The sequence below is a fragment of the Pseudomonas sp. CBS genome (assembly GCF_024734645.1).
Lineage (GTDB): Bacteria > Pseudomonadota > Gammaproteobacteria > Pseudomonadales > Pseudomonadaceae > Aquipseudomonas.
On the sequence record NZ_CP102929.1, the window covers coordinates 2640233 to 2865488 of the forward strand.

Sequence of the window (225256 nt, forward strand, 5' to 3'; positions counted from 1 at the left end):
TTTCTTCACCTCGGCCGAGAAGTAGATCAGCACGTTGCGGCAAAACACCATGTCGAACTTGCCCAGGCTGGCATAACTGTCCAGCAGGTTGAACGAGCGAAACTCCACCCGGCTCTTGATCGGCGCCTTGACCGCCCAGCGTCCCGCGCCTTTAGGATCGAAGAACCGCTGCAAGCGCTCCGGAGACAACCCGCGCCCCAGTGCCAGGCTGTCGTACTCACCGGTCTTGCAGTTGGTGAGCATGGTGCCGGACAAATCCGTGGCCACAATTTGCGCCCCGGCCTTCAACTGGCCCATGTTGGTCCGCTCGAACTCATCGATGGCCATCGAAATCGAATACGGTTCCTGCCCCGACGAACAGGCGGCCGACCAGATGCGCAGGCGCTGGCCCGGTGCGGCCTTGATCGCTTCAGGCAGCACCTTGTTCTTGAGCACTTCAAACGGATAGGTATCGCGAAACCACAAGGTTTCGTTGGTGGTCATGGCATCGACCACCATCTCCTTGAGCCCGCTGCGCGGCTGGCCCTGGATCCGTTGCACCAACTCCCCGAGGGACTTGATGCCCTGCTGCTCCATCAGTTTGTTGAGACGGCTGGATACCAGGTATTGCTTGTTTTCACCGAGCAATATGCCACAGGCTTTTTCCAGGAAGACCCGGAACTGTTCGAAATCCAAATTACCCGTAGACAATGATACCGCCTCTTAAATCGTGTGACCGCCAGGGAAAAGGCCCCTAGCCGTGATCTGCTGCCTTGATCCGGTCGACTACCCGGGATGCCAGGTCATCAGGGCGGAATTTGGCCAGGAAGTCATCGGCACCGACCTTCTTGACCATCGCCTGATTGAATACACCCGACAACGAAGTATGCAGGATGATGTGTAGTTTTTGCATGCGTGGGTCGTTGCGTATCTCGGCCGTGAGGGTGTAGCCGTCCATTTCCGGCATCTCGATATCCGAGATCATCATCAGGAATTCTTCTTCCGGCTTCTTGCCCTCGTCCACCAGCTTGCGCAGGTAATCCAGGGCCTGTCGACCGTCATTGAGCGCCACCACTTCAACGCCAACCGTCTGCAGGCAACGGGACACCTGTTTGCGCGCCACCGAGGAGTCGTCCACCGTCAGCACTCGCAGCGAGATCGCCTTGTGCGCGGTTTCGGCGTCTACCACACCCACCGATATCGCCTCCGAGGTCGGAGCCACTTCGGCGAGGATTTTCTCCACGTCGATGATTTCCACCAACTGGTTGTCGACCCGCGTCACTGCCGTTAGGTAGTGATCGCGGCCGGTGCCCTTGGGCGGCGGATGGATCTCTTCCCAGTTCATGTTGACGATGCGTTCCACCGAGCGCACCAGGAAACCCTGAGTCTTGGTGTTGTACTCGGTGATGATCACGAACGGACTCTCGCGATCCTGCAAACCCGACGAACCAGTGGCCATGGCCAGGTCAAGAATCGGGATGGTCGCGCCACGGATATTGGCCACACCGCAAACCACCGGGCTGGATTTGGGCATGATTGTCAGCTTGGGACACTGCAGTACTTCCCGAACCTTGAAGACGTTAATCCCGTAAAGCTGCTTGCCGTCCAGACGAAACAGCAGCAACTCCAGGCGATTCTGCCCCACCAGCTGTGTACGCTGGTTCACTGAATCCATTACACCGGCCATGCACAGACTCCTACGCTAAAACTTAGGGGTACGACGCGTCCCCAACACTAAACGGCACGAGCTTTGCTTTTTTATTGGCCATGGACATCAAAACGACAGTTTCCCGACGCCTCCGATCCCCACAGTACCGCAGATTGCTCTGCGTCTCGATGGCGTTGCTTGCCTTGGCTACGGGCCAGCCGGCCCGCGCCGATAACGTCACCTTGCCTGATCTACTTATCGGCGTCACTCAAGGCTTTCTTGAGTTCACTGTAGAAGATTATCTGGCGACGACGCAGACACCGGGCCGCTATGAAATCCAGGTCAACCAATTGGATCCGCGCTTGCGCATGCCCATGTGTGACAGAGAATTGACAGCTTCCCTGGAAAGCCCCGCCCAGCCCATCGGGCGCGTGACCGTGAAGGTGCGCTGCGAAGGCGCCTCGCCCTGGACGGTGTTTGTGCCGGCCCAGGTCAAATTGTTCCGCGACGTCGTGGTGGTGACACGCCCGCTGAAACGCACCGGAATCATTGGTGATGAGGACATTGCGATGCGTGAACGGGACATCAGCCTGATCAATCAGGGCTATCTCACTTCCCTGGATCAGGCGCTCGGGCAGAAACTTACCCGACCAATGGTCGCCGACCAGGTGATTACCCTGGTCCATCTTGAACAGGCCGAAGTGGTGCGCAAAGGTGACCAGGTGGTGATCTCCGCCAGCAGCGGCGGCCTGAATGTAAAAATGCCGGGGGAAGCCCTCTCCAATGGCGGCATGAGTGAACAGATTCGCGTGAAGAACCTCAACTCCAACCGCGTGATCAAGGCCCGGGTGACGGCACCGGGGCAAGTTGAGGTGGCTTTATAGATCACTGGCATCGGACGCCGGCTTTTCCTACACTGTGCGCAAAGCGGTATCGCGTATAGGTTTATTGTCAATCGAGCCTAAAGTTTGTCCGGGTATGGCCGAAAACATGGCAAGCGTCCAAATACCCAGAGGTTTTTTAACATGGTCATCGATTTCAGTCGTTTGAATAACGCCCTGCCAACGCCCGGTTCTTCACGCACCAACGGTGCCAAAGACAGCGTTGAAGCCAAGTCCCAGCCTCTGCCTGCCAAGACAGAACAGGCCGGTGCGAGCCAAAGCGGGGAATCGGTACACCTGAGCAATGAGGCTCAACAGTTGCAAAAGGTCACTGACTCGCTGAGCGATCAGCCGGTTGTCAATAAAGCTCGCGTGGCTGAATTGAAGCAGGCGATTGCGGATGGCAGCTATAAGGTCGACAGCAACCGTGTAGCCAGCAAGCTGCTTAACTTCGAAGCCGAGCGCTAGGCAAAGGCCTGCGCCAGGCTTTTGGACGCTTAAAACCCAAGGCCAGCCATGCACGACGAAAACTTGCTACAACTGATCATTGAAGACCTGCCTCCTGCACAGCAGTTGCTGGAGCTACTTCGGGAAGAGTCCCTGGCCCTGTTCGGCCGGGACATGCGCATGCTGGAAGAAATTCTGGCGCGCAAGCAGTCGTTGATCGTCCTGCTGGAACAGCACGGCAAGAAGCGCAGCCAGATTCTCCTCAGCCTGGGCCTCTCGGCCGACCACAAGGGCCTGGAGCAACTCGCCAGCCACTCTACGGTGGGCGACCAGTTGCTGGCCCAAAGCAAAGAACTCAACCAGTTACTGACCCTGTGCCAGGAAACCAACCTCCTCAACGGCCAGGCGATCCAGCTGCAACAAGCCACCACCGCCAATCAGTTGCGTATCCTCCACGGCGGCGAGCCTCCGGCCCTCTACAACGCTCAAGGCTCCACCTCACGCCTGGCCAAGCCAAGCACCCGCAGCCAAGCCTGAAACCAGCTGACACGCGCCCTATCCAAGGCGCGTCACATGCTGGCAAAATGAAAGCACTTGCGTGTAGTCGTATTTTGTCTGGAGATGGAAGAACCGTGTTCAACGCCCCTAACGCGGAAGATGCTCCGCAGCCACCCAAGGTACTCACCACGCCGCTGGAAATCGCTGGCACCTTGCGGATGCTACAAGAGAGCCATGATCCGCTGATCATCACCTTCCACGAACGCAACCAGCGCTTTCAAAGCTACCTGGTGGAAATCGACCGGGACAGCCAGACGCTGGCCCTGGACGAAATGATCCCGCGGGACGGCGAACGCTACCTTGAGAATGGCGAAGCTTTCCGTATCGAAGGTTTCCACGATGGCGTGCGAGTGGCCTGGGAAAGCAACGGCACCCTGACCATCGACGAAGCTGGCGGCCACCGCATCTACCGCGGCAGCATGCCCGACGAAGTGATCTACCATCAGCGTCGCAATGCCTTCCGCGCCGCCCTGAAGCTGGCACAACTGGTCAGCGTCGAACTGGGTGGCGAAAAACTCAAGGCCCCCATCAGCGGCAAGTTGCTGGACATTTCCGCCACCGGCTGCAAATTGCGTTTCGAAGGGGACATCTCCGAGCGCCTGCAACTGGGCCAGGTCTACGACCGCTTTATCGCCGCCCTGCCCTTTGGCAGCATGACCACCGCGGTGGAACTGCGGTACCTGCACTTCGAAGAAAGGATCAACACCACCTTCGCCGGCGTACGTTTTCATAACATGAGCGGGCTGGTGCAGCGTCAGGTCGAGCGGTTTGTGTATCAACTGCAGCGTGAAGCTCGCCGCTTCGACAAGGACGATGATTTTTAAACACTAAAGATCGCGATAAAAAAAACGGGCAGTTCCTCAAGGGGACTGCCCGTTTTTGCTTTCAGGGGCGCGCCCTGCTCAGGTCATGGGGGTGCTCATCCGGGTCCGGATGCTCCGGGGGCTCGGTGACCGGTGATGGCTCCTGCACCTCGGGATCGACTTCAGGCTCAGGGTCCGGAACGGCGGTCTGCATCTGCTCCTGCACCACCTGCTCGTCCACGCGCGGGTCGAGGCACGCCACCAGCGGCGAGCTGGACATGCTGTCAGGCATCGCCACGTGATGCAGCGGTGCATCGTCCACCTGATGCAGGTTGGTGACGGCCTTGGGCCGGATGCGCCACACCAGGATCAACGCACACAGGCTGAAAAACGCATACAGCATGTGGCTGCCGAACAGCTTCATCACCACACCGGCCAACAGCGGGCCGACACTGGCGCCGATACCGTAGGTCACCAGCAACATCGCGGTAAGCGACACCCGGCGATCACCCTCGACGTGGTCGTTGGAAAACGCCACGGCCAGCGGGTACAGGCAGAACTGCACCAGGGAACACAGAAAGCCTGCGACAAACAGCACTTCCAACGGCACCTGGGTCATGATCGCCAGCGGCAACGCAGCCACCGCCAGGCACAGGGCGAAGCAGCGAATCAACAGCGCGCGATCATACCTATCGGACAACCAGCCCAACGGCCACTGCACCAGCAGCCCGGCAAAAATACAACTACCCATGAACAGACCGACCTGCTCGGTAGTCAGCCCCTGCTGGGACGCGTACAGCGGCGCCAAACCGTAGAACGAGCCCACGATCAACCCGGCCCCCAACACCGTACTGAGGGACTGCGGTACCCGCTTGATAAAGAAGCGCGGTTCCATCGGCGCCGGATGCAGCGGTGCCGGGTGAATACGGCGAGTCATGGCCACCGGCACCAGACACAGCGCGAAACACAGCGCGACCAGCATCAGCAACTCAAGGCCCAACTCAGGGTGCATCACAAGGATCAGTTGGCCCAGCACCAGGCCGAGGTACGAAGCAATCATATAGCCGCTGAACACCGCACCGCGCTGCTTGGCTTCAGCCTGCTCGTTAAGCCAGCTCTCGATGACCATGTACTGGCACATCATGCCCAGGCCGACAATCATCCGCAGCACAATCCAGGCTGGCAGCCAATTGATCAGCCCGTGGCCCAACACCGCTGCGCCGACGATCCCGGCACAGGTGGCGTAGGCCCGGATATGCCCGACGCGGCCAATCAGGCGGTGACCGATCTTGCCCCCCAATACCAGGCCAAAATAGTTGGCGGCCATCAACGCACCCACCCACAGGCTGTCGACGTGATCCGCTGCCAGGCGCAAGGCCAGGTAAGTACTGAGCAGGCCAGAGCCGATCAGCATCATCAGGGAAGCAAAATAAAGGGCTCGAAAAGGTTTCCAGATCTGGCGCATCGGCGTTCCGAGCGGCTCCTTGCTGTGGATATCAGGACTACCAGAATGATAGTCCCGGGTCGTCGGGTCCGGACAGCCAAAACACGCGGTTGCCGGGGAATATTTTGCTCATGCCAATTGGCTACGTGTCAGACGCTCGACAGTGACCTGCGAGGTACACGATGCAGACGAATACTTGCGCCGCCCCGCTCGTGCCTCCCGTGTGAACCTCAAACGCGGGCAAGGTTCGGTTGGTGTTTGAAAAGACTGCCGGGCTCAAGCGCCCGGGCACAAAAAAGCCCCGCCAGATAAATCTGATCGGGGCTTCCTGACGTTTCGACCGCGTGGGCAGGAACGATTATGTGGTGTCCCAGGGCCGGTTCGAACGGCCAACCTTCCCCTTAGGAGGGGGATGCTCTATCCAATTGAGCTACTGGGACTAATGACAGCCAACCGGCAAGGAGCACGGCGACGGACGGCGTGCATGTTAACGGCGCAGGTCAATTTTGTCATGTCGTCCGTAGGCTTTTTGAGTGTAGGCCTACGCCCGTGACTTTAACCCGTATTCCACTCAACGATTACGGGCAGTTCGCCGCCATCGTGCAAAATGCACTCCCCCAAAATGCCATCATTGCAAATTGCAACATCAAGACAACACAGGTCACATATAACTATTTGATTTTAAAGGATTTATTATCAAATAAAGACTGGCACGACGCCTGCAATCCTTTATCCTACAAATACAGTCCGGCCCTGCCACCTGCGGAGTACATGCCAATGAACAGCGCACTTCTACTAGCCCTCAATACCGTTGCACTGGCTGCGTTGGTGATGTTCCATTTTCAATCCACCACCGCTGATGATGCCGCGCAGGTCAGCCAGGCGATCCCCCATCACCTGCAACAACGCCCGCAGCTGGCCGTCATGAAGCCGAACATGCAATCACCGCTGCAACTGACCCAGGGCACCCAGGCTGCCCCCGCTACTGAACACTGGGTTTTCTGAACTGCTTACCGGAGTATTCCATGACCAAATCCGCCTGGCTGTTTCTGACCCTGGCCCTGGCCGCCGTCGGTCTCGGCCTGAACGTGCTGTCGCAAGACGTACAGACCATCGCTTTCGTCGCTGCCGCTGTGTTCGGTAGCCTCTGGTTATTGGCAATCATCATTGGCCGACGCATCAAATTCGATCCCGTACTGCGCTGAATCCCCCCGCTCGTCGCCCTCTCTGTACAGGGTAGTCAACCTCAGGCTCACCCGTCCGAACGACTGACCATATGTCGCTCCGCCCTCGTAAATTGGCAATTTGCCACTAATCTTAAAGTTAAGGGCAAAAGGCCATATTGCTATAGGATGTGCGCCCGAAAAGCCTTTTGCGCCCAGGCCCTGCGGCCTCGACACCGATTTGGGTGCAACCGTGGAAAAGTTTTCCAACCAGTCCGCAAATTTTGAAATGAGTACTGGCATAAAGCCGGTAGCCGGTTCAATATTTGTCACAGAATTGACGCCAAGGAACTGGCAAAACTGAGGCATGATGCGGCCTCTTTGCAATTCAGGTTGAACATTTGGCAGCAAGTCTTGTCCTAACATGCATCTTGCGGCCAATTCCAAAAACCGCTCCCCTGAACTAACCGGTTAAATATATGCGCCCATTGAAACAGGCAATTTATTCCAGCCGTACGGCTGACAAGTTCGTCGTACGTCTGCCAGACGGAATGCGGGAACGCATTGCCGAGGTGGCTCGCAATCATCACCGCAGCATGAACTCCGAAATCATCGCACGCCTGGAACAAAGCCTGATTCAGGAAGGTGCGCTGGGCGACGAGCTGAGCATGCGCCTGGACAGCCCCGAGCTGTCACTGCACGAACGCGAACTGCTGCAGCGTTTTCGTCAGCTCTCCCACCGCCAGCAAAATGCTCTCGTCTCGCTTATCGCTCACGACGTTGAGGCAGCTGCAGAAGCCAACTGATTGGCAACCGAAAGCTGAAAGCCAGCCATGGGCTGGCTTTTTTTTGCCTGGGATTTGGTAAAGACAGGATCAAGGGGCAAAAGCCCCCTGACCGATAGAAGGGATCAAAGCAGGAAGATGGTTGCCAGGCCCAGGAAGATGAAGAAGCCGCCACTGTCGGTCATGGCAGTGATCATCACACTGGCGCCCATGGCCGGGTCCCGCCCAAGGCGCACCAGGGTCATTGGAATCAGAACCCCCATCAAGGCCGCCAGCAGCAGGTTGAGCGTCATGGCCGCGGTCATGACCACACCAAGGGACCAACTGCCATACAGCAGGTACGCCACGACGCCAATGACACCCCCCCACACCAGGCCGTTGATCAGCGCGACCGCAAGCTCCTTGCGCATCAAACGCTTACCGTGCCCGGTACCCACCTGATCCAGCGCCATGGCACGCACGATCATGGTAATGGTCTGGTTACCCGAGTTACCGCCAATCCCGGCCACGATCGGCATCAGCGCGGCCAAGGCCACCAGCTTCTCGATGGAGCCTTCAAACAGGCCAATAACCCTTGATGCAATGAACGCGGTAATCAAGTTAACCGCCAGCCAGGCCCAGCGGTTACGCAGGGACTTCCACACCGACGCAAAAATATCTTCTTCTTCCCGCAGACCGGCCATGTTGAGGACTTCGCTTTCGCTCTCCTCACGAATCAGGTCGACCATTTCATCGATGGTCAGACGGCCGATCAGCTTGCCGTTCTTGTCGACCACCGGGGCCGAGATCAAGTCATAACGCTCGAACGCCTGTGCAGCGTCGTAAGCGTCTTCGTCCGGATGGAAACTTACCGGGTCGTTGGCCATGACGTCCGCAACTTTCTTGTCCGGGTCATTGACCAGCAGGCGCTTGATCGGCAGCACGCCCTTGAGAATGCCTTCGTAATCGACCACGAACAGTTTGTCGGTATGCCCTGGCAGCTCCTTGAGGCGGCGCAGGTAACGCAGAACCACTTCCAGGCTGACGTCTTCGCGGATGGTGACCATCTCGAAGTCCATCAACGCACCGACCTGCTCCTCGTCGTAGGACAACGCCGAGCGCACACGCTCGCGTTGTTGGGCGTCGAGGGTTTCCATCAGCTCATGGACGACGTCACGCGGCAGCTCGGAAGCCAGGTCAGCGAGTTCGTCGGCATCCATGTCCTTGGCGGCAGCCAGGAGCTCGTGATCGTCCATGTCGGCGATCAGGGTTTCACGGACCGAGTCGGATACTTCGAGGAGGATGTCGCCGTCCCGGTCAGCCTTGACCAATTGCCAAAGCGTCAGACGGTCATTAAGCGGCAAGGCTTCGAGGATGTAGGCGACGTCGGCAGAGTGCAGGTCGTCGAGCTTGCGTTGCAGCTCGACAAGGTTTTGCCGGTGGACCAGGTTCTCGACCCGATCATGATTCGCGCCTTCCTGGCGATGCGTCAGGTCTTCGACCACACGCTGGCGCTGCAGCAGCTCGACGACTTGAGCCAGGCGATCCTGCAGGCTTTCTTGTGTTTTCTTTACTTCAACTTCGGTCATAGGCGAACTCCACTCCCAGCAGCGGGGCACGCCGGAAGGATCAATCAGTCAATTCATGATTGGTAAAACGGGGTACTGAGTAACTACTGGGTAAGTCCATGGAGGTGTTCCACAAGCCCCGGCGGGGCTGACGGGCGCAATGATACACCGGGCGGGCGCTTTTAACGTCAAAAAACTGGAAAGAACAAGCGCTTGCGACACAAAGCTGAGCATTGGCCACACATATGAACTGCGACGACGTAGCTTGAAAGGAAAACACATGGGCGGGAGAAAAAGGCGCCCCGGGAAATAAAAACCCCAGACGGCAAAAAGCCCGCACTAGGCGGGCTTTTTGTTGTTTGGTGCACTCGACAGGATTCGAACCTGTGACCGCTCGGTTCGTAGCCGAGTACTCTATCCAGCTGAGCTACGAGTGCAGATTGTGTTTTTAGACCAGATCACAACTGGTTGAAGCCAAGTTACCTGCATTGCTGCAACTAACTCTTAAATGGTGCACTCGACAGGATTCGAACCTGTGACCGCTCGGTTCGTAGCCGAGTACTCTATCCAGCTGAGCTACGAGTGCATTTGTTGCCGCGCATTATAGGCCGTTCAATCTCTATGTAAAGCTATTTTTTCGTTTAGTTTCAACAACTTAGCGAAAAAACCAGATTGCAACGTACTAAGCAAATAATGGCGGAGAACGGGGGATTCGAACCCCCGACACCCTTTTGAGGTGTACTCCCTTAGCAGGGGAGCGCCTTCGGCCACTCGGCCAGCTCTCCGCAACACGGGGCGTATATTAACCAGCTTCATCCCCGTTTGCAAACATAAAAAACGATAAAAATTAATGGCTTGGTTCTTCGTCCTTCTCTTTCTTGATCCGCAGGTAGATTTCCTCGCGGTGGACAGCCACCTCTTTCGGAGCGTTAACCCCGATACGCACTTGATTGCCTTTGACGCCGAGCACGGTCACGGTGATTTCGCCATCACCAATAATCAGGCTTTCTGCGCATCGACGAGTCAGAATCAACATACCTTTCTCCTCACGCATTTCATTTCGGGAACAACAGTCTGCAAAAAAAAGGCATTCGCCCTACAACCAAATGGCCGTAGCCCTACCGCCTAAGTATTGTCGAGCGCAGGCAAAAGAACAGGTCTTCACCACGCGCCCGGCAAAAAAATGAAAGGCGCGGATAACCGCGCCTTCCTGGCAACGCATCACTCGCCCTGTCGGGCCGGAGCGTCGAGCTCGAAAGCCGTATGCAATGCGCGTACAGCCAGCTCCAGGTACTTCTCTTCGATCACTACCGACACCTTGATTTCCGAGGTGGAGATCATCTGGATGTTGATGCTTTCCTTGGCCAGGGCTTCGAACATGCGGCTGGCAACGCCCGCATGGGAACGCATGCCCACGCCCACGATCGACACCTTGGCAATCTTGGTATCGCCGACCACTTCACGGGCGCCGATTTCCTTCGCGGTGTTCTGCAGGATACGCTCCGCCGCATCGTACTCGTTGCGGTGCACGGTGAAGGTGAAATCGGTGGTGTTATCGTGCGAAACGTTCTGCACGATCATGTCGACTTCGATGTTCGCGCCACTGATAGGGCCCAGAATCTTGAAAGCCACGCCCGGGGTGTCTGGCACGCCACGGATAGTCAGCTTGGCTTCATCACGGTTGAAAGCGATACCGGAAATGATCGGCTGTTCCATGGATTCCTCTTCATCAATAGTAATGAGGGTGCCCGGACCCTCCTTGAAGCTGTGCAGTACGCGCAGCGGAACGTTGTACTTGCCGGCAAACTCAACGGCACGGATCTGCAAGACCTTGGAACCGAGGCTGGCCATTTCCAGCATCTCTTCGAAGGTGATCTTGTCCAGGCGCTGGGCCACGGACACAACCCGCGGGTCGGTGGTGTAGACGCCATCCACATCGGTGTAGATCTGGCACTCGTCAGCCTTCAGGGCTGCCGCCAGGGCCACGCCGGTAGTGTCGGAACCGCCACGACCGAGGGTGGTGATGTTGCCGTGCTCGTCGACGCCCTGGAAACCGGCGACAACCACCACACGACCGGCCTTCAGGTCAGCGCGAATCTTCTGGTCATCAATCTGCAGGATGCGGGCTTTAGTGTGCGCGCTATCCGTAAGAATGCGGACCTGGTTGCCAGTGTAGGACACCGCCGGCACACCACGCTTGTTCAGCGCCATGGCCAGCAACGCGATGGTCACCTGCTCACCGGTGGAGATGATCACGTCCAGCTCACGGGGAACCGGTTGCTGATCGCCACTGATTTGCTTGGCCAGATCGATCAGGCGATTGGTCTCGCCGCTCATGGCCGAGAGCACCACCACCAGGTCATCGCCGGCATCGCGGAATTTCTTAACCTTGTCGGCGACCTGCTCGATTCTTTCGACAGAGCCGACCGAGGTGCCTCCAAATTTCTGTACGATCAAAGCCATTTCTAAGCCGCCTCAGCCCGTAAAGGGGCGCCTGTTATTCAATCAACCAGCACTGACTGAGCCCGCGACTAGACCACGGGCTCATTAACAGCGTCTTAAATACCTGCCTCGACAAACGGCACGGTCAGAGCCAGGGCCGCGTCCAGGGCGCCGGCGTCAACACCACCGCCTTGCGCCATGTCCGGACGACCACCGCCCTTCCCGCCCACTGCCGCGGCGGCTTGCTTCATCAAATCACCGGCCTTGAGTTGGCCAGTCAGGTCTTTGGTTACACCGGCAACCAGCACGACCTTCTCCTCATGGACACTGCCGAGCAGGATCACTGCGCGACCGAGCTTGTTCTTCAACTGATCGACCAAGGCCAACAACGCCTTGCCGTCCTGACCGTCCAGGCGCACGGCCAGTACTTTCACACCCTTGACGTCCAGGGCGGAAGCCGACAGATCGTCGCCCGCCGCGCTGGCCGCCTTGGCCTGCAACTGCTCCAGCTGTTTCTCCAGCTGACGGTTGCGCTCCAGTACGCCGGAGAGCTTGTCGATCAGGTTGTCGCGGCTGCCCTTGACCAGGCCGGCCGCTTCCTTGAGTTGTTCTTCTGCCGCATTGAGGTAGGCCAGGGCCGCAGCACCGGTGATCGCTTCAATACGACGCACGCCGGAAGCCACACCGCCTTCGCTGATGATCTTCAGCAGGCCGATGTCGCCGGTACGGCTGGCGTGGATACCGCCACACAGCTCCACCGAGAAGCTGCCGCCCATGCTCAGTACGCGCACTTCGTCGCCGTACTTCTCGCCAAACAGCGCCATGGCGCCTTTTTGCTTGGCGGTCTCGATGTCGGTTTCTTCGGTTTCCACCGGGGTGTTCTTGCGAATCTCGGCGTTGACGATGTCTTCCAGGGCCTTCAACTGCTCAGGCTTGATCGCCTCGAAATGACTGAAGTCAAAACGCAGGCGCTGGCTATCCACCAACGAACCCTTCTGCTGCACATGCTCACCCAGCACCTGACGCAACGCGGCGTGCAGCAAGTGAGTGGCCGAGTGGTTCAAAGCAGTTGCATGCCGTACGTCGGCATCTACCTGAGTGTCCACCGGCGCGCCGACGGTCAGGTTACCCAGCACCAGCACGCCGTGATGCAGGAACGCACCGCCGGTCTTGGTGGTGTCGCGCACTTCAAAACGACCGGAGGTGGAGCTCAGGAAACCGCAATCACCGACCTGGCCGCCGGATTCAGCGTAGAACGGGGTCTGATCCAGGACTACAACGCCCTCGTCACCTTCGTTCAGCACGTCGACCGACTTGCCGTCCTTATAGATAGCCACGATCTTGGCCGAGCCAACGGTGGCTTCATAACCAATGAACGAAGTCGCTACATCAACCTTTACCAGGGTGTTGTAGTCCAGGCCAAAGGAGCTGGCGGAACGGGCACGCACACGCTGGGCTTCCATCTCACGCTCAAACCCGGCTTCGTCGATGGTCAGCTCGCGTTCGCGGGCGATGTCGGCGGTCAGGTCCATCGGGAAACCGTAGGTGTCGTACAGCTTGAACACCACGTCGCCCGGCACCACGGTGCCTTTGAGCTCAGCCAGATCCTGCTCGAGGATCTTCAGGCCGTGCTCCAGGGTCTTGGAGAACTGCTCTTCTTCAGCCTTGAGCACGCGCTCGATGTTGGCTTGCTGCTGCTTGAGTTCCGGGAAGGCATCGCCCATCTCGGCCACCAGCGCGGCAACGATCTTGTAGAAGAAGCTGCCGGTGGCGCCCAGCTTGTTACCGTGACGGCAGGCGCGACGGATGATGCGGCGCAGCACATAGCCACGGCCTTCGTTCGACGGCAGCACGCCGTCGGCGATCAGGAAGCCGCAGGAACGGATGTGGTCCGACACCACCTTGAGCGACGACTGATTGTCGTTGGCACAGCCAATGGCCGCGGCCGAAGCGCTCAGCAAGTTGGTGAAAAGGTCGATCTCGTAGTTGGAATGAACGTGCTGCATCACCGCACTGATCCGCTCCAGGCCCATGCCGGTGTCCACCGACGGCGCTGGCAACGGGTGCAACACGCCATCGGCGGTGCGGTTGAACTGCATGAACACGTTGTTCCAGATTTCGATGTAACGGTCGCCGTCTTCTTCCGGCGAGCCCGGTGGGCCGCCCCAGATGTCGGCGCCGTGATCGTAGAAAATCTCGGTGCAAGGGCCGCACGGGCCGGTGTCGCCCATGGTCCAGAAGTTGTCGGAGGCGTAAGGCGCGCCCTTGTTGTCGCCGATGCGAATCATGCGCTCGGCCGGCACCCCGATCTGCTGGGTCCAGATGTCGTACGCTTCGTCATCGGTGGCGTAGACGGTGACCCAGAGTTTTTCCTTCGGCAGCTTCAGCACGCCGGTCAGGAAGGTCCAGGCGAAGGTGATCGCATCTTTTTTGAAATAGTCGCCGAAGCTGAAGTTACCCAGCATCTCGAAGAATGTGTGGTGGCGGGCGGTGTAGCCCACGTTTTCCAGGTCGCTGTTCTTGCCGCCGGCGCGTACGCACTTCTGGCTGCTGGTGGCGCGGGTGTAGGCGCGCTTTTCCTGGCCCAGGAAGCAGTCCTTGAACTGGTTCATCCCCGCGTTAGTGAACAGCAGGGTTGGGTCATTGCCTGGGATCAAGGAGCTGGAGGCGACACGGGTGTGACCTTGCTCTTCGAAGAAGCGAAGGAAGGCTTCACGGATTTCTGCGCTTTTCATTAGGTTCTTCCACGGAGGCTGCGGCCAAAGGCCAGTGCTAAACGTCATCAGACGGAGCGACGGCAAAGGGCCGCATTATATCGGCCCTTTGCCCGTGGTACAGCGTGTTTATGTGATAGAAACAGTCAATTAGACGGTCTGCACTGTCATTTCCGGGAAAACTCGACAAATGTTGCGAGTACTTGCTCGATCTGTGCCCGGCTGACATCCAGGTGAGTGACCAGGCGCAGACGCGGCGCGGCGCTCAACTTGATCCCGCGCTCGGCAGCAAACGCCTTCAAGGCCTGGGCCCGATCACCGATATCCACGTAGACCATATTGGTCTGCACCGGCTCCACCGTATAACCCACCTTGCGCAGTTCATCCCCCAGCCATTGGGCGTTGGCGTGGTCGTCGGCCAGGCGCTGCACCTGGTGATCCAGGGCGTACAGCCCCGCCGCCGCCAGCGAACCGGCCTGGCGCATGCCGCCACCGACCATCTTGCGCAAACGACGGGCCTTGGCGATCAATGCCGTGGAGCCGCACAACACCGAGCCGATGGGCGCGCCCAGGCCCTTGGACAGGCACACCGACACCGAATCGAAGTGCCGGGCGATCTCCCGTGCATCCACACCCAGCTTGACCGCCGCGTTGTAGAGCCGCGCGCCGTCCAGGTGCAAGGCCAGGCCGTGCTCCCGGGTAAAGGCTCGCGCGGCTGCCAGGTATTCAAGTGGCAGGACTTTGCCCTGCATGGTGTTTTCCAGCGCCAGCAGGCGGGTGCGGGCGAAGTGGAAGTCGTCCGGCTTGATTGCTGCCAGCACGTGCTCAAGGTTCAGGGAACCGTCGGCCTGCACCTCCAGGGGTTGTGGCTGGATCGAGCCGAGAACCGCCGCGCCGCCGCCTTCGTATTTGTAGGTGTGGGCCTGCTGACCGACGATGTATTCCTCGCCACGCTCGCAGTGCGCCATCAACGCCAGCAGGTTGCTCATGGTGCCGGTGGGCACGAACAACGCGGCGGCAAAACCCAGACGCTTGGCCAGTTCGGCTTCCAGATGATTGACGCTTGGGTCTTCGCCGTAGACGTCGTCGCCACTGGCGGCCGTCGCCATCGCCTCGAGCATGCCTGGGGTCGGTTGGGTCACTGTGTCGCTGCGCAGGTCAATCACGGTCATCAAACTAGCCTCTAGCGGATTGGAGCGTTTCTTGTGTTAACGATTACTGCGGGCAAACCCGCGGAATATCAAGCCCCGAGCTTGCACAATCGAATACCAACCAAACAAACCGATATAGGTTATCGATAAACCAACCGTGCAGTTTCTGAAAAACCATGATAAAAACTCTCCGCCGCCAGGGTTCTGGCGGCAACGTTCTCAGGGCGGGGTGTAATTCCCCACCGGCGGTAATTGCACGCAATGTGCATAGCCCGCGAGCGCTTGGCGCCTCGAACTGCCTCGGCAGGACGGCGACAAGGTCAGCAGACCCGGTGTGATCCCGGGGCCGACGGTCATAGTCCGGATGAAGAGAGAACGGGATTGGCACCTAAGGGCCGCGCTGACGTCATGTTCACATGAGCCAGCTGTGCGTACCCTTAAATCCCATTCGATTCATAACGCCCTGTTTTTTTCTTAAACAGGAGTCAGAACATGCAACCCACCGCAATCGACAGCAAAAGCAAAAACCATCACGGCGAGCGTGTCGCGTTTATCCAGGCCTGCTGGCACAAGGATATTGTCGACCAATCCCGTAAAGGTTTCCTCGCCGAAATGATCGCCCAGGGCTACCAGGAATCGGACATCGATTTCTTCGAAGTCGGCGGCGCTTTTGAACTGCCCCTGCACGCCAAGCTGCTGGCCAAGTCCGGCCGTTATGCCGGTATCGTCGCGGCCGCCCTGGTGGTGGACGGCGGGATCTACCGTCATGAGTTCGTGGCCCAGTCCGTGGTCAGCGGCCTGATGCAGGTTCAGCTGGAAACCGAAGTGCCGGTGTTCTCGGTATCCCTCACCCCGCACCACTTCCACGCGGGCAGCGAGCACCACACGTTCTTTTATGAGCACTTCGTGCACAAAGGCCAGGAAGCGGCACGCACCTGCGCCGACACCCTGCACAAGGTTCGCGCACTGCGTCGCAATGAGCCACGGGCGGTAGCGGTTTAAGCAACACCACAAAGCAAATGTGGGAGCGGGCTTGCTCGCGAAGGCGGAGTGTCAGTCAATACATGTCTGACTGATACACCGCCTTCGCGAGCAAGCCCGCTCCCACATTTGACCGAGTCAGTCTCGGGAGTCAGGCCAGGCCAGCATCCGTGGTCGGCACAATCAGTATCCCGGCTCGCAAGCCATTCTTGACCTTCGGGTTCGGGAAGATGATGCGTGCGCCCTCCTCCTCGATCACCCAGCGGGTCTTGGCAATGTCCTCGGCCAGCAGATAGCCCATCTCCAACTCCGAAAAGTTTTCCACGTCCGCCGGCAAATGCAGGACGAAGGTATCGCTGTGCTTGATCACTTCCCGGGAGACGCTGAACAGCTTCAAGCCGTCCAGGCTCTCGGTGGTCGGCTCGTTGCCTTCGATGATCTGCTTGAGACGGGTTTCCAGGCGCGATACGTCCACGCCCTGGTTATGCCCGAACGGCCGGGCCTTGCCCAACTCCAGCGTGAAGGACTCAGCCTCAAGCTGCTCGTAGGTAAACGCGGTGAAGGTGATCGATGTCTTGTTCTGCAACAGCACCGCTTCCATGCCGGCAGCTCGCAAGCGCGCCAGCTCATGGCGCGAATGCTGGCGACCGTCTTTCCACGGGTACAGCGCGAACTGCTCGATCTTCGAGCCACGGATGGCGGTGTGCAGGTCGTAGTGCAAACGGCTACGCCCCGGCACGCTGAAGAAAGTGCGGGCCAACTGCTCAAGCTCGGCGGCGCGCATGGCTTCGGGGCCGATGTTTTGTTCATGACGGCCATTGAACAGCCGGTTGACGTCCAGTTCGAGGTAACGCTCGCCGCGGCGCATGGCCTCGGGGTTACCGAACAGGAACAGAATACGGGTGCGGGGCTTGATCTCCCCACGGGCAATGCCTTGCAGCAAGCGGTCGGCCAATTCGATCGGCGCGGTTTCGTTGCCATGGATGCCGGACGACAGCAGCACGTCGCTGCCGTTGTCCCGCGCCTCAGGAGGCCGCACTTCCAGCGCGCCCTCACTGAGCCAGCGCAGTTGCACGCCATCGACAGTCAGTTGAATTTTTTGCGCCGGTTCGCGACCGGCGAGGGTCAGTTCAAGCAGTTTGCCGAGGGCGAGCATAAGCAGCTTCCTTAGTGGTTGCAGCCAGGACCGTGGACGTGATCGTCGTCATCACCTTCAACGTCGGCCGGTTCCATTTCCAGTTGCAGGCTCATCAGGTTGGTGGCCAATGGGCGCATCAGCAGGTTGGCGTATTCCGCGTCGCCTTCTTCCACGTCAACGCCGATCAGCAGCTGGCCACGGCCGTCGTGCTGGATCCAGATCTCCTTGCCCTGCCACACCACGGCAACGCGGGTGCAGGAGGTTTCCAGCTGGGTGCCGTCGGTGTCTTCAAGGATCAGTTTCAGGGTGTCGGTGGTCATAAATAGTTCTCAGCCGTGCGGCGTTAATTGATCTGGAAAGGATAAACCGAGCCCAGTTTAAGGATTTGCGTCAGTTCATCCAGTGCCGTCCGGCACTCAAGCAGCAATTGCGGGTCAGCCAGGTCGGTTTCCCGCAGGCTGTCGCGGTAGTGCTTGTCGACCCATTGGGTCAGGGTGTCGTACAACGGCGCCGTCATGATAACCCCTGGGTTGACCGCCGCCAGTTCGGTTTCATTCAGCGCTACACGCAAGCGCAGGCACGCCGGGCCACCGCCGTTCTGCATGCTTTGCTTGAGGTCGAAAACTTTGACTTCGCGGATCAGCCCGCCGGAAGACGTCAGGCCTTGCAGGTACTGCCAGACGCGTTCGTTGGCGCGGCATTCTTCCGGCACGATCAGCAGCATCGAACCGTCGGCGCGGCTCAGCAACTGGCTGTTGAACAGGTAGGAACGCACCGCATCTTCAACGCCGACCTGGGCACGGGGCACGCAGATCGACTGGAAATTGCCACCGAGCTTGCCGAGTTTGCCCTGCAATTCGCCGAGCATTTGATCGGTATTGAGGAACGCGTCCTCGTGATAGAACAGTACCTCGCCATTGCCCACCGCGATCACGTCGTTGTGGAACACACCGGCATCGATCACCGCCGGGTTCTGCTGGGCGTAGACCACGCCGTCATCCCGCAGGCCGTGCAGGCGCGCGACCGCCTGGGAGGCTTCGAGGGTCTGGCGCGCCGGGTACTTTTGCGGCGCCGGGTAGCGGGTGTCGAACGCACTGCGACCGAACACGAAAAACTCTACGCCCGCCTCGCCATAGTCACGGCAGAAACGCGTGTGGTTGGCCGCGCCTTCGTCACCGAACTGCGCCACGGCCGGTAATGCGGCGTGGTGGGCGAAGTGTTTGCCATCGGCAAACATCGCCCCCAGCACGCGGCTGGTGGTCGGGTGTTCGATGCTGCGGTGGTATTTGCAGTTGAGGTTGGCGGCGGTGAAATGCACGCGGCCATCGGCTGTGTCGGCGCTCGGGCTGACGGTGGCGGCATTGGCCACCCACATGCTCGACGCCGAGCAGCTGGCAACCAGCAGCGGCATGGCTTGCTTGGCGGCCTGTTGGATGACTTGTGCGTCGGTGCCGGCAAAACCGAGGCTGCGCAAGGCGGCCACATCCGGACGTTCCTGGGGCGCCAGCACACCTTGCACAAAGCCCATTTCCATCAGGGCTTTCATCTTCGCCAGGCCTTGCAGCGCCGCTTCCTTCGGGTTGGAGGACTGCTGGCTGTTGCTCTGGGACGCGACGTTGCCGTAGGACAAACCGCCGTAGTTATGGGTCGGCCCCACGAGACCGTCAAAATTGACTTCACAGGATTTCATCGGCGAGGCTCCACGAACATCTGTATTTTTATAGGCATCAAATTACTTGAACACACCACAAATCAAGTGTGGGAGCGGGCTTGCTCGCGAAAGCGGTGGTTCAGTCGCCTGAAATGTTGAATGACACACCGCCTTCGCGAGCAAGCCCGCTCCCACATTTAGATCAGCGTCACACCCGGAGTTAACGTCGCCGGTAGCACCAGGCTCGGGGTCTCAAGGGAGGCCACCGGGTACGCGCAATAATCCGCCGCGTAATAAGCGCTGGCGCGATGGTTGCCCGAAGCCCCTACCCCGCCAAACGGTGCGCTGCTCGCAGCCCCCGTCAGCTGTTTGTTCCAGTTGACGATCCCGGCACGGCTTTCCAGCCAGAACTGCTGGTAACGCGCTTCGGAATCCGACAGCAACCCGGCCGCCAAGCCGTATTGGGTGTTGTTGGCCTCGGCAATCGCCGCCTCGAAATCGGTGTAGCGGATCACTTGCAGCAGCGGGCCGAACAGCTCTTCGTCAGCGCGATCCGTCACCTCGCTCACATCGATAATCCCCGGCGTCAGCAGCGCAGCCTGGGCCTGGGGTTGAGTCATTTCCAACAGCGCCACGGCGCCATTGGCCAGCAGCAATTCCTGGGCATCCATCAACGCCTTGGCAGCACCGAGGGAAATCACCGAGCCCATGAACGGCGCCGGCGCTTGGTCAAATGCGCCGACTTCGATGGTCGAGCTCACCGCCACCAGGCGTGCGAGCAACGCATCGCCCCACGCGCCTTGCGGCACCAGCAGGCGACGGGCACAGGTGCAGCGCTGGCCGGCCGAGATAAACGCCGACTGGATAATGGTGTACACCGCCGCGTCCACGTCGGCCACTTCATCCACCACCAGCGGGTTGTTGCCGCCCATTTCCAGCGCGAGGATCTTGTCCGGGCGCCCGGCGAATTGCTGGTGCAGATGGTTGCCGGTACGGCTGGAGCCGGTGAAGAACAGACCGTCGATGCCCGGGTTGGCCGCCAGGGCGATCCCGGTTTCCCGCGCGCCTTGCAGCAGGTTCAACACGCCCGCCGGCAGGCCGGCGTCGATCCAGCATTGCACGGTCAACTCGGCGACTTTCGGGGTCAGTTCGCTCGGTTTGAACAGTACGGTGTTACCCGCCAGCAAGGCCGGTACGATGTGGCCGTTAGGCAGATGACCCGGGAAGTTGTAAGGGCCAAACACCGCCACCACACCGTGGGGCTTGTGGCGCAATACGGCAGTGGCGTCGCCCAATGGGCCGCTCTTTTCGCCGGTACGTTCGCGGTAGCTTTGCACCGAAATCGCGACCTTGTTGACCATGCTGGTGACTTCAGTCGCCGATTCCCACAATGGCTTGCCGGTTTCCTCACCGATGCAGCGGGCGAGTTCGTCGGCACGGCTTTTCAGGTTGGCGGCGAAGGCTTCCAGCACGCTCAGGCGTTCTTCCAGGGAACGCTTGGCCCAGGCTGGAAAGGCCTGGCGCGCGGCCTGAACGGCGGACTCGACCTGCTCGGTGGTAGCGCCATTACCCGACCACACGACCTGCTGGGTCACCGGGTTCAGCGACTCAAACACTTCACCCTGGCCAGCCAGCCACTCACCTGCGATGTATAGCGAATTCATTATTTCGACTCCCGGGCAGCGGACAACGGTACGGCGCGCACTTGATCACCGGCGATCAGTTGCAGGCGCTTGGCGGTCTGTTGATCGACCACCAGAGTGCCCGCAGCCAACCGCGCCGGTGCGGCGGTGATGCGGCAATCTTCACGTTTGCGGTTATGGATCAGGAACGGCGTGGCGTCGTCGCCCGGCGTACCAATCGCCAGCACCAGCGCTTCGCTGTCGCGCACGGCGCGGATCTTGGTGGTTTCACACTCCACCGCCGGGCCGGCGTCGAAGATGTCGACGTAGCCCTGGTAGCTGAAACCTTCGCTCTTGAGCATGCTCAGGGCCGGCTCGGTGTCGGTGTGGACCTTGCCGATCACGTTGCGCGCGTCTTCAGACAGGAAGCAGGTGTACAGCGGAAACTTCGGCATCAGCTCGGCGATAAACGCCTTGTTGCCCACGCCGGTAAGGTAGTCGGCCTGGCTGAATTCCATCTTGAAGAAGTGCCGGCCCAGACTTTCCCAGAACGGCGAGCGCCCGGCTTCGTCGGACATGCCGCGCATCTCGGCGATGATCTTGTTGCCGAACAGCTGCGGGAATTCGGCGATAAACAGCATGCGCGCCTTGGCCAGCATGCGACCGTTAAGGCCGTTGCGATAATCGGCGTGCAGGAACAACGAGCACAACTCGGAGTTGCCGGTCAGGTCGTTGGCCAGAAACAGCGTCGGGATTTCACGGTAGATGTTCAGCTCCTGGGAGGCGCTGACCGTCAGGCCGACCCGGAAGTTGTACCAGGGCTCACGCAGGCCGACGGCACCGGCGATGGCGGAAATCCCCACCACGCGACCTTCGTCGTTTTCCAGCACGAACAGGTAGTCCGCATCACCACGCCCGGCTTCGCCGCGAAAGGTCTTTTCAGCCCAGCCGACCCGGTGGGTCAGGCGCTCTTCGTTGGCCGGCAAGGTGGTGAGGCCGGTGCCGGTGCTGCGCGCCAGATCAATCAGGGCCGGTAAATCGCTGCTGCGTACGGGACGAACGATCATGCTATCTCCTCAAACGGGCCGCCTTGCAAGCCACCCGCGAAACTCATTCTTAAACCGCTACCAGTCGAACGCTGGCACCCTCGCCGACGCCCAGGGCTTCGGCGGTTTCCAGGTCCAGGGTCACTGGCTTGCCCGGTGCGTAGTCCAGTTCCAGCATCACCGCGCGGTAATCCTGCAACTGGCCGTTGCTCACCAGGTACTGGCGGCCGACACCCTTGACCATCTCACCGATCTTCACCGGCACCACACGGCTCTGGGCGATCGAGCGAATGCCCGAGACCCGCGCATGCAGGGTTGGGCCGCCGTCGAAGATGTCGATGTAATGGTCAGTCTCGAAGCCTTCGCGCATCAGGATGTCGAAGGTGATCTGCGCCCGTGGGTGCACCTGGCCCATGGCTTCCTGGGCGGCGTCCGGCAACAGCGGCACGTAGATCGGGTAATGCGGCATCAGTTCGGCGAGGAAGGTCCGGCTCTTCAACCCGCACAGGCGCTCGGCGGCGGCGTAGTTGAGGTCGAAGAAGTTGCGGCCGATGGCGTCCCAGAACGGCGAATCACCGTTCTCGTCGCTGTAGCCGACAATCTCGGTGACCACCGAATCGGCGAAGCGCTCCGGGTGGCCGGCCACGAACAGCAGACGGCCACGGGAGTTGAGTTCCGACCACGGCGAACCCACCAGCTCCGGCACCACGTAGAAACTGGTCAGCAGGCTATTGCCGGTGAGGTCATGGCACTGCGAGAGCACGTGGATCTTGTTGTGGATCTTCAGCTCGCGGGAAGCATGCACGAAGGTTTCGTTGCGAAAGCTGTAGAACGGTTCCGAGTAGCCCGCCGAAGCGACGATGGCCGAGCAGCCCACCAGCTTGCCGGCATCGGTGTCTTCAAGCACGAAGAAATAGCTTTCTTCGCCGTTGAAGCTGACCTCTGCGGCGAAGGACGCTTCGCTCGCGGCGATCTTGTCGCTCAGGCGTTCGACATCATCCGGCAAGGAGGTGACACCAATCGGGCTGTCCGCAGCCAGACGCTGTACCTCGCCCAGATCAGCCATTTGCGCGGGGCGCATCACCAGCATGGTGTCACTCCTTAACTCGAAAACTCACAGGAAAAAATGCCGGACACGATCTTGAAATCAGTGAGGTCAAGTGTGGGAGCGGGCTTGCTCGCGAAAGCGGTGTGTCATTCAACATTTCAGGTGACTGAGCCACTGCATTCGCGAGCAAGCCCGCTCCCACATTTGATCTTCACAGCTTCAACTAAAGAGTCCGGCATACAAAATTTGTGTTGGGCGCCCGACTCGCCGGGCACCCAACGGTCTATCAGGCTTGCGTCAGCTTTTTAACAGCACGTTCGAAGCGGTCCAGGCCTTCCTGGATATCGGCATCTTCCACCACCAGGCTCGGGGCGAAACGCACGACATCCGGGCCGGCTTGCAGGATCATCAAGCCTTCGCGCTCAGCGGCGTTGAAGATGTCCTTGGCCTTGCCTTTCCAGGCATCGCTCAGCACGCAACCGAGCAGCAGGCCCAGGCCACGCACTTCGGTGAAGATGCCGTATTGCTGGCCAATCTTCTCCAGACGGGAAACGAACAAGTCGTGCTTGGCGTTAACGCCAGCCAGCACTTCTGGCGTGTTGATCACGTCGATCACCGCTTCCGCCACCGCGCACGCCAGCGGGTTGCCGCCGTAGGTGGTGCCGTGGGTGCCGACCACCAGGTGCTTGGCCAGGTCTTCGCGGGTCAGCATGGCGGCAATCGGGAAACCGCCGCCCAGGCTCTTGGCGCTGGTGAGGATGTCCGGCACGACGCCGTAATGCTGATAGGCGAACAACTCGCCGCTGCGGCCCATGCCGGTTTGCACTTCGTCGAACACCAGCAGCGCGTTGTTCGCGTCGCACAGGTCGCGGGCACCTTGCAGGTACGACAGTTCTGCCGGCAATACGCCGCCTTCGCCCTGGATCGGCTCCAGCACCACAGCGCAGGTCTTGTCCGAAATGGCCGCTTTCAGCGCATCCAGATCGTTGTAAGGCACGTGAGTGATGCCGACGATCTTCGGACCGAAGCCGTCGGAATACTTCGACTGGCCACCCACGTTCACGGTGAACAGGGTGCGGCCGTGGAAGCTGTTCAGGGCGGCGATGATTTCGTATTTCTCGGTGCCGAAGCGGTCGAACGCGACACGACGGGCCAGCTTGAAGGCGGCCTCGTTGGCTTCGGCGCCGGAGTTGCAGAAAAACACACGCTCGGCAAACGTGGCGTCGATCAGCTTATGGGCCAGGCGCAGCGCCGGCTCATTGGTGAAGACGTTGGACACGTGCCACAGCTTGTTGGCCTGTTCGGTCAGTGCACCGACCAGCGCCGGGTGGGCGTGGCCCAATACGTTGACCGCGATGCCGCCGGCAAAGTCGATCAGCTCTCGGCCCGCCTGGTCCCATACGCGGGAACCTGCGCCACGCACGGGGATGAAAGCGGCAGGTGCGTAGTTGGGAACCATGACCTGGTCGAAATCGGCACGTTGCACCGGGGCTTGCTCAACGGACATCGGAGTCTCCTGAAGAGGAACGCCTGCCTGAAACTGGCGGGCGATGCAGGGATTGTAAGGACAGTTTTCAGCGCGGCCTTGCCGCCAAGCGACAACTTCTTATAGCGCCAACCCGCGATTTTCGCGGGTTTACGCCAATGCGACAAATAGCATCGCAATGGCGCAGTTTAAACCGCCCGAGCCGGTTTTGGGCGGTCGGCGAGGCACAACTATCTAATGCCGTCGCCGATGGCCGTTTTGTTCTGCTGTTGATCTCATCCGCGCACAGGAACAGCGCCATCGCCTGGAGATGCCGGCCGAGCACTGATGCCTAGCCGCGCTCGGACGGCACCGACGACAATTCGAACGGGCTGCTGCTGCGGCGCTGGTTGCGGTCTTCACGAGGGGTGGCGCCGAAGAAGTTGCGGTAGGCGCTGGAGAAGTGCGGCCCCGAGGAGAAGCCGCAGGACAGGCCGATCTGGATGATCGACTTGCTGGTTTGCATGAGCATCTGGCGGGCCTTGTTCAGGCGCAGTTCCAGGTAGTACTGGCTGGGGACGCGATTGAGGTATTGCTTGAAGATGCGCTCGAGCTGTCGTCGGGATACGCACACGTGCTGGGCGATTTCGTCGGTGGTCAGCGGTTCTTCAATATTGGCTTCCATCAGCAACACGGCCTGGGTCAGCTTTGGATGGCTGGAACCCAGGCGGTTTTGCAGCGGGATGCGCTGGCGCTCGCCGCCTTCGCGGATGCGCTCTACCACCAGTTCTTCCGAGACGGCACCGGCCAGTTCGGCGCCGTGGTCACGGGCCAGCACCGCCAGCAGCAGGTCGAGTACCGACATGCCACCGCAGGCGGTCAGGCGGTCACGGTCCCAGTCGAACAGATGGCTGGTGGCGATGACCTTGGGGAAACGCTCGGCGAAATCGTCCTGCCAGCGCCAGTGCACGGCGGCGCGATAGCCGTCGAGCAGACCGAGTTGGGCCAACGGATACACACCGGCCGACAGACCGCCGATCACGCAGCCGGCGCGCACCAGTTGCTTGAGGGCGGTGCTGAGCTGGGAGGCGATGACGGTCGGTGGTTCATCCGCCAGCAGGAACAGCTTTTGAAAGCCTTCCAGCTTGCCGGCCCAGGGTTCACCCGGCAGTTGCCAGGCACCGTCGATTGGCGGTTCGGCCTGCAAAAACGAGAGTTCGTACACCACGTCCGGATGCACCCGCTGAGCAACGCGCAAGGCCTCCTCAGCCAGCGCAAGCGTCAGTGCTTTAGTGCTGGGCCAAATCAGGAAACCAATTCGATGGGCAGTCATGGAGTGCTATCCGAAGCGAGTAACAGTAATGAAGACAAAGGCCAATGCTAGCCCGTAAACCAACACAAATCTCTAAAGCGGGTGAAGATCCAAATGTGGGAGCGGGCTTGCTCGCGAATGCGGTGGATCAGTCACCGGATGTATCAACTGATACACCGCTTTCGCGAGCAAGCCCGCTCCCACAGGGAATTGGGGCAACCTCAGGATTGTGAAGCTTGCACTAATTCAGTGCATAAAAGCAGTTCTGTTTACTTCAAGCTGCCGGAAAGAAACTGCTGCAAACGCTCGGACTGTGGGTTTACCAGCACTTCGCGCGGGTTGCCTCGTTCTTCAACGATGCCTTTGTGCAGGAACACCAGTTGGTTGGAGACTTCACGGGCAAAGCCCATTTCGTGGGTCACCACCACCATGGTCCGGCCTTCCTGGGCCAGGTCCTGCATTACCTTGAGCACTTCGCCCACCAGCTCCGGGTCGAGGGCCGAGGTGGGTTCGTCGAACAGCATCACCTCAGGCTCCATCGCCAGAGCACGGGCAATCGCCACGCGTTGCTGTTCACCACCGGACATGTGGCCAGGGAACGCATCCTTACGATGGCCCACACCGACTTTAGCCAGGTAGTGCTCGGCCTTTTCCCGGGCGTCTTTTTTCGACATGCCCAAGACGTGCACCGGTGCTTCCATGACGTTTTCCAGCGCGGTCATGTGGGACCACAGGTTGAAGTGCTGGAACACCATCGACAGTCGCGAACGCATGCGTTGCAGCTGTTTCGGGTCTGCAGCCTTCATGGCGCCGTCTTTGTTGGCCACCAGTTTCAGCTCTTCGTTATTGAGCAGAATCTTGCCGGCGTGGGGTTGCTCCAGCAGGTTGATGCAGCGCAAAAAGGTACTTTTGCCCGAGCCACTGGACCCGATGATGCTGATCACATCACCGGCCGCGGCGGCCAGGGACACACCTTTGAGCACTTCATGACTGCCATAGCGTTTATGCAGGTCTTGGACTTCAAGTTTGTACATGCGGTCGGTTCTCACAAAAACAGTTGGTCAGTCGTTGAGCAAGCGCCCGTGCCGCAGCGCTTCGCGCCCCGCCACCTTGGCCAGCCAGAAACCCGCTTGGGCATAACGTAGCCGTTCAACGGCAAACAACACCCCAGACGTGCCCGCGCAAACAATGCTCACGCGGTCGGACAAGGGATCGATCACTTCAAATATCGGGTCGCCGGCTTCGACTACGTCACCGGCTTTACGCAGGTAGCTGATCACGCCGGCGTGGGGCGCGAACAACAACTCGGTGCCTTCAAAGGGCAGGCCTTCGCAGGCTTCGTATTGCGGCGCGGGCCACTCACCACGGATCAGGCCTTGCTCGGCAAGGAATGCCAGGATGCCTTCGGCGTGGAAAATCGCCTCGTCACGACCGGTATCGGCCTGGCCGCCCAACTCCAAGGTCGTCGCCAGGCACGCCAGGGGAATCTGCGCCTCGGGGAACGCCCGAGACAGCCGCAGCCACGGCAGCGAACAGGCCTCGTCAAACGAACTGCCGCCGGAATCTTCCGCCAGCAGGCCGACCTTCACATTCAGATGCGCCGACAGCGAACGCCACTGCGGCCAGTGCTGCGGCAGCGCGTACATGTGCAACGCGGCCTCGGCATCGCAATGCAGGTCGAGGACCACGTCGGCGGTGCAGGCATGGCTCAGCAACACCCGCTGCATGCCTTGCAGTTGACTGCTCGGCTCCGGCAAGGCGTTCAGCGTGTCGCTCATGGCCTGGCGGATCAAGCGCACATTGGCGTGAGGATCATCCCCCAGCTTACCGTTGAGCAACTCGGTAACCGGCTCGCTCAACTCAACGAAATCACGGTTGAAATTCTTGCCGCTGCCGACCTCGAAGCGGCCCTGGTGGCTGCCTTGCAGCAACTGTCCCAGGCCCATCGGGTTAGCGACGGGGACCAGCTCGATCACGCCGTTGAGGGCGCCTTGCTGCTCCAGTTCCGTCAGGCGCTTTTTCAGCTCCCAGGCGGCGCGCATGCCGGGCAATTCATCGGCGTGCAGGCTGGCCTGGATATAGGCCTTGCGCTCGCCGCTGCCGAAACGGAACACCGTCAGCTGGCGTTCGCAGCCCAGGTGCCCCCAGGGCAACAGGTGATCGATACGTTCCATATCAATGCTTCCGTGGAGCCAGGTAGCTCAGCCAGCGGCCTTCGGCCAACTTGAACAGGCGCACCAGGATGAAGGTCAGGCACAGGTAGAACGCACCCGCCGTGATATAGGCTTCGAACGGCAAGTAGTACTGGGCGTTCACCGTGCGCGCGGCACCGGTGATGTCGATCAAGGTGACGATTGAGGCCAGGCTCGTGGTCTGGAGCATCATGATCACTTCGTTGCTGTACTGCGGCAGCGCGCGGCGCAGGGCCGATGGCAGCAGGATCCGGCGATACAGCTTGTAGCGCGACATGCCCATGGCCTTGGCCGCTTCGATCTCACCATGGGGCGTGGCCTTGAGGCTGCCGGCGATGATTTCAGCGGTGTAGGCGCTGGTGTTCACGGCAAACGCCAGGCACGCACAGAAGGTCGCGCTGGACAGCAGTGGCCACAGGAAGCTTTCGCGCACCGCTTCGAACTGGGCCAGGCCGTAGTAGATCAAAAACAGCTGCACCAGCATCGGCGTGCCGCGAATCACATAGGTGTAGAGCCAGGCAACACCGTTGATGATCGGTTGCTTGGACACGCGCATCAGGCCCAGGGGCAAGGCCGCGAGCAAACCGAAGAACAGCGAAATGGCCAGCAGTTTCAGGGTGGTCAGCAAGCCGCCGAGGTACAGCGGCATGGCCTCCCAGATGACGTTGTAGTCGAAGATCATAGATCAGCCGCCTTTACGCCTACCGAGTAGCGCTTCTCAAGATGACGCAGGGCCAGCAACGACACGCTGGTGATCACCAGGTACATCGCCGCCACTGCGAGGAAGAAGGTAAAAGGTTCGCGGGTGGCGTCTGCCGCCTGCTTGGCCTTGAACATCATGTCTTGCAGGCCCACCACCGAAATCAATGCGGTGGCCTTGGTCAGTACCAGCCAGTTGTTGGTAAACCCGGGGATCGCCAGCCGAATCATCTGCGGCACCATCACCCGGAAAAACACCTGGAACGGGCTCATGCCATACGCCAGGCCGGCCTCGGCCTGGCCCTTGGGAATGGCCATGAAGGCGCCACGGAAGGTTTCCGAAAGGTAGGCGCCAAAGATGAAACCCAGGGTGCCGATACCGGCGGCCAAGGGGTTCAAGTCAATGTAGTCGTTGTAGCCGAGCAACGGCGCAACGCGGTTAAGCAGGTCCTGACCGCCGTAGAAAATCAGCAGGATCAGCACCAGGTCGGGGATCCCGCGGATCACCGTGGAGTACAGGTCGCCCAGCCAGGCCAACCAGCGCACCGGCGAGAGGCGCAACGCGACCCCGATCAGACCCAGAACAATGGCCAAGGCCATGGACGACAAGGCGAGCTGAAGCGTCAACCATGCGCCATCGAGGATGACAGCCCCGTAGCCTTTCAACATGATTCAGGTCCTCGAAAAGGGGGATGAAAAAATGGCGCAAACTTCAGAGATCCTGGTGCTTGCGCCATTCTGGACAGACAGCTGCGACGGTTTACTTGGCTTCTGGGCCGTAAATGTCGAAGTTGAAGTACTTGTCCTGGATTGCCTTGTACTTGCCGTTGGCACGGATCGCGGCGATTGCAGCGTTGATGCGGTCCAGGTTTTCCTTGTCGCCTTTACGTACCGCGATGCCGATGCCGTCGCCGAAGTACTTGGCGTCGGTGAAGGCCGGGCCGGTGAACGCGTAGCCTTTACCGGCTGGCGTGTCGAGGAAGCCTTCCTGCAACAGGGTGGCGTCGGCCACGGTGCCATCAAGGCGACCGGCTTCTACGTCCAGGTAGATTTCGTTCTGCGAGCTGTAAGGAACAATGGTGGCGCCTTTGGGAGCCAGCACTTCCTTGGCGAAACGGTCGTGGATCGAACCGCGCTGCACGCCGATTTTCTTGCCTTTCAGTTCGTCCAGGCTGTCGCTGACGGCAGTGCCTTCCTTCAATACCAGACGAGCCGGGGTCAGGTAGTAGCGGTTGGTGAAGTCCACGGACTTCTTGCGATCGTCAGTGATGGACATCGAGGACAGGATGGCGTCGATCTTGCGCACTTTCAGCGCCGGGATCAGGCCGTCGAATTCCTGCTCGACCCACGTGCACTTGACCTGCATCTGCTCACACAAGGCGTTGCCGATGTCGTAGTCAAAACCGACGATGCTGCCGTCCGGTGCCTTGGAGGCAAACGGAGGGTAAGCCGCTTCAATACCAATCTTCAGTGGCTTGCCTTCGGCGAAAGCCTGCATGGACAGCACGGACAGCGCCAGGGCGCCCAACAGCACGAGTTTCTTCATCTTGGGACTCCATCGGTATAGGGCAAAACAGCAGTATGAGCCAGGGCCCACGATGCGAATGAGTGAAACCGAATAGCGGTGCTGCGTCCTGCGCCAGTTCAGCATCGGCGACGACGAGCGAGTGATCGGCATTCTAACGACAGGCCGGAAGCCGATATTTCCTCAATGCGACAACAATTTACAGAAGCACCGAGAAAGCGGTTCCAGCACATTGACAGCCTCTTGATTTTATGCAGAGGCAAAAGATATTAAACCTGTTAACGCTGCAAGTTGCGGGCCTATTATTCGCAAACCCTTCTAGCACGGCAAGTGTAGCGTTTGATCTAATTTTTCAGGGCGTCTAAGACGCGGGTTTTCGGGGCAACGGCGTAGCACTTTGCCTCATGTTTGGGCATGAGGTTACACATTTGCTGGGTTCGGTAACATTCAGAAATATCCCACCACACAATCCGATATTTATTGGCCTTGTGTAAGTCGCCCCACCGGATGACCAGCCTTGGAATGCAATCTAAATGTGGGAGCGGGCTTGCTCGCGAAGGCGGCGTGTCAGCCAGCACATCACCCACTGATACACCGCCTTCGCGAGCAAGCCCGCTCCCACATGGGTTATAGGTCGCCTGTCCGATCGCACAAAAAAGCCCCACCAGGCCTACGCCGGATGGGGCTTTGTCCCACAAACCGCCTTACGCGACGTTCATGGTCTTGTGCGTCTCGATGAGATGCGCCACCACACTTGGATCCGCCAGGGTGGAGATATCCCCCAACCCGTCGTATTCGGCGGTGGCAATCTTGCGCAGGATCCGGCGCATGATTTTCCCCGAACGGGTCTTCGGCAAGCCCGGTGCCCACTGGATCACATCCGGTGAAGCAATCGGCCCGATCTCTTTACGCACCCAGTTTTTCAGCTCCAGGCGCAGCGCTTCATTCGGCTCTTCGCCGTTTTTCAGCGTGACATACACATAGATGCCCTGGCCCTTGATGTCGTGGGGCACCCCCACCACTGCCGCTTCGGCGACTTTCGGGTGAGCAACCATGGCGCTTTCAATCTCGGCGGTGCCCATGCGGTGGCCGGACACGTTCAACACGTCGTCCACCCGACCGGTGATCCAGTAGTAGCCATCCTCGTCACGACGCGCCCCGTCACCGGTGAAATACATGCCACGGAAGGTCTTGAAGTAGGTGTCCACAAACCGGTCATGGTCGCCGTACAGGGTACGTGCCTGGCCCGGCCACGAATCCAGGATCACCAGGTTACCCTCGGCCACACCTTCAATCAGGTTGCCGAGGTTATCCACCAGCGCCGGCACCACGCCAAAGAACGGACGTGCCGCCGAACCCGGCTTCAGTGCATGGGCGCCCGGCAGCGGGCTCATCATGTTGCCGCCGGTCTCGGTCTGCCACCAAGTGTCCACGATCGGGCAACGGGATTGGCCGACGTTCTTGTAGTACCAGTCCCACGCTTCCGGGTTAATCGGCTCACCCACCGAACCCAGCAGGCGCAAGCTGCTGCCATCGGCGCCTTCGCAGGCAGCGGTGCCGGAAGCCATCATGGCGCGGATCGCGGTCGGTGCGGTGTAGAGGATGTTCACTTTGTGCTTGTCGACGATCTTCGCCACCCGGGTGATGTCCGGATAGTTCGGCACGCCTTCGAACATCAGCGTGGTTGCGCCGTTGGCCAGTGGGCCATAGACGATATAGGTGTGACCGGTGACCCAGCCAACATCGGCGGTGCACCAGTAGATTTCGCCCGGGCGGTAGTCGAACACGCGCTCGTGGGTCAGGGCTGCGTACAACAGGTAGCCGCCGGTGGTGTGCTGCACGCCCTTCGGCTTGCCGGTGGAGCCGGAGGTGTAAAGGATGAACAGCGCTTCTTCGGCGCCCATCTCTTTCGGCGCACACACGGTGCCCGCCACTTTCATCAGGTCTTCGTACCAGATGTCGCGATGCTGGTTCCACTTGATGTTGCCGCCGGTGCGCTTGCACACGATGACTTTCTGGATGCTGCTGGTTTCCGGGTTGGTCAGGGCGTCGTCGACGTTGGCCTTCAGGGAAATCTTCTTGCCGGCACGAATGCCTTCGTCGGCGGTGATCACCACCTTGGATTTGCAGTCGATGATTCGACCCGCCAGGGCCTCTGGCGAGAACCCGCCAAACACCACCGAGTGAATCGCACCGATCCGGGCACAGGCCAGCATGGCGACCGCAGCTTCGGGAATCATCGGCATATAGATAGTCACCACGTCGCCGCGGTGCACATCCTGGCCGCGCAGGGCGTTGGCGAACTTGCAGACTTCTTCATGCAGCTCGCGGTAGGTGATGGTGCGACTTTCGGCAGGGTCGTCGCCCTCCCAGATGATTGCCGGCTGGTCGCCACGCTCGGCGAGGTGGCGGTCCAGGCAGTTGTAGGAAACGTTGAGGGTGCCGTCGGCAAACCACTTGATGTCGACATGGTGATCGTCGAAGGAGGTCTGCTTCACCGTGGTGAAAGGCTTGATCCAGTCCAGGCGCTTGGCTTGCTCGCGCCAGAAACCGTCGGGGTTGACCACCGACTGCTGGTACATGGCCTTGTAGGTCGCCTCATCGGTCAGCGTATTGGCTGCTACTTCGGGGCGAACGGGGTACAGAGAAGCCGCACTCATCTTTCTTACCTCGGTGACATAGTTGTTGTTGTATGACCCTGTTGTAGCCGGGCCGGACCTATAGAACCATTCGACGATGGTAGTAACAAGCCCCTACAAATTGCCCACCTATCCCCCTGCGGCGCTCTGGCCCGTGGCCTGTGGCGCTTTGCAGGTTTCTGAAAAAACCTTCATTTCGGGATTGTTACAAAAACCACCAATAGTGTTTATCAAAAGCACGGGTATATGAATATAACTCGGACGCCTAAAATCAACCTCGCCATCAAGGCACTGTGATTAACAACGTAACAGCCCCCACGAAGGCAACGTTAATCCGAACTTCCCAATCAAGTTACACACGTGGCCTCACAAGGGCCCCGTGACCCCTTTCGACCGCCAAAAGGTAAATAGTCAAATGAAAGCGTTATTAGTTATGGCCCTTAGCAGCTTGTGCGCCACCGCCGCCCTGGCCGACGAAGCCCCGACTGACGTAGCCAGCCAGAGCACCCCGATTGTTGAGGATTACACTTACAGCACCCATCTGGACGTCGCCAAAGTAGTGTCCATGAGTGAAGTCCCGGATGTATGCAAAGTTGTACCGGTAAAAATGGAATATGAAGACTCACAAGGTCAGCGTCATATTCTTCAATATCAGGTCATGGGTAACGGTTGCTCTAACGGATAATAACTTCGTTAGTTTGAACTGAACCTGATCTTATTCGCCGCAAGAAATCGTTCTTGCGGCAAAGAGCCGGCTTATCCCCTACCGCTTGAATCGAATGCTACGATTGTGGCGCCGCCACCTCACCTGCAAGGCAGGATGCATTCATGCGAGCCAGTTTCGAAAAAATCCCCACCGAGGCGAACACCTCCTGGACCCTGCTGAACAGGCGTCTACCGGAGGCGATTCCGTTTGAATGGCATCACCATCCCGAATACGAACTGACCCTGACCCTCAACAGCCGCGGGCACCGCTATATCAGCAACGATGTGGCGCTCTACGATGATGGCGACCTGGTGCTGGTGGGCCCGAACGTGCCCCATAGCTGGTCTTCCGCCGAGCTGATCGACCCCACCAAACCGCACATTGCCCTGGTCATCTGGTTTTCCGAGGCCTGGGCGGATTCGCTGGTGCAGCTGTTTCCGGAGATGGGGTCGACGCGCGCGCTCTTGGCTGCTGCGCGACAGGCGTTGAGTTTCAGTGATGCTACGTCCCGGGCGCTGCGCCCGGTGATCGAAGCCATGGTCGAGCAAGACGCTTCCCAGCGACTGATCTCGTTGCTCACCGTGCTCAACACATTGTCCCGGGATATCGCCGCGCAGCGCATCGCGACGGAAAACGCCGCTCCTCACATCGTTGAAGACGCGCGCATCCGCCGCGTTCTGGACTACCTGCACGGCCGCTATGCGCAACCTGTCGGCATTTCCGAGCTGGCGCAAATGGCCTGCGTCAGCGTTTCAGCCTTCCATCGCATGTTCCGCAAACACACACGCTGCACGGCGCTGGACTACATCGTCCGGCTACGCATCGGACATGCCTGCGCTTTATTGATGCAGGGCAACCTGGCGGTCAGCGCGATTTCCGAACAGGTCGGCTATGCCTCCCAGGCGCTGTTCAATCGGCAGTTCAAGGCGCACAAGGGCATGACGCCGTCACAGTTTCGGCTTCAACACGGGCATCACTTTCAATAAGCCGATTCTTCTATACGCCTTACAACAAACGCCACAATCGTACTGCTCAACGCGCCAAATCAGGCTGCCGCCGCGGCGGGCCGGGGTGATTCCATACCTGTATGCACAACAACAAGACAGGTCACCCCATGAGCAACTACCACACCTTCGAATGTGCCGAGCTGCCGGACGACTACAAGCGCAGCATCGTCGCGATGAAAAAGGCCCTGCGCGCGCAGATCGGCGATGTGCCTGGGCTGTTTGCCGAGGTCAGCGAGTTCATCAGGGCTGAAATCGCCTCGATCAAGGCCCAGCAGTCCGCCTGGCCCGAACTCGACTTTGAAACCATCGCCAACGGCCAGGTCACCGAAGCACAACGGGCAATCATCAAGCGCCGGGGCTGCCTGGTGATCCGCAACCACTTCCCTAGGGAACAGGTGCTGGGGTGGGACAAGAGCCTGCTGGACTACCTCGACCACAACCATTTCGACGAGGTGTATCGCGGCCCGGCTGACAACTTCTTCGGCAACCTCGAAGCCTCACGCCCGGAAATATTCCCGATCTATTGGTCCGACGCCCAGATGCAACTGCGCCAACACGAGCGCATGGGCGCCGCGCAGTCGTTCCTGAATCGCCTGTGGACCTACAATTCCCAAGGCCGGCAATGGTTCGACCCGGACATCAATGCGCTATACCCCGACCGCGTCCGCCGCCGCCCACCGGGCACCACTTCCAAAGGGCTTGGCCCGCACACCGACTCGGGGGCTCTGGAACGCTGGCTGCACCCGGCCTACCTCAAGGTGTTCGACAAGATCTACCGCAACGACTTCAAGTCCTACGACCCCTGGGACGCCGCCCATCGCACCGAAGTCGATGAATACGCCTACAAGGACACGGTGAAATGCTCGGCCTTCCGCACCTTCCAGGGCTGGACCGCACTGTGCGACATGCAGGCCGACCAGGGCGTGCTGCATACCTTGCCGATCCCCAAAGCCATGGCCTACATGCTGCTGCGCCCATTGCTGGACGACGTCCCCGAAGATGAATTGTGCGGCGTTGCGCCGGGCAAGGTGCTGCCGGTTTCAGAGAAATGGCACCCGCTGCTGGTCCAGGGCATGACCCCGATTCCGGACGTACAGGCCGGCGATTCGGTGTGGTGGCACTGCGACGTGATCCACAGCGTCGCCCCCGTCGAAAACCAACAGGGCTGGGGCAACGTGATGTACGTGCCCGCCGCGCCCATGTGCCCGAAAAACCTGCGGTACGCCAAGGATGTGCTCAGGGCGTTCGAGCAAGGGGTTTCGCCGGATGACTTCGCCCGTGAGGACTACGAGAAGGACTGGAAAGACCGCTTCATGACGCCGCAACTGAACACCCTCGGCCGCAAAGGGCTGGGGCTGGAATAAGCACCGCTCCCCAAAACAACAAAAAGGGTTATCCCACATGAAAATACCCCATCGCCTTGCCGTTGCCCTCTCCCTCGCCAGCCTTTGCACGTTCGCCGCTCACGCAGCCGACAGCAAAGGCACTGTTGAAGTCGTCCACTACTGGACCTCGGGCGGGGAAGCCAAGTCTGTACAGGTGCTGCAACAACTGATCGAGAAAGACGGCTTCATCTGGCAAAACAGTGCCGTGGCCGGCGGCGGTGGCGCTGCTGCCATGACCGTCCTCAAGAGCCGCGCCGTCTCCGGCAACCCGCCCTCTGCCGCGCAGATCAAAGCTCCGGACATTCAGGAGTGGGGCAAGCTGGGCCTGCTGACCAGCGTCGACAACGTCGCCAAGGCCAATCACTGGGACAGCCTGCTGCCCGAAAGCATTGCGCAACTGATGAAGTTCGACGACCACTACGTCGCCGTACCGCTCAACATCCACCGCATCAACTGGTTATGGATCAACCCCGAGGTGCTCAAGAAAGCCGGCGTGTCCAAAGCCCCGGCCACCCTGGAAGAACTCTACGCCGCCGGCGACAAACTCAAGGCCGCCGGCTTCATCGCCATCGCCCACGGCGGCCAACCCTGGCAGGACACCACCGTATTTGAAGGCCTGGTGCTCAGCATCCTAGGCGCCGATGGCTTCCAGAAAGCCTTTATCGACAACGACGAAGCCACCTTCACCGGCCCCAAAATGACCGAAGTCTTTGTCGCGCTGCGCAAGCTGAAGACCTACATGGACCCCAACGGCGCAGGCCAGGACTGGAACATGGAAACCGCCAAAGTCATCAATGGCCAGGCCGGCATGCAAATCATGGGGGACTGGGCCAAGAGTGAGTGGACCGCGGCGGGTAAAAAAGCCGGGGCCGATTATGAATGCGTGCCCTTCCCCGGCTCACAAGGCATTTATAGCTACACCATCGACTCACTGGCCATGTTCAAACCGTCCAGTAAAAATGATACGCCGGGCAACAACGCGGCTCGCGACGACCTGGCCAAGATCGCCCTGGAGCCGCAATTCCAGAGCGTGTTCAACCAGAACAAAGGCTCCATTCCGGTGATCAAGGGCCTGGACATGAGCCAGTTCGACAGCTGTGCCCAGGCTTCCGCCAAGGACTTCGCCGAAGCCGAGAACGCCGGCACGCTGGAGCCGAGCATGGCCTTCAACATGTCCACGTCCCAGGCGGTGCAAGGGGCGGTGTTTGATGTGGTCAGCAACTTCATGAGCAATAAAGACGCGGACCCCGCCAAGGCTGGCAAGCAGATGTTTGCCAGCATCAAAGCCGCAGCCCAGTAACCCCCCGCGACCCGTTCTTGCGCCAAACGGCGCAAGAACTTCCAGACCGAATCTGCCCCAGTTCGGCGCGCTGAAACAAACGCCTACCGCCCGTCAAAAAAATCCAAGCCAGGCAAAGCCTTGTAAACCCGGACCTTGGCTGCAAACACCACCATTTTGGCCGCTCACCGAGACCATCCGCCGCAACACAAAGTCGAATTTTTCCCTATAATGCGCGGGTAAATCGGGCCTGCAATATCCCTTTACACTGGGATGAAGAGCCAGACCTGAGGCCCCCGCTGGAGCCAGCAAGCATTGCTCCGCCCCTCAAGCCTCAAGCAGAACACCCGTAACCCTGATTCCGTTTAATGCGTGCGCTAGCTGCAACAAACGATTCCTTAAGATCCACCGCGGCCTATGGGCCGTGTGAACACCCCACCATCCGGTTTCACACGGGCACCTTAGAGCCCTCACGCAGGAGACGACACGTCATGCTGAGCTGGGACGAATTCGACAAAGAAGAAGACGGCGAAGTAGTTGCCAAAGGCGCCAACGCCGGCCACGCCACCGAAGCCAACATGGACCGCCTCGACGGTGCCGGCGCTGCTGCCGCCATCGAAGCCCGCGCCGTCACCGCCAATGACTCCGCCGCCATCGTGCGCGCCAAGGCCGCCCTCGACAAACTCGACGTCGCCGAAGGCCTCGCCGAGCTCGAAGGCTCCGCCGCCCGCGTCGCCGTTGACGAAAAGCGCATGATCAACTGCCGCGCCGACCTCAACCAACTCGTACCTTTCAAGTACGACTGGGCCTGGCAGAAATACCTCGACGGCTGCGCCAACCACTGGATGCCGCAAGAGGTCAACATGACCGCCGACATCGCCCTGTGGAAAACCCCAGAAGGCCTGACCGACGACGAGCGCCGCATCGTGATGCGCAACCTCGGCTTCTTCTCCACCGCCGACTCCCTGGTTGCCAACAACCTGGTATTGGCCGTGTACCGCCTGATCACCAACCCGGAGTGCCGCCAGTACATCCTGCGCCAGGCCTTCGAAGAAGCGATCCACACCCACGCCTACCAGTACTGCATCGAATCGCTGGCCATGGATGAAGGCGAGATCTTCAACATGTACCACGAGATTCCATCGGTCGCGAAGAAAGCGGCTTGGGGCTTGAAGTACACCCGTTCGATCTCCGATCCGAAGTTCGAAACCGGCACCGTTGAGACTGATAAAGAGCTGCTGCGTAACCTGGTCGCGTACTACTGCGTCCTGGAAGGCATCTTCTTCTACTGCGGCTTCACCCAGATCCTGTCCATGGGCCGTCGCAACAAAATGACCGGCGTGGCCGAGCAGTTCCAGTACATCCTGCGGGATGAGTCGATGCACCTGAACTTCGGCATCGATGTGATCAACCAGATCAAAATCGAAAACCCGCACTTGTGGGATGCTGAGATGAAGGAAGAAGCGACCCAGATGATCCTGCAAGGGACTCAGCTGGAGATCGAATACGCGCGTGACACCATGCCACGCGGCGTGTTGGGCATGAATGCGGCGATGATGGAGGACTACCTCAAGTTCATCGCGAACCGTCGTCTGTCGCAGATTGGTTTGAAAGAAGAATACCCAGGCACCACCAACCCGTTCCCGTGGATGAGCGAAATCATGGACTTGAAGAAAGAGAAGAATTTCTTTGAGACCCGTGTGATCGAGTATCAGACTGGTGGTGCGCTGAGCTGGGATTGATTCCTTCGCCAAGTGAAACTAGAAAGCCCTGACACGTTCAGGGCTTTTTTATGTGCTCAGCATTCGGAACAAGATTCTTCGTACGTAAAGATCATCCACCAACGGGTTGATGCGAGTTTCAATACTGAATAGCCTCGTCCGCCGGTGCCTAAGAAACGCCCAACGTAGAAGCCAGCCTCACTCACGCAGCCAAAAATCCGCCCGATCTAAATTCGTGCGCAATTCATGCTGTATTGAGGCTACGCGAGTTGGAGTTTCTTAAATCCGTCCTCTACGTTGGGCTTTGGCCCTCCCGAACACCACGTAGAGGTCATAGGAAATGCCTAGCCAATATCTGCTCGACTTGTCGGCTACTAATAAGATAGCCAAGCGCGAACCGTCTATCGCTATCGTTTTCACTCGTCATAATCTTCACCTACACGCCCTCCTTTTAGAAAACCAACCCTGGTTTTGCGCTCGTGATCTTGGGCGCTTGATGGGCTACTACCTGGATGAACGAACGACTCGCAAGCTCGATGGAGATCAACGAAGAACCATAACGCTGCTATTCCACGGTCAGCCGGAAGAAATGCTGATGATCAGCGAGTCCGGTGCTTACGCGTTGCTGGTTTATCACTACACACCGGGGAATCGACTCCTACGTGGCTGGCTCACTCATGAAGTGGTTCCAACCTTGCGAGACGAGCGTCAGTCCCAAACGGTGGAGCGGCCGCTGTTGAGCATGTTGGACTGGCCAGAGATGTCGTTGAACCTACTGCATTGGCAGGATGAGGGCTGGATACGGCTTCGGGACATGCCGTATCTGCTGGTAAATCGAACCTATCGGAAAGAGTCAGCAAAGACTCCTTGGTGGAGAAGGCTCACTCAACCATTCCGAATGAAGCAGCGATTTCTCTAACAAAGTTGCCTCCAAAATCCTACCTTCCAGTAGGAAATTTCGTAGACGCAATAATGGCTAGTCAGTATCGTCCGAGGGTTTTATACCCTCGGCGGCTGTATGGACACACAAAAAAGTAATACCGGATGGACCGATGAGGAGCTAGAAGCCTCTATCGATGCTTACTTGAAAATGTTGACGTTGGAGCTAAGTGATCAACCTTTCAAAAAATCAGCGGAGAATCGCCTATTACGTGAGGGCATCTTGAGACTGCGGAGTGCTTCGTCCATTGAGTACCGCATGCAGAATATTTCTGCGGTGCTTGAGCAGCTAGGATTACGACGCATCACCGGGTACATGCCCGCCAGGAATATCGGCGCTGGCGTCAGTGAACGTATTCGCTCGGTGCTGGCAACTAAAGCTTGTCTGCATGCAGATATTAAGGCCGCGACTGCTGATGACGCCGTACTGGAAACCCGCGCAAGCACGTTACAAAAGCTAGCGCTGACAAACCCGCCACAAGGGATTTTGAATCCACAACAAGTGAATACAACCAGCAATTCGTTTGTGCGTGATCCAGAGGTACGTGCTTGGGTTCGGCAGCACGCAGCAGGTATTTGCGAAGGTTGTGGGGAACCGGCGCCGTTCACACTGGACAGTGGCCTGCCGTTTCTCGAAGTACACCATGTTAAGCATTTGGCACAGGGTGGCTCGGACCGCACCAGCAATGCAGTGGCGCTTTGCCCGAATTGCCATCAACGTTGTCATCGGTCGAGTGAGCGAGATATTTTTACCAAGGGGCTCTACTCGAAAATCACTAGGTTAGTGAGCGAGTGATTCCTTGCATCGTGACGCCAACCCCTTGGATAGTTGCTGCTATGCCTTGTCGGCACTTGAGCAGCATTCTTATTAAGAACACTGCCTAATCTGCTTCATTGCCACCCACTCGTTCAAAACCAATAAAGGTCACTAATCAAAACCACCACCGAAGCTCTCTCTCGATGGGCCATGCAAAAACATGAATATAACCGCAGAAAAAAGCAATCCACTCGATGAACGGATATTCTAAAATTATGTCCGGCCTATATCCCAACACGGGAAAAACTTGAAGCTTCATAATAAAAAAATAGATCATCGCAAAAAAAAGATTAAACGCGACGCAAATGATGAACCTTATCCCGTACCATTCCCACAAATGCGCTCCGGAGAATCGTATTCTCAAAGTGAAAGCACAAAGCAATCCCCATAATGCAAACAATGGAAACGTCATAACAAACCAAACGGTCAATTCCAGTCTCCATTTTTACGCGAAAACCACCACTTGACCTTTCTCCCCACCGGAATAGCCATCGCATGGGCAAAAACACAGAAAAACGTAAACCAACCTACAAAAATACAATCATAGAAAATATCTGGACGATAACCCAACAACCAAAACTCGTCATACTTGATCATTTTTATATACATAGTAATGAATATTGAATTTACAAGAACCCCAACATAGATCTTTACCTCATTAATATTAACACCCGATAGTTTTGCCTTCAGATAAAAAGCAAAACAGACACCGAGAATTTCCAAAATCAAAATGAGCAAACACATTACTCTCTCGCATCATCGAGCAATTGATCCAGAGTCAGAGCACCGGCCCCTATCTCAGCAGCCCTTGAGCCAGGTCCCTTTTTTGATACCCCCTCATGTAGTCAGTACGGATATATCTAAATAAGCGCCAAGTGTCAGGTTTCAATCCCTGCACCTGTCGCAAATTGGAGAGCCCACGCGATAACCCCAACACCTTTCCTCCCCACCTCCAGAGACTGATTCATCAGGTTTTTTGTTCGTTCTTTATTTCCAGCAAACCTTGATCAACACTCTTCTTGCCTTCTTCAACATCCCTGACAATACTCCGCGCGCAATAAGCCACTTCCCGATTGAACTGCAACCTGACAATTCCATCTTTAATATGGCGAACACTTATCGTGCAGGCCTGATTAGTCAAGTACGCACCCGCCTGACTAACCATCCAGATATCGTGAAACGTCGGATTCTGTTTTTTTTCAATAGTCACCGATCCGCCTCCCAAGTGCTGAAACCACTTGTTCCCGCTTGGTGGTGGGTCCAGATAATTTCCCGGTATTGAAGCGCAACATGCTCTTGTGCCGCAGCATCAATATGCAAAACAGAATGCGGCACGTCGACGGTGAGGTCAGTAATGATGCAACCTCGAATATCGACGCTGAAGTACTTTTCGTGCCAGCCCGTCTGGGCAATACGGTAAAAATTGATGACACAGTTGAGCTCTTCCCTATTGGAAAGCGCTACCGCCAGTAAAGGAGACGACTTGTCGATGTTTTTGGTAATAGTAATCTGGCCGTGACTCGATGCCCTGACGTTTCCGCGGTTGGCCATATTGTGGTGGAAGGACAGCACCAATATCTCGTCGCGGTGCCCGTCCTGGCACTTGTTGCCTATAGAGTCCTGGGTCGAACAGCTTGCAGAGATGAGGCCCTGGGATTTGCCGCTGATGGTCATGTAGCCGTGGTTAGCCATAAGGTAAGCGACCTGTTGTTTTGAAGGGCACCTTACGAAAAATACAAAATAGGAAATATCGGACGCTTCGCTTTAAACAGTACGAGTTATGAGTAGGAAATTTCGCCTTCTGACGCATGCTGGATGCCGGACTTGGACCGAATCGAAGGCTATCAGCCTGCGGAGAACGGCCGAGCAGATGCTCGGACGGCCCCTCCAGTCAGTCGTCTTCTGTTTTATCGTTCAAAAACCATCGCTTCACCTTCCACTTCATTGGAAGTGCAAATGCGTGAGCCAATATCCCAATTAAAGCAATCCAATCAATAATGGGGTAATCCACCGTTATATCGGGTCTATGCCCCAAATATAAAAAATCATCATATTTTATAACATCAATGTAAGTAATCACGAAAAATCCATTAAATATCAAGCAAAAATACAGCTTTACATGATTCAGATTTTCCCCAGAAAACTTCACCTTCAACGCGTAAGCGGACCACACGCTACCCATCAAAAGAAATAAACCCAAAATTACAATCACTCATCAAGCCTTTTATATACTTGTCTACCTGTCTCATAATCGATATAAGCCTCAACTCCCAGAGCGGTACCCCCCATGGTTTTATAGGCCCTCTGTTTATCTGCTCTTATATATCTAAATAACCGCCAAGCATCAGGCTTGAGCACAAGCCTGGCAAGGCTGTAAATCGACATTCCTATATCAGCGCTACCATACGCCATGTCACCTTCACGCTCACCGTACCCAAGTGATTTCGCTGCAGCGTGATACCCACTCCTTACCGGCCCCGCTGTGTCTCCCTGCCCATCAATTAAACTGCGACCGTTCTCATACATATTATTAGCCCCATGCGCCATAATCGGGATGCCCGCCAGCACACACAGCGTTCCGACTGAGGCATAGCAAATCCCTGCGCCTGTCGCAAATTGAAGCGCCCCTGCGATAACCCCGACACCTTTCCTCGCCACCTCCATAGACTGATTCATCAGGTGTTTTTGTTCGTTCTTTATTTCCAGCAAACCTTGATCAACACTCTTCTTGCCTTCCTCGACATCCCTGACAATACTCCGAGCGTAATAAGCCACCTCCCGATTGAACTGCAACCGAACAATTCCACTTTTAATATGGCGAGCACTTATCGTACATGCCTGATTAGTCAAGTATGCACCCGCCTGACTAACCATCCAGATATCGTGAAACGTCGGATTCTGTTTTTTCTTTTCAATCGTCACCGACCCGTCTCCCAAGTGCTGAAACCACTTGTTCTAGCTTGATGGTGAGTCCAGATAATTTCCCGATATTGAAGCGCAACATGCTCTTGTGGCTCGGCGTCAATATGCAGAACAGAATGCGGCACGTCGACGGTGAGGTCGGTAATGATGCAGCCTCGAATATCGACGCTGTAGTACTTTTCGTGCCAACCCGTTTGGGCAATACGGTAAAAATTGATGACACAGTTAAGCTCTTCCCTATTGGAAAGCGCTACCGCCAGTAAAGGAGATGACTTGTCGATGTTTTTGGTAATGGCAATCGGGCCGTGACTCGATGCCCTGACGTTTCCGCGGTTGGCCATATTGTGGTGGAAGGACAGCACCATTATCTCGTCGCGATGCCCGTCCTGGCACTTGTTGCCTATGGAGTCCTGAGTCGAACAGCTTGCAGATATGAGGCCCTGGGATTTGCCGCTGATGGTCATGTAGCCGTGGTTAGCCATAAGGTAAGCGCCCTTTAGTTTTGAAGGGCACCTTACGAAAAATACAAAATAGGAAATATCGGACGCTTCGCTTTAAACGGTACGAGTCATGAGTAGGAAATTTCGCCTTATGCCGCATGCTGGATGCCGGACCGCGCGCTGGATTGGTTCGAGAAGGCCCAACCATGGACCTTGAGGTAGTAAACTGCGCCGATCAACCAGACGCGTGATTTTCGCGTCCGAGAAAACAGAGAGAGCGATCGCTCTGGCAGATCACCGTCTTCCGCCTGAACCGTGCAGACGAGTCCCTGTCAGAACACCAGATGACCCGCTCCAAATAATCGAGACCCGCCCGTGAACCCAGACATGCTCGAATCCGGCCCCTTGGATGCCAAAGTACTCTCCGTCTTTGACTTCGACGGCACCCTGACCCACCACGACAGCTTCGTGCCGTTCCTGAAGTTCGCCTTTGGTAAAGGTGAGTTCGTGCGCAGGATGGTGAAGCTGGCGGTGCCTGGCGCGCAGTTTCTGTTGCGCGTGATTAGCCGTGATGAGCTCAAGGCGCAGTTGATCCGCACCTTTATGACCGGCGTGGATAAGGCGTGGGTTCAGCAGAAAGCTGAAGCGTATTGCCAGGCCTATTGGAACAAGTTGATGCGGCCTACCGGTCTGCAATCGGTGGCCGATGAATTGAAGTCCGGGGCGGTGGTGACGTTGTGTTCGGCGTCGCCGGCGTTGGTGTTGCAGCCGTTTGCGGATCGGCTTGGGATCCGGTTGATTGGTACTGAGCTTGAAGTGGTGGACGGGGTGTTGACGGGCAAGCTCACGGGGAATAATTGCCGGTGTGAGAATAAGGTGCTTCGGCTTGAGGCGGTTTATGGGGATCTGGGGGAGTATCGGCTCAGGGCTTGGGGTGATACGCGCGGGGATCGGGAGTTGTTGGCCGCGGCGCAGGATGCGCATTTTCGGCATTTTCATGCGAAGAAGAAGCGGGCCAGGTTGCAGCGGTGATGTGGGTGGATGGGGTTGGAAGGTAGACCGAGTCGATGCCATCGCAGCCTCGCTAAAGCTCGACAGCTCCTACAGGTGATCTCTGTATATCCTTAGGGTTAGATTGGCGCTTTGAGATCCACGCCTAGTGCCGTTGCGAAGGCTTTGACCAGTGGGCTTCGTGGGGCGTTGTGGCGCAGGATGAGGTTGAACGCTGTGCTCAGGTGGATCTGCTCCGGGCATAACACGCGCAGGCGCCCTTCCCTCACCAGCGGCGCGGCGTAGTGCTCCGGGAGGAAGCCCAGGAAGCGGCCCGTGAGGACGAGGATGGCGACGGCTTCTACCTGGGAGGCCGAGGCGGACTGGCTGTCGTAGCTGACGAAGTTGGCCTTGTCGCTGTGGATCGCGTAACGATGGTTGACCACTTCGTGCTGGCGCAACACATCTGCGTTGATAGCACTCGCTTCAAACAGCGGATGCCCGACGGCGCAGTACGCGTGGGACTTTTCTTCGTACAGCGGGAAATAATCGAATTCTTCCCGCCGCTGGTACACCGGGACGATGCCGACAATCAGCCGCCCTTCCACCACGCCCCGCTCAACTTCGTCCAGTTGCGAGGCATGTAGGCGCAATCTTATTTTTGGCGATTCTGTATGTAGTTTTCCCAGCGCTTTAATCAGCGGCGAATTAACGTCAGAGACGGTGTTATCAATAACACCCACACTAAGGTCGCCAATCAGTTCGTTCTGTGCCGAACTAAGCTTGTCTCTGAAACTGTCTACCGAGGCAAATAATTCAATGGACGCTTGATAGACTAATTTGCCTTCTTCGGTCAGGCCAAACCCTTCTCGCCCTCGTGTACACAGGCGCATGCCGATGCGAATTTCCAGGTCGGAAATCTGCTTGCTGATTGCCGCCAGGCCCACGTTCAGCTCATTCTGCGCCGCGCTGAAGCCGCCCGCTTCGACCACAGCCTTGAACACCCGCAGCAATTTGAAGTCCAGGCCGCTGAGTTGCAGGGGCGGTCTTGTGCCGGGTTTTGGCGGTATGTTTCCAGAATTGGAAAGTGGGGTTTCCATAATACGTGTTGACCTCAAGTGCCATCTTCAACAGGCTTTGACCTACTCCATGAACATCGCCGGGCGGCAATAATGAACATACTTAACCGCCCTTGGCAACCTTGAATATATCGGGTTGAACAGCTTTTACCGGCTGCTTTAACGCCCATAAAAACCTGACACTTCGATCAGGACTTTTCGTTTTGCTACTGCCCTCCGAATCCATAAGGCCAAGCCACGTCCATCGGGCTTGTCACTTCTAAAAACAAGCGTGAGGAACACCATGTCTCAGCCCACCGATCGCCTCTGGGGTGCTCGCTTCAAATCCGGCCCGTCTGCTGCTTTGGCGGCGCTGTCCCGTTGCCCCGAGCGCTATTTTCGCCTGACGCCCTACGACCTGGCCGGCTCCCGGGCCCATGCCCGTGAGTTGCAGCGGGCCGGGTTGCTGGATGAGTCGGAAACCTTGCGCACCCTGGAAGCACTGGACCGGATTGGTGAGGACTTTGCCGCTGGCCGCCTGCACCCGACGCTGGATGACGAGGATGTGCACACCTTCATCGAGCGGGTGTTGACCGAGCGTTTGGGCGCCCTGGGCGGCAAGTTGCGCGCCGGGCGTTCGCGTAATGACCAGACGGCCAACGATTTGCGCCTGTTCCTGCGGGATCACGCGCGCACCATCACCACCGAGGTGCTGGGGTTGCAGCAGGCGCTGGTGGACCAGGCCGAGCAGCATATCGAGAGTATCTGCCCGGGCTTCACCCACTTGCAGCAGGCGCAGCCGATTGTGTTCGCCCATCACTTGCTGGCCCATGCGCAATCGATGCTGCGGGATGTGCAGCGCCTGGTGGATTGGGATGCGCGTACGGCGTTGTCGCCGTTGGGTGCTGCGGCGATGGCCGGCTCGGCGATTGCGCGCCAGCCGGAGCATTCGGCCAAGGAGATGGGTTACACCGGGCCGTGCGAAAACTCGATTGATGCTGTAGCCAGTCGTGACCACGTGGCGGAGTTTCTGTTTGTGGCGGGCATGCTCGGGGTGAATATTTCGCGGCTGTCGGAGGAGTTTTGCCTGTGGTCGTCGCGGCAGTTTCGCTGGGTGCAGTTGGACGATGCCTACGCCACCGGTAGCTCGATCATGCCGCAGAAGAAGAACCCGGACATTGCCGAATTGGCGCGGGGTAAAGCGGGGCGCTTGATTGGCAACCTGACCGGGTTGATGTCCACGCTGAAGTCGCTGCCGCTGTCGTACAACCGCGATTTGAGTGAAGACAAGCACAGTGTGTTGGACAGCGTGGATACGTTGCTGCTGGTGCTGCCGGCGATGGCCGGGATGGTCGCGACGATGAAGGTGCAGGTGGACGAGCTGCGGCGTCAGGCGCCGATGGGTTTCACCTTGGCGACTGAGGTGGCGGATTGGTTGGCCACTCGTGGTGTGCCGTTCAAGGAGGCCCACGAGATTACCGGCGCGTTGGTGCAAGCCTGTGAGAAGCATGAGATTGAATTGTGGGAAGCCTCGCCGGCGTTGTTGGCGGAGGTGGATACGCGGCTGACGCCGGAAGTGCGTGAGTGCCTGACCCTGGAAGCGGCGATTGCGGCGCGCAGTGGTTGGGGTGGGACGGCACCGGAGCGGGTAAGGGAGCAGATTGGGCGGTTGAAGACTGCGTTGGCTGTGCAGCAAGAGTGGGCACAGAGTTACACCGGTTTTCGGATTTGAGACAGCTTCACTTGTAGGAGCGAGCTTGCTCGCGAAAAACTCAAGAACGCCGCTGGGTGTCAGGTTTCCAGCGTTATCGTTCACGACCATCGCGAGCAAGCTCGCTCCTACAGGGTTAAAGATCGTTCCCACGCTCTGCGTGGGAATGCAGCCTTGGACGGTCCGCGTCCTGCCGCCAATGCAGGTGGTGACGCGGAGCGTCACGGGATGCATTCCCACGCAGAGCGTGGGAACGATCAGTGTATTCAGTTGTTTTGGAGAGTCACCATGAAACAAACCCCGGCAGAGCGCTTGCAAGCCGAGCGCCAGCAGACCGAAAACCAGTTCGATATCACGAAGTACGAGCATGTGCCGCGTCGCTATTACGGGCGGATGTTTTTTGCCACGTTGATCGTGATCGCCCTGGCCGCCTTGTTGCGGGCATTCGCCAACGGCCAGATCGAATGGTCCTACATCGGTCAGTTCCTCACGTCCGAGGCGATCATCTGGGGCCTGGTGAACACCATCATCATGTCGATCCTGGCCATGGCGCTGGGGGTGGTGATCGGGGTGATCACGGCAATCATGCGCATGTCGGCCAACCCGATCCTGCGCTACGTGGCCATCACCTACACTTGGCTGTTTCGCGGCACGCCGCTGATTCTGCAACTGCTGTTGTGGTTCAACCTGGCGCTGATTTTCCCGGTGATCGCGATTCCCGGACTGTTCAGCATCGACACCGTGGACCTGATGACGCCGTTCGTGGCCGCCCTCCTCGGCCTGAGCATCAACCAGGGTGCCTACACCGCTGAAGTGGTGCGCGCCGGCCTGTTGTCGGTGGACACCGGCCAGTACGAAGCCGCCAAGTCGATTGGCATGCCGAGCCTTCAGGCGCTGCGTAGGGTGATTCTGCCCCAGGCGATGCGGGTGATCATTCCGCCTGTAGGCAACGAGTTCATCAGCATGGTGAAAATGACCAGCCTGGCGAGTGTGATCCAGTACTCGGAGCTGCTGCACAACGCGCAAAACATCTACTACGCCAACGCCCGGGTCATGGAGCTGCTGATTGTTGCCGGCATCTGGTACCTGGCGGTGGTGACTGTTCTTTCATTCGGTCAGAGCCGCCTTGAGCGTCGTTTTGCCCGCGGCGCCGGCAAGCGTTCGTAAGCCCTGACTGAGGAGATTTGCCCATGAGAAGCATCGTCAAGGCCGTGAACCTGAACAAGTATTACGACCAGTATCACGCGTTGCAGGACATCAACCTGGAAGTCGAACAAGGCGAAGTGCTGTGCATTATCGGCCCGTCCGGCTCTGGCAAAAGTACCCTGCTGCGCTGCGTCAATCAGCTGGAAAAAATCGACAAGGGCGGCCTGTGGGTCGACGGCGAGCTGGTGGGTTACCGGGTCGTCGGCAACAAGCTGCATGAGTTGAATGAATCACAGATCGCCCGTCAGCGCTTGGCCACCGGCATGGTGTTTCAGCGCTTCAATTTGTTCCCGCACATGACCGTGTTGCAGAACATCATCGAAGGCCCGTACCAGGTGCTCAAGCGTTCGCCCAAGGAAGCCACCGAGGATGCGTTGGAGTTGTTGGCCCGCGTCGGCCTGGCGGACAAGCGCAATGCCTACCCGGTGGAATTATCCGGCGGCCAGCAACAGCGTGTGGCGATTGCCCGTGCGTTGGCGATGCGGCCCAAGCTGATGTTGTTTGACGAACCCACGTCAGCCCTCGACCCGGAGCTGGTAGGAGAAGTGCTGTCGGTGATGCGTGATTTGGCCACCACCGGCATGACCATGATTGTGGTCACCCATGAATTGGGCTTCGCCCGCGAAGTGTCCAACCGCATGGTGTTTATGGATGCCGGCCAGATTGTGGAAGCCGGCAGCCCTGAAGAAATTCTAATAAGCCCACAAAACCCGCGTACCCAAAGCTTTATTTCTGCCGTTCGCACTTAACTAAAAAACAAACGAGAACGCCCCCATGAAAAATCTGTTTCTTCCAAGTTTGCTCGTAGGCCTGATGGCCTCCACTTCGGTTTTGGCGGCATTGCCGGCAGCGATCAAGGACAAGGGTGAGATCAGCGCGGCCATCGTGCCGAACTACCCGCCGATGGATTTCAAGGACACCGCCACCAACAAACTCACCGGCCTGGACTTTGACCTGGGCAACGCCCTGGCCGAACGTTTGGGTGTGAAGATCAAGTGGCAGGAAACCGGCTTCGAACAGATGCTCAGCGGCCTGACCACCAAGCGCGTGGACATTGTGCTGTCGGGCATGACCGACACCGCCGAGCGCCAGAAGTCGGTGACCTTTATCGACTACTTCACCAGCGGCCCGCAGCTGTACACCCTGGCCAAGCGTGAAGACCTCAAGGAATTGACTGACCTGTGCGGTAAAAAAGTCGGCACCAGCCGACGTACCACCTGGCCGTCGGAAATTACCGCGTGGAGCAAGGAAAACTGCGAAAAGGCTGGTAAGCCAGCCATCGTGGTGATTGGTACCGAGGGCTCGGCGGATGCGCGGGCTCAGTTGCAGCAGAACCGTCTGGATGCGGCGATGCAGGGCAGTGAAACCATTCCTTACCTGATGTCGCTGGACAAGGGTAAGTACAAGCCGGTGGGCCTGGCGATTTCCAAGCAGTTCACGGGGTTGGGGATTGAGAAGAGCAATACCGAGTTGGTCACGGCCATCAGTGAAGCGCTGCAGGGCATGATTGATGATGGGACGTATGGCAAGATTCTGAAGAAGTGGGATCTGGAGCAGGGTGCGGTTGAGAAGATCAGCATCAACGCCGGCCAGTAACGCGATCTAAATGTGGGAGCGGGCTTGCTCGCGAATGCGGTGGATCAGCCGGTACAGTTGGCACTGACACACCGCATTCGCGAGCAAGCCCGCTCCCACACTTGATCTTTATCGCCTTGAAAAAAGAATAAGGACATCCGCCCCACCGTGGCCACGTACTCCCTGGTAATCCGCCGCCTGATGATCTGCTCGGTGACCATCGTCGTCAGCCGCGCCATGACCAGCCCGTTGCTCGCGCTGTTGCTTAGCACCCGACTGGGCCTCAACCAGCAAGACATCGGCTTGCTGATGGGCATCGCCGTGTTCATCGCCACGCTGCTGGGCCTCTACGGTGGCTACATCATCGACCGTCTGGAAAAACGCAAGCTGCTGATCCTGGCAATGCTCTCCAGCTCCATCGGTTTTCTGTTGCTGACCTTTGCCAGCAACCTGTACCTGACCACCCTGACCCTGGTGATCACCGAAGCCGCTTCGGCGCTGTTCCTGATCGGCTCCAAGGCGATCATCAGCGAGAACCTGCCGGTGGGCCAGCGGGCCAAGGTGTTTTCCCTGCGCTACACCCTGACCAATGTCGGCTACGCCACCGGCCCGATGCTCGGCGTGGTGATTGCCGGCCAGATGCCCCTGGCACCGTTCCTGATCGCCAGCGCGATTGCCTTTGGCAGCCTGTTCCTGATGATCGGCATCCCGCCGACCCAACGCGACGACAGCAACAAACCCTTAAGTTTTCTCAGCACCCTGAGGACCCTGCGCAGCGATCGCACCTTGATCCTGTTCACCAGCGGCAGCCTGTTGAGCACCATTGTCCACGGGCGCTACACCTTGTATCTGTCGCAGTTTCTGCTGGTGGCCTACAAGCCGGAGAGCGCGCTGAAAATTCTCTCTGCGGTTCTCGCGTGCAACGCCATCACGGTGATCCTGATGCAGTACCAGATCGGCCGCTTCCTCAAGCGTGAACAACTGCGCTACTGGATCGTGCTCGGCACCTCGTTGTTTATTGCTGGGTTGATCGGCTTCAGCATGGCGGACGGCATGGTGTCGTGGTGTGTCGCGATGTTTGTGTTCACCCTGGGGGAGATGATCATCTACCCGTCCGAGTTCCTGTTTATCGACACCATCGCCCCGGACGCCCTGCGCGGCAGTTATTACGGCGCACAAAACCTGGCGGCATTTGGCGGCGCCCTGAGCCCGGTGATCTGCGGTTACCTGCTGATCAACGCATCGCCCGCCTCGATGTTCTATGTACTGAGCGGGCTGACGGCGGTGGGTGGCACCTTGTGTTTCCTGAGTGGCCGGCGTGTGGTGGTCCGTGCGTAATTTCTACTGATATTTGCGCAATATCCCGCTATTAATAGCGAACTCTCTCACGGACCCGAGCCCCATGAAATTCGACACGGCCTACAGCCTGAGTCTCGACGACAAGCTGTCGATCTATGATGTGCGCGACCTGAATTTCGACGAAACCGCCGCCTTCGATTCCGACAAGGACAGTTTCCTGTGCCCCAATGACGAGTGCAGGGCAGCGTTCCAAGCGGGCAATGTGTTGGGCACCTTCAACGCAAAAAACGTCAATTACCTGCGCACGCCGCACTTCAAGAACATCCCCAGCACCCGGCATATCGAAGGTTGCCGGTACGCCAGCCGCCATGCCGGGAAAGGCGAAGCTGAGGATGGGCCGGAAGAAAATTTCCCGTCGGAATTTGTCCTGACGCGGCGCCAGTACGAACGCAAAACGCCGGTCATCGGTGCTGAGGCTGGCACCCCACAAGAACCACCGAAAACGCCGGCAACCCGCAACGCCTTGTCTCACAGCTCAAGCGACACCACCCCGGACAAGACCAGCGTCTTCGCCCACCCGGTGGAGTGCTACGTGTCCAATATCGACGACAAGGAAAAGCTGAAAAGCATGCCCTTGAAGATCGGCGATCACACCGCGACCTACTGGACTTTTTCCAAGAAGATCGAATACCTGCAAGACAACAAAGGCCTGATCTACTGGGGCAAGATCAAGGAGATCAAGGACTACACCAGCAGCTTTCGCATCGACTTCGAAAAGAAAGCCTGGCTCGACAAGAAGCCCTACTCCATCAATGTTTACCTGAGCAAAAAACTGATCGAGAACTACCGCAAGCGCAAGGCGTTCCTGGAGCAGATCAAGGCGGCGGTGGACAGTGATCGAACGTTGTATTGCTTCTTTTACGGGGTGACGCCGGAGCTGAAACAGGTGCCGAGCAAGAAAAACCCCGAGCAGACGTTCGGGGTGTTCAGTGCCAATATCGAGAACCTGGATCACCTGATTATTCGCGAGGCGCCGGGGTTGGAAACCTAGAGCAACATGCTCACCATCACCACGCCCAACAACCCGATATACACCCGCGCATGCAGTACATCCGGGATACGACCAATCCACGGCGTGGCCAGGCGAATGCCCAGCAGCGAACCCACGGTGAGGATGGCAAACGCCAGCAAGTCGACATAGCCGACAAACCACGCGCCCAATTCCACCTTGGCGAATCCCGCCATGAGCATGTAGGTAAACGTACCGGCCAGCGCCACCGGAACACTCAAGGGGTTGGCCATGGACGTGGACTGGGACATGCTCAAGCCACAACGGCGTAACAGCGGCACGGTCATCACGCTGCCGCCCACGCCCAGGAAGGTGGCGATCACGCCAATGGCGATGCCACCACCCGTCACTTCCGCGCCGCTCAGGCGTCGTGGCTGGAGCCTGTCGTCCTGGCTGAGAAAGCCCCTGCGCAACAAGCAATCGACGATGGTGACGGCCAGGTAGGCGATAAAGGCGTACCGCATGAAATCGCCGCTGGCGAACATTGCAGCCCCTGCGCCCAGCACGGCGCCGACCCCGATGTACCCGCCCAACGGCCACAGGTAATGGCGAATCAGATTACCTTTGCGACGGTGTTTTCCAGTGGCGAGCAGCGCGTTGACGATCATCACGCAGGTGGAGGTGGCGACTGCGATATGCATCGCCGATGCACTCACGCCCGCGTCGTGGCTGAGCTTGAGCATGCCGTATAGCAACGGCACCACCACGAACCCGCCGCCGAAGCCGAACATCACCGCCGTCACGCCGGTCATGCAGCCGAACAGTGCCAGTAATAGATAGAACATCGAGAATCGCCTTCAGTATCAGGGAGAGCTGTCGACGATAGAGATTCAAGGCTTGGCCCGCTTGCGCATGTCGGCCAATAATGTGCGAGATATTGCCACTTCCGGAATCAGCTCCATGCGCAACGTTTCCATCGCTCAACTGGACCTGACGCCCCGAACGGTCGTGGCAATCGGCACCGACTATCCCCACGGCTATCTGCTCAAGCGCCACAGCCACCGGCGCGGGCAGTTGTTGTATGGCGCCACCGGGGTGATGCAAGTCAGCACCCAGCAAGGCAACTGGGTTGTGCCGCCCCAGCGTGCAGTGTGGATTCCCGCCCAGGTGCCCCATGAGGTGCTGATGATCGGTGTATCCACGCGCAGCCTGTATATCGAACCGCACGCCGTCACCGACTTGGGCGCCAGTTGTCACGTCATCAATGTTTCACCCCTGATGCGACAGTTGCTGATGGAGGCGGTGGAGCTGCCGCTGGAATACGACGAGGCCGGGCGCGACGGTACGCTGGTCAGCCTGCTGTTGCATGAACTGGCCCGCGCCACGCACTTGCCCCTGCATATCCCGCTGCCGGAGGACCCACGCCTGCTTGCTCTGTGCCTGGCGTTTCTGCAGCGGCCGCACGTGCACCAGTCACCGATTCAATGGGCCGAACAATCGCACCTGAGCCTGCGCACCTTCAGCCGGCATTTCCGCCAACACACCGGCTTGAGCTTCGTGCAGTGGCGCCAACGAGCCTGCGTGGTGCAAGCCCTGGCACGCCTGGCCAGCGGCGAAACCGTCACCCGGATCGCCCTGGACCTGGGCTACGAAAACCCGGCGGCATTTTCCAGCATGTTCCGGCGAGTGCTTGGCCAGTCGCCGAGCACTTACCTGGAAGGGGCGAAATAGAGCAGCGGCAACCCTATCGAAAAAATCCAGTTGATGAGCGGTAGAAACAACTGTACAAAAACACAGTATAGTTTGCCCTCCCCCGTCGAACCTGGAGAAAGTCCATGTCCTCTCTGGCAATGAGCAACACCGTAGAACAGCAGATCGTCCTTCATCAATTCACCCCACGGCACAGTGTCCAGGCCCGCCTGATGCTGGGCTGGAGCCGGGAAGACCTGGCCCGGGAAGCGGATGTCGAAGTGGACGCCCTTCAACGTTTTGAAAGCCATGGCGATGTGGACGATGAAGTCCGCCTGAGTGTGGCGTTTCGTCTGGAGGCTGAAGGGTTGGTGTTTTTCCCGGGCTTTGCGCCGGGTTGGGGGATGAATGTGCGGGGCCGCGCCAGCGCTTCGACACAACCGGCCGCCAAAGGGATCATCTCCCGGTTTCTGGATTCAACAGCGGCATCCATTGACCCAACAACACCTCAGCCCAATGGTGCGTAGCGCGCAAGGCCATCAACTCACGCCTGCAACTGCAACGCCCGACGGATCATTTGTGGCGGTTGGCCAAACGCTCGCAGGAAGGCTCGACGCATGCGCTCCGGGTCACCGAAGCCCGTCTCTCGGGCGACGACGTCGATGGAGTGGCTGCCGGATTCGAGGATCAAGCGCGCGGCTTCAATGCGCAGATGCTCCACCGCCTTGGCCGGGGATTGGCCGGTTTCGGCGCGGAACAGTCGGCTGAATTGGCGCGGGCTGAGGTGTGCCGCTTCGGCTAGTTGCTCTACCGAGAGGTCCTCACGCAGATGCCCTTTGGCCCAGGCCAGGGCGGTTTGTACGCGGTCGGACTTTGGGTCCAGTTCCAGCAGCGCCGAGAACTGCGATTGGCCACCGGCACGGCGATGGTAGACCACCAGTTTTTTCGCCACGTCGCGGGCCACTTCCACGCCCAGGTCGTGCTCGACCAAGGCCAGGGCCAAGTCGATACAGGCGGTCATCCCGGCCGATGTCCAGAGCGGACCGTCGACGGTGAAGATCCGGTCTTCTTCCAGCTTCACGTTGGGGTAGCGCTGGCGAAACGTCATGGCGTGATACCAATGGGTGGTTGCCTTTCGCCCTTCCAATAACCCGGCCGCTGCCAGGTGGAACGAACCGGTGCAGGCCGACGTAACCCGGCGCGACGACTTCAATGACGCCTGTAGATACGCCACCATGCCAGGAGTGGGCTCGAGTAATTCGTTATCCCCCAGCACCACAATCGTGTCGTAGTCCTGCTGCCCGAACGCCAGGCTATCAATGGCAAAGCCCATGGAGCTTTTGACCGGCCCACCATGCTCCGACAGCAAATCCACGCGGTAGAACGGTCGTCCGACTACGAAGTTGGCAAATTCGAACACGCTGCTGGTGGACAGGCTGAGCACCTGGAAACCGGGAAACAGCACGATACCGACGGACACCATGGCCAAACCTCATGTCTCTAAAGGAGGGATATATGACATTGCGGCCACCACATTACACCCATAATCTTGGTTCCAACAAGGCCGATCCCCTCCCCGGCCCATTTGGAGCAACTGCCATGTCGCAACATAAAGGTTATGCCCTGATTACCGGTGCTTCGTCAGGAATTGGCGCGGTGTATGCCGACCGCCTGGCCCGTGCCGGCTACGATCTGATTCTGGTGGCCCGCAACCAGCAACGCCTGGAGCAGTTGGCAACACGCTTGAAGGCCAGCACCCAGCGTGACGTTGAAGTGATAGCGGCCGATCTCAATCTGCCGGCCGACTTGGCGCGTATTGCCCAACTCGCGCAGAAAGACAGCCGTATCAGCCTGCTGGTGAATAACGCCGGTGTGGGCGCCACAGCTTCGCTGCTGGAGTCGGATGCCGACAAGATGGACGCGATGATTCTGCTTAACGTGCTGGCGCTGACCCGTCTGGCCAAAGCGGCGGCAACCAACTTCGTCGCCCAGGGCCGCGGCACGATTATCAACATTGGCTCGATAGTCGCCCTCGCCCCCAAAGTGCTGAACGGGGTATATGGCGGCACCAAGGCCTTTGTGCAGGCCTTCAGCGAATCGTTGCAGCATGAGCTGAGCGACAAGGGCGTGGTGGTCCAGGTGGTACTGCCCGGCGCTACCGCCACGGCGTTCTGGGACATCGCCGGCCTGCCGGTAAACAACCTGCCGGAAACCATGGTAATGACCACGGAAAACCTGGTGGACGCAGCCCTCGCCGGCCTGGCTCAAGGCGAAGCCGTGACGATTCCGTCGCTGCCGGACAGCGCAGATTGGGACACCTACGAACGCGCGCGGCTGGCCCTGGGTCCGAACCTGTCGCACCGTGAACCCGCCGCTCGCTATGGGTTGAAGTAATCCGGACTAGCGCAGGCCGGGTTTAAACGCAGGCTTCCTGATTGCCTGGGAGGCCTGTTCATAACCGTAGGCGACCGAAAGCAACGTGGCTTCGCTCAAATTTTTCCCATAGAAGTGAACGGCTGTCGGCATTCCTTCTTCGTCCATGCCCGATGGCATGGAAATACCGGGATAACCGGCCACCGCCGAGTAGTAGTAACTGTATGAGTGAAAGTTGGACATCATTGCATCAAGCTTATGCTCGGTCAGCGGCTTATCGATGGTGCTTTTGAAAATCGGCCCTATGGCAGCCCATAACTCGTTGCGCGCCTCATCACTGATATCCATCTCGTTGATCATGGTGAGCATCTGTTGATCCGGCACACCCGGGCCGCTGTTGCGCTCGTTGAATTCAATCAGCTCAGACAGCGACTTCACCGGCAAGCCTGCCCGTCCTGCCAGATAGGCCTCAAGCTGGTGTTTAACGTCTGATAACAGTGCGTCGTTGTATTTTTCGTACGTTTCGTACGACACGCCTTCACCCAACTGATCCACGGGTACCAATGTCGCGCCCTTGGCCCGCAGCAGCGTAATGGCATCCTCGAAGTGCTGCCTGTCGGCTTTTTTGGCCGGGTCGTTGGCCTCTTCTGCCGATAACTCAGGCAATGGCGTATAGCCGATGCGCTTGCCCACCAAGGCGTCAGGCTTGATCCCCTGGGTGTAGAGGTTGGTATCTGTCATCGCATCCAGTGCCTGCGCCGCATCACGCACGTTGCGAGTGAAGGTGCCCACGGTATCCTGGCGGGAACTGGTCATCACCCCTTCGGTGCTCACTAATCCTTCGGTCGGTTTGAAACCAATAACACCGTTGTAAGCCGCCGGCGTAATGATTGAACCATTGGTTTCGACCCCCAATGCCAAGGGCACGATCCCTTGAGCAACGGCGACGGCAGAGCCTGTACTCGAACCGGCCGCCTGGCCATCCAACCGATGCGGGTTGAGGGTCAAACCGCCCCTGGAGCTCCAGCCGTTAACCGGCGCCTCAGAGCGAAAATTGGACAACTCACTCATGTTGGTTTTTCCAATAATCACCACGCCGGCCTTCAGCAGGTTGTCCACTACCTTGGCATTCTTTGCGGCGGGCCTGCCCACCAGTGCCATGGAGCCAGCGCTGGTCTGCATCTTGTCGCTGGTTTCGAACACATCTTTGAGCGCTATCGGAACGCCGTGCAAAGGCCCACGCACTTTGCCTTCGGCCCGTTCCTGATCCAGCGCACGGGCTTTCACACGAGCGTCAGGATTGATTTCAATGAACGCGTTGCCGCCCTGCAAGCCCTTGTCCATGTTGGCGATCAGCTTCAGTGAATCCCTCACCACCGAATCGGAACTGGCCCCATTGGGCCGGGTCATGTCCGCCGCCAAATCGTCGGCACTCCTGTAGGCTTGCGGCGGGTTCACCACCGCATCGAAAAGCCCCGCTGCCCATCCCGCGCCCAAACCTGGTCCGATCATAAATACTCCCCGCCTGCCTGAATGTTGGGAATACCGTTCGATATCCCTGCCTCAGTCTAAGAAGGGCGTTACTCGATGACTCGGGGGCAACGCTTACCGCGTCGTACGATCACTCTCCCCATTGCGTAGGCCTTTAAAGCCGTCCTAAAACCTGCTGGCAGCCTCGCACCAACGCCGCCAGACGATCTCCAGACCAATGCGCACCATAGAACCAGATAACCCTCCAAACCCCGTCGGCATCGGTGCCGACGGGTATGCGAAAGCTCGGGTTACCCGCAGTGGCAGCTTGATGAAAGGCGGCACTTTGGGCATCGGACACCAGCCCATCCAGCCGATTTTCCGTGACCCGATCGTTAATTTCGTTGCCAGGGTCCAGGGTGAAATGGCGCGCGTCATCCATCACCCGCGCAGACACAGGCACCAACTCCGCACCGGCTGTGCGCAGTGCGTTCAGTACTTGAGCAAAGTGCGCGCTGTGTTCGATCATTTCCCGCACATCACCTGCAACATATTCACTGGCAAAACCAATGCGGCTGCCAGCCAACGGCCGTGTGTTGATCAGATGGCCGGCATCGACGACCGGCGGAATCTCCACCATCACCGGCCCCTCAGGGTCGACGCCGCCGAGGGCGATCAGTGATAACGAAGGGTCGCGCACGGTGCGCATCAGGGGGCCGGGGATATCGAACCGGGGGCCGTAGCCACTCGGGGAGTCAAACTCCAGACCGCTGGGGTGATCGCCGGAGCTGACGATTGCACCGCAAGTGTCGGCACCAAACACGACGCCCTTGCTGACGGTCGGGGCGCAAGGCGGGGAAACAGAACTGTCCCCCGAGATTGTCTGTTTAAACAGACACAACGCCCCCGACGCTGTGACCTTCCTACTCTTGTCGTCCATATACACCCACGCCTCGAAACTGATTTTCGAGGGATGATTGCATCCTTTTATCGGGACGGCTGTAGGTCGGAAACAACCTGCAACTCAGCGGCGAGATTGCACCAAATAGCTATCACCCGCCGACATATTGCTCGTTACCCGCGTGCTCGACTTCCAGCCACCAGGCCTGCCCGCGCTCCGGCTGATTGAGCATGAACGCCTGCCCCATCGCCGGCGTGGTGATCGACACATTACGCTCCCACGCCAGCGCCATGATGCGGTCGAAGGGTTCGTGCCACGCATGAAACGCCAGGTCGAAAGTGCCGTTGTGGATCGGCAGCAACCAGCGGCCCTTCAAGTCGATATGCGCCTGAAGGGTTTCTTCCGGTTGCATGTGAACGTGGGGCCAGTCGACGTTGTAAGCACCGGTTTCCATCAGGGTCAGATCAAACGGACCGTACTGCTCGCCGATACGCTTGAAGCCCTCGAAATAGCCGGTATCACCGCTGAAGAAAATCCGCCGCGGGCCGTCAATCATCACCCACGAACACCACAGCGTCTGGTTGCCATCGAACAGGCCACGCCCGGAAAAGTGCTGGGCCGGCGTAGAAACAAAGCGAATCCCGTCCACTTCAGTGCCCTGCCACCAATCCAGTTGCCGCACCTTGCTGGCATCCACACCCCACTTGACCAACGTATCGCCCACGCCCAGGGGCGCGAGGAAATAGCGGGTCTTGTCCGCCAGTTGCACCACGGCTTTGTGGTCCAGGTGGTCGTAGTGATTGTGGGAAAGGATTACCGCCTCGATGGGCGGCAGGTCTTCAAGGCTGATCGGCGGTTGGTGGAAACGCTTGGGGCCGGCCCAACTGAACGGCGATGCGCGCTCGGCGAACACGGGGTCGGTCAGCCAGAACTTGCCGCGCATTTTCAGCAGGACAGTGGAGTGTCCAAGGCGGAACACGCTGTGGTCGGGGGCGGCGAACAGTTGCTCACGGGTCAGCGGCTGCACCGGGATCTCACCCACCGGGCGCGTGCTGCGGGGCTTCTGAAAGAGCATTTTCCACATGATGCCCAAGGTCTTGCCCAAGCCGCCATGCTGGATGGGCTTCTGATTGGTGAAGTGACCTTGTTGCTGTTCGGAAGACTTGGGCGCTGAAGAAGAACTGTCGAGACGGGTTGAGATCGTGGCCATTACCGAGGAACTCCTGCAGGCTGCTCTTGAAATTACACTGCACAGTGTAGTTTCTACATTGCAACAAAACTCGGAGCAAGTAAACTACCGAGTGTAATTTTCCCTTCAGAGCCGAAATCCCCCCATGACTGCACCTCGACGCCTCACCGACCGTAAACGCGAAGCCATCGTGGCAGCTGCCATCGCCGAGTTTCGCGACAACGGTTTCGAGGTCACGAGCATGGACAAGATCGCCGCCACTGCGGGGGTTTCCAAGCGCACGGTGTACAACCACTTCCCCAGCAAGGAAGAACTGTTCGCCGAGATCCTGCATCAACTGTGGGCCAGCAGCGTTGCGCAGCTGGACGTCAGCTACGCCAGCGACCGCCCGTTGCGCGAGCAATTGCGCGGGTTGCTGCAGGCCAAGATGACGATGATGTCGGACGCCAACTTCCTCGACCTGGCCCGTGTGGCAATTGCAGCCACCATCCACTCGCCGGAACGCGCCCAGGACATGGTCAACCGCCTGAGCAAGCGCGAAGAAGGCTTCACCCAATGGGTGCGCGCCGCCCAGGAAGACGGCCGGCTGAGTTGCACCGACCCGTGCTTCGCCGCCCACCAGGTGCAAAGCCTGCTCAAGGCTTTTGCCTTCTGGCCACAGATCACCCTCGGCCAGCCAACCCTGGACGCCGACGCCCAAGCGAACGTCATCGAGTCAGCCATCGACCTGTTCCTGGCGGGCTATGAGGTGGTGCCGCAGCACTGACCTGTTTCAGGAACGACATCCAAGGTCGTTTTTTGTCTGATTCGCCCTGTGTCCTTTGCAAATGGCTTGGAAGGACACTGATTATTCCCTCGCGAATAACTGACAATATTCACACGTATTATCCGACCAGTGGTTTTCCCGATCACGTGTGCCGTCGTACCTGCAAAAAAAGAATCGACCCAGGAATTTATGGAAAACCAACGAGGCAAAGGGCTGTCATTTGCCAGACGTATCTACAAGCCAAGGATCATCGGCCTGGGCATCGGCTGCATCAGCGTCATCGCTGCGCTTTACCCACTGCAAATGCCTGGCTGGGTCTGGGGGTTGCTGCTGTTCAATGGTTTTGGCTGGGCGCACCTGGCGTATCAACTCTCGACCCGTTCTGACTTCCCCTACAAGGCTGAACGACGAAACTTGCTCTACGACTCGCTGCTCGGCGGGTTTTGGGCGGCTACCACGCAGTTCACGCCCCTTACCGCCGTGACCATCCTGTCGATGATGACCATGAACAACGTCGCCGCCGGCGGCAAACGCCTGTTCCTCCACGGGATAGTCGCCCAACTGGTGGGCATCGGCGTGGCATGGCTGTTGTTCGGCATCAAGTTCAACCCCGATGTCAGCCTGGTTCAGGTCTACGCCTGCCTGCCCATGCTGACGCTGTATCCCATGGCGCTGGGCATGGTCTGCTACCGCCTGGCGATCAAACTGTCGGAACACAAACGTGCCCTGAGCGCCCTGAGCCGCACCGACAGCCTTACTGGCCTGCTCAATCACGGCTCTTGGAAAGACCTGCTGCACCTGACGTTTCACAAGTGCCAGCAACAACAGGTCCACGCCACCATCGCGCTGATCGACATCGATCATTTCAAGCAGATCAACGACAGCTACGGGCACATCATCGGCGACCAGGTCCTGCGCCAACTGAGCCTGGAGCTGCGACGCAACCTGCGGGAAAACGACTTGGCCGGGCGTTACGGCGGCGACGAATTCTGTGTGATTCTTCCGGACATGCCCCTGGAACAGGCCGCGCAGGTCATGGAGCGCATGCGCGAAGTGTTCAGCAACTACCGTCATCCGGAAATCCCAGAGCTGCGGGTGAGCCTGAGCATCGGCCTGGCGTCGTTCCAACCGGCCTTCACCGACGCGGCCATGTGGCTCAACGCAGCGGACCGCGCACTGTACGCGGCCAAGGACACTGGCCGTAACCGCGTCAATATCAGTGACTATGTGGTCGCTCATACCGCTTGAATCCCGCGAATTACACCTCGTCTGAATTAAACGCAGCCACCACCGACCGATAGCATAATGCCGCCATTGGTCGGTTGCCGTAGAACTTCTGGCCGACCCTACGACTCAGAACCCGCTGTTCCACCCTCTGTCAGCACAAGGAAGCTGGCAATGAGCACGTTCGCCGTATGCTTGAGCCATACGGTGGCAGGCGCCCCCATGGATACCCCTGACGCTTGCTTCCCCCGAGCACACGACCATGCTATTCAACGCCCATAAAAAAACCATCAGTACCTTGCAAGCCACCCTCGCCCAGCAAGCCAGCCTTCTCGACGCCATCGACCGCTCGATGGCGGTGATCGAATTCGACCTGCAAGGCACGGTCCTGCGGGCCAATGAGAACTTTCTCAAGGCCATGGGTTACACCGCCGATCAAGTGGTGGGCCAGTCTCACCGACTGTTCTGTACCCCGGCCTTTGCCCGCAGCGCCGAGTATGGCCAGCTGTGGACGCAACTGCGCAACGGCCAGTTCCAGTCCGGCACCTTTGAACGAATCACCCGCAGCGGCCAGCCGATCTGGCTGGAGGCCAGCTACAACCCAGTGCGCGACGAGTCCGGCAGCGTGGTGAAAGTGGTGAAGTACGCCATGGACGTCACCCCGAAAATGCAGGCCGAGAGCGAAGCCAACGCCAAGTTGCAGGCCATCGACCGCGCCATGGCGGTGATCGAGTTCAACCTCGACGGCACCATCATCAGTGCCAACCAGAATTTCCTGAATCGCATGGGCTACAGCCTGGCGCAGGTCCAGGGCAAGCATCACCGCATGTTCTGCACACCGGAGTTGGCCAACAGCAGCGCCTACGGCGAGTTCTGGCAACGACTGAACCAGGGCGAGCTGTTCAACGGGCAGTTCGAACGCATCGACAAAAACGGCCATGCGGTGTGGCTGGAAGCCAACTACAACCCGGTGTACGACGCCAGCGGGCGCCTGTGCAAGGTGGTGAAGTACGCCTCCGACGTCACGGCCATGGTGGAGAAACACGCCGCCGATGCGCAAAGCGCGACCCAGGCCTATCACATCTCGCTGCAAACCCGGGACTTCGCCGAAAAAGGCGCCGAGGTGATCCAGCAGACGGCTACGGGCATGCGCGAGATTGCCGCCAACATTGACGGTTCTTCCGCGCTGATCGCCAAGCTGGGCGAGCGTTCGCAGCAGATCACCGCCATCGTCAACACCATTCGCGGGATTGCCGACCAGACCAACCTGCTGGCCTTGAACGCCGCCATCGAAGCCGCGCGGGCGGGTGAGCAAGGCCGTGGGTTTGCGGTGGTGGCCGATGAGGTCCGGCAACTGGCGGCGCGCACCAGCGGTTCAACGGCGGAGATTTCCTCGATGATCGAGATGATCCAGACCGAAACCCGCCAGGCCATCGACAGCATGGACGGCACCCGCGACCGCGCCGCCCAGGGCGTGGACCTGGCGAACCAGGCCGGCACCGTGATCCTGCAGATTCGCGAAGGCGCCAGCGAGGCGGTGCAGGCGGTGAGTGCGTTTGCCAATGAACGGGGCAACAGGTAAGCGACAGGCTTCTTCATGTGCCCGGTCAAGGGCTCGGTCTATAGTGGTGGCTTGTCTTACGCCACGGATTCGAGCCCGCCATGACCCCGGATAAACCTGAAGCCCACGTTGACCATCTGCGCTTTCACCGTAAACACGCCCATCTCGCGCCGACCTTTGGCAACGACACGTTTGCGCTGAAAGCCGAAGCCTTCGCGCGCTTCTTTGGCACGCCGACATTCCTGGGGGCGCAAACGGCAATCGTGATTCTGTGGGTCGTGCTCAACATGACCGGCATCACGCACTTTGACGTGTATCCGTTCATTCTCTTGAACCTGGCGTTCAGCCTGCAATCGGCCTATGCCGCGCCACTGATCCTGCTGGCCCAGACCCGCCAGGCCGCACGGGACAAGGCCCAGTCCGACGCCGACGCCCAGCACCGAGAAGCCCTGGCCGTGGCCAACACCGAACGCCAGGCCCAGGCGGCGCAGACCACCAAGCAATTGCTGGAACTGCTGGAACAGAACACCAAGCTCACCGAGATGACCAAGCAACTGACCGAACGCATCGAAGGGCTGACCAGCGAAATGCACGACCAGTTCGTGCGCAAGACCTAGCCCTCCCATGCATCCAGCTCCCACAGTCAGTGCTCCGGCAAGCGCACATGCTGGCCCAACTGATCAAACAACGTGACCACCGAGCGCAGCGCCCGGCAATCGGGGCGTGTCAGCAGCCACAGGGCCGTGTCGTGCCCCGTCAGCGGCGGGCTCAACGGTTGCAGGCCTGCGCCCAGCAAGTAATCCGGTAACGCCGCTACACCGAGTCCCGCGCGCACCAGTTCGGTCACCGAGACCATGCTGTTGCAGCGATAGGCCGGCATCACTCCAGGCAAGTGCTGGCGCCGCCAGGTGACGGTGGGATGATCCGGCAGGAAGTCATCCGGCGCGATCCAGCTCAGGGCGGCCAGCGCCTTGCCTGCATGCTGGCGGGCATAGTCGGCGCTGGCACACACTCGATACGACACCGTGCCCAGGCAACGTCCTACCAGATGCTCGGGCGGGGCCTTGGTCAGGCGCAAGGCGATATCCGCATCGCGGCGGCTGAGATTGGCAAAGTCATTGGAAGTGCTCAGCTCCAAGGTCAGCGCCGGGTAGCCGGGCATAAAGTGCCCCAGGGCCGGCAGCAACAGTGACTGCAACACCGAATCCGTGCATGTCAGGCGCACCGTGCCGCTGATCACTTCACCGCCCTGCTCCACCCCCACACGTGCCGCTTCCAGCGCCTGTTCGGCACGTTCAGCCTGTTCGGCGAGGGTGGTGGCCAAGGTGGTGGGCAGGTAGCCGGCGCGGCTCTTTTCGAACAGTGTCTGGCCCAGCGCCGCCTCCAGCCGCCGCACCGCGCGAAACACCGTCGACACGTCCACACGCAGCAACGCCGCTGCACGGGCGAGCGTGCCACCCCGCACCAGAGCGAGGATCAGGGAAAGGTCGGAGTAATCGATTTGATAGTGCGTCGCTGCATTGAACATGTGGGCTAACGCCAATATTGATTGCGTGAGCGCCAATCTATAGTGAGCACCAGGACTCAACAAGCCACGGATACCCGCGATGAATAAAACCACCCTGCACCTGGCCCTGATCGGCGACTACGATGCCCAAGTCATCGCCCACCAGGCCATTCCCTCGGCGTTGCAACAGGCCGGCGCGGTCTTGGGCCTGACGGTGCGGTTCGACTGGCTGGCCACCGACACGATCAAATCCACCGAACAACTGCAGCACTACGATGGCTTCTGGTGCGTTCCCGCCAGCCCCTACCGTGACCTCGACGGCGCGCTGCTGGCCATCCGTTATGCCCGCGAACAGCGGCGCCCTTTCCTCGGCACCTGCGGCGGTTTTCAACACGCGGTGCTGGAATATGCCCGCAACGTGATGGGCTGGGCCGACGCAGAACATGGCGAACTGGCGCCCGACTCGCCGCGCGCAGTGCTCACACCTCTGACCTGTGCGCTGGTAGAAGCGACTGACACCATCCGTTTGATGGCCTATACCCGCATCGCCGAGGCCTACGCCACCCTGGATATCCAAGAAGGCTACCGTTGCCGCTATGGCATCAATCCAGACTTCGAAAGTGCATTGCTGGAAGCCGACCTGATTGCCACCGGCCATGACTCGGCGGGCGACCTGCGGGCAGTGGAGCTGCTGGACCATCCGTTTTTTGTCGCCACCCTGTTCCAGCCGGAACGTGCGGCCCTCAAAGGCATCACACCGCCGCTGGCAATTGCACTGCTGAAGGCCTGCGTATGATCGCCAACACGCCCAGGCCACCGTACTACGCGGTGGTGTTCAGTTCCCTGCGCACTGAAGGCGACAACGGCTACGGACAAGCCGCCGACCGCATGCTGGAACTGGCCCGGCAACAACCTGGTTTTCTCGGCGTGGAATCGGCGCGAGGGGAAGATGGCCTGGGCATCACCGTGTCCTACTGGAGCAGCGAAGCCGCGATCCTGGCGTGGAAGCAGCACGCCGAACACATTGAGGTACGCGAACAGGGGCGCTCCACCTGGTACTCGGCGTGCCATACGCGGGTGTGCAAGGTGGAGCGGTCTTACGCGTTCGAGCGCTGAAACATCAGCCTGTGTAAAACACTTAATGTGGACAAGGAAGGCTCTGTGGTGAGGGGGCTTCTGTGGCGAGGGAGCTTGCTGTGGCGAGGGAGCTTGCTCCCGCTGGAGTGCGCAGCGCTCCCAAGATTTTGGGGCCGCTACGCAGCCCAGCGGGAGCAAGCTCCCTCGCCACAGCAAGCTCCCTCTCCACAGCAAGCTCCCTCTCCACAAAAAGCGCTCTAGCCACAGGGACAATGTGGCATTCAACTGACCAGACTGCGCACCGCACTGATCTGCGGAATCTCCACCCGGCGCATATACACCCGCAGCGGTTCCGTGATGTTGATGCGATCGTCGATGTTCTGGTCCAGCAGCAATTGGATCCGCTCGCGGGACAGGGTCATGGCCTGCTCGTCAACCGGCTGCCAGACAAACTCGGCGGTCGGAATGATACCGTCGTCGGCCACGTCCATGCCGAAGGCGTCTTCGCTGAAACGGACGATGTACTGGCCAGTCTTGCGGTTCAGGCCGACAAAACCGTGGAGTTGGTCGGCGGCCTGGCAGATAAGCTCGGAGGTGATGCGCATGGTAAACCTCACTGAAAAGTCCTGTTTGGACTGGAAAGATGGTTTACACGCATGGCAGATAATCTGCCCTCTGATGGGGCAGCTGAGGGCAAGAGTACTGCATGGCACCGCACAAAAGTGCAGAAAAATGGCCCGTGAACACGTTAATGTCGGTTTGGTGATAGCGCCATTCGCAAGCAATTGTTAAAAAGGAGCCCTTCTCAAAGTTACCTCCACGAAAGGACTTCGCTTATGCCTGTCACGTTTACCAAGAGTGCCCTGCTGCTGGCCCTGATGCTGGGCCTTGGCCACGCACAGGCGGCAAGCCCGATCAGCCCTACCGAACTCGCGGCCAACGAAGGCATTCCAAACCCTGCCGTCATTGCCCACCGTGGCGCGTCCTTCGATGCACCGGAATCCACCGCAGCCGCCTACAAAGTCGCGCGCGACCTGGGGGCCGACTACCTGGAAATGGACCTGCAGCGCAGCAAGGACGGCGTGCTGTTTGCCCTGCATGACAACAACCTGCAACGCACCACCGACGTTGCCACCAAATTCCCCGAGCGCAAGGACAGCCCGGCCAACGAATTCACCTGGGCCGAGCTTAAAACCCTGGACGCCGGCAGCTGGTTCAACGCCGCCTACCCGGATCGCGCCCGCCCTGGCTTCGTCGGTTTGAAAATCCTCAGCCTGGACGAAATCATCAAGATCGCCGAAGGCAACCCGCAGCACAAACCCGGCCTGTACATCGAAACCAAAGAGCCGAAGCAATTCCCGGGTATCGAAGCCGACCTGAAGAACAAGCTGCTGGACAAAGGCTGGTTGAGTTCCACCGGTTCCAACCAGGCCCAGAAAAACATCGGCGTCGGCCAGGGCAAGGGCCGCGTAGTGCTGCAAACCTTTGAAAAGGACAGCCTGAAAGAACTGCAAAAAGAGATGCCCAACACCCCGAAAATCCTGCTGTTGTGGGTCGGTGAAGGCAGCATCGAGCCAAAATCCAAGGTGACCTTCGCCGAGTCCGGCGAGCCGAGCAAAGCCGCCTACTACGCCAAGCAAGAACCGAAGGACGCCGCCGAGTTCGAAAAATGGGTCGACGAGGCCAAGAGCCTGGGCGCCATCGGTACTGGCCCTTCGGCACAGCTGACCAACCTGGGCGACCAGAGCTATTCCGACCTGGTCAAACCCGAGATGAACCAGTTGACCCACGACAAAGGCATGCTGGTGCACGTGTACACCGTGGATGAGCCGGTGGACTTCGACAAGGTGATGAAAGCCGGCGTCGACGGCATCTTCACCAACCGCGCCGCCGAACTGCTGAAGTACTACAAACGCTGGCCGTCCTCGAGTGTGGCCGACCTGCTGCAGGACAACGGTTACTGAGTGAGTTCCGAATGGTCAGGTCGCCTGTGGCTGGAGCCTGACTACGGGCTGATCCTGGGTATACCGGGGTGCACCGCGCCCCATGCACACTATGCCCACCAGCTGATGTTCTCCCCGGGCGGGCCGATCACGGCCAGCCTCGATGGCCGTGTCATCACGGCCCATCGCCTGTTTATCCCTTCAAGAATGCCCCACGCTCTCCTCCACACCGACGGTGAGGTGTTGATGGTGTATGCCGAACCTGGCGCGTTTGACCTCGACTCTTTGCAGGCCGCCCTGGCCGAGAGTGAACTGTCCCTGGAAGCACTCGACCACACGTTGCGCCAACTGCCGAGACGTGCACTGGAAGATGCCCGGGTGGAGTGCGCACTGCTGGCGCTGGATCAGCAGTTGAGCGGCAAGGTCTCAGCCCACGCACTCGCCCAGGCGGCGCATGTTTCGTTAAGCCAGTTGGAACGCTTGTTCGCCAACCAACTGGGTTTGCCCGTGCGCCGCCTGGTGCTGTGGCGGCGCTTGCGGGTGGCACTGGGACTGGCGCTCGGTGGCAGCACCTTGACCGAGGCCGCCCATGGCGCCGGGTTCGCCGATTCGGCGCACTTTTCCCGGACCATGAAGCAACTATTTGGCGTCACGGCCGGGGCGTCGTTGCGCAACCTGCAACTGACACTGCTCCCACTGATGACGCGAGCATCCTGAATGAACGCGGTGCCCTCAGGTTTTTCGCGAGCAAGCTCGCTCCTACAGTAGGTCGGTGGGAACCGGCGGGTCTTTGCTCAATCGGACAGCCCTGAAGGGGTCGCGCAGCTGCGCCACATACTCCCGCGGGAAATCGGGGCGGCTTCCAATTCCCAGATCGCCCTGGCCTATTCGATAGTCATGGCTGTAGAACACCGTGCCCAACAGCCAATCCCACAGATTGAAAAACAAGCCGAAATTCACATCCCCTGCCCGGCCATATTTCATGTGATGAAAACGATGCACCGGCGCCCAGGCGAATACCCAACGCAGCGGTCCCAGGCGCATGTCGACATTGGAATGCTGCAACAGCAGTTGAACGGCAATCGCCAGGGCCAGCAGCAGCGCAACGTCCGTGGGAATGCCCAGCAGGATCAGCGGCAACAAACCCGCCGTGGCTTCGAGCATCTGGTGCAACGGATGCTTCATCAAGCCATTGAAACCGTACAGCCGCTGCACGCTGTGATGCACCGCATGCAGGCGCCACAAGGCCGCAACTCGGTGACTGGCGTAATGCATCAGGGTGATGCCCGCATCGGCGATGAAGATCGCCAGCAGCAATTGCGCCCAGAGCGGCCACGCCCGCGGCCATACGCCGTCAACGGCCAGCAGCGCGGTCAATACCGGCAAGATCAACAAGCCCGCGGCATTGAGAGCTTCGTTGACCACCGCATGAATCAAGTCACGACGACGGTCACCCTGGTTGCGATTCCACTGCGGCTCATAGGGCAACCACCACTCGGCGATAAACGACACCGCCACCGCCAGAACAAATACCAGCCCCAGCCACTGCAGCGCATCCCTCTGCACCAGCCACAGCGCCCACCCGATAAACCCCGCCCAAAACATAGGCGCATATACCCAGGCCATTAACTGTTTCATCTGTGCCTCCCGTAAGTGAGACGCCAGCATGAAACCCCGCACTCGCCGCCGATTGAACAAACGGCGCAATCTTAAGGGTGAGTTAAGTTGTGCTGGTTAACCTGATCCCACTTAAACAGCTCACCCCAAAGGATCACACCATGAAAAACCTGACCGCTTTGTTCGCCGCTGCCGCCTTGACCCTTACCGCTGGCTTGGCCCAGGCCGACGTTCGCCCGGACCATATTCCGGGCCTGCTCAAGTCCGGCGCCATTATGGGTTTCGAAAAACTCAACGCCAACGCAGTGGCCCAGCACAAAGGCGCCACCATCGTTGACACCGAACTGGAAGACAAAGCCGGCCGCCTGGTCTACGAGACCGAACTGCGTGACACCGCCAATGTGAAGTGGGACGTGAAGCTGGATGCCAAGACCGGTGAAGTCCTGGAAAACAAGCAAGACACCTGAGTTAAACCGTAAAACGCCGCGCCGCCTTTGGGCCGCGCGGCTTTTTTATGCGCGCTCGTCGCCGAGAAGAGCAAATAGTCTAATTCCTGTGAACGAATTTGTACCTTACGCCGCCAGCTCGCTAGAATCCCAATCATCAGCCAAGGCACAACGCCAGCAGCATCAGGACCGAGACCGCGCGCCATGGGGCAAAAAGCCGCCGACATTGCCACCATTGGCCGAATCAGCGCTGTACCGGCGATTCTGCAGGTGATCAGTGAAATGACCGGCTTGCGCTTCGCGGCCGTAGCGCGGGTCACCGACGATTCCTGGACCGCCTGCGCCGTGCGCGACCAACTGGACTTCGGCCTGCCCGTGGGTGGCGAGTTGGACCTGACCACCACCCTGTGCCACGAAATCCGCGGCTCCCATGTCTCGATCGTGATCGACAAAGCCAGCGAAGACCCGCTGTACCGCGACCACCACACGCCACGCCTCTACCACTTTGAAAGCTACATCTCGGTGCCGGTGTTTCGCACCGACGGGCGTTTCTTCGGCACCATCTGCGCCCTGGACCCGAATCCGGCGCAACTGCGCAGCAGCACCATCCAGTCGACCATGGAGTCGTTTGCCCGGGTGCTGTCGCTGCAGATCGAAGCCGAAGAAAGCCTCCAGCAGACCGAAGCCGACCTGCAGCAGGAGCGGGAAACCGCCGAACTGCGCGAACAATTCATCGCCGTGCTCGGCCACGACCTGCGCAACCCGCTGTTCGCCATCAACGTCGGCGCCGAACGGCTGCTGCGCAAACACCCGGACCCGGCCACCGACACCCTGGTGCGGCACATGCTGGCCAGCGGTCGCCGGGCCTCGCAGTTGGTGGAGGACGTACTGGACTTTGCCCGCGGGCGAATGGGCAGCGGTATCCCGGTGAATATCGGTGAGTGCACGGGGCTGGAAGACACCTTGCAGCATGTGGTGGACGAGGTGCAGCACGTGCACCCCAAGCGGCTGATCCACGCCCGCATCGGCAATCTCAACGGCGTGAAAGGCGACCGCGAGCGGCTGGCGCAACTACTCTCCAACCTGGTGGCCAACGCCATCAGCCACGGCAGTCCCGAAGGGCCGGTTGAAGTCTGTGCACAGGTCAACGCCGGCACGTTTGAGTTAACGGTGAAAAACCTTGGGCTGATCAGTGAGCAAGCCATGCCGCTGCTGTTCCAGCCCTACTCCCGACCGACGGGCGCCCTGCCCCAGGCCGGGTTGGGCCTGGGGTTGTACATCGTCAAACAGATTGCCGACGCCCATGGCGGGCAGCTGGAAGTGTCTTCCAGCGAGCAGGACGGCACGGTGTTTAGCTTCAGTTTGCCCGCAGGCGATTGACGGCCACCTCAAACCGTCACAAAAGCGTCAAATTCAGTTGCCATGATGCGCTCAAGTGAACCTGTGAAATCTCCTACAGGCACTTTCCCTGCGAGCCTCCATGAACCACAGCATCGACCACAGCCACCAGGACTCCGACCTGTTTGGCTTGCTTTACGGTTTTCGTTTTCGCCCCGGTGAAAAGGGCGAACAGATTGACTCAGCCACCGCCCTGGCGGCCTTGCAGCAACCCGGTGACCCCGAAGAATTTCTCTGGCTGCACCTGAACCTGGCCCACGCCGCCTGCGAACGCTGGATGCAGGCGCACCTGAACCTGCCGGAAGAATTCTTCGAGGCCTTGCACGAAGGCTCACGCTCCACCCGCATCGAACACGTGGACTCGGCCTTGTTGGCGGTGGTCAACGACGTGGTGTTCAACTTCAGCAGCATGGTGTCTTCAGACATTTCCACCTTATGGGTGTGCGCCCGCAGCCGGCTGCTGATCAGCGCGCGCCTGCAACCGCTGCACTCGGTGGACAAGCTGCGCTCGTCAGTGAAGGCCGGTGAACACTTTCGCTCGCCGCTGGAATTGCTGGTGCATTTGCTGCGGGACCAGGGCGAGGTGCTGACGCAGATCGTGCGCAAGACCAGCCTCAGCGTCGACCAGATCGAGGACCAGTTGCTGTCGTCGCGCCTGTCCACCAACCGCGCTGAACTGGGCGCCGCGCGCCGGGTGCTGGTGCGCCTGCAACGGCTGCTGGCCCTGGAGCCGGGCTCGTTGCTGCGGCTGCTCAACCGCCCGCCGCAATGGTTGCAGAAGGAAGACGTGAAGGAGCTGCGCAAATCCACCGAGGAGTTTGCGCTGATCATCAACGACCTGATGGCGTTGGGCGAGCGCATCAAGCTGTTGCAGGAAGAGATCGCCGCCAACCTCAACGAGCAGAGCAACCGCACGCTGTTCACCCTGACCGTGGTCACGGTGCTGGCGTTGCCGATCAACATCATTGCCGGTTTCTTTGGCATGAACGTCGGTGGGGTGCCGCTTTCTACAGACCCTGAAGGCTTCTGGATTCTGGTGGCGCTGGTGGCAACGTTCACGTTGATTGCCGGGCGCTGGGCGTTTCGCAAGCGCAAGGATTATTGAATTTGAAATGCGATCAATGTGGGAGCTGGCTTGCCTGCGATAGCGGTGGTGACTGATACACCGCCATCGCAGGCAAGCCAGCTCCTACATTTTATCGGCGGTGTTTTATAGACCAGCGGCAACTTCAATTCCCTAAACACTGATTTATCGCAGCATCTCTGTAACATTCTGCAACGATCATGACCGACATCCTCCCCACACTGGATGCTCCGGCATGGCCACCCCTTCCCTGACTGCCTCCACACACGCTTCCACCGCCGACCCCAAACCGCGCCTGGACAAGAAACCGGGCCTGGTGACGGTGATCATTTTCTTCGCCGTACTCGCCATGGGCCTGTTGTTCACCGCCTACAGCCTGATGCACGACATGCACGAGCTGGGCACGGTGGTCACCACCTGGACGCCGTTTCTGCTGCTGGGCGTGGCGCTGTTGATCGCCCTGGGCTTCGAGTTCGTCAACGGTTTCCACGACACCGCCAACGCGGTGGCCACGGTGATTTACACCAACTCGCTGCCGCCGCATTTCGCGGTGGTGTGGTCGGGCTTTTTCAACTTCCTTGGTGTGCTGCTGTCCAGCGGCGCGGTGGCGTTCGGCATCATCGCCCTGCTGCCGGTGGAGCTGATTCTGCAGGTGGGCTCCTCGGCCGGCTTTGCGATGATCTTCGCGCTGTTGATCGCCGCGATCCTTTGGAACCTCGGCACCTGGTGGCTGGGTTTGCCAGCGTCGTCGTCCCATACCTTGATCGGCTCGATCATCGGTGTGGGCGTGGCCAACGCACTGATGCATGGCCGTGACGGCACCAGCGGTGTGGACTGGGGCCAGGCGATCAAGATCGGTTACGCACTGTTGTTGTCGCCGCTGATCGGCTTTGCCTTCGCCGCCCTGCTGTTGCTGGCGCTGCGGGCCTTCGTGAAAAACCGTTCGCTGTACAAGGCGCCAAAAGGCGACACCCCGCCACCTTGGTGGATTCGCGGCATGCTGATCGTCACTTGCACCGGCGTGTCGTTCGCCCACGGTTCCAACGATGGCCAGAAGGGCATGGGCCTGATCATGTTGATCCTGGTGGGCACTCTGCCGATGGCCTACGCGCTGAACCGCACCATGCCGGCCGGTGAGTCGTTGCAGTTTGCCGCCGTGGCCGAAGTGACCCAGGCAGCCCTGGTAAAAGCGGCGCCGCAACTGGCCCCGGCCGACTCGCGCGCCACCTTGTCGACCTACGTACGCACCAAAGAAGCCACGCCGGAACTGGTGCCCGCCCTGGCGAACATCACCGGGCATATCGGTGAAGAAGTGAAGAGCTACGGCTCCCTCGCCGCCGTGCCGGCCGAGGCCGTGGGCAACGTGCGTAACGACATGTACCTGACCAGCGAAACCATCCGCCTGATGGACAAGGGCAAGGTCGGCAACTTCGACGCCGACACCCAGAACAAACTGCAACTGTTCAAGCAACAGATCGACAACGCCACACGGTTTATCCCGCTGTGGGTCAAGATCGCCGTGGCCATTGCCCTCGGCCTGGGAACCATGGTCGGCTGGAAACGCATCGTGGTGACCGTGGGCGAGAAGATCGGCAAGACCCACCTGACCTACGCCCAGGGCGCCTCGGCCGAGATGGTGGCGATGCTGACCATCAGCGCGGCGGACATGTATGGCTTGCCGGTGTCCACCACCCATGTGCTCTCGTCCGGTGTGGCCGGGACCATGGTGGCGAATGGTGGTGGGTTGCAGATGAAGACCATCCGCAACTTGCTGATGGCCTGGGTGCTGACGTTACCGGCGGCGATTCTGTTGTCGGGTAGCCTGTACTGGCTATTCACCCAATTGTTCTGACACAACGCGGATCAAAATGTGGGAGCGGGCTTGCTCGCGAAGGCGGTGTATCAGTCACCGGATGTATTGACTGACACTCCGCTTTCGCGAGCAAGCCCGCTCCCACATTGGGTTCAGTGGTGAGTTCAGGTGCTAAACAACCCACCCATCACCCTCAACCGCTTTTTGTACACCCGCCGCGCCTCAAGTGCCTCCTCCAGCGTCACCGCCACAAACCCCGCCCGCTGGTTCGGTTGCATCTGCCCGATCAGATCCAGGTCGGCACTGATCACCGTGCCAATCATCGCGTAGCCACCTCCCGACACCGCGTCCCGGTGCAACACGATCGGTTCCAGCCCGGCCGGCACCTGGATCGAGCCGATGGGGTAGCAACTGTCGACGATATTCGACGGATCAGACCCGGCGCCAAACGGCTGCTCTCGTGGCTGAAAGCTCAACGCGCTGCCGCCTTTGAAGCGATAGCCGATGCGATCAGCCTCCGAACCGACCGTCCAGGGCTCGGCAAAAAAGCTGGTTTTGGCACCGGGCGTCAGCCGCTCGTAATACAGCCCCGGCACCACCCGCAGCGTCACGTCCCCGCCCACCGATTGGCGCAACGCCATGGGCAAACTATTCCCCGCCCGGCCTTTGCCGCTGGCCTCGCCCACAGGCAATTCATCACCCTCCACCAGCCGCCGCCCGTGAAACCCACCCAACGCACCCAGGGTGTAAGTGGACCGGCTGCCCAATACCAGCGGCACGTCGATACCACCGGCCACCGCGAGGTAAGTCCGTGCGCCGGCCTTGGGAAATTCAAAGCGCAGCACTTGCCCGGCGCGTACTTCAAACGCGGTGTCCTGATGCACTACCACACCGTCCAGGCGCGGCGACATCAGCGCACCGCACAGCGCCACCAAAGCATCTTGCTGAAACTCCAGTTCCGGCCCGATCAGCGTGCATTCCAGCCCGGCAGCACCGATGGGGTTGCCCACCAGGTGGTTGGCGGCGCTCAACGCGTATTGGTCCAGCGCGCCGGACGGCGGGATGCCGAGGTGGTAATAACCTTCGCGGCCCAGGTCCTGCACGGAGGTGGCGAGGCCGGGTTTGAGTACCTTGATCATGCCAGCGCCTCCTGCAGGGTTTTCGGATAGCCAATGGGGTCGGCGAGAAAGGCGTCGAGGGAAAACTCCACCGGACGGATGCGCAGGTCGAACCGCCCGGCCTCCACTTCAGCCACCGCCAGGTCATAGGCATCGCGGTCCATGGGTTTGAACTGGACGATGTCGCCGGGACGGAAGAACACCATGTGTTCCTTGAGGTACGCCAACTGCTGTTGCGGGTCGTAGATCGGCGCCGGGGTGACGCCGAACATCTGGTAGCCGCCGGCGCCGCGCACCGAATAAATACAGCCGAAGCAGCCGCCGTGGCCGAGGGTCAATTTCGGCGTGTCGGTGCGTGGACGCAAATACTTGGGCACCTGCAACTGCCGCTCGCGTTCCACCATCTGGAACATGAACGGCAAACCCGCCACAAACCCCACCATCGAGACAAACCACGGCGCGCCACTGTGGGCCGCGATAAACGCTTCCACGTCTGCCAGGCCGTTGATCCGCGCGGCGTATTCCAGGTCGGTGCCGGTGGGGTCTTGATGGCGGTCGCGAAAACGCATCAGGGTTTCATGGGTCCAGGGGTCGTTGTACAGCACCGGGATTTCGATGATGCGGGTGTGCAAGGTGCGTTCGGCCACGGCTTGGGCTTCGGCGCTTTGCACCGCGTCGAGCAGCACGTGGGGCGCGATGCGGTCCGGGTCGAAGCGAATCTGGAACGAGGCATTTGCCAGGCAGACGTCCAGCACACCGTCCAGGGCCAGGCGTTCCACCGCGCGGGTGACGGCCATGCCCTTGAAGAAGGCCTCCAGGGACATGCTCTCGCTGACCTCGGCAAACAGGTGTTCGTCACCGCCAAAGCTGTAGCGGATCGGGGAAGATTCGGCCATGTCTGTTCCTCTTGGAATCATTGTAGAAAGGCAGGCAAAAAATCATGAGTGTTGGCAGAGGTAGTCATTGTGGCGAGGGGGCTTGTCCCCCGTTGGGCTGCGTAGCAGCCCCAAAACCTGACCTTGAATGCTGCCCGGGGAAACTCCGTGAGCTTATAGGGGCTGCTGCGCAGCCCAACGCGGGGCAAGCCCGCTCGCCACAACAATCCCCGCCTGGTCCAGCGCTTCACGGGTGGCCTCCACCAGCTCAAGGGCGCCGGGGGTGTCGCTGTGCAAGCAGATGGAATCGAATTCGATAAACAGGTCTTCGCCTTCAACCGTGCGTACCAACCCGGTCTGGCAAGCACGCAGGACACGCGCCGCAACCGTTGCCGGATCCAGCGCCCGCACATTGCGGGTAAACACGATGGAGCCGGTGAGATCGTACTCACGGTCGGCATAAAACTCCCGCACCACCGGCTGGCCCAGTTCCTTGGCAATCCGCCAGATCACCGAGTTGGGCATGCAGTACAGCAACAGTGTGGGTTCCAGGCGTTGCAGGTTTTCCACCAACAGCCGCGCCGCTTCTTCGTCCCGCGCCAGATGCATGTACAACGCGCCGTGGGGCTTGATGTGTTGCAGCGTCAGGCCCTGGGCCCGGGCGATCTCCCGCAGGGCGCCGAGCTGATAGAGCATGTCGTCCACCAGTTCCTGGGCCGGCGCGTTGATATGGCGCCGGCCGAACCCCACCAGGTCACGAAAGCCCGGGTGTGCGCCAATCGCCACACCCAGTTGCTTGGCGCGCTCGACGGTGCGGCGCATGGTGCCCGGGTCGCCGGCATGAAAGCCGGTGGCGATGTTGGCCGAGCTGATGTAGGCCATCAGTTCACTGTCGACGCCATCGCCGATGGTCCAGGGGCCGAAGCCTTCGCCCATGTCCGAATTGAAATCCACTGCCTGCATCGGGGTCGCTCCGTTGAAGTTCATGCCATGGAAATTAGGCTGCCCCTTGACCCCTTGGGAAGATCTATTATCAGATGGCCCATCTTCTGAAAATCAGATGCCCGATACTGATCGTTCCCACGCTCCGCGTGGGAATGCCGCCCTGGACGCTCTGCGTCCGCTTTTAAAATCGTGACGCGGAGCGTCTACAGGATGCATTCCCACGCAGAGCGTGGGAACGAGCGGAGAAACCAATGTCCCTGACCCTGCGCCAAATCCGCTACTTCGTCGCCACCGCCGAAATCGGCCAGATCTCCCAGGCGGCGATTCATACTGATCGTTCCCACGCTCCGCGTGGGAATGCCGCCCTGGACGCTCTGCGTCCGCTTTTAAAATCGTGACGCAGAGCGTCACAGGATGCATTCCCACGCAGAGCGTGGGAACGAGCGGAGAAACCAATGTCCCTGACCCTGCGCCAAACCCGCTACTTCGTCGCCACCGCCGAAATCGGCCAGATCTCCCAGGCGGCGATTCATACTGATCGTTCCCACGCTCCGCGTGGGAATGCGGCCCTGGACACTCTGCGTCCGCTTTTAAAATCGTGACGCGGAGCGTCACAGGATGCATTCCCACGCAGGGCGTGGGAACGAGCGGAGAAACCAATGTCCCTGACCCTGCGCCAAATCCGCTACTTCGTCGCCACCGCCGAAATCGGCCAGATCTCCCAGGCGGCGATTCATACTGATCGTTCCCACGCTCCGCGTGGGAATGCCGCCCTGGACGCTCTGCGTCCGCCCTCGAAATCGTGACGCAGAGCGTCACAGGATGCATTCCCACGCAGGGCGTGGGAACGAGCGGAGAAACCAATGTCCCTGACCCTGCGCCAAATCCGCTACTTCGTCGCCACCGCCGAAATCGGCCAGATCTCCCAGGCGGCGATTCATACTGATCGTTCCCACGCTCCGCGTGGGAATGCCGCCCTGGACGCTCTGCGTCCGCCCTTGAAATCGTGACGCAGAGCGTCACAGGATGCATTCCCACGCAGAGCGTGGGAACGAGCGGAGAAACCAATGTCCCTAACCCTGCGCCAAATCCGCTACTTCGTCGCCACCGCCGAAATCGGCCAGATCTCCCAGGCGGCGATTCACCTGAACATCTCCCAATCCGCAGTGACCACTGCGATCAAGGAGCTGGAAGCGATGCTCGGTGCGCAGCTATTCGTGCGCTCGGCCCAGGGCATGAGCCTGACCGACGCAGGGCGGCATTTTCTCAACCGGGCCTACGTGATTGTGCGCAGTGTCGACGACGCCCTGAACAGCCCGTTGCCGGACTACCGCGCCAGCGGCGTACTGCGGGTGGCCGCCAGCTACACCGTGCTCGGTTACTTCCTGCCGCACCATTTGCAACGCATGGAACACTGGCACCCGGACGTGACCATCGAGGTCTTCGAACAGGAACGCCGGGCCATCGAACACGGCCTGCTCAATGGCCAGTTCGACATGGCCGTGGTGCTTACCGCCAACCTCACCCACCCGGACATCGTCTCGGAAATCCTCTTCAACTCCGAACGCCGCCTGTGGCTGCCCAGCCATCACCCGTTGTGCGAACGCCCAGCCGTGAGCCTCGCGGACGTGGCCAGGGAGCCTTACATTTTCCTCACCGTCGACGAGGCCGAACAAAGCGCCATGCGCTACTGGGAACAGGCCGGGCAAACACCCAAAGTGCGGCTGCGCACCAGTTCGGTAGAAGCGGTGCGCAGCATGGTCGCCAACGGCAGCGGCGTGGCAATTCTGTCGGACCTGGTGCATCGCCCGTGGTCGCTGGAAGGCAAGCGCATCGAAACCGTGAGCGTCACCGACAAGGTCACGCCCATGAGTGTCGGCCTGGCCTGGCACCGCGAGCGCGACTTCACCCCGGCGATGCAGGCATTTCGGGATTACTTCCACGATGCATTCCTGGCGCCGCAGCAGTTGTCAGCCCGGCGTTAAAGCCGGGATTGCAGGATCGCCGCCAGCCAATCCATGAACACCCGCACCCGCAGCGGCAAATGCCGTTGGCCCGCGTACAGCAGGGACACGTCCAGCGCGGGTGGCGGATAGTCCGGCAGCACCGCCACCAACTCACCGCTGGCCAATAGATCGACAATGCCCAGCACCGGCACCTGAGTCAGGCCGAACCCGCCGATGCACGCTGCCCGATACGCATCCGTGCTGTTGACGGTCACCCGCCCGGCCATGGGAACCCGGTGCACTTTGTTGCCCTGTACGTATTCAAACCCCGGCGAACGCGAGCCCAGCGGACGTACGTAATGCACCAGTTGATGGTGGGCCAAATCGGCGAGCGTCTGGGGTACGCCGTAACGTTGCAGGTAAGTCGCGCTGGCGCAATTGATCATCGTCATGCTGCCTAACAGCCGCGCCACTACCGACTGGTCCGGCTGCGCGCCAATCCGCAACACGCAGTCGAAACCTTCGGCCAGCAGGTCGACCTGGCGGTCGGTGCTGCTGATCTCCAGCTCGATCAGCGGGTGCAGGTCCATGAATTCCGGCAGGCGCGGCAGGATCAGTTCCCGGGCCATGACGTTGGGCATGTCCACGCGAATTCGCCCCGCCAGCTGTGCTTCGTCCTGGCGAAACAAGCCTTCCAGTTCTTCCATATGCGACAGCAGATCCTTGCTGCGTTCGTACAGCACGCGGCCATCCTGGGTGGCCTGGACCTTGCGCGTGGTGCGCTGCAACAGGCGCGCACCGAGCAACTCTTCCAGGGCCTGCACATGCTCGGACACGGTCGAGCGCGGCAGGCCCAGGCTCTCGCCCGCCTGGGTGAAACTCGACAGTTCGGTGACGCGCACGAAGGTGCGCAGCAACTCCAGTTTGTTCATGGGATTGTTCGCCTTATCCGGCCAGTGATTCCGGTATAGCTCTGTTTATCACGTTATGGCCGGACAAATACACTCAGTCCCACGAACACTCACCTGCTCCGAGGATTCCACCATGACCCGTAAAATCGCACTCATCACCGGCGCCAGCCGCGGCCTGGGCAAAAGCGCTGCGCTGCACCTGGCGGCGCAAGGCGTCGACATCATCGGCACGTACCACAGCGCGGCCGACGAAGCCCAGGCCGTGGTCGCCCAAGTCGAAGCACTGGGCGGCAAGGCGGCGATGCTGCAACTGGACGTCAGCCAAAGCGCCACCTTCGATGCATTCACCGCCCAGGTCGGCTCGGTGTTGAAGGACGTGTTCGGCCAGGCGCACTTCAACTTCCTGATCAACAACGCCGGGATTGGCGCCCACGCCAGCTTCGCCGAAACCACCGAAGCGCAGTTTGACCAACTGGTGGCGATCCACTTCAAGGGCCCGTTTTTCCTGACCCAGAAACTGCTGCCGCTGATCAGCGATGGCGGCCGCATCATCAATATCTCCAGCGGCCTGGCGCGCTTCAGCCTGCCGGGTTACGCGGCCTACGCCTCGATGAAAGGCGCGGTGGAAGTGCTGACCCGCTATCAGGCCAAGGAGCTGGGTGCACGCGGGATTACCGTCAACACCCTGGCCCCCGGCGCGATTGCCACCGACTTCAGCGGCGGCGCGGTGCGCGACAATCCGAACGTGAACGCGATGGTCGCCAACAACACCGCACTCGGTCGCGCGGGCTTGCCGGATGACATCGGCGGGGCGATTTCCACCTTGCTGGCCGATGGCAGCAACTGGATCACCGGGCAGCGCGTCGAGGCCTCGGGCGGGATGTTTCTGTAACGCGCCCAGATTCTCCGCTAGCATCAATGCTTTCGGATAACTGACAGGCAATCACCCATGAGTTTTGATCCAGGACTGGCCGGCGGCATGGGCGTACTGGCCGCTGTGGTCGACAGCGGCAGTTTTGCCCGCGCCGCCGACAGCCTGGAGATGACGCCTTCGGGGGTCAGCCGGGCCATTTCGCGGCTGGAAAAACGCCTGGGGATTCGCCTGTTCGACCGCACCACTCGCTCGGTGCAATTGACCGACGAAGGCCGGCGTTTCTACCAGGAAATCGCCCCGCTGCTGGCCGGCCTGGAAGAAGCCGCCAGCTCGGCGGCAGACAGCGCCCTGACCGTACGCGGGCGGTTGCGGGTGAACATCGACCCGTACTTCTCGCGGCTGGTGCTGGGGCCGGTGCTCGGTGAATTCATGAGTCAGTACCCGCAGTTGCAGTTGGACCTGCACACACGGGACCAGCTCGGGGACTTGGTGGCGGATGGCTTTGACCTGGCCATCCGTTTTGGTATTCCGCAATCGTCCTCGTTGATCGCCCGCAAGTTAATGGAAGTGCGGGTGCTCACGTTGGCGTCGCCGACTTATCTTGAGCGTCATGGCCGCCCCAACCACCCACTGGACCTGGAAGACGGCCAGCACGTGTGCATCGACTTTCGCGACTCCCAGACCGGCCGGCCGTTTGGCTGGGAATTCCACCGGCCCGGCGAGCACGTCAACGTCGCCACCAGCGGGCGGCTGGTGGTCAACGATGCCGGAACCTTGTACAGCGTGTGCGAACACGGCCATGCCGTGGCGCAGATGCTCGACCTCGGGCTTGCGCCAGCGCTCGAATCCGGCGCGTTGGTCGAGTTGTTTCCCGACTGGCCCGATGAGCGCTTCCCGCTGTATGCCTTCTACCCATCGCGGCACTTGCCGGCGGCCAAGGTACGGGCGTTCCTGGATTTTGTCAGCGCCTTAAAACTCACCTGACTTCCCCCCGGTAGCAGCTGTCGAGCCTAAGCGAGGCTGCGTAGGCCGCACCGCCGATCCCGATGGCTGGCTCAGAACCGAGTCGCTCCCGACGCAGCCTCGCCTAGGCTCGACAGCTGCTACGCCAGTTGTTGGCCGGGATTTTCTAGGCGAGTTGTTTCGCCTCGCGTTTTTGCATGATCCGCTCGCGCACTGCGTCATAACCCCAGTGATACACATAGGTGTACGGCAGGAAAAACAGCAGCACGCCGATGTCGAGGATAAACGCCTGCATCAGGCTGATGTTCAGCCACCAGGCAATCAACGGTACGCAGATCGCCACCAGGCCGCCTTCAAACATCAACGCGTGCAGCACGCGGGTCCACACCCCGCCGGACAGTTGCAGGCGCGCCTTGAGCCGGTCGAACAGGCCGTTGAAAATCACGTTCCAGGCCAGCGCCATAAGGCTGATGGCCAAGGTCACCATACCCATCTCCAGGGCCGGTTTATCCATGATCCACGCCAGCAGCGGCGTACAGATCAACAAAGCCAGGCCTTCAAAACCAATGGCCTGCCAAACGCGTTCAGTAATCGACTTGGTGGGTGTCATGACCCGTTCTCCGTGAGTGACGATGGTTGCCATCATTACCCTTTGACTCGATACTTCATAACCAGTAACCATCGATCAAGGCGATAGTCATGGCTTCCCATGAAGTGCTTCAGGCGTTTGTGCAGGCGGCAACCCAGGGTTCGTTTTCAGCGGCGGCGCGCAAGCTGGGCAAGAGCCAGTCCACCGTCAGTGCGGCGGTGGCCAGCCTGGAGATTGACCTGGACGTGGTGCTGTTTGATCGCAGCAGCCGCAAGCCCACGCTGACCCCGGCCGGGCACGTGCTGTTGCAACGCGCCGAGCAGGTGCTGGAAGCCAGCAGCCGCCTGGAGTTGGCGGCCAGCCAGTTGTCCCAGGGGTTGGAGCCGAAGCTGAGTATCGCCATGTCCGATACCTACCAGTCGGACCGTTTCGAAACCGCCCTCAGCGCCTTCGAACAGCGCTACCCGGACCTGGAACTGGAATGCCTGATCGCCGAATGCGAGGACTTGGTCGCCCTGGTGCAAAGCGGCCGGGCGCAGATTGCGTTTATCGAGAAGCAGGAGGTTTATCCGCCGGACCTCACCAGCACCGCCGTGGAAGAACGCACGGAAATCGCGCTGTTTGTCGCCGCCAAACATCCGCTGGCAAACCTTAAGGACATCGATCAGCAAACCCTGGAGCAACACCGCGAACTGCGCCTGGCGAGCATCATCAACCCGAATGAAACCCGAGGCCTTGGGCGTGTGTGGTCGGCCCCCAGTTACCTGATGCTGATGGAAATGGCGCAACTGGGCTTTGGCTGGGCGCCGCTGCCGCGCTGGCTGGTGGAACGCTTTGGCGGCGACCACCTGTGTGAAATCAAGGCCCGGAGCTGGCCGCGCTCGGTGGCGGTGGATGCGTTGTGGTCACGCCAGCATCCGCCCGGCCCGGCAGGCAGTTGGTTGCTGGGCAAGATGCTGGAGTAAGGCCGGAACACACTATTCGCAACAATGAAGACCCAATGTGGGAGCTGGCTTGCCTGCGATAGCGGTGGTGACTGACACACCGCTATCGCAGGCAAGCCAGCTCCCACATTGAATTTGCGGTGCATTCGAAGGCGCAGTCAGGCCGCTTCAATCTGCGGCGGGCGGTTGTTCTGGAAATACTCATGCAGCGCCCGCAACGCCGGCAACTCCAGGGCCTGGGCGGCAAAGCACAACCCCACCCGGCGCGTCGGTGCCGGCAGGTGCCAGGGGCGAACCACCACCCCGGCCCGCTCCGCCGCCAGCGACTGCGGCAACATCGCCACGCCCACACCGGCCGCCACCATGTGCAAGGCCTGGGTCAACGAACCGGCATGCCCGGCCACCGCCTGGGGCGAGCGGCCGTACAAGGCCATCAGCCGTTGGTGGGAATCATGCTGCGGGCAGGTGATCCAGTCTTCAATCGGTGCCCAGGCCTGCTCCTTGCCGCCCGCCGCCATCGGGTGCCCAACCGGCAGTGCCATCACGTAGGGCTCTTCCCAAAGCGGCAGGAATAATTCGTCCTCGCAGCACATTTCCTCTACCGCCAGGCGCCCTTCTCCTTCGCAGCCTTCCTGCAAGGTCAGCAGCAAACCGGGCAGGCCCTGGTGCGCCATGCGCAGGAAGGTTTCGATCTGGCTGTCGGCAATATCGCCTTCCACACCCAGTTCCAGGGCGATGCGGTTTTCGCGCCCGCGAAACAGCCGGCTCAACGCGTCGGCCTCGGCCACCATGCGCCGGGCTTGCGGGTACAGCACCCGCGCTTCATCGCTGACTTCAACCCCGCGAGGCTGGCGCAGAAACAGCGCCACGCCCAACTCTTCTTCCAACTGCTTGATGGTCACCGACAACGTCGGCTGGCTGATGAACAGGCGCTGGGCGGCCGCGGTGATATTGCGCTCCTCGAACACCGCGAGAAACGCCTTGAGATGACGCACATCCATAGTTAATACCGATGACAGACAGAGGAATAAGGCATTTTTCAGCCGATGAGAGGCTAAATATACTGCGCCCCACGTTTAGTTATTTGTTTTTCTTATTTCAGGAGTTCAAGCATGAGCAAGCCATTGATCATCATCACCGGCGCCAGTTCGGGCATTGGCGAAGCGACTGCGCGCTTGCTGTCGGCCGCCGGCCACCCACTGTTGCTGTTGGCCCGCCGCATCGACCGGCTGAATGCCCTGGCGCTGCCGAACACCTTGAGTCGCGGTGTCGACATCACCGACCGCGCTGCGCTGGTGGCGGCGGTGAAAGAAGCCGAAGCGCAATTCGGCCCGGCCGATGCCCTGATCAACAATGCCGGCGTGATGCTGCTGGGCAGCGTCAGCGAACAGGACCCGGCACAGTGGGAGCAGATGCTCGACGTCAACGTGAAAGGCCTGCTGAACGGCATTCACGCGGTGGCCGCCAGCATGGTCGAGCGCAAGGGCGGCACGATCATCAATGTCAGCTCGGTGGCCGGGCGCAAGACCTTTCCCAACCATGTCGCCTATGTAGGCACCAAGTTTGCCGTGCACGGGATTTCGGAAAACCTGCGGGAAGAAATGTCGCCGCACAATGTGCGGGTGATCACCATTGCGCCGGGCGCGGTGGAAACCGAACTGCTGGGCCACACCACCGATGAAGCGATCAAGAGCGGCTACCAGGCGTGGAAACAGGACATGGGCGGCACGGTATTGAGCGCGGATGACGTGGCTTCGGCGATTGCCTATGCCTACCAGCAGCCGCAGCATGTGTGCATTCGCGAGATCGTGTTGGCGGCGACGCGTCAGCAGCCGTAACTCATTCATCAAGACAACATCGAACAAATGTGGGAGCGGGCTTGCTCGCGAAGGCGGTGTGTCAGCCAACATTTCAGTGACTGATCCACCGCATTCGCGAGCAAGCCCGCTCCCACATTTGGATCTCCAGCGTCTGTACTATTTGAGTTCGGCCAAACGCCGCTCGATAAAGCGCTTTTCCGGTTCTTGCTGGGTCAACGCCAGCGCCCGTTCAAACGCTCGCCGCGCGTCCTCCACTCGCCCCAATCGCCGACAAAACTCGCCCCGCGCCGAGTGCGCCAGGTGATAGTCGACCAACTCCCCCCGCGCCAGAATCCCGTCCACCAATTGCAACCCCGCCAACGCCCCATCGCGCATCGCAACGGCCACCGCGCGATTCAGTTCGATCACCGGCGACGGCACCAGCCCGAGCAACACCTCGTACAGCCCAACAATCTGCGGCCAGTCGGTCTCGTCAGCGCTCGCCGCCTCGGCATGCACCGCCGCAATCGCCGCCTGCAGGCTGTAGGGCCCGAAGCGCCGTGTGGTCAGGGATTTCTCCACCAAGGCGCATCCTTCAGCAATCAACGATGCATCCCACAGCGAACGGTCCTGCTCATCCAGCAGCACCAATTCACCGCCGGCTGAGGTGCGTGCCGGGCGCCGGGATTCGTGGAGCAGCATCAGCGCCAGCAAGCCCATCACTTCCGGTTCCGGCAACAATTCCATCAGCAATCGACCCAGGCGAATCGCTTCGCGGGTCAGGTCCTCTCGGGTCAGATCAGCGCCCATGGACGCCGAATAGCCTTCGTTGAACACCAGGTAAATCACCCGCAACACACTGTCCAGGCGCTCGGGCAACTCCGCCAGGGACGGCACTTGATAGGGGATTTTCGCTTCGCGGATCTTGCACTTGGCCCGCACGATGCGCTGGGCGATGGTGGCCGGTGTGGCGAGAAACGCTCGGGCAATTTCCTCGGTGGTGAGGTCGCAGATCTCACGCAAGGTCAGTGCCGCCTGGGCATCCGCCGCCAGCGCCGGGTGGCAACAGGTGAAGATCAGGCGCAGGCGGTCGTCTTCCACGTCTTCAGCGCTCCAGTCGGCTTCTTCCAATTCATCAGCCTGAGCCAACAACGCGTTCTGGTGCGCGGCAAATCGGGCCTGGCGGCGCAAACGGTCGATGGCCTTGAAGCGCCCGGTGGAGACCAGCCAGGCCCGGGGATTGTCGGGCACACCGTCTTGCTCCCAACGCTCCACCGCGACGAAGAACGCCTCGTGCAAGGCTTCTTCAGCGAGGTCAAAATCGCCGAGCAGGCGAATCAGGGTCGCCAGGATGCGCCGCGATTCGCTGCGATAAACCGCTTCGACCCGGGCCTGCACCGTCAATCGGGCAGGCCTTCGGTCACCAGCGTCACCAGCCGGTCAAGGCTCTGGCCCCAGCCCTCATGAAAGCCCATGGCTTCGTGGGCCTGCTTGGTTTCGGCGCTCCAGTGCATGGCGCGGGCGGTGTAGAGGGTTTTGCCGTCGACGTCTTCAAAGGTGACTTCGGCGGTCATGAACGGCTGGCCCGAGGGGATCCAGCCGGGGGTGAACGCATCGGTAAACACCAGCCGACTGGGCGCGGTGATTTCGAGGAATACGCCCTGGGTCGGGTATTCGCTGCCGTCGGGCGCGCGCATCAGGGTGCGAAATTGCCCACCGACCCACAGGTCCATTTCGCACTCCGGGGTGGTCATGCCGTGCGGGCCCCACCACTGCTGCAACAACGCCGGCTCGGTCCAGGCGCGAAACACGCGGCTGCGAGGGGCGTCGATCAAGCGACTGATGGACAGTTCAAATTCGGCGGGCTTGGGTTGATTGCTCATGGGAAACCTCCTGAGTTTTATTGTTGTGATCAGAGATTCAATTCACGCACGGGGCGCACTTCCACGCTGCCGACCCGGGCGGCCGGAATGCCACCGGCCACCTGGATCGCTTCATTCAGGTCCTTGGCCTCGATCAGGTAAAACCCGGCGAGCTGCTCCTTGGTTTCAGCAAACGGTCCGTCGGTGATCGACAGCTTGCCATTGCGCATGCGCACGGTGGTGGCGGTGGTCACCGACTCCAGCGGCTCGGCGGCGAGCATCCGCCCGCTGGCCTGCACAGACTCGGCATAGGCAAAACACTCCGGGTCCTTGGGGCTGTCGGGCGACTCGTGCAGCACCTGCTCGTTGCTATAGATCAGGCAGAGGTATTTCATGGGATTCTCCGTTTTCGGACAACTGACTATAGTTCGCGACGATCAAGGTTTCAGGTCGAACAGACCGGCGCCGGTTTCCATGTCGAAGGGTGCCGACCAATGCTCATGCACCACTCTCCACTCGCCGCCAACGCGCTGGTAGCCAGCGCTGACGCGCATCCAGCAGGTCTTGAGCACGCCGTCGGGCCCGGTGCCGCCACAGTGTGCGAGCCAGTGGGCAAAGGCGCTGTTATCGCCGGCGACGATACGCATCTCATGGAAGTCAAATACTCCGGGGCCCGGGCAGAACTCCATGCACGCCTTCCAGTGCGCCTGGTACGCGGCCTTGCCCTTGAACTGCAGGGCGCTAACGGCGTCGAACGCGACGATATCGTCGGCGTAAAAGCTGACAATCTTCTCGACATCCTTGGCGGTGACCGCCTGTTTCCATTGTTCGATCAAGCTGCTGATTGCGGTGCTCATGGCGATACTCCTTGCGGGAAAAATCACTGAAGACACCCTTAGTCGACTGAGCCCCGGGCCAATCGACACTCCTGCAAAAAATAATTGCGACTACCGCAAACCCGCTAGAATCCGCGCTTCTATGTAGGATTTCGGATGCTACGCCGATGGAAACCCGCCTCGTCGCCTATCAGACGTTGACTGCCCTGCAACAACAGCAACTCAACGCCCTGGAAGTGCATCCCGAACAACTGGGTTTTTCCGGCGATATCTACTGTGCGCTGAACACCCTGCTGGTCAATCCGAATCCCGGCGTGGCAGGCTTTGCGTTACTCGCCGACGAGATTCCCGTCGCCTTCCTACTGCTCAAACGCCCCCCCTGCCTGCCCCATTGGGCGGATGAACACAGCGCCACGCTGCATGCGTTGCAAGTCGATCGCCACCAGCAAGGCTTGGGGTTTGGCAAAGCCTGCCTGCAAGCCCTCCCCGCCGCCGCGCGCCTGGTTTGGCCGCAGATCAAGGCGCTGGAGCTGTCGGTGGACACGGACAATGTGGCGGCGATGGGGCTGTATTTGCAGCAGGGCTGGGTGGACAGCGGGGAGGCGTATAAGGGGCGGATTGGGTATGAGCGCCGGTTGGCGTGGGTGTTTGGTGCCGAGGCACCTTGACAATGCCAAAATGTAACGTATACATAACTTATCAACATAAATGTAATGGCTACGCGACATGGACTCTTCTGTCATCACCCAGAGAATCGGCAGCCAAGTGCGCACCATGCGGCTCAACCGAGGCTATAAACAAGCGGAATTGGCGCGCTTGGCGGGCGTAACTCGGCAAAAACTGATTGAAATCGAGCAAGGCAGCCCAACGGTCTCCATGAATGCCTACGCTCGAGTGATTGCCGCCTTGGGCAGCGAAATAAAATTGGTACCTGCCACCATGCCAACGCTGGAAGAAGTGGAGGACTTGTTCAATGAATAGCCCGAAGCTTCAAGTTCATACCCCTCAAGGCGCCAGCGGCAGCGTATTCACCAGTGCAGGCGACTATCTTTTCCGCTACGGCGATAACGCACTACCACCCAGCGCACTCAGCCTGGTAATGCCCGTTCGCGCCGATGAATACCGTCGACGAGAGCTACATCCGATATTCCAGATGAACCTGCCAGAAGGGTTTGTGCTGGAGCAGCTTCGCAATCGCCTTGCCAAGACAGTGAAGGTAGACCCGATGTTGCTGCTGGCATTGTCTGGTAGCAGTGCGCCTATCGGTCGCGTCTTCGTTTCCTCGGACCAAGTCAATGAGCTGATTCAGCGCAACGGCGCTCCGTCGACGGGAGAAAACCTGGACGAAATTCTCGCCTGGGACGGGGCGGAAGATCTTTTTGCTGACCTGGTAGATCGCTACATCCTGCGAGCAGGAATTTCCGGTGTTCAGCCCAAGGTGCTGGTGCCGGAAAAGCCACAAACCCCAGAACAGAAATTCACTTCAAAAACCAATGATCTGATCATCAAAAGTGGGCGCGACGAATTTCCGGGATTGGCCATCAACGAATACCTGTGCATGTCCATTGCCAGAGATGCAGGCATACCCGTGCCGCCGTTTTACCTGTCGCAGAATCATAAGCTTTTCATCATGCGGCGCTTTGATCGGGATGAGCAGGCCAACCCCTTGGGCTTCGAAGACATGACCACGCTGATGGGCCTGTCTGCAGAACAGAAATACAGCAAGAGCTACAACATGATCGCCAAAGCCGTACGCGTTTACTGTTCAATTGAGCATGAACGCAGCTCCCTCGACCAACTGTTCGACAGCGTGGCATTGAGTTGCATAGTGGGCAATGGCGATGCCCATCTGAAGAATTTCGGCCTGTTGTATAGCGACCCGATCAAGAGCGATGCCAGGCTTGCACCGGCTTATGACATCGCAAATACCACTGCCTACATCCCCGAGGACGCTCTGGCTCTCGACCTGGCCGGCAATAAATCTTTCTTTGCCTCACGTCTGGGTATCCTGGAGTTTGCTGGAATCTGTGAGGTGGAGAAACCCGAGGAGCGAATCCGGGCACTGCTCCAAACCCTTGACGTTGTTCTCAAGCGTGAAGACGATTACTGCCGACAAGCCCCTAATGTTGCACAAGCTATACGGCAATCGGCGCAAGGCTATCAGCGCAGCTTCGGTGGCTGACACATCACCTGACCGATCGATAAGGAGTCCCAATGCTCACCACGCTGGAACAACTCGAATCCCTCTACGGCCTGCCCCACGAACGGGCCGTGCGCAAGGAAATCCCGTTTCTCAACGAGGATTACCAGGCCATGGTCCGCGCCTCACCCTTGGTGGTGGTGAGTTCGTCAGGCCCGGACGGTATCGACGGTTCGCCCCGTGGCGATGTGCCGGGGTTTGTGCGAATCATCGACGAGCGCACGCTGGCGATTCCGGATCGGCCAGGGAATAACCGTCTCGACACCCTGCGCAATCTGGTGGTGGACCCGCGTATAGCGTTGCTGTTCATCATCCCGGGCATTGGCGAGACGTTGCGGGTCAATGGACGGGCGCAGATTTCCATCGAGCCCGAGCTGCTGGAGAGCTTTGCGGTGAATGGCAAAGCGGCCCGTTCGGTGATTCTGGTGCAGGTAGAGGCCGCGTATTTCCATTGCTCCAAAGCCTTTGTGCGCTCCGATTGCTGGAACCCGGAAAAGCATCTGGATCGCTCGGCACTACCCTCCGCCGGGGCCTTTCACAAGCGCTTGAATGATGGGGCGTTCGACGCCGAAGCCTATGACCGCGAGATGCCGGAGCGGGTCAAGGCCACGTTGTATTGAGAGGCGGTGGCAGGAGCGAATATCCGCGCTCCTGCCAATGGTGCGGTCAGGCGGCTTCGGCGTTGATCGGGATCCAGATTTCCACGGAGCCCGTGCCTTTACCCACATCGAAGTCGGCGCTGTAGCGCTCAAAGTCGGCCCCGACCACCTTGTACCCGGAGGCCGGCAGCCATTCGAACATGATGCGTTCATAGGTCTGCGCCAGCGCCTGCACCGGGCCAAAATGCGGAAACACGGCATAGCGATGGGCCGGGATTTCAATCGACTGGAAGTTGCTCGGTACATCGCCCTTGGCCGGCACTTCAACGCCGGCCAGGTAGTCGAATTCATCGTGTTTGGCGTTGTAGCACACGCCGTAGGTCACGCCGCCGACGCGCTTTTTGATATCTTTGAAGCAGCTGTCGAACAACTCCCACAACTTGGGAATATCGCCAATCGTGGCCTTCGAATAACGCCCCTGCACACCTGCGATCACCAGGGCCTTGCCCTCTTCCATGCGCGGCTGTAACGGCAGTTTTGTCTGTTGATCCATCTGAACAGTCTCCTTCTTATGAGGGAACAAACCCGCGTCGAGTATAGGGGCATATCCCCGTCGCACTCCAAGCAGAAATTTTTCCCACAGCATCTGGACAATTGGCCATCATCGACCGTATTGTCTGCCCCGCAGGCCACCGCAGTGGCCGACGTCGCTCGGACGGTTCCGGGCGCTTACGTATTTCGAGGCAACAATGGCCGAACCCCGTTCGCCGCGCCGCTTTGCGCGCATAGATCGACTCCCCCCTTACGTGTTCAATATCACTGCCGAGCTGAAGATGGCTGCGCGTCGGCGCGGCGAAGACATCATCGACTTGAGCATGGGTAACCCTGACGGCGCCACGCCTCCGCACATCGTGGAAAAAATGGTCACCGTCGCCCAGCGTGAAGACACCCACGGCTACTCCACTTCCAAAGGCATTCCGCGGCTGCGCCGGGCGATTTCGCGCTGGTACAAAGACCGCTATGAAGTGGACATCGACCCGGAAACCGAAGCCATCGTGACCATCGGTTCCAAGGAAGGCCTGGCGCATTTGATGCTGGCCACCCTGGACCAGGGCGACACGGTGCTGGTGCCGAACCCCAGCTACCCGATTCATATCTACGGTGCCGTGATTGCCGGCGCCCAGGTGCGTTCGGTGCCGCTGATTCCAGGCGTGGATTTCTTCGCAGAACTGGAACGCGCCATTCGCGGCTCGATTCCCAAGCCGAAGATGATGATCCTCGGCTTCCCGTCCAACCCCACCGCGCAGTGCGTGGAGCTGGACTTCTTCGAACGGGTGATCGCCCTGGCCAAACAGTACGACGTGCTGGTGGTGCATGACCTGGCCTACGCCGACATCGTCTACGACGGCTGGAAAGCTCCGTCGATCATGCAAGTGCCGGGCGCCAAGGACATCGCGGTGGAGTTTTTCACCCTGTCCAAGAGCTACAACATGGCCGGCTGGCGCATTGGTTTCATGGTGGGCAACCCGGAACTGGTCAACGCCCTGGCGCGGATCAAGAGTTACCACGACTACGGCACCTTCACCCCGCTGCAAGTGGCGGCGATTGCGGCGCTGGAAGGCGATCAACAGTGTGTGAAAGACATTGCCGAGCAGTACCGCCAGCGTCGTAACGTGCTGGTGAAAGGCCTGCATGAGCTGGGCTGGATGGTCGAGAACCCGAAGGCGTCGATGTACGTCTGGGCGAAGATTCCCGAGGCGTACGCCGCGATGGGGTCGCTGGAGTTTGCCAAGAAGCTGCTGCTTGAGGCGAAGGTGTGTGTGTCGCCGGGGATTGGTTTTGGTGAGTATGGCGACGATCACGTGCGCTTTGCGCTGATCGAAAACCAGGACCGGATTCGCCAGGCGGTGCGGGGCATCCGGGCGATGTTCCGGGCGGATGGGCTGGTCAAGAAAGCTGACGCCTGACCCGATCCAACGGCAGGAATGATCGTTCCCACGCTCTGCGTGGGAATGCCGCCTTGGACGCTCTGCGTCCGCTTGTGACGCGGAGCGTCACAGGATGCGTTCCCACGCGGAGCGTGGGAACGATCACTTACCGCCTAGACCACCAGCGACAGCAACATGATAAAGCCCAACGCCACCACCGACAGGATGGTCTCCATCGCCGTCCAGGTCTTGAACGTCTCGGCCACGGTCATATTGAAGTACTGCTTCACCAGCCAGAACCCCGCATCGTTGACGTGAGACAACACCAGCGAGCCCGCCCCTGTCGCCAACACCAGCAACTCGCGGTTCACCCCCGGAATCATCCCCACCACCGGCACCACAATGCCCGCACCGGTAATGGTCGCCACCGTCGCAGAACCGGTAGCCACACGAATCACCGCCGCCACCAGCCAGGCCAGCAGGATCGGGTTGATCTGCGCAGTCACCGCCATGTGGCCGATCACATCACCCACGCCGCTGGTCACCAGCATCTGCTTGAAGCCACCACCGGCGCCGATGATCAGGATGATCGCTGCAGTCGGCGCCAGGCTGGCGTCGAGCAGTTTGAGGATTTGCGGGGAACCGATGCCCTGGCGACGGCCAAAGGTGTACAGCGACAGCAGCAAAGCCAGCAGCAACGCGGTGATCGGGTGACCGATCATGTCCATCCAGTTGCGGATCACGTGGCCGTCCGGCAGGGCGACGTCGGCGAAGGTTTTCAGCAGCATCAGAAACACCGGCAGCAGCACGGTGATCAGGGTGATGCTGAAGCTCGGCAGGGTCTTGGATTCCGGTTGCTCACTGGCCAGTTGGTCCACCAGCTCCTGGGACGGATTGCCCGGGATGTACTTGGCGATAAACGAACCGTAGAGCGGGCCGGCGATGATGGCTGTAGGCAGCGCGACAATCAGGCCGTAGAGAATGGTCTTGCCGATGTCGGCACCAAACACGCCAATTGCCAGCAACGGGCCTGGGTGCGGTGGCACCAGGCCGTGCACCGCCGACAGGCCGGCCAGCAGCGGAATGCCGATCTTGATCAGCGACACGCCCGTACGACGCGCAACGATAAACACCAGCGGGATCAGCAATACAAAACCGATCTCGAAGAACAACGGAATGCCCACCAGGAACGCGGCGAACATCATTGCCCACTGCACCTTCTCCTTGCCGAAGGCCCGCACCAGCGTTTGCGCGATCTGATCGGCACCGCCGGAATCGGCCATCATCTTGCCGAGCATCGTACCCAGCGCGAGGATAATCCCGACAAAGCCGAGCACCCCGCCGAAGCCGTCCTGGAAGGCCTTGATGATCTTGTCCACGGGCATGCCCGAGGTCAGGCCGAGAAAGCCTGCGGCGATGATCAGCGCAATGAACGGGTGGACTTTGAACCGGGTGATCAATACGATCAGGCCGATGATGGTCACCACTGCATCGAGTAGCAGATAGGTATCGTGGGACAAGCCAAACATGGGGGTCTCTCCTGTTTGTTGTTGTTATTAAAGCCGGTAAAAAATTCAGTGCAGGCGGACAGCGCTATCTTGTCCGGCAAAAAATTATTTGTTTGGTTCAAAGCCGTGTTTCAGCCACCAGGCGTTGGTTTGCTCGGCCAGGTCTTCAACGCTGTCTTCACTGGCATTCAGCGCCAGGGTCAACGGCTCGCCCACCGGGGATTCCAGGGTGGCGAACTGGCTGTCTATGAGGCTGGCCGGCATGAAATGGCCGGGGCGATGGGACACACGGTCAGCGGCGACTTCGCGGGTCAGCTCCAGAAACACGAACCCCAGGCCCGGCGCGGCTTCGCGCAGGTGGTCGCGGTATTTCTTTTTCAGGGCCGAACAGGTGAGCACGGGATGCTCGCCAGCTTTGAGGGAGCGGCGCAGTTCATCGCACAGGATGTCGAGCCAGCCGGCGCGGTCTTCGTCGTTAAGGGGATGGCCGGCGCTCATCTTCTCGATGTTCGCGGCGGGGTGAAAGCTGTCGCCTTCAATGGCTGTGGCGCCGTTCAGCAGGCACAGGGCCTCGCTGACGCTGGACTTGCCACAGCCGGAAACACCCATGATCACGAGGGCAGTAACAGGTTGACTCATGAAACACCTCAAGACGCAGATAGCGCTACCTTTGCACGCTGTAAGGCTAGTGCAAAAACAGGCTTTTCCCGCGCCGTCTTGTCATTTTTATGGAGTGACGCGTGCATCTGCTCCAAAGGTTTGAACGGGAACAGGCATCCCGGCGTTCAAGGATTTGCAGGGTCTTGGAGACAGCGCTACCTTAGTGCCTCGATTTTTGTTTGGCAAGCCGCCTGATGACTCCCAAGAACGATAAAAATACCCGCACCACGGGCCGCCCTACCCTGAATGAAGTGGCCCGCCTGGCTGGCGTCAGCCCGATTACCGCCTCCCGGGCCTTGCGCGGCATCAGCACCGTGGCCACCGAACTGGTGGAAAAAGTGCAAAAAGCCGCTGCCGAACTGAGCTACGTGGTCAACCCGGCCGCCCGTGCACTGGCATCTGCCCAGAGCCAGTCGGTGGTGGTGTTGGTGCCGTCGCTGTCCAACCTGCTGTTTATCGAAACCCTCGAAGCCATCCACCAGGTGCTGCGGCCCAAGGGCTTTGAAGTGCTGATCGGCAACACCCACTATTCCCGCGACGAAGAAGAAGACCTGCTGCGCAACTACATGGCCTACCAGCCACGGGGTTTGCTGCTGACCGGGTTTGACCGTACGGAAAGCGCCCGGCGCATGGTGGAATCGAGCAATGTGCCGTGTGTGTACATGATGGACCTGGACCCGGGCGCAGGCCTTAACTGCGTAGGATTCTCGCAGTTGAACGCCGGGGAAACGGCAGCAGCGCATCTGATCTCACGGGGTCGCAAGCGCCTGGCCTACATCGGCGCGCAACTGGACCAGCGCACGTTATTGCGCGGTGAGGGTTTTCGGCGCGCTCTGCAACAGGCGGGCTTGTATGACCCGGCGCTGGAAGTGCTGACGCCACGCCCATCGTCGGTGGGCCTGGGTGGCGAGTTGTTCTTGCAGTTGCTGGCCAGCCATCCGGATGTGGACGCAATCTTCTTTGGCAACGACGACCTGGCTCAAGGTGCGCTGCTGGAAGCGTTGCGCCATGGCATCAAGGTACCGGAGCAGATCTCGGTGCTGGGCTTCAACGACCTGCCGTCTTCCTCGTTCATGGTGCCGCGTTTAAGCAGCATCAGCACGCCGCGCGAAGCCATTGGCCGGCGGGCGGCAGAGCATTTGTTGACGGTGATGGCCGGCAACAAGATCGCCCGACCGGTGGTGGACATGGGGTTTGAGTTGAAGGTGCGCGAGAGTACCTAGACCGGTCCTGTAAGGAGAGACTCACAGGGGGCCACCGGTAAAACGTTCTACGCTAGCCCCTGCGAGCATGAAAATCCACTGTAACTTCTGACAGTATACAAACCTGTGAGGGGCTCCTCTAATCAAGCAACTATCCAGCAAGAAGAGATAGCAAACTGCACGTCAGATGGAGCACCTCGACCATGAAACATGAAAGAAATAACGTAGCGCCCGCAAGGGGAATATTTAATGTTAGCCAATCCGTAGATGGACCTTTCGAGGCTACCAGCATCGAGTTTTCTTATGGCGAGGGCGATCTGTGGTTTTCGGGCCGGTATGTTGATGGATTAGGAAGAGTTCAGCTTATTACGCTTCTCCTGCCTGCCAAGGAAGGTTCATTTTCGGGCAAATTCAACGCTGACGGCGCCGCCTACTACATGCACGAACCCGATAATAAGCCGGTCTTCTGGGATTCAGAGTCAGGCGTATACCACGTCACAATTATTACAATACCTGGACATATAACCGGAACTTTCGAATTTACTGGCGTAGCTAGGAAGTTTGCCGGCGACTTCAATTTTTTTACCAAAGGCATTCATGAGTAACGTACAAACCAAACCGGTTTGAGTTGACACTGCGCGAACGCATACAGGCGGTAGCTGTAGGAAGTGGCTGGTGTTGATGGCAGCGCCTTGCTCCGTTACCTACAGGTACGTCAGAATCCGCCGGCTTGTGCGCCTGGGTAGGGCTCTCTAAGGTTGCCCGGTCGCTGAATTTCTCAGTGATCGGGTTTAGTAGCCCGAACTGGTTCACTCTTAGTGCATGAGCTTCATCTGTCAGACGATTTCGTCTGTGCTTGATGGCGGCTGTGCGTAGGGCACCCTCGGGTGCGCCGGCTATGAGTGTCCACCGGTCTACTAACCTGCGCGCAGCTGCCTCCTTTTTGTTTAGTAGCGATATGGGGGTGGCCTAATACAGGGCACTTACTATGTTCAAAGCAACTCCAAATCCTCCCGCCTTATTCACCGTCAGCCCCAACGCCAGCAGCGAAAGCCTGATCGCCAACAGCTACGAGACGTTTTCCTCGGTCAGCACATTATTGCTCGACCTGTCTGATGAACTCACCGGCAAAGACCGCGACACGGCATTGGCGATTCACCAGTTGAGTGAGTTGGGCGTACTGCTGATGGGCAAACTGATGGACCAGGAATCACCATTGATCTAACAGACCGCACGCGATCAAACTGTGGGAGCGGGCTTGCTCGCGAATGCGGTGTGTCAGCCGAGCTTTCCATCACTGATACACCGCATTCGCGAGCAAGCCCGCTCCCACATTTTTGATCCTGCCCACTTAACAACCTCGCCGTGCCTTCTGGCCCCTGCTAAATTGCCCCCTGCCTTCTCACCTCGTCAGGAAAGCACCATGGGCCATTCGCTGAAAATCCTCGGTCGCACTTCTTCCATCAACGTGCGAAAAGTCCTGTGGACCTGCCAGGAACTGGATATCCCCTACGACCGCGAAGACTGGGGCATCGGCTTCACCTCCACCCAGTCCGCCGACTTCCTGGCCCTGAACCCCAACGCTCAAGTCCCAGTGATCATCGACGACAACGGCGTGCTGTGGGAGTCCAACACCATCTGCCGCTACCTCGTGGGCCTGCACCAGCGCCACGACCTGCTGCCCGTCGAGCCGGCAGCCCGTGCCAGGGTCGAGCAATGGATGGACTGGCAAGCCACCGAACTCAACCCGTCGTGGGGCTATGCCTTCCACGCCCTGGTGCGCAAGAACCCGGACTACCAGGACCCGCAACGCATCAAAGCCGGGGTAAAAAACTGGAACGACAAGATGGGCCTACTGGAACAGCAACTGATCAAAACCGGTGCCTACGTCGCCGGTAACGACTTCACACTGGCCGACATCCTCATCGGCCTGTCGGTGCACCGCTGGTGGATGACGCCCATGGAGCGTCCGTCCTACCCAGCCGTCAGCGCTTACTACGAAACCCTCAGCCAACGCCCCGGCTTCAACACCTTCGCCCTCGACGGCCACAACTAAAAACAAGGACTACACAGTGAACGGACTCAACGTACTACTCACCGGCGCCTGCGGCCGCATCGGCAAGACGTTTTTCGAAGCCTCTAAAGACCGATACCGCTTCACCCTCACCGACCGCATCGAGCCGGATTTCGCCCTCGGCGAACACCGTTTCATCCACGCCGACCTGAGCGACAAAACCGCCCTCGCCGCCCTGCTCGACGGCACTGACGTGATCGTGCACCTGTCGGGCATCCCCCACGCCAGCGCGACCTTCGACGAGTTGTTGCCCAACAACATCCTGGCCACCACCTACCTGTTCGAAGCCGCCGTGGCCGCCGGTGTAAAACGCCTGGTATTCGCCAGCAGCGCCCAGACCATCGAAGGCTATCCGGTCGACCGGCAAATCACCCCCGGCATGCAGGTGATGCCCGCCAACCTGTACGGCGTGAGCAAATGCTATGGCGAGGCCCTGTGCGGTTTTTACGCCGCCAAAACCCCGCTCTCCACCATCGCTCTGCGTATTGGTGCGTTCGAATTCCCGGAAGCCCCCGACCTGAACAACGCCCGCGATCTCAGCGCCTGGCTCAGCCCGCGAGACGCCGTGCAATTGCTGCAACGCTCGGTGGAAACTGAAGGTGTGAAACACCTGATCGCCCACGGCATTTCCAACAACCGCTTCAAACGCCTGGATATCAGTGAAACCACGCGAGTGCTGGGTTATCAGCCCATGGACGATGCGTTTCGAGAGTTTGAAATACCCATGACGTTCTTTCGCTGACCTCACTGCGTCAGTCATTAACCAGAGGAGCGTCATGGAAAAGCCTTCAAAATAACCGTTGAGGGCTTAAGAAAACACTGTGACTTCTGACAGTAGATTCACTGTTTGAAATGGGCTGTAGTGATTACCTACCTTAACGGGAGGTAGAAAACGCTAACGCTTATTTGAACAGGGAATCCCTAGTCATGAACGCCGATCACGTTAAAGAAAAACATTCAACGGGCAACATCACTGCCACCGTATCGCCCCAAGGGCCGTTCATCGCCCATGAAGTCGTCATGGTGACCGATGAAAAAGAACTCTATATCTCCGGCACTCACCACATTTCAGAAGACGAGAAACTGGTGTTCCAATTCCGCTTCGCAGCGACGAATGGCGAGCAATCAGGTGAGTTTAATCCTTCGGGAGAGTATCCCGCCGCCAGTTATGCCCACGTAACCAGGGGGCACATCAGACTGTACAGTGCAGAACGCGGCACATTCTCCACGACGCTGATAAAACAAACCCAGCACTTCACGGGGAACTTCCATTTCTTTAGTGCCGCTCCAGATGAAGAGGCATTCGAAGGAACGTTCAACATACAGAAATTCGACCTCTAATGGCGTCACTCCCAGCCTTTATCCAGCGTTATTTACGAGATGGCCACGACCGCTACAGTGCTGCCGTGGCCTACTTGTTTCGAACACTTATAGGTGATTTCACAAGCACGGGCTTCTATTAGCACGCTAAGATTCCAGCCTAAATGACCCTGGAATCCGCTCATGCCTTCACCCGCAGCTACAGACGGTATCGACCCGATCCGCGCCGCGCACATCAGCGCGCGCATTGATCGCCTGCCCGCCGTCGCCACCGTCTGGCGCCTGGTGGCGCTGCTGTCGATTGGCGGTTTTTTCGAACTGTACGACCTGTTCCAGACCGCCTATATCAGCCCAGGGCTGATCAGCGACGGGATTTTCCACACCGGCAGCCAGGGCGTATTCGGCTTCTCCGACCAGGCGGCCTTTGCCTCGGCGACCTTCCTTGGCCTGTTCCTCGGCGCCAGCCTGCTGAGCCCGATTGCCGACCGTTACGGGCGCCGGGCGATCTTCACCTTTGCGTTGATCTGGTACACCGTCGCCACGGTGCTGATGGGCATCCAGACCTCCGCCCTGGGCATCATCTGCATGCGTTTCCTGGTGGGCATCGGCCTGGGCATCGAACTGGTGACCATCGACGCCTACCTCTCGGAACTGGTGCCCAAGCGCATGCGCAGTTCGGCGTTCGCCTTTGCGTTTTTCATCCAGTTCCTGTCGGTGCCGGCGGTGGCCTTGATGTCGTGGTGGCTGGTGCCCCAGGCGCCGTTCGGGATGTCCGGCTGGCGCTGGGTGGTGCTGAGCAGTGCAGTGTTTGCGCTGTTTATCTGGCAACTGCGCAAGCGCCTGCCGGAGTCACCACGCTGGCTCGCGCAAAAAGGCCGCTTCGACGAAGCCGGGCAAATCATGGACAGCCTCGAAGCGCGCTGCCAGAAAGACCACGGCAAGCCACTGGACGAACCGGAACCGGAAGCCGTCAGCGTGCAGGGCCAAGGGCGCTTTGCGGATATCTGGCAACCGCCGTACCGGCGCCGGGCGTTGATGCTGATTGTGTTTCATGTGTTCCAGGCCATCGGCTTTTTTGGCTTCGGCAACTGGCTGCCGGCGCTGCTCTCGGGCCAGGGCGTGAGCGTCACTCACAGCCTGGGTTATGCCTTCATCATCACCCTCGCCTACCCGCTGGGGCCGCTGCTGTTTGTGAAGGTCGCGAACCGGTTTGAGAACAAATGGCAGATTGTCGGCTCGGCCCTGGGGGCGGTGATCTTCGGCAGTTTGTTCGCGCTGCAAACCACCGCCGTGGGGCTGGTGATCTGCGGGGTGATGATCACCTTCTGCAACGCCTGGCTGAGCTTCAGTTATCACTCTTACCAGAGCGAACTGTTCCCCACCAATATCCGCGCCCGGGCGGTGGGGTTCTGCTATTCGTTCAGCCGGTTGTCGACGGTGTTCAGCAGCCTGTTGATCGGTGTGATCCTCGAACACCTCGGCACGCCCGGCGTGTTGGCGTTTATCGCCAGCAGCATGTTGATCGTGATGATCACCATCAGTTGGTTCGGCCCGCGCACCCGCAACCTGGCGCTGGAGAACATTGCCCACTAGCGGCAAACACTGGCCGTCGGCACGCCAAGGCTTGCCGACGGTGGCGGCCCAAAGCCCCGTAAACACGGGGTCACACCACTGGGCACGCTAATTGCTCCACCTGTGGCACCGCCCACATCCACAGGTGTCCTGATCATGCTGATCAACAACAATCCCCAGGCTCAGTCGACGATCCAACGCATCAAGCGCGCAGACATGGACCCGGCCAACGCTGCCGCCAGCGCGCTGTACAGCGGTGCTGCGCAAAACGCGCAGGGTGCCGGTGCCGCCGGCGTGTCCACCACCCAGGCCGCCGCCGACGCCAAGGCTGACAACATCGATGCGGCCTTTGCCAAGACCCGCGTGCAGTTGCAGGCCACCACCGCGACCACGTCGAGCACCGATGTGCCCAAGACCGACTCCACCACGTCGGCCCGCAGTGACTTCACCGACTACATGAAGAAAAGCCCGGCCGAGCGCATCCGCGAGCAACTGCTCAAGGAACAGGGTTTGACCGAAGAAGATGTGAAGAACCTGCCGCAGGAAAAGCAGGACGCCATTTCCAAGGAAGTCGCCGCACGCCTGAAGGACCAACAGGCGCAGCAGGTAGCGGCGAAAACCGCTGACCCGCAGGCGCAGACGGTGAAAGAAACCCTGGCTGCGATCTAAGCGCTGACAATACAAACCCTGTGGTCAGGGAGCTTGCTGTGGCAAGGGAGCTGTTGTGGCGAGGGAGCTTGCTCCCGCTGGGCTGCGAAGCGGCCCCAAAATCCTGGGAGCGCTGCGCACTCCAGCGGGAGCAAGCTCCCTCGCCACAGGTTATCCCTCAGCCATACGGTGTGTTACTGCAGTTGCAGTGTCGAATTGAACTGACTGATCGCATCCACCACATGCCGTGACCCTTCCTGAATCTCCAGGATCACGTGCCCCGCCTCGTTCGCCAACTCCACCCCAAGCCCCGTGCGGCTCAAGCTCGACTGCATGCTCGACACCGCGCTGATCGACAGGTCGTGGTTCTTGCGCACCACATCCACAATCTCGATTGTCGCCTGGCTGGTACGTGCTGCAAGGCTGCGCACTTCATCCGCCACCACCGCAAACCCCCGCCCATGTTCACCCGCTCGGGCTGCTTCAATCGCGGCATTGAGCGCCAGCAGGTTGGTCTGGTCGGCGATGCCGCGGATGGTCTGGACGATGCTGCCGATGATGTCCGACTGCTTGCTCACCGCATCGATACTCACGGCGGCTTCGTTTAGGTCGCGAGAGATTTCTTCGATGATCTGCACGGTCTGCTGCACCACTTCCGACCCCTTGCGGGCGCAGGCATCGTTCTGCACCGAGGTGGCGTGGGCCGAGTCGGCGGCGGTGCGCAACGTGGTGACCTGGTCGGTGATGTCACTGGCGAACTTCACCACTTTGTACAGGCGCCCGCTGGCATCGAAGATCGGGTTGTAGGAGGCTTCCAGGAACAGCGTCTGGCCGAATTTGTCTTTGCGTTCAAACCGGTGGGAGTGATATTCGCCGCGATTGAGCGAGGCCCAGAAGGCTTTATAGGCCGGCGAATCAGTCTCACCGCGATGGCAGAACATACTGTGGTGCTGGCCCACGATTTCACCGAGGGAATACTTCACCGTCTTCAGGAAGTTGTCGTTGGCATTCAGAATCTGGCCTTGTGGGGTGAATTCGATCACAGCCATGGAGCGGCCGATGGCGTCGATCAGGCTCTGGTTTTCATGCTCGTGGTGGATTCGCGCCGAGATATCCGAGGCGACCTTGATCACGCTCTGTACCTGGTTATCGGCACCGAGCACCGGCATGTAACTGGCCTCCAGCCACACTTCCTGGCCATGTTTATTCAACCGCATGAACGTGCCGCTGAGAGGTTCCCCCCGCGCCAGGTCGTACCAGAGCTTGGCGTAGGCATCGGTGTGGGTGTAGGCCTCTTCGCAGAAAATCCGGTGATGCTGGCCGCGAATTTCTTCGGCGCTGTAGCCCATGGTCTTGCAGAAGTTTTCATTGGCATCCAGCACGATGCCGTTGCGGTCAAACTCGATCATTGCCATGGAACGGCTGACGGCGGCCAATTTGGCTTTGGCTTCGGTAAGGGCACAGGCGAAACGTTCGATTTCCAGCAGGTCGGATTTGTGTTGGCGGTTGAACATGGTGGATCACCCTTTATTTTCCCGACGCCCACGGGGGCGCATTCCATTCACGGTTTGAATCTTGATCGCAGACCTTTATCGGGGAACCTATCCAAAACGCTTTATATGCCGAGCGTCATCAACGGTTCTGGGTGAGCATAGACAGGCGTTGGCGCTATGCAAGGCCGCTAGTCAGCCAGCATTTGCAACAAGGCATTAACGGCTGCGGAAGGCGGTTGGTGGCGTGAGGTCACCAAGGCAAACTCGCGATGCACCGGCTCCTCCAGTGGCATGATGCGCAAGCCTTGGCGCTGCGCGGGCAGGGTCATCTCGGGTACCAGGGTGACGCCGACACCTTCGCGCACCAGGCTGAAGGCGCTGTTCCATTCCCGCACTTCCACCCGTACCTCGCGCAATGTCAGACCGGCTTCCTGCGCCAGGCTGCGGGCATTGACGGTGCAGCCGCCGGTGGCAAGCACAAAGGGTTGCGCCACCAATTCTTCCAGCGTCACCGTTGCCTGCGCCGGACGCCGGGAAAACACGTGTGCCATCGGCAACACGGCCACCCAGTTGTCGCGCCCCAGCACCGCAGCATTGCGCTCGGATGGCGGGTTGAGCACCACGCCCAGGTCGATCAGATTCGCGTCAAGCAAGGTGTTCACTTCATCGTCGGTCACCTCCAGGGCCGTGACGTCGATGCCCGGGTAAAGCTGGTTGAACCGCCGCAACAGCGGCGGCAGGAACACCGCCAGCACCATGGGGAAACTCGCGATGCGAATCGTCCCACGCAGCATGGGCCGCGCTTCGTCCACCGTGGTACGAATCGCCTGCAAGGCCCCCAGCATCACCCGCGCCTGCTCGATCACTTGCACGCCCAAGGCGGTGGGCACAGTCTGGCGCGCCTCTCGCACAAACAGTTGCGCACCGAGGTTGGCCTCCATGGCTGCCATGGCCTGGCTGGCGGCGGATTGAGTCATGCCCACCCGCTCGGAGGCCGCGGTGATACTGCCGTTGTCCGCCACGGCCACCAGCAGGCGCCAGTGCATCAGGTTCATCATGGCAGTAGCTGTCCTTATGGCAGGGTTCTGAAAGATTAATTTTACGCAAGGTGCCATGCCCACGAGACTGAAGGCAACTGTCCTGCGGAGTTGCCCCGATGAAGCTGTATTTTTCCCCGAATGCCTGTTCCCTCGCGTCCCATATCGTGCTGCGGGAACTGGCCCTGCCGTTTGAATTGATTCGCGTCGATAACCAGAAAAAGCTCACCGCTGACGGTGATGATTTCCTGCAGATCAACCCCAAGGGCTACGTGGCGGCGCTGCAACTGGACAACGGCGAGGTGCTGACCGAAGGCGCCGCGATCCTGCAATACCTGGCCGACCGGGTACCTGCGGCAGGCCTGGCGCCGGCCAATGGCAGTTGGGAGCGGGTGCGTTTGCAGGAGTGGCTGAACTTTGTCTCCAGCGAGATTCATGGCGGGCTGGGGGTGTTGTTCAAGGATGCGATTCCGGATGAAGTGAAGGCGTTGTTCAAGGCCACGCTGTTCAAGCGGTTTGCGATTCTGGTGCAGACCCTGGAGCGTCAGGACTACCTGCTGGGCGCGCAATACTCGGTGGCGGATGCGTACCTGTTTGTGGTGCTGCGCTGGGCGGGGTTGTTTGATATCGACTTGCAACAGTGGCCGGCGTTGGCGAAGTTCCAGCAACGGGTGGGCGAGCGGCCGGCAGTGATTGCTGCGTTGGCCGCTGAAAATTCATGACCTGACATGCGATCAACATGTGGGAGCGGGCTTGCTGTGGCGAGGGAGCTTGCTCCCGCTGGAGTGCGCAGCGCTCCCGCTTTTTTGGGGCCGCTACGCAGCCCAGCGGGAGCAAGCTCCCTCGCCACAGCAAGCCCCCCACAGTAACTCCCTCACCACAGGGATGACGTTACGGGGTGTTGAACACCACTTGCTGCACATCGACCTTTTTCGGGATCAGGCCATTGGCAAAAAACGCGTCGGCCGTGCCTTGTTGGGTGGCGATGTCCGTCGCGTTCAGTGGCCGGCTTGGCGTCGGCGAGCGATGCTTGAAGTAGCTTTCTACTACCGCCGGCTGCAAGCCCAGTGTCTTGGCCATCAGCGCGACGCTTTCGTCATGCTGGTCCAAAGACAACCGCTGCGCCTGGGCAAACACCTTGAGAATCGCGGCAATCGCCTGGGGATACTGCTTGGCAAACGGGCCGCTGGCGATGAAGAAACTGCCCGCTGGGTTCAGCCCTTGGCCATCCCCCAGCACCTTCGCCGAACCGTCCACCACCGCCGCCGAGTAGTACGGGTCCCACACGACCCAGGCGTCGACCTTGCCTTGTTCAAACGCGGCACGGCCGTCGGAGGGCGACAGGTACACCACGTTCACGTCCTTCCACTGCAAGCCCGCACGCAGCAGGCTTTTGAGGAACAGGTTGTGGGCGCTGGAGCCCTTGAGCAGCGCCACGCGCTTGCCCTTGAGTTCGGCGACACTTTGCACGGTGCTGTCCTTGGGCAGCAGGATGGCTTCGGTGCGGCCGTCATTGGGTTCGACGCCGATATAGCGGATGTCGATCCCGGCGGCCTGGGCGAAGATCGGCGGGATGTCGCCGATATTGCCGATGTCGATACTGCCGCCGTTCAAGGCCTCGATCAGCGGCGGGCCGCCGAGGAATTCGATCCACTCGACCTTGGTGCCCGGCAACCCTTGCTCAAACAGATGATGCTCACGCGCGAGCACCATGCTCACCGAGCTTTTCTGGTAGCCGACGCGCAGGGTGGCCGGGCCTGCCGCCAGCAGAGGCCCGGCGCACAGCGCCAACAGGGTGGCTGCGATGAGTTTGCGCATCAGAGACTCTCCTTGACCTTGGCTGCGACGTCGGCCGGTACCCATTGCTGCCAGACCTGCGGTTGTTCTTTCAGGAACGCTTCGGCCACTTGGCGCGGCGCGGTGCGTTTCTCGGCCATTTGCGCGAGGATGCCGTTGAGCAGGTCAATCGGCAGGTCGACCTTTTCAAAGAACGTCACCAGTTGCGGGTACTGCGCCTTGAACGGCGCCGACACGCCAATCGCCAGGTGCGCCGGCATCGAGCGGGTGCCGATGGGGTGCGGGTTGTTGGCGTCGGCCAGGGTCTTCCAGGCTTCGGCGTTGAACGGTGGCTCTTCCAGTTTGATCAGCTTGAAGCGCCCCAACAGTGGCGTCGGTGACCAGTAGTAGAACAGCACCGGCTTGCCGCGTCGGATCGACGAAGCGACCTCGGCATCCAGCGCCGCGCCAGAGCCGGTGCGGAAGTTGACGAAGGTGTCGGTCAGGCCGTAAGCCTTGAGTTTCTGGCTGTTGACGATCTCCGAGGTCCAGCCGGTGGGGCTGTTGAGGAAGCGCCCGCGGGTGGGGTCTTCAGGGTCGCGGAACACGTCTTTGTAGCGGGCCAGGTCGGCCACGGATTTAAGCTCCGGGGCCAGGGGTTTGATGCCGCGTTCGGCGTCGCCCTTGATCACGTATTCCGGCACCCACCAGCCTTCGGTGGCGCCTTTGACGGTGTCGCCCAGGCCGAACACTTTACCTTCGCTTTCGGCCTTGACCCACGCCGGACTGCGCCCGGCCCACTCTTCGCCGATCACCTGGATATCGTCCTTGGCCAGGGCAGCTTCCAGGCTCACGGTGCTGCCGGGCAAGGTGTCGGTGGGCAGGCCGTAGCCTTTCTCGACGATCAGGCGCAGCACTTCGGTGATGAGACTGCCGCTTTCCCAGGTGATATCACCGAAGTGGATCGGTTTGGCAGGTTCGGCGGCTGTGGCGGACTGTGCCAGGACGGTCAGCGCCAGTAGCGAGCCACCGAGCAGGTTTTTGAGTGTTCTCATGAGTAGCCTCTTGGAGATGATCGTTCCCACGCTCCGCGTGGGAATGCCTCTTGTGACGCTCCGCGTCACGCTTTGGGGCGCAGAGCGCCCCAGGCTGCATTCCCACGCGGAGCGTGGGAACGATCGGTAGGGGGTTTAAAAGTCATCACTGAGCCGCGTGCAGTAAAGGCGCCGTCGGCGGCAGGTGCCTGTATTGCTGGCCCGGCGTCTGGCGCAAACGGCTCATGTAGTTGCTGACCGAACGCGGGGAAATGCCCAGTTCAGCTGCGATTTGCGGGTAGGTCAGGCCGTTGAGTTGCGACAGCAGAAAGGTCGCCTTGACCTTGGCCGGCAAGCCGTCGAGCACCTGGTCGATGGCCTGCAGGGCTTCGAGCATTTGCGCGAGGTCTTCCGGGGATGGCGCGGGTGACGCTTCGTCCTGATCGAGGGCGTCGAGGTAAACGCGCTCCAAGTCTCGACGGCGCCACAGCTGGTACATCAGACGTTGAGCGATGGTGGTGAGCAAGGCGCGAGGCTGGCGAATCGGCGCCACGCCAGGGGAGCTGAGAAGCTGGACGAAGGTGTCGGCGGCGATGTCTTCGGCGTGGGCACGAGAATCGAGGTGGCGGTGCAAACGGCTGCACAGCCAGTCGTAATGAGTGCGGAATAATCCGCCCACGTAGTCGCGGTGAGAAGTGTCGGCGCCGGACATAGTGGCTCCATCTAAGTAGGTTGCGCGTTATGTCCGGTGTTCCGGTGGAGCGATCCTAGCAAGGCTGGTTATTCTTTAATAATATTAAAAATGTATTTTTATATAACCTATCGCTCACACGCTCTGCGTGGGAATGCCGCCTTGGACGCTCTGCGTCTGCTTTGAAATCGTGACGCAGAGCGTCACAGGATGCGTTCCCACGCAGAGCGTGGGAACGATCATTGGAGCCGTGGATAACCCAGGGCTTCGGCCTGCTGCCGGTAATCCAGCAGCACCTGGTAATCGGCTTCGCTGGCGGGCAGCACTTCGTGTACGCCGAGGGTTTGCACCACGTCGGGCACGTCCTGCAAGGCCAGGTTCATGGCTTCCCGCAGGTGTTCACTTGAGCCCAACGCGGTGATGTACGGCAATGTCGGGCTGGGCGCACTGCGGGTGACGATCCGCAGGCCGGCCACTTCCTGCGGCGCAAAGTGCGCGAGGTAGTCGAAGGTCACGCTGTCGATGGCGGCCAGATCAGCACGGTCTTCCCGCAGCCAGCGCAGGCTTTCACGATGGGCGCCGCTGATGCCGACTTCGGCAAAGAACCGACCGCCCTGCTGCAACGGCGCCAGGCGTTCGCGCAGCAGGTTCATGCCGCTGTTGGAGTCATGGCCGTTGATCACGCCGCGGCGGTTGTGGAAGTCGGCCAAGGTGCTGCGTGGGTTGTCGTCGCGGGTCAGCAGCAGGCTGCAATGCTGGCCGCCGCTGCTGTGGGGCAGTTCGTAGCGCGGGCGGCCGATCACCTGGACTTGCCCGCGCAGCTCGGTCATCAGCGGGTAGCCGCAGGTTTGCGTCAGCAGCAGTTCGGGGGCACGCCACAGGCCGCGCAGGTCAAGATGCTCGGCCTTGAGGCGGGTCACGCCCAGGCGTTCCAGGATGCGCGAAAGCCAACGCTCATTGGCCTGTTGCACCTCTTGCGGCGCCACGTACATCAGCAGTTCGGCGTAGCGGTCACTCATGGTGGTCTCTCAAGCAAAGGGGTGCCGTGGGCTGTCGATAGCCTTGAGCCCGTGACGGCCGATCAACTGGCCGTAACCCTGCACCAGAAACCCGCCGCTGCGCGCCACCCATTGCTCGCGGCGCGCGCGGTAGACGGTGGGCAGCAAGTACCACGGCAGCTTCGGCAAGTCGTGATGTACCAGGTGCAGGTTGTTATTGAGGAACAGCCAGGTCCACGGCCAAGCGGCTTCATTGAGCACCGTGCGCTGTTCCGGTTGCGGGTGCGGACGGTGTTCATAGTAGGAACGGATCGCCGCCACCGACAAGGCCGGCACGCTGACCAGCGCCACGTAGTGCCACACCGGCAGCACGCTGTAGTGGGCGATGAAGGCCAGCATCAGCGCGGTCACGGCACCATGGCTCAGCCACATCAGCCAGGCCTGACGCTGGCCCTGGCGCAGGCGCCTGAATTCGTTGCGTGCCAGCTTCCACAGCGCCAGCGGCGAGCCCAGCAGGAAGCGCCCGAGGACAGTCTTGGTCAGCCAATGCAGGGTGCGCTCAAAGGGTGAACTCGCTGACCACTGCAATTGATTCAGGTAGCGGCTTTCCGGGTCGACACCGGGCACCGTCAGGTCTTCGTCGTTGTGGTGCACCAGGTGGCAGTTGCGGTACAGGGTGTAGGGGTACCAGACGGCAAACGGCGCGTAGCCGAGGACTTTGTTCAGGGCATTGAAACGGGTGGGATGGCCGTGCAGGAGTTCGTGTTGCAGGGACATCCACAGCGCCACGAGCGGAATCAACAGTGCAGTACTCAGCCACCGGCCAAGCCAGTGGCTGGCGAGGATCACGGCAAACCAGCCGCCGTACACGCCGATCAACAGCAGCCAGGTCGGCCACTCGGTACGGGCGGTAAACGTCTGGGCCAGGGCTTCGATTTCAAAGCTGTGGGTTTCATCAAGGTAGTTGGACATCGGCAGCTCAGGGCAGGCGTGGCCGACGAAAAAGTCGGCTTCATCCTGCTCTGTGCAATGAGGCGGGGAAATCTTGCAGATCGTTTGGTGCTTAGCTTAGAACGTTAGTGGCCGAACAGATTGCTGTCGGTTTTCTTGGCCTTTTTCTCGGCGCGTTTTTCATCGGCGGTCTTTGCCGGTTTCTTCTTGTCAGCTTTCTTGGAATTCAGACCTTTGGCCATGATGCGTGCTCCACTTACAGGGGATGTAACACTGGGTATAACACCGATTGCCCAACAGAAGGCGCTTTGCCCGACTTATAATCTTCGCCCCCTGAATTCGCGTGTTTGAAAACCATGCCCGAGTTGCACATCGACCGACTGGCAGAGCCGTTGTGGCCGCTGCTGAACAAGTTCTACCGCAGCCATAACTCACCGATGAAGGCCCTCAAGGGCGGCCAGTTATGGGTGGCCAAAGGCAGCGAGATTGTCGCAGGGCTGTGCCTGACGCCGGTGGTGGGCGGGCAATGGCTGACCGGGCTGTTTGTCGACCCGGCGATGCGTGGCCAAGGGCTGGCGGCGCAACTGATTCGCGCCTCGGTGGCCGGCGTTGAAGGCACGGTGTGGCTGCTGTGCCATCCGGACCTGGAAGGCTTTTACCAACGCCTGGGTTTTACCCAGGACACGCTGCTGCCGCAGTCTTTGTCGGAGCGCCTGGTGCGCTACAAACGCAACAAGCCCATGATCGCCATGGGCTTAGAACCGTTGATGAGGTCGACCTTCGATAAAGTGTGATCAGCCGTTGTGGGCCCCATGCTAGCCTCGGCGGCACCAGCGGCCCATTACAGGATGATCATGAAAGCGACCCTTGCAGCCTTATCCCTTGCAGCCCTCCTCGCCCCGGCTTTGAGCCAGGCAGCCGAAGCGCCGGTTTCCGCCGAGCAGTACGCAAGTGTGCTCGCCGGCAGCTGGCGCCTGCCGGCCAACAGCGCCCGCGATGTTTATCGTCACCCGCAACAGACCCTGGAATTCTTTGGTCTGCGGGCCAACCAGACCCTGATCGAAATCACCCCGGGTGGCGGCTGGTACAGCGAAGTGCTGGCGCCGCTGCTCAAGGACAACGGCCATTACATCGCCGCTGTGCAGGCGCCGAACAGCAGTGCCTACGCGCGTACGTCAGAGGAAAACCTGAAGAAGAAATTCGCCGCAGACCCGGTGCATTACGCCAAGGCCGGCTTCGTCGAGTTCGATCCCAAGGCGCCGGTGCTGGGCAAGCCAGGCTCGGCGGACACCGTGCTGACCTTTCGCAATGTGCATAACTGGGTGATGGCGGATACGGCGCCGGCGATGTTCGAAGCGTTCTTCAAGGTGTTGAAACCGGGCGGCGTGCTGGGGGTGGTGGATCACCGGGCCAAGGATGGGGCGTCGTTGGAAGACATCAAGCACAGCGGTTACCTGACCACGGCGTATGTGGTGAAACTGGCGACCGATGCGGGGTTCAAGCTTGAGGGACAGAGCGAGGTGAATGCCAACCCGAAAGACACCAAGGACTACCCGGATGGGGTCTGGACGTTGCCGCCGGCGTTGACGTTGGGGGAGAAGGACAAGGCCAAGTATGCGGCGATTGGTGAGTCGGACCGGATGACGTTGCGGTTTGTGAAGCCCGCAAAATAAGCTGAATGCACACAGAACAAATGTGGGAGCGGGCTTGCTCGCGAATGCGGTGGATCAGTCTATATCTTCGGTGACTGGCACTCCGCTTTCGCGAGCAAGCCCGCTCCCACAGTTTGAGGTGTGTTTTGCCTGAGGGTTATTCGTCTGCCGTCGGATCCATATCCGGGAACAGCACTTCGATAAACCCGAACTTGCTGAAATCGGTAATCCGCGACGGGTACAGCCGGCCGATCAGGTGATCGCACTCGTGCTGTACCACCCGTGCGTGAAAGCCTTCGGCAATCCGCACAATCGGCTCGCCTTTGGGGTCAAACCCTTCGTAGCGAATCTGCTGGTAACGGTCCACTGCCCCACGCAAACCAGGCACCGACAGGCACCCTTCATAACCTTCTTCCAGCACCGGGCTAAGGGGCGTGATCAGTGGGTTGATCAGGATGGTCTGGGGCACGGCGGGCGCGTCCGGGTAGCGTTCGCTGCTCTCGAAACCGAAGATCACCAGTTGCAGGTCTACACCGATCTGCGGCGCGGCCAGGCCGACGCCACCGACGTGTTCCATGGTCTGGAACATGTCATCAATCAACTGCCACAGCTCGGGGCTGTCGAACATCTCCGGCGGAACCGGCGGGGCAATACGCAGCAGGCGCTCATCGCCCATTTTCAGGATTTCACGGATCATCGATCAGACTTCGTCGGTAGTGGGCTTGAGTGAGGGGTCTCGGCCGAGGCCGGAAAAATGCTTTTTTTCGTCGTGCTCGCCAAAGTCCTTTTCACCAGGATCCTTGCCTTCAGCCGACATGTGTTCGATCACCGCATTCATCTCCGCCCCCAGCAACAGCACGGCGGCCGAAATGTAGAAGTACAGCAGCAACACAATAATCGCGCCGATACTGCCATACATGGCGTTGTAGTCGGCAAAGGTTTTGACGTAGTAGCCAAACCCCAGGGAAGCGACGATCCAGACCACCACCGCCAGGACCGATCCCGGGGTGATAAAGCGAAACTTCTGCTTCACGTCAGGCATCACGTAGTACATCAAGGCCACGGAAAACATCAACAGGATGACGATCAGCGGCCAACGCAGGATGGTCCACAGCGTGACCACGAATTCCTGCATGCCGATCTGCCCCGCCAGCCATTCCATCACCTGCGGCCCGAGCACCATCAAGGCGGCGGCGGCCAACAGCATGCCGGCGAAGCCTACGGTGTAGAAAATCGACAGCGGGAAGCGCTTCCAGATCGGTCGGCCTTCCACCACGTCATAGGCGGCATTCATCGCACTCATCATCAGGCGCACACCCGCCGAGGCGGTGTACAGCGCGATCACGATACCCACCGACAACAGGCCACCCTTGGATTGCTGCAACTGGTCGATCACCGGGTTGACCTGCTCCAGGGCCTGGGGCGGCAATACCAGTTCCGATTGCATGCGCAGCCAGGTGAAGAAGTCCGGCAGGTGCAGGAAACCGATCAGGGCAATCAGGAACAGCAGGAAGGGAAACAGCGAGAACAGCATCTGGTAGGCCAGCGCCGAGGCGTACGTAGGCATCTCGTCATCGAGGAACTCTGTGACAGTGCGCACCAGCACTTTGTGCAGGGGCAAGCCTTGTAATACCGGAAAAATCATAGCGTCTCCTTTCGCCGCAAAAAATTTGAGTTCGTGGGCGACTCAGGGGCCGTTTTCTACATCAAGGTAGCCCATTTGGCGACCCTGAAACAATTTCCAATGTTTAATCACTGCGGGTGACACAAAAACGGCCATCCGTGGATGGCCGTCGGGCTGCTGGAGTGCAGTCAGCCAGGTCGGGACTATTTGGTCGCTTTCTTGACCGCGTCCTTGGTGTCGCCAACTGCTTTTTGCACTTCGCCTTTCTTTTCCTGAACCACGCCTTCAGCCCGCAACTTGTCGTTGCCGGTGACTTTGCCAACACCTTGTTTGATGTTGCCAACGGCTTCGTTCGCTAAACCTTTTGCCTTATCCGATGTGCTGCTCATGGTATTTCTCCTGGGAACAATCAAGGATTTTGGTCACTACGTAATCGTTGACCCTTGGCCTTTCCAGAGAGTTTCAATTATTTTTTGAGCGGCATTTCATCGCGCCGTACAGGTTTGGCTTTATGTTTTGCGGCCAACCCACGAGAATGCCGGGCACATTCAGGCGCAAGCGCTGGATAACAGATCCCGTAGGAAGGTTATGAAACTCAATAAAGCACAGGCCATTGCCCGCAGAAACCAGGAACTGGGCGGTGCCGTACTCGGCGTCAACAACTGCCACTTCACCGACCTGGACCGCAAACGCAACATCTGGTGGTTCGACCTGCCGGTGGGCCGGATTGCCGTGGGCCAGTACGAGTGGATTCACTTGTTGATGCACAACGCCGAAAGCGACCAGTTGCTGCACCTGAAGGTGCCGACGGTGTTTTTGCGCGAGAAGCTCGAAGGGCTGGTGGTGCGCAATGCTGGCAAGCGTAAGCCGGAGATCACTTTGGAGCTGAGTGCAGACAAGGACTCGTTCCTCAAGGATGTACGCCCGGCTGGTGCCGGTGTGAGCTTCGCGCAGTTCGCACTGTAGGAATACGGTAAAACTGTGGGAGCGGGCTTGCTCGCGAATGCGGTGTGTCAGTAACCGGTATATCACTGGCACACCGCTTTCGCGAGCAAGCCCGCTCCCACATTTGGATTGCATTTCAATGCGGGAAAATCAGCGTTCAATAAAAAGCCCCGCATCTGCGGGGCTTTTTGTTGGGGGCCGAGTTACTTCTTCAAACCCAGCTTTTTCAGTTCTTCATCCCGCAACTCACGCCGCAGGATCTTGCCAACGTTGGTGGTCGGCAGCGCATCGCGGAATTCCACGGCCTTGGGCACCTTGTAGCCGGTGACGTTGGCACGCATGTGCTCCATCACCTGGTCTTTGGTCAGGGTGGCACCGGGCTTGACCACGATGAAGATCTTGATGTGTTCCCCGGACTTCTCGTCCGGCACACCAATGGCCGCACATTGCAGCACGCCCGGCAGGGTCGCCAGTACGTCTTCCAGCTCGTTGGGGTACACGTTGAAACCGGAGACCAGGATCATGTCCTTCTTGCGGTCGACAATGCGCATGTAGCCATCGGGCTGGATGATCGCGATGTCACCGGTCTTCAGCCAGCCTTCGCTGTCGAGGATCTCGGCGGTGGCGTCTTCGCGCTGCCAGTAGCCCTTCATCACTTGCGGGCCCTTGACGCACAGCTCGCCCACTTCACCCAGCGCCAGTTCGACGCCGTCATCGGTGATGACCTTGCATAGGGTCGACGGCACCGGGATGCCGATGGTGCCGATCTGGATGTTCTGGATCGGGTTCACGGTGGCCACCGGGCTGGTTTCGGTCATGCCGTAACCTTCGCAGATGGAGCAGCCGGTGACCGCTTTCCAACGCTCGGCCGCCGCCAGTTGCAGGGCCATGCCACCCGACAGGGTGACTTTCAGCGCCGAGAAATCCAGCTTGCGGAAGGCGTCGTTGTTGCACAGGGCAACGAACAGGGTGTTCAGGCCGACAAAGCCGCTGAACTTCCACTTCGACAGTTCCTTGACCATCGCCGACAGGTCGCGCGGGTTGCTGATCAGGATGTTGTGGTTGCCGATCAGCATCATCGCCATGCAATGAAAGGTGAAGGCATAGATGTGGTACAGCGGCAGCGGGGTGATCAGGATCTCGCAGCCTTCATTGAGGTTGGAGCCCATCAGCGCCTTGCACTGCAGCATGTTGGCGACGAGGTTGCGGTGGGTCAGCATCGCGCCTTTGGCCACGCCGGTGGTGCCGCCGGTGTATTGCAATACGGCGACTTCGTCGCTGGCGGGGCTGACTTCGTTCACCGGCTGGCCGTGGCCCTTGGCCAAGACGTCGTTGAACTTGATGGCCTTGGGCAAGTGGTACGCCGGGACCATCTTCTTCACGTATTTGATGACGCTGTTGATCAGCAGGCGCTTGAGCGGCGGCAACAGGTCGGCGACTTCGGTGACGATCACGTGCTTGACGGAAGTCTTGGGCACGACTTTTTCAGCCAGGTGCGCCATGTTGGCCAGACAAACCAGGGCCTTGGCACCGGAGTCGTTGAATTGGTGTTCCATTTCCCGCGCGGTGTACAGCGGGTTGGTGTTGACCACGATCAAGCCGGCACGGATGGCACCGAATACGGCGACCGGGTATTGCAGGACGTTGGGCAGTTGCACGGCGATTCGATCACCGGGCTGCAAGTCGGTATGCTGTTGCAGGTAGGCGGCAAAGGCGCCGGACAGTTCGTACAGTTCACCGTAGGTGATTGTCTTGCCCAGGTTGCTGAAAGCCGGTTTGTTGGCGAAGCGTTGGCAGGACTGTTTCAGTACCGCCTGAATATTCGGATACTCGTCTGGATTGATTTCTGCAGCAATCCCGGCGGGGTACTTATCCTTCCAAAAGTCTTCGATCATGGAAGCCCACTCCTCAGCGACGCGAATTCATTCATCGCATTTGATGCGATTATTATTTGTTTGTTTTTGGGTGAGTCTGGCGGTTGAAAGCAGGCCAAGAGGTCACAAAGCGCGCCGAGAGTAGCAGCTTTGCCAAAGGCCGCCTAGAGCCAAAAGAGGCCCCTACGGTCATAAACATGACTCAAGAATATCTAATGGTCATTTTTAGAGCAAAGATTCTATAAGCCAGGAAATGGCTCTGGAATGGGCTTCTACACATTTAAACTGAATGAATAAACACCACATGTGGGAGCGGGCCTGCTCGCGAAAGCGCAGTGTCAGTCACAGGATAGGTCGACTGGTACACCGCTTTCGCGAGCAAGCCCGCTCCCACATTTTTTGACCTTATTTCAAATCAGGCTATGTCGCGCAATTCACGCCGCAAGATCTTGCCCACCGGCGTCATCGGCAACGACTCACGCAACACAATGTGCTTGGGCACCTTGTAGCCGGTGAAGTTGGCCTTGCAGTAAGTCTTCAGTTCTTCAAGGCTCACGCCCTGGGCACGGGCCACCACAAACAGCTTCACCGCCTCGCCGGTGCGCTCGTCCGGCACGCCGATCACCGCGCAGCTGGCCACCGCCGGGTGCGCCATTACCACGTCTTCGATCTCGTTGGGGTACACGTTGAAGCCCGAGACGATGATCAAATCCTTCTTGCGATCAACGATGCGCACAAAGCCATCCGGGTCGATCACCGCGATATCGCCGGTCTTGAGCCAGCCTTCGGCGTCCAGGGTCTCGGCGGTCGCCACCGGTTGCTGCCAGTAGCCTTTCATCACTTGCGGGCCCTTGATGCACAACTCGCCCCGCTCGCCCAGCGGCAACTCCACGCCGTTGTCGTCGATGACTTTCATCGCCGTGCCCGGTACCGGAATGCCCACGGTACCCAGCTTCGATTTGCCGCCATAGGGGTTGGTGCTGGCCACTGGTGAGGTTTCGGTGAGGCCGTAGCCTTCACCAATCGCACAGCCGGTCAGTTGCTGCCAGCGCTCGGCCGTGGCCTTGACCAGGGCAGTACCGCCGGAATTGGTGAGCTTGAGGTGAGAGAAATCCAGGCTCTTGAAATCCGGGTGATCCATCAACGCCACAAACAGCGTGTTGAGCCCCAGCAGCCCGGTGAAGCGCCACTTCTTGAGCTCCTTGATAAAGCCGCCGATGTCCCGGGGATTGGTGATCAGCACGTTGTGGTTACCCGACACCATCATGCACATGCAATTCGCGGTGAAGGCATAGATGTGGTACAGCGGCAGCGGCGCGACCATCACCTCCTGCCCTTCCTTGATCAGCGGATGGCCGTCGTCCCCCAGTTGCGACATGCACGCCCGCACTTGCTGCATGTTGGCCACCAGGTTGCCGTGGGTGAGCATGGCGCCCTTGGCCAGGCCGGTGGTGCCGCCGGTGTATTGCAGCACGGCGATGTCGTCCAGGGTCACCGGGTGGCGGATGAGCGCCTGGCCAGCGCCCATGTGCAGGGCACGCTTGAAGGAGATGGCCTGGGGCAGGTTGTAGGCCGGGACCATCTTCTTGACCTTGTCGACCACGGTGTTGATCAGCCAGCCCTTGGCGGCGGGCATGAAGTCGCCCATTTTCGCTTCGATCAGGTACTCGATCTCGGTGTCTTTGCTGACTTCTTCAACCCGCGAGCCGAACAGATTGAGGTACACCAATGCACGAATGCCGGCGTCCTTGAACTGGTGACGCATCTCCCGCGGGGTGTACAGAGGGTTGGTGTTGACCACGATCAGCCCGGCGCGCAGGGCGCCGAACACGGCAATCGGATAATGCAGGACGTTGGGCATCTGCACCGCAATACGGTCTCCCGGCTTGAGGTCGGTGTGCCCTTGCAGGTAACCGGCGAACGCGGCACTGCGCCGGTCCAGCTCGGCATAAGTCAGGGTGATCCCCATGTTGCTGAACGCCGGACGGTCGGCAAAGGTCTTGCAGGAACGCTCGAAGACTTCGATCACCGACTTGTAGGCGCTCAAGTCGATCTCGTTGGGCACCCCGGCCGCGCGTTTGTCATTCCAGAAATCAGGTTGCATTATTCTTGTCCTCTTACCTGAGTGGTCCGGCCGCTTTTGATTGCGATGAAAGCGGAGCTTTGGGGACGTTAGCAGCTATGGTCAATCAGGCAAATACAACAAGATGCGTCATTGATTGTGTGAATCTCCCCGCTGAGGCCAGCGCTGATCCAGCGGCCCGAGGCCGATGAGCGATACACTGCAACGACCCTGAGCAAAGGAAGCGCCATGAACCACACCACTTTCTGGCTGACCGCGAATGACCGCAGTCGGGTGTACGTCAACCAATGGCTACCCGACGGGCCGCCCAAGGCGCTGATCATGCTGGCCCACGGCATGGCCGAGCACAGTGGCCGCTATGGGCGCCTGGCCCAGGCGTTGTGTGATGCCGGTTACGGCCTGTATGCCCCCGACCAGCGCGGCCACGGGCGTACCGCCGACGAGGGCACGCTGGGGCTGTTCGCCGAGAAAGACGGCTGGAACAAGGTGGTGGGCGACCTGGCGAGCCTCAACCAGCACATCGGCCAGCAGGCGCCGGGCGTGCCGATCATCCTGCTGGGGCATAGCATGGGCAGCTACATCGCCCAGGCGTACCTGCTGCACCACAGCGCCAGCCTCAACGGGGCGATTCTCAGCGGCTCGAACTTCCAGCCGGTGGCGCTGTACGGCGCGGCCAAGGTGATTGCTCATGTCGAACGCTTGCGCCAGGGTTTGCGGGGACGCAGCGCGCTGATCGAGTTCCTGTCATTTGGATCGTTCAACAAGGCGTTTAAACCCAATCGCACCGCTTTCGACTGGCTCAGCCGCGATCCGGCCGAGGTCGACAAGTACGTCAGCGACCCGCTCTGCGGCTTTCGTTGCACCAACCAGCTGTGGATCGACCTGCTGGGCGGCTTGCAGCAAATCAGCAAAGCGTCCAATCTCGCTCAGATCGATCCGGGCCTGCCGATCCTGATAATGGGTGGAGAATGTGATCCGGTCAGTGAAGGCAAGCGTCTCAAAAGTCTGGCCAACGCGTTGCGTGAAGCCGGCTGCCAGAACCTGGAGCTGAGCATTTACCCGCAGGCGCGCCACGAATTATTCAACGAAACCAACCGTGATGCGGTCACAGCCGATGTGCTGACGTGGCTGGCCCAGGCAGCAGTGCTGCGCCGCCCTACTCGCTGCGAATGATTTTTCGTTTAAAATCAACATATTAAGATTTCTGATTAGCCACAGGATGCACCAACTGATGACCCAGGTTACCAACACGCCTTACGAAGCCCTTGAAGTCGGCCAGACCGCCAGCTACAGCAAGACCGTCGAGGAGCGCGATATCCAGTTATTCGCGGCGATGTCCGGCGACCACAACCCGGTGCACCTGGACGCCGAATTCGCCAAGGCGACCATGTTCAAGGAGCGCATTGCCCACGGCATGTTCAGCGGCGCTCTGATCAGCGCGGCCGTCGCGTGCGAGTTGCCCGGGCCCGGCACTATCTATATCGGCCAGCAAATGACCTTCCAGAAGCCGGTCAAAATCGGCGACACCCTGACCGTGCGTCTGGAAATTTTGGAGAAGCTGCCGAAATTTCGCGTGCGCATCGCCACCCGCGTGTTCAACCAGCGCGACGAGTTGGTGGTGGACGGTGAGGCCGAGATCCTCGCGCCCCGCAAGCAGCAGACCGTGACCTTGACCGAACTGCCGGCCATCAGCATCGGCTGAATAATCGCCCATAAAAAAGCCCCGCATCTGCGGGGCTTTTTTATTCAGGCGGGGCTCAAGACTGAGCGCGTGCCTGGTTACGCAGGGCTTTCACCTGGTCGTGGTTGCGTTGCGCGCCGTGGAACTGACGCTCTACCAGGTCACGAATACCCAGCAGGTTGTGCTTGTTGATCTTCTCGATCGCTTCTTTGTAAGCCTTCAGTGCGTGGTCTTCACCGCGCTCGGCTTCATTCAGTACCGCTTCTTCGTCTTTACCGGTGACCAACGACTTCACGTCGACCCAGCCACGGTGCAAGGCACCGGCAACGCTACCGGATTCTTCCGGATCGCCACCCAGGGCTTTAACGGCGGTCTGCAGTTCGGCCGCGGCGGTGGCGCAATCAGCGGAACGCTTTTCAAACAGGGCTTTGAGCTCTGGATGCTTGATGTCTTCTGCGCAGGTCTTGAAGCCTTTCTGGCCGTCCTTGCTGGTCTCGATCAGGTCATTCAGTACGGAGATCGATTCTTTGTTGATATCAGTCATTTTTCAATTCCTTCGCGGGTTAAGAAACGTGTCTTAGTAATTGCAGCGCCCGTGCCAGCTTTTGAAAAACGATTTAATCCTTATATTTCAATGAGTTATAAATTAAGCAAAAATCTGTATCCGCTTTATTTGCATGATCTGTCATTTGGCCTCCATGCAGAATGCCTGTATTTTCCAAGGCATCGACTCAAATACCTGAAGCCCCAATGAATCCTGAAAAACTCGAATTGCTGATCACCCGCGAAATGCCTTTCGGCAAGTACAAGGGTCGGATCATTGCCGACCTGCCTGGCCCTTACCTGAACTGGTTTGCCCGTGAGGGCTTCCCCCACGGTGAGCTGGGCGGGCTGCTGGCCCTGATGCAGGAAATCGACCACAACGGCTTGTCCGAATTGCTGGAACCCCTACGCGCCAAACACGGCAAGCCTGCCCCTCGTCATTAATAGAGCACGCACATGGACAGTACCCGCGACGAACAACACTGGCACGCCATCGCCCAGCGCTACGACCTGGAGCCCGGCCCGATCAACCTCGAAAACGGTTACTTCGGGCGCATGAGCCGCGCGGTACTTGAGCAGTATCAGGACAACGTCGCCTTCATCAACCGCAGCAACTCGATCCATGTGCGCCAGCGTTTCGAGCAGGGCGAGAACGTCGAGATCCGTAACCAATTGGCGCAATTGATGGACGCCGATCCTGAAGCCATCGCCCTCACCCGCTGCGCCTCGGATGCGTTGCAGTCGCTGATTCGCAACTACAACCGCTTGCAGCCCGGCGACCAGGTGCTGATCAGCGACCTGGAGTACGACACCGTCAAGGGCGCCATGCGCTGGCTGGCGCAGAATCGCGGCGTAGAAGTGATCGAAATTGCCCACGAACACCCGGCCAGTTTCGACAGCCTGGTGCAGACGTATCGCGATGCCTTCGTGCGCTACCCGCGCCTGAAGTTGCTCGCGCTGACCTACGTGACCCACCGTACCGGGCTGGTAATGCCCGTGGAGGCGATTGCCAGCGCGGCCAGGGAACATGGAATTGATGTGATCCTCGATGGCGCCCATGCGCTGGGGCAGATCGAATTCAACCTGGCGCAGTTGGGTATCGCGTTTGCCGGTTTCAACCTGCACAAGTGGATCGGTGCGCCGTTGACCCTGGGCTTTATCTACATCGACCCGCAACGGTTGGCGGACATTGATCCGGACATGGGGGAGTTTCACTATCCGGTGACCGATGTACGTGCCCGTACGCCGTACAGCACACCGAATTTCCCGGCGCTGATGACCTTGCCGCTGGTGTTCGAGGAGCATCGCTTGTTGGGCGGTTCGAAGGCCAAGGGTGCCCGGCTCAACTACCTGCGGGATTTGTGGGTGAGTGAGGTGCGGCAGTTGCCGGGGATTGAAGTGCTGACGCCGGATGATCCACGGCTGTATTGCGCGATCACCTCGTTCAAGTTTACTCATCAGCCGGATCAACAGGTGATGGCGGACCGACTGCTCAAGGAATACAACCTCTTCACCACAACCCGCAGCGGGGCGTCGTTCGGCAGTTGTATTCGGGTGACACCAGGCTTCTTGACGTCAGCAGCAGACATTCATGTGCTGATCAAAGCCATCACCGAACTCTGCAAAAACTAATCCGTAGCAGCTGTCGAGCGCCAGCGAGGCTGCGTCGGGCGCGACTCGGTTTTGCGCCTGGCTCGATATCAGCGGTGCTGCCAACGCAGCCTCGCTGGCGCTCGACAGCTGCTACGGGGGGTGGTGTGTTTGGTTTTCCTCCGGGCAAAAAAAAGCGGCACACCGACCAAGTGCACCGCAAAAATGCCGTAGAACACAGCAACAACGATTCGGTAAATCCAATCAGTCCAGCAGGGCCAGCGCCTCGGCGGTGGTTTCCTGGATGCGTGCCCAGTCGCCGTTCTTGACCCATTCAGGATCAAGCATCCAGCTACCGCCCACGCACATCACATTCTTCAACGCCATGTAGCTCTTGATGTTGGCCGGACCGACGCCGCCAGTCGGGCAGAATTTCACTTCGCCAAACGGGCCGCCCAAGGCCTTGATCGCGGCAACACCACCGCTGACCTCAGCCGGGAACAGCTTGAAGCGGCGATAACCCAGGCCATAACCTTCCATGATCCCGGAGGCATTGCTGATGCCCGGCAGCAGCGGAATCGAGCTGTGTACCGAGGCTTCCAGCAGGTCGCGGGTAATCCCGGGGGTGACGATAAACTGCGAACCGGCCACTTCGGCCGCTTCCAGCATCTGGCGATCCAGCACGGTACCGGCAGTTGTATTCGGGTGACACCAGGCTTTTTGACGTCAGCGGCAGACATTCATGTGCTGATCAAAGCCCTCACCGAACTCTGTAAAAAAACTAATCCGTAGCAGCTGTCGAGCGCCAGCGAGGCTGCGTCGGGCGCGACTCGGTTTTGCGCCTGGCTCGATATCAGCGGTGCTGCCAACGCAGCCTCGCTGGCGCTCGACAGCTGCTACGGGGGGTGGTGTGTTTGGTTTTCCTCCGGGCAAAAAAAAGCGGCACACCGACCAAGTGCACCGCAAAATGTGCTGATCAAAGCCATCACCGAACTCTGCAAAAACTAATCCGTAGCAGCTGTCGAGCGCCAGCGAGGCTGCGTCGGGCGCGACTCGGTTTTGCGCCTGGCTCGATATCAGCGGTGCTGCCAACGCAGCCTCGCTGGCGCTCGACAGCTGCTACGGGAGGGTGGTGTCTTTGGTTTTCCTCCGGGCAAAAAAAAGCGGCACACCGACCAAGTGCACCGCAAAATGTGCTGATCAAAGCCATCACCGTACTCTGCAAAAACTAATCCGTAGCAGCTGTCGAGCGCCAGCGAGGCTGCGTCAGGCGCGACTCGGTTTTGCGCCTGGCTCGATATCAGCGGTGCTGCCAACGCAGCCTCGCTGGTGCTCGACAGCTGCTACGGGGGGGGGTGGTGTCTTTGGTTTTCCTCCGGGCAAAAAAAAAGCGGCACACCGACCAAGTGCACCGCAAAAATGCCGTAGAACACAGCAACAACGATTCGGTAAATCCAATCAGTCCAGCAGGGCCAGCGCCTCGGCGGTGGTTTCCTGGATGCGTGCCCAGTCGCCGTTCTTGACCCATTCAGGATCAAGCATCCAGCTACCGCCCACGCACATCACATTCTTCAACGCCATGTAGCTCTTGATGTTGGCCGGGCCTACACCGCCAGTCGGGCAGAATTTCACTTCGCCAAACGGGCCGCCCAAGGCCTTGATCGCGGCAACACCACCGCTGACCTCAGCCGGGAACAGTTTGAAGCGGCGATAACCCAGGCCATAACCTTCCATGATCCCGGAGGCATTGCTGATGCCCGGCAACAGCGGAATCGAGCTGTGTACCGAGGCCTCCAGCAGGTCGCGGGTAATCCCGGGGGTGACGATAAACTGCGAACCGGCCACTTCGGCCGCTTCCAGCATCTGGCGATCCAGCACGGTACCGGCACCGGTGCACAGCTCCGGACGCTGCTCACGCAGCACCTGAATGGCCTTGAGGCCGAACTGCGAACGCAGGGTCACTTCCAACGCTGTCAAACCACCGGCCGCCAGGGCATCGGCCAAAGGCAGAATGTCCTGCTCACGGGCGATGGTGATCACCGGCAGGATCCGCGCCTTGGCGCAGAGGCTGTCGATCAAGGCAACTTTGTCCGCCATGGAAACGGTAGGTTGAGGGCTGTTCATCGCGGCTGATCCTTGGCTCATGGGCACCAGTAAATCTCTAAAGTAGGTTGCAAAAACGCGCGTATCGGCATGGCAGCAACGTCGTCACTGGCCAGCGCGGCGCTCAAGGTGGTCAATTTCGAGCTTCCGGAAATCGACAGCACGGTGTAGTGGGCGGTAGCCAGCAACGCACGACTCATGGTCAGGCGTTGGTGCGGCACGGTCGGCGCAAGCATCGGCCAGCAACGACGACTGCCATCGGGCTTCAGTGCTTCAGCCAGGTTCGGGCTGTTGGGGAACAGCGACGCGGTGTGGCCGTCGTCGCCCATGCCCAGCACCAGCACATCAATTGCCGGCAACTCGGCCAGCAGGCGATCGGCTTGCTCGGCAGCGTCTTCAAGATTGGCGGCAGCGCTGTACAGGCTGAGGAACTTGGCCTTGGCCGCCGGGCCTTGCAACAAGTGCTGCTTCAACAGGCCGGCATTGCTGTCAGCGTGTTCCACCGGCACCCAGCGCTCGTCGGCCAGGGTGATGGTCACCTTGGACCAGTCCAGGCCCTGCTTGGCGAGGTTCTGGAAGAACGCCACGGGGCTGCGGCCACCGGACACCACCAGGGTCGCCTCGCCACGGGCACTGATGGCCGCGCGCAGTTGTTCGGCCACGTCATTGGCCAAGCCATCGGCCAGCAGCACCGGGTTGCGGTACTCATGGGCCGTCACGCCCTGAGGCAGTTTCAAATCAGATATCGCCATACCAAGACCTCCCATCCCGCGTGATCAGTGCAATCGAGCTCATCGGCCCCCAGGACCCCGCCGCATACGGCTTGGGCGCATCACCGGATTTTTTCCACCCGGCGATCAACTGGTCACACCACTTCCACGCGGCTTCGATTTCATCTTTGCGCACAAACAGGTTCTGGTTGCCACGCATGACTTCAAGTAACAACCGCTCGTAGGCATCGGGAATCCGTGCGCTGCGATAGGTGTCGGAAAAATTCAGTTGCAGTGGCCCGCTGCGCAGTTGCATGCCCTTATCCAGGCCCTGCTCCTTGGTCATCACCCGCAAGGAAATCCCTTCGTCCGGCTGCAGGCGGATGATCAGTTTGTTGCTGATCTGCAAGCGCTGCTCGGGGGCGAAGATGTAGTGGGACGGTTCCTTGAAGTGGATGACAATCTGCGACAGCTTTTGCGGCATGCGCTTGCCGGTACGCAGGTAGAACGGCACCCCGGCCCAACGCCAGTTACGAATATCGGCCCGCAGCGCGACGAAGGTTTCGGTGTCGCTCTGGGTGTTGGAGTTCTCTTCTTCCAGGTAACCCGGCACCGGCTTGCCGGCGCTGTAGCCGGCGATGTATTGGCCGCGTACCACTTGGGTGGTCAGGCCGTCCGGGCTGATGGGCGCCAGGGCCTTGAGCACCTTGACCTTCTCGTCACGAATACTGTCGGCAGACAGGTCGGCCGGCGGGTCCATGGCGATCAGGCACAGCAGCTGCAGCAGGTGATTCTGGATCATGTCCCGCAGTTGCCCGGCCTTGTCGAAATAGCCCCAGCGACCTTCGATGCCGACCTGCTCGGCCACGGTGATTTCCACGTGGGAGATATAGTTCTGGTTCCACTGGGTTTCAAACAGGCTGTTGGCAAATCGCAGGGCGATCAGGTTCTGGACGGTTTCTTTGCCCAGGTAGTGGTCGATGCGGTAGGTGCGGTTTTCCGGGAAAAACTGCGCCACGGCATCGTTGACCTTGCGTGAAGAATCCAGGTCCGAGCCGATGGGCTTTTCCAGGACGACCCGGGTGTTTTCCGCCAGGCCGACCTTGGACAGGTTCTCGCAGATCGCGCCATACACCGCCGCCGGGGTGGCGAAGTAGGCAATCAGGCGTTGTTCAGTGCCGGCGTTCTCTGCCAGGGCGACGTAGTCATCGGCCTTCAGGAAGTCGACGTGCAGGTACGTCAGGCGGGCCAGGAAACGCTGGGCGACGGTTTCGTCCAGTTCCTTGCCAACGTAACCACGCAATTCTTTTTCGATGTGGGCCAGGTGTTGTTGCTCGGAACCGGCCTCACGGGCCAGGGCCAGGATGCGCGTGTCTTCGTGCAGGAGACCCGCGCCATCAAGTTGATAGAGGGCAGGAAATAACTTGCGCAGCGCCAGATCACCCAAGGCGCCAAACAGGGCAAAGGTGCAGGGTTCTACGGTTATCGAAGGCATGATGTTTGTTCTTTTATCAAGTTAAGCTACAAATACCTTTTTTTAAGGCATCACTCAAGGAAAAATGTAGTAATAACCACAACATTTTCCCGAAAAACGTATTCCGAGTGGTGGTGTTCAACTACCCTCAGTAGGATAGGCCACCGCAAAGGGCCGCTCGTCGATTGGTTGACGACCCTTATTTGCATCGTCGCCCTAAGGAAACATGAATGGACCGCGTGCGAAATCTACTGGAACAGATCCAGAAACGCCTCGATGAACTGAACAAGGCTGAACGTAAAGTCGCTGAGGTCATCCTGCTCAACCCGCAGCAGGCGACCCGCTTCTCTATCGCCGCCCTCGCCCAGGCCGCTTCGGTCAGCGAACCTACAGTGAACCGCTTTTGCCGCTCGTTCGGCGTGAGTGGTTACCCTGAACTCAAATTGCAGCTGGCGCAAAGCCTGGCCAGTGGCGCGGCGTATGTCAGCCGCGCGGTGGAGGCCGATGATAACCCGGAGGCCTACACCCAGAAGATCTTCGGCAGTGCCATAGCGTCCCTCGACAGCGCCTGCCAGGCCCTGGACCCGAACCTGATCAGCAAGGCCGTCGACCTGCTGATCCAGGCCCGGCAGATCCACTTCTTTGGCCTGGGTGCTTCGGCGCCGGTGGCCATGGATGCCCTGCACAAGTTTTTCCGTTTCAACCTGTCGGTCACGGCCCATGCCGATGTGCTGATGCAGCGGATGATCGCCTCGGTGGCCCACACCGGGGAATTGTTCGTGATCATTTCCTACACCGGGCGCACCCGTGAATTGGTGGAAGTGGCGCGTATTGCGCGGGAGAACGGCGCCTCGGTGCTGGGGGTGACCGCCGAGAACTCGCCGCTGGCCAAGGTCAGCACGGTGAGCCTGAACATTCCGTTGCCGGAAGACACCGACATCTATATGCCAATGACCTCGCGGATCATTCAGTTGACAGTGCTGGACGTGTTGGCGACGGGCATGACCTTGCGTCGCGGGGTGGATTTCCAACCGCACTTGCGCAAGATCAAGGAGAGCTTGAACGACAGCCGGTATCCGGTGGGGGATGAGTTTAACTAGTGTGCCGGCTCTGACCTAAGTTTCTCACCAGGGCCAGACTCTGGATATCCTGCAGGAAGCCTCCCAGCTTCCTGTTGTTTCAAGAATTTCAATCACTCTTTATCCTGTTTGCCTGTTTACAAGGCTTGATACAAGACCCGTTCTATTTTGGCACTTAATAGATTGCCTGTGGATAGATATAGCGCTGTCGATCTTTTCTGACAGGCGCCTGCTTATTGCTCTCACGCAAAAGACCGAACATTATATTTTTCAATGTAGGAACTGGAACCAACCCACCTCTATCTCCACACAAGACCTGCATCAACCAATTGATGTATAAAACCAGATAGAGGAAAATCAAAATGGTCGCACCCGTTCTAATCGCTGCGGCAGCAGGGGTTGTTGCCGTAATTGCAAGTGTTGGAGTAAATGAGGCAGCCAAAGCCTCGGCCGACTCCGCTAATACAGCACTTAAAGAGAAAAAAAATACTCTGAACAGCCTGATAAAAGGCGTCAACGCCCTTATCCAAAAAGGCGAACTGGGTAGTGCTGTAGTGGCGTTCAGGGAGGCGATAACCTATGCGAATGACGCTGGACTGAAAGCCCATGTCCCGAGATTGGAATCGGATCTGAGAAAACTGAAAGCGAGCATAGAGCGTAAGGTCGACCAGCTAGAGCCTGAATTCAACAAGGAAAGAAAGCACCTTATGGCCCTTGGAGACTGGGGAGGTGTTCACCGCGTTTACCAAGAGTTTCTTGACGAGCTACGTGGTTTGCTTCCGCCTGACTCACCGGCCCTCAAGGCCTACGAGGGTCGTTATCAGCGACTGAGCGGTCCACGATTGACAGGCAATTAATGAGTCAGGCATAAAACATTTCATATTCTTATGCTTAAGCGGGGCCGCCACTTTACACTGACGCGGCCTTTTTTATTAGGCGATTACATTTAATTAGATGCAATAAACCCATGACAAGTACATTTATGCAGGGGACGGCAGCCGTCACCGTGGCGAACCAAGTGGTGACGCTGACCGCAGACAAGGATACCGAACAACGATTATCAACCAGAAAAGAACTGGGCAGTTTATTGATTATTGTATTTGAGTTGCTAGACAGCGGTGCAATTACGCTCGCAAAAAGAAAGTATCAGGAATTCATGCGCTATCTAAATAAACATTTCTCGCTGACACCAGAGCAGAATAAGGCCCTGAATAACGAGCTGTTTAATATGGGTGAGCGCCCTGCGCCCTTATTCGAACAGGGTGATATCTCCTATTCAGCGTCTTGGGCCGTCAAGTCGAAAGAGTAACTTCCCGTTGATTAAACTGAGGCTGAAATACGTCAATCCTCAGTTTCGATCAACCTGGCATTGAGCAGAGGGCGCACGCGCACGTCAGCGGCCTGCGCCCGCTAAACCCCAGCCCGCGCCTGCAAGCTCAAATGCGCCCTCTCCCCCGGCGCCAGGCTCGCAGCAGCCATCGCCGACTCCACACACACAAACCCCGAAGCCTCGTTGAAGCTCACCCCCAGCAACGGCCGGGTCCCCGGGTGCCACACCACCGTGTCGGCACTGTCACCGGTGTCGATGCACAGCTCGCGCTGCCAGGCGTGGTCCTTGAGGTGCAATTCGCCCTCGTGCTGGAACACTCGCTGACAGCCGCCTTCGACACGCAACTCGCCTTCCTGCTGGCACGCCTGGCGATTGAGCTGGTCGTAGCCTTGCGCGCCATCCAGCCCAGACAGCGCTACCTCACCCACGTTGCCAATCCGCCAATAGGCGTGCAAAGCATGGCTCAGTTGGCACGGCAACTCATCCTGGTGCTCGGTGGCCAGGCGCAGCTCCAGGGTTTCCCCCAGGTGCGCATGCAGGTCCACCTGCCAATCGCATAACTGCAATTGCCAGTGCAAACGCACGCCATCGTCGTCGGTGCTGCTGTCCAGCAGCTTCCAGTCGATCAGCCGCGCCCAACCATGGGATGGCCAGGCGTTTTCGCTGGGATGGCGGCCATACCACGGCCAACATACCGGCACGCCGCCACGAATGGCGCCGACCTGCGGCCACTTGGCCGCGCACCACAGCCAGGGCTTCTGGCCCGTGGGCTGAAAGTGCAGCAGTTGCGCGCCCTGACGACTGAACACCGCTTGGCAGAGCGGGTGATCAATCACCAGCACATCGCGCATCTGGAAGCGTTCCCAGGCGAATACCGGACGCTCGCGCAGGGATTTGAAAAAGCGTTGCAGCGGATGCTCATGCATGTGCCACGGTCCTGAATATCTTTGTAGGCGCTGGCTTGCCTGCGATGGCATCGCCTCGGTGTGGTAGATACACCGCGGGGCTCGCATCGCAGGCAAGCCAGCTCCCACACAAAAAAAGCGGATAGCCATGGCTACCCGCAAAATGCGCACAGAGAGAAGGAGCTTATCGCAACAACGTTAGAACGTAGACTGAATTTTCAGGCCCGCTACCACCGCGTTGTCGACTTGTTTCACACCACCTGGGTTGGCGATGTATTGCAGGTTAGGACGCACGGTCAGCCAGTTGGTGACGTGGAAGCCGTAGTTGAGTTCGACGTTGTACTCCGTGTTACGCAGCGGTGCGTAACCCGATTGGTCGTAATCCGTGAAACCGCCGGCCGCGTTGAGCAACTCAGCGTTTTTCTTCACGTCACTGTTGGCATGGATACGGGATACACCGATACCCACGTCATCTTTTGTACGTGCGTCGAATGGACCTTTATACACAAGCATCAGCGACTGGTAGTTGTCGACCAGGTTGGTGTCTTTGTCGTGGAAGGTGACGTTGGCCGCGATGTTCAAGCCGCGGGAAGCATCGCCATTGTGGGTGGTGAGTTGCTGTTGCAGAACGCCCCAGTAACCGCTTTTGCTGCTGCGAACGCGGAAGGCTGCGCCCGTGGTGCCAGCATCGTTACCGTTGACGTCTTCACGTACGTCGGTAGCGTCGGCGGTGCTCTTGTAGTAACCCACACGGTATTCGCCCGGCAGGCCATTGACCTTCGGCGACCAGACCAATTCAACCGGCAATACGGTGCCCTTGGTGCCGCTGCCGCTGAGTTTGAAGCCGTTGCCGTGCTCCAGTTGCGACGGGTTCTGGTTGTACGCACCGATTTGCGCATACAGCTCAGGCGTGATGTTGTACTTCACGCGGATGGCCGCCTGGCTGACGGGCCAGTTGTACCAGGTGTTTACATAGTTACCGACCTGCGAGCCACAGAACGACAGGTTCTGGAAGTCGCACGGGAAGGTGTTGAAGTCTTCGCCTTCACCGAAGTAACCGAGTTTCACGTCCAGCTTGTTGTCGAACATCTGGTGCTGAATCCAGAACTGGGTCAGACGCACCATGTGGCCTCGGCCGTCGACTTCTTGAGACGAACTCAAGGTGCCGGCACGCGGGTCGCCAATACGGTCGTTGGAGATGTTCGCGCCATTACGATTGGTCAGCTGGATCTTGGCCTGGGTGTTATCCCAGCCCCACAGCTTTTGCAGGTCCAGTGCCACGCCCAGACCGAACTGGTCAGCGTAACGGGCAGTCTTGTCATTGTTGTAGCCACCGCTGAGGTTGCCACCGACTTCACCGACGTAATCCGCCTTGATGTCGATACCTTGCTCGATCAGCTTGGTACGCTCGCCGCCCCAATCGCCGGTCATCCACTTGGAATCGGCGCTGAACGCGTCGTCCGCCATCGCATTGGCGGACAGTACCAGGGCGGCTGCTGCTGACAGTTGGCAGATCAGCCGGGTGTTGTTGTGGTGCTTTTTCATCCCTACATCCTCGTCTTTATTGTTATTAACTGTTTTTATCTAACGCGGTTTACTTCTTTGTGAGAGCAGGACTCTCACAAAAGCCCCTACACATCATTTGAAACTTCAGCGTCCCTTGAATTGAGCAACGTTGTCCGCACGGTCCTGTGCCGGCAACGAGGTGGCAGTGCCCAGGCGCTCGCCGGTCTTGGCGTCGAACAGCAACACCTTGGCCGGGTCGAACTGCAAGGTCAGGGTCTCGCCCACTTGCGGCGCCACATCGGGCGCCAGGCGGCAGCAGACCTTGGTGTCATTGATTTGCACGAACACCAGGGTGTCCGGACCGGTCGGCTCGGTGACTTGCACCTCGGCGCGAATGGTCGGCGCACCGGTGGCTTCGGCGGCGGCCAGCACGATCTGCTCCGGGCGCAGGCCCAGGATCACTTCGCGGTCTTCAAGGCCTGCATCGTTCATGTTCAACGGCAATTCACAGCGTGCCTGGCCGCTGTCCAGCAGGGCCACCAGGCGGCCGTCCTTGCGTTGCAGGCGCAGTGGAATGAAGTTCATCGGAGGTGAACCGATAAAGCTTGCCACAAACAGGTTGGCCGGGTCGTTATAGATCTCTTTCGGCGTGCCGAACTGTTGGATGATGCCGTCCTTCATCACCGCCACTTTGTCGCCCAAGGTCATCGCCTCGATCTGATCGTGGGTGACGTAGACGGTGGTGGTTTTCAGACGCTGGTGCATCAGCTTCATTTCAGTACGCATCTCGACCCGCAGCTTGGCGTCGAGGTTGGACAGTGGTTCGTCAAACAGGTAGATCTTCGGGCGACGCGCCAGTGCACGGCCCATGGCCACACGCTGTTGCTGACCGCCGGAGAGCTGGCCCGGCTTGCGATTGAGCAGGTGCTCGATCTGCAGCAGCTTGGCCACCCGTGCCACTTCTTCGTCGATCGCCGCCTGGGGCATCTTGCGGATTTTCAGGCCGAATTCGATGTTCTCGCGCACGCTCATGGTCGGGTACAGCGCGTAGGACTGGAACACCATGGCGATGTCACGATCCTTGGGGCTCATGCCGCTGACGTCCTGGTCGCCGATCATGATCGCGCCGCCGGAGATGTTTTCCAGGCCGGCAATGCAGTTCATCAAGGTCGATTTACCGCACCCCGAAGGCCCGACCAGGATCAGGAACTCACCCTCCTTGATCGACAGTTCGATGTTCTTCAGGGTGTCCGGCAGGCCGGTACCGTAGGTCTTGTTTACGTTACGAAGTTCAAGCGTTGCCATGATTACCCCTTGACCGCGCCGGCCGTCAGACCGCGCACGAAATACTTGCCTGCGACCACATAGACCAGCAGGGTCGGCAGCCCGGCGATCATCGCCGCCGCCATATCAACGTTATATTCCTTGACCCCGGTGCTGGTGTTGACCAGGTTGTTCAGCGCCACCGTGATGGGCTGCGAATCACCGCTGGAGAACACCACGCCGAACAGGAAGTCGTTCCAGATCTGCGTGAACTGCCAGATCAGGCACACCATGATGATCGGTGTCGACATCGGCAGGATGATCAGCCGGAAGATCGTGAAGAACCCCGCGCCATCCAAACGTGCCGCTTTCACCAGTGCATCGGGAATGCTGACGTAGTAGTTACGGAAGAACAGTGTCGTAAAGGCCAGTCCGTAGACGATGTGCACGAACACCAGACCCGTTGTGGTACTGGCCAGGCCCATCTTGCCGAGAGTGAACGAGGCTGGCAGCAGCACGGTCTGGAATGGCAGGAAGCAGCCGAACAGCAACAGGCCGAAGAACAACTGCGAACCGCGGAAACGCCACATCGACAACACGTAGCCGTTCAACGCGCCGATGCCGGTAGAGATCAGTACCGCCGGAACGGTGATCTTGATCGAGTTCCAGAAGTAACCGTCAACCGTGGCCCAGGCTTTCACCCAGCCGATGCCGGTGATCACGGTGGGCCAGCTCAGCAGGTTGCCGGTGCTGATGTCTTCCGGGGTCTTGAAGCTGGTCAGCAACATGACCACCAATGGCACCAGGTAAAGCAGGACAGCGAGGATCAGCACCGCGTAGATCGCGACGCGGCTCAGGCTGATGGCAGGTTTGCCGGCGAGACTAGTCATTACGCTTGGTCCTTAGCTCGGAGTACAGGTAAGGCACGATGATTGCGAGAATCGCACCGAGCATCAGAATCGCACTGGCCGAGCCCATGCCCATCTGGCCGCGGCTGAAGGTGAAGGAGTACATGAACATCGCCGGCAGGTCGGAGGAGTAACCCGGACCACCCGCAGTCATTGCCGCCACCAGGTCGAAACTCTTGATCGCGATGTGCGCCAGGATCATTACCGCACTGAAGAACACCGGGCGCAGGCTTGGCAGTACCACTTTCCAGTAGATGCGCGGCATGCTCGCGCCGTCGATCTGCGCGGCACGGATGATCGATTGATCAACACCCCGCAGGCCGGCGAGGAACATCGCCATGATGAAGCCCGAGGCTTGCCACACAGCGGCGATCACCAGGCAATACACCACACGGTCCGGGTCGATCAGCCAGTCCAGGCGAAAGCCTTCCCAGCCCCAGTCACGCAGCAATTTGTCCAGGCCCATGCCCGGGTTGAGCAGCCATTTCCAGGCCGTACCGGTAACGATCATCGAGAGCGCCATCGGGTACAGGTAAATGGTACGGATAAAACCTTCGCGGCGGATTTTCTGGTCGAGGAAAATCGCCAGGGTCACGCCGATCACCAGGGTGATGCCGATGAACATGCCACCGAACACCGCCAGGTTCTTGCTCGCGACCCACCAGCGGTCGTTGTCGAACAAGCGCACGTATTGCGCCAGGCCTACAAACTTGTAGGTCGGCAGGAAAGTCGAGTTAGTGAACGACAGCACAAACGTCCACAGGATGTAGCCATAGAAGCCCACCAGAACGATGAACATGCTCGGCGCCAGCACCAGTTTGGGTAGCCAGCGCTGCAGTGCATCGAACGGCGAGGCTTTGCTGAACACAGCAACAGAACTCATGGGAAAATCCAGTACAGGGAAAAAGGACTACAGGAACACGCCTTGTGGGGGTCAGGGGTCCCCCCACAAGGCCATTCAGTGCTAACCGTTACTTGGCCGACTTGATCGCTGCCGCGAGTTTCTTCGCGGTATCAGCAGGGTCAGCTTTCGGGTCGTTGATGTAGTTGGTCACGACATCAAAGAACGCGCCTTGTACCGCCAGCGTGGTCGCCATGTTGTGCGCCATGCTCGGCTGCAGGCCACCGGTCTGGGCGTCTGCAAGGAAGTCCTTGGCAGCGGTCTGGGCGCAGGAGTCGAAGCCGTATTTGCCCATGTCTTTCAACATGTCGATACGAACCGGGATCGAGCCCTTGTTGATGCTGAAGACTTTCTGGAAGTTTTCGCTCAGCACGACCTTGGCGATGTCCTGCTGACCGGCAGCAGTGCCTTTGTCTTTCTGCTTGAAGGCTGCGAGGGAGTCGATGTTGTAGGTGAAGGCCTTGTCGGTGCCCGGGAAGGCTACGCACTCGTAGTCTTTGCCGGCGACTTTCTTGGCGGCGGTCCATTCACTCTTGGCCCAGTCACCCATGATCTGCATGCCGGCCTTGCCGTTGATGACTTTGGCCGCTTCCAGGTTCCAGTCCTGGCCTTTGCCGTCGGCGTCCATGTAGGTCGCGACTTTCTTCAGCTCGGTCAGGGACTTGATCATTTCAGGGCCGGTGAGGGCTTTTTCATCCAGGTCGACCAGGGCCTTCTTGTAACCGTCAGCCCCCATGACCGAGAGCACGACCGCTTCAAAAACGGTGCTGTCCTGCCAAGGCTGGCCACCGTGGGCGAGCGCAATGAAGCCGGCTTTTTTCAGCTTGTCGCCAGCGGCGTAGAATTCTTCGAGGGTGGTAGGCGGTTTTTCGATACCGGCTTTCTTGAAGACTTCCGGGTTGATCCACAGCCAGTTGACGCGGTGGATGTTCACCGGCACGGCGACGTAATCACCTTCGTACTTCACGGTATCGGAGACTTTCTTGTCCAGCAGGCTGTCCCACTTCTCTTCTTTGGCGGGAACCTTCAGGACGTCGGTGTCGAGCAGCCCGGTGGACGCCCATTCCTGGATGTCGGGGCCTTTGATCTGGGCCATGCCTGGCGGGTTGCCAGCAACGGCGCGGCTTTTCAGTACGGTCATGGCAGTCGAACCGCCACCGCCGGCGACGGCACCGTCTTTCCAGGTGAAACCGTCTTTTTCAACTTGGGCCTTCAGGACATCTACTGCCGCTTTCTCGCCACCCGAGGTCCACCAATGCACAACTTCAACCGTCCCTTTCGAGTCGGCGGCAAAAGCACTGAGGGGAAACAACGAGGCAACGGAAATAGCAACGGCGAGGCGACTGATCGCTTTCATCTGAGTACCTTTTTTCTTGTTGTTATGCATGCAAGTCGGTGCTTGCGCTGCAAACGAGTTTAAACAGGGATTTTTAGGTGCAGGTAACAAAGGGACGCCAAAATGTCACCACTTGGTGACATAACGCCCGGCGGCCACGGCACTGGCCATGCTCGGTGCCAAGGGTAGACCCGGCAGCAAGACAGACTGCCAGGCGTGATACAGGTCCGGCTTGCCACCCCAGATCTTGCTGCTGGGCTGGTTTTTCGGGCTCAGTTCGTGGTGCCAGCTGCCATGGGTGCGGTCAATGAAATGGCTTTCACAGAACTCCCAGAAGCGCCGGTACCAGATTTCGTAATGCAGCTCACCCGTGCGTTTGAGCAGCGCCTGGGCAGCGGCGCTGGCTTCACAATGGGTCCAGTGCAGGCGCTCGTGCACCACGGGGCGCTGGCTCCAGTCGAGGGTGTAGACAATGCCGGGGGCGCCGTCGACGGCCCAGGCATATTCGCAGGCACTGGCGAACAGGCCTTTGACGTCGGTCAACAACCACTCAGGCGTAACGAGCCCGGCATCCAGGCGCGCCGCCTCCAGGTGCAGCACCAGCCGCGCCCATTCAAAGCCGTGACCGGGGGTGATGCCGTAAGGGCGAAAACCATCGGCCGGATTATCTTCGTTGTAACCGCGCAGGGGTTGCCAGTGGCTGTCGAAATGCTCGATCACCATGTACTGGTTTTCCGCCGCATGGGTATGGATCACCCGTTCGACGATGCGTAGCGCGCGATCCAGCCAACGGGTTTCACCGGTGACATCGGCCAGGGCCAGGAAGGCTTCGGTGGCGTGCATGTTGCTGTTGGCGCCGCGATAGGCTTCTACACCACTCCAGTCCTGGGCAAAGGACTCGAGCATCGCGCCCTCCTCTTCGCTCCAGAAGTACTGGTCGATGATGTGGGTCGCGTCGTTGAGCAAGGTGTGCGCGCCGGGCGCGCCGGCCACTACTGCCGAGCTGGCAGCCAGGGCCACAAAGGCATGCAGGTAGGCGGCCTTGCCGGTGTTGCCATCGCGGGCATTGGGCGTAGCGAACCAACCACCGTGCCGGTCATCACGCAGCGGGCCGCTGAGGGCCGCAACGCCATGTTCCACCAAGTCGGCATAACCTGGCAGCCCCAGGCTATGGGCCATGGCGAAGCTGTGGGTCATACGGGCGGTGTTCATGGTTTCAGCGACGGCATCGGGCGGCAAAACGCCGTGATCGTCGAGATTGCCGAAGCCTTCAGGCAGTTTGGAAGACTTGGCGAATGACAGCAGGCGCTGGCCTTCAGTGGCAAGCCAGGCGTGATGGGCAGGAGCGTTCAGCCAACTACTGGCAGGCAGTGGTTGCGTGGTCATGATTAGCCCTTTTTATTATGTGCGGGATGACGGGAGTCTAAACAAGGGCGGGGCGAGGGCAAGTAACGAAGGAGGCAGGAAATGTCACCGAATGGTGACATTGAGTGTGCCAGGGCCTGCAGGCGCCATGTGCAATGACGCCTGCAGGCACTCACATCACTGCTGCCCGAGCGGGGTGATCCGGGCCGGCTGGTTGATCTGCTGCTGCAGGTTCTGCACCTGGCTTTGCAAGGCAGTGACGTTGCGCGTGGTCTGGATGCGGAACACGTCGAACTCCTTGGTGGACGGACCGTCGGAGGCCGCCGCGCGGTTGTCCAGTTCACTCTTGAGGACCACGAGGTCCTGCTCCAGGCGGGCGATGGCGGCGGTGGGGTTGCCCTGCTTTTTCAGGGCCGCGACGTCGGCGGAGAGGTCCTTGAATTCGGCGTCCCGGGACTTGAGGGTAGCCACCGCCTCCGTCAGCGCCTGGACCTGGCCTTGCAGTTGCGCGTTGGCACTGGACAGTTGGGCGGTGCTGGCAGTCATTTGCTCCAGGCGTTTGTCCAGGTCAGTGGCCTGGCCGGCCACGCCCAACTGCTGCTTGCCCTGCTCGAGCAGTTGGGTTTCCAGTTGCTTGATCTGCAATTTCAGGGCTTCGCTGCCATTGTTCACGTTGGCTTCGCTGGCCACCACCTTGCCGGAAATGTCCTGCAGGCGCCCCGCCGCTTCCTCGCTGATACGCGCGAAGCTTTCCTGGGTAGCCACCAGTTGCTGGCCCATCAGGGAGATCTGCTGGAAGCTCCACCAGGCAAGGCCGGCAAAGGCAAACAGGAGTGCGCCGACCAGTGCCCACAACGGCCCGGTACTGGCGCTCTTGACCTTGACCACAGGTGTTGGCCGGGAACGCACGGACGTGGCCGGCGTAGGCTCGAAATCATCGTCGTCCGAGGTGTCAGCCCGCAGGCTGGGAACGTTGTCAAAGTCGTCGTTAGCATCGTTACGCATGAATCAACCTTCAAACCTTTGAGGTGGCATATGAATAGCCAAGCGCCGGAGTATAAACCCCCGACCTGCCGCACTGATCGACCCTGGGTCGCAAATTCGGTTCCCGGTGTGTTGCCGGTTATTTAAGTGCTGCGTCCTGGGCCTTCCACCAACTGCAGAACTCGTCGAGGGCCGCCCACAGGCTGACCTTGGGCTGGTAGTCGAGATAATGCCGTGCGCGGGTGATGTCGAGGGTGAAATCTTTGTTCATGACCTGCATGCCCAGCCGTGACAAAGACGGCTCCGGACGTCCTGGCCACATCGCACAGAAGGCCTCGTTCAGCGCCGCAACACTGTAGGACAAGCCGTAGGAGCGGTAACGGGTGACCTGGGGCATGTCCATTTGACGCATCACGTAGTTCACCACATCCCACACCGGCACCGGGGCGCCGTTGCTGATGTTGTAGGCCTTGCCCAACGCTGAACCCGTCGCCAGCAAACCGCTGAGCAGCGCTTCATTGAGGTTGTGCACGCTGGTGAAATCCACCTTGTTCAGGCCATCCCCGACAATCGCCAGGCGGTTCTTGCGCTGCATCTTCAACAAGCGCGGGAAGATACTCATGTCACCGGCACCGGTGACAAAACGCGGGCGCAGGGCCAGCACTTCGAGGCCGAATTCCTGGGCGCCAAACACCTTTTGTTCCGCCAGGTATTTGGTGGCCGCATACGGATGCTTGAAGCGCTTGGGCACTTGTTCTTCGGTCACCCCCAGGTGGTCGCGGCCGTCGAAATAGATCGACGGCGACGACAGGTGCACCAGGCGCCCGACCCGCTGCTTGAGGCAGGCCTCCACCACGTTTTCGGTGACCAGCACATTGCCCTGATGGAAGTCCTGATAGCGCCCCCACAGCCCCACGGCCCCGGCGCAATGCACCACGGCCTCGACGTCGCGGCACAGCTCGCGCACCAGGTCCGGATCATTCAAATCACCCTGGATAAACTCGGCGCCGCGCCGCACCAGATGCTCCACACCTTCGGCCCGCCGCCCGTTGACCCGCACGTCCAGGCCCTGCTCCAGAGCGAAACGCGCAAAACGCCCGCCAATGAAGCCGCTTGCGCCGGTGACCAGAATTTTCATGACTTACTCCGCATTCTTTCGTTTTTCATCGCTGTTGCCTTGACGCTGGCCATCACGCCAACGGCACCAACCATTGCCCCGTTGTGTGTGCCAGATGATCCGTCAGCAGCCCCAGCAATTGTCCACCACTGCGCCAATGATGCCAGTACAGCGGCACATCGATCGGCTTATCTGGCAATAACTCCACCAGTACGCCTCTTTCCAGTTGATCGCGCACCTGCAATTCGGGCACCAGGCCCCAGCCCAATCCGGCTTCCGTCAGGCGGATAAAACCTTCGGACGAGGGGCATAAATGGTGTTCGAAACCACCGTCGACCCCAAGGGAAGCCAGGTAGCGATGCTGCAGAAAATCATCCGGGCCGAACACCAGCGCCGGGGTGCGGGCCAGTTGATCGGCGCGTACGCCATCGGGAAAGTGCCGCGCGACAAATGCCGGGCTGGCCAGCGCCCGATAGCGCATGGCACCGAGCAACAGGCTGCGGGCACCGGCCACCGGGCGTTCGCTGGCGCAGATACACGCCGCCACTTCGCCGGCACGCATGCGTTTGAGACCGACGGTCTGGTCTTCCACGACCAAATCCAGCAGCAGGTGTTGCTCGGCGCAGAAGTCGCTGACGGCCTCGGCCCACCAGGTGGCGAGGCTGTCGGCATTCAAGGCGATGCGCAGGCGCTCGGGCATGCCCTCTTCATCCAGCGCGGGCACCTGGCTTTGCAGGTCGCGCTCCAACAATCGCACCTGTTGCACGTGGTTGAGCAAACGGCGGCCGATTTCGGTGGGCGTCGGCGGCGTGGCGCGTACCAGCACCGGCTGGCCGACCCGCGCTTCCAGCAGCTTGATGCGCTGGGAGATCGCCGACTGAGAAATTCCCAGCACCTGGGCGCCCCGCTCAAAGCCAGCCTGTTCCACCACCGCTGCGAGGGCGGAAAGCAATTTATAGTCGAACATCAGTTTTCCTAATGAGCGATCAGCAATATTGGTTTTTCTTATACAGCCTTGGACGGGAGAATAGCCAGCATCGCTTCTTCTTATTCAAGGACCTTCCACATGGCTGGCGAAACCGCCCTGGCAACCCTGCTGCGCAGCATGAGCCCACAGCTCAACGACGGCGACTACGTGTTCTGCACCCTGGCCGACGGCCGCATTCCCGAAGGTTGCGACGTGATCGGCAGCTTCCGCGAGCAGGAAGGCCTGACGCTGATCGTCGAGCGCCAGCAGGCCGAACGGGCCGGACTGGCTTTCGAATACGTAGCGGCGTGGATCACCCTCAACGTGCATTCGGCCCTGGAAGCCGTCGGCCTGACCGCAGCCTTCGCCACCGCCCTGGGCAAGGCCGGGATCAGTTGCAACGTGATTGCCGGCTACTACCACGATCACTTGTTCGTTGGCCGCGCCGATGCCGAGCGCGCGATGAAGGTGTTGCAGCAATTGGCAGCGGACGCGGAGTAAATCCTATGTGGCAGAGCTATACGAATGGCCTGTTGGTAGCCTTTGGTTTGATCATGGCGATCGGCACCCAGAACGCATTTGTGCTGGCGCAGAGCCTGCGGCGCGAACATCACCTGCCCGTGGCGGCATTGTGTGTGGTCTGTGACGCCATCCTGGTGGCCGCCGGCGTGTTCGGCCTGGCGACCGTGCTGGCGCATAACCCGATATTGCTGGCAGTTGCCCGTTGGGGCGGCGCGGCGTTCCTGTTGTGGTACGGCACCCTTGCCCTGCGCCGGGCCTGCTCGAAGCAGAGCCTGGGCCAGGGCGAGAACCTCAAGGTGCGCTCGCTGAAGGCGGTGATGCTCAGCGCCCTGGCGGTGACGTTGCTCAATCCCCACGTGTATCTGGACACCGTTCTGTTGATCGGCTCCCTCGGCGCTCAGCAGACCGAGCCGGGCGCCTACGTGGCCGGTGCCGCCAGCGCTTCATTCCTGTGGTTCATGACCCTGGCCCTGGGCGCCGCATGGCTGGCACCGTGGCTGGCGCGCCCTGCCACCTGGCGAATTCTGGACCTGCTGGTGGCGGCCATGATGTTCAGCGTGGCCTATCAATTAATCAGCGCCGCATAAACTTTTTTCAACAGAAGCCAAAACCCTCTGGAACCTCTATCCCACACAGTTGTTGCGTGGTTTTGCCGCACCCCCGGTGCTATGATCCAGCCCCTGCGCCGCAAAGAGTACAAACTCCCCGGCGCTTGTTTGGCCGCCCGTGATCGGCCTTGCGCTCACCGCAACTGACCTGATTAGGAGAATCATCATGGCTTTCGAATTGCCGCCGCTGCCCTACGCACACGATGCCCTGCAGCCGCACATTTCCAAGGAAACCTTGGAGTATCACCACGACAAGCACCACAACACCTATGTCGTGAACCTGAACAACCTGGTGCCTGGCACCGAGTTCGAAGGCAAGACCCTGGAAGAAATCGTCAAGTCTTCTTCGGGCGGCATCTTCAACAACGCCGCTCAGGTCTGGAACCACACGTTCTACTGGAACTGCCTGGCGCCAAACGCCGGCGGCCAACCTACCGGCGCGCTGGCTGAAGCCATCAACGCAGCCTTCGGTTCGTTCGACAAGTTCAAGGAAGAGTTCACCAAGACTTCCGTCGGCACCTTCGGTTCCGGTTGGGGCTGGCTGGTGAAAAAGGCTGACGGTTCCCTGGCCCTGGCCAGCACCATCGGCGCCGGCAACCCGCTGACCAGCGGCGACACCCCGCTGCTGACCTGCGACGTCTGGGAACACGCTTACTACATCGACTACCGCAACGTGCGTCCAAAGTATGTGGAAGCGTTCTGGAACCTGGTCAACTGGAAGTTCGTGGCTGAGCAGTTCGAAGGCAAAACCTTCACCGCTTAAGCAACGCTTGCAGTAGAAAAAGCCCGGCAATTGCCGGGCTTTTTTGTGGCTGATGCAAAAGCGTAATGCAGGACGCTTGGAACTCAAGGAGATGAACGGGCCACCCAACCAGTGAGAGAAATAACTCTCTCATTTCAGTCAGGAGAGTCCGCAATGGATCCAGTAACGATAGGAATGTCTGCCATTTCAGCAGCAGCGCCGCTGGCAGAAAAAGGCATGGACCTGATAGCCAAACTTATAGATTCAACAAATCAGGATGGGGATAAGGGCCAGGGCAAAGCCGGCGAAGATGTCCACCAGAAACCAGCCACGCAGATTCAGTTCGGCTGATAAAACCCTCGACAACCTCTCGCGAGCTATCAAAAAGGCATTTGCCTTCGCTCCCCCGCGCGGTACGCGAGGACGGCGGACAGGATCCGCCCTCCTCCTTCCCGACGTTCAGTTGTTAGTATTCAGGCTCTGCGAGCCCAATGTTCCTTTGACTGCCCTCACCGGATTGCCAATACTCATGGCATATTGAGGCTACCCGCATGGAACAAGGAATACCCCTTTGAAGCTGGAACTCAAAAACAGCTTGTCGGTGAAGTTGCTACGGGTGGTGCTGCTTTCGGCATTGGCAGTGGGCGTGGTGCTGAGCGCGGCGCAGATCGTCTTTGATGCCTACAAGACGCGCCAGGCCGTGGCCGGTGATGCCCAGCGCATCCTCGACATGTTTCGCGACCCGTCCACCCAGGCCGTCTATAGCCTGGACCGGGAGATGGGCATGCAGGTCATCGAAGGTCTGTTCCAGGACGATGCCGTGCGCATGGCCTCCATCGGCCATCCCAACGAAACCATGCTCGCGGAGAAAACTCGCGACCTGCAACAATCCCCGACCCGCTGGCTGACCGACCTGATTCTGGGCCAGGAGCGCACCTTCACCACGCCACTGGTGGGGCGCGGGCCTTATAGCGAGTATTACGGCGACCTGAGCATCACCCTCGACACCGCCACCTATGGCAAAGGGTTTCTCGTCAGTTCGGTGATCATTTTCATCTCCGGGGTGCTGCGGGCCCTGGCCATGGGCCTGGTGTTGTACCTGGTCTATCACTGGCTGCTGACCAAGCCGCTGTCGCGCATCATCGAGCACTTGAGTTCAATCAACCCGGACCGCCCCAGCGAGCACAAGATCCCGCAGCTCAAGGGCCACGAGAAAAACGAGCTGGGGATCTGGATCAACACCGCCAACCAGTTGCTCGAATCTATCGAGCGCAACACGCACTTGCGCCATGAGGCGGAAAACAGCCTGCTGCGCATGGCCCAGTACGACTTTCTTACCGGCCTGCCGAACCGCCAGAAGTTGCAGGAGCAACTGGACAAGATCCTGATCGACGCCGGCCGCCGCCAACGCAGCGTTGCAGTGCTGTGCGTGGGGCTGGATGACTTCAAAAGCGTCAACGAGCAGTTCACCTACCAGGCCGGCGACCAATTGCTGCTGGCCCTGGCCGACCGCCTGCGGGCCCACAGTGGTCGTCTCGGCGCCCTCGCCCGCCTGGGTGGCGACCAGTTCGCCCTGGTGCAGGCCGATATCGAGCAACCCTACGAAGCCGCCGAGCTGGCACAAAGCATTCTTGATGACCTGGAAGCGGAATTCGCCCTCGACGATGGGCACGAGCAGATCCGCCTGCGCGCCACCATCGGCATCACGCTGTTCCCGGAAGACGGTGACAGCACCGAGAAGCTGCTGCAAAAAGCCGAACAGACCATGACCCTGGCCAAGAGCCGTTCGCGCAACCGCTACCAGTTCTATATCGCCAGCGTCGACAGCGAAATGCGCCGCCGCCGCGAGCTGGAAAAGGATCTGCGCGACGCCTTGAGCCGCGAGCAGTTCCACCTGGTGTACCAGCCGCAGATCAGCTATCTCGACCATCGCGTGGTGGGTGTCGAAGCCTTGATCCGCTGGCAGCACCCGGAACACGGCCTGGTGCCGCCCGACCTGTTTATCCCCTTGGCGGAACAGAACGGCACCATCATTGCCATCGGCGAATGGGTGCTGGACCAGGCCTGCCGGCAACTGCGGGAATGGCATGACATGGGCTTCACCGAACTGCGCATGGCAGTCAACCTGTCCACCGTACAGTTGCACCATGCCGAGCTGCCACGGGTGGTCAACAACCTGCTGCAAATCTACCGCCTGCCGCCCCGCAGCCTGGAGCTGGAAGTCACCGAGACCGGCCTGATGGAAGACATCAGCACCGCCGCCCAGCACCTGCTGAGCCTGCGCCGCTCCGGGGCGCTGATTGCAATTGATGACTTCGGCACGGGTTATTCGTCCCTGAGCTATCTGAAAAGCCTGCCGCTGGACAAGATCAAGATCGACAAGAGCTTCGTCCAGGACCTGCTGGATGACGACGACGATGCAACCATCGTGCGGGCCATCATCCAGCTCGGCAAAAGCCTCGGTATGCAGGTGATCGCCGAAGGCGTGGAGACCGCCGAACAGGAGGCCTACATCATCTCCGAGGGTTGCCACGAAGGTCAGGGCTACCACTACAGCAAACCCCTGCCGGCACGGGAGTTGGCGGTCTACTTGAAACAGGCCCAACGCAATAACGCCGCCATTCTCTGAAGCAATGCTGGCCAGTGGTGCCCCGCGCACCGATGGCCAGCAAATCGAAACTAAATATTTCCTAGTTATAACCCTTTACACAAAATGCAAATCTTTCGCATTATGTCGCAGTTTTGCGCGTCCCCCCGCGTGACCCACTCTCAACCGAAGCAGGATGTTCGCCATGATTCGTATGCCCCTGGCCACCGCCAGCCTTCTCGCCATTGCCATTTCTCTTGCCGGTTGCGGTGAAGGCAAAGACAAGGCCGCCGCACCTCAAGCCCCGGCCGCCGCCAGCACTCCAGCCCCTGCGGCTGCTCCGGCAGGCCAGGTCGACGAGGCCGCTGCCAAGGCCGTGGTCGCGCATTACGCTGACATGGTCTTCGCCGTCTACAGCGATGCCGAGTCCACCGCGAAAACCCTGCAAACCGCGATCGACACCTTCCTCGCCAACCCGAACGACGACACCCTGAAAGCGGCCCGTACCGCCTGGATCGCCGCGCGCGTGCCGTACCTGCAGAGTGAAGTGTTCCGCTTCGGCAACACCATCATTGACGACTGGGAAGGCCAAGTGAACGCCTGGCCCCTGGACGAAGGCCTGATCGACTACGTCGACAAAACCTACGAACACGCCCTGGGCAACCCTGGCGCGACCGCCAACATCATCGCCAACAACGAAATCCAGGTCGGCGAAGACAAGGTCGATGTGAAAGACATCACCCCGGAAAAACTCGCCAGCCTGAACGAGCTGGGCGGTTCCGAGGCCAACGTGGCCACCGGTTACCACGCGATTGAGTTCCTGCTCTGGGGCCAGGACCTGAACGGCACCGGCCCGGGCGCCGGCAATCGTCCAGCGTCGGACTACATGACCGGTGATGGCGCTACTGGCGGCCACAACGAACGCCGCCGCACCTACCTGCGCGCCGTGACTCAACTGTTGGTCAGCGACCTGGAAGAAATGGTCGGCAACTGGAAACCCAACGTCGAAGACAACTACCGCGCCACCCTGGAAGCCGAAGCGCCGACCGATGGCCTGCGCAAAATGCTGTTCGGCATGGGTAGCCTGTCCCTGGGCGAACTGGCCGGTGAGCGCATGAAGGTTTCCCTGGAAGCCAACTCGCCGGAAGACGAACAGGATTGCTTCAGCGACAACACCCACAACTCGCACTTCTATGACGCCAAGGGTATTCGTAACGTTTACCTCGGTGAGTACACCCGCACCGACGGTACCAAAATGACCGGCCCAAGCCTGTCGTCCCTGGTGGCCAAGGCTGACCCAACCGCCGATGCAACGCTGAAGGCTGACCTGGCGTCGACCGAAGCGAAGATCCAGGTGATGGTGGATCACGCCAACAACGGTGAGCATTACGACCAGTTGATCGCGGCAGGTAACGATAAAGGCAACCAGATCGTGCGTGATGCCATCGCTGCGCTGGTCAAGCAGACCGGTTCGATCGAACAGGCCGCTGGCAAGCTGGGCATCAGTGACTTGAACCCGGATAACGCTGATCACGAATTCTGATCCGTGCCGCGTTGAATGAGGCGACCTTCGGGTCGCCTTTTTTGTGCCTGCCCTTCAAGGTCCATTAACCACCGCAACCCCCTGTGGGAGCGGGCTTGCTCGCGAAAGCGGTGGGTCAGCCAGTGCATCCGTTGACTGGCACACCGCTTTCGCGAGCAAGCCCGCTCCCACATTTGCCTGGCGTCGCCTTCCAGCCCCCGGTTTACTTGCCCTGCACCGCAGGTAGAATGGCGCCTTTCCTGTCACACCGAGCGGACCTCATGGCGTTGCCGACCTTACGGATAATCGGTTTCATTATCGGCATCTTCCTGATCACCCTGGCGATCGCCATGGTCATCCCCATGGCGACCCTGGTGTTCTTCGAACGCACCAGCGACCTGCCATCGTTCCTCTGGGCCAGCCTGATCACCTTCATCGCCGGCCTGGCGCTGGTGATCCCCGGCCGCCCGGAACACGTGCACCTGCGCCCCCGGGACATGTACCTGCTGACCGTCTCCAGCTGGCTGGTGGTGTGCATCTTCGCCGCACTGCCGTTCCTGCTGACCCAGCACATCAGTTACACCGACTCGTTCTTCGAAAGCATGTCCGGCATCACCGCCACCGGTTCCACGGTGCTCAGCGGCCTGGACACCATGTCCCCGGGCATCCTCATCTGGCGCTCGCTGCTGCACTGGCTCGGCGGCATCGGCTTTATCGGCATGGCGGTGGCGATCCTGCCGCTGCTGCGCATCGGTGGCATGCGCCTGTTCCAGACCGAGTCCTCCGACCGCTCGGAAAAGGTCATGCCCCGCTCGCACATGGTGGCGCGCCTGATCGTGGCGGCGTACGTGGGCATCACCATCCTCGGCAGCCTGGCGTTCTGGTGGGCAGGCATGGGCCTGTTTGACGCAATCAACCATGCGATGTCGGCGATTTCCACCGGCGGGTTCTCCACCTCCGATGAATCCCTGGCCCACTGGAAACAGCCGGCCGTGCACTGGGTGGCGGTGGTGGTGATGATTCTCGGCAGCCTGCCGTTCACCCTGTATGTGGCCACGATGCGCGGCAACCGCCGGGCGCTGATCAAGGACCAGCAGGTGCAGGGCATGCTCGGTTTGCTGGTGGTGACCTGGCTGGTGCTCGGCACCTGGTATTGGTGGACCACCAATCTGCATTGGCTGGAGGCGCTGCGCCACGTGGCGGTAAACGTCACTTCGGTAGTGACTACCACAGGTTTTGCGCTGGGGGACTACAGCATCTGGGGCAATTTCTCGCTGATGCTGTTCTTTTACCTGGGCTTTGTGGGCGGTTGCTCCGGTTCCACCGCTGGCGGGATCAAGATTTTCCGTTTCCAGGTCGCCTACATCCTGCTCAAGGCCAACTTGAACCAGCTGATTCACCCTCGGGCGGTGATCAAGCAGAAGTACAACGGTCATCGCCTCGATGAAGAAATCGTGCGTTCGATCCTGACCTTTTCGTTTTTCTTCGCCATCACCATCTGCGCCATCGCCCTGGCCCTGTCACTGCTGGGCCTGGACTGGATGACCGCGCTGACCGGCGCCGCCAGCACCGTGTCCGGTGTAGGCCCGGGCCTGGGGGAAACCATCGGCCCGGCCGGCAACTTCTCCACCCTGCCGGACGCCGCCAAGTGGATCCTGTCCCTCGGCATGCTGCTGGGCCGGCTGGAGATCATTACGGTGTTTGTGCTGTGCATTCCGGCGTTTTGGCGTCACTGACCGGAGCTTCCTGCAACCGCGCCCGGTACTCGCCGGGCGTGGCATCGAACCAGCGGCGGAACGCGCGAAAGAAGTTGCTCGGGTCGGCAAACCCCAACAGGTAGGCAATTTCCAGCAGGGTCATGCTCGGCTGTGCCAGGTATTGCTCGGCCAGTTCGCGGCGGGTGTCGTCGAGCAAGGTCTGGAAACTGGTGCCCTCCTCCTGCAAGCGCCGCTGCAAGGTGCGCTGGGACAGGTGCAAGGTCTGCGCAACCACCTCGCGCTTGGGCTCGCCTTGCGGCAGCAATCGGCACAATACCTGCCGCGCCTTGTGGGTCACCCGGCTCTCGGAAAACCGCGCCAGATACTCCCCGGCAAAACGATCATGCAACAACGCCATCGCCTCGTTCGCCGTGGGCAACGGCGCCTCCATATCCGCCCGCTCGAAGATCAGCGCGTCATAGGGCGCGTTGAACACCAGCGGTGCATGGAACGCTTGTTTGTAGGGTGCCAGGTCCGCTGGTTGATCGCCCTGCACCAGCACTTTGCGCGGTTGCAGAGTGCGCCCGGTCAGCCAGCCGCATAACGCCAGGGCACTGGCCAGAGACGCTTCGGCGCTTTGCCGGGTGGGCGGCAGGTGGTCGCCGTGCACGGTAAGAATCAGCGCATAGCCTTCGGGTAACAGTCGGAAACTCAGGTCGGCACTTTCAGCGATGATTCGCTGATAACGCACCAGCCGCATAAAGCCTTCGGCCAGGGTATTACTGGACATCAAGGCGTAGCCGGCCACATGAAACGACGCCGGGCGCACCACCTTGCCCATGTTCAAGCCGATCGCCGGGTTGCCCGACAGCTCGACCGCGCGCTGCCAGAGGCGCGTCATGGAATCCTGGGGGAAGCGTGCATCCGGGTCATTCAGCGCGGCGTAATCCAGGCCAAGCTGCTTGAACAAGGCGCGGCAATCCAGGCCGTCCATCTCCAGCGCCTTGACTATCCCCATCGCCCAGCTTGCAGAAGTCGTTCGTTCGCTCATGGCGTTTTCTTAACAAGGAAGGCTGAAACGACAGCCAGGAATCCGAAGGATACTAAAGTGGCATCTATTGTCACTGGCTGTTACCACTGATGACTCTAGACTCAAATAAGCTCCCCGCCGAACACCTGTCGGGCAGAACAATAACCAGAGGGCTGGATACTGTGGAAAATGTCAGACAATTCAACAGCTTCGCTGATTTCTACCCGTACTACCTGAGGGAACACGGCAACAGCACCTGCCGTCGCCTGCATTTTATCGGCACCAGCCTCGTGATCTTCTTTCTTGCGTTCGCGATCGGCAAAGGCGCCTGGTGGCTGCTGCTGGCGGTGCCGGTGGCGGGCTACAGCTTTGCCTGGGTCGGCCACTTCTTCTTTGAAAAGAACCGTCCTGCCACCTTCCAGCATCCGCTTTACAGCCTGTTGGGGGATTTTGTGATGTACCGCGACATGATTCTGGGCAAAGTGCCGTTCTAGCCCTGCCCTTCAAAAACAATAAGAGCGCCCTTGATGAACCAGCAGGCCCGCTTTACCCATATGCAGGACGGCACCCAGGAAGACTGGGCGATCATCGCCAAGGATTTCAGCGCCTATGCCCGGCAACTGCCGACCCGGATCGTGGCGCACCTGCGACTGCTGGAGGGCGACTTCGGCGGCTTCCCTGTGGACCGCCTGACCCACTCGCTGCAAACCGCCAGCCGCGCCTGGCACGACGGGCGCGATGAAGAGTACGTGGTGTGCGCCCTGCTCCACGACATCGGTGACACCCTGGGTTCCTACAACCACCCGGACATCGCCGCCGCGATCCTCAAGCCATTTGTGAGCCCCGAAAATCTGTGGATGGTGGAGAAGCACGGGATTTTCCAGGGCTACTACTTCTTCCATCACCTGGGGATGGACCGCCACCTGCGCGAGCAATTTGGCGACCACCCGCAGTACCGGCAAACCATCGAGTTCTGCGCCCAATACGACGCGGCGGCGTTCGATCCGGCCTACGACACCCTGCCGTTGAGCTTCTTCGAACCGATGCTGGCGCGGGTGTTTGCCCAGCCGAAGCACTCGCTCTACAAGGCGGCGATGGAGCGCCAGGATTAAACCGGCAACAACCTGCCGCCGTGCCCCGTCTGGACGGTCGGCTCCGGGCCTTTAACAATCTCCCGGGCCACAGTCAGGATGATGATGGCCGCGATGATGTCGAAAATCGCCAGCACCACAAACAGCGGGCTGTAGCCGACCTTGGTCACCAACACGCCGAACACGGCGGTAAATGCCGCTGCCCCGATAAACCCGCACATCTGCCCGCCACCGGTGGCGGTGGCCACGTCGTTCTTGCCGAATGAGTCCGAGGCAATGGAAAACAGCGCGCCGGACAAGGTCTGGTGCGCGAAACCACCGACACACAGCAGGGCAATCGCGGTGTAGGCGCTGTCCACCAGGCCGATGCACGCCGGGCCGATCATGCACAGGCAACCGAACAGCATCACCAGCTTGCGCGAGGTGAACAGCGAGACCTTGAAGTAGCGATGGAACAGCGGGCTCAGGTAGCCACCCAGCACGCAGCCGATGTCGGCGGCCAGGAATGGCAGCCAGGCGAACAGCGCCATTTCCTTGATGTTCATGTGCCGCTCGGTCATCAGGTACAGCGGAATCCAGGCGTTGAAGGTCTGCCAGGCCGGTTCCGAGAGCATCCGCGCCGAGGCGATGGCGAAAAAGTTGCGGCTCTTGAGGATGCGCTTCCAGCTGGCTTTCTTCTGCACGCCTTCCTTGAGGTGGGTTTCCTGGCCAGCTTCGATGTACTCACGCTCGGCTTGAGCCAGCAGGCGCTGGTCACGCGGGTGCTTGTACAGCAGCAGCCACAGCCCGCTCCATACCAGGCCGATACCGCCGACGATCAGGAACGCCAACTGCCAGCCACTGTGCAGAATCGCCCAGACCACCAGCGGCGGCGCCAGCAGCGCACCAAACGACGAACCAAAGTTGAACCAGCCGATGGCGACGGAGCGCTCCTTGGCCGGGAACCACTCGGTAATCGCCTTGACGCCGCCGGGGAAGCCCGCTGATTCCGTCAGCCCCAGGGCGCCACGGGCCACGGCCAGGCTCTGCCAGCCCGTGGCGAACGCCGCCAGCGCGCACACTACGGACCAGGAAATGGCGAAGATCGCAAAGCCCATCTTGGTGCCAATCGCATCGATCACATAACCGGCGATCGGCTGCATCAATGCGTAGCACACCTGCCAGGCAACAACGATATGGGAGTACTGCTCAGTGGAGATGCTCAGGTCGGTCATCAGCGTGGGGGCTGCGACGGACAGCGTATTGCGGGCCAGGTAGTTAATAATCAGGCCGACCGTCATCAGCCCGACCATCCACCAACGGATGCCTTTGATTTTCATCGCTTCACCTTAATTATTTTTAGATTTGAGGCTTACGTTCTGCGACCGAGCGCGCCCGTATTACGGGCGCTATAAAACTGTAACGTCATATGTCGTCATACAACTGTTAGCGTTATATTCAGTCCGTAACACGATGTCAATCCGTTAAGGGTGATGTTGTACGATGACAATCGATCCGCCTGTGGCGCCACGTCACTTGCGCGGCGGGATGAAGAGGTGTTCATTTTTCGAGATAAAATCTTTCTGTCATTTATAGTGCTGTATCCTGCCCAAGCTTTTTGAAAGCGCGGAATCACCTGCGATTGATAAAACAGATCTTGCGAGGAGCGACGACGATGCACGAAATCCCTAATCTCCCCTTCCCAAGCCTGCGCGAAACTGAGCAGCCAACCCCGCAACAGGCCGGTGCCAGCAAGCCCGAGCCAAAAGAGGCAAAACCGGTCGACCGCAAGCGCGAAGACTGAGAGCCGTACCCAGACCGTGTGGAAAGCGTGACATTGCGCGCTTTCCACACCGCCTGAACACCGTGAGCCCCGCCATGACCGACACCACCCCCGATACCGCCCTGCTCGACACTGCCCTGCAGATGGTCGATGTATGGAACCGCCTCACCCCGGAAAAACAGGCCCTCCTGCTCAAGCGCTTCGGCACCCAGGAAAACGCCCTCGCCGCCTTGGTAACCACGCAACTGCTCAACCCCGCCGATCGCTAAAAATTTGGTTTGCTGCCCCCGCACGCGCCCAGCATCGGTATCATAAGCAGCCTATCTTTTCCTGCTGCGACAGTGGACCTCTCCCCATGCCAGATACCCAGCGCCCCATGGCGGTCACGCTGCAAGTCGTTTCCATCGTTCTGTTCACCTTCATCGGCTACCTGAATATCGGCATTCCCCTGGCCGTGTTGCCCGGCTATGTGCACAGCGAGCTGGGCTTTGGCGCCGTGATCGCCGGCCTCGTAATCAGCGTGCAATACCTGGCCACCCTGCTGAGCCGGCCCTATGCCGGGCGCATCATCGATAATCGCGGCAGCAAGCGCGCCGTCATGTACGGCCTGGCGGGTTGCGGGTTGAGCGGCGTGTTCATGTTGCTCTCGGCGTGGCTGTCACACCTGCCGGCGTTGAGCCTCACCAGCCTGCTGATCGGCCGCCTGGTGCTGGGCAGCGCTGAAAGCCTGGTGGGCTCGGGCTCCATTGGCTGGGGCATCGGCCGAGTGGGCGCGGCGAATACCGCCAAGGTCATCTCCTGGAACGGCATCGCCAGCTACGGCGCCCTGGCCATCGGCGCGCCGCTGGGGGTGCTGCTGGTCAGTCATTTCGGGCTGTGGAGCATGGGCGTCAGCATCATCCTGCTGGCGGTGCTGGGCGTGCTGCTGGCCTGGCCGAAAGTCGCGGCGCCAATCGTGGTGGGCGAGCGTCTGCCGTTCATGCACGTGCTCGGGCGCGTACTGCCCCACGGCTGCGGCCTGGCGCTGGGCTCCATCGGGTTTGGCACCATCGCGACCTTCATCACCTTGTATTACGCGACCCAGCACTGGGATAACGCGGTGCTGTGCCTGAGCCTGTTCGGTGCCAGCTTTATCGGGGCGCGGTTGTTGTTCGGGAATTTGATCAACCGCATAGGTGGGTTTCGCGTGGCGATTGCCTGCCTGTCGGTGGAGACCCTGGGCCTGCTGCTGTTGTGGCTGGCGCCGGATCCTCATTTGGCATTGGCGGGCGCGGCGTTGAGCGGGTTTGGGTTTTCCCTGGTGTTTCCGGCGTTGGGTGTGGAGGCGGTCAACCTGGTGCCCGCCTCGAGCCGGGGCGCGGCGGTGGGGGCGTATTCGCTGTTTATCGATTTGTCGCTGGGGATCACCGGGCCGTTGGCCGGGGCGATTGCGGCGGGGTTCGGGTTTGCCTCGATCTTCCTGTTTGCGGCGATCGCGGCGTTTGGCGGGTTGCTGTTGAGCCTGTATTTGTATCGGCAGGCGCCTAAGTACCGCGAGGAGCGGGACGCGGCTTAGAAATCGACCTTGCCGCGGCCGGCCTTGATGCTGCCGCGTTTGGTCTTGGATTCGAGGCGGCGCTTTTTTGAGCCCAGGGTGGGCTTGGTGGGGCGGCGTTTCTTTTCGACCTTGGTGGCGCTGAGGATCAGCTCGACCAGGCGCTCGAGGGCGTCGGCGCGGTTTTGTTCCTGGGTGCGGTATTGCTGGGCCTTGAGGATCAGCACGCCATCGCTGGTGATGCGGGTGTCGCGCAGGGCCAGCAGGCGTTCCTTGTAGAAGTCGGGCAAGGACGAGGCAGGGATGTCGAAACGCAGGTGCACGGCACTGGAGACTTTGTTGACGTTTTGACCGCCGGCGCCTTGGGCGCGGATGGCTGTCAGCTCGATCTCGGCGTCGGGGAGGTGCACGTTGTTGGAAATCACCAGCATTTTTTGATCGGGCCTTGGGGTGGAGGGGTAAGGATACGCCAATGTGGTGGGCTGCTGGGGGCTGGGGGTATATCCGTTATTTGGGTAACGGCCGCCTAGGGTTCCGCTCTTACAGCGGCTCACTTTTGAAAAGCGCAAAAGTAAGCAAAACGCTCTTGCCCCACCACTCGGCTCCTCGCCTAGGCTCGGAGTGCCCTCACTCCGGCTTTGGACCGTGGGCCGCCGTCATGGGCCATCCCTGGCCCAGGACGGCTAACCTGGCGTCCTGCCAGGTTACCCACGCTCCAAAGCCTGCGTTCGGCCAGCGTGGTTTAACGGGGCGCCTAAGATCAAAATCAAAAGCAGATCAAGAGCACAGCGGCCTACCGGCCGGCTTGAGTGTTGAAGAGCACAAGCCAAATCAAAATCTAAAGCGGGCACGGTCAAAAATGTGGGAGCGGGCTTGCTCGCGAAGGTCGTTAACGATGACGTGGGCATCCTGAATGAACGCGGCGCTCTCAGGTTTTTCGCGAGCAAGCCCGCTCCCACAGAAAAGCAGATTTGTTTTCGCTCTGGTTTTTGCTTTTGCTGTTAACACTCAAGCCGGCCGGGAGGCCGCTGTGCTTTTGCTTTTGATTTTGATCTGCGGGCCCCGTCAACCACGATGGCCGCAAGTAGGCACGGTGGAGCGGGTAAATCGGCAGGGATGCCGATTTAGCCGCGCCGGGCCATGGATGGCCCGTCGCGGCGGCCCGCGGAACCGGGCCGGAGTGCGGGCATGCCGAGCCTAGGCGAGGCACCGAGTGGTGGGGCAAAGACCTTTTGGTTACTTTTGGGGCGTTTGCCAAAAGTGACCCGCTGTAAGAGCGGAACCATAAGTCGCCGTTACCGAAGAAACGGATATGTACACCATCAACTCAACACCACCCCCTCCCGAGCCTTACGCCTGTTCTTGATCCCATAGCAAACCCACATAAACACCACCCAAACCGGAATCGCATACACCGACACCTGAATCCCCGGAATCAGCAGCATCACCCCAAGAATAAACACCACAAACGCCAGGCAAACATAATTCCCATACGGATACCAAAGCGCCTTGAACAACGGCACCTGCCCCGTCCGATCCATATGCTGGCGAAACTTGAAATGCGAAAAGCTGATCATCGCCCAGTTAATCACCAGGGTCGCCACCACCAGCGACATCAGCAACTCCAGCGCATGCTGCGGAATCAGATAATTCATCAACACCGCCACCAGCGTAATCGCCGCCGACGCCAGGATCGACCGCACCGGCACCCCACGCTTGTCGATCTTCGCCAATGCGCGAGGCGCGTCACCCTGCTCGGCCATCCCCAACAACATCCGGCTATTGCAGTAAGTGCCGCTGTTGTAGACCGACAACGCCGCCGTCAACACCACAAAGTTGAGAATGTGCGCCGCCGTATTACTGCCCAACATCGAAAACACCTGCACAAACGGACTGCCGCTATAAGCATCACCCGAAGCGTTCAGCGTCTCCAGCAAACTGTCCCAAGGCGTCAACGACAACAGCACCACCAACGCGCCGATGTAGAAAATCAGAATCCGGTAGATCACCTGATTGATCGCCTTCGGAATCACCGTACGCGGCTGGTCCGCCTCGGCTGCGGTAAACCCGAGCATCTCCAGACCACCAAACGAAAACATGATGATCGCCATGGCCATCACCAAACCACCTACACCATGGGGAAAGAACCCACCGTGCTCCCACAGGTTGGTCACCGAAGCCTGCGGCCCGCCGGTGCCGCTCACCAGCAGATAACTGCCCAGGGCGATCATGCCGACAATGGCAACCACCTTGATGATCGCAAACCAGAACTCGGCCTCGCCGAAGACTTTGACGTTGGACAGGTTGATCACATTGATCAGCACAAAAAACGCCGCCGCCGACACCCAGGTCGGGATCTCGGGCCACCAGTAGTGCACGTACTTGCCAACGGCCGTCAGCTCCGACATGCCCACCAGGATATACAGGATCCAGCAGTTCCAGCCCGACAGGAAGCCGGCGAAACCGCCCCAGTACTTGTGGGCAAAGTGGCTGAAGGAACCGGCTACCGGCTCTTCGACGATCATCTCGCCCAGCTGGCGCATGATCATGAAGGCGATAAAGCCGCAGATGGCATAACCGAGGATCATCGATGGCCCGGCGGATTTCAGCACGCCAGCCGACCCCAGGAACAACCCGGTGCCAATCGCGCCACCGAGGGCGATCAGTTGAATATGGCGATTTTTCAGGCCGCGCTTCAGCTCGCCTGAATGCGAGTTGGCTTCACTCATGGAAAGGGTCTCACGCAAGGTTTGATGGTGCTCATGGAGGGGTGCTGCTTTGGTAACGGGCTACAGCAGCGCCGATCAAACCCCGGTCCAGCGTTTTTTCTTACGGTCATACGTCACCTGTTGTTTTTATCTGTGACGAAATCGAACCCGACGGGCTTGTGGCCAGGCGGAATGAACAAGGCGGATAGCCCTGAAATAGTGGGATCACAGTAAAACGCGGCGCATTGTACACCGCCAAACCTGTCTGGGCCGACAGGATGCGATGCGGCGGAGAGCAGGGACACTGGGAAAATTCTTTCAGATATCGAGAAATTGACGCAGAGACGTTTCCCACAGAAACACGCAACCAACTGACTGTTTCGTCGACATAAACCAAATCGCCATCAAAACAGAATAAAAAATCCAAATGAAACCGTGTCAATAAAAATTTTGCATTCCCCAACACTCTCTTCTAGGTTCAACCACTTGCCCAGCGCAGCCCGCTGGCAAATTCGTCTCAAACACCGTCATCTAGGAGATTCACCATGCAAGCACTGGAAAATGACCTGGAAACCGAACTGCAACTCGACGATTGGTTTGAAGCGCCGACCCACGAGGCCGCCGTTGAAATGATGCAAGCCGATGCCGTTGTGCCGTTCGGCACCGCGATGTGGCCTTTCTAATCTGATCAGGCACCCCGGCAGGTGCGGGACGCCGCACCTGCCACTGCTTCTACCGAAGGCTTTGAAGGAAGGACGTCATGGACAAGGCCCGCGCCGTCGAACATTTTCTCTATTACCTCGCCCATCACCCGGCCCTCACCGGCCTGCACCGCCCCACCATTCTGCTCGGCCATACCGAACGCTACGACGCCATCGCTCACTCGATCACCCAAGGCAGCGCCGCCCGTTTCGACTTCCAGGTACAACGCCTGGACCAAGCCCCCAGCGAAGCGCTGGCCAAGGCCATCGAAGCCTGCGACCTGTACATGTTTCTCTACGATTCCTCGACCTTGCCCAACCCACGTGCCGAGGGCCCGGACTTTATCCGTGCGCTGCAAGGCGTGATGGCCGAGCACTGGAAAAAATCCCTGCTGCTCAAGGACTACGGCGACTATTTCTACGACACCTTCAGCGTCGCCCCACAGCGGATTGCCGACCTCAACGCCACGTTGATCCGGCGCATGTCCCAGGCCAGCGTGCTGAGTTTCACCGACCAGCATGGCTCACGCCTTGAAGCGCCCATGAGCAGCATCAAGAAGTGGACCAATATCAACGGCGTCGGCAACCACGACCTGGCGCCCGGCGAGATCGCGACCCACAGCGAAGCCATCAATGGCCAGGTGCGGTTTGTGGGCACCTTCCTCAGCACCATTCCCTTTGCGCGCAAATACGGCGTGCTGCAATCACCGCTGGAACTGTGGATCGAGAACTCGACCATCTGCACCGTGGCCAGTGAAGTGCCGGGGCTGGCGGATGACTTCAACAAATACCTGAATGCCAACCCGTCCAACCGCCGGGTGGAGGAACTGGGCATTGGCACCAATGAAGGCGTGAAGGATTTGTATGCGCGCAATGCCGGCTTTGAAGAGCGCCATTGCGGGCTGCACCTGGGCTTGGGTGGCGGGCAGAAAGGCAGCCATCACCTGGACCTGATCTTCGCCAGTGGCGTGCTGGCTCTCGACGATAAACCCGTGTTCGATGGGGCTTTCATGTTCTGACACGCCCACCAAAACAATGGAGATCAACTGTGGGAGCGGGCTTGCTCGCGAATGCGGTGGGTCAGTCACCGGATGTATCAACTGATACACCGCATTCGCGAGCAAGCCCGCTCCCACAATGGACCTGCTTTGCTCATAGAGCAGGTTCCGAATCCAGGCCAAAAAAAACGCCAACCCGAGGGTTGGCGTTTTTTATGCAGTGCTTAACGAATCACTGCGGCTTCTTGCGACCAAAACCTGGACGCTGGCCGGAACCGGCCGGTGCACCACGACGCTTGCCCGATGGCGCGTCATCGACCAGTTTCAAGCCCGGGCGCTTTTTCGGCGATGGCTTGGCTGGGCGTTTGGTGCTGGCGCTGTCGTCGGGACGGCCCGCAGCCGGAGCACCACGGCCAGACTCGCCACGGTTACCGCGACCGCCCGTTGGGGCATCACCACCACGACCCGCTGGACGCGGTGCGCGCGGCGCACGTTCGCCATCCTGACGAGCCGGTGCCGAAGGACGACGTTCGCCTTCGATGTGCGGCTCGCGGGAGATACGACCGCCAGTGGCCGGTGCATCCAGCGCAGGGCGCAGGGTGCGGGCAACACGGTCGGTACGTGCCACGGGACGCGACGATTTACGCTGCATACGCTCAAGTTTGTCTTTGCTCTTGGCGTTCATCTGCGGCATGGCCACCGGCGTCAGGCCGACTTCAGCACTCAGGATGTCGACTTCGTACTGGCTCATTTCGCGCCAGCGGCCCATCGGCAGGTCGGAGTTGAGGAACACCGGGCCGAAACGCACGCGCTTCAGGCGGCTGACCACCAGGCCCTGGGATTCCCACAGGCGGCGTACTTCACGGTTACGGCCTTCCATCACCACGCAGTGGTACCAATGGTTGAAGCCTTCGCCGCCTGGAGCCTGCTTGATGTCGGTGAACTTGGCCGGGCCGTCTTCCAGCACGACGCCGGCTTTCAGACGCTCGATCATTTCGTCATCGACTTCGCCACGTACACGCACCGCGTATTCACGGTCCATCTCGTAGGAAGGGTGCATCAGGCGGTTGGCCAGTTCACCGTCGGTGGTGAACATCAGCAAGCCGGTGGTGTTGATGTCGAGACGGCCGATGTTGATCCAGCGGCCTTCTTTAGGGCGCGGCATCTTGTCGAATACGGTTGGACGGCCTTCCGGGTCGTCACGGGTGCAGATTTCGCCATCGGGCTTGTTGTACATGATGACGCGGCGCACCGATTCGGCGGCCTCTTCACGCTTGATGACCTTGCCATCAATGGTGATGGCATCGTGCAGGTCGACGCGCTGGCCAAGGGTGGCTTCAACGCCGTTGACCTTGATGCGCTTCTGGGTGATCCAGGCTTCTACGTCACGACGCGAGCCTACGCCGATACGGGCGAGGACTTTCTGCAGTTTTTCACCTGCGGGGCCGATTTCCTGGCTGTCTTTCTGGTCTTGGTCACTCATCTTAAGCACCTCCCGGTGTGTCGATTCAGGCTTGGCCTGAAGATAGTAAAAGCTGGGCTTTTGGCGAACGCATCGCCAAAGGGTCGCGAATCATACGCGTAAGCCGCGCGTTGCGCATCAGAGACTAGTCGATAAGTGGTGGCTCATTTGCCTTTCCGCCGACCGGTGGCACCCAGCGCCAGCAGGCGCAGCTCGGCTTCGGCGAGTACCGTGCGCTTGTCGACTTTGTCGAGTTTCTTCCAGGTACGAATCTCGCGCTTGCTGCGGCCACAGCCCACGCAGATGTCGTCGGTGAACTTGCAGATGCTGATGCAGGGGTCTTTGGTGGAGCTCATTTGAGTTCTCCTTGCTGGCGACAATCCAAATGTGGGAGCGGGCTTGCTCGCGAAGGCGGTGTGTCATTCGCCGGATGCTTGGCTGACCCACCGCCTTCGCGAGCAAGCCCGCTCCCACATTGTGTTCTGCGTCAGTCTTCGAATTGGCGGCGTTCGTTTTCGATGGCTTCGGCCAGTGCCTGGGCTTCGGCCTCTTCGTCACTGAGCGGCGGTTGTTCGAGCGCAGCTACGGCGGCCAGGAGTTTGGCACGGGCTTCGGCGACGCCGAGGATGTCTTCTTCCGGCTCGGGTTCCGGCTCAGGTTCAACTTCGACTGGCAGCTCAACCTCAACGTTCAGTTGCGGTGCTGGCTCTTGCTCGGGCTCACCCTCACCGACCGCGCCATCACGCAGCAAGTCGTCGAAGTCGGTCTTGATGCCCTGCTCCATGTCATCCAGTTCCAGCAACAGCGTATGGAAACTGGTTTCGTCCTTCGGCTCTTCCGGCTCCGCGCTGGCGTCGGCCAGTTCCTGCAAACTGGCCGGCACCGGGGCGTCGTCGAAGTCCAGGACCGGGTCCGGCTCCATCTCCCGCAGTTCGGCCAACGGCGGCAAGTCGTCGAGGTTTTTCAGGTTGAAGTGGTCAAGGAACACCTTGGTAGTAGCAAACATCGCGGGCTTGCCGGGCACGTCGCGGTAACCAACGATCCTGATCCACTCCCGCTCCAGTAGCGTCTTGACGATATGGCTGTTGACCGCCACGCCCCGCACGTCTTCGATCTCGCCCCGGGTGATCGGCTGGCGATAGGCGATCAGCGCCATGGTTTCCAGCATCGCCCGGGAATAACGTTGCGGGCGCTCTTCCCAGAGGCGGCCCACCCACGGCGAAAACTTCTCGCGGATCTGCAGGCGATACCCGGAAGCCACTTCCCGCAGCTCAAAGGCACGGCCGTCGCAGGACTTGCGCAGAATCTCCAACGCCTTCTTGAACACCGGCGGCTCAGGGCGCTCGGCTTCTTCAAACAGTTCGAACAGGCGTTCCAGGGATTGCGGCTTGCCCGAGGCCAGGAGAAAGGCCTCCAGCAGCGGGGCCAGTTCGCGGGGTTCAGTCAGATTCATCGATTCAGCTCTTTATTCGGCTCGCGCCCGCACGTGGATAGCCGCAAAAGGCTCATTCTGGACCAGCTCGACCAAGGATTCCTTGACCAGTTCGAGGATCGCCATAAAGGTCACCACCACCCCCAGGCGCCCTTCTTCCTTGGTAAACAGCTCGACAAACGGCACAAACCCGCCGCCCTTGAGACGGTCCAGCACATCACTCATGCGCTCGCGGGTGGACAGCGCCTCGCGGCTGACCTGGTGGCTTTCAAACATATCGCCACGGCGCAGTACTTCGGCCATGGACATCAGCAATTCTTCCAGGCTTACGTCCGGCAGCAGTTTGCGCGCCCGGGCTTCCGGGGCGTCAAGCTTGGGCACCACCACATCGCGACCGACCCGGCTCAGGCCGTCGATGCCTTCGGCAGCAGCCTTGAAGCGTTCGTATTCCTGCAGGCGGCGGATCAGTTCGGCCCGCGGGTCATCCTCTTCCGCCTCGATACTTTCCGAGCGCGGCAGCAGCATCCGCGACTTGATCTCCGCGAGCATCGCGGCCATCACCAGGTACTCGGCGGCCAGTTCCAGGCGCACGGTCTGCATCAACTCGACATAGCCCATGTATTGGCGGGTGATTTCCGCCACCGGGATGTCGAGGATGTTGATGTTCTGTTTGCGGATCAGGTACAGCAGCAAGTCCAGCGGGCCTTCGAAGGCTTCGAGGAAGACCTCCAGGGCGTCCGGCGGGATGTACAGGTCCAGCGGCATTTCCATGACGGCCTGGCCGTAGACCATGGCAAATGGCAGTTCCTGCTGGGCGCCTGCCTGGCTGTCGACGGATTCCACGGCCGACATTCAGGCCTCGACCATGAACGGTGCCGGGTCGCCACAACCCACGCGCACCACTTCCGGCTCGCCGTCGGCCAGGTTGATCACGGTGGAGGCCTTGTTACCGCCGTAACCGCCGTCGATGATCAGGTCGACGTGTTTTTCCAGCAACCGGCGCATTTCATAAGGGTCGTACAACGGCTCTTCTTCACCCGGCAGGATCAGCGACACGCTCATCAGCGGCTCACCGAGTTCGGCCAGCAGCGCCAGGGCAATCGGGTGTTCCGGCACCCGCAGGCCGATGGTGCGCTTCTTCGGGTGCAGCAGCAGGCGCGGCACTTCGCGGGTGGCGTTGAGGATGAAGGTGTAAGGCCCCGGCGTGTGGGCCTTGAGCAGGCGGAAGGTGCCGGTGTCGACCTTGGCGAACAGCCCCAGCTGGGACAGGTCGCTGCAAATCAGTGCGAAGTTGTGGTTCTTGTCCAGGTCACGCAGGCGTCTTACGCGCTCGACCGCATTCTTGTCGCCGATCTGGCAACCGATAGCGTAGGAGGAGTCCGTGGGGTAGATCACCACGCCGCCGGCACGGATGATCTCCACGGCCTGTTTGATCAGGCGCGCCTGGGGGTTTTCCGGATGAATCTGGAAGAATTGACTCACGTGTTCTACCTGTTCAGACGGTGGCAATAATGGGGTCATGTTTGAAGCGACACCAAAGGGGCGGCAAATCTTCCGGGACGGCGCGGTACTCGCCAATCTCGGACCAGCCGCCAGGGCCATGAAAATCACTGCCGGCGCTGACCAGCAGACCAAATTCGCGGGCAAGAATCGCCAAACTACCCACCTGTTCGGCAGGTTGATGCCCGTTGACCACTTCAATTGCGTGGCCGCCCGCTCCAATATAGTCGCCAATCAGCTTGCGGCGCTTGCTGCGAGTGAAATCGTAATGCCACGGGTGCGCCAGGCTGACCCAGGCACCTGCTGCCCGCAATGTGCCGACGGTGTCTTCCAGAGTGGGCCAGTGTTGCTTGACGTCCCCCAGCTTGCCGGCACCCAGCCATTTGCGGAACGCTTCGGCGCGATCCTTTACAAAACCTTCACGCACCATCCAGTCGGCAAAGTGCGGACGGGCCGGGGCGTTGCCGCTGTCGCCCAGTTCCTGCTGGATGGCGCGGGCGCCTTCCAGGCCGTTGGGCATGCCCTTGAGGGCCAGCTTGCGGCTTATTTCTTCGGACCGCAGCCAGCGGCCATCGTGCAATTTGGCGATGGCCTCCACCAGCGGCGGCGCGTTGACGTCGAAACCGTAGCCCAATACGTGGATGGTTGCGCCGCCCCAGGTGCAGGACAATTCAACTCCGTTGACCAGTTGCATGCCCAACGCATTCGCCGCTTCGCGGGCCTCTGCCAGGCCTTCGAGGGTGTCGTGGTCGGTCAACGACAGGACTCGCACGCCTTTTTCAAACGCACGCGCAACCAGGACCGCGGGCGCCAGGGCGCCGTCGGAGGCTGTGCTATGGCAGTGCAAATCAACATTCACGGGAGTGTGTAACCTCAAGTCAGCTGGCGCTTTCGCTACCAAGGATGTTTGTTATTATGCCGCCACATCCAGCTTCTGGCTCTTACTGTGAAACAATTCATCGACTTCATCCCGCTGTTGCTGTTTTTCATCGTTTACAAAATCGACCCTCGCGTTATCGATATTGCCGGCCACGAGCTGACAGTCGGTGGCATCTACAGTGCCACGGCGGTACTGATCATCAGCTCCGTGGTGGTCTACGGCGCTCTCTTCATCTCCCAGCGCAAGCTGGAAAAAGCCAATGGCTGACCCTGATCGCCTGCCTCGTCTTCGGCAGCCTGACCCTGGCCTTCCACAGCGAAACCTTCCTTAAATGGAAAGCCCCGGTGGTCAACTGGCTGTTTGCCCTGGCCTTTATCGGCAGCCACTTCATCGGTGACCGCCTGCTGATCAAGCGGATCATGGGCCACGCGCTGAGCTTGCCGGACCCGATCTGGGTGCGCCTGAACATCGCCTGGATCGTGTTTTTCCTGTTCTGCGGCGCCGCCAACCTGTTCGTCGCCTTCACCTTCCAGAGCTACTGGGTGGACTTCAAGGTGTTCGGCAGCCTGGGCATGACCGTGCTGTTCCTGGTCGGCCAGGGTATCTACCTGTCGCGCCACCTGCATGACACCGACCCTACCACGCCGAAAACCGAGGACTGACATGCTCTACGCCATCATTGCCACCGACGTTGCCGACTCGCTGGAAAAACGCCTGGGCGTGCGCCCGGCCCACGTCGAGCGCCTGAAACAGCTGCAAGCCGAAGGCCGCATCGTGCTCGCCGGCCCGCACCCGGCAGTCGACAGCAATGACCCGGGAGACGCCGGCTTCACCGGTAGCCTGATCGTCGCCGAGTTCGCCTCCCTGGCGGCGGCGCAGGCCTGGGCCGACGCTGATCCGTATGTCGCGGCCGGCGTATATGCGCATGTGCTGGTCAAGCCGTTCAAGCAAGTCCTGCCTTGATTCGTTGCGCGCTGAACCAAATGGCTTCAGCGCACTCCTAAACGCTCATTATTCCCGGTAACCTGCCGACAACGTTCTGAATATTCGTGTGGAATCAGGAGTTCCGATGCGCTTACGTCAGTTGTGTCTGTTGGCAGTGTTAATGATCGGGGCTACGGCCCACGCTGAAGAAACCTCGAACACCGGCAGTTCCACGCCCCTGTCCTTGAGTGCCGGCAGCCAGATCACCGATTTGCAGCAACGTTTGAAAGAAAGCGAACGGCAGCGGGATGAACTGAGCAAGCAATTGCAAAGTGCTGACGCCACCCGGGAAAGTACCCAACTGAGTAAACTGCGCCAGGAGAACCAACGCCTGGTCCAGCAACTCAAAGAAGCACAGGGCAGTGCCTTGCCACGCTGGCTTACCGAACAACAGCAATGGTTCGTGACCGGTGGAGCAGTCGCGCTGATCGCCCTGCTGTGCGGGATCTTCGCCAGTGGCGGGCACCGGCGCCGTCGACAATGGCTAAATTGAGTGAGTCATGAGCGAGCTGTTACTGATAGATGATGACCAGGAGCTCTGTGAGCTGCTGACCAGTTGGTTGAGCCAGGAAGGTTTCCAGGTGCGCGCCTGCCATGACGGCTTGAGCGCCCGCAAGGCATTGGCCGAAGCCGCCCCGGCGGCCGTGGTGCTCGACGTGATGCTGCCCGACGGCAGCGGCCTGGAGCTGCTCAAGCAATTGCGCAGCGACCACCCGGAGCTGCCGGTGCTGATGCTCTCGGCTCGCGGCGAACCGCTGGACCGGATCCTCGGCCTGGAACTGGGCGCCGACGACTACCTGGCCAAACCCTGCGATCCTCGTGAACTGACCGCCCGCCTGCGCGCCGTGCTGCGCCGCAGTCACCCGGCTGCCGTGTCCACCCAGCTGGAGCTGGGTGACCTGTGCTTCAGCCCGGTGCGTGGCGTGGTCACTATCGATGAACAGGAATTTGCCCTGACCGTTTCCGAAAGCCGTCTGCTGGAAGCCTTGTTGCGCCAGCCGGGCGAGCCGCTGGACAAGCAGGAACTGGCGCAAATCGCCCTGGGCCGCAAGCTGACCCTGTATGACCGCAGCCTGGACATGCACGTCAGCAACCTGCGCAAGAAGATCGGCCCGCACCCGGATGGCCGGCCACGGATCGTGGCGCTGCGTAGCCGCGGCTACTACTACAGCCTCTAAGCACAACACCTGTCCCCTGTGGGAGCTGTCGAGTCTTGGCGAGGCTGCGATGGCATCACCCCGGTGCAACGGATAGACCGCGGTGCCTGCATCGCAGCCTCGCCAAGGCTCGACAGCTCCCACACATGATCTCCCCTTCCGGGATAGTTTTGTCAGCCCCGCCCAAATTCCTCTTTACCCAAGCTTTACCGTCCCCTGACTGCCGCTGACCTTGTTCTCCGTAATCTACTCACATCCGGACTCACCGGAATAGAGACAGGAGAATCACCATGCGCAAGACCCTTATCGCTCTGATGTTCGCCGCTGCCCTGCCCACCGTTGCCATGGCGGCCATGCCAGAAGGCCCGGGCCCGATGGGCGGCCCTGAAGGCCACATGATGGGTGGCCCAGGCCACGGCGGTGAACACGGCATGCGCGGCAAAGGTGGGCCTTTCGGCCAGTTGGACCTGAGCCCTGAACAGCGCCAGCAGATCGGCAAATTGATGGGCGAGCAGTGGCACGCTCGCAAAGAGCTGGTCAAAAAGTACCTGGATAAACTCCCGGCCGCTGACCAGAAAGCCATGCAAGACGAAATGGCTGCCGGCAAACAGAAAACCCAGGCCGACATCCGTGCCGTACTGAAACCCGATCAACAGAAGAAATTCGACGAGATCGTGAAGAAACAAGCCGAGCGCCGCGCCGAGTGGAAGGAATTCCAGGCCTGGAAAGCCCAACAGCCGCAAAAAGCGCAATAATGATCTAGCTTCACTCCCAGCCCAGTGGCCACCGCCGCTGGGCTTTTCCTGTTTGAGGGTTTCTTGTGCGTTCATTGTTTTGGCGCGTCCTGGCCAGCTTCTGGCTGGCCATCGCCCTGGTTGCCGGGTTGTCGATCCTGCTTGGGCATATGCTCAACCAGGACGCCTGGATTCTCAGCCGCCACCCCGGGCTCAACAACCTCGCGCAGGAATGGACGCAGCTCTATGAGGCACAAGGCGAGGACGCCGCCCAGGAATTGCTGCAACAGCGCAAGCGCCAGTACCACATCGACGTGCAAGTGCTTAACGAAAGCGGCGAGCCCGTGGTACGCGGCACCTTCCCGCGCCGTGCCGCCGCCCTCGAAGCCCGGCAAAACGACAGCCAGGACCGCCACCTGCCCTGGCGACGCCTGACCGCCGAGTACACCAGCGAAAAAACCGGCGATACCTACCTGCTGATCTACCGCATTCCCCACCCGGAGCTGGACGCCTGGCACCGCAGCAGCCTGCTGTGGCCGTTGAGTGCCCTAGCAATCGCGTTGGTGGTGCTGACCCTGTTCAGTTTGCTGGTGACGCTGTCCATCACACGCCCCCTCAGCCGCCTGCGCGGCGCAGTGCACGACCTGGGCCAGACCACCTACCAGCAAAACAGCCTGGCGCGGCTGGCCAACCGCCGCGACGAATTCGGCGTGCTCGCTACCGACTTCAACCGCATGGGCGCCCGCCTGCAAAGCCTGATCGGCAGCCAGCGCCAATTGCTGCGGGACGTGTCCCACGAACTGCGCTCGCCCCTGGCCCGCCTGCGGATCGCCCTGGCCCTGGCAGAACGCGCCACACCCGAGGCACGGGAGAAACTCTGGCCGCGCCTGACCCGCGAATGCGACCGCCTGGAAGCGCTGATCAGCGAAATCCTGGTACTCGCCCGGGTAGATGCCGACAACGCCAGCGCCGAAGACATCGACCTCAACCCACTGCTCAAAACCCTGCAAAAAGACGCCTTGCTCGGCGCGCCGGACCAACCCGTACAGCTCGATGCCGAGGCCGGGCTGCACCTCAAGGGCTGGCCGACCATGATCGAACGCGCGGTGGACAACCTGCTGCGCAACGCCCAACGCTTCAACCCGCCGGGCCAACCGATTGAACTGGACGCCAGACGCCAGGGCGACCGTATTGTGATCAGCGTGCGCGACCATGGCCCCGGCGTGGACGCCGAACACCTGAAGCAACTGGGCGAGCCGTTTTACCGCGCCCCGGGGCAAACCGCCCAAGGGCACGGCCTGGGACTGGCCATCGCGCGGCGCGCCGCAGAGCGCCATGGCGGCAGCCTGATCCTGGCCAATCATCCTGACGGCGGTTTTATCGCCAGTGTGGATTTGCCGCTGGAGCCCGGGGTTGTCATTCAACCCTGATGATCTTCTATGATGGTCCTTCTCATTAGGAGGGCCTTTGATGACTGATCTGCTCACCCCCATCCAGGAAGCACTCGATTTACCCGTCACCCCGCTGGCCTTCACCGAGGTCGGCGCCCTGCCCTCGACCTTTGCCGTCACCGAACTGGCCAGCGCCAGCATCGGTGCGGCGGGCCAGGCAGTTGCCCAGTTGCTGCAGCAGCAAACCGGGCGCCTGCCTTCGGTGACCGTGGACCGGCGCCTCGCTTCATTCTGGTTCTCCTCGTCCCTGCGTCCCGATGGCTGGACCACACCGCCGCTGTGGGACCCGATTGCCGGCGACTACGCCTGCGCCGACGGCTGGATTCGCCTGCACACCAACGCACCGCATCACCGGGCCGCCGCCGAGCGCGTACTCGGGCAGGTTGCTGACCGTGAAGCGATGGCCGCGAAGGTTGCGCCATGGAACGCTACCGAGCTGGAACAGGCGATCGTCGAAGCCAACGGCTGTGCGGCGCAGATGCGCTCGTGGCAAGACTGGCAGGTGCATCCACAAGGTTTGGCGGTCAATCAGGAACCGCTGGTCCATCGCCAGACATTTGCAGCCCTCAGCGACAAACCCTGGCTGGGCTCGGTGGCAAGGCCGTTGGCGGGGATCAAGGTGCTGGACCTGACGCGCGTCTTGGCCGGCCCCACCGCCAGTCGCTTCCTGGCAGGCCTTGGCGCCGATGTACTGCGCATCGACTCACCGGACTGGAACGAACCCGGCGTGGTACCGGAAATGACCCTGGGCAAACGCTGCGCCCGCCTCGACCTGAAAAACGCCGACGACCGGCAAATCTTCGAAAACCTGCTCAAGGACACCGACATTCTGCTGCACGGCTACCGCGCCGATGCATTGGAGCAGTTGGGCTACGGTGAGGCCGCGTTACAAGCCCTCGCCCCCGGCCTGATCGACGCCAGCCTGAACGCTTACGGCTGGAGCGGCCCATGGCGCAATCGCCGAGGCTTCGACAGCCTGGTGCAGATGAGTACCGGGATTGCCGAGGCCGGCAGGCAGTGGAAAAACTCGGACACGCCGGTGCCGCTGCCGTTACAGGCGTTGGATCACGCCACCGGGTATTTGATGGCGGCCAGTGCAATCCAGGCCTTGAGCGAACGATTGAAATCCGGACGCGGCGGTTCGGCGCTGCTGTCCCTCGCGCGCACGGCAAAACTCTTGGTGGACGCAGGACAAGTCCCGGAACAACTACCGCTGCGGGCCGAAGAACCGGTCGATCAAGGCTTGGTGGTGGAGCAAACAGCCTGGGGCCCGGCCCACCGGTTGCTGCCCCCGGTGACCATCAGCGGGACACCGTTGCAGTGGGATTTGCCCGCTGGGGAATTGGGCTCACACCGCCCGCAGTGGTGACCCAGATCCTGTGGCGAGGGAGCTTGCTCCCGCTGGACTGCGCAGCAGGCCCCTGCTTTGGGGTCGATGGGGCCGCTTCGCGCCCCAGCGGGAGCAAGCTCCCTCGCCACAGGTGTGCAGTATCAATCCACCCGGCTCAGTGATGTCCACAAATGCTGCGCCGCATAGGCTCTCAGCGGCCGCCAGGCCTCAGCCCGCGCCAGCAACTGGCGTGGGCTTACCGGCCCGCCTTCCAGCGCCACCAGCGCATTGATCAAACCGATATCCCCCGAGGCAAATGCATCCTGCTCGCGCATCTGGCGCATGGCGATGTACTGCGCCGTCCAATCACCAATTCCCGGCAAGGCAACCAACCGCGCCACGCCTTCCTTCAGGCTCGCCTTCGGCTGGAAAATCTGTGGGTCATCCAATAAGGCCTGGGCCACACCCGACAAGGTGCGCCCGCGACTTTTGGGCATGCCGAGGGTCGCCAAATCTGCGGCTGCCAGCACCTCGGCTGACGGAAACACGTGGGTCACACCGGCATGGGGCGTCACCAGCGGCGTGCCGTACTGCGCCACCAGCTTGCCCGCCAGCTTGATCGCCGCCACCACGGTAATCTGCTGGCCCAACACCGCGCGGATCGCCAACTCCAGCCCATCCCAGGTTCCCGGCACCCGCAAGCCAGGACGCGCCGCCACCAAGCTCGCCATCAAGGGATCATTCGCCAATTGCCGGTTGATCCGCTTCGGGTCAGCCGACAGGTCAAACATGTCCCGTAACCGTCGCTCAATTTCCGGCAACGCTGCCGGGTCGGGGAAGTCCAACGTTACTTCAAGCCAATCCCCGGCCCCCGGCGACACACTGAGCCAACCCTGCTGACCGTCGACGCTGATGCTGCGCGAGTACACGCCGCCGTCCACCGTCTCCAGCCCGCTGATCGCCCGCGCCGACAAGAAGCCCAACATTGCCGCCCAGTCATACGGCGCCTGATACGCCAGTTGCATCCTCACAACGACAACACCCCGCTGTACAACCCATACGCTGCCAGGCTCGCCCCGGCGATCACGCAGGCGAAAATGCCTTTTTCCAGGTGGGTAAACAAGGGCTGGCCCTGCTCGCGCTTGGCCAGGGCAAACAGGATCACCCCCGGCGCATACAACAGCGCAGACAGCAGCAGGTACTTCAAGCCTCCGGCGTAAAGCAGCCACACCGCATAAGCCAAAGCGATCAGGCTCACCAGCAAGTCCTTCATGCGTTCGCCATGGGCACCTTCGTAGGTTTCACCGCGCCCGCTCAACAGCACCGCATACGCCGCCGACCACAGGTAGGGCACCAAAATCATCGATGACGCCAGGTAGATCAGGGTGGTGTAGGTGCTTTCCGAAAACAGCGTGATCACCAGGAACAGCTGGATCATTACATTGGTCAGCCACAACGCATTGACCGGCACCTGGTTGACGTTTTCCTTTTTCAGGAACGCGGGCATGGTTTTGTCATGGGCGGTGGCGTAGAGAATTTCGGCGCAGAGCAACGCCCACGACAGCAGCGCACCCAGCAACGAAACCGCCAGCCCGATGCTGATCAACAGCGCGCCCCACGGGCCGACAATATGTTCCAGCACCCCGGCCAAGGACGGGTTTTGCAGGTTGGCCAGTTCCGGCTGGCTCATGATCCCAAGCGACAGCAGGTTGACCAATATCAGCAGCGCCAACACCCCCAGGAAACCAATCACCGTGGCCCGCCCTACGTCAGAGCGTTTCTCGGCCCGCGCCGAGTAGACGCTGGCGCCCTCGATGCCGATAAACACAAACACCGTGACCAGCATCATGTTGCGCACCTGGTCCACTACGCCGCCAAAGTTCGGATTACTCAGGCCCCAGATATCCCGGGTAAAGATGTCGGCCTTGAACGCCACGGCGGCGATCACGATAAACATCACCAGCGGCACGATCTTGGCCACGGTGGTGATCTGATTGATAAACGCCGCCTCCTTGATCCCGCGCATCACCAGAAAATGCACAGCCCACAGCAACATCGACGCACAGCCGATCGCCACCGGGGTATTGCCCTGGCCGAACACCGGGAAGAAGTAGCCGAGGGTACTGAATAGCAACACGAAGTAACCGACGTTGCCCATCCAGGCACTGATCCAGTAGCCCCACGCGGACGAGAACCCCATGTAGTCGCCAAATCCAGCCTTGGCGTAGGCGTAGACACCGGAATCCAGCTCAGGCTTGCGGTTGGCCAGGGTTTGAAACACGAAGGCCAGGGTCAACATGCCAACAGCGGTAATGCCCCAGCCGATCAACACCGCGCCCACTTCAGCCCGCGCTGCCATGTTCTGGGGCAACGAGAAGATCCCGCCACCGATCATCGAACCCACCACCAGGGCGATCAAGGCGTTGAGGCGAAGCTTTTCTGACGCTTGGGACATGGGTATTCCTGAATAAAGAAACAGCTGTTGAGGCAACAAGCGTGCACTCAACTAATTTATCTAACGCGAGCAGCGTTTATTAGATATAGCTAATAAACCCTAACGCCTCATAACTTAAAGGCATGACAGTAAACACCCTTCGGTCAAATTTATAATTTAAATAATGATTGAACTTTCCAGACAGTGAAGCGTTGCACAAGCCCATTCCAAAAAGTTTGCATATCTGAAAAAACGAACTAGCTTCAAACGTCCATGCCAATGAGAAAACCTGCTGTTTGAAACGTAGAAGCGCTCTACAACGAGCCTCTGCGTGGCGCTCGAGCGCCCGGACCTTTCATCATAAGTCATTAATTCACAATGGAATGTGCCAATGAAGTGATCTGAGTCAGCTGTTTGATTAGCGCACGGATTTATTCTGTGGTCTCTCTTCTCCTGCATTGGAGTTATGCAATGTCTGAATCTCCCGGAAAACTTCGATTAGGCGCACTGGTTGCACTTGTCGTGGGTTCAATGATTGGTGGCGGGATCTTCTCACTGCCGCAAAACATGGCGGCCAGCGCCGATGTCGGCGCGGTACTGATTGGTTGGGTGATCACCGCCGTGGGCATGTTGACCCTGGCGTTCGTGTTCCAGACCCTGGCCAACCGCAAGCCTGACCTCGACGGCGGGGTCTACGCCTACGCCAAGGCCGGGTTTGGCGACTACATGGGTTTCTCGTCTGCCTGGGGCTACTGGATCAGTGCCTGGCTGGGCAACGTCGGCTACTTCGTGTTGCTGTTCAGCACCCTCGGTTACTTCTTCCCGATCTTCGGCGAAGGCAACACCCCGGCGGCGGTGATCGGCGCGTCGGTGCTGCTGTGGGCCGTGCATTTTTTGGTACTGCGCGGGATCAAGGAAGCCGCGTTCATCAACCTGGTGACCACCGTCGCCAAGGTGGTGCCGCTGGTGCTGTTCGTGTTGATCGCTATCTTCGCGTTCAAGCTGGACATCTTCACCGCTGATATCTGGGGCGTGAAAAACCCGGACCTGGGCAGCGTGATGAACCAGGTGCGCAACATGATGCTGGTCACCGTCTGGGTGTTCATCGGCATTGAAGGCGCAAGCATCTTCTCGTCCCGTGCCGAAAAACGCTCCGACGTCGGCAAGGCCACCGTGATTGGTTTTATCACCGTGCTGCTGTTCCTGATGCTGGTGAACGTGCTGTCCCTGGGGATCATGACCCAACCGGAACTGGCCAAGCTGCAGAACCCTTCGATGGCCGCCGTGCTGGAGCATGTGGTGGGTCACTGGGGCGCGGTGCTGATCAGCGTCGGCTTGATCATTTCTTTGCTCGGGGCGCTGCTGTCGTGGGTGCTGCTGTGTGCGGAGATCATGTTCGCCGCGGCCAAGGACCACACCATGCCGGAGTTCCTGCGTAAGGAAAACGCCAACCACGTGCCGGTCAACGCCCTGTGGCTGACCAACGCCATGGTGCAGATCTTCCTGGTGATCACGCTGTTTTCCGCCAGTACATACCTGTCGCTGATCTACCTCGCCACCTCGATGATCCTGGTGCCTTACCTGTGGTCGGCGGCCTATGCGCTGCTGCTGGCGGTGCGCGGCGAGACCTACGAAAACGCCCTGGCCGAACGCAAGAAAGACCTGTTCATCGGCGCGGTCGCACTGATCTATGCGGTCTGGCTGCTCTACGCCGGCGGCACCAAATACCTGCTGCTCTCCGCCCTGCTCTACGCCCCTGGCGCGATCCTGTTCGCCAAGGCCAAGCACGAACTGGGCAAACCGATTTTCACCAATGTCGAGAAGCTGATTTTCGCCGCAGTAGTCATTGGCGCCCTGGTGGCGGCCTATGGGCTCTACGACGGCTTCCTGACCCTGTAATTATTGTTCACTGGAGGATCTGTAATGACCACGGAAAAAGTGAAGTACGGCGTACATTCCGAAGCCGGCAAACTGCGCAAAGTCATGGTGTGCTCCCCAGGTTTGGCCCATCAGCGGCTGACCCCCAACAACTGCGATGAACTGCTGTTCGATGACGTGCTGTGGGTGGCCCAGGCCAAGCGCGACCACTTCGACTTCGTGACCAAGATGCGCGAGCGCGACATCGATGTGCTGGAAATGCACAACCTGCTGACCGACATCGTCGCCATCCCCGAAGCGCTGGACTGGATCCTGGCGCGCAAGATCACCGCCAACCAGGTCGGCCTGGGGCTGGTCAATGAAGTCAGCTCGTGGCTGCGCAGCCTGGAGCCACGCAAGGTCGCCGAATACCTGATCGGTGGCGTGTCGGCCGATGACCTGCCGAGCAGCTTCGGCGGCAAGACCATCGAGATGTTCCGCGATTTCCTCGGGCACTCCAGCTTCATTCTGCCGCCACTGCCCAACACCCAGTTCACCCGTGACACCACCTGCTGGATCTACGGCGGCGTGACGCTGAACCCGATGTACTGGCCGGCACGACGCCAGGAAACCCTGCTGGCCAGCGCCATCTACAAATTCCACCCGGAGTTCACCAACGCCGACTTCCAGGTGTGGTACGGCGACCCGGACCAGGAACACGGCAACGCCACCCTGGAAGGCGGCGACGTGATGCCGATCGGTAACGGCGTGGTGTTGATCGGCATGGGCGAGCGTTCCTCGCGCCAGGCCATCGGCCAACTCGCCCTGAACCTGTTCAAGCACAAAGCCGTAGAGCGCGTAATCGTCGCCGGCCTGCCGAAATCCCGCGCAGCAATGCACCTCGACACCGTGTTCAGTTTCTGCGACCGCGACCTGGTCACGATCTTCCCGGAAGTGGTCAACCAGATCGTCGCCTTCACCCTGCGCCCGGACGAGACCAAGCCCGGCGGCATCGATATCCAACGCGAAAAAACCAACTTCCTCGACACCGTCGCTGCCGCCCTGAACCTCAAGGCCCTGCGTGTGGTGGAAACCGGTGGCAACAGCTTCGCCGCCGAGCGCGAGCAGTGGGATGACGGCAACAACGTGGTGGCCGTGGAGCCTGGCGTGGTGATCGGTTACGACCGCAACACCTACACCAACACCCTGCTGCGCAAGGCCGGTGTGGAAGTCATCACCATCAGCGCCGGCGAACTCGGCCGCGGCCGTGGCGGCGGCCACTGCATGACCTGCCCGATCATTCGCGACCCAATCGACTACTGATATTCAAACCCTGGCCGCCGCTCATAAGACGCCGGCCAGGGGGATAACCTAAACAGAAGGAGATCCACCATGGCTTTTAATATGCGCAACCGCAGCCTGCTGTCGCTGATGCATCACACCACCCGCGAACTGCACTACCTGCTCGACCTGTCCCGCGACCTCAAGCGCGCCAAATACACCGGCACCGAGCGTCCGCACCTGAAGGGCAAAAACATTGCGCTGATCTTCGAAAAAACCTCGACCCGCACCCGTTGCGCGTTCGAAGTCGCGGCCCACGACCAGGGTGCCCACGTCACCTACATCGACCCGGTGTCGTCGCAGATCGGCCACAAAGAAAGCATGAAAGACACCGCCCGCGTCCTGGGCCGGATGTTCGATGCCATCGAGTACCGTGGCTTTGAACAGGAAATCGTCGAAGAGCTGGCCAAGTTCGCCGGGGTGCCGGTGTTCAACGGCCTGACCGCCGAATTCCACCCGACCCAGATGATCGCCGACACCCTGACCATGCGCGAGCACAGCGACAAGCCGTTGCATGACATCAGCTACGCCTACCTGGGCGACGCCCGCTACAACATGGGCAACTCGCTGCTGATGATCGGCGCCAAGCTCGGCATGGACGTGCGCATCGGCGCGCCGAAAGCCCTGTGGCCCCATGCTGACTTCATCAAGCAGTGCCAGGAATTCGCCGAGGAAAGTGGCGCACGCATCACCATCACCGAAGACCCGAAGGAAGCGGTGAAAGGCGTGGACTTCATCCACACCGATATCTGGGTGTCCATGGGCGAACCCGTGGAAGCGTGGGACGAGCGCATCGAGCAACTGCTGCCGTACCAGGTCAACGCCAAGATGATGAAGGCCTCGGGCAATCCCCGCGTGAAATTCATGCACTGCCTGCCGGCGTTCCACAACAGCGAAACCAAGGTCGGCAAGGACATCGCCGCGCGTTATCCGAACCTGGCCAACGGCGTGGAAGTGACCGAAGAAGTGTTTGAGTCCCCGGCCAACATCGCCTTTGAGCAGGCGGAAAACCGCATGCACACCATCAAGGCGATCCTGGTGTCGGCGTTGGCGGATATCTAAACCCTGCTGCGATCACACTGTAGGAGCGAGCTTGCTCGCGAAAAACTCAAGGGCACCGCGTTCATTCAGGATGGACGCGTTATCGTTGACCTCCATCGCGAGCAAGCTCGCTCCTACAAAGGATTGCGAGCTCTAGAAGGATTGAATTATGCGTATCGTCGTTGCACTGGGCGGCAACGCCCTTCTGCGCCGTGGTGAACCCATGACCGCAGACAATCAACGGGCCAATATCCGCATCGCCACCGAACAGATCGCCAAGATCCACAAAGGCAACGAGCTGGTGATTGCCCACGGCAATGGCCCGCAGGTGGGCCTGCTGTCGCTGCAAGCGGCGGCTTACACCCAGGTGTCGCCATACCCGCTGGATGTGCTGGGCGCCGAAACCGAAGGCATGATCGGCTACATCATCGAACAGGAACTGGGCAACCTGCTGGACTTTGAAGTGCCGTTCGCCACCCTGCTCACCCAGGTGGAAGTGGACGCCAAGGACCCGGCCTTCCAGAACCCGACCAAGCCGATCGGCCCGGTCTATGCCAAGGCCGAAGCGGAAAAACTCGCCGCCGAAAAAGGCTGGGCGATTGCCCCCGATGGCGACAAGTATCGCCGCGTGGTGGCCAGCCCACGGCCGAAGCGGATCTTTGAAATCCGCCCGATCCAGTGGCTGCTGGAAAAAGGCAGCATCGTGATCTGCGCCGGTGGCGGCGGGATTCCGACGATGTATGGCGAAGACGGCAAGCTCAAGGGCATTGAAGCCGTGATCGACAAGGACCTTTGTTCTTCCTTGCTGGCCGGGCAACTGGACGCCGATTTGCTGGTGATCGCCACCGACGTCAATGCGGCCTTTATCGACTTCGGCAAACCCACCCAGAAAGCCATCGGCCAGGCGCACCCGGACGAAATCGAAAAGCTCGGCTTCGCCGCCGGCTCCATGGGGCCCAAGGTCCAGGCCGCCTGCGAGTTCGCCCGCCAGACTGGCAAAACCGCAGTGATCGGTTCACTCTCGGACATCGAAGCGATCGTCCAGGGCACTGCCGGCACGCGAATCAGCACGGCGAAACCCGGAATCACCTACCTGTGAAGTAGAGGAGAAATGCCTATGGCTACCTTTGAACCTGGTCACCTGCACATCGAACGCCACGCGCTGAACAAGGATGACTACAGCTACAACCTGTGCATCGACTACGAAGTCAGCCAGGACCCAAAGGAAGGCAAAGGAATGCTCTTCAAAATGCACGGCTCGGTGCAGGACAAGGAGCTCAAGGAAGAGTTTTTTCTGCCCAAGGACCAGTCGTTCGACTTCGCCCGGCACGCGATGAATATCGCGCAGAAGTACGGCATGCCGAAGATTGCCGTGCTCAATGGGCAAATGCACAAGCAGTACGATTTGATGTTTGAAGATGTGCGGCATCAACTGGATGTGAAGCCTGGGGATCCGGTCAAACCCGAGCACCTCGAATAACCGCGGCCACAACCCACTGTAGGAGCGAGCTTGCTCGCGAAGGTCGCCAACGATAACGCTGGCATCCTGAATGAACGCGGTGCTTGTGCGTTTTTCGCGAGCAAGCTCGCTCCTACAGATTTCACCTGACCCCTCCTCCAAGGCATACTTGCCACCTCTCGCTCGCCAGAACCGCTAACCGCCCCATGCGTATCCACGTCAGCTTCATCGACCGCGTCGGCATCACCCAGGAAGTCCTGGCCTTGCTCGGTGGGCGCAATCTGAACCTGGATGCGGTGGAAATGGTTCCGCCCAACGTCTACATCGACGCTCCAACCCTGAGCGCCGAGGTGCTGGAAGAGCTGCGCGATGCACTGTTCAGCGTGCGCGGCGTGCAAGCCGTGACCGTGGTCGACATCCTCCCCGGCCAGCGCCAGCACCTGCAACTCGACGCCCTGCTCGCCGCCATGACCGACCCGGTGCTGGCCCTGGACAGCGCCGGCAAGATCCTCCTGGCCAACCCGGCCTTGATCGCCTTGTACGGTCGCGAGCCCGCCGGCGAGAGCATCAATGAACTGTTCGACGACCCAAAGTTGCTGGCCACCTTGCTCGAACACGGCTTTCGCCTGGCCCTGCGGGAAATCAACGTGAACGGCCAGACCCTGCTGCTGGACGCCACGCCGATCACTGACGCCGGCGCCCTGCTGACCCTGTACCCACCCAACCGCATCGGCGAACAACTGTCGGCGCTGCACCACGACCATGCCGAAGGTTTCGACGCGCTGCTGGGTGAGTCCCCGGCGATTCGCACCCTCAAGGCGCGGGCGCAACGGGTGGCGGCGCTGGATGCACCGTTGTTGATCCAGGGCGAGACCGGTACCGGCAAGGAACTGGTGGCCCGCGCCTGCCACGCCATCAGTGCGCGCCACAGTGCGCCGTTCCTGGCCCTGAACTGCGCGGCGCTGCCGGAAAACCTGGCCGAGAGCGAGCTGTTCGGCTACGCCCCCGGCGCATTCACCGGCGCCCAGCGCGGCGGCAAGCCGGGGCTGATGGAACTGGCGAACCAGGGCACGGTGTTCCTCGACGAAATCGGCGAGATGTCGCCGTACTTGCAGGCCAAGTTGCTGCGGTTTCTCAACGACGGCAGCTTCCGTCGGGTAGGCGGCGACCGTGAGGTGAAGGTCAATGTGCGGATCCTCAGCGCCACCCACCGCGACCTGGAAAAAATGGTCAGCGAAGGCACCTTCCGCGAAGACCTGTTCTACCGCCTCAATGTGCTCAACGTCGAAGTACCGCCCTTGCGCGAGCGCGGCCAGGACATCCTGCTGCTGGCCCGCTACTTCATGCAGCAGGCCTGCGCGCAGATCCAGCGCCCGGTGTGCCGCCTGGCGCCGGGCACCTACCCTGCACTGCTGGGCAACCGCTGGCCGGGCAACGTGCGCCAGTTGCAGAACGTGATCTTCCGCGCGGCCGCCATTTGCGAAAGCAGCCTGGTGGACATTGGCGACCTGGACATCGCCGGCACCTCGGTGGCGCGGCAGAACGACGGTGAAGTCGACAGCCTGGAGCAGGCGGTGGAAGACTTCGAACGCGGGTTGCTGGAGAAGCTCTATGTCAGCTATCCGTCCACGCGTCAGCTGGCGAGCCGCCTGCAAACCTCCCACACCGCCATTGCCCACCGCTTGCGCAAGTACGGCATTCCCAACAAGCCCTGACGCCTTAGCCCCACTGTAGGAGCGAGCTTGCTCGCGAAAAACTCAAGCACACCGCGTTCCTCCAGGTTTCCCGAGTCATCGTTGGCGACCTTCGCGAGCAAGCTCGCTCCTACAAGGGTGTTGCAGCTAAAAGCGACTCCTACCTGTACTGAAAGCGCTACAGCGGAACGATATCGATACACACCGTCCTAGGCGTCGCCATGCAAGGCTTTGATCCTCATAGTCTTTTTTTCCACGGCCCAGCTGTATCGATATCGCTACAGCCAACTTTCGAACATCACCCGCGATAAACAGTAACCAATTGTTTTATAAAGATAAAAAAACATTGGCCGCGATTTTGCTAAGCAACTCCTCATTATTCCAATCCCGTCCACCAGACGAATCTGGCCCTGAGGAGTTTCCATGAGCGAGTTGCGCTTTACTGAAGATCACGAATGGCTGCGCGCCGAAGCCGACGGCAGCGTTACCGTGGGCATTACCGCTTTTGCGCAGAACGCGCTGGGTGATGTGGTTTTCGTGCAACTGCCTGAACTGCAGGCCTACGACAAGGGCGCAGAAGCCTCCACCGTTGAATCGGTCAAGGCAGCCAGCGGCGTGTACATGCCGCTGGACGGCGAAGTCCTCGAAGTGAACGACAAGCTGGACGGCAGCCCCGAACTGGTCAACGAAGACCCGATGGGCGAAGGCTGGTTCTTCCGCTTTAAACCGGCTGATGCCGATGCAGTAGCTAAGCTGTTGGATCAGGATGCGTACGACCGCCTGATCAAAGCCAACGCTGAAGCCTGAGGAGCGCGCCATGACTAATCTGACCACCGCCAACGAATTCATCGCCCGCCACATCGGCCCGCGCCAGGACGACGAGCAACACATGCTCGCCACCCTGGGCTTTGACTCCCTGGAAGCCTTGAGCGCCAGCGTGATCCCGGAAAGCATCAAGGGCACCGCTGTGCTGGGCCTGAGCGACGGCCTGAGCGAAGCCGACGCACTGGCTTCGATCAAGGCGATTGCCGCCAAGAACGAGCTGTTCAAGACCTATATCGGCCAGGGTTACTACAACTGCCACACGCCGTCGCCGATCCTGCGCAACCTCCTGGAAAACCCGGCCTGGTACACCGCCTACACGCCGTATCAGCCGGAGATTTCCCAGGGCCGCCTGGAGTCGCTGCTGAACTTCCAGACGCTGATCAGCGACCTCACCGGCCTGCCGATCGCCAACGCCTCGCTGCTGGATGAAGCCACCGCCGCTGCCGAAGCCATGACCTTCTGCAAACGCCTGAGCAAGAACAAAGGCAGCAACGCGTTCTTCGCCTCCGTGCACAGCCACCCGCAAACCCTCGACGTATTGCGCACCCGTGCCGAGCCGCTGGGCATCGACGTGGTGGTGGGCGACGAGCGTGAACTGACCGACGTCAGCGCCTTCTTCGGCGCCCTGCTGCAATACCCGGCCAGCAACGGTGATGTGTTCGACTACCGCGAACTGACCGAGCGCTTCCACGCCGCCAATGCGCTGGTGGCCGTGGCCGCCGACCTGCTGGCCCTGACGCTGCTGACCCCGCCGGGCGAGTTCGGCGCCGACGTGGCCATCGGCAGTGCACAACGCTTCGGCGTGCCGCTGGGCTTCGGTGGTCCGCACGCGGCGTACTTCTCCACCAAGGATGCGTTCAAGCGCGACATGCCGGGCCGTCTGGTTGGCGTCTCCGTGGACCGTTTCGGCAAGCCGGCCCTGCGCCTGGCCATGCAGACCCGCGAGCAACATATCCGCCGCGAGAAGGCCACCAGCAACATCTGCACCGCCCAAGTGCTGTTGGCCAACATTGCCAGCATGTATGCCGTGTACCACGGCCCGAAAGGCCTGACCCGGATTGCCAACCGCATTCACCACCTGACCGCGATCTTCGCCAAAGGCTTGAGCGCATTGGGCCTGGCAGTTGAACAAGCCCACTTCTTCGACACCCTGACCATCAAGACCGGCGCGCAAACCGCTGCCCTGCACGACAAGGCCCGCGCCCAGCGCATCAACCTGCGTGTGGTCGATGGCGAACGCCTTGGCCTGTCGGTGGACGAAACCACCTCCCAAGCCGATATCGAAACCCTGTGGAGCGTGTTCGCCGGCGGCAAAGCCCTGCCAGACTTCGCCGCATTGGCTGCCAGCGTTGAAAGCACCCTGCCGGCCGCGCTGCTGCGCCAGTCGCCGATCCTCAGCCACCCGGTGTTCAACCGTTATCACTCCGAAACCGAGCTGATGCGCTACCTGCGCAAGCTGGCCGACAAGGACCTGGCCCTGGATCGCACAATGATCCCGCTGGGCTCGTGCACCATGAAGCTCAACGCCGCCAGCGAAATGATCCCGGTGACCTGGGCCGAGTTCGGTGCCCTGCACCCGTTCGCCCCCGCTTCGCAAAGCGCCGGCTACCAGCAACTGACCACCGAACTGGAAGCCATGCTCTGCGCGGCTACCGGTTACGACGCGATCTCCCTGCAACCGAACGCCGGTTCCCAGGGCGAGTACGCTGGCCTGCTGGCCATCCGTGCGTATCACCAGAGCCGTGGCGAAGAGCGCCGCGACATCTGCCTGATCCCGTCGTCGGCCCACGGCACCAACCCGGCCACCGCCAACATGGCCGGCATGCGCGTCGTGGTCACCGCGTGCGATGCACGCGGTAACGTCGACATCGAAGACCTGCGCGCCAAGGCTATCGAGCACCGCGAGCACCTGGCTGCGCTGATGATCACCTACCCGTCCACCCACGGCGTGTTCGAAGAAGGCATCCGCGAAATCTGCGGGATCATTCACGACAACGGCGGCCAGGTGTACATCGACGGCGCCAACATGAACGCGATGGTCGGCCTCTGCGCCCCGGGCAAGTTCGGCGGCGACGTGTCCCACCTGAACCTGCACAAGACCTTCTGCATTCCCCACGGCGGTGGCGGCCCGGGCGTTGGCCCGATTGGCGTCAAATCCCACCTGACCCCGTTCCTGCCCGGCCACGCCGCGATGGAACGCAAGGAAGGCGCGGTCTGCGCCGCACCGTTCGGCAGCGCGAGCATCCTGCCGATCACCTGGATGTACATCAGCATGATGGGCGGCGCAGGCCTCAAGCGCGCTTCGCAGTTGGCGATTTTGAATGCCAACTACATTTCCCGCCGCCTGGAAGAGCACTACCCCGTGCTGTACACCGGCAGCAATGGCTTGGTGGCCCACGAATGCATCCTCGACCTGCGCCCGTTGAAAGACAGCAGCGGCATCAGCGTGGATGACGTGGCCAAGCGTCTGATCGACTTTGGTTTCCATGCGCCAACCATGTCGTTCCCGGTGGCTGGCACCCTGATGATCGAGCCGACCGAAAGCGAATCCCGGGAAGAACTGGACCGCTTCTGCGACGCGATGATCGCCATCCGCGAAGAAATTCGCGCGGTGGAAAACGGCTCGCTGGACAAGGACGACAACCCGCTGAAGAACGCACCACACACTGCCGCGGAACTGGTTGGCGAATGGAGCCACCCATATAGCCGCGAGCAAGCGGTGTACCCAGTGGCATCGTTGATCGAAGCCAAGTACTGGCCGCCGGTTGGCCGGGTCGACAACGTGTTTGGCGATCGCAATTTGGTGTGCGCTTGCCCGTCGATCGAGAGCTACGCCTGACCGTGAATCTGTAGGAGCGAGCTTGCTCGCGAAAGACCTGAGAGCACCGCAATCATCCTGAATGAACGCGGTGTCTATCGGTTCTTCGCGAGCAAGCTCGCTCCTACAGAAAAGCGGTATCCAATAACAAGAAACCGGAGAACAACCATGTCTTTAAGCGTGTTCGACCTGTTCAAGATTGGCATCGGCCCCTCCAGCTCCCACACCGTCGGCCCGATGCGCGCTGCCGCTCGATTCGTCGAAGGCTTGAAGCGCGATAACCTGTTAGCCACCACCACCTGCGTCAAGGTGGAACTCTACGGTTCCCTCGGCGCCACCGGCAAAGGCCACGGCAGTGACAAGGCCGTATTGCTGGGCCTGGAAGGCGAACACCCGGACACCGTGAATACTGAAACCGTCGCCGCACGCTTGTCGGAAATTCGCGGCAACGCACGCTTGAACCTGCTCGGCGAACACAGCATTGCGTTCAACGAGAAAGAACACCTGGCGATGATTCGCAAACCCCTGCCCTATCATCCCAACGGCATGATCTTCCGCGCTTTCGACACCGCTGGCCTGCAGATTCGCAGCCGTGAGTACTACTCGGTGGGCGGCGGTTTTGTGGTGGATGAAGATGCCGCCGGCCACGACCGTATCGTCGAAGACTCCACCCCCCTGACCTTCCCGTTCAAAAGTGCCAAGGACTTGCTCGGCCATTGCGCCACCTATGGGCTGTCCATCAGCCAGGTGATGCTGACCAATGAAAGCGCCTGGCGCCCGGAAGCGGAAACCCGTGCCGGCCTGCTGAAGATCTGGCAGGTGATGCAGGACTGCGTGGACGCGGGCTGTCGCAACGAAGGGATTTTGCCGGGAGGCCTGAAGGTCAAGCGCCGCGCCGCCGCGCTGCACCGCCAGCTGTGCAAGCACCCGGAATCGGCGCTGCGTGACCCGTTGTCGGTACTGGACTGGGTCAACCTCTACGCCTTGGCGGTCAACGAAGAAAACGCCAATGGCGGGCGCGTGGTGACGGCGCCCACCAACGGGGCGGCCGGGATTGTGCCGGCGGTGTTGCACTACTACATGCGCTTTATCCCGGGGGCCAGCGAAGACGGGGTGGTGCGCTTCCTGCTCACCGCCGCGGCCATCGGCATTCTGTACAAGGAAAACGCCTCGATCTCCGGCGCCGAAGTCGGCTGCCAGGGGGAAGTCGGCGTGGCCTGTTCCATGGCCGCCGGCGCCCTGTGCGAAGTCTTGGGCGGTACGGTTTCCCAGGTAGAAAACGCCGCCGAGATCGGCATGGAACACAACCTCGGCCTGACCTGCGACCCCATCGGCGGCTTGGTGCAGGTGCCCTGCATCGAGCGCAACGCCATGGGCTCGGTCAAGGCCATCAATGCGGTGCGCATGGCCCTGCGCGGCGACGGGCAACACTTCGTCTCCCTCGACAAGGTCATCCGCACCATGCGCCAGACCGGCGCCGACATGAAAAGCAAATACAAGGAAACCGCCCGTGGCGGTTTGGCGGTCAACATTATCGAGTGCTGACGCCTACAAGCGCGTCCGCACGTTTTTCAGGAGCTGAATATGTCCACCGAAACCCTGTTGAAAACCCCATTGCACGCCCTGCACATCGAGCTGGGCGCACGCATGGTGCCCTTCGCCGGCTACGACATGCCGGTGCAATACCCGCTGGGCGTGATGAAAGAACACCTGCACACCCGTGAACAGGCCGGGTTGTTCGATGTGTCCCACATGGGCCAGATCCGCCTGACCGGCGCCGGTGCCGCCAAGGCCCTGGAAACCCTGGTGCCGGTGGACATCATTGACCTGCCGGTGGGCATGCAGCGCTATGCGATGTTCACCAACGAGCAAGGCGGCATCCTGGATGACCTGATGGTCGCCAACCTGGGTAACGACGAACTGTTCCTGGTGGTCAACGCTGCCTGCAAGGACCAGGACCTGGCCCACCTGCGCCAGCACATCGGTGACCAGTGCACCATCGAGCCACTGTTCGAGGAACGCGCCCTGCTGGCCCTGCAAGGCCCGGCCGCCGTCAGCGTGCTGGCGCGCCTGGCGCCGGAGGTCAAGCACATGACCTTCATGCAATTCGCACCGACCCGCCTGCTGGGCGTGGACTGCTACGTCAGCCGCTCGGGCTACACCGGTGAAGACGGCTTCGAAATCTCGGTGCCGGCCGCCAGCGCCGAAACCCTGGCCCGCAGCCTGCTGGCCGAAAGCGAAGTGCAGGCCATCGGCCTCGGCGCTCGCGACTCCCTGCGCCTGGAAGCCGGCCTGTGCCTTTACGGCCATGACATGAACACCGAGACCACGCCGATTGAAGCCAGCCTGTTGTGGGCGATTTCCAAGGCCCGCCGCGCTGATGGCGCACGTGCCGGCGGCTTCCCGGGTGCCGACGCGATCTTCACCCAGCAACAAACCGGCGTGAGCCGCAAACGCGTAGGCCTGTTGCCACAGGAGCGGACACCGGTGCGTGAAGGTGCAGAAATCGTCGACGAACACGGCACCGTGATCGGCAGCGTCTGCAGCGGCGGTTTTGGCCCGAGCCTGGGCGGCCCGCTGGCCATGGGTTACCTCGACAGCGCATTCATCGCACTGGATACCGAAGTATCTGCATTGGTGCGTGGGAAAAAGGTGCCACTACGTGTAAGTAAAATGCCATTCGTGCCACAACGTTACTACCGTGGCTGATTGACTGTTCCTATAAGTAACGCGGTTGCGTTAACGTGCACTAATCTGTAACGCAACCGCCACATTAAAGTGCACTGTCGATAGTCAATGTTATGTTCCGTCACCTATAACAAGTGACGAATTCTATCGAATAAAGACGTTCCACATTGTGAACAGAACTGTCATCAAGCCGAGCAAAACCTGGGCTTTTTCCGGGGCTTGTTTTTTCTGTCTTAGTTGGCGTAGAGTTTGCCCACTGTGTTTGCATGGGTCGCTTTGAACCTGGACCTGGGCAGTAGCCAAAGTTTGCTACAACCCGTTCGACGTCTCTTACTTTCCTGCAACCCAGCCCAGTACTCTTTCATGTGAAAGGGACTGTCATTAATTTTTAGCGTCAAGGAAATAAGAAAATGGCTGAACGTCAGAGCGGTACCGTCAAGTGGTTTAACGACGAGAAAGGGTTTGGTTTTATCACTCCAGAAAGCGGTCCGGATCTGTTCGTCCACTTCCGCGCTATTCAGGGCAACGGCTTCAAAAGCCTGAAGGAAGGCCAGAAAGTGACCTTCATCGCGGTGCAAGGCCAAAAAGGCATGCAAGCCGACGAAGTACAAGCAGAAGGCTGATCCTTACTGCGACAAAAAAGCCCCTGATATGACATCAGGGGCTTTTTTATGGGCGTTCTTCCGTAAAATGGCTTTTTTCCTGCCGAGAGCCATGCCATGTCGAAACACCTGCTGAGCCCCCAAGGCGAGTTTCCCGCCGTAGGCCTGGGCCGTCGTCTGGCAGCGATGTTCTATGACTTCCTGTTGTGCACGGCCCTGCTGATCGTCACGGCCTTTATCTACAAGCTGGTGTGGATGGGGTTTGTCGGGGAGGCCAAGTTACGGGCGCTGTCTGAGTCTGGCGCGCTGGATGGTGATCCGCTGTTGTCGACGATTTTGTTTTTTGTGTTGTTTGGGTTTTTTGCCAAGTTTTGGACGCACTCGGGGCAGACCCTGGGGATGCAGGTTTGGGGGGTGCGGGTGCAGAACGCTGATGGGTCGCGGATTAGTCTGTGGCAGGCGTTGTTGCGGTTTGTGGTGTCGATTGCTTCGTGGTTGTGCCTGGGGCTTGGGTTTATCTGGTCGTTGTTCGACAAGCAGAAGCGTGGCTGGCATGACATTTATTCGGACACGCGGTTGGTGCGGGTTCCGAAGAAAAAGAAGTAGGTTTTTAGATTGGGGGCATATCCGTTGCTGCGGTGATGGCTGCTATTGGTTCCGCTCTTACAGCGGCTCACTTTTGAAAAGCGCAAAAGTAAGCAAAACGCTCTTGCCCCACCACTCGGCACCTCGCCTAGGCTCGGAGTGCCCTCACTCCGGCTTTGGACCGTGGGCCGCCGTCATGGGCCATCCTTGGCCCAGGACGGCTAACCTGGCGTCCTGCCAGGTTACCCACGCTCCAAAGCCTGCGTTCGGCCAGCGTGGTTTAACGGGGCGCCTAAGATCAAAAGCAAGAGCACAGCGGCCTACCGGCCGGCTTGAGTGTTGAAGAGCAAAAGCCAAATCAAAATCTAAAGCGGGCACGGTCCAAAAAATGTGGGAGCGGGCTTGCTCGCGAAGGTCGTTAACGATGACGTGGGCATCCTGATTCAACGCGGCGCTCTCAGGTTTTTCGCGAGCAAGCCCGCTCCCACATAAAAGCAGATCTGTTTTCGCTCTGGTCTTTGCTTTTGCTTTTAACACTCAAGCCGGCCGGGAGGCCGCTGTGCTCTGCTTTTGATCTGCTTTTGATCTTGATCTGCGGGCCCCGTTAACCACGATGGCCGCAAGTAGGCACGGTGGAGCGGGTAAATCGGCAGGGATGCCGATTTAGCCGCGCCGGGCCATGGATGGCCCGTCGCGGCGGCCCGCGGAGCCGTGCCGGAGTGCGGGCATGCCGAGCCTAAGCGAGGCACCGAGTGGTGGGGCAAAGACCTTTTGGTTACTTTTGGGGCGTTTGCCAAAAGTGACCCGCTGTAAGAGCGGAACCCTAAGCCGCCGTTACCGCAGCAACGGATATGTACACAAACCAACCCACCACAAATCAGGCATTCCCCGCCAACCTCAACCGAGCCGCCTGCGTAAAATCCAACATCCGCTTCAGCGGCCTAACCGCCTGCGGAATCACCGAAGGCTCAACAAAAATCTCATTACTCCCCTCACGCAAACATTGCAGCGTACGCTCCAGGGTATTCATCGCCATCCAGGGACAATGCGCACAGCTGCGACACGCCGCCCCATTCCCGGCCGTCGGCGCCTCGACAAACACCTTGTCCGGACACAACTGCTGCATCTTGTAGAAGATGCCCCGATCAGTAGCCACGATAAACGTCTTGTTCGGCAACCGCTGCGCCGCCGCGATCAACTGGCTGGTCGACCCCACCGCATCCGCCAACTCAATCACCGAAGTGGGCGACTCCGGATGCACCAGAATCGCCGCGTCCGGGTACAACGCCTTCATGTCCTCCAACTGCTTGGACTTGAACTCCTCGTGCACGATACAAGCACCGTCCCACAGCAGCATGTCCGCCCCCGTCTGACGCTGGATATAGGTGCCCAGATGCTTATCCGGCCCCCAGATAATGGTCTCGCCGTTATCCATCAGGCTTTCGACAATCTCCAACGCACAACTGGAGGTGACCACCCAATCAGCCCGGGCTTTCACCGCTGCCGACGTGTTGGCATAAACCACCACCGTGCGCTCAGGGTGCTGATCACAGAACGCCGAAAACTCATCCACCGGGCAGCCAAGGTCCAGGGAGCAGGTGGCTTCCAGTGTCGGCATCAGGATGCGTTTTTCAGGCGTGAGGATCTTGGCCGTCTCGCCCATGAAGCGCACGCCCGCCACCAATACGGTCTTGGCCGGGTGCGCCGCGCCGAAGCGGGCCATTTCCAGGGAGTCGGAGACACAGCCACCGGTTTCTTCGGCCAGGGCCTGAATCACCGGATCGCAGTAGAAGTGCGCCACCAGCACCGCGTCCTGAGCCTTGAGCTCGGCGGCGATGGCGGCACGGTAGCCCGCCTCTTCTTCGGCGCTCAGCACCTTGGGCTGCTTGGCGTCGAGGTGGGCTTGGACCAGAAGGCGTTCGGAAATTTGCGTCATGTTCGCAAGACCTGCAGGCGCAGTTGCGCGAAAGTCGAGTGTACCACCGGCTCTGGAGCCCTTCGGGCGCCGCCGGACGAAGTGATTGTGTTCATCAAGCACGGTGAAGCTGCGCAAGGCTACAGAATATCGAATGGTTTCAAAAGCCTAATCTGGGATTCGGCGAGGCATAAAAAAAGGGAAACCCAAGCAGGGGTTTCCCTTTTTTACAACGACCAGTTTAACGGGCCAAAACGGTGGGGTCGTCTTGCAGCAACACCCACTGATGCATGTTCGCCAGCGCATCCTTCAGGATGGTTTCATCGGCGCCCTGGGCCTTCTTGCCTTCCCGCGCCGCGTACTCCAGCAACACCAGGTAGTCGCGATGGCTGCTGGCCTGGTTCGGCGCCACGCTGTCTTTAACCAATATCCCCATCTCGTAGCGCTGGGTGCGGGTGTTCTGGCTGGCGCTCTGGTCCACGGAGGCGTTGGTCAGGAGGCCGTCCTTGTAGGTGATATTCGCCGCGCTGCTGGCCTTGTCGTCGACCTGCACGTAGAGGTAGTTCTGCGACTCGCGCTGGGTGTCGAAAGACGGTGGCTTGCCGCCATTGAGCGCCAAATGAAAACGGGCTTTGAGAGTTGATTGCTGGGCCTGGTCGACCGTGCGATTCGAGAGGTCATTGCCTCCGACACGCGTCTTCTGGGACACCTCATAGGCAAACGTGTCGTTTTCCATAAGACGGGACGGGTTCGGTAACGTGGCCGTCTGGCGGATGGAGGCCTTGAAATCTGCGAGACCGGTGAGCAGGCCTTGATCCGCCGCACTCCGGGTCAGTGGCTGCGGTGCCTTGATGCCCTGTGGGTAGTTGCTGTTCATGGCGGTAAACGCGTCCTTGAACATCGCCATCATGTCAGCGTCGGCTTTGCCCCGCGCCTGGGCCTTGTCGAACTGGGCCAGGTAGCTTTTCAGCGCGATTGCCTGTTGCTTGGCGTTACCGATAATGCCGGCGTTTTTCAGGTCGACCGAAAGATTCACCTCCCCCGCCGGGCCACTCATCCGCGTCGTACGGCTCTGGCTGTCCGCATGGAATGCAAGGGTGAGGTCCTCAGCCTTGCTTACTTTCAATTTGCCGCTGAGGTCCACCGAGGACAACACACTGGAATCAAACTGCGTCAGCTTGCTCAGCTCGAGTTTCGGCGGCTGGGCGGCCAGGCCGTCGATAGCCCCCTGGAACGCTTCGCCCAACTTGGCGACTTCCTTGAGCTCGGCGGCGCTGAGGGTGCCGCCGTCCACCTTGGCCTGCGCGGCCAGGCCACTGGACTGGCTGGCCAGACTGAAGGTGACGGTCTTGCCGCTGGCCGTCTTGACGGTGAGGCTGACCAGGTTGTCTGCCTTGCTGTGGAGCAGCGCCTGTTGAATCTTGAGCTCGTCGGGGCTTTGGGTCTTGGACGAAGTGGTGCTCAGCGCCGACTGGGAAATGTCGGTACCGCTCTTCGCAAATTGCTCGATCAGGGTAGCGCCCAGGCCGCTGAAGCCCGTGCCTCTGGGCAGCACATAGAAATTCGTGTTGATCGCTTTAGTGACCGCATAGTAGCTGTCACTTTCCCAGACGTTGATCGACCCATGGCTGGGCAATTGGCCGTTACGGGAATAGGTGTCGGCTTGAACATCCACCGTGACATTGCCAAGGCTGACCACCGAGGAAGGACGCACGGCAGTGGCGTCCGTTTCTGGCGTCAGCGTCGCTGGCGGCGCAACGGCGGGTCGATTGATAAGGGGAATGGCGGAGCTGATCGGCGAAAGCGTAGTCATGACGATCCCTGTCTTGAGCTGAATTACGCCTAATTTAACCAAGACAGGCAGAGTTTGGTAGCACGATCGATACAATTGCTAGCAAAGAGCCATGTCAGAAAAATGACTCTTTGCCCTGTTTCAGTGCATCAGAAGCGGTAAGTTACCGAACCACCAAAACCGTTGGCGCTGTTTTCATACTTGGCGTCGTAGGTCAGGCCCAAGGCGGGCTGGCTCTGGCGCACCTTGATCGGTTCTTCCTTGAGGTAGGAATAGGCCACGTCAAACGTTACGTTTTCGATTGGCGTCCACCCGGCACCGAGGCTGAATACAGTGCGGTCACCCGTCGGAATCCGCACGGAACGGTCGGTGTTATTGGTTGGCGTCTGATCCACCGAGAACCCGGTACGCAGCACCAGCTGTTTGTTGACCCGATACGCCGCGCCAATGGCGTGGGACCAGGTGTCATGCCAGTTCTGCTGTTCGGTGATCGCATTCAAGCCGCCGAACTGGGCGGCCAACGCTGACACACCGTCGTTGTTGATGGTGATCTTCTTCAACTGGCTCCAGCGTGTGTAAGTGCTGCCCAGGTACAAGGTCCAGTCATCGTTCAGTTGATGGGTAACCGAGAAGTCCACCGACGAGGGTGTGGTGACATTGAGGCTGGCGTCATAGCGTTGCGGGCCGCCATCAAAGGCATCGGAAATCAGGCCGGAAGCGTTGGTCTTGCCGTTGAGGTGATAGACCACCTGCGAGTGATAAGTCAGGCCGATGCGCGTGCTTTCCAGCGGCTGTACCAGAATACCGGCATTGAAACCGGTGGCGGTGTCGTCACCCTTGACCTTGACCTTCTCACCGGCGCCACCCCCGAGCGGCACGTTGGAATCCAGTTCACCCGAGATCCGGTTGAAGGTGGGGCCGAAACCCACCGAGACCTTGTCGTTGAAGGCATAACTGACGGTCGGCTGCACGGTAATGACCTTGATCTGGCTTTTATTGCCAAAGCCATTGCCCTGAAAGCTGCGCTCATAGTCGGTTTCCAGGCCGAACGGTGCATAGATCCCCAGGCCGAACGCCCAGTGTTCATCAATCGGCGTCACCAGGTAGCCCATCGGCACGGCAATGCCAGGCACCATATCGCCCTTGTCGGTGCCCGGGTTATTGGCACCGAATTGCGAGGAGCTGGCGTTCTTGATATTCGAACTGGCATCCAGGTAAGTCGCCCCGATGCTCACTTCATTCTGCTTGAGGCGGGACATGCCGGCCGGGTTGCCGAACACCGTGCTGGCGTCATCGGCGGAGGAGGAACGCCCGGCGTAGCCTGTACCCATTGAACTGATGCTTTGTTCATTGAGGGCGAAACCACCTGCAAACAGGGACGTGGAGGCGAGCGAAATCGACAGCGCCAAAGCGCTCTTGCAGAGTTTTTTATTCATTATTAGAACTCGAATTATTGGGCAGCACGAGGAAGCTACCAATCTTCGAGCGGGCAAATTATGAAGAGTTTTTCATGCGGGAAATTGTCCGACAATCCTCTTGATTTCAACGACTTTGGCGGTTTTTAGCGCACTTATTCAGACCTGAAAACCCGAAAGTGACTGATGAGTTTTAAGCGTGATCCCGCGCTTGCAGACAGACGGGCGACTGCCGTCGAATTAGCGTTAAGTTGCTGGAGATATAAGTGTCGCAATGACATGATGACGGCTATTTAACACGCGCGGCAGCACTCAAATGAATAGCACTATCGGGAAGGGTTCAGAAACACATCGCCCACCCGAAACGGGTGCCAGCGATTTGTCCGTCGCGGGCCTGGATCACAGCGAAGCCTTCACCGAGCGCGTGCTTGCCAGCATCAACGACTGCATCAAGGTGCTGGACCTCGACGCACGCCTGACCTTCATGAGTGAAGGCGGCAAGCAGATCATGGAAGTCAGCGACTTCAATGCGATTCGCGGCTGCCCCTGGCCGGACTTCTGGCAGGACCAGGGAAATCTCGACGCCAAGGCCGCCGTGCAAGCCGCCCGGAATGGTCAGAACGCCAGCTTCATCGGCGCCGCCAACACCCTGGCCGGCAACCTGAAGTGGTGGCATGTGAACGTCAGCCCGATCATGGGCAGTGACGGACTGCCGGAGAAGATCCTCTGTGTTTCCCGGGACATCACGCCCCTGCGCGAAGCCGAAGAATCCCTGCGCAAACTCAACGAGTCCCTGGAACAGCGGGTGATCGAACGCACCCGCGACCGCGACCGCATCTGGCGCCTTTCGCCAGACCTGATGCTGGTGGCGCAGCTCGACGGTGTGATCTCCGCCGTGAACCCGGCGTGGACACGCATGCTCGGCCACGCCGAACACGACCTGGTGGGCAGCCAATTGCTGGCCCTGGTTCACCCCGACGACCTGGCCGTCTCATCCTCGGCGGTCAGCCGTTTGGGGGATGGCAAGAACTTCCCCAACTTCAAGAACCGTTACCGCCACCAGGACGGCAGCTACCGCATGATCGCCTGGACGGCCGTGCCCGACAGCGACTACATCCATGCCGTAGGCCGCGACATCCAGGCCGAGGAAGAAGCCAAGGAAGCCTTGCGCCTGTCGGAAGATGCCCGGCGCCAGTCGCAGAAACTGGAAGCCATCGGCCAGCTTACTGGTGGTGTCGCCCACGATTTCAATAACCTGCTGACGGTGATCAAGTCCTGCGCCGACTTGCTCAAGCCGCCCGCCCTCAGCGAAGAGCGGCGCGTGAAATACGTGGAAGCCATCGCCAGCACCGTCGACCGCGCAGCCCGCCTGACCGCCCAATTGCTCACGTTCGCCCGCCGCCAGGCCTTGCGGCCAGAAGTGTTCAACGTCGGCGAAAGTGTGAAGCGGGTGGGCGAGATGATGGACAGCCTGACCGGTTCACGGGTCAAGGTCAGCATCCAGGTGCCTGACGACGCCTGCTATATCAACGCCGATGAGAGCCAGTTCGATACCGCGCTGGTCAACATGGTGGTCAACGCCCGGGACGCCATGGCCGGCAACGGGCATTTGACAATTACTGTCTCGACGGCCAGTTGGCTGCCTTCGGTTCGCGCTCATCCGGTACGCATCGCCGAATACGTAACCATCGAACTGGCGGACACCGGGTCGGGTATCCCGCCGGAGAAACTCGACGCGATCTTCGAGCCCTTCTACACCACCAAGGGCATCGGCCAGGGCACCGGTTTGGGTTTGTCTCAGGTGTACGGCTTCGCCAAGCAGTCGGGCGGTGAAATCCTGGTGCAGAGCGAATGCGGCACAGGCAGCCAATTCACCCTGTACCTGCCCAGGGTCGAGCCAAGTGCCATGCCGGTACTTCAAGACACCAGCCCCACCCCCATCGTCTCAAGCTTGTGCGTGCTGATGGTCGAGGACAACGCCGATATCGGCCTGTACACCTCGCAAACCCTGGAACAGATGGGCTTTCACGTACTCTGGGTGCCGGATGCCAACAGCGCGCTGGAAGCCCTGGCACCCAACCCGGAAAGCTTCCAGGTGGTGTTCTCCGACATCTCCATGCCCGGCATGAGCGGCCTGGAGTTGCTGGACGCAATCGAGGCCCTGTATCCGTGGCTGCCGGTGGTGCTCACCACTGGATACAACGACGAGTACGCACGTATCGCTCAGGAAGAGGCCAGCCGTTTTGTCTTGCTGCAGAAGCCTTACTCCACCGAGGCACTGGCGCTGCTGCTGCAAAAAGTCGTCAAGAGTCGCCTGACCTTGACCGCACAAGGCTAAACCGCCGGCTGGGTCGCGCTGCCTGGAACATTGCCCATCTCCAGGGCCAAGTCCAGCCAGGCCCGTGCTGCCGGGGGCAGATGCGCCTGTCGCCGCCAGGCCAGGGCGATGTGCCAATCGGTCTGGGGCTCATCCAACTGGATCAGAGCAATACCGGCGTGCAGGTGTTTGTAAGCCAGCATGCTTGGCAAAAACGCGACCCCCAAGCCTGCGGCCACCAGGTCGACGATAAAGTCAATCTGGGCGCTGCGGGCGGTGATGCGTGGGACTACGCCTCTGCGCTCGCAGGCCGTGAGAATAATCCGGTTAAGCGCAAACCCGGCCTCGAACAAAATGAAAGGCGAGTCGGCCAGATCGGAAAAATTGACGCTTTTGCGCCCGGCCAATGGGTGGTCGATCGGCATCACCACCATCAGCGGCTCGACACGCACGTCCTGATATTCAAATTCCCCCGCCACCGGTACCAGCAACGCGGCCAGGTCCACCTCCCCGGCCTCCAGGCATTCGCCCAGCTTCTTGCTGCCGTGCTCAATCAGCTCGATCTCGATCTCCGGATAACGCTGTCGATACAACGCAAACATCGCCGCAAACAGCACGCCACTGCCCACCGGCGGCAAGCCAATGCGCAATACACCGCGCTTGAGCCCCAGCAGGTCGTTGATCTCGGCCACCAGGTCACTGCGCTCGGCCAGCAACACCAGCGCGCGTCGGTAGGCAATTTCGCCAGCGGCCGTCAGCTCGCTCTTGTGGCCGATGCGATTGAACAGCGGCGTGCCCAACTCATCTTCCAGGGTCTTGACCGCCTTACTGACGGTAGACTGGGTGAGCGAAACCACCTCGGCCGCCTGTGAGAAACTGCCCTGGCGAACCACTTCGACAAAGGCCAACAACGTACGAAGGTTCATGAGTATTCCATTTGCGACTTGATTCAAGTTGGAAAAGTTGTTTTTACCATGAATGGCCTTTGTCTATGCTCACCCCACCGTTTTTCTTCACTCGGGGCATCACTGTTCATGATCATTTCGTCCGCATCGGATTACCGCGAAGCCGCCCGCCGCAAACTGCCGCGTTTCCTGTTCGACTACATCGACGGCGGTGCCTACGCCGAACACACCCTCAGGGCCAACAGCTCGGACCTGTCCGATATCAGCCTGCGCCAGCGCATCCTGCGTAACGTCGAAAGCCTGAGCCTTGAAACCACGCTGTTCGACCAGCCCTTGGCGATGCCGGTGGTGCTCAGCCCGGTGGGCCTGACCGGCATGTTTGCCCGGCGCGGTGAAGTGCAGGCGGCGAAGGCGGCAGCGAACAAGGGCATTCCGTTTTGCCTGTCGACGGTGTCTGTGTGCCCGATCGAGGAAGTGGCGTCCCAGAGTGCGCAATCCATCTGGTTTCAGCTGTATGTGCTGAAAGATCGCGGCTTCATGAAAAATGCCCTGGAGCGAGCCCAGGCCGCCGGGGTGAAAAACCTCGTATTCACCGTCGACATGCCCACCCCCGGCGCGCGTTATCGCGACGCCCATTCGGGGATGTCCGGCGCCTACGGGCCGCAACGCCAAATCCTGCAGGCCATGACCAAACCGGCCTGGGCCTTCGATGTGGGCCTGCTGGGTCGCCCCCACGACCTGGGCAACATCTCCAAATACCTGGGCAAGCCCACGCAGTTGAAGGACTACATCGGCTGGCTGGCGAACAACTTCGATCCGTCTATCAGCTGGAAAGACCTGGAGTGGATCCGCGAGTTCTGGAAAGGCCCGATGATCATCAAAGGCATCCTCGACCCCGAGGATGCCAAGGACGCGGTGAGCTTTGGCGCCGACGGCATCGTCGTCTCCAACCACGGCGGCCGCCAGCTGGATGGCGTGCTGTCCACGGCCAAGGCGCTGGCACCTATCGTACAAGCCGTGGGCAGCGATCTGACGGTGCTGGTGGACTCCGGCGTACGCTCGGGGCTGGACGTGGTGCGCATGCTCGCGCTGGGGGCCAAGGGCGTGTTGCTGGGCCGTGCGCAGGCTTACGCACTGGCCGCCGACGGACAGCGTGGCGTGGAAAACCTGCTGGATATCTTCGCCAAGGAGATGCGCGTGGCCATGACGCTGACCGGGGTCACGTCGATTGCACAAATCGATGAATCGATTCTGGTACGCGGCCAAAACTGAGTTGAAACGAGGCAGCTCCGTTCTCTTGCCAAGACCGGGGCTGCCCTTTTCAGCCACGTATAAACAAAAAGATTAAGCGCCTGTATTGCAACAATCAAAAAGCCTCTTCGCCCCCTCCTGAACGACTAACCCCGAAAAACCAACCTACATTAAGCACCTGCCTGCCCTTCTTGCACCACCCTTGTGCATTTATTTTGTGAATAACACGGCATTCCCCACGTTTTACGTAATAAATCCTCCCTCCGATGTAACAATCCGTTTAATGATGGCTCAACTATGGCAAGCCCCTGGGTTAACCGCCTGGTTCAGGGGCATGGATCGTGCGTATTTCTACGTTAAGGATGTCGAGTGCCGAATCAGCCCTCAACCAAACGCCACAGCTGCACCCACAAACTGCTCACGGCCCTGCTCTGCCTGTGCACGCTGCCGGCGGCCGCCGCCGATGGGCCGGTGCCTGGCCAGGAAGCACTGCGCTTGCAGCAGCAACAGCAGCGCGACCTGCAGCAACTGCAACTGGAACAGCGTCAGCGACAACTCCAGCGAGGCAGTTTCGCACCGCCGCCGGCCACGCCAGCATTGCCGGCGAACACCGCTCAGGATCAGCGCTGCTGGCCCCTGAGCGGTACCCGCGTGGCCGGTGTCACGCTGTTCAACAAGGCTGAACTGAACACCCGCATCGAACCCTATGTGGCGCCGTGCATGGGCGCCGCGCAGATCAACCGCCTGCTGGCCGAAATCACCCGCCTGTATGTCGAGGCCGGCTACATTGCCAGCCGTCCGTACCTGACCAGCACCCCGGCCGCCGGACAGCCGCTGGCGATTCATGTCGAAGAAGGCTACGTCGAAGCCATCGAGCTGGCCGACCAGAGCCTGCCCGTGTCGTTACGCGGGGCATTCCCGGGCATGCTCGGCGAGCCGCTGAACCTGCGGGACCTGGAACAAGGCCTGGACCAGCTCAATCGCCTGCGCTCGGTAGACCTCACCGCCGACATCGCCCCCGGCAGCGCAGCGGGCGCTTCACGAATCATCCTGCGCTCGCGCAGCACTGCCTCGCGGTGGTCGCTGGGACTTGGCGTCGACAACCTCGGCAGTGCCGGCACCGGCCGTGATCGCAATGCGGTCAGCCTCAGCCTGGACAGCCCGTTGCAGCTCAACGACGCGCTCAACCTGAGCTTCAGCGACACCCTCAACCACGGCCCGCGTTACAGCCGCAGCAACAGCCTGTTTTATTCCATCCCCTACGGTTACTGGACCTACAGCCTGTTCGCCAGCCATGCCGAATACCGCTCGCCCTTCAAGCTCAGCCGCACCACGCTCTACAACAGTGGCCGCACCGATCAAGTCAGCCTGCGCACCGACCGGGTGTTGTGGCGCGACCAAAGCCATCAACTGAGCGCCAACCTGCAACTGGCTTACAAGGACGTCGACAGCTATCTGCAAAAGGTTCGCCTGGGTATCCAGAGCCCGACGCTGACCGTGGCCGAGGCCGGCGTAAATCTGTTCTGGCTCAACAGCGCGGTGTGGAACCTGGACGTCAATTACGCTCAGGGCCTGACCTGGTTCGGCGCCGACCGCGATGCCGATCAGGTGGTGAAAAACCTGCCCCAGGCGCAATTTCACAAGTACCGCGCCAACCTCACCCAATGGCGCAATGGCCAGCTCATCGGGCAACCGTGGCAGTGGCAGAGCCAACTGTCGGTGCAATACAGCCCGGATGCATTGCCTGCCATCGAACAACTGCTGGTGACTGACGATTCGGCGGTGCGTGGCTATCGCGAGAACAACGCGTCCGGCGCCATCGGTGCGGTGTGGCGCAACACCTTGCGCCTGCCGCTCAACAGCGACCTGCCGTTCAAGATCACCCCGCGCCTGGGCCTGGACAACGGCTGGGTCAAGCGTGAATACGGCGCCCGCAGCCAACGCCTGAGCGGCGCCAGTGCCGGGCTCAACCTGAGCTGGAAGAACGTGCAGCTCGACCTCGATTACCAACGCAACTTGAACACCCCCGCAGGGTTTGCCCAGGAGCCGGAGGTCTGGCTGACGCGCCTTAGTTTGCAGATATGAGCCGACACCTGATTTGCCTGAAATAAACGCAGCACCTGATCAGCACGGCAGCGTTGCACCGAACGACGCACTTCACCGATCAGCCAACAGAGCGAGACTATTTATGCCGACTCACACTCATGCCTTTCACCTCTCTCCACAGGGCAAACTGCGCTGGGCCATCGCCAGCCTGTTCCTGTTACCTCAACTCGTACTGGCCGGCGGCTTGACCGTCGTCGAAGGGCCCGGCGGCACCCCGCAACTGCAAAACCAGGCGGGCGTGCCCATCGTCAATATCGTCGCGCCGAATGCCGGCGGCCTGTCCCACAACCAATTTCTCGACTACAACGTCGACCGCCAAGGCGTGGTATTGAACAACGCCTTGCAGGCCGGGCAATCCCAGCTCGCCGGGCACCTGGCGGCCAACCCGCAGTTCCAGGGCCAGGCAGCGAGCGTGATCCTCAATGAAGTGGTGAGTCGTAACGCCTCGGCCCTCAACGGTGCGCAGGAGATTTTTGGCCGGGCGGCGGATTATGTGCTGGCCAACCCGAACGGGATTTCTGTCAACGGTGGCAGCTTCATCAACACCCCCAACGCCAGCCTGGTCGTCGGCCGTCCCGAGCTCAACGATGGCAAGCTGAAAGGCTTGGACACCCGTGATGCAAGCGGCCAACTGACGGTGCAAGCCCAAGGCCTGCAAAACCGTGACGGCTCGATCAACCTGATCGCACCGCGCATCGACAGCGAAGGCCGGCTCAGCGCCCGTGATCAATTGAACCTCACGGTCGGGCGCAATCAGGTCGACGTTGCCGGCGGCCAGGTGCGCCAAGTGGACCCGGCCAGCAAGACCGGGGAGCAACGTATCGACGCCAGCCTGTTCGGTGCGATGCAGGCCGGACGGATCAATATCGTCAGCACCGCCGAAGGTGCCGGCGTACGCGTGGGTGCCGTGCAAGTGGATGGACAGGACGGCGTGAACATCCGCTCGGCCGGCGACCTCGACATCAGCGGCCAGGTGCACGCCAATAGCCTCGAGGCCACCCGCGCCGGGGTGCTGAGCCGCCAGGGCGATGTCGACCTGCACAGCGCCAAGGACTTGAGCCTGGCCGCCACCGATGTTGGCGGGCGCAACGTCAAGCTCGACGCTGGCCGCAACCTGACCCTGAGCAGCCTGGAAAGCCGCAAGCTCCAGGAAAAGCGTGAGCAGTGGAACAACAGCAACTTCCTCTTCACCTACGAAACCTACGACCGCACCACCACCGACAAGGACTCGCGCCAGCACGGCAACAGCGTCGTCGCGCAGCAGAATGCCGCGCTGTCTTCCGGCGCCAACACCGAGATCAAGGCCAGCCATGTCGAAGCCGGCGACACCGTGCGCGTCAACAGCGGCGCAGACTTGCGCCTGAGCGCAGCCACCGAGACCCATGAAACCCGCGACCAGGGCAACCACCGCAAGCACCTGTGGAAAGCCGACTGGGACAAGTCCGCCAGCGAACAACGCAGCATCACCAGCGGCCTCAAGGCTGGCAAGAACCTGGAACTGACCGGCCGGCAGACCCTGCAATTGCAAGGCGCCGAACTGAAAACCCCGGGGGATATTCAACTGGCCGCCCGGCACGTGGAAATCACCAGCGCCAGCCGCACCCAAAGCAGCCGGGATAACGGTTACTCCGGTGACCTGGTGGGCGGCAGTTTCTTCGGTTCCAAAGGCGACGGCGACAAGGGCAAAACCCTGAATACCGGCAGCAAGGTCAACGCTGACGGCAAGCTGATCGTGAGGGCCGATGAAGTGCGCATCAGCGGCAGCCAGGCCCGTGGCGGCACACAGGCCAGCGTCATCAGCGACAAGGGTTCGCTGGTGATCGATGGCGTACGCGACACGTCCCACGACAACCGCTACAGCAAGGACAGCAAGTTCTTCGGAATTTCCAAGGACGAAAGCCGCAAGAACCTCAAAGACAGCACCGTGGTCGCCAGCGAACTGCGCTCGGACAGTAACCTCGCACTGCGCAGCGCCAAGGACATCGAAGTCAGTGGTTCCAAGGTGTCTGCCACAGGCGAACTGACGGCTGACGCCAAGGGTGATATCAAGATCGCCTCGGCGGAAAACACCTCCGGCGATACCACCCGCACTCACACCCGGGGTTTTGATGGCTACGCCAAGGAAACCGCCGACGGCACGCGCCAGTACCGCGCAGGCGTGAACTACGAAGACCAGCAGAAAACCAGCCACACCGACACCACCCGCCAACAAGCCTCCAGCCTCAGCGGCGGCACCCTGGCCGTCACCGCAGGTGGCGATTTGAGCGTCGAGGGCTCACGCCTCAAGGCTACCCAGGGTGACGCGACCTTGAGCGGGAAAAATGTCGAGTTGTTGGCGACGCATGACAGCACGGCCAACACCACCGAGCAGACCACCACCGGCGGTGGCGTCTACTACAGCGGCGGCCTCGACAGGGCCGGCAGCGGCGCGCAGTTCAGCCATCAAAGCAGCCACGACACCAACAGCAAAACCACCGCGCACACCAGCACCGTTGCGGCGGCCGGCAAGCTGACCATCAATGCCGGCAACACCCTCACCAGCCAGGGCGCACAGGTCAAGGCCGGTTCCGGGTTGCAGGTCAACGCTGCCCAGGTCGACAACCAGGCGGCGCATAACAGCGAGTCCAGCACCCATAAGGAGAATGGCTGGACGGCCGATGTCGGCGCCAATGTCGAATACAAAGGCATCACCCGCCCCATCGAAAAAGCCATCGAAGGTGTGGCCCAAAGCAAGTTTCATCAGCCAGGGCTGTTGGACGCGTTCGAACAACCCAATGTCGGGCTCGATGTTGAAGTCGGCCATACCAACAAGACCCGCACACAGCAGGACAGCACGGCAGTGGTCAGCCAGTTCACGGGCGGCAGGGTGCAGGTCAACGTCGCCGGCAAACTGCAGGATGAAGGCACTCAATACCATGCCACCGAGGGCGGCCTGAAGATCGATGCCGGCAGCCACCTTGCCACCGCTGCCGCCAATACCCACAGCAGCAGCGAGCAAGGCGTGGACGCCAAGGCCGGCGTGCGGGTCTACACCACCACGGGTGAAGACTTGAACGTGCGCGGCAGCGGCGCCGGCGGCAGCAGTGACGTACGCGAATCCAACAGCACGGCAGTGGTCGGCAGCTACGCCGGGGCCCAGGGCGTGGGCATCGACGTCAAGGGCGATGCGCGTTATGAAGGCAGCCAGTTCAACGGCGGCCAGGCCGGGGTCGACCTCAAGACGGGCGGCGAGTTGGCGCTGAATCAAGCCAACGACACCCAGAGCAACACCAGCAGCACCCTGCGCGGCAGCAGCTCGCTGACCGTGGGCACGGCACCGGGCACCAACGGCAATAACGTCAACCTCGGTGCCGGTGTGCAGCTGGACAACAAGCGCCTGGACACCCAGGACAGCCAGGCCCGGGTCGCGACCCTACAGGGCAAAGGTCCGGTGCAACTCAACAGCGGCGCCGACCTGACCCTGCAAGGCACCCGGATTGGCAGCAGCACCGCCAAGACCGGTGACATCAACCTCGCCGCCGGGGGCAAGCTGGACCTGCAAGCCGCCACCGATCACCACGTCAGCAGCGCCAGCAACCTGGGCGGCGGCCTGAACGTCGGCGCGGGCAAGACCAGCAGCGCTGAAAGCAGCGGCAAGACCTGGAGCCTCAGCGCCAACTTCAACATCGGCAAGGGCGCGGAAAACGACCAGGCCGTCGGCGTCGGACAGCTGCACAGCAACGGCAACGTGACGCTCGCCAGCGGCGGCAACAGCGCCGATGCCATCCACCTGCAAGGCACGCAAATCGAAGCCGGCAACGTCAGCCTCGACGCGGTAAATGGCGGCATCCTGCAAGAGTCGGCGCAATCGACCCAGGCCCATGACAGCTGGGGCGTGACCTTCGGCGCGGGCGGCAGCGGCGGCAAGACAACCCTGGCCAACGCGGGTGAACACGACACACCCAAGACCCAACACGGCATCAATGCCCGAGCCAAGGTCGACGTCGATTACCTGCAAGGCACCACTCAGCACGACAGCCAGATCAAGGCCGACACCGTGGTGATCAACAGTGCCGGTGATACCCGATTGTCCGGGGCACGGATCGACGCGAATCAGGTGAGCGGCAAGATCGGCGGCGACCTGGTGGTCGAGAGCCGCAAGGATCATGTCAGCAGTACCCAGGTCAACGTCGATGCCAAGCTGGACGTCGAGAAAAACCAGCCTGGCGTGGTCAACAAACTCGCCAAGACCACCGGCCCCCTCAAGGACAAAGTGCAGGCCAAGGCGGAAGGCGCGTTCGACAAGCACCGCGAAAAACTCGAGAACGCCGTCGACAAGGGCACCGAACACCTGGCCTCGGCCAAGGACAACCTGGTCAACAGCGTCGGCAACGCCAAGGAACGCCTGGGCGAAAAACTCACCCGCAGCGGTAGCTACGACGTGAATCCCGAGCCCCGTGGCGCCTTCGGCACCCGCGTGGATCAGGCCAAGACTTACCTCGCCGAGAAGAGGGATGCGCTGGGCACGCGCCTGTCCAGCGTCAAGGAAAAGCTCTGGCCGAAAACCAGTGACAGCTACGCCGTCAGCGGCAAGAACACCACCGGCAGCTCGGTGGCCAATACCGCAGAAAGCGTGTTGTTCGGCGACAAGAGTGGCACCACCGCCTACACCCCGACCTTGAACCTGGACGTCAGCCACGTCGCCAAGGACAGCGTCACTCAGGCCTCGGGCATCAGCGGTACCCAGGGCGTGAACTTGCAGGTGGGTGGTGAGACTCGGCTGACCGGTGCGCGCATCGGGGCTTCGGAAGGCAAGGTCGATTTGGGTGGTTCGGCGGTAAACGCCACCACGTTGACGGGCAGCGATTATCGCGCGGATGTCGGGCTGAACGTCTCGAAGTCACCGGTCAATCTGGCGCTGGGCGCCAAGGACGAATTGACGCGCAAACAGGACGACGCAACGCGTAAGGATCAAGCCATCAACCTCGGACCGCTGCGGGCAGGCGGGCACAGTAATAGCCAGGAGCTACAAGCCGGGATTGATCAAGGTACCCACTAAGCAACCCTGTTCCGGTGCAGACGGGCACGCCCGCCTTCACCGGAACAAACATTTCTAAATGTTTCTTCATAAAGCCAAACCGTCATTAAACAGAAACATCCCAGGAATTAAATCGTCACGTCCCAGACAGGTGGAGCCCTCCACCTACCCCCTTCCTTTGAGGTGTCGTCGTGATGTTGCTGACCAAAAAGAGTCTGTCAGTGTTGTTCGCTGCCCTGTGCCTGAGTGGTGTCGCTCACGCCACTGACGTCACGGGTGCAGGCTCCAGTTTCGTCTACCCGGTGCTGTCCAAGTGGTCCCAGGAATACAGCAAAAGCTCCAGTGACCGGATCAACTACCAGTCCATCGGTTCTGGCGGCGGCATCGCCCAGATCAAGGCGGCCACCGTGGATTTCGGCGCTTCCGACGCACCGCTGTCGGCAGATGAACTGAAGGCCGGCGGCCTCGGCCAGTTCCCCAGCGTGATTGGCGGCATCGTGCCGGTGATGAACGTCGAAGGCGTTGCAGCAGGCCAGCTGAAACTCGATGGCGAGGTGCTGGCGAAGATTTTCCTCGGTGACATCAAGGCCTGGAACGACCCGGCGATTGCCGCGCTCAACCCCGGCCTGAAGCTGCCCGGCGCGAATATCACCGTGGTCCACCGCTCGGACGGCTCGGGCACCTCGTACAACTTCACCAACTACCTCTCCAAAGTCAGTGATGGCTGGAAAAGCAAAATCGGTTTCGGCACCACCGTGCCGTGGCCAGTCGGTGTGGGTGGCAAGGGTAACGAAGGTGTTTCGGCCTACGTAAAGCAGATCAAGAACTCCATCGGCTTTGTTGAATACGCCTACGCCCTGCAGAACAAGATGACTTACGCCTCACTGAAGAACGCGTCCGGCAAATTCGTCGAGCCCAACGCCAAGGCCTTCCAGGCAGCGGCGGATACCGCCGACTGGGCCAACGCCAAGGACTTCAACCTGATCATGACCAACGCACCGGGCGAGAACGCGTGGCCGATCACGGCGACCACCTGGATCATCATGTACAAGCAGGCAAAGAACGCCGAGCAAAGCCAGGCCGCTTTCAACTTCTTCAAATGGTCGTTGGAGAAAGGTCAACAGCAGGCTGCGGCATTGGACTACGTCGCGTTGCCTGATTCCCTCGTGACCCGGATCGAAGGTTACTGGAAGTCCGACTTCGCCCACTGATCCGTCCTCCCATGACCCCTTGCCAGGCACCTGCTTGAGCAAGGGGGTGAGCACATCTGATATGAACGAAACTGTCCATCCTCTGGCCATGACCACTCACGCGAGCGATGTGTCGGGTGACAGCCGCGCCGCTCGCGATCAGCGTAACGACCTGTGGTTCAAACGCTCGATGTTCGGGGCCGCCATGCTGGTCTTGCTGTTGCTGGCAAGCATCGCCGCCTCGACATTGTGGGGCGGCGGCCTGGCCTTCAAGACCTTCGGTTTCGGTTTCATTACCAGCACCGACTGGGATGCGGTCAACAACCACTTCGGCGCCCTGGTGCCGATTTACGGCACCTTGGTCACCTCCTTCCTGGCGTTGCTGATTGCGGTGCCCGTGAGTTTCGGCATCGCGATTTTCCTCACTGAAGTGGCGCCGCCCTGGCTGAGAATGCCGGTCGCCTCCGCCGTTGAATTGCTCGCGGGCATTCCCTCGATCATCTACGGCATGTGGGGCCTGTTTGTTTTCGGGCCCTTTATGGCAGAACACTTGTCACCCTGGATCAACGATTACCTGGGTGCGCTTCCGTTTATTGGCTCGCTGTTCCAGGGGCCACCGCTGGGCATCGGGATGCTGACCGCCGGCATCGTGCTGGCGATCATGATTACGCCGTTCATTACGTCGGTGATGCATGAGGTTTTCCGCAGTGTGCCGACTCAATTGAAAGAATCGGCCTACGCGCTGGGCAGCACTACCTGGGAAGTGGTGTGGGACATCGTGTTGCCCTACACCCGTTCGGCAGTGGTTGGTGGGGTGTTTCTCGGCCTCGGTCGCGCCCTGGGAGAAACCATGGCCGTCACCTTCGTGCTGGGTAACGCGCAACAGTTCTCCGCCTCGTTGCTGATGCCCAGCAGTTCCATCGCGTCGGTCATCGCCAACGAGTTCAGCGAGGCCTATACCGACCTGCATCGTTCGGCGCTGATCGCCCTGGGCTTCCTGCTGTTTATCGTGACATTCGTGGTGCTGGCACTGGCGCGGCTGATGCTCATGCGCCTGTCACGCAAGGAGGGCCTATGAACAGCAACGACCGCCTGTACCGCAAGCGTGCCTTCAAGAACCGCGTGGCCATGCTGCTCAGTTGTGGCGCCACCGCCTTTGGCCTGTTGTGGCTGGCGTGGATTCTGCTGACCACCATCATCAACGGCTTTCAGGCACTCAACCTGCGCCTGTTTACCGAGATGACACCGCCACCCGGAACAGACGGCGGCCTGGCCAACGCGTTTTATGGCAGCGCCCTGATGTCCGGGATTGCGCTGCTGATTGGCACGCCCATCGGGTTGATGGCCGGTATCTGGCTGGCGGAATTCGCACGGCATTCGCGCCTGGGTACCACGGTGCGTTTCATCAACGACATTCTGCTGTCCGCGCCCTCGATCGTCCTCGGTTTGTTCATCTACACCGGCGTGATCCTGCCGCTGAACCTGCTGACCAATCACCAGGTCGGTTTCTCTGCCATTGCCGGCGCCCTGGCGTTGGCCCTGCTGGTGATTCCGGTGGTGGTGAGGACCACCGACGAGATGCTCCAACTGCAGCCCTCCACCATGCGTGAGGCCGCCCTGGCCTTGGGCGTGCCGCAATGGAAGCTGACGTTGCAGATCGTGCTGAGAGCCGCCAAGGCCGGCGTGGTGACCGGCATCCTGCTGGCGCTGGCGCGGATTACCGGCGAAACCGCCCCGCTGCTGTTCACTGCCTTCGGCAACCAGTTCTGGAGCAGCAACCTGCTCAAACCGATCGCCAGCGTGCCGGTGGTTATTTTCCAGTACGCCATGAGCCCCTTCGATGACTGGCACTCCCTCGCATGGGCAGGCGCCTTGGTACTGACGATGTTCGTGCTGGTGCTGAGCTTGCTGTCTCGCCTGATTCTTTTGCGCAATAGGTCCCACTGATGCAATCGACCCGCCTTGATCCTGAAAAAACCAAAATCCGTGTCCGTGGGTTGGAGTTTTTCTACAACAACCAGCGTTCGCTGAAATCCATCGACATCGACATTCCGGAAAAACGCATCACCGCGATCATCGGCCCATCGGGTTGCGGGAAGTCGACGTTGCTGCGGGTGTTCAACCGTATCTACTCGATGTACCCGAAGCAGGAAGCCCGCGGCGAAGTGCTGCTCAACGGCGAAAACATCCTCGCCCCCGGCTACTCGATGAACCGCCTGCGCAGTCATGTCGGGATGGTCTTCCAGAAGCCGGTGCCGTTCCCCATGTCGATCTACGACAACATCGCCTATGCCGTACGCCATCATGAAAAGCTGTCGCGCCGGGAAATGGATGATCGAGTCGAGCAAGCCTTGCGCGGCGGCGCGCTGTGGGATGAGGTGAAAGACAAACTCAAGCAGAGCGCCCAGAGTCTCTCAGGCGGGCAGCAGCAACGCCTGTGCATCGCCCGCACCATTGCGCTGCGGCCGCAGGTGTTGCTGCTGGATGAACCGACCTCGGCGCTCGACCCGATTTCCACCGGGCGCATCGAACAGTTGATCACCGAACTGAAAGAGCAATACACGGTGATCATCGTGACCCACAACATGCAGCAGGCCGCGCGGGTGTCCGACAGCACGGCGTTCATGTTCATGGGGGAGCTGATTGAGCATGGCAATACGGATGAGATCTTCACCAAGCCGAAGATGAAGCAGACCGAGGACTACATCACCGGGCGGTTTGGCTAGGTTCAACAAAAAAGCCGATCACTCTCTGCCATGAGAGTGATCGGCTTTTGTTGGGCAAAAAAAACCCGGAAATCCTCACTTGCGTGGGCCTTCCGGATTTTCTAAACCGCCAAAAATGGTGGGTCGTGTGGGATTCGAACCTACGACCAATTGGTTAAAAGCCAACTGCTCTACCAACTGAGCTAACGACCCGCTGTGTGGTGGCGCGTATAATACTGATTTCTAAGGATTATTCAACACCTTATTTAAAATAAATCAGAAATAGCGCGTTGGGTCAGTGATTCCGGCTGCCTGGAAGCCTTCAGCACGCAGTCGGCAGCTGTCGCATTTCCCACAAGCACGGCCGTCATTGTCCGCCTGATAGCAGGAAACGGTCAGCGAGTAATCGACGCCAAGTCCTACGCCAGCCTTCACGATATCGGCCTTGCTGCGGTTCTGCAGCGGCGCCAGGATGCGAAAGCCCTGCCCTTCTACACCGGCCTTTGTAGCTAGGTTGGCCATGCGCTCGAACGACTCGATGTACTCGGGACGGCAGTCGGGGTAACCGGCGTAGTCCAGGGCGTTGACGCCGATGAAGATGTCGCGGGCGTTCAGCACTTCGGCCCAACCGAGGGCCAGGGACAGAAAGACCGTGTTGCGCGCCGGCACGTAGGTCACCGGGATGCCTTCGCTGGGACCTTGTGGCAGGTCTATGGAGCTGTCGGTCAGCGCCGAACCACCCATGCCGTCGAGGTTCAGGCCGATCACCTTGTGCTCCACCACGCCCAGATCGCGGGCGACACGGGCAGCAGCATCCAACTCGGCGCGGTGGCGCTGGCCGTAGTCGAAGCTCATGGTGTAGCAGCTGTAGCCTTCGGCACGGGCCATGGCAACCACGGTGGCAGAGTCGAGGCCGCCGGAAAGCAGAATGACCGCACGCTTTTGATCAGTCATCTCAGCGCCCCGGCTCGTCGTTCCACAGGTACTTGTGCAACTGCAGTTGCAGGCGCACCGGCAAATTGTCTGCGACGACCCAGTCAGCCAGGTCACGCGCATTCAGGTCATGGTGGCTTGGGGAAAACAGCACTTCACCGGCGCGGCGGTCCAGGCCATATTGGATCAGCTTGGAGTTCGCCCAGTCGTAGTCTTCGCGGGAACAGATGACGAACTTGACCTGGTCGTTGGCCGTCAGCAGCTCGATGTTCTCGTAGCGGTTGCGGTGCGCTTCCTTGGAACCCGGGGTCTTGAGGTCGACGACCCGGCTGACGCGAGGGTCGACCGCGGAAATATCCAGGGCGCCGCTGGTTTCCAGGGACACCTCGTAACCGGCGTCACACAACTGCTTGAGCAACGGAATGGCATTAGGCTGTGCCAGTGGCTCGCCACCGGTAACACAGACATAGCGCGGCCGGTAACCGGCTACTTGCTCGAGAATGTCGTCAAGGGTACGCACGGTGCCGCCGCTGAAGGCGTAGGCACTGTCGCAGTACTGGCAACGCAGCGGGCAACCGGTGAGGCGCACAAATACTGTGGGCAGGCCGGCAGTGCGCGTTTCACCCTGCAACGAGTAAAAAACTTCGGTGATACGTAATGTGTCTTGCATAGTCGCCACGGGCGTAACAGCTAAACAGGCTGTCCGCCTCCGTCAGGCACTTCAAGGAATTCCGCCAACGCGTAAACCCCAGGAAGCGTGTGTCATAAAAGGGCGTGGATTCTAACGAAAAAACCCGCGCAGGGCGCGGGTTTCTTCTGAACGGGTTGCGACGCTTACATGCGTTGCAGATCCCGCTGTGCCAACTGAGCAGCGGAGGTACCCGGATATTGGGCCACCACCTGCTGCAGAATGCCTTTGACCTTGTCGGTATGACCCAGGCGGCGCTCTACGTCAGCCAGTTTGTACAGCGAGTCCGGCACCTTGGCGTGCTTGGGGTACAGCTGGCTGACCTTGGCAAACGCTTGACCTGCACCTTGCAGGTCACCCTTGGCCAGGTTCACCTCACCCAACCAGTACTGGGCGTTGCCCGCGTACTGGCTGTTCGGGTATTTGCGCAGGAATGCGGTAAAAGCCTGGCTGGCCTTATCGAAATCCTTGGCTTTGATCAGGTCGAAGGCTGCGTCGTAATACAGCTTTTCCTTCGCCGGATCACCCGGTTCGCTGCTGGCGGCAGGGGCTTGGCTCGCAGCTGCGGCCCCTGCTGCTGCACCACCGGCGGCGCTTGCGGCGCCACCGGCAGAAGAATTATCAGGAGTGGCGGCTGGTGTAACGCCGGCTCCAATACGTCGATCAAGATCCTGGTAACGCTCCAGGCCTTCTTGCTTCAGCTGGTTCACTTGATTCTGCAGAACTTCAATCGTGCCTTGTTGCTGCGACAATTGATCCTGCATGCGTTGCAGCTGGTTGAACAGTTCGCCCTGTGCCGAAGGCGCGGCCGTAGCCGCGCCCCCGGCATAGGCGCCGTTCGTGCCATAACCCGCTGGCGGATAACTGCTCCCGCTATTGTTATAGCCAGAGTTGCTATCTTCCACAGGAACCGCAGCCCACACCGCAAGCGGTGCCAGGCTGAGAGCCAATACAGTTAGAGCACGACGGCACGTTCGCATGACGAATTACTTACGCAGTTCGACGCGACGGTTTTGAGCCCAGGACTGCTCGTCGTGGCCAGTAGCAACTGGACGCTCTTTACCGTAGGAAACCAGTTCCAGTTGGCCTGGAGCAACACCTTGCAGTACCAGGTAGCGCTGAACGGCTTTCGCACGACGCTCGCCCAGTGCCATGTTGTACTCACGAGTACCACGTTCGTCGGTGTTACCTTCCAGAACAACGCGAGCGCCGTTAGCTTTCAGGTCCTTCGCGTGAACGTCCAGAGCGCGCATGGCTTCTGGCTTCAGGTCCGAACTGTCGTATTCGAAGTAGAAAGTGGTGATAGCGCGCAGAGCAGCTTCTTCGCTCAGGGAGCCGTCAACTGCACCAGTGTTAGCGCCGTAACCAGCGTTTGGATCAACAGCTGCGCCTTCACCGGCATTGTCGCCGCCTTTAGACGAGCAACCAACGGCTACGGACAGAGCCAGAGCCAGAGCAGCAAACTTACCAAACTTCAGCATTTCCATCGTGAAACTCCTAATGAACCCCAGTGTGTTAAGTACTTCTTTTTGTAGCGCCGCGTCAGTTCAGGTAAGGGGACCAGGACGGTTCTCTGACTTCGCCTTGTGCGGTAGGAAGCGGGAGCCTTACGCGTCCATTAATGGACACGAGCATCAAGACTCCCCGGCCCTGCTGGCGGGTGGCGTAGATTACCATGGTGCCGTTGGGCGCAACAGTAGCTGACTCATCAAGGTTGGTATCTGTAAGGATTTTTACCGTTCCACGCTGCAAATCCTGGGCCGCAACCCGGAAATTAGTGAAACCATCCTGACGGTGAATCATCACCAACGTCTTTTCATCAGCCGAAAGCTTCGGTGCAGCGTTGTAGTTACCAATAAAGGTCACTCGTTCGGCGCCGCCGCCGCTCACGCTGGTTTTGTAGACTTGCGGCTTGCCACCACGGTCTGAGGTGAAGTAGATGGTCGAACCATCCTTGCCCCAGAACGGTTCGGTGTTGATGCCCGGGCCGCTGGTAACACGGCTCAGTTGGCGCGAAGCCATGTTCATCACGTAGATGTCCGGGTTGCCATCTTTGGACAATACGAATGCCAGGCGCGAACCATCCGGCGACCAGGCTGGCGCGCCATTCAGGCCTTCAAAGTTGGTGATCTGCTCACGGCGACCGGTATCGATGTGCTGAACGAAGATCCGCGGACGCTTCTGTTCAAAGGACACGTAGGCGATACGCTTGCCATCGGGTGCAAAGCGTGGCGACAGGATCGGCTCACGGGATTGCAGCAGCGTCACGGCGCGAGCACCGTCATAGTCGGAGCGCTGCAGCGTATAGCGAGTGTTGTCTACCGAAAAACGCTCTGCCGTTACATAAAGCAGGCGAGTCGAGAAGGCACCCTTGATCCCGGTCAGCTTTTCAAACGACTGGTCGGAGATGTAGTGCGCCATGTCCCGCAGTTGATCCGTGGTACCCGACACGCTGCCGGTCAGCACTTGCTGCTCGGTCGCGACGTTGAACAACGTGTACTGGATCTGCAGGCGACCGCCGGCAGGCGTGATGCTGCCCACCATCAGGTACTGGGCGTTCAGCGCTTTCCAGTCGCGGAAGATGACTTCGCTGGCCTGGGTCGGCTGGCTGATCATGTTGCCTTTGTCGATCGGTGCGTAGTAACCGGAGTTGCGCAGGTCATCGCTGATGATCTGCGACATGTCGTCCGGCAGCACGCTACCGCCCTGCCAGCCAAACGGTACAACGGCGATCGGGGTGGCCCGATCGCTACCGCTGGTGACCAGGATGTTCTTTTCATCCGCCGCCGCTATCCCTGCCATGCAGCAAATAACGACAAGCATTCCTCGAAGAAGGTTTCTCACAAGGCTAGATCCTCAGGTGTGAATGTCATCTTGAATGAACGGTAGGGAGCGAAGTCGCTTGGTTTCATTCCCTGCATCTCGGTCAACCGGCCAATGTTCTTGACCGCTGCTACCGCCGAACTGTCGAACGAACCGTCGCCACTGGACTTGGCCACGCTGACCGAAGTCACCGTACCGTCCGGCAACATGCCGATCTGCAGCACTACTGTCATGCCTTTACGTGCCGAAGGAGGACGGGTCCAACCTTCCGCTGCCCGTGAACGAATCAAGTCATCGAAACTGCCCGCGACTTCGTCACCACGTTCATCGGCCAAGGCTTGCTGGCGCTGCGGCGTGTCGGAAAGCAAATCGGCCAAGGCCTGGGCCTTTTTGTCTTCGGTCGATTTACGCGCTGCTTCCTGGGCCTTTTTCTTGGAGGCGTCGGCGGCAGCTTTCTTCTTCGCATCGTCGGCGATTTTCTTTTTCGCCTCGTCAGCTTCAGCTTTCTTCTTGGCGTCGTCGGCGGCTTTCTTCTTCGCGTCTTCGACTATCTTTTTCTTCGCGTCTTCAGCGGCCTTTTTCTTGGCCTCTTCTTCAGCCGCTTTTTTGGCTTCTTCTTCAGATTTCTTCTTGGCTATATCAGCCAATTGTTTCTCTTCAGCCTTCTTGGCTTCAGCAGCTTTATCGGCTTTCTTGGCTTCATCAGCCTTTTTAGCCTCGTCAGCTTTCTTCGCCTCGTCAGCCTTTTTCGATTCCTCGGCCTTTTGAGCCGCCTCTTCTTTCTTTTGTTCCGCAGCAGCCTTCACCGCTTCCTGCTCGACCTTCTTCTGTTCCATCTGCTCGACTTCAGTCTGGCGCGCAGCCGACTTCTGGGCCTCACCCGCAATCTTTTGATTGGTCTGGGTGGTGGCCTGGCTTTTCGATTTCAGCTGATACAGGGTCGCCTGCACGATCGGCTTGGCTGGCGGCAGGTCCGGGGTCATGGCAAAGCTGACAAACAGCATGCCAAACACCAGGACGTGCAGGGCAATCGCCCAGACGCTAGGCCAGAAGAAGCTTTCCGAGGCGGACGGCTCTCGCTGTTGGTGCATCAGGGCGCCTCGGTAATCAAGCCAACGTTACCGACGCCGGCCTTCTGCAGCCCGCCCATGGCGCCCATTACGGAGCCATAGTCGACGACCTTGTCGCCGCGGATGAACACCTGGGTGTGCTTGCCACCTTCGTTGCCGGCGCGAATGATCTTGGTCACAGCATCAGTCATCTGCGGCAAGGTCATGGCCTTGTCCTGCTGTTTCTGAGTGTCGACTTCGCTGCCAAGGTTCCAGTAATAGGTCTTGTCAGCCTTGATCGAAATGGTCAGGACCTGGGTGTTGTTGTCCTGCGGCAAGGCTTCGCTGGAAACCTTGGGCAGATCAACCTTCACGCCCTGATTGAGCATCGGCGCGGTCACCATGAAGATAACCAGCAGCACCAGCATCACGTCGATGTAAGGCACTACGTTCATCTCGGCGACCGGCTTGCGCTTTTTGCGAGCTCGAGCGATTAAAGCCATTGGGAATTACCTGCTTATTCTTCGCTGGTGTGCACTTTACGGTGCAGGATCGCCTGGAATTCATCGGCGAAGGTGTAGTAACGGCTGATCAAGGTTTCGCCACGAGCGGCAAAACGGTTGTAGGCGATTACTGCGGGAATAGCTGCGAACAGGCCGATGGCGGTGGCGATCAGCGCTTCGGCGATACCCGGGGCCACGGTGGCCAGGGTCGCTTGCTGGGCCTGGGCCAGGCCGCGGAAGGAGTTCATGATCCCCCACACGGTACCGAACAGGCCGATGTACGGGCTGACGGAACCTACGGTGGCGAGGAACGGCAGGCTTTGCTCAAGCTTTTCTTCTTCGCGGGAAATCGCTACGCGCATGGCACGGGCCACGCCTTCCATGACCGCTTCCGGGTCAACGCCTGGCTGCTGGCGCAGACGGGAGAATTCCTTGAAGCCGGCGCGGAAGATCTGCTCGACGCCCGAATCCGGGTCCGGGTTGCTGCCGGCCTGGCGATACAGTTTGGACAGGTCGATACCCGACCAGAAGCGCTCTTCGAAGCTCTCCAGGGCACGTCGACCGGCACGCAGCAGGTTGCTGCGCTGAAAAATCATGACCCAAGAGGTAACCGATGCGGCTACCAGAATCAGCATCACCAGTTGAACCACGACACTGGCATTGCTGACCAGGCTCCACATGGAGGAATGGTCGACGACGGTAGGTTCCACGCTAAATCTCCTGCTCTGAATGTTTACCCGCGCCGCTCACGCCGGCAAAGGCCGTGCGTAGAGCTTCGGGAATGGCCCGGGGTTTCAAACTATTGGTGCGAACACAGGCCACCAGGAACTGCCCCTCACAGAGCAGCGTTGCATCCGTAGCCCGCCTGACCTGCTGTTTAAAGCGCAGGCTGGCACGGTTCAATTCGGTTATTTCTGCGCTGACCAGCAATTCATCGTCCAGTCGCGCCGGCGCGTGGTAACGCGCCTCGCTGGAATGCACGACAAACAACAGGTCCTCCCCTGCCAGCTGGGATTGGGCAAAGCCCAGCTCCCGTAGCCGCTCGGTTCGAGCCCGCTCCATGAACTTTAGGTAATTGACGTAATAAACGATGCCGCCGGCATCGGTGTCCTCGTAATAAACGCGACAGCGATGTGCGAACGACTGATCCCCGTTTTGCGCGCGCATACTCTAGTGCTTACTCCTCAGGTTGCCAATCCGGCCAGGCAACTGTTTTTCATTCTGTGGCACATTTCTAACGAAAGAATGACGACGCCAGCCACTAGGACAGCACAAACGCCGAATAAATCGAATCGCCAAGCGTTTTTAATCGTCTACTGCATCGAGGAATTCGTCTACCACGGGCATCTCGCCCAATCGTGACGGAATGTTTAACCCAAAGTGCAGATACGCATGCCGGGTGACCACACGCCCCCTCGGCGTACGCATGATGTAGCCCTGCTGGATCAGGTACGGTTCCAGTACATCCTCAATCGTGTGCCGCTCTTCGCTGATGGCTGCCGCGAGGCTGTCCACACCCACCGGGCCACCGTCGAACTTCTCGATCATGGTCAGCAGCAGGCGCCGGTCCTGGTGATCAAAGCCGTGCTCATCCACATCCAGCAGGTTCAGCGCCAGGTCTGCCACGGGTTTGGTGATATGCCCTTTGGCCCGCACTTCGGCAAAGTCGCGCACCCGTCGCAGTAACCGATTGGCAATCCGCGGCGTACCACGGGCGCGGCGGGCGATTTCAAACGCGCCTTCCGGGTCCAGGGGCAAGCCGAGGATAGTCGCCGAACGGCTGACGATGGTGGCCAGATCCGCCGTGCTATAGAACTCCAGACGTTGAACAATCCCGAAACGGTCTCGCAGCGGATTGGTCAGCATGCCCGCACGGGTAGTAGCCCCCACCAGGGTGAACGGTGGCAGGTCGAGCTTGATCGAGCGCGCGGCCGGGCCTTCGCCAATCATGATGTCCAGCTGGAAGTCTTCCATGGCCGGGTACAACACTTCTTCGACGATGGGCGAAAGCCGGTGGATCTCGTCGATAAACAGCACGTCGTGGGGCTCCAGGTTGGTCAGCAGCGCCGCCAGGTCGCCCGGTCGCTCCAGCACAGGGCCGGAGGTGGACTTGATCGACACGCCCATTTCCTGGGCGATGATGTTGGCCAGAGTGGTCTTGCCCAGACCCGGCGGGCCGAAGATCAACGTGTGATCCAATGACTCGCTGCGCCCGCGCGCGGCCTGGATGAACAGCTCCATCTGCTCGCGCACGGTGGGCTGACCAATATATTCGGCGAGGCTCAGGGGGCGAATGGCCCGGTCCTGGACTTCTTCACGGTCACGGGGGCCGGTGGCCGCGATCAGACGATCAGCTTCAATCACTTAAATCATTCCCTTCAGGGCGCGGCGGATCATGTCTTCGCTGCTCAGGTTCTTGTCCTTGATGGCCGACACCGCCTTGCTCGCCTCCTGGGGCTTGTAGCCCAGGGAGATCAGCGCGCTGACGGCATCGCTTTCGGCACTGGCCACCGGCACACCCGGCGCGTCCGGTTGGTTAGGCACCAGGGCGAACATGCTCGGCACGACCTCCCAGGCCTTGAAGCGGTCCTTGAGCTCCACCAGCAAGCGCTCGGCGGTTTTCTTGCCAACGCCTGGCACCTTGGTCAGCGCCGAGGTGTCCTGGGCCGACACGCAGCGCACCAGCTCATCCACTTCCAGGCTCGACATCAGCGCCAACGCCAGCTTCGGGCCCACGCCGTTGAGGCGAATCAGCTCACGAAAGAAATCCCGGTCACGCTTGCCAATGAAACCATAGAGCAATTGCGCGTCTTCGCGCACCACCAGATGGGTGTGCAGGGTCAGCGGTTCACCGACCGACGGTAGGCGGTAGAGGGTGGTCATGGGCACTTCCAGCTCATAGCCCAGCCCGTTTACATCCAGAATCAGGTGCGGCGGCTGTTTCTCAGCCAGGGTGCCGCGCAAGCGTCCAATCACGTTCGAATCCTTAAGAATCGGCTCAGATCAAGGCCTGACCGGTAATAACGCGGGTATGCCGGCCGCCAGGACAGGCCGTTCATGCGCCCCACGCAGAATGATTGCGCTGATGCTATCAGAGACGCAGCCGGCCGCCACGACTGCGTGCCGTCCCCAAGCCGTGGGGCATCAGGCTGGAACGGGTATGGGCGTGGCAAATGGCAATGGCCAGGGCGTCGGAGGCATCGATTTGCGGTTTGGCGGTGAGCTTGAGCATGTGCATGACCATCATCATCACCTGCTCCTTGTTGGCCGCACCGGTGCCGACCACGGCTTGCTTGACCTGGGTCGCGGTGTATTCCGCGATCTCCATGCCCTCCTCGGCACCGGCCACGATGGCCGCACCGCGGGCCTGGCCGAGCTTCAAGGCGGAGTCGGCGTTTTTTGCCATGAACACTTTTTCGATGCCCATGGTCACTGGCCCGTAGGTCTGGATCACTTCACGCACGCCGCGATAGACGATTTGCAAGCGCTCGGCCAACTCGCCGGCGCCGGTACGGATACAGCCCGACGCCACGTACACGCAGCCTCGCGGGGTCTGTTGGACCACGCCAAAGCCGGTGATTCGCGAACCGGGGTCGATACCTAGGATTAGAGTCATAACGCCTGCAGTTGGATAAAAAATTCTTGATATAGCCAAGATCAAAATGTGGGAGCGGGCTTGCTCGCGAAGGCGGTGTATCAGTCACCTTATCGACTGACTGACACGCCGCCTTCGCGAGCAAGCCCGCTCCCACATTAGATCTGCATCATCCCTCAGCCTAGCTGTTCGGCTACCGACTCCGGGATATCGGCATTGGAGTAGACGTTCTGCACGTCATCCAGGTCTTCAAGCATGTCGAGCATCTTGAGCACCTTCTGCGCCCCATCCAGGTCCAGCTCGGCGCTGGTGGTGGGCAGCATCACGATTTCCGCATCGGTACCTTTGAAACCCGCCGCTTCCAGAGCGTTACGCACAGCGTAGAAACCCGCGAACGAGGTAAACACGTCGATGGAACCGTCTTCGTTGGTCACCACGTCGTCGGCGTCCGCCTCCATCGCGGCTTCCATCAGTGCATCTTCGTCAACGCCCGGCGCGAAGGAAATCTGCCCCTTGCGCTCAAACAGGTAGGCCACCGAACCGTCAGTGCCCAGGTTGCCGCCACATTTGCTGAATGCATGGCGCACGGCGGCCGCAGTACGGTTGCGGTTGTCGGTCATGCACTCGACCATCACCGCCACGCCACCCGGGCCGTAGCCTTCGTAGCTCAACTCGACCATGTCGTCGGTATCGGCCGCGCCGGCACCACGGGCCACGGCGCGGTCGATGATGTCGCGGCTCATGTTGGCGCCGAGGGCCTTGTCCAGGGCCAGGCGCAAACGCGGGTTGGAACCCGGGTCACCGCCACCCTGGCGCGCGGCGACGGTCAGCTCGCGAATCCACTTGGTGAAGATCTTGCCTTTCTTGGCATCCTGACGCTCTTTGCGGTGCTTGATGTTCGCCCACTTGGAATGGCCAGCCATAACACAACTCCGAAATTCTGTAGAAACCTGTCAATCCCGCCCCAGGCGGGACTTCCCTCTTTAACGTGCAGCCCTTGTAACGCAAAGGCGCATCCGAAGATGCGCCCTTAGCTGACAATGTAAAACCTTATCGCGCTTTCACGCTGCGGCCTTACTCAGCCTTTGGTGTCTCGCGCAGACGGATATGCAGCTCGCGCAGTGCCTTGGCATCCACCACACCCGGTGCTTGCGTCATGACGTCGGCAGCACTTTGGGTTTTCGGGAAGGCAATCACTTCACGGATCGACTGGGCACCGGTCATCAGCATCACCAGACGGTCCAGGCCGAAGGCCAGGCCACCGTGAGGCGGCGCGCCGTATTTCAGGGCGTCGAGCAGGAAGCCGAACTTCTCTTGCTGCTCATCTTCGTTGATGCCCAGCAGGCGGAAGACCGACTGCTGCATTTCCTTGCGGTGGATACGGATCGAACCGCCACCCAGCTCGGTGCCGTTGAGCACCATGTCGTAGGCACGGGACAGAGCGCCAGCCGGGTTGGCTTCGAGCTCTTGCGGCGTGCACTTCGGCGCGGTGAACGGGTGGTGCAGCGCGCTGAAGCTGCCGTCGTCGTTCTCTTCGAACATCGGGAAATCGACAACCCACATCGGCGCCCACTGACAGGTCAGCAGGTTCAGGTCGTTACCGACCTTGATCCGCAGTGCACCCAGTGCTTCGCTGACGATCTTCGACTTGTCGGCGCCGAAGAACACGATATCGCCGTCGACCGCGCCAACACGATCAAGGATCACGTTGAGGTTGGCTTCAGGGATGTTCTTGACGATTGGCGACTGCAGGCCTTCAACGCCCTTGGCGCGCTCGTTGACCTTGATGTACGCCAGGCCCTTGGCACCGTAGATGCCGACGAACTTGGTGTAGTCGTCGATCTGCTTGCGCGGCATGCTCGCAGCGCCAGGCACGCGCAGCGCGGCAATACGGCATTTCGGGTCGTTGGCCGGACCGCTGAACACTTTGAAGTCGACGTCTTTGAGTTGGTCTTCAACGTCAACCAGTTCCAGCGGGTTACGCAGGTCCGGCTTGTCGGAACCGTAACGGCGCATGGCTTCTTCGAAGGTCATGTGCGGGAATTCGCCGAATTCCAGGTCCAGCACTTCCTTGAACAGGTTGCGGATCATCTGCTCGGTGATGCCCATGATCTCTTTTTCATCGAGGAAACTGGTCTCGATGTCGATCTGGGTGAATTCCGGCTGGCGGTCGGCCCGCAGGTCTTCGTCACGGAAGCATTTGGCGATCTGGTAGTAACGGTCGAAGCCGGCAACCATCAGCAACTGCTTGAACAGCTGTGGCGATTGCGGCAAGGCGAAGAAGGAACCGGCGTGGGTACGGCTCGGCACCAGGTAGTCGCGAGCGCCTTCCGGGGTAGCACGGGTCAGGATCGGCGTCTCGACGTCGAGGAAGCCGTTTTCGTCCAGGAAGCGACGGATGCTGGTGGTCATGCGCGAACGCAGACGCAGCTTCTCGGCCATTTCCGGGCGACGCAGGTCCAGGAAGCGATAACGCAGGCGGGTTTCTTCGCCAACGTCGGAGAACTCGTTCAGTGGGAACGGCGGGGTTTCCGACTCGTTCAGCACTTCCAGTTCGTAACCCAGCACTTCGATCATGCCCGACGCCATGTTGGCGTTGGTGGCACCGGCCGGACGCAGGCGAACCTTGCCGGTGATCTTCACGACGTACTCGCTGCGCACGCGGTCGGCGGCGGCGAAGCTCTCGGCGCGGTCCGGATCGAACACCACCTGGGCCAGACCATCACGATCACGGATATCGAGGAAGATCACCCCGCCGTGGTCGCGGCGACGGTGAACCCATCCGCAAAGGGTGATTTCCTGACCTTCCAGGGTCTCGTTCAGTTGGCCGCAATAGTGGCTGCGCATCATGATAGTGGTTTCGCTTCTCGTAATTCGAAATTCGGTGGAGGTCTGCCTCATCACCGTACAGCTAAGTCAGGTGACGGATAATGCAGGAGCCTGCGCGTAGAGTTCAACTCAGTCTGCTTTGTCGCCGCCGGCCAGATTCTTCTTCGAACCGGTCTTGAAATCGGTCTCGTACCAACCGTTGCCACTCAGGCGAAAGCCCGGCATGGACAACATCTTCTTGAGCTCCGGAGCCTGGCAGGCAGGGCAATCGACCAGCGGCGCGGCGCTGATCTTTTGAATGGCTTCCAACTGATGACCACAGGAAGCGCATTGATAGTCGTACATGGGCATGGAGATGTCTCGGCGATCAGATCATTACTGCGCCACGCCCTGCCCTGGCTCTATCCCGTGGGAAAGTCCCGGCATGCGCAGCAAAGCCCGGGATTATATCTGGTAAATCGAGGCTGTGCAGCCGTAGCGGCGCGCTGCTCTTTATATAGGTGGCTGTGGCACGCTTCAACCAGGCGCCCGACCCGGGGCAATCCCGAGCCTGGCGGCTGGCATAAGGATCATGCCAGGTCCGGGTGGACACCCGGCGCGTCAAGGCGCCCTTTCAATACATGAACCACGCAAACCACCCTGACCAGACCACTGAAGTTCTTTACACCGCCATAACGCAAGTGCACTTCACGGTCCACGTAAGACAGCAACGCACTGACCGAACATGTATTGATCCGGGCTATTTCCGCGAGGATATTCCAATAGACCTCTTCGAGTCGCAAACACGTCGAAAAACCATTAAGCCGAACGGATCGGGACAATGGCCTCGCCAAGTTCATATCGAACCCTTTGGCAAAGGGATCTACCTTTATCTTGTGCAACCCGCACGTTTCCATAACTCCATTACCTGCTCCGCGTGACATACACTTGACACTCCATTGCCTGACGGCCACTCATCAGTGTTGTCGTTGGCCGTTGAGCTATAAAACATCAAGAAGACAAGTGCAGCCAGAAGACAGGGAGCCGATCGCCGTAGGACAAGCCAACGCGTGTATCAGGAAGCTCATGGGGTCAGGAAAATCGCCGAAAAACAGGCACGCGAGGGGCGTCAGCTCGACGCCCACCCGCCACCGGCATTACTTGTTTTCGAGCAGGGAACGCAACATCCACGCGGTCTTTTCATGAACTTGCATACGCTGAGTCAGCAAGTCCGCAGTGGGTTCATCGCTGACTTTATCCAGCAACGGGAAAATGCCCCGGGCCGTGCGGGTAACCGCTTCCTGGCCTTCGACCAATTGCTTGATCATGTCTTCAGCGCTCGGCACACCTTCTTCTTCCTTGATGGAAGAAAGTCGTGCGTACACCGAATAAGCACCCGGCGCCGGAAAACCCAGGGCGCGAATGCGCTCTGCAATTGAATCCACCGCCAGCGCCAGTTCGTTGTACTGCTCTTCAAACATCAAGTGCAGCGTACGAAACATCGGGCCCGTTACGTTCCAATGGAAGTTGTGGGTCTTCAGGTAAAGTACATAGGTATCGGAAAGCAGGCGCGAAAGTCCGTCAACGATTGATTTACGGTCTTCTTCACTGATACCAATATCGATTGCCATGTGTTTCCCCTTCAATTGATGAACATTCATTGATCAGGTGCAGGACCACTCTAGCAAGAGTGCCGGCCTTGCGCAGCCTGGCTGACCCTATAGAGGTGCGGCAAATCGCCCCTTGCAGAGCGGGTTTGCACGGCAGGCGAAGCTTCAAGCCCAGCCGAAAAAATTATCCGCCGCCGGCGAAAAAGCCCGCACCTGTCTAGGACAAGCGTTTGACGCAGAAATGCCGCATGCCTCGCAACAGCCCGAAATGCTTGATTTGAGTAGGCACAGGCTTTGCTGTTAAATAGGCAGCGTGTCGCCGCCGTTTTTGTTTGCGGCAAGCGACATAGGCTGATACCCGTGTACGTGTCCAACGCCTCCCATTGTTCAGAAGCGAACCGTGCCAGTCAGCTCTTCCTCGTGATCCGTCTTAACGTGAGTTAATCAAAATGTTGAAAATCGTCCACCTGCTAACGGGCGCTGCAGCTTTGCTGCTGTCCTTTATCCCCAGCCTGCGATCAGAAACCCTGCCTTACCTGCAACAACCTGACGCTCTCTACCTGACCTTTTTTGGTCTTCTTAACCTGACACTGGCTCCAGTCATTCCTTACTGGAACAAAGGCCCGCGTCATCAACTGCAAAACCTGGTCAGCGCCTTGCTGGTTCTGGCTGTTGTCGTGCAAACCCTCACCCTGCTGGCACCAATGCCTGAAGTGGGTGGCCACCCGGCCGTCCTGCTCAGCCTGGCAATCGCACTGGTCGCCATCGTCCTTCATCTGGCCATCAGTTTTTACCGTTCCTCGCCGGCCGCTGCGTCGCAAAGCTACGACATGACCAACCGGGATACCGGTACCGTGAAGTGGTTCAACACCTCCAAGGGCTTCGGCTTTATTTCCCGGGATTCGGGCGACGATATCTTCGTCCACTTCCGGGCGATTCGCGGCGAAGGCCATCGCGTCCTGGTGGAAGGCCAGCGCGTGGAGTTCTCCGTAATGAATCGTGACAAGGGCCTGCAAGCCGAAGATGTGATCGCGGCGTTGCCGCGTCGCTGATTCCAGCACCCCGAAACAAAAAAACCGCGAAGCAGCCTGGCTGCATCGCGGTTTTTTTATGCCTGGGGATTCACCCCCGCCTCGTTAATAGTGAGGCGGCGGCGCCTCTTCCTCGGACGACTCGAACTGGCCGCCCATTTCTTCCTGGCGCTTGAGCAATGCAGTCATCTGCATCTGCAGGCGTTCAACCGCCCGCTGCTGGGTGACCAGGATGTCATTGAGGGTCTCAATGGTGTCGTCCTGAAAGGCCAGGCGGCTTTCCAGGTCGGTCACACGGTCTTGAAGGTCCATGGTTCAAGCCTCCAGGAACGTGAAGTCAGCCGGCAGAATCTCGCGCAGGCGCGCACGAATCGCCGCCGCCTGCTCGTCGCTGTATGGCTTCGCCGGATGCTTGCCCCACACCGGCGCGGGCCAGGCGGCGTCATCGCGCTTGCGCACGATCACATGCACGTGCAGCTGGCTGACCACATTACCCAGCGCACCGATATTCATTTTGTCAGCGCCAAACCCTTCATTTAATAGCTGGGCCAGCGCCGTGCTTTCCTGCCATACCCGCTGCTGGTCAGCGACATCCAGCTGAAACACTTCGCTGATACCGTCGATGCGCGGCACCAGGATGAACCAAGGGTAATTCGAATCATTGGACAGCAGCAGCCGGCACAGGGGGAAATCCCCGATGGGCAAGGTGTCTTGTTGAAGACGTGGATCTAAGGCGAACACAGCAGTCACTCCCGTTCGGCGGGTCAGGTTTCAGGCGCCCAGCATACCTGCGAATGCCGGGCGCTTCACGGCGAATGCTTCTGGTCAGATACGCGCCCAAACAGGACGCCACGAAAAAAAGCGCACCATTTCGAGACAGACCAATATTTCAGCTACGCTAAATGACCAATGCATCCAATCCTAGTCAAAGTCGGGACGTGGGACACGCTTAAAGACCTTGAGCCAGAGGGCTCTCAGGATAAGAACAGTAGCCTGGGGCAAAAAAGCAGAGAGGGAACAATTGCACCAAAATGACCCATTTGTGCTTCAAAGGGATCCGCCGACTACCCACCGAACGGGGTGAACCGGTAACGTTTTGCTCGGGTGCAGGTTTTATACACCACCAAACAGGAGCACAGCAGGCGCGTCAAGGCCAAACCAAACGGCGTAAAAAGCCCGTGCTTATGCGGTTTTTACACCGCGTTGACAATTTTCACGAAAAAATCACATTCGGTTTCCGGTTTGTGCACGCTTGTTGCATTCACCGTTCTATCGTCGACAACGGCACCGGCAGGAAGCAGGTGTTTCGCGACGGAAAACAACAGCGGTTCAATGCTTTTTCAAGGAAGAGTTAAAACTTTGAGAAGGGATATTCCTTACCCGACTCAACGCTTTTAAACAGTATTGAAGTTGTCAGTCCGGTTCCAAACGGACTGTGAATTTGCGACATGGAGCTAGCAATTTACGACAGGCCCGTAAAGAAGCTGAAAGGATAGATGTGCAAGTATCGTCAATAATGTCTGCGTGATATAACTTTGCGCCGACACAAAAAAGAAAGAGCCGCCCAGACAAAAATATAGGTGGGACGGCAGTACTCTTCCTAAAACCAAAGGAGCAAATCACGATGCGCGTGATGAAGTGGAGCATGATCGCCCTGGCTGTTTCAGCAGGCACCTCGCAGTTCGCAATGGCGTCCTCTCAGGACGACTCCAAGGGCTTTGTTGAAGACAGTACTTTCAGCATCAACACTCGCCTCCTGAACTTTGGCCGCGACTTCCGTAACAACGACACCGGCAAAAGCCGCGTCAACGAAACCGGTCTGGGCTTCAACGGCCTGTACCAGTCGGGCTTCACCCAAGGCACCATCGGTGTGGGTGTCGACGTCATCGGTCTGTTGGGCGTCAAACTGGACAGCGGCAAGGGTCGTTCCGGTACTGGCCTGTTTCCAACGGGCTCCGACGGTCGCTCTCAGGATGATTACTCCAAAGGCGGCGGCGCCGTTAAGTTCCGTATCTCCGATACGGTCCTGAAAGTCGGCGACCAGTACACCACCGCACCTGTATTCGCTTCCGATGACAGCCGCCTGCTGCCTGAATTGCCACAGGGTATCTCGCTGACCAGCAACGAGATCAAGGGCCTGAAACTCGAAGGCGGTCACTTCACTTCGAGCGTGGCGCAAGCCCAGACCTACCGCGACAGCCTGGGCCTGACAAAAACTGACTTCATTGGTGGCGTCTACGCCCTCACTCCAGAAGTCAGCGCCAGCCTCTACTACGCGAAGACCGAAGACTACTGGAAGAAAACCTACGCCAACCTGAACTGGACTCATGCGCTTAGCAATGAACAGTCCCTGGCGGTCGACTTCAACATCTACAGCACCAAAAGTGATGGCGCTGGCCTGCAACGGGCTGAAAAGGACGGCACCACCAAACTGGATAACCGTGCCTACAGCTTGCAAGGCGCGTACACCATCCAGGCTCACACCTTTACCCTGGCCTACCAGAAGGTTAGCGGTGACGGTGACTACGGTTACGGCGTAGACGGCGGCGGCACGATCTTCCTGGCCAACTCCATCGCTCGTTCCGACTTCAACGCTGAAGACGAGAAGTCCTTCCAGGCTCGCTACGACCTGAACATGGCCACGTTTGGCGTGCCAGGCCTGAGCTTCATGACTCGCTACGTTAAAGGTACCGGCGCCAACACCGCCGACACTTCGAACGGCAAAGAGTGGGAACGTGACATCGAAGCCAAGTACGTGATCCAGAGCGGCCCGGCTAAAGACCTGAGCCTGCGTGTACGTCAAGCCACTTATCGCTCCAGCGATGGTGTGTACTACGGTTCGGCGTCGATCGACGAACTGCGTCTGATCGCGCAATACCCGCTGAACATCTTGTAATTGGCAGTTTGATTACAACGATGACTTAGGGCCTCGGCCCTAACTAAAAAGCCGCTCACTTGTTCGCAAGTGAGCGGCTTTTTTATTGCAACTTAATCTCAACAACCGAATAACTAGCAAGCTAGCTATCTAGTTCAATGCTGCGTAACAAACCTGACACATTGGCCAGGTTTAATCATCCCGTCACGCTATTACTTCGTAGCACTTTCCTGCATGACGCGAATCACCCGCTGCGGAAATGGAATATCAATTCCCGCCGCTTTCAAACGGTCACGTGCCAGTTCGTTGAACATAAACATCACATCCCAATAATCCGCAGTCTTGGTCCAGACTCGCAGGGATACAGTGATCGAACTATCGCCCAAGGTGGAAATCACGGCAGCCGGCGCAGGATCAGCCAGTACCCGTGGATCCTTGGCCAGTTCCAGCAGCACTTCGCGGGCCTTCTGCAGGTCGGCTTCATAGTCGACACCCACATCAAACACCACCTTGCGGGTCGGCTGACGGTTGGTGTTGGTGATCAGGCCGTTGGACAGGCTACCGTTCGGGATGATCACCGTCTTGTTGTCACCGGTGCGCAACACGGTGTGAAAGATCTGGATGCTGTCGACGGTACCGGACGTGCCCTGGGCTTCG

General features: G+C 59.8%; 223 protein-coding genes, 5 tRNA genes, 5 pseudogenes and 1 riboswitch (2 of these 234 cut by a window edge). Of the genes and pseudogenes, 113 read left to right on the forward strand and 120 right to left on the reverse strand.

Annotated elements, in window-relative coordinates:
• Together cheR and NVB75_RS11835 are read right to left on the reverse strand one after the other, a co-directional pair.
• A protein-coding gene (gene cheR, locus NVB75_RS11830) for a protein-glutamate O-methyltransferase CheR (RefSeq protein ID WP_258347247.1) crosses the window boundary here: on the reverse strand, positions 1 to 690 show its 5' portion. It extends 138 nt beyond the left edge of the window; the window shows 690 of its 828 coding nt (coding positions 1–690); the start codon lies at positions 688 to 690; its stop codon lies beyond the left edge, outside the window.
• A gap of 43 nt (positions 691 to 733) precedes the next feature.
• On the reverse strand, positions 734 to 1666 hold the full coding sequence (locus NVB75_RS11835; RefSeq protein WP_063027876.1) for a chemotaxis protein CheV: 933 nt from the start codon (positions 1664 to 1666) through the stop codon (positions 734 to 736).
• 80 nt (positions 1667 to 1746) lie between these two features.
• On the opposite strand from NVB75_RS11835, the gene flgA reads away from it, so the two are divergent.
• The 4 genes from flgA to NVB75_RS11855 all read left to right on the forward strand — a co-directional run bounded on the left by flgA (position 1747) and on the right by NVB75_RS11855 (position 4337).
• Positions 1747 to 2511: a flagellar basal body P-ring formation chaperone FlgA gene (gene flgA / locus NVB75_RS11840; RefSeq protein WP_258347249.1), complete on the forward strand. Its 765-nt coding sequence runs from the start codon at positions 1747 to 1749 to the stop codon at positions 2509 to 2511.
• A 141-nt stretch (positions 2512 to 2652) separates the two neighbouring features.
• The gene (flgM, locus tag NVB75_RS11845; RefSeq protein WP_003214254.1) at positions 2653 to 2976 is read left to right on the forward strand and encodes a flagellar biosynthesis anti-sigma factor FlgM; all 324 of its coding nucleotides are present in this window, start codon (positions 2653 to 2655) and stop codon (positions 2974 to 2976) included.
• Between the two features lie 48 nt (positions 2977 to 3024).
• Positions 3025 to 3492 (forward strand): flagellar protein FlgN, encoded by a 468-nt coding sequence (gene flgN / locus NVB75_RS11850; protein WP_258347250.1) that lies wholly within the window; start codon positions 3025 to 3027, stop codon positions 3490 to 3492.
• Positions 3493 to 3587: 95 nt separating this feature from the next.
• The gene (locus tag NVB75_RS11855; RefSeq protein ID WP_258347251.1) at positions 3588 to 4337 is read left to right on the forward strand and encodes a flagellar brake protein; all 750 of its coding nucleotides are present in this window, start codon (positions 3588 to 3590) and stop codon (positions 4335 to 4337) included.
• A gap of 61 nt (positions 4338 to 4398) precedes the next feature.
• Here NVB75_RS11855 and NVB75_RS11860 read toward each other — a convergent pair whose 3' ends face one another.
• Positions 4399 to 5781: an MFS transporter gene (locus NVB75_RS11860; RefSeq protein WP_258347252.1), complete on the reverse strand. Its 1383-nt coding sequence runs from the start codon at positions 5779 to 5781 to the stop codon at positions 4399 to 4401.
• A 342-nt stretch (positions 5782 to 6123) separates the two neighbouring features.
• Positions 6124 to 6200 (reverse strand) — tRNA-Arg (locus tag NVB75_RS11865).
• 337 nt (positions 6201 to 6537) lie between these two features.
• On the opposite strand from NVB75_RS11865, the gene NVB75_RS11870 reads away from it, so the two are divergent.
• The 3 genes from NVB75_RS11870 to NVB75_RS11880 all read left to right on the forward strand — a co-directional run bounded on the left by NVB75_RS11870 (position 6538) and on the right by NVB75_RS11880 (position 7729).
• Positions 6538 to 6765: a hypothetical protein gene (locus tag NVB75_RS11870; protein WP_063027868.1), complete on the forward strand. Its 228-nt coding sequence runs from the start codon at positions 6538 to 6540 to the stop codon at positions 6763 to 6765.
• A gap of 20 nt (positions 6766 to 6785) precedes the next feature.
• Positions 6786 to 6965 carry a PA3371 family protein gene (locus NVB75_RS11875; protein WP_258347253.1) on the forward strand — a complete coding sequence of 60 codons (180 nt, stop codon included), beginning with the start codon at positions 6786 to 6788 and terminating at the stop codon, positions 6963 to 6965.
• A 437-nt stretch (positions 6966 to 7402) separates the two neighbouring features.
• Positions 7403 to 7729, forward strand: coding sequence for an Arc family DNA-binding protein (locus NVB75_RS11880; RefSeq protein ID WP_003175643.1), 327 nt, complete (start codon positions 7403 to 7405; stop codon positions 7727 to 7729).
• Between the two features lie 104 nt (positions 7730 to 7833).
• Here the strand turns inward: NVB75_RS11880 and mgtE are convergent, their stop codons facing one another.
• The 8 genes from mgtE to ltaE form a co-directional block, all read right to left on the reverse strand.
• Complete coding sequence (mgtE, locus tag NVB75_RS11885) at positions 7834 to 9276, reverse strand: magnesium transporter (RefSeq protein WP_258347255.1); 1443 nt, start codon at positions 9274 to 9276, stop codon at positions 7834 to 7836.
• A gap of 339 nt (positions 9277 to 9615) precedes the next feature.
• Positions 9616 to 9692, reverse strand: a tRNA-Arg gene (locus NVB75_RS11890).
• Positions 9693 to 9764: 72 nt separating this feature from the next.
• Positions 9765 to 9841 (reverse strand) — tRNA-Arg (locus NVB75_RS11895).
• A 108-nt stretch (positions 9842 to 9949) separates the two neighbouring features.
• A tRNA-Ser gene (locus NVB75_RS11900) sits at positions 9950 to 10040 on the reverse strand.
• Positions 10041 to 10102: 62 nt separating this feature from the next.
• On the reverse strand, positions 10103 to 10291 hold the full coding sequence (csrA, locus tag NVB75_RS11905) for a carbon storage regulator CsrA (RefSeq protein WP_002554426.1): 189 nt from the start codon (positions 10289 to 10291) through the stop codon (positions 10103 to 10105).
• Between the two features lie 185 nt (positions 10292 to 10476).
• Positions 10477 to 11718: an aspartate kinase gene (locus NVB75_RS11910; RefSeq protein WP_003214308.1), complete on the reverse strand. Its 1242-nt coding sequence runs from the start codon at positions 11716 to 11718 to the stop codon at positions 10477 to 10479.
• A 95-nt stretch (positions 11719 to 11813) separates the two neighbouring features.
• Positions 11814 to 14432 (reverse strand): alanine--tRNA ligase, encoded by a 2619-nt coding sequence (gene alaS / locus NVB75_RS11915; protein WP_258347256.1) that lies wholly within the window; start codon positions 14430 to 14432, stop codon positions 11814 to 11816.
• 146 nt (positions 14433 to 14578) lie between these two features.
• Complete coding sequence (ltaE, locus tag NVB75_RS11920) at positions 14579 to 15583, reverse strand: low-specificity L-threonine aldolase (protein WP_258347257.1); 1005 nt, start codon at positions 15581 to 15583, stop codon at positions 14579 to 14581.
• A 190-nt stretch (positions 15584 to 15773) separates the two neighbouring features.
• Positions 15774 to 15943, forward strand: a riboswitch (FMN riboswitch).
• Positions 15944 to 16054: 111 nt separating this feature from the next.
• On the opposite strand from ltaE, the gene NVB75_RS11925 reads away from it, so the two are divergent.
• Complete coding sequence (locus NVB75_RS11925) at positions 16055 to 16564, forward strand: 6,7-dimethyl-8-ribityllumazine synthase (RefSeq protein ID WP_017475890.1); 510 nt, start codon at positions 16055 to 16057, stop codon at positions 16562 to 16564.
• Positions 16565 to 16694: 130 nt separating this feature from the next.
• Here NVB75_RS11925 and astE read toward each other — a convergent pair whose 3' ends face one another.
• The 14 genes from astE to acs form a co-directional block, all read right to left on the reverse strand.
• Positions 16695 to 17699 (reverse strand): succinylglutamate desuccinylase, encoded by a 1005-nt coding sequence (gene astE, locus NVB75_RS11930; protein ID WP_258347258.1) that lies wholly within the window; start codon positions 17697 to 17699, stop codon positions 16695 to 16697.
• Between the two features lie 11 nt (positions 17700 to 17710).
• Positions 17711 to 18001 carry a hypothetical protein gene (locus tag NVB75_RS11935; RefSeq protein ID WP_003214319.1) on the reverse strand — a complete coding sequence of 97 codons (291 nt, stop codon included), beginning with the start codon at positions 17999 to 18001 and terminating at the stop codon, positions 17711 to 17713.
• Positions 18002 to 18024: 23 nt separating this feature from the next.
• Positions 18025 to 19371: an N-succinylarginine dihydrolase gene (gene astB / locus NVB75_RS11940; RefSeq protein ID WP_258347259.1), complete on the reverse strand. Its 1347-nt coding sequence runs from the start codon at positions 19369 to 19371 to the stop codon at positions 18025 to 18027.
• A 158-nt stretch (positions 19372 to 19529) separates the two neighbouring features.
• Positions 19530 to 20999 carry a succinylglutamate-semialdehyde dehydrogenase gene (astD, locus tag NVB75_RS11945; RefSeq protein ID WP_258348585.1) on the reverse strand — a complete coding sequence of 490 codons (1470 nt, stop codon included), beginning with the start codon at positions 20997 to 20999 and terminating at the stop codon, positions 19530 to 19532.
• Positions 20996 to 22021 carry an arginine N-succinyltransferase gene (astA, locus tag NVB75_RS11950; RefSeq protein ID WP_003214325.1) on the reverse strand — a complete coding sequence of 342 codons (1026 nt, stop codon included), beginning with the start codon at positions 22019 to 22021 and terminating at the stop codon, positions 20996 to 20998. Before astA ends, astD begins: the two co-directional genes overlap by 4 nt.
• 49 nt (positions 22022 to 22070) lie before the next feature.
• Entirely contained in the window at positions 22071 to 23090 is a 1020-nt protein-coding gene (aruF, locus tag NVB75_RS11955) for an arginine/ornithine succinyltransferase subunit alpha (protein WP_063027854.1), read from the reverse strand.
• A gap of 244 nt (positions 23091 to 23334) precedes the next feature.
• The gene (locus NVB75_RS11960; protein ID WP_088426877.1) at positions 23335 to 24555 is read right to left on the reverse strand and encodes an aspartate aminotransferase family protein; all 1221 of its coding nucleotides are present in this window, start codon (positions 24553 to 24555) and stop codon (positions 23335 to 23337) included.
• Between the two features lie 310 nt (positions 24556 to 24865).
• Positions 24866 to 25846 (reverse strand): GlxA family transcriptional regulator, encoded by a 981-nt coding sequence (locus NVB75_RS11965; RefSeq protein ID WP_003214334.1) that lies wholly within the window; start codon positions 25844 to 25846, stop codon positions 24866 to 24868.
• A 248-nt stretch (positions 25847 to 26094) separates the two neighbouring features.
• A complete protein-coding gene (locus NVB75_RS11970; protein ID WP_003214336.1) occupies positions 26095 to 26859 on the reverse strand; it encodes an ABC transporter ATP-binding protein in 765 nt (254 codons plus the stop codon).
• A gap of 27 nt (positions 26860 to 26886) precedes the next feature.
• On the reverse strand, positions 26887 to 27999 hold the full coding sequence (locus NVB75_RS11975; protein WP_258347260.1) for a succinylglutamate desuccinylase/aspartoacylase family protein: 1113 nt from the start codon (positions 27997 to 27999) through the stop codon (positions 26887 to 26889).
• A 1-nt stretch (position 28000) separates the two neighbouring features.
• On the reverse strand, positions 28001 to 28699 hold the full coding sequence (locus NVB75_RS11980; protein ID WP_218263297.1) for an ABC transporter permease: 699 nt from the start codon (positions 28697 to 28699) through the stop codon (positions 28001 to 28003).
• Positions 28696 to 29385 carry an ABC transporter permease gene (locus NVB75_RS11985; RefSeq protein WP_003214341.1) on the reverse strand — a complete coding sequence of 230 codons (690 nt, stop codon included), beginning with the start codon at positions 29383 to 29385 and terminating at the stop codon, positions 28696 to 28698. The genes NVB75_RS11980 and NVB75_RS11985 overlap by 4 nt, the downstream gene beginning before the upstream one ends.
• 91 nt (positions 29386 to 29476) lie before the next feature.
• Entirely contained in the window at positions 29477 to 30262 is a 786-nt protein-coding gene (locus tag NVB75_RS11990) for an ABC transporter substrate-binding protein (protein WP_003214343.1), read from the reverse strand.
• A gap of 683 nt (positions 30263 to 30945) precedes the next feature.
• Positions 30946 to 32901, reverse strand: coding sequence for an acetate--CoA ligase (acs, locus tag NVB75_RS11995; protein ID WP_003214346.1), 1956 nt, complete (start codon positions 32899 to 32901; stop codon positions 30946 to 30948).
• Positions 32902 to 33295: 394 nt separating this feature from the next.
• On the opposite strand from acs, the gene NVB75_RS12000 reads away from it, so the two are divergent.
• From NVB75_RS12000 to NVB75_RS12030, 7 genes are all read left to right on the forward strand, one after another.
• Positions 33296 to 33565: a DUF2790 domain-containing protein gene (locus NVB75_RS12000; protein ID WP_008435250.1), complete on the forward strand. Its 270-nt coding sequence runs from the start codon at positions 33296 to 33298 to the stop codon at positions 33563 to 33565.
• A gap of 143 nt (positions 33566 to 33708) precedes the next feature.
• Positions 33709 to 34572: an AraC family transcriptional regulator gene (locus NVB75_RS12005; RefSeq protein WP_258347262.1), complete on the forward strand. Its 864-nt coding sequence runs from the start codon at positions 33709 to 33711 to the stop codon at positions 34570 to 34572.
• 128 nt (positions 34573 to 34700) lie between these two features.
• Positions 34701 to 35957, forward strand: a complete 1257-nt coding sequence (locus NVB75_RS12010) for a DUF1479 domain-containing protein (RefSeq protein ID WP_258347263.1) — start codon at positions 34701 to 34703, stop codon at positions 35955 to 35957.
• A 37-nt stretch (positions 35958 to 35994) separates the two neighbouring features.
• Positions 35995 to 37278, forward strand: a complete 1284-nt coding sequence (locus NVB75_RS12015; protein ID WP_258347264.1) for an ABC transporter substrate-binding protein — start codon at positions 35995 to 35997, stop codon at positions 37276 to 37278.
• 470 nt (positions 37279 to 37748) lie between these two features.
• Complete coding sequence (locus tag NVB75_RS12020; protein WP_167663725.1) at positions 37749 to 38999, forward strand: ribonucleotide-diphosphate reductase subunit beta; 1251 nt, start codon at positions 37749 to 37751, stop codon at positions 38997 to 38999.
• A 319-nt stretch (positions 39000 to 39318) separates the two neighbouring features.
• Positions 39319 to 39897 (forward strand): Bro-N domain-containing protein, encoded by a 579-nt coding sequence (locus NVB75_RS12025; protein WP_258347266.1) that lies wholly within the window; start codon positions 39319 to 39321, stop codon positions 39895 to 39897.
• A 99-nt stretch (positions 39898 to 39996) separates the two neighbouring features.
• Positions 39997 to 40713 carry an HNH endonuclease gene (locus NVB75_RS12030; RefSeq protein WP_258347267.1) on the forward strand — a complete coding sequence of 239 codons (717 nt, stop codon included), beginning with the start codon at positions 39997 to 39999 and terminating at the stop codon, positions 40711 to 40713.
• A 447-nt stretch (positions 40714 to 41160) separates the two neighbouring features.
• Here NVB75_RS12030 and NVB75_RS12035 read toward each other — a convergent pair whose 3' ends face one another.
• The 7 genes from NVB75_RS12035 to NVB75_RS12060 all read right to left on the reverse strand — a co-directional run bounded on the left by NVB75_RS12035 (position 41161) and on the right by NVB75_RS12060 (position 44138).
• Positions 41161 to 41472, reverse strand: coding sequence for a hypothetical protein (locus NVB75_RS12035; RefSeq protein WP_258347268.1), 312 nt, complete (start codon positions 41470 to 41472; stop codon positions 41161 to 41163).
• A 55-nt stretch (positions 41473 to 41527) separates the two neighbouring features.
• Entirely contained in the window at positions 41528 to 41671 is a 144-nt protein-coding gene (locus tag NVB75_RS33365) for a DUF4225 domain-containing protein (protein WP_375378916.1), read from the reverse strand.
• Positions 41672 to 41701: 30 nt separating this feature from the next.
• Positions 41702 to 41944, reverse strand: a complete 243-nt coding sequence (locus tag NVB75_RS12040; RefSeq protein ID WP_258347269.1) for a hypothetical protein — start codon at positions 41942 to 41944, stop codon at positions 41702 to 41704.
• Complete coding sequence (locus NVB75_RS12045; RefSeq protein WP_258347270.1) at positions 41941 to 42426, reverse strand: Hcp family type VI secretion system effector; 486 nt, start codon at positions 42424 to 42426, stop codon at positions 41941 to 41943. The genes NVB75_RS12040 and NVB75_RS12045 overlap by 4 nt, the downstream gene beginning before the upstream one ends.
• Positions 42427 to 42625: 199 nt before the next feature.
• Entirely contained in the window at positions 42626 to 42814 is a 189-nt protein-coding gene (locus NVB75_RS12050; RefSeq protein WP_258347271.1) for a hypothetical protein, read from the reverse strand.
• A gap of 128 nt (positions 42815 to 42942) precedes the next feature.
• Positions 42943 to 43656, reverse strand: coding sequence for a DUF4225 domain-containing protein (locus tag NVB75_RS12055; RefSeq protein WP_258347272.1), 714 nt, complete (start codon positions 43654 to 43656; stop codon positions 42943 to 42945).
• The gene (locus tag NVB75_RS12060; RefSeq protein WP_177008438.1) at positions 43653 to 44138 is read right to left on the reverse strand and encodes an Hcp family type VI secretion system effector; all 486 of its coding nucleotides are present in this window, start codon (positions 44136 to 44138) and stop codon (positions 43653 to 43655) included. Before NVB75_RS12060 ends, NVB75_RS12055 begins: the two co-directional genes overlap by 4 nt.
• A 345-nt stretch (positions 44139 to 44483) precedes the next feature.
• Between NVB75_RS12060 and NVB75_RS12065 the strand changes: the two genes are divergently transcribed.
• Positions 44484 to 45128 carry an HAD-IB family hydrolase gene (locus NVB75_RS12065; RefSeq protein WP_258347274.1) on the forward strand — a complete coding sequence of 215 codons (645 nt, stop codon included), beginning with the start codon at positions 44484 to 44486 and terminating at the stop codon, positions 45126 to 45128.
• Positions 45129 to 45226: 98 nt separating this feature from the next.
• On the opposite strand, the gene NVB75_RS12070 is transcribed toward NVB75_RS12065, so the two are convergent.
• Positions 45227 to 46186: a LysR family transcriptional regulator gene (locus NVB75_RS12070; protein WP_258347275.1), complete on the reverse strand. Its 960-nt coding sequence runs from the start codon at positions 46184 to 46186 to the stop codon at positions 45227 to 45229.
• Positions 46187 to 46448: 262 nt separating this feature from the next.
• Between NVB75_RS12070 and argH the strand changes: the two genes are divergently transcribed.
• From argH to NVB75_RS12100, 6 genes are all read left to right on the forward strand, one after another.
• Positions 46449 to 47876 (forward strand): argininosuccinate lyase, encoded by a 1428-nt coding sequence (gene argH / locus NVB75_RS12075; protein WP_258347276.1) that lies wholly within the window; start codon positions 46449 to 46451, stop codon positions 47874 to 47876.
• Between the two features lie 267 nt (positions 47877 to 48143).
• Complete coding sequence (locus NVB75_RS12080) at positions 48144 to 49022, forward strand: amino acid ABC transporter permease (RefSeq protein ID WP_177025713.1); 879 nt, start codon at positions 48144 to 48146, stop codon at positions 49020 to 49022.
• A gap of 23 nt (positions 49023 to 49045) precedes the next feature.
• Positions 49046 to 49810, forward strand: a complete 765-nt coding sequence (locus NVB75_RS12085; RefSeq protein ID WP_258347277.1) for an amino acid ABC transporter ATP-binding protein — start codon at positions 49046 to 49048, stop codon at positions 49808 to 49810.
• Positions 49811 to 49835: 25 nt separating this feature from the next.
• Positions 49836 to 50657, forward strand: a complete 822-nt coding sequence (locus NVB75_RS12090; protein ID WP_063027826.1) for an ABC transporter substrate-binding protein — start codon at positions 49836 to 49838, stop codon at positions 50655 to 50657.
• Positions 50658 to 50804: 147 nt separating this feature from the next.
• Entirely contained in the window at positions 50805 to 51974 is a 1170-nt protein-coding gene (locus tag NVB75_RS12095; protein WP_258347279.1) for an MFS transporter, read from the forward strand.
• 64 nt (positions 51975 to 52038) lie between these two features.
• The gene (locus NVB75_RS12100) at positions 52039 to 52986 is read left to right on the forward strand and encodes a hypothetical protein (RefSeq protein ID WP_258347280.1); all 948 of its coding nucleotides are present in this window, start codon (positions 52039 to 52041) and stop codon (positions 52984 to 52986) included.
• Here NVB75_RS12100 and NVB75_RS12105 read toward each other — a convergent pair.
• Positions 52983 to 53789: a sulfite exporter TauE/SafE family protein gene (locus NVB75_RS12105; RefSeq protein ID WP_258347281.1), complete on the reverse strand. Its 807-nt coding sequence runs from the start codon at positions 53787 to 53789 to the stop codon at positions 52983 to 52985. The genes NVB75_RS12100 and NVB75_RS12105 overlap by 4 nt on opposite strands.
• 115 nt (positions 53790 to 53904) lie before the next feature.
• Between NVB75_RS12105 and NVB75_RS12110 the strand changes: the two genes are divergently transcribed.
• Together NVB75_RS12110 and NVB75_RS12115 are read left to right on the forward strand one after the other, a co-directional pair.
• Positions 53905 to 54675: a helix-turn-helix domain-containing protein gene (locus NVB75_RS12110; RefSeq protein ID WP_258347282.1), complete on the forward strand. Its 771-nt coding sequence runs from the start codon at positions 53905 to 53907 to the stop codon at positions 54673 to 54675.
• A gap of 104 nt (positions 54676 to 54779) precedes the next feature.
• Positions 54780 to 55160 (forward strand): helix-turn-helix transcriptional regulator, encoded by a 381-nt coding sequence (locus tag NVB75_RS12115; RefSeq protein ID WP_258347283.1) that lies wholly within the window; start codon positions 54780 to 54782, stop codon positions 55158 to 55160.
• Between the two features lie 17 nt (positions 55161 to 55177).
• Here NVB75_RS12115 and NVB75_RS12120 read toward each other — a convergent pair whose 3' ends face one another.
• Positions 55178 to 56116 carry a GlxA family transcriptional regulator gene (locus NVB75_RS12120; protein ID WP_258347284.1) on the reverse strand — a complete coding sequence of 313 codons (939 nt, stop codon included), beginning with the start codon at positions 56114 to 56116 and terminating at the stop codon, positions 55178 to 55180.
• A 116-nt stretch (positions 56117 to 56232) separates the two neighbouring features.
• Here NVB75_RS12120 and NVB75_RS12125 point away from each other — a divergent pair, with 116 nt between their 5' ends.
• The gene (locus NVB75_RS12125; RefSeq protein ID WP_258347285.1) at positions 56233 to 57027 is read left to right on the forward strand and encodes an SDR family oxidoreductase; all 795 of its coding nucleotides are present in this window, start codon (positions 56233 to 56235) and stop codon (positions 57025 to 57027) included.
• 6 nt (positions 57028 to 57033) lie between these two features.
• Here the strand turns inward: NVB75_RS12125 and NVB75_RS12130 are convergent, their stop codons facing one another.
• The 3 genes from NVB75_RS12130 to NVB75_RS12140 form a co-directional block, all read right to left on the reverse strand.
• Positions 57034 to 58416 carry an amidase family protein gene (locus NVB75_RS12130; protein WP_258348586.1) on the reverse strand — a complete coding sequence of 461 codons (1383 nt, stop codon included), beginning with the start codon at positions 58414 to 58416 and terminating at the stop codon, positions 57034 to 57036.
• Between the two features lie 235 nt (positions 58417 to 58651).
• On the reverse strand, positions 58652 to 59416 hold the full coding sequence (locus tag NVB75_RS12135; protein WP_258347287.1) for a hypothetical protein: 765 nt from the start codon (positions 59414 to 59416) through the stop codon (positions 58652 to 58654).
• Positions 59417 to 59528: 112 nt separating this feature from the next.
• A complete protein-coding gene (locus NVB75_RS12140) occupies positions 59529 to 60587 on the reverse strand; it encodes an MBL fold metallo-hydrolase (protein WP_258347288.1) in 1059 nt (352 codons plus the stop codon).
• Positions 60588 to 60711: 124 nt separating this feature from the next.
• On the opposite strand from NVB75_RS12140, the gene NVB75_RS12145 reads away from it, so the two are divergent.
• The 4 genes from NVB75_RS12145 to NVB75_RS12160 all read left to right on the forward strand — a co-directional run bounded on the left by NVB75_RS12145 (position 60712) and on the right by NVB75_RS12160 (position 64734).
• Complete coding sequence (locus tag NVB75_RS12145; RefSeq protein ID WP_258347289.1) at positions 60712 to 61332, forward strand: TetR/AcrR family transcriptional regulator; 621 nt, start codon at positions 60712 to 60714, stop codon at positions 61330 to 61332.
• Positions 61333 to 61521: 189 nt separating this feature from the next.
• The gene (locus tag NVB75_RS12150; RefSeq protein ID WP_258347290.1) at positions 61522 to 62580 is read left to right on the forward strand and encodes a diguanylate cyclase; all 1059 of its coding nucleotides are present in this window, start codon (positions 61522 to 61524) and stop codon (positions 62578 to 62580) included.
• Positions 62581 to 62818: 238 nt separating this feature from the next.
• A complete protein-coding gene (locus NVB75_RS12155) occupies positions 62819 to 64138 on the forward strand; it encodes a PAS domain-containing methyl-accepting chemotaxis protein (RefSeq protein WP_258347291.1) in 1320 nt (439 codons plus the stop codon).
• An 80-nt stretch (positions 64139 to 64218) separates the two neighbouring features.
• On the forward strand, positions 64219 to 64734 hold the full coding sequence (locus NVB75_RS12160) for a DUF1003 domain-containing protein (protein WP_258347292.1): 516 nt from the start codon (positions 64219 to 64221) through the stop codon (positions 64732 to 64734).
• A 26-nt stretch (positions 64735 to 64760) separates the two neighbouring features.
• Here NVB75_RS12160 and NVB75_RS12165 read toward each other — a convergent pair whose 3' ends face one another.
• Positions 64761 to 65645: a LysR family transcriptional regulator gene (locus NVB75_RS12165; RefSeq protein ID WP_258347293.1), complete on the reverse strand. Its 885-nt coding sequence runs from the start codon at positions 65643 to 65645 to the stop codon at positions 64761 to 64763.
• A gap of 79 nt (positions 65646 to 65724) precedes the next feature.
• Here NVB75_RS12165 and NVB75_RS12170 point away from each other — a divergent pair, with 79 nt between their 5' ends.
• Positions 65725 to 66420: a CTP synthase gene (locus NVB75_RS12170; protein ID WP_258347294.1), complete on the forward strand. Its 696-nt coding sequence runs from the start codon at positions 65725 to 65727 to the stop codon at positions 66418 to 66420.
• Positions 66417 to 66740: an antibiotic biosynthesis monooxygenase gene (locus tag NVB75_RS12175; RefSeq protein ID WP_258347295.1), complete on the forward strand. Its 324-nt coding sequence runs from the start codon at positions 66417 to 66419 to the stop codon at positions 66738 to 66740. The genes NVB75_RS12170 and NVB75_RS12175 overlap by 4 nt, the downstream gene beginning before the upstream one ends.
• 242 nt (positions 66741 to 66982) lie before the next feature.
• Here the strand turns inward: NVB75_RS12175 and NVB75_RS12180 are convergent, their stop codons facing one another.
• A complete protein-coding gene (locus NVB75_RS12180) occupies positions 66983 to 67306 on the reverse strand; it encodes a DUF2025 family protein (RefSeq protein ID WP_258347296.1) in 324 nt (107 codons plus the stop codon).
• 231 nt (positions 67307 to 67537) lie between these two features.
• Between NVB75_RS12180 and NVB75_RS12185 the strand changes: the two genes are divergently transcribed.
• Together NVB75_RS12185 and NVB75_RS12190 are read left to right on the forward strand one after the other, a co-directional pair.
• The gene (locus tag NVB75_RS12185; protein WP_093206997.1) at positions 67538 to 68665 is read left to right on the forward strand and encodes a glycerophosphodiester phosphodiesterase; all 1128 of its coding nucleotides are present in this window, start codon (positions 67538 to 67540) and stop codon (positions 68663 to 68665) included.
• Complete coding sequence (locus NVB75_RS12190; protein ID WP_258347297.1) at positions 68666 to 69361, forward strand: AraC family transcriptional regulator; 696 nt, start codon at positions 68666 to 68668, stop codon at positions 69359 to 69361.
• A gap of 42 nt (positions 69362 to 69403) precedes the next feature.
• Here the strand turns inward: NVB75_RS12190 and NVB75_RS12195 are convergent, their stop codons facing one another.
• Positions 69404 to 70282, reverse strand: a complete 879-nt coding sequence (locus tag NVB75_RS12195) for a sterol desaturase family protein (protein ID WP_258347298.1) — start codon at positions 70280 to 70282, stop codon at positions 69404 to 69406.
• A gap of 140 nt (positions 70283 to 70422) precedes the next feature.
• On the opposite strand from NVB75_RS12195, the gene NVB75_RS12200 reads away from it, so the two are divergent.
• From NVB75_RS12200 to NVB75_RS12215, 4 genes are all read left to right on the forward strand, one after another.
• Entirely contained in the window at positions 70423 to 70728 is a 306-nt protein-coding gene (locus NVB75_RS12200) for a PepSY domain-containing protein (RefSeq protein ID WP_258347299.1), read from the forward strand.
• A 183-nt stretch (positions 70729 to 70911) separates the two neighbouring features.
• Positions 70912 to 72087 carry a GAF domain-containing sensor histidine kinase gene (locus tag NVB75_RS12205; RefSeq protein WP_258347300.1) on the forward strand — a complete coding sequence of 392 codons (1176 nt, stop codon included), beginning with the start codon at positions 70912 to 70914 and terminating at the stop codon, positions 72085 to 72087.
• A gap of 100 nt (positions 72088 to 72187) precedes the next feature.
• Positions 72188 to 73210 (forward strand): transporter, encoded by a 1023-nt coding sequence (locus NVB75_RS12210; protein WP_177027663.1) that lies wholly within the window; start codon positions 72188 to 72190, stop codon positions 73208 to 73210.
• A 214-nt stretch (positions 73211 to 73424) separates the two neighbouring features.
• Positions 73425 to 75041 (forward strand): inorganic phosphate transporter, encoded by a 1617-nt coding sequence (locus NVB75_RS12215; RefSeq protein WP_258347302.1) that lies wholly within the window; start codon positions 73425 to 73427, stop codon positions 75039 to 75041.
• A 125-nt stretch (positions 75042 to 75166) separates the two neighbouring features.
• On the opposite strand, the gene NVB75_RS12220 is transcribed toward NVB75_RS12215, so the two are convergent.
• From NVB75_RS12220 to NVB75_RS12230, 3 genes are all read right to left on the reverse strand, one after another.
• Positions 75167 to 76141 (reverse strand): biotin-dependent carboxyltransferase family protein, encoded by a 975-nt coding sequence (locus NVB75_RS12220; RefSeq protein ID WP_258347303.1) that lies wholly within the window; start codon positions 76139 to 76141, stop codon positions 75167 to 75169.
• Positions 76138 to 77016, reverse strand: a complete 879-nt coding sequence (locus NVB75_RS12225; protein WP_258347304.1) for an allophanate hydrolase subunit 1 — start codon at positions 77014 to 77016, stop codon at positions 76138 to 76140. The genes NVB75_RS12220 and NVB75_RS12225 overlap by 4 nt, the downstream gene beginning before the upstream one ends.
• A 153-nt stretch (positions 77017 to 77169) precedes the next feature.
• Entirely contained in the window at positions 77170 to 77958 is a 789-nt protein-coding gene (locus tag NVB75_RS12230; RefSeq protein ID WP_258347305.1) for a 5-oxoprolinase subunit PxpA, read from the reverse strand.
• Between the two features lie 233 nt (positions 77959 to 78191).
• On the opposite strand from NVB75_RS12230, the pseudogene NVB75_RS12235 reads away from it, so the two are divergent.
• The 5 genes and pseudogenes from NVB75_RS12235 to NVB75_RS12255 form a co-directional block, all read left to right on the forward strand.
• Positions 78192 to 78287: pseudogene (locus NVB75_RS12235) on the forward strand (LysR family transcriptional regulator); the annotation flags it as partial.
• Positions 78288 to 78395: 108 nt separating this feature from the next.
• On the forward strand, positions 78396 to 78542 hold the full coding sequence (locus NVB75_RS12240) for a hypothetical protein (protein ID WP_375378917.1): 147 nt from the start codon (positions 78396 to 78398) through the stop codon (positions 78540 to 78542).
• Between the two features lie 57 nt (positions 78543 to 78599).
• Positions 78600 to 78695: pseudogene (locus NVB75_RS12245) on the forward strand (LysR family transcriptional regulator); the annotation flags it as partial.
• Positions 78696 to 78803: 108 nt separating this feature from the next.
• Positions 78804 to 78950 carry a hypothetical protein gene (locus NVB75_RS12250; protein WP_375378918.1) on the forward strand — a complete coding sequence of 49 codons (147 nt, stop codon included), beginning with the start codon at positions 78804 to 78806 and terminating at the stop codon, positions 78948 to 78950.
• Positions 78951 to 79007: 57 nt separating this feature from the next.
• Complete coding sequence (locus NVB75_RS12255; protein ID WP_258347306.1) at positions 79008 to 79925, forward strand: LysR family transcriptional regulator; 918 nt, start codon at positions 79008 to 79010, stop codon at positions 79923 to 79925.
• Here the strand turns inward: NVB75_RS12255 and NVB75_RS12260 are convergent.
• The gene (locus NVB75_RS12260) at positions 79922 to 80818 is read right to left on the reverse strand and encodes a LysR family transcriptional regulator (protein ID WP_258347307.1); all 897 of its coding nucleotides are present in this window, start codon (positions 80816 to 80818) and stop codon (positions 79922 to 79924) included. The two genes, NVB75_RS12255 and NVB75_RS12260, sit on opposite strands and share 4 nt — an antisense overlap.
• A gap of 112 nt (positions 80819 to 80930) precedes the next feature.
• On the opposite strand from NVB75_RS12260, the gene NVB75_RS12265 reads away from it, so the two are divergent.
• The gene (locus NVB75_RS12265; protein WP_258347308.1) at positions 80931 to 81689 is read left to right on the forward strand and encodes an SDR family NAD(P)-dependent oxidoreductase; all 759 of its coding nucleotides are present in this window, start codon (positions 80931 to 80933) and stop codon (positions 81687 to 81689) included.
• Between the two features lie 57 nt (positions 81690 to 81746).
• A complete protein-coding gene (locus NVB75_RS12270) occupies positions 81747 to 82655 on the forward strand; it encodes a LysR family transcriptional regulator (protein ID WP_258347309.1) in 909 nt (302 codons plus the stop codon).
• 145 nt (positions 82656 to 82800) lie between these two features.
• Here NVB75_RS12270 and NVB75_RS12275 read toward each other — a convergent pair whose 3' ends face one another.
• Positions 82801 to 83244, reverse strand: coding sequence for a multidrug/biocide efflux PACE transporter (locus NVB75_RS12275; protein WP_177025697.1), 444 nt, complete (start codon positions 83242 to 83244; stop codon positions 82801 to 82803).
• A gap of 89 nt (positions 83245 to 83333) precedes the next feature.
• Here NVB75_RS12275 and NVB75_RS12280 point away from each other — a divergent pair, with 89 nt between their 5' ends.
• Positions 83334 to 84188, forward strand: a complete 855-nt coding sequence (locus tag NVB75_RS12280) for a LysR family transcriptional regulator (protein WP_258347310.1) — start codon at positions 83334 to 83336, stop codon at positions 84186 to 84188.
• Positions 84189 to 84325: 137 nt separating this feature from the next.
• On the opposite strand, the gene NVB75_RS12285 is transcribed toward NVB75_RS12280, so the two are convergent.
• Positions 84326 to 85168: a LysR family transcriptional regulator gene (locus NVB75_RS12285; RefSeq protein ID WP_258347311.1), complete on the reverse strand. Its 843-nt coding sequence runs from the start codon at positions 85166 to 85168 to the stop codon at positions 84326 to 84328.
• 111 nt (positions 85169 to 85279) lie between these two features.
• Here NVB75_RS12285 and NVB75_RS12290 point away from each other — a divergent pair, with 111 nt between their 5' ends.
• Positions 85280 to 86005: an SDR family oxidoreductase gene (locus NVB75_RS12290; protein ID WP_258347312.1), complete on the forward strand. Its 726-nt coding sequence runs from the start codon at positions 85280 to 85282 to the stop codon at positions 86003 to 86005.
• A 138-nt stretch (positions 86006 to 86143) separates the two neighbouring features.
• Here NVB75_RS12290 and NVB75_RS12295 read toward each other — a convergent pair whose 3' ends face one another.
• Genes NVB75_RS12295 through NVB75_RS12310 form a run of 4 tightly spaced genes read right to left on the reverse strand, consistent with a single transcriptional unit; the run spans position 86144 to position 88685 of the window.
• On the reverse strand, positions 86144 to 87370 hold the full coding sequence (locus tag NVB75_RS12295; RefSeq protein ID WP_258347313.1) for an RNA polymerase sigma factor: 1227 nt from the start codon (positions 87368 to 87370) through the stop codon (positions 86144 to 86146).
• Positions 87367 to 87849 carry an SRPBCC family protein gene (locus NVB75_RS12300; protein WP_258347314.1) on the reverse strand — a complete coding sequence of 161 codons (483 nt, stop codon included), beginning with the start codon at positions 87847 to 87849 and terminating at the stop codon, positions 87367 to 87369. The genes NVB75_RS12295 and NVB75_RS12300 overlap by 4 nt, the downstream gene beginning before the upstream one ends.
• A gap of 29 nt (positions 87850 to 87878) precedes the next feature.
• The gene (locus NVB75_RS12305; RefSeq protein ID WP_093206940.1) at positions 87879 to 88223 is read right to left on the reverse strand and encodes a YciI family protein; all 345 of its coding nucleotides are present in this window, start codon (positions 88221 to 88223) and stop codon (positions 87879 to 87881) included.
• 42 nt (positions 88224 to 88265) lie between these two features.
• The gene (locus NVB75_RS12310) at positions 88266 to 88685 is read right to left on the reverse strand and encodes a nuclear transport factor 2 family protein (protein ID WP_258347315.1); all 420 of its coding nucleotides are present in this window, start codon (positions 88683 to 88685) and stop codon (positions 88266 to 88268) included.
• A 146-nt stretch (positions 88686 to 88831) separates the two neighbouring features.
• Between NVB75_RS12310 and NVB75_RS12315 the strand changes: the two genes are divergently transcribed.
• Genes NVB75_RS12315 through NVB75_RS12330 form a run of 4 tightly spaced genes read left to right on the forward strand, consistent with a single transcriptional unit; the run spans position 88832 to position 91484 of the window.
• Positions 88832 to 89332: an N-acetyltransferase gene (locus NVB75_RS12315; protein WP_258347316.1), complete on the forward strand. Its 501-nt coding sequence runs from the start codon at positions 88832 to 88834 to the stop codon at positions 89330 to 89332.
• 58 nt (positions 89333 to 89390) lie between these two features.
• Complete coding sequence (locus NVB75_RS12320; RefSeq protein WP_076015826.1) at positions 89391 to 89645, forward strand: helix-turn-helix domain-containing protein; 255 nt, start codon at positions 89391 to 89393, stop codon at positions 89643 to 89645.
• Complete coding sequence (locus NVB75_RS12325; RefSeq protein ID WP_258347318.1) at positions 89638 to 90846, forward strand: type II toxin-antitoxin system HipA family toxin; 1209 nt, start codon at positions 89638 to 89640, stop codon at positions 90844 to 90846. Before NVB75_RS12320 ends, NVB75_RS12325 begins: the two co-directional genes overlap by 8 nt.
• A 32-nt stretch (positions 90847 to 90878) precedes the next feature.
• Complete coding sequence (locus NVB75_RS12330) at positions 90879 to 91484, forward strand: pyridoxamine 5'-phosphate oxidase family protein (RefSeq protein ID WP_063027754.1); 606 nt, start codon at positions 90879 to 90881, stop codon at positions 91482 to 91484.
• 46 nt (positions 91485 to 91530) lie between these two features.
• Here the strand turns inward: NVB75_RS12330 and NVB75_RS12335 are convergent, their stop codons facing one another.
• A complete protein-coding gene (locus tag NVB75_RS12335; RefSeq protein ID WP_258347319.1) occupies positions 91531 to 92016 on the reverse strand; it encodes a GyrI-like domain-containing protein in 486 nt (161 codons plus the stop codon).
• A gap of 196 nt (positions 92017 to 92212) precedes the next feature.
• Between NVB75_RS12335 and alaC the strand changes: the two genes are divergently transcribed.
• Positions 92213 to 93430: an alanine transaminase gene (alaC, locus tag NVB75_RS12340; RefSeq protein ID WP_003213096.1), complete on the forward strand. Its 1218-nt coding sequence runs from the start codon at positions 92213 to 92215 to the stop codon at positions 93428 to 93430.
• A 134-nt stretch (positions 93431 to 93564) separates the two neighbouring features.
• Here the strand turns inward: alaC and NVB75_RS12345 are convergent, their stop codons facing one another.
• Positions 93565 to 94920 (reverse strand): GntP family permease, encoded by a 1356-nt coding sequence (locus tag NVB75_RS12345; RefSeq protein ID WP_258347320.1) that lies wholly within the window; start codon positions 94918 to 94920, stop codon positions 93565 to 93567.
• An 84-nt stretch (positions 94921 to 95004) separates the two neighbouring features.
• Entirely contained in the window at positions 95005 to 95538 is a 534-nt protein-coding gene (locus NVB75_RS12350; RefSeq protein ID WP_258347321.1) for a gluconokinase, read from the reverse strand.
• A 212-nt stretch (positions 95539 to 95750) separates the two neighbouring features.
• Here NVB75_RS12350 and NVB75_RS12355 point away from each other — a divergent pair, with 212 nt between their 5' ends.
• From NVB75_RS12355 to NVB75_RS12390, 8 genes are all read left to right on the forward strand, one after another.
• Positions 95751 to 96782 carry a LacI family DNA-binding transcriptional regulator gene (locus NVB75_RS12355; RefSeq protein WP_177025775.1) on the forward strand — a complete coding sequence of 344 codons (1032 nt, stop codon included), beginning with the start codon at positions 95751 to 95753 and terminating at the stop codon, positions 96780 to 96782.
• A gap of 182 nt (positions 96783 to 96964) precedes the next feature.
• Positions 96965 to 97366: a hypothetical protein gene (locus NVB75_RS12360; RefSeq protein WP_258347322.1), complete on the forward strand. Its 402-nt coding sequence runs from the start codon at positions 96965 to 96967 to the stop codon at positions 97364 to 97366.
• Between the two features lie 383 nt (positions 97367 to 97749).
• On the forward strand, positions 97750 to 97986 hold the full coding sequence (locus NVB75_RS12365) for a DUF6124 family protein (RefSeq protein WP_258347323.1): 237 nt from the start codon (positions 97750 to 97752) through the stop codon (positions 97984 to 97986).
• A gap of 198 nt (positions 97987 to 98184) precedes the next feature.
• Positions 98185 to 98817, forward strand: a complete 633-nt coding sequence (locus NVB75_RS12370; RefSeq protein WP_258347324.1) for a glutathione S-transferase family protein — start codon at positions 98185 to 98187, stop codon at positions 98815 to 98817.
• A 16-nt stretch (positions 98818 to 98833) separates the two neighbouring features.
• Positions 98834 to 99577, forward strand: coding sequence for an NAD(P)-dependent oxidoreductase (locus tag NVB75_RS12375; protein WP_258347325.1), 744 nt, complete (start codon positions 98834 to 98836; stop codon positions 99575 to 99577).
• Between the two features lie 185 nt (positions 99578 to 99762).
• Positions 99763 to 100176, forward strand: coding sequence for a hypothetical protein (locus NVB75_RS12380; RefSeq protein WP_258347326.1), 414 nt, complete (start codon positions 99763 to 99765; stop codon positions 100174 to 100176).
• A 162-nt stretch (positions 100177 to 100338) separates the two neighbouring features.
• Positions 100339 to 101748, forward strand: a complete 1410-nt coding sequence (locus NVB75_RS12385; RefSeq protein ID WP_258347328.1) for an MFS transporter — start codon at positions 100339 to 100341, stop codon at positions 101746 to 101748.
• 135 nt (positions 101749 to 101883) lie between these two features.
• Entirely contained in the window at positions 101884 to 102396 is a 513-nt protein-coding gene (locus NVB75_RS12390) for a hypothetical protein (protein ID WP_017475959.1), read from the forward strand.
• Positions 102397 to 102569: 173 nt separating this feature from the next.
• On the opposite strand, the gene NVB75_RS33370 is transcribed toward NVB75_RS12390, so the two are convergent.
• From NVB75_RS33370 to NVB75_RS12400, 3 genes and pseudogenes are all read right to left on the reverse strand, one after another.
• Positions 102570 to 103142, reverse strand: a complete 573-nt coding sequence (locus tag NVB75_RS33370) for a methyl-accepting chemotaxis protein (protein WP_375378942.1) — start codon at positions 103140 to 103142, stop codon at positions 102570 to 102572.
• A gap of 18 nt (positions 103143 to 103160) precedes the next feature.
• A pseudogene (locus tag NVB75_RS33375) lies at positions 103161 to 103889 on the reverse strand (PAS domain-containing protein); the annotation flags it as partial.
• 167 nt (positions 103890 to 104056) lie between these two features.
• Positions 104057 to 104926 (reverse strand): LysR family transcriptional regulator, encoded by an 870-nt coding sequence (locus NVB75_RS12400; protein WP_258347332.1) that lies wholly within the window; start codon positions 104924 to 104926, stop codon positions 104057 to 104059.
• Positions 104927 to 105024: 98 nt separating this feature from the next.
• Between NVB75_RS12400 and gstA the strand changes: the two genes are divergently transcribed.
• The gene (gene gstA, locus NVB75_RS12405) at positions 105025 to 105627 is read left to right on the forward strand and encodes a glutathione transferase GstA (protein WP_258347333.1); all 603 of its coding nucleotides are present in this window, start codon (positions 105025 to 105027) and stop codon (positions 105625 to 105627) included.
• 169 nt (positions 105628 to 105796) lie between these two features.
• Here gstA and NVB75_RS12410 read toward each other — a convergent pair whose 3' ends face one another.
• From NVB75_RS12410 to NVB75_RS12430, 5 genes are all read right to left on the reverse strand, one after another.
• On the reverse strand, positions 105797 to 106723 hold the full coding sequence (locus tag NVB75_RS12410) for an aliphatic sulfonate ABC transporter substrate-binding protein (RefSeq protein WP_258347334.1): 927 nt from the start codon (positions 106721 to 106723) through the stop codon (positions 105797 to 105799).
• On the reverse strand, positions 106723 to 107736 hold the full coding sequence (locus tag NVB75_RS12415) for an ABC transporter substrate-binding protein (RefSeq protein ID WP_177072048.1): 1014 nt from the start codon (positions 107734 to 107736) through the stop codon (positions 106723 to 106725). The genes NVB75_RS12410 and NVB75_RS12415 overlap by 1 nt, the downstream gene beginning before the upstream one ends.
• A 145-nt stretch (positions 107737 to 107881) precedes the next feature.
• Complete coding sequence (locus NVB75_RS12420; RefSeq protein WP_258347335.1) at positions 107882 to 108427, reverse strand: sigma-70 family RNA polymerase sigma factor; 546 nt, start codon at positions 108425 to 108427, stop codon at positions 107882 to 107884.
• A gap of 218 nt (positions 108428 to 108645) precedes the next feature.
• A complete protein-coding gene (locus tag NVB75_RS12425) occupies positions 108646 to 109425 on the reverse strand; it encodes a phosphate/phosphite/phosphonate ABC transporter substrate-binding protein (protein ID WP_258347336.1) in 780 nt (259 codons plus the stop codon).
• A gap of 9 nt (positions 109426 to 109434) precedes the next feature.
• On the reverse strand, positions 109435 to 110376 hold the full coding sequence (locus NVB75_RS12430; RefSeq protein WP_258347337.1) for a fatty acid desaturase: 942 nt from the start codon (positions 110374 to 110376) through the stop codon (positions 109435 to 109437).
• A gap of 335 nt (positions 110377 to 110711) precedes the next feature.
• Here NVB75_RS12430 and NVB75_RS12435 point away from each other — a divergent pair, with 335 nt between their 5' ends.
• The gene (locus NVB75_RS12435) at positions 110712 to 111149 is read left to right on the forward strand and encodes a GNAT family N-acetyltransferase (protein ID WP_258347338.1); all 438 of its coding nucleotides are present in this window, start codon (positions 110712 to 110714) and stop codon (positions 111147 to 111149) included.
• A gap of 60 nt (positions 111150 to 111209) precedes the next feature.
• Positions 111210 to 112028, forward strand: a complete 819-nt coding sequence (locus tag NVB75_RS12440) for a class I SAM-dependent methyltransferase (RefSeq protein ID WP_258347339.1) — start codon at positions 111210 to 111212, stop codon at positions 112026 to 112028.
• A gap of 136 nt (positions 112029 to 112164) precedes the next feature.
• Here the strand turns inward: NVB75_RS12440 and def are convergent, their stop codons facing one another.
• The 3 genes from def to NVB75_RS12455 form a co-directional block, all read right to left on the reverse strand.
• The gene (gene def / locus NVB75_RS12445) at positions 112165 to 112704 is read right to left on the reverse strand and encodes a peptide deformylase (protein WP_258347340.1); all 540 of its coding nucleotides are present in this window, start codon (positions 112702 to 112704) and stop codon (positions 112165 to 112167) included.
• 3 nt (positions 112705 to 112707) lie between these two features.
• Complete coding sequence (locus NVB75_RS12450) at positions 112708 to 113652, reverse strand: YihY/virulence factor BrkB family protein (RefSeq protein WP_258347341.1); 945 nt, start codon at positions 113650 to 113652, stop codon at positions 112708 to 112710.
• A gap of 182 nt (positions 113653 to 113834) precedes the next feature.
• Positions 113835 to 114020 carry a CsbD family protein gene (locus tag NVB75_RS12455; protein ID WP_058414423.1) on the reverse strand — a complete coding sequence of 62 codons (186 nt, stop codon included), beginning with the start codon at positions 114018 to 114020 and terminating at the stop codon, positions 113835 to 113837.
• 199 nt (positions 114021 to 114219) lie between these two features.
• Between NVB75_RS12455 and NVB75_RS12460 the strand changes: the two genes are divergently transcribed.
• Complete coding sequence (locus NVB75_RS12460; RefSeq protein WP_003213043.1) at positions 114220 to 114597, forward strand: hypothetical protein; 378 nt, start codon at positions 114220 to 114222, stop codon at positions 114595 to 114597.
• Between the two features lie 182 nt (positions 114598 to 114779).
• Here NVB75_RS12460 and fadD1 read toward each other — a convergent pair whose 3' ends face one another.
• Together fadD1 and fadD2 are read right to left on the reverse strand one after the other, a co-directional pair.
• Complete coding sequence (gene fadD1 / locus NVB75_RS12465) at positions 114780 to 116471, reverse strand: long-chain-fatty-acid--CoA ligase FadD1 (protein ID WP_093206871.1); 1692 nt, start codon at positions 116469 to 116471, stop codon at positions 114780 to 114782.
• Positions 116472 to 116865: 394 nt separating this feature from the next.
• Positions 116866 to 118554: a long-chain-fatty-acid--CoA ligase FadD2 gene (fadD2, locus tag NVB75_RS12470; protein WP_258347342.1), complete on the reverse strand. Its 1689-nt coding sequence runs from the start codon at positions 118552 to 118554 to the stop codon at positions 116866 to 116868.
• A gap of 207 nt (positions 118555 to 118761) precedes the next feature.
• On the opposite strand from fadD2, the gene NVB75_RS12475 reads away from it, so the two are divergent.
• Together NVB75_RS12475 and NVB75_RS12480 are read left to right on the forward strand one after the other, a co-directional pair.
• Positions 118762 to 119706 carry an alpha/beta hydrolase gene (locus NVB75_RS12475; RefSeq protein ID WP_258347343.1) on the forward strand — a complete coding sequence of 315 codons (945 nt, stop codon included), beginning with the start codon at positions 118762 to 118764 and terminating at the stop codon, positions 119704 to 119706.
• 58 nt (positions 119707 to 119764) lie between these two features.
• Positions 119765 to 120235, forward strand: coding sequence for a MaoC family dehydratase (locus NVB75_RS12480; protein ID WP_003213034.1), 471 nt, complete (start codon positions 119765 to 119767; stop codon positions 120233 to 120235).
• Between the two features lie 55 nt (positions 120236 to 120290).
• Here NVB75_RS12480 and NVB75_RS12485 read toward each other — a convergent pair whose 3' ends face one another.
• The gene (locus tag NVB75_RS12485) at positions 120291 to 120758 is read right to left on the reverse strand and encodes a PA2169 family four-helix-bundle protein (RefSeq protein ID WP_258347344.1); all 468 of its coding nucleotides are present in this window, start codon (positions 120756 to 120758) and stop codon (positions 120291 to 120293) included.
• A gap of 206 nt (positions 120759 to 120964) precedes the next feature.
• Between NVB75_RS12485 and NVB75_RS12490 the strand changes: the two genes are divergently transcribed.
• Positions 120965 to 121201: a DUF3820 family protein gene (locus NVB75_RS12490; RefSeq protein WP_003213031.1), complete on the forward strand. Its 237-nt coding sequence runs from the start codon at positions 120965 to 120967 to the stop codon at positions 121199 to 121201.
• A gap of 12 nt (positions 121202 to 121213) precedes the next feature.
• Positions 121214 to 122389 carry an aminotransferase class V-fold PLP-dependent enzyme gene (locus tag NVB75_RS12495; RefSeq protein WP_258347345.1) on the forward strand — a complete coding sequence of 392 codons (1176 nt, stop codon included), beginning with the start codon at positions 121214 to 121216 and terminating at the stop codon, positions 122387 to 122389.
• 222 nt (positions 122390 to 122611) lie between these two features.
• Here NVB75_RS12495 and eda read toward each other — a convergent pair.
• The 4 genes and pseudogenes from eda to zwf all read right to left on the reverse strand — a co-directional run.
• Positions 122612 to 123046 (reverse strand): annotated as a pseudogene (eda, locus tag NVB75_RS12500) (bifunctional 4-hydroxy-2-oxoglutarate aldolase/2-dehydro-3-deoxy-phosphogluconate aldolase); the annotation flags it as partial.
• 759 nt (positions 123047 to 123805) lie between these two features.
• Positions 123806 to 124471, reverse strand: coding sequence for a bifunctional 4-hydroxy-2-oxoglutarate aldolase/2-dehydro-3-deoxy-phosphogluconate aldolase (locus NVB75_RS12505; RefSeq protein WP_076015855.1), 666 nt, complete (start codon positions 124469 to 124471; stop codon positions 123806 to 123808).
• 17 nt (positions 124472 to 124488) lie between these two features.
• A complete protein-coding gene (pgl, locus tag NVB75_RS12510) occupies positions 124489 to 125202 on the reverse strand; it encodes a 6-phosphogluconolactonase (protein WP_258347347.1) in 714 nt (237 codons plus the stop codon).
• The gene (zwf, locus tag NVB75_RS12515; protein ID WP_003213023.1) at positions 125189 to 126655 is read right to left on the reverse strand and encodes a glucose-6-phosphate dehydrogenase; all 1467 of its coding nucleotides are present in this window, start codon (positions 126653 to 126655) and stop codon (positions 125189 to 125191) included. Before zwf ends, pgl begins: the two co-directional genes overlap by 14 nt.
• A gap of 218 nt (positions 126656 to 126873) precedes the next feature.
• Between zwf and NVB75_RS12520 the strand changes: the two genes are divergently transcribed.
• The 3 genes from NVB75_RS12520 to NVB75_RS12530 all read left to right on the forward strand — a co-directional run bounded on the left by NVB75_RS12520 (position 126874) and on the right by NVB75_RS12530 (position 129022).
• The gene (locus NVB75_RS12520) at positions 126874 to 127734 is read left to right on the forward strand and encodes a MurR/RpiR family transcriptional regulator (RefSeq protein ID WP_172834605.1); all 861 of its coding nucleotides are present in this window, start codon (positions 126874 to 126876) and stop codon (positions 127732 to 127734) included.
• 341 nt (positions 127735 to 128075) lie between these two features.
• Complete coding sequence (locus NVB75_RS12525) at positions 128076 to 128570, forward strand: hypothetical protein (protein WP_258347348.1); 495 nt, start codon at positions 128076 to 128078, stop codon at positions 128568 to 128570.
• A gap of 110 nt (positions 128571 to 128680) precedes the next feature.
• Positions 128681 to 129022 carry a hypothetical protein gene (locus NVB75_RS12530; protein WP_258347349.1) on the forward strand — a complete coding sequence of 114 codons (342 nt, stop codon included), beginning with the start codon at positions 128681 to 128683 and terminating at the stop codon, positions 129020 to 129022.
• A gap of 101 nt (positions 129023 to 129123) precedes the next feature.
• Here the strand turns inward: NVB75_RS12530 and NVB75_RS12535 are convergent, their stop codons facing one another.
• The 10 genes from NVB75_RS12535 to NVB75_RS12580 form a co-directional block, all read right to left on the reverse strand.
• On the reverse strand, positions 129124 to 129969 hold the full coding sequence (locus NVB75_RS12535; RefSeq protein WP_258347350.1) for a D-hexose-6-phosphate mutarotase: 846 nt from the start codon (positions 129967 to 129969) through the stop codon (positions 129124 to 129126).
• Positions 129970 to 130146: 177 nt separating this feature from the next.
• A complete protein-coding gene (locus NVB75_RS12540; protein ID WP_063027703.1) occupies positions 130147 to 131493 on the reverse strand; it encodes a carbohydrate porin in 1347 nt (448 codons plus the stop codon).
• Positions 131494 to 131598: 105 nt separating this feature from the next.
• Positions 131599 to 132759 carry an ABC transporter ATP-binding protein gene (locus tag NVB75_RS12545; protein WP_258347351.1) on the reverse strand — a complete coding sequence of 387 codons (1161 nt, stop codon included), beginning with the start codon at positions 132757 to 132759 and terminating at the stop codon, positions 131599 to 131601.
• Between the two features lie 2 nt (positions 132760 to 132761).
• Positions 132762 to 133607 carry a carbohydrate ABC transporter permease gene (locus NVB75_RS12550; protein WP_017475737.1) on the reverse strand — a complete coding sequence of 282 codons (846 nt, stop codon included), beginning with the start codon at positions 133605 to 133607 and terminating at the stop codon, positions 132762 to 132764.
• Positions 133600 to 134508: a carbohydrate ABC transporter permease gene (locus tag NVB75_RS12555; protein ID WP_003213011.1), complete on the reverse strand. Its 909-nt coding sequence runs from the start codon at positions 134506 to 134508 to the stop codon at positions 133600 to 133602. Before NVB75_RS12555 ends, NVB75_RS12550 begins: the two co-directional genes overlap by 8 nt.
• An 88-nt stretch (positions 134509 to 134596) precedes the next feature.
• The gene (locus NVB75_RS12560) at positions 134597 to 135883 is read right to left on the reverse strand and encodes an ABC transporter substrate-binding protein (RefSeq protein ID WP_134327218.1); all 1287 of its coding nucleotides are present in this window, start codon (positions 135881 to 135883) and stop codon (positions 134597 to 134599) included.
• 105 nt (positions 135884 to 135988) lie between these two features.
• On the reverse strand, positions 135989 to 137248 hold the full coding sequence (locus tag NVB75_RS12565) for an AGE family epimerase/isomerase (RefSeq protein WP_258347352.1): 1260 nt from the start codon (positions 137246 to 137248) through the stop codon (positions 135989 to 135991).
• A 156-nt stretch (positions 137249 to 137404) separates the two neighbouring features.
• Entirely contained in the window at positions 137405 to 138232 is an 828-nt protein-coding gene (locus tag NVB75_RS12570; RefSeq protein WP_258347353.1) for an ATPase, read from the reverse strand.
• 118 nt (positions 138233 to 138350) lie between these two features.
• Positions 138351 to 139349 (reverse strand): NAD(P)-dependent oxidoreductase, encoded by a 999-nt coding sequence (locus tag NVB75_RS12575; protein WP_258347354.1) that lies wholly within the window; start codon positions 139347 to 139349, stop codon positions 138351 to 138353.
• A 52-nt stretch (positions 139350 to 139401) separates the two neighbouring features.
• Positions 139402 to 140295 (reverse strand): LysR family transcriptional regulator ArgP, encoded by an 894-nt coding sequence (locus NVB75_RS12580; RefSeq protein WP_063027695.1) that lies wholly within the window; start codon positions 140293 to 140295, stop codon positions 139402 to 139404.
• Positions 140296 to 140394: 99 nt separating this feature from the next.
• Here NVB75_RS12580 and NVB75_RS12585 point away from each other — a divergent pair, with 99 nt between their 5' ends.
• The 7 genes from NVB75_RS12585 (at position 140395) to NVB75_RS12615 (ending at position 148012) form a co-directional block, all read left to right on the forward strand.
• Complete coding sequence (locus NVB75_RS12585) at positions 140395 to 140796, forward strand: ACT domain-containing protein (RefSeq protein WP_258347355.1); 402 nt, start codon at positions 140395 to 140397, stop codon at positions 140794 to 140796.
• A gap of 5 nt (positions 140797 to 140801) precedes the next feature.
• Positions 140802 to 141404, forward strand: coding sequence for a LysE/ArgO family amino acid transporter (locus NVB75_RS12590; protein ID WP_076015866.1), 603 nt, complete (start codon positions 140802 to 140804; stop codon positions 141402 to 141404).
• 187 nt (positions 141405 to 141591) lie between these two features.
• Positions 141592 to 142188 carry a superoxide dismutase gene (locus NVB75_RS12595; RefSeq protein WP_003212997.1) on the forward strand — a complete coding sequence of 199 codons (597 nt, stop codon included), beginning with the start codon at positions 141592 to 141594 and terminating at the stop codon, positions 142186 to 142188.
• A 153-nt stretch (positions 142189 to 142341) separates the two neighbouring features.
• Positions 142342 to 142518, forward strand: coding sequence for a hypothetical protein (locus NVB75_RS12600; protein WP_258347356.1), 177 nt, complete (start codon positions 142342 to 142344; stop codon positions 142516 to 142518).
• A gap of 220 nt (positions 142519 to 142738) precedes the next feature.
• On the forward strand, positions 142739 to 144796 hold the full coding sequence (locus NVB75_RS12605) for a bifunctional diguanylate cyclase/phosphodiesterase (RefSeq protein WP_258347357.1): 2058 nt from the start codon (positions 142739 to 142741) through the stop codon (positions 144794 to 144796).
• A 163-nt stretch (positions 144797 to 144959) separates the two neighbouring features.
• The gene (locus NVB75_RS12610) at positions 144960 to 146297 is read left to right on the forward strand and encodes an imelysin family protein (RefSeq protein ID WP_063027687.1); all 1338 of its coding nucleotides are present in this window, start codon (positions 144960 to 144962) and stop codon (positions 146295 to 146297) included.
• 260 nt (positions 146298 to 146557) lie between these two features.
• On the forward strand, positions 146558 to 148012 hold the full coding sequence (locus NVB75_RS12615) for a TrkH family potassium uptake protein (RefSeq protein WP_258347358.1): 1455 nt from the start codon (positions 146558 to 146560) through the stop codon (positions 148010 to 148012).
• Here the strand turns inward: NVB75_RS12615 and NVB75_RS12620 are convergent.
• Positions 147969 to 149024, reverse strand: a complete 1056-nt coding sequence (locus tag NVB75_RS12620) for an AraC family transcriptional regulator (RefSeq protein WP_010169878.1) — start codon at positions 149022 to 149024, stop codon at positions 147969 to 147971. The genes NVB75_RS12615 and NVB75_RS12620 overlap by 44 nt on opposite strands.
• 161 nt (positions 149025 to 149185) lie before the next feature.
• Between NVB75_RS12620 and NVB75_RS12625 the strand changes: the two genes are divergently transcribed.
• Both NVB75_RS12625 and NVB75_RS12630 read left to right on the forward strand, forming a co-directional pair.
• Entirely contained in the window at positions 149186 to 149497 is a 312-nt protein-coding gene (locus NVB75_RS12625) for a DUF962 domain-containing protein (protein ID WP_258347359.1), read from the forward strand.
• 33 nt (positions 149498 to 149530) lie between these two features.
• On the forward strand, positions 149531 to 150115 hold the full coding sequence (locus NVB75_RS12630) for an HD domain-containing protein (protein WP_258347360.1): 585 nt from the start codon (positions 149531 to 149533) through the stop codon (positions 150113 to 150115).
• Here the strand turns inward: NVB75_RS12630 and NVB75_RS12635 are convergent.
• Positions 150112 to 151386: an MFS transporter gene (locus NVB75_RS12635; protein WP_063033910.1), complete on the reverse strand. Its 1275-nt coding sequence runs from the start codon at positions 151384 to 151386 to the stop codon at positions 150112 to 150114. The two genes, NVB75_RS12630 and NVB75_RS12635, sit on opposite strands and share 4 nt — an antisense overlap.
• Before the next feature lie 362 nt (positions 151387 to 151748).
• On the opposite strand from NVB75_RS12635, the gene NVB75_RS12640 reads away from it, so the two are divergent.
• The 3 genes from NVB75_RS12640 to NVB75_RS12650 all read left to right on the forward strand — a co-directional run bounded on the left by NVB75_RS12640 (position 151749) and on the right by NVB75_RS12650 (position 153411).
• Positions 151749 to 151877 carry a hypothetical protein gene (locus NVB75_RS12640; RefSeq protein ID WP_256579784.1) on the forward strand — a complete coding sequence of 43 codons (129 nt, stop codon included), beginning with the start codon at positions 151749 to 151751 and terminating at the stop codon, positions 151875 to 151877.
• Between the two features lie 74 nt (positions 151878 to 151951).
• Positions 151952 to 152125, forward strand: coding sequence for a hypothetical protein (locus tag NVB75_RS12645; protein ID WP_010169883.1), 174 nt, complete (start codon positions 151952 to 151954; stop codon positions 152123 to 152125).
• 86 nt (positions 152126 to 152211) lie between these two features.
• Entirely contained in the window at positions 152212 to 153411 is a 1200-nt protein-coding gene (locus tag NVB75_RS12650) for an MFS transporter (RefSeq protein WP_258347361.1), read from the forward strand.
• Here NVB75_RS12650 and arfB read toward each other — a convergent pair.
• A complete protein-coding gene (arfB, locus tag NVB75_RS12655) occupies positions 153408 to 153821 on the reverse strand; it encodes an alternative ribosome rescue aminoacyl-tRNA hydrolase ArfB (RefSeq protein WP_093206840.1) in 414 nt (137 codons plus the stop codon). The two genes, NVB75_RS12650 and arfB, sit on opposite strands and share 4 nt — an antisense overlap.
• An 891-nt stretch (positions 153822 to 154712) precedes the next feature.
• Positions 154713 to 156119, reverse strand: a complete 1407-nt coding sequence (locus NVB75_RS12660; RefSeq protein ID WP_093206834.1) for an amino acid permease — start codon at positions 156117 to 156119, stop codon at positions 154713 to 154715.
• A gap of 524 nt (positions 156120 to 156643) precedes the next feature.
• Between NVB75_RS12660 and NVB75_RS12665 the strand changes: the two genes are divergently transcribed.
• Complete coding sequence (locus NVB75_RS12665; RefSeq protein ID WP_003175756.1) at positions 156644 to 156781, forward strand: hypothetical protein; 138 nt, start codon at positions 156644 to 156646, stop codon at positions 156779 to 156781.
• A gap of 77 nt (positions 156782 to 156858) precedes the next feature.
• Positions 156859 to 157818: a hypothetical protein gene (locus tag NVB75_RS12670; RefSeq protein WP_017475719.1), complete on the forward strand. Its 960-nt coding sequence runs from the start codon at positions 156859 to 156861 to the stop codon at positions 157816 to 157818.
• Positions 157819 to 158029: 211 nt separating this feature from the next.
• Here NVB75_RS12670 and rluB read toward each other — a convergent pair whose 3' ends face one another.
• From rluB to NVB75_RS12700, 6 genes are all read right to left on the reverse strand, one after another.
• Entirely contained in the window at positions 158030 to 159280 is a 1251-nt protein-coding gene (gene rluB / locus NVB75_RS12675; protein WP_017475718.1) for a 23S rRNA pseudouridine(2605) synthase RluB, read from the reverse strand.
• A gap of 143 nt (positions 159281 to 159423) precedes the next feature.
• Positions 159424 to 159615, reverse strand: coding sequence for a DUF1289 domain-containing protein (locus tag NVB75_RS12680; protein WP_258347362.1), 192 nt, complete (start codon positions 159613 to 159615; stop codon positions 159424 to 159426).
• Between the two features lie 131 nt (positions 159616 to 159746).
• Positions 159747 to 160712 carry an SMC-Scp complex subunit ScpB gene (scpB, locus tag NVB75_RS12685; RefSeq protein ID WP_258347363.1) on the reverse strand — a complete coding sequence of 322 codons (966 nt, stop codon included), beginning with the start codon at positions 160710 to 160712 and terminating at the stop codon, positions 159747 to 159749.
• Positions 160713 to 160724: 12 nt separating this feature from the next.
• The gene (locus NVB75_RS12690) at positions 160725 to 161423 is read right to left on the reverse strand and encodes a ScpA family protein (RefSeq protein WP_172834604.1); all 699 of its coding nucleotides are present in this window, start codon (positions 161421 to 161423) and stop codon (positions 160725 to 160727) included.
• A gap of 120 nt (positions 161424 to 161543) precedes the next feature.
• Positions 161544 to 162173, reverse strand: coding sequence for an L-threonylcarbamoyladenylate synthase (locus tag NVB75_RS12695; protein ID WP_003220075.1), 630 nt, complete (start codon positions 162171 to 162173; stop codon positions 161544 to 161546).
• Positions 162174 to 162186: 13 nt separating this feature from the next.
• Positions 162187 to 163050: a PHP domain-containing protein gene (locus NVB75_RS12700; RefSeq protein WP_134327226.1), complete on the reverse strand. Its 864-nt coding sequence runs from the start codon at positions 163048 to 163050 to the stop codon at positions 162187 to 162189.
• 87 nt (positions 163051 to 163137) lie between these two features.
• On the opposite strand from NVB75_RS12700, the pseudogene NVB75_RS12705 reads away from it, so the two are divergent.
• The 7 genes and pseudogenes from NVB75_RS12705 to NVB75_RS12735 all read left to right on the forward strand — a co-directional run bounded on the left by NVB75_RS12705 (position 163138) and on the right by NVB75_RS12735 (position 168766).
• Positions 163138 to 163733 (forward strand): annotated as a pseudogene (locus tag NVB75_RS12705) (septation protein A).
• A gap of 1 nt (position 163734) precedes the next feature.
• Complete coding sequence (locus tag NVB75_RS12710) at positions 163735 to 164034, forward strand: YciI family protein (RefSeq protein WP_063027669.1); 300 nt, start codon at positions 163735 to 163737, stop codon at positions 164032 to 164034.
• A 106-nt stretch (positions 164035 to 164140) separates the two neighbouring features.
• Positions 164141 to 164548 carry a hypothetical protein gene (locus NVB75_RS12715; protein ID WP_003220067.1) on the forward strand — a complete coding sequence of 136 codons (408 nt, stop codon included), beginning with the start codon at positions 164141 to 164143 and terminating at the stop codon, positions 164546 to 164548.
• Positions 164549 to 164555: 7 nt separating this feature from the next.
• Positions 164556 to 165233 carry a response regulator transcription factor gene (locus NVB75_RS12720; protein WP_003220065.1) on the forward strand — a complete coding sequence of 226 codons (678 nt, stop codon included), beginning with the start codon at positions 164556 to 164558 and terminating at the stop codon, positions 165231 to 165233.
• A 269-nt stretch (positions 165234 to 165502) separates the two neighbouring features.
• Positions 165503 to 165967, forward strand: a complete 465-nt coding sequence (locus tag NVB75_RS12725) for an LTXXQ domain-containing protein (RefSeq protein ID WP_017475709.1) — start codon at positions 165503 to 165505, stop codon at positions 165965 to 165967.
• A 65-nt stretch (positions 165968 to 166032) separates the two neighbouring features.
• On the forward strand, positions 166033 to 167376 hold the full coding sequence (locus tag NVB75_RS12730; RefSeq protein WP_258347368.1) for a HAMP domain-containing sensor histidine kinase: 1344 nt from the start codon (positions 166033 to 166035) through the stop codon (positions 167374 to 167376).
• Between the two features lie 40 nt (positions 167377 to 167416).
• Positions 167417 to 168766: a CoA transferase gene (locus NVB75_RS12735; RefSeq protein ID WP_258347370.1), complete on the forward strand. Its 1350-nt coding sequence runs from the start codon at positions 167417 to 167419 to the stop codon at positions 168764 to 168766.
• Between the two features lie 122 nt (positions 168767 to 168888).
• Here the strand turns inward: NVB75_RS12735 and NVB75_RS12740 are convergent, their stop codons facing one another.
• Positions 168889 to 169752: a DNA-3-methyladenine glycosylase gene (locus tag NVB75_RS12740; RefSeq protein ID WP_258348590.1), complete on the reverse strand. Its 864-nt coding sequence runs from the start codon at positions 169750 to 169752 to the stop codon at positions 168889 to 168891.
• Between the two features lie 2 nt (positions 169753 to 169754).
• Positions 169755 to 171182, reverse strand: a complete 1428-nt coding sequence (arcD, locus tag NVB75_RS12745) for an arginine-ornithine antiporter (protein WP_258347372.1) — start codon at positions 171180 to 171182, stop codon at positions 169755 to 169757.
• A gap of 450 nt (positions 171183 to 171632) precedes the next feature.
• Between arcD (NVB75_RS12745) and arcD (NVB75_RS12750) the strand changes: the two genes are divergently transcribed.
• From arcD (NVB75_RS12750) to NVB75_RS12810, 12 genes are all read left to right on the forward strand, one after another.
• Positions 171633 to 173060 carry an arginine-ornithine antiporter gene (gene arcD / locus NVB75_RS12750; protein ID WP_258347374.1) on the forward strand — a complete coding sequence of 476 codons (1428 nt, stop codon included), beginning with the start codon at positions 171633 to 171635 and terminating at the stop codon, positions 173058 to 173060.
• A 24-nt stretch (positions 173061 to 173084) separates the two neighbouring features.
• Entirely contained in the window at positions 173085 to 174341 is a 1257-nt protein-coding gene (gene arcA, locus NVB75_RS12755) for an arginine deiminase (protein ID WP_087692650.1), read from the forward strand.
• Positions 174342 to 174410: 69 nt separating this feature from the next.
• Positions 174411 to 175421 carry an ornithine carbamoyltransferase gene (locus NVB75_RS12760; RefSeq protein ID WP_010169901.1) on the forward strand — a complete coding sequence of 337 codons (1011 nt, stop codon included), beginning with the start codon at positions 174411 to 174413 and terminating at the stop codon, positions 175419 to 175421.
• Positions 175422 to 175569: 148 nt separating this feature from the next.
• Positions 175570 to 176499, forward strand: coding sequence for a carbamate kinase (gene arcC, locus NVB75_RS12765; protein ID WP_201139978.1), 930 nt, complete (start codon positions 175570 to 175572; stop codon positions 176497 to 176499).
• 18 nt (positions 176500 to 176517) lie between these two features.
• A complete protein-coding gene (locus tag NVB75_RS12770) occupies positions 176518 to 176880 on the forward strand; it encodes a DUF5064 family protein (RefSeq protein WP_063027653.1) in 363 nt (120 codons plus the stop codon).
• Between the two features lie 185 nt (positions 176881 to 177065).
• Positions 177066 to 178574, forward strand: coding sequence for a sigma-54-dependent transcriptional regulator (locus NVB75_RS12775; protein WP_063027651.1), 1509 nt, complete (start codon positions 177066 to 177068; stop codon positions 178572 to 178574).
• Between the two features lie 402 nt (positions 178575 to 178976).
• The gene (gene gcvH, locus NVB75_RS12785) at positions 178977 to 179360 is read left to right on the forward strand and encodes a glycine cleavage system protein GcvH (protein WP_005790845.1); all 384 of its coding nucleotides are present in this window, start codon (positions 178977 to 178979) and stop codon (positions 179358 to 179360) included.
• Positions 179361 to 179370: 10 nt separating this feature from the next.
• Positions 179371 to 182217 carry an aminomethyl-transferring glycine dehydrogenase gene (gcvP, locus tag NVB75_RS12790; RefSeq protein ID WP_258347380.1) on the forward strand — a complete coding sequence of 949 codons (2847 nt, stop codon included), beginning with the start codon at positions 179371 to 179373 and terminating at the stop codon, positions 182215 to 182217.
• A 147-nt stretch (positions 182218 to 182364) separates the two neighbouring features.
• Positions 182365 to 183741: an L-serine ammonia-lyase gene (locus tag NVB75_RS12795; RefSeq protein WP_258347382.1), complete on the forward strand. Its 1377-nt coding sequence runs from the start codon at positions 182365 to 182367 to the stop codon at positions 183739 to 183741.
• A 39-nt stretch (positions 183742 to 183780) separates the two neighbouring features.
• Positions 183781 to 184905 carry a glycine cleavage system aminomethyltransferase GcvT gene (gene gcvT / locus NVB75_RS12800; RefSeq protein ID WP_258347384.1) on the forward strand — a complete coding sequence of 375 codons (1125 nt, stop codon included), beginning with the start codon at positions 183781 to 183783 and terminating at the stop codon, positions 184903 to 184905.
• Between the two features lie 389 nt (positions 184906 to 185294).
• A complete protein-coding gene (locus tag NVB75_RS12805) occupies positions 185295 to 185507 on the forward strand; it encodes a cold-shock protein (protein WP_003316897.1) in 213 nt (70 codons plus the stop codon).
• Positions 185508 to 185603: 96 nt separating this feature from the next.
• Complete coding sequence (locus tag NVB75_RS12810; RefSeq protein WP_003220044.1) at positions 185604 to 186092, forward strand: RDD family protein; 489 nt, start codon at positions 185604 to 185606, stop codon at positions 186090 to 186092.
• An 856-nt stretch (positions 186093 to 186948) separates the two neighbouring features.
• On the opposite strand, the gene nadA is transcribed toward NVB75_RS12810, so the two are convergent.
• The 3 genes from nadA to NVB75_RS12825 form a co-directional block, all read right to left on the reverse strand.
• Complete coding sequence (gene nadA / locus NVB75_RS12815; protein ID WP_003209852.1) at positions 186949 to 188007, reverse strand: quinolinate synthase NadA; 1059 nt, start codon at positions 188005 to 188007, stop codon at positions 186949 to 186951.
• Positions 188008 to 188227: 220 nt separating this feature from the next.
• The gene (locus NVB75_RS12820; RefSeq protein WP_258347387.1) at positions 188228 to 189799 is read right to left on the reverse strand and encodes a lactate dehydrogenase; all 1572 of its coding nucleotides are present in this window, start codon (positions 189797 to 189799) and stop codon (positions 188228 to 188230) included.
• Positions 189800 to 189927: 128 nt separating this feature from the next.
• Positions 189928 to 191214: an OmpP1/FadL family transporter gene (locus NVB75_RS12825; protein WP_258347389.1), complete on the reverse strand. Its 1287-nt coding sequence runs from the start codon at positions 191212 to 191214 to the stop codon at positions 189928 to 189930.
• 358 nt (positions 191215 to 191572) lie between these two features.
• Here NVB75_RS12825 and NVB75_RS12830 point away from each other — a divergent pair, with 358 nt between their 5' ends.
• On the forward strand, positions 191573 to 193531 hold the full coding sequence (locus tag NVB75_RS12830) for a PAS domain-containing sensor histidine kinase (RefSeq protein WP_258347391.1): 1959 nt from the start codon (positions 191573 to 191575) through the stop codon (positions 193529 to 193531).
• On the opposite strand, the gene NVB75_RS12835 is transcribed toward NVB75_RS12830, so the two are convergent.
• Complete coding sequence (locus NVB75_RS12835) at positions 193528 to 194436, reverse strand: LysR family transcriptional regulator (protein WP_258347393.1); 909 nt, start codon at positions 194434 to 194436, stop codon at positions 193528 to 193530. The genes NVB75_RS12830 and NVB75_RS12835 overlap by 4 nt on opposite strands.
• A 108-nt stretch (positions 194437 to 194544) precedes the next feature.
• On the opposite strand from NVB75_RS12835, the gene lldD reads away from it, so the two are divergent.
• The 7 genes from lldD (at position 194545) to pstB (ending at position 206705) form a co-directional block, all read left to right on the forward strand.
• Positions 194545 to 195687, forward strand: coding sequence for an FMN-dependent L-lactate dehydrogenase LldD (gene lldD, locus NVB75_RS12840; protein WP_177071280.1), 1143 nt, complete (start codon positions 194545 to 194547; stop codon positions 195685 to 195687).
• A gap of 348 nt (positions 195688 to 196035) precedes the next feature.
• Positions 196036 to 197751: a ShlB/FhaC/HecB family hemolysin secretion/activation protein gene (locus NVB75_RS12845; protein WP_375378919.1), complete on the forward strand. Its 1716-nt coding sequence runs from the start codon at positions 196036 to 196038 to the stop codon at positions 197749 to 197751.
• Positions 197752 to 197854: 103 nt separating this feature from the next.
• Positions 197855 to 202810 carry a hemagglutinin repeat-containing protein gene (locus tag NVB75_RS12850; protein ID WP_258347395.1) on the forward strand — a complete coding sequence of 1652 codons (4956 nt, stop codon included), beginning with the start codon at positions 197855 to 197857 and terminating at the stop codon, positions 202808 to 202810.
• Between the two features lie 173 nt (positions 202811 to 202983).
• Positions 202984 to 204000, forward strand: coding sequence for a phosphate ABC transporter substrate-binding protein PstS (gene pstS / locus NVB75_RS12855; RefSeq protein WP_258347396.1), 1017 nt, complete (start codon positions 202984 to 202986; stop codon positions 203998 to 204000).
• A gap of 61 nt (positions 204001 to 204061) precedes the next feature.
• Positions 204062 to 205057 (forward strand): phosphate ABC transporter permease subunit PstC, encoded by a 996-nt coding sequence (gene pstC / locus NVB75_RS12860; RefSeq protein ID WP_258347398.1) that lies wholly within the window; start codon positions 204062 to 204064, stop codon positions 205055 to 205057.
• Positions 205054 to 205926 carry a phosphate ABC transporter permease PstA gene (gene pstA / locus NVB75_RS12865; protein ID WP_258347400.1) on the forward strand — a complete coding sequence of 291 codons (873 nt, stop codon included), beginning with the start codon at positions 205054 to 205056 and terminating at the stop codon, positions 205924 to 205926. The genes pstC and pstA overlap by 4 nt, the downstream gene beginning before the upstream one ends.
• Entirely contained in the window at positions 205926 to 206705 is a 780-nt protein-coding gene (gene pstB, locus NVB75_RS12870; RefSeq protein ID WP_003209835.1) for a phosphate ABC transporter ATP-binding protein PstB, read from the forward strand. The genes pstA and pstB overlap by 1 nt, the downstream gene beginning before the upstream one ends.
• Before the next feature lie 116 nt (positions 206706 to 206821).
• Here pstB and NVB75_RS12875 read toward each other — a convergent pair.
• The 18 genes from NVB75_RS12875 to NVB75_RS12960 all read right to left on the reverse strand — a co-directional run bounded on the left by NVB75_RS12875 (position 206822) and on the right by NVB75_RS12960 (position 220714).
• Positions 206822 to 206897: transfer RNA gene (locus tag NVB75_RS12875), tRNA-Lys, on the reverse strand.
• Between the two features lie 63 nt (positions 206898 to 206960).
• The gene (gene queC, locus NVB75_RS12880; RefSeq protein ID WP_258347401.1) at positions 206961 to 207638 is read right to left on the reverse strand and encodes a 7-cyano-7-deazaguanine synthase QueC; all 678 of its coding nucleotides are present in this window, start codon (positions 207636 to 207638) and stop codon (positions 206961 to 206963) included.
• Position 207639: 1 nt separating this feature from the next.
• Entirely contained in the window at positions 207640 to 208287 is a 648-nt protein-coding gene (gene queE, locus NVB75_RS12885; RefSeq protein WP_076017424.1) for a 7-carboxy-7-deazaguanine synthase QueE, read from the reverse strand.
• A gap of 164 nt (positions 208288 to 208451) precedes the next feature.
• On the reverse strand, positions 208452 to 209285 hold the full coding sequence (ybgF, locus tag NVB75_RS12890; protein WP_023659229.1) for a tol-pal system protein YbgF: 834 nt from the start codon (positions 209283 to 209285) through the stop codon (positions 208452 to 208454).
• 6 nt (positions 209286 to 209291) lie between these two features.
• Entirely contained in the window at positions 209292 to 209792 is a 501-nt protein-coding gene (pal, locus tag NVB75_RS12895; protein ID WP_003209827.1) for a peptidoglycan-associated lipoprotein Pal, read from the reverse strand.
• A 55-nt stretch (positions 209793 to 209847) separates the two neighbouring features.
• Entirely contained in the window at positions 209848 to 211128 is a 1281-nt protein-coding gene (tolB, locus tag NVB75_RS12900) for a Tol-Pal system beta propeller repeat protein TolB (protein ID WP_173860414.1), read from the reverse strand.
• A gap of 17 nt (positions 211129 to 211145) precedes the next feature.
• Complete coding sequence (gene tolA, locus NVB75_RS12905) at positions 211146 to 212219, reverse strand: cell envelope integrity protein TolA (protein ID WP_017475681.1); 1074 nt, start codon at positions 212217 to 212219, stop codon at positions 211146 to 211148.
• On the reverse strand, positions 212219 to 212671 hold the full coding sequence (gene tolR / locus NVB75_RS12910) for a protein TolR (protein ID WP_161635741.1): 453 nt from the start codon (positions 212669 to 212671) through the stop codon (positions 212219 to 212221). Before tolR ends, tolA begins: the two co-directional genes overlap by 1 nt.
• A gap of 23 nt (positions 212672 to 212694) precedes the next feature.
• Entirely contained in the window at positions 212695 to 213390 is a 696-nt protein-coding gene (tolQ, locus tag NVB75_RS12915) for a protein TolQ (protein WP_048727035.1), read from the reverse strand.
• 1 nt (position 213391) lies between these two features.
• Positions 213392 to 213847, reverse strand: coding sequence for a tol-pal system-associated acyl-CoA thioesterase (gene ybgC / locus NVB75_RS12920; protein ID WP_258347410.1), 456 nt, complete (start codon positions 213845 to 213847; stop codon positions 213392 to 213394).
• Positions 213848 to 213985: 138 nt separating this feature from the next.
• The gene (ruvB, locus tag NVB75_RS12925) at positions 213986 to 215044 is read right to left on the reverse strand and encodes a Holliday junction branch migration DNA helicase RuvB (protein ID WP_017475679.1); all 1059 of its coding nucleotides are present in this window, start codon (positions 215042 to 215044) and stop codon (positions 213986 to 213988) included.
• On the reverse strand, positions 215045 to 215656 hold the full coding sequence (ruvA, locus tag NVB75_RS12930) for a Holliday junction branch migration protein RuvA (protein ID WP_010169952.1): 612 nt from the start codon (positions 215654 to 215656) through the stop codon (positions 215045 to 215047).
• A gap of 115 nt (positions 215657 to 215771) precedes the next feature.
• On the reverse strand, positions 215772 to 216296 hold the full coding sequence (gene ruvC / locus NVB75_RS12935; protein WP_003209812.1) for a crossover junction endodeoxyribonuclease RuvC: 525 nt from the start codon (positions 216294 to 216296) through the stop codon (positions 215772 to 215774).
• 155 nt (positions 216297 to 216451) lie between these two features.
• A complete protein-coding gene (locus NVB75_RS12940) occupies positions 216452 to 217198 on the reverse strand; it encodes a YebC/PmpR family DNA-binding transcriptional regulator (RefSeq protein WP_258347412.1) in 747 nt (248 codons plus the stop codon).
• Positions 217199 to 217349: 151 nt separating this feature from the next.
• Positions 217350 to 219125: an aspartate--tRNA ligase gene (gene aspS / locus NVB75_RS12945; protein ID WP_258347414.1), complete on the reverse strand. Its 1776-nt coding sequence runs from the start codon at positions 219123 to 219125 to the stop codon at positions 217350 to 217352.
• Between the two features lie 108 nt (positions 219126 to 219233).
• A complete protein-coding gene (locus NVB75_RS12950) occupies positions 219234 to 219455 on the reverse strand; it encodes an FmdB family zinc ribbon protein (protein WP_003209804.1) in 222 nt (73 codons plus the stop codon).
• Between the two features lie 218 nt (positions 219456 to 219673).
• A complete protein-coding gene (locus NVB75_RS12955; RefSeq protein WP_258347417.1) occupies positions 219674 to 220027 on the reverse strand; it encodes a ribbon-helix-helix domain-containing protein in 354 nt (117 codons plus the stop codon).
• A 213-nt stretch (positions 220028 to 220240) separates the two neighbouring features.
• Positions 220241 to 220714 (reverse strand): Dps family protein, encoded by a 474-nt coding sequence (locus NVB75_RS12960; protein ID WP_003209800.1) that lies wholly within the window; start codon positions 220712 to 220714, stop codon positions 220241 to 220243.
• Between the two features lie 428 nt (positions 220715 to 221142).
• Between NVB75_RS12960 and NVB75_RS33130 the strand changes: the two genes are divergently transcribed.
• Complete coding sequence (locus NVB75_RS33130; protein ID WP_003209798.1) at positions 221143 to 221745, forward strand: cold-shock protein; 603 nt, start codon at positions 221143 to 221145, stop codon at positions 221743 to 221745.
• An 84-nt stretch (positions 221746 to 221829) separates the two neighbouring features.
• On the opposite strand, the gene NVB75_RS12970 is transcribed toward NVB75_RS33130, so the two are convergent.
• Together NVB75_RS12970 and NVB75_RS12975 are read right to left on the reverse strand one after the other, a co-directional pair.
• Positions 221830 to 222036 carry a SlyX family protein gene (locus NVB75_RS12970; RefSeq protein ID WP_017475674.1) on the reverse strand — a complete coding sequence of 69 codons (207 nt, stop codon included), beginning with the start codon at positions 222034 to 222036 and terminating at the stop codon, positions 221830 to 221832.
• 3 nt (positions 222037 to 222039) lie between these two features.
• The gene (locus tag NVB75_RS12975) at positions 222040 to 222465 is read right to left on the reverse strand and encodes an HIT domain-containing protein (RefSeq protein ID WP_258347419.1); all 426 of its coding nucleotides are present in this window, start codon (positions 222463 to 222465) and stop codon (positions 222040 to 222042) included.
• An 883-nt stretch (positions 222466 to 223348) separates the two neighbouring features.
• Between NVB75_RS12975 and NVB75_RS12980 the strand changes: the two genes are divergently transcribed.
• The gene (locus tag NVB75_RS12980; protein WP_258347421.1) at positions 223349 to 224620 is read left to right on the forward strand and encodes an OprD family porin; all 1272 of its coding nucleotides are present in this window, start codon (positions 223349 to 223351) and stop codon (positions 224618 to 224620) included.
• Between the two features lie 191 nt (positions 224621 to 224811).
• Here NVB75_RS12980 and NVB75_RS12985 read toward each other — a convergent pair whose 3' ends face one another.
• A protein-coding gene (locus NVB75_RS12985) for a mechanosensitive ion channel family protein (RefSeq protein ID WP_201139987.1) crosses the window boundary here: on the reverse strand, positions 224812 to 225256 show its 3' portion. 398 nt of this gene lie beyond the right edge of the window; the window shows 445 of its 843 coding nt (coding positions 399–843); its start codon lies off the right edge, out of view; it ends in the stop codon at positions 224812 to 224814.

Bases quoted from the DNA above. Each gene is read 5' to 3' on its own strand.
- NVB75_RS11835 (WP_063027876.1), bottom strand. From the start codon at position 1,666: ATGGCCGGTGTAATGGATTCAGTGAACCAGCGTACACAGCTGGTGGGG.
- flgA (WP_258347249.1), top strand. From the start codon at position 1,747: ATGGACATCAAAACGACAGTTTCCCGACGCCTCCGATCCCCACAGTAC.
- flgM (WP_003214254.1), top strand. From the start codon at position 2,653: ATGGTCATCGATTTCAGTCGTTTGAATAACGCCCTGCCAACGCCCGGT.
- flgN (WP_258347250.1), top strand. From the start codon at position 3,025: ATGCACGACGAAAACTTGCTACAACTGATCATTGAAGACCTGCCTCCT.
- NVB75_RS11860 (WP_258347252.1), bottom strand. From the start codon at position 5,781: ATGCGCCAGATCTGGAAACCTTTTCGAGCCCTTTATTTTGCTTCCCTG.
- NVB75_RS11870 (WP_063027868.1), top strand. From the start codon at position 6,538: ATGAACAGCGCACTTCTACTAGCCCTCAATACCGTTGCACTGGCTGCG.
- NVB75_RS11875 (WP_258347253.1), top strand. From the start codon at position 6,786: ATGACCAAATCCGCCTGGCTGTTTCTGACCCTGGCCCTGGCCGCCGTC.
- NVB75_RS11880 (WP_003175643.1), top strand. From the start codon at position 7,403: ATGCGCCCATTGAAACAGGCAATTTATTCCAGCCGTACGGCTGACAAG.
- mgtE (WP_258347255.1), bottom strand. From the start codon at position 9,276: ATGACCGAAGTTGAAGTAAAGAAAACACAAGAAAGCCTGCAGGATCGC.
- csrA (WP_002554426.1), bottom strand. From the start codon at position 10,291: ATGTTGATTCTGACTCGTCGATGCGCAGAAAGCCTGATTATTGGTGAT.
- NVB75_RS11910 (WP_003214308.1), bottom strand. From the start codon at position 11,718: ATGGCTTTGATCGTACAGAAATTTGGAGGCACCTCGGTCGGCTCTGTC.
- alaS (WP_258347256.1), bottom strand. From the start codon at position 14,432: ATGAAAAGCGCAGAAATCCGTGAAGCCTTCCTTCGCTTCTTCGAAGAG.
- ltaE (WP_258347257.1), bottom strand. From the start codon at position 15,583: ATGACCGTGATTGACCTGCGCAGCGACACAGTGACCCAACCGACCCCA.
- NVB75_RS11925 (WP_017475890.1), top strand. From the start codon at position 16,055: ATGCAACCCACCGCAATCGACAGCAAAAGCAAAAACCATCACGGCGAG.
- astE (WP_258347258.1), bottom strand. From the start codon at position 17,699: ATGCTCGCCCTCGGCAAACTGCTTGAACTGACCCTCGCCGGTCGCGAA.
- NVB75_RS11935 (WP_003214319.1), bottom strand. From the start codon at position 18,001: ATGACCACCGACACCCTGAAACTGATCCTTGAAGACACCGACGGCACC.
- astB (WP_258347259.1), bottom strand. From the start codon at position 19,371: ATGAAATCCTGTGAAGTCAATTTTGACGGTCTCGTGGGGCCGACCCAT.
- astA (WP_003214325.1), bottom strand. From the start codon at position 22,021: ATGATCGTTCGTCCCGTACGCAGCAGCGATTTACCGGCCCTGATTGAT.
- aruF (WP_063027854.1), bottom strand. From the start codon at position 23,090: ATGCTGGTGATGCGCCCCGCGCAAATGGCTGATCTGGGCGAGGTACAG.
- NVB75_RS11960 (WP_088426877.1), bottom strand. From the start codon at position 24,555: ATGTCCGTTGAGCAAGCCCCGGTGCAACGTGCCGATTTCGACCAGGTC.
- NVB75_RS11965 (WP_003214334.1), bottom strand. From the start codon at position 25,846: ATGACTGCCCATCGAATTGGTTTCCTGATTTGGCCCAGCACTAAAGCA.
- NVB75_RS11970 (WP_003214336.1), bottom strand. From the start codon at position 26,859: ATGTACAAACTTGAAGTCCAAGACCTGCATAAACGCTATGGCAGTCAT.
- NVB75_RS11975 (WP_258347260.1), bottom strand. From the start codon at position 27,999: ATGGAACGTATCGATCACCTGTTGCCCTGGGGGCACCTGGGCTGCGAA.
- NVB75_RS11980 (WP_218263297.1), bottom strand. From the start codon at position 28,699: ATGATCTTCGACTACAACGTCATCTGGGAGGCCATGCCGCTGTACCTC.
- NVB75_RS11985 (WP_003214341.1), bottom strand. From the start codon at position 29,385: ATGTTGAAAGGCTACGGGGCTGTCATCCTCGATGGCGCATGGTTGACG.
- NVB75_RS11990 (WP_003214343.1), bottom strand. From the start codon at position 30,262: ATGAAGAAACTCGTGCTGTTGGGCGCCCTGGCGCTGTCCGTGCTGTCC.
- acs (WP_003214346.1), bottom strand. From the start codon at position 32,901: ATGAGTGCGGCTTCTCTGTACCCCGTTCGCCCCGAAGTAGCAGCCAAT.
- NVB75_RS12000 (WP_008435250.1), top strand. From the start codon at position 33,296: ATGAAAGCGTTATTAGTTATGGCCCTTAGCAGCTTGTGCGCCACCGCC.
- NVB75_RS12005 (WP_258347262.1), top strand. From the start codon at position 33,709: ATGCGAGCCAGTTTCGAAAAAATCCCCACCGAGGCGAACACCTCCTGG.
- NVB75_RS12010 (WP_258347263.1), top strand. From the start codon at position 34,701: ATGAGCAACTACCACACCTTCGAATGTGCCGAGCTGCCGGACGACTAC.
- NVB75_RS12015 (WP_258347264.1), top strand. From the start codon at position 35,995: ATGAAAATACCCCATCGCCTTGCCGTTGCCCTCTCCCTCGCCAGCCTT.
- NVB75_RS12020 (WP_167663725.1), top strand. From the start codon at position 37,749: ATGCTGAGCTGGGACGAATTCGACAAAGAAGAAGACGGCGAAGTAGTT.
- NVB75_RS12025 (WP_258347266.1), top strand. From the start codon at position 39,319: ATGCCTAGCCAATATCTGCTCGACTTGTCGGCTACTAATAAGATAGCC.
- NVB75_RS12030 (WP_258347267.1), top strand. From the start codon at position 39,997: ATGGACACACAAAAAAGTAATACCGGATGGACCGATGAGGAGCTAGAA.
- NVB75_RS12045 (WP_258347270.1), bottom strand. From the start codon at position 42,426: ATGGCTAACCACGGCTACATGACCATCAGCGGCAAATCCCAGGGCCTC.
- NVB75_RS12060 (WP_177008438.1), bottom strand. From the start codon at position 44,138: ATGGCTAACCACGGCTACATGACCATCAGCGGCAAATCCCAGGGCCTC.
- NVB75_RS12065 (WP_258347274.1), top strand. From the start codon at position 44,484: ATGCTCGAATCCGGCCCCTTGGATGCCAAAGTACTCTCCGTCTTTGAC.
- NVB75_RS12070 (WP_258347275.1), bottom strand. From the start codon at position 46,186: ATGGAAACCCCACTTTCCAATTCTGGAAACATACCGCCAAAACCCGGC.
- argH (WP_258347276.1), top strand. From the start codon at position 46,449: ATGTCTCAGCCCACCGATCGCCTCTGGGGTGCTCGCTTCAAATCCGGC.
- NVB75_RS12080 (WP_177025713.1), top strand. From the start codon at position 48,144: ATGAAACAAACCCCGGCAGAGCGCTTGCAAGCCGAGCGCCAGCAGACC.
- NVB75_RS12085 (WP_258347277.1), top strand. From the start codon at position 49,046: ATGAGAAGCATCGTCAAGGCCGTGAACCTGAACAAGTATTACGACCAG.
- NVB75_RS12090 (WP_063027826.1), top strand. From the start codon at position 49,836: ATGAAAAATCTGTTTCTTCCAAGTTTGCTCGTAGGCCTGATGGCCTCC.
- NVB75_RS12100 (WP_258347280.1), top strand. From the start codon at position 52,039: ATGAAATTCGACACGGCCTACAGCCTGAGTCTCGACGACAAGCTGTCG.
- NVB75_RS12105 (WP_258347281.1), bottom strand. From the start codon at position 53,789: ATGTTCTATCTATTACTGGCACTGTTCGGCTGCATGACCGGCGTGACG.
- NVB75_RS12110 (WP_258347282.1), top strand. From the start codon at position 53,905: ATGCGCAACGTTTCCATCGCTCAACTGGACCTGACGCCCCGAACGGTC.
- NVB75_RS12115 (WP_258347283.1), top strand. From the start codon at position 54,780: ATGTCCTCTCTGGCAATGAGCAACACCGTAGAACAGCAGATCGTCCTT.
- NVB75_RS12120 (WP_258347284.1), bottom strand. From the start codon at position 56,116: ATGGTGTCCGTCGGTATCGTGCTGTTTCCCGGTTTCCAGGTGCTCAGC.
- NVB75_RS12125 (WP_258347285.1), top strand. From the start codon at position 56,233: ATGTCGCAACATAAAGGTTATGCCCTGATTACCGGTGCTTCGTCAGGA.
- NVB75_RS12130 (WP_258348586.1), bottom strand. From the start codon at position 58,416: ATGACCCGGCCCAATGGGGCCAGTTCCGATTCGGTGGTGAGGGATTCA.
- NVB75_RS12135 (WP_258347287.1), bottom strand. From the start codon at position 59,416: ATGGACGACAAGAGTAGGAAGGTCACAGCGTCGGGGGCGTTGTGTCTG.
- NVB75_RS12140 (WP_258347288.1), bottom strand. From the start codon at position 60,587: ATGGCCACGATCTCAACCCGTCTCGACAGTTCTTCTTCAGCGCCCAAG.
- NVB75_RS12145 (WP_258347289.1), top strand. From the start codon at position 60,712: ATGACTGCACCTCGACGCCTCACCGACCGTAAACGCGAAGCCATCGTG.
- NVB75_RS12150 (WP_258347290.1), top strand. From the start codon at position 61,522: ATGGAAAACCAACGAGGCAAAGGGCTGTCATTTGCCAGACGTATCTAC.
- NVB75_RS12155 (WP_258347291.1), top strand. From the start codon at position 62,819: ATGCTATTCAACGCCCATAAAAAAACCATCAGTACCTTGCAAGCCACC.
- NVB75_RS12160 (WP_258347292.1), top strand. From the start codon at position 64,219: ATGACCCCGGATAAACCTGAAGCCCACGTTGACCATCTGCGCTTTCAC.
- NVB75_RS12165 (WP_258347293.1), bottom strand. From the start codon at position 65,645: ATGTTCAATGCAGCGACGCACTATCAAATCGATTACTCCGACCTTTCC.
- NVB75_RS12170 (WP_258347294.1), top strand. From the start codon at position 65,725: ATGAATAAAACCACCCTGCACCTGGCCCTGATCGGCGACTACGATGCC.
- NVB75_RS12175 (WP_258347295.1), top strand. From the start codon at position 66,417: ATGATCGCCAACACGCCCAGGCCACCGTACTACGCGGTGGTGTTCAGT.
- NVB75_RS12180 (WP_258347296.1), bottom strand. From the start codon at position 67,306: ATGCGCATCACCTCCGAGCTTATCTGCCAGGCCGCCGACCAACTCCAC.
- NVB75_RS12185 (WP_093206997.1), top strand. From the start codon at position 67,538: ATGCCTGTCACGTTTACCAAGAGTGCCCTGCTGCTGGCCCTGATGCTG.
- NVB75_RS12195 (WP_258347298.1), bottom strand. From the start codon at position 70,282: ATGAAACAGTTAATGGCCTGGGTATATGCGCCTATGTTTTGGGCGGGG.
- NVB75_RS12200 (WP_258347299.1), top strand. From the start codon at position 70,423: ATGAAAAACCTGACCGCTTTGTTCGCCGCTGCCGCCTTGACCCTTACC.
- NVB75_RS12205 (WP_258347300.1), top strand. From the start codon at position 70,912: ATGGGGCAAAAAGCCGCCGACATTGCCACCATTGGCCGAATCAGCGCT.
- NVB75_RS12210 (WP_177027663.1), top strand. From the start codon at position 72,188: ATGAACCACAGCATCGACCACAGCCACCAGGACTCCGACCTGTTTGGC.
- NVB75_RS12215 (WP_258347302.1), top strand. From the start codon at position 73,425: ATGGCCACCCCTTCCCTGACTGCCTCCACACACGCTTCCACCGCCGAC.
- NVB75_RS12220 (WP_258347303.1), bottom strand. From the start codon at position 76,141: ATGATCAAGGTACTCAAACCCGGCCTCGCCACCTCCGTGCAGGACCTG.
- NVB75_RS12225 (WP_258347304.1), bottom strand. From the start codon at position 77,016: ATGGCCGAATCTTCCCCGATCCGCTACAGCTTTGGCGGTGACGAACAC.
- NVB75_RS12230 (WP_258347305.1), bottom strand. From the start codon at position 77,958: ATGCAGGCAGTGGATTTCAATTCGGACATGGGCGAAGGCTTCGGCCCC.
- NVB75_RS12240 (WP_375378917.1), top strand. From the start codon at position 78,396: ATGTCCCTGACCCTGCGCCAAACCCGCTACTTCGTCGCCACCGCCGAA.
- NVB75_RS12250 (WP_375378918.1), top strand. From the start codon at position 78,804: ATGTCCCTGACCCTGCGCCAAATCCGCTACTTCGTCGCCACCGCCGAA.
- NVB75_RS12255 (WP_258347306.1), top strand. From the start codon at position 79,008: ATGTCCCTAACCCTGCGCCAAATCCGCTACTTCGTCGCCACCGCCGAA.
- NVB75_RS12260 (WP_258347307.1), bottom strand. From the start codon at position 80,818: ATGAACAAACTGGAGTTGCTGCGCACCTTCGTGCGCGTCACCGAACTG.
- NVB75_RS12265 (WP_258347308.1), top strand. From the start codon at position 80,931: ATGACCCGTAAAATCGCACTCATCACCGGCGCCAGCCGCGGCCTGGGC.
- NVB75_RS12270 (WP_258347309.1), top strand. From the start codon at position 81,747: ATGAGTTTTGATCCAGGACTGGCCGGCGGCATGGGCGTACTGGCCGCT.
- NVB75_RS12275 (WP_177025697.1), bottom strand. From the start codon at position 83,244: ATGACACCCACCAAGTCGATTACTGAACGCGTTTGGCAGGCCATTGGT.
- NVB75_RS12280 (WP_258347310.1), top strand. From the start codon at position 83,334: ATGGCTTCCCATGAAGTGCTTCAGGCGTTTGTGCAGGCGGCAACCCAG.
- NVB75_RS12285 (WP_258347311.1), bottom strand. From the start codon at position 85,168: ATGGATGTGCGTCATCTCAAGGCGTTTCTCGCGGTGTTCGAGGAGCGC.
- NVB75_RS12290 (WP_258347312.1), top strand. From the start codon at position 85,280: ATGAGCAAGCCATTGATCATCATCACCGGCGCCAGTTCGGGCATTGGC.
- NVB75_RS12300 (WP_258347314.1), bottom strand. From the start codon at position 87,849: ATGAGCAATCAACCCAAGCCCGCCGAATTTGAACTGTCCATCAGTCGC.
- NVB75_RS12305 (WP_093206940.1), bottom strand. From the start codon at position 88,223: ATGAAATACCTCTGCCTGATCTATAGCAACGAGCAGGTGCTGCACGAG.
- NVB75_RS12310 (WP_258347315.1), bottom strand. From the start codon at position 88,685: ATGAGCACCGCAATCAGCAGCTTGATCGAACAATGGAAACAGGCGGTC.
- NVB75_RS12315 (WP_258347316.1), top strand. From the start codon at position 88,832: ATGGAAACCCGCCTCGTCGCCTATCAGACGTTGACTGCCCTGCAACAA.
- NVB75_RS12320 (WP_076015826.1), top strand. From the start codon at position 89,391: ATGGACTCTTCTGTCATCACCCAGAGAATCGGCAGCCAAGTGCGCACC.
- NVB75_RS12325 (WP_258347318.1), top strand. From the start codon at position 89,638: ATGAATAGCCCGAAGCTTCAAGTTCATACCCCTCAAGGCGCCAGCGGC.
- NVB75_RS12330 (WP_063027754.1), top strand. From the start codon at position 90,879: ATGCTCACCACGCTGGAACAACTCGAATCCCTCTACGGCCTGCCCCAC.
- NVB75_RS12335 (WP_258347319.1), bottom strand. From the start codon at position 92,016: ATGGATCAACAGACAAAACTGCCGTTACAGCCGCGCATGGAAGAGGGC.
- alaC (WP_003213096.1), top strand. From the start codon at position 92,213: ATGGCCGAACCCCGTTCGCCGCGCCGCTTTGCGCGCATAGATCGACTC.
- NVB75_RS12345 (WP_258347320.1), bottom strand. From the start codon at position 94,920: ATGTTTGGCTTGTCCCACGATACCTATCTGCTACTCGATGCAGTGGTG.
- NVB75_RS12350 (WP_258347321.1), bottom strand. From the start codon at position 95,538: ATGAGTCAACCTGTTACTGCCCTCGTGATCATGGGTGTTTCCGGCTGT.
- NVB75_RS12360 (WP_258347322.1), top strand. From the start codon at position 96,965: ATGAAACATGAAAGAAATAACGTAGCGCCCGCAAGGGGAATATTTAAT.
- NVB75_RS12365 (WP_258347323.1), top strand. From the start codon at position 97,750: ATGTTCAAAGCAACTCCAAATCCTCCCGCCTTATTCACCGTCAGCCCC.
- NVB75_RS12370 (WP_258347324.1), top strand. From the start codon at position 98,185: ATGGGCCATTCGCTGAAAATCCTCGGTCGCACTTCTTCCATCAACGTG.
- NVB75_RS12380 (WP_258347326.1), top strand. From the start codon at position 99,763: ATGAACGCCGATCACGTTAAAGAAAAACATTCAACGGGCAACATCACT.
- NVB75_RS12385 (WP_258347328.1), top strand. From the start codon at position 100,339: ATGCCTTCACCCGCAGCTACAGACGGTATCGACCCGATCCGCGCCGCG.
- NVB75_RS12390 (WP_017475959.1), top strand. From the start codon at position 101,884: ATGCTGATCAACAACAATCCCCAGGCTCAGTCGACGATCCAACGCATC.
- NVB75_RS12400 (WP_258347332.1), bottom strand. From the start codon at position 104,926: ATGATGAACCTGATGCACTGGCGCCTGCTGGTGGCCGTGGCGGACAAC.
- gstA (WP_258347333.1), top strand. From the start codon at position 105,025: ATGAAGCTGTATTTTTCCCCGAATGCCTGTTCCCTCGCGTCCCATATC.
- NVB75_RS12410 (WP_258347334.1), bottom strand. From the start codon at position 106,723: ATGCGCAAACTCATCGCAGCCACCCTGTTGGCGCTGTGCGCCGGGCCT.
- NVB75_RS12415 (WP_177072048.1), bottom strand. From the start codon at position 107,736: ATGAGAACACTCAAAAACCTGCTCGGTGGCTCGCTACTGGCGCTGACC.
- NVB75_RS12420 (WP_258347335.1), bottom strand. From the start codon at position 108,427: ATGTCCGGCGCCGACACTTCTCACCGCGACTACGTGGGCGGATTATTC.
- NVB75_RS12425 (WP_258347336.1), bottom strand. From the start codon at position 109,425: ATGAGTGACCGCTACGCCGAACTGCTGATGTACGTGGCGCCGCAAGAG.
- NVB75_RS12430 (WP_258347337.1), bottom strand. From the start codon at position 110,376: ATGTCCAACTACCTTGATGAAACCCACAGCTTTGAAATCGAAGCCCTG.
- NVB75_RS12435 (WP_258347338.1), top strand. From the start codon at position 110,712: ATGCCCGAGTTGCACATCGACCGACTGGCAGAGCCGTTGTGGCCGCTG.
- NVB75_RS12440 (WP_258347339.1), top strand. From the start codon at position 111,210: ATGAAAGCGACCCTTGCAGCCTTATCCCTTGCAGCCCTCCTCGCCCCG.
- def (WP_258347340.1), bottom strand. From the start codon at position 112,704: ATGATCCGTGAAATCCTGAAAATGGGCGATGAGCGCCTGCTGCGTATT.
- NVB75_RS12450 (WP_258347341.1), bottom strand. From the start codon at position 113,652: ATGATTTTTCCGGTATTACAAGGCTTGCCCCTGCACAAAGTGCTGGTG.
- NVB75_RS12455 (WP_058414423.1), bottom strand. From the start codon at position 114,020: ATGAGCAGCACATCGGATAAGGCAAAAGGTTTAGCGAACGAAGCCGTT.
- NVB75_RS12460 (WP_003213043.1), top strand. From the start codon at position 114,220: ATGAAACTCAATAAAGCACAGGCCATTGCCCGCAGAAACCAGGAACTG.
- fadD1 (WP_093206871.1), bottom strand. From the start codon at position 116,471: ATGATCGAAGACTTTTGGAAGGATAAGTACCCCGCCGGGATTGCTGCA.
- fadD2 (WP_258347342.1), bottom strand. From the start codon at position 118,554: ATGCAACCTGATTTCTGGAATGACAAACGCGCGGCCGGGGTGCCCAAC.
- NVB75_RS12475 (WP_258347343.1), top strand. From the start codon at position 118,762: ATGAACCACACCACTTTCTGGCTGACCGCGAATGACCGCAGTCGGGTG.
- NVB75_RS12480 (WP_003213034.1), top strand. From the start codon at position 119,765: ATGACCCAGGTTACCAACACGCCTTACGAAGCCCTTGAAGTCGGCCAG.
- NVB75_RS12485 (WP_258347344.1), bottom strand. From the start codon at position 120,758: ATGACTGATATCAACAAAGAATCGATCTCCGTACTGAATGACCTGATC.
- NVB75_RS12490 (WP_003213031.1), top strand. From the start codon at position 120,965: ATGAATCCTGAAAAACTCGAATTGCTGATCACCCGCGAAATGCCTTTC.
- NVB75_RS12495 (WP_258347345.1), top strand. From the start codon at position 121,214: ATGGACAGTACCCGCGACGAACAACACTGGCACGCCATCGCCCAGCGC.
- NVB75_RS12505 (WP_076015855.1), bottom strand. From the start codon at position 124,471: ATGAACAGCCCTCAACCTACCGTTTCCATGGCGGACAAAGTTGCCTTG.
- pgl (WP_258347347.1), bottom strand. From the start codon at position 125,202: ATGGCGATATCTGATTTGAAACTGCCTCAGGGCGTGACGGCCCATGAG.
- zwf (WP_003213023.1), bottom strand. From the start codon at position 126,655: ATGCCTTCGATAACCGTAGAACCCTGCACCTTTGCCCTGTTTGGCGCC.
- NVB75_RS12525 (WP_258347348.1), top strand. From the start codon at position 128,076: ATGGTCGCACCCGTTCTAATCGCTGCGGCAGCAGGGGTTGTTGCCGTA.
- NVB75_RS12530 (WP_258347349.1), top strand. From the start codon at position 128,681: ATGACAAGTACATTTATGCAGGGGACGGCAGCCGTCACCGTGGCGAAC.
- NVB75_RS12535 (WP_258347350.1), bottom strand. From the start codon at position 129,969: ATGCATGAGCATCCGCTGCAACGCTTTTTCAAATCCCTGCGCGAGCGT.
- NVB75_RS12540 (WP_063027703.1), bottom strand. From the start codon at position 131,493: ATGAAAAAGCACCACAACAACACCCGGCTGATCTGCCAACTGTCAGCA.
- NVB75_RS12545 (WP_258347351.1), bottom strand. From the start codon at position 132,759: ATGGCAACGCTTGAACTTCGTAACGTAAACAAGACCTACGGTACCGGC.
- NVB75_RS12550 (WP_017475737.1), bottom strand. From the start codon at position 133,607: ATGACTAGTCTCGCCGGCAAACCTGCCATCAGCCTGAGCCGCGTCGCG.
- NVB75_RS12555 (WP_003213011.1), bottom strand. From the start codon at position 134,508: ATGAGTTCTGTTGCTGTGTTCAGCAAAGCCTCGCCGTTCGATGCACTG.
- NVB75_RS12560 (WP_134327218.1), bottom strand. From the start codon at position 135,883: ATGAAAGCGATCAGTCGCCTCGCCGTTGCTATTTCCGTTGCCTCGTTG.
- NVB75_RS12565 (WP_258347352.1), bottom strand. From the start codon at position 137,248: ATGACCACGCAACCACTGCCTGCCAGTAGTTGGCTGAACGCTCCTGCC.
- NVB75_RS12570 (WP_258347353.1), bottom strand. From the start codon at position 138,232: ATGCGTAACGATGCTAACGACGACTTTGACAACGTTCCCAGCCTGCGG.
- NVB75_RS12575 (WP_258347354.1), bottom strand. From the start codon at position 139,349: ATGAAAATTCTGGTCACCGGCGCAAGCGGCTTCATTGGCGGGCGTTTT.
- NVB75_RS12580 (WP_063027695.1), bottom strand. From the start codon at position 140,295: ATGTTCGACTATAAATTGCTTTCCGCCCTCGCAGCGGTGGTGGAACAG.
- NVB75_RS12585 (WP_258347355.1), top strand. From the start codon at position 140,395: ATGGCTGGCGAAACCGCCCTGGCAACCCTGCTGCGCAGCATGAGCCCA.
- NVB75_RS12590 (WP_076015866.1), top strand. From the start codon at position 140,802: ATGTGGCAGAGCTATACGAATGGCCTGTTGGTAGCCTTTGGTTTGATC.
- NVB75_RS12595 (WP_003212997.1), top strand. From the start codon at position 141,592: ATGGCTTTCGAATTGCCGCCGCTGCCCTACGCACACGATGCCCTGCAG.
- NVB75_RS12600 (WP_258347356.1), top strand. From the start codon at position 142,342: ATGGATCCAGTAACGATAGGAATGTCTGCCATTTCAGCAGCAGCGCCG.
- NVB75_RS12610 (WP_063027687.1), top strand. From the start codon at position 144,960: ATGATTCGTATGCCCCTGGCCACCGCCAGCCTTCTCGCCATTGCCATT.
- NVB75_RS12615 (WP_258347358.1), top strand. From the start codon at position 146,558: ATGGCGTTGCCGACCTTACGGATAATCGGTTTCATTATCGGCATCTTC.
- NVB75_RS12620 (WP_010169878.1), bottom strand. From the start codon at position 149,024: ATGAGCGAACGAACGACTTCTGCAAGCTGGGCGATGGGGATAGTCAAG.
- NVB75_RS12630 (WP_258347360.1), top strand. From the start codon at position 149,531: ATGAACCAGCAGGCCCGCTTTACCCATATGCAGGACGGCACCCAGGAA.
- NVB75_RS12635 (WP_063033910.1), bottom strand. From the start codon at position 151,386: ATGGTCGGGCTGATGACGGTCGGCCTGATTATTAACTACCTGGCCCGC.
- NVB75_RS12640 (WP_256579784.1), top strand. From the start codon at position 151,749: ATGCACGAAATCCCTAATCTCCCCTTCCCAAGCCTGCGCGAAACTGAG.
- NVB75_RS12645 (WP_010169883.1), top strand. From the start codon at position 151,952: ATGACCGACACCACCCCCGATACCGCCCTGCTCGACACTGCCCTGCAG.
- NVB75_RS12650 (WP_258347361.1), top strand. From the start codon at position 152,212: ATGCCAGATACCCAGCGCCCCATGGCGGTCACGCTGCAAGTCGTTTCC.
- arfB (WP_093206840.1), bottom strand. From the start codon at position 153,821: ATGCTGGTGATTTCCAACAACGTGCACCTCCCCGACGCCGAGATCGAG.
- NVB75_RS12660 (WP_093206834.1), bottom strand. From the start codon at position 156,119: ATGAGTGAAGCCAACTCGCATTCAGGCGAGCTGAAGCGCGGCCTGAAA.
- NVB75_RS12665 (WP_003175756.1), top strand. From the start codon at position 156,644: ATGCAAGCACTGGAAAATGACCTGGAAACCGAACTGCAACTCGACGAT.
- NVB75_RS12670 (WP_017475719.1), top strand. From the start codon at position 156,859: ATGGACAAGGCCCGCGCCGTCGAACATTTTCTCTATTACCTCGCCCAT.
- rluB (WP_017475718.1), bottom strand. From the start codon at position 159,280: ATGAGTGACCAAGACCAGAAAGACAGCCAGGAAATCGGCCCCGCAGGT.
- NVB75_RS12680 (WP_258347362.1), bottom strand. From the start codon at position 159,615: ATGAGCTCCACCAAAGACCCCTGCATCAGCATCTGCAAGTTCACCGAC.
- scpB (WP_258347363.1), bottom strand. From the start codon at position 160,712: ATGAATCTGACTGAACCCCGCGAACTGGCCCCGCTGCTGGAGGCCTTT.
- NVB75_RS12710 (WP_063027669.1), top strand. From the start codon at position 163,735: ATGCTCTACGCCATCATTGCCACCGACGTTGCCGACTCGCTGGAAAAA.
- NVB75_RS12715 (WP_003220067.1), top strand. From the start codon at position 164,141: ATGCGCTTACGTCAGTTGTGTCTGTTGGCAGTGTTAATGATCGGGGCT.
- NVB75_RS12720 (WP_003220065.1), top strand. From the start codon at position 164,556: ATGAGCGAGCTGTTACTGATAGATGATGACCAGGAGCTCTGTGAGCTG.
- NVB75_RS12725 (WP_017475709.1), top strand. From the start codon at position 165,503: ATGCGCAAGACCCTTATCGCTCTGATGTTCGCCGCTGCCCTGCCCACC.
- NVB75_RS12735 (WP_258347370.1), top strand. From the start codon at position 167,417: ATGACTGATCTGCTCACCCCCATCCAGGAAGCACTCGATTTACCCGTC.
- NVB75_RS12740 (WP_258348590.1), bottom strand. From the start codon at position 169,752: ATGCAACTGGCGTATCAGGCGCCGTATGACTGGGCGGCAATGTTGGGC.
- arcD (WP_258347372.1), bottom strand. From the start codon at position 171,182: ATGTCCCAAGCGTCAGAAAAGCTTCGCCTCAACGCCTTGATCGCCCTG.
- arcD (WP_258347374.1), top strand. From the start codon at position 171,633: ATGTCTGAATCTCCCGGAAAACTTCGATTAGGCGCACTGGTTGCACTT.
- arcA (WP_087692650.1), top strand. From the start codon at position 173,085: ATGACCACGGAAAAAGTGAAGTACGGCGTACATTCCGAAGCCGGCAAA.
- NVB75_RS12760 (WP_010169901.1), top strand. From the start codon at position 174,411: ATGGCTTTTAATATGCGCAACCGCAGCCTGCTGTCGCTGATGCATCAC.
- arcC (WP_201139978.1), top strand. From the start codon at position 175,570: ATGCGTATCGTCGTTGCACTGGGCGGCAACGCCCTTCTGCGCCGTGGT.
- NVB75_RS12770 (WP_063027653.1), top strand. From the start codon at position 176,518: ATGGCTACCTTTGAACCTGGTCACCTGCACATCGAACGCCACGCGCTG.
- NVB75_RS12775 (WP_063027651.1), top strand. From the start codon at position 177,066: ATGCGTATCCACGTCAGCTTCATCGACCGCGTCGGCATCACCCAGGAA.
- gcvH (WP_005790845.1), top strand. From the start codon at position 178,977: ATGAGCGAGTTGCGCTTTACTGAAGATCACGAATGGCTGCGCGCCGAA.
- gcvP (WP_258347380.1), top strand. From the start codon at position 179,371: ATGACTAATCTGACCACCGCCAACGAATTCATCGCCCGCCACATCGGC.
- NVB75_RS12795 (WP_258347382.1), top strand. From the start codon at position 182,365: ATGTCTTTAAGCGTGTTCGACCTGTTCAAGATTGGCATCGGCCCCTCC.
- gcvT (WP_258347384.1), top strand. From the start codon at position 183,781: ATGTCCACCGAAACCCTGTTGAAAACCCCATTGCACGCCCTGCACATC.
- NVB75_RS12805 (WP_003316897.1), top strand. From the start codon at position 185,295: ATGGCTGAACGTCAGAGCGGTACCGTCAAGTGGTTTAACGACGAGAAA.
- NVB75_RS12810 (WP_003220044.1), top strand. From the start codon at position 185,604: ATGTCGAAACACCTGCTGAGCCCCCAAGGCGAGTTTCCCGCCGTAGGC.
- nadA (WP_003209852.1), bottom strand. From the start codon at position 188,007: ATGACGCAAATTTCCGAACGCCTTCTGGTCCAAGCCCACCTCGACGCC.
- NVB75_RS12820 (WP_258347387.1), bottom strand. From the start codon at position 189,799: ATGACTACGCTTTCGCCGATCAGCTCCGCCATTCCCCTTATCAATCGA.
- NVB75_RS12825 (WP_258347389.1), bottom strand. From the start codon at position 191,214: ATGAATAAAAAACTCTGCAAGAGCGCTTTGGCGCTGTCGATTTCGCTC.
- NVB75_RS12835 (WP_258347393.1), bottom strand. From the start codon at position 194,436: ATGAACCTTCGTACGTTGTTGGCCTTTGTCGAAGTGGTTCGCCAGGGC.
- lldD (WP_177071280.1), top strand. From the start codon at position 194,545: ATGATCATTTCGTCCGCATCGGATTACCGCGAAGCCGCCCGCCGCAAA.
- NVB75_RS12850 (WP_258347395.1), top strand. From the start codon at position 197,855: ATGCCGACTCACACTCATGCCTTTCACCTCTCTCCACAGGGCAAACTG.
- pstS (WP_258347396.1), top strand. From the start codon at position 202,984: ATGTTGCTGACCAAAAAGAGTCTGTCAGTGTTGTTCGCTGCCCTGTGC.
- pstC (WP_258347398.1), top strand. From the start codon at position 204,062: ATGAACGAAACTGTCCATCCTCTGGCCATGACCACTCACGCGAGCGAT.
- pstA (WP_258347400.1), top strand. From the start codon at position 205,054: ATGAACAGCAACGACCGCCTGTACCGCAAGCGTGCCTTCAAGAACCGC.
- pstB (WP_003209835.1), top strand. From the start codon at position 205,926: ATGCAATCGACCCGCCTTGATCCTGAAAAAACCAAAATCCGTGTCCGT.
- queC (WP_258347401.1), bottom strand. From the start codon at position 207,638: ATGACTGATCAAAAGCGTGCGGTCATTCTGCTTTCCGGCGGCCTCGAC.
- queE (WP_076017424.1), bottom strand. From the start codon at position 208,287: ATGCAAGACACATTACGTATCACCGAAGTTTTTTACTCGTTGCAGGGT.
- ybgF (WP_023659229.1), bottom strand. From the start codon at position 209,285: ATGCGAACGTGCCGTCGTGCTCTAACTGTATTGGCTCTCAGCCTGGCA.
- pal (WP_003209827.1), bottom strand. From the start codon at position 209,792: ATGGAAATGCTGAAGTTTGGTAAGTTTGCTGCTCTGGCTCTGGCTCTG.
- tolB (WP_173860414.1), bottom strand. From the start codon at position 211,128: ATGCTTGTCGTTATTTGCTGCATGGCAGGGATAGCGGCGGCGGATGAA.
- tolA (WP_017475681.1), bottom strand. From the start codon at position 212,219: ATGCACCAACAGCGAGAGCCGTCCGCCTCGGAAAGCTTCTTCTGGCCT.
- ybgC (WP_258347410.1), bottom strand. From the start codon at position 213,847: ATGCGCGCGCAAAACGGGGATCAGTCGTTCGCACATCGCTGTCGCGTT.
- ruvC (WP_003209812.1), bottom strand. From the start codon at position 216,296: ATGACTCTAATCCTAGGTATCGACCCCGGTTCGCGAATCACCGGCTTT.
- NVB75_RS12940 (WP_258347412.1), bottom strand. From the start codon at position 217,198: ATGGCTGGCCATTCCAAGTGGGCGAACATCAAGCACCGCAAAGAGCGT.
- aspS (WP_258347414.1), bottom strand. From the start codon at position 219,125: ATGATGCGCAGCCACTATTGCGGCCAACTGAACGAGACCCTGGAAGGT.
- NVB75_RS12950 (WP_003209804.1), bottom strand. From the start codon at position 219,455: ATGCCCATGTACGACTATCAATGCGCTTCCTGTGGTCATCAGTTGGAA.
- NVB75_RS12955 (WP_258347417.1), bottom strand. From the start codon at position 220,027: ATGTCACGCGGAGCAGGTAATGGAGTTATGGAAACGTGCGGGTTGCAC.
- NVB75_RS12960 (WP_003209800.1), bottom strand. From the start codon at position 220,714: ATGGCAATCGATATTGGTATCAGTGAAGAAGACCGTAAATCAATCGTT.
- NVB75_RS33130 (WP_003209798.1), top strand. From the start codon at position 221,143: ATGTTGAAAATCGTCCACCTGCTAACGGGCGCTGCAGCTTTGCTGCTG.
- NVB75_RS12970 (WP_017475674.1), bottom strand. From the start codon at position 222,036: ATGGACCTTCAAGACCGTGTGACCGACCTGGAAAGCCGCCTGGCCTTT.
- NVB75_RS12980 (WP_258347421.1), top strand. From the start codon at position 223,349: ATGCGCGTGATGAAGTGGAGCATGATCGCCCTGGCTGTTTCAGCAGGC.